Source organism: Curtobacterium sp. MCBD17_035 (assembly GCF_003234815.2).
GTDB lineage: Bacteria > Actinomycetota > Actinomycetes > Actinomycetales > Microbacteriaceae > Curtobacterium.
Map to the genome: position 1 here is coordinate 3,137,995 of NZ_CP126279.1, position 224,615 is coordinate 3,362,609.

The following is a 224,615-nucleotide window of genomic DNA, read 5'->3' on the forward strand; positions in this document are numbered from 1 at the left end:
AGCGCGATGATCGGCTCGCCTCCCAGCGGGCTCGGCGACGTCAACTCCGGGAGTTCCACGGTCCACCACGCCCCGTCGGGCCGAGCGATGGCCCGCAGGACACGGACCGGATGCGCTGCGATCGTCATGTCGTTCCTCCTCCTCCGCTCGGCGCCATCCCGGCGGCACCCGCCCGTGCTCCCGGAGGAACCCGGCACGTCGCGGTCCTTCTGGGGTTTCGGCACCAGGCTATCTGCGGCCGTTGCCGATTCCGACACATCACATTCCACCGCGGTGTGGACAGCTGCCGCAGAGACCTCTCTGGTGAGGAACCGGGTCGCTCCGCCCGCGTCAGGCTGCCGCGCGGATCTCCTCGAGCACCGCCAGCAGCGCGGCGAAGGCCGGGTGCGCGGGGTCGATGACGTCCATGTGGTCACCGGGGACCACGCGGACCGAGGCGTCCTGTCCGGCCGCTCGCGCCGCGGCGACGTACGCGTCGGACTGGTTCATGGGGACGACGTCATCGCGGTCGCCGTGGACGATGCGGACCGGCAGGTCCGGGACGACCCGCGTCGCCGGGTCGGCCGCCGCGTACCGGTCGGGGTGGGCCGCGGATGTGCCGCCGAGGAAGTCCACCACCGCGCCGCCGCCGATGCGGTCCGCTTCGCCGAGCCGCAGGTCGAGCGCACCGGCCAGGCTGACGGCGCCCTCGAGCGGCAGCACGGCGTCCGGGCGGGACAGCGCCCACACCGCGAGGTGACCGCCCGCGCTGTGGCCGACCGTCAGGACCGGTCCCGGGTCGACGGCCAGTGACGCGGCGACGACGACGAGGTGCTCGATCGCGGCCGCGGTGTCGTCGAGCGTGCCCGGCCAGCCGCCACCGTTCGGCAGCTGCCGGTACTCGATCCGCCACACGTTCCAGCCCCGACCCACGAGCGCCTCGGCGAGCGGGGCGGGTCCGTCGAAGTAGTCCGGGGTGCCCCGCCAGAAGCCGCCGTGGATCAGGATGACCGTCCCGCGTGCCGGGGCCTCGGCGACGTGGAACACGCCGTACTGCATGGGATCGTCGCCGTACTCGGAACGCTCTGGCATGGACACGACCGTACTCGGGGCGCGCCCTCTCCCCACCGGTCCTGCACACGCCGGAGCGCCACCCGCTCCCCGTCGTGCGACCGATCGCGCCGGAGGCTCCGAGCAGCGACCACATCCGGCGTGTTCGATGGCCGCATGAGCCAGCTCGACAAGCAGGACCCCCGGACACAGTTCCCCCAGCCCCCGTACCCGCCGCAGTCGCAGGAGCTCCCGGGCGGCACGAACGCGATGGACCCGAAGCCGGACCACGGCGAGACCAGCTACGTCGGCACCGGCCGGATGCCGGGCTACCGAGTGCTCGTGACCGGTGCCGACTCGGGCATCGGCCGGGCCGCGGCGATCGCGATGGCGAAGGAGGGCGCGGACGTCGCCCTGAACGCGCTGCCCGAGGAGCAGGAGGACCTCGAGGAGGTCCGCGACGTCATCGGCGACCTCGGCCGGAAGGCGGTGATCCTGCCCGGGGACCTCACCGACGAGGCCACGTGTGAGCGGATCGTGGCCGAGGCGGTCAGCACCCTCGGAGGCCTCGACTCGCTCGTGCTCGTGGCCGGCCACCAGAAGGTCAACGAGGACATCACGACGACGAGCACCGAGGACTTCGACCTGACGGTCAAGGTGAACCTCTACGCCATGTTCTGGCTCTGCCGAGCCGCGGTCCCACACATGGCCCCCGGCTCGACCATCGTCACCACCGCCTCCGTCGCGGCGTACCAGCCGCAGACCCGGCTCCTCGACTACGGCATGACCAAGGCCGGCATCATCACCTTCACGAACGGCCTCGCCGGTCAGCTCGCGAGCAAGGGCATCCGCGCGAACTGCATCGTCCCCGGGCCGATCTGGACACCGTTGCAGCCCGCGTCGTACGACAGCGCCGAGATCGAGCACTACGGCGAGGGCACACCGTTCGGGCGGCCGGGCCAACCGGTCGAGCTCGGAGCGGCGTACGTGCACCTGGCCGGCCCCGAGTCGAGCTACACGTCCGGGTCGACGCTGACGATCGCGGGGGCGACGGGCATGGCGCTGTAGCGATGGCCGGGACGACGACGCGCGGCCGGACGATCACGGTCGGCGACCGCCGCATCACGCTGACGAACCTGGACAAGGTGCTCTACCCGGAGACGGGGACGACGAAGGGCGACGTCATCGCCTACTACGTCGAGGTGGCGCCGTGGATGATCCCGCACGCGAAGGACCGCCCGCTGACCCGGAAGCGCTGGGCGAACGGCGTCGAGGGCTCCGTGTTCTTCGAGAAGAACCTGCCTGACAGCGCCCCGGACTGGATCCGCCACCGGGTCGTCCACCACAAGGACCACGACATCGAGTACCCGCTGCTCGACGACGTCGCGACCCTGACCTGGGTCGCCCAGCAGGCCGCCCTCGAACTCCACGTGCCGCAGTGGCGATTCGACGCCGATGGCACGCCCATGCGCCCGGACCGGCTGGTCCTCGACCTCGACCCGGGCGAGGGTGTGGGCCTCCGCGAATGCGTCGAGGTGGCGCACGCGGCCCGGGAGCTCCTGCACGGTGCCGGCCTCGAACCGATGCCCGTCACGAGCGGCAGCAAGGGGATCCACCTGTACGCGGCGCTCGACGGCTCGTCGACGTCCGCGCAGGTCAGTGAGGTGGCGCACGAACTCGCCCGCGCACTCGAACAGGACATGCCGGACCTCGTGCTGTCGCAGATGTCCCGCGCCGCCCGCAACGGCAAGGTGTTCGTCGACTGGTCGCAGAACAACGGCAACAAGACCACCATCGCCCCGTACTCGCTCCGTGGCCGCGCCCAGCCGACGGTGGCCGCGCCCCGCACCTGGGACGAGCTCGACGACCCCGACCTCCGGCACCTGACGATGGCCGAGGTCGTCGAGCGCCTCCACACCATCGGCGACCCCCTGCACCCGGTCGCCGCCGCCGCGCTCGCGGTCGGGAGGCCCGACCACGGTCACTGGGAGAGCAACCGGAACCCGGACGGCTCGTTCAAGGAGGACGAGCCGAACCGCGCACACCGGACCGAGCAGCCGGGAGGCGCGGCACCGGACCGCCTCGCCACCTACCGCTCGATGCGCGACGCCTCCCGGACGCCGGAGCCCGTGCCGCAGGGCGCCCCGACCGTCCGCACCGACGGTCGGCCGACGTTCGTCATCCAGGAACACCACGCGAGCCGGCTCCACTACGACTTCCGACTCGAGCACGACGGCGTGCTCGTCAGCTGGTCCCTGCCGAAGGGCGAGCCCGAGGACCCGGGCCAGAACCACCTGGCCGTGCAGACCGAGGACCACCCGCTCGAGTACGGGGGCTTCGAGGGCACGATCCCGAAGGGCGAGTACGGCGGCGGCAGCGTCACCATCTGGGACCACGGCACGTACGAGCTCGAGAAGTGGCGCGAGGGCCAGGAGGTCATCGTCACCCTGCACGGCGTCGGCCGCGGGACCCGCCGACTCGCGCTCCTGCACACCCGCGGGCGCGGCGGGGACGAACGGAACTGGCTGATCCACCGGACGAAGCAGCAGCCCGAGGGGCTCGACCACGGCGACGCCGCGGTGGGGGCGACGTCCGCGCCGGAGTCCCCCCGGTCCTCCCGACCGCCCGCGGCGACGGCGCCGCCAGCGGACACCGACGCGACCGAGCGGTTCCGTCCGATGCTCGCGAGCCCGGCGAAGACCCCGGGCGCGCTCACGCCGGACCGGTGGGCCTTCGAGATGAAGTGGGACGGCATCCGTGCGATCGCCGAGGTCCGCGACGGACACGTCCGCCTGACCAGCCGGAACGGGAACGACCTGACGAGCCAGTACCCCGAACTCCGTGCCCTCGCCGACCAGGTCGGGGTCGACGCGGTCCTCGACGGCGAGATCGTCGCACTGGACGACCGTGGCCGTCCGGACTTCAGCGACCTCCAGAACCGCATGGGGCTGTCGCGCGCCCGGGACGTCGAGCACGGGATGCGCACCACCCCGGTGCGGTTCGAGGTGTTCGACGTGCTCGAGGCGGACGGGCACGACCTGACGCGCGTTCCGTACGACCACCGCCGGGAGGCACTGGCCACCGTCGTCGAACCCGGGGGCCCGATCGACGTCCCCCCGGCCGCCGACGGAACGCTCGACGACGCCATGGACGAGAGCCGTCGCCGCGGCCTGGAGGGCGTGGTCGCCAAGCGACGCGACTCCCGCTACTCGACCGGCCGCCGCTCCGATGCCTGGGTGAAGATCAAGCACCACGCCACGCAGGAGGTCGTGGTCGGCGGTTGGAAGCCCGGCACCGGACGCCGCGCGGGCGGGGTGGGCTCGCTCCTCCTCGGGATCCCCGACGGGGACCGCCTGCGCTACGTCGGCAAGGTGGGCACCGGGTTCCGGGACCGCGACCTCGACGAGATCGAGGCGGTCCTCGGCCCCCTGGCCCGGGCCGACCCGCCCTTCGCCGACGTGCCCCGGGCGGACGCCCGGGATGCGCGATGGGTCGATCCCGTCCGGGTCGGCGAGGTCGAGTTCGCGGAGTGGACGAACGGCGACCGGCTGCGGCAGCCCTCGTGGCGGGGATGGCGGACGGACAAGGACCCCGGGGACGTGGTCCGCGAGTCCTGACGGGTCAGGCGCCGGGCGCGGGTTCCTCCGCAGCGGCACCGCCACCGGTCACCGGCAGTCCCGAGTCGTCGCCGGTCTGGTCGTCCTCGGTGGGCTCCAGCCGTTCGGCGACGAAGTGCTTCGCGTCGTCGATGGCGTCCTGGCTCCGCTGCAGCGGGCGCTCGTCGGCCTGCTCGGCGGGGTGCTGGTCGTCGCTCATGTGGGCCTCCTGATCGTCGGTCTGGATCCCCGTCGACGCTACGCGGGCCGACACGGCCGTGCCCGTGTCGGCGCGCTCGGGCGCGTCGGACGAGCGCGCCCGCGTCAGATCGGTGTGTACGGCAGGTCGGCGTCCACCGCCGAGGCGGGCGCGGACGACGAGGGCATCGGTGGCGCGGCGGGCGCCCCGATCGCGTCGGCCGCGTCGAGGACCGCCCGGCTCGCCGCGGCCGCCGTACGCAGGGCGTCCGCCGCGGACATGCCGTCAGTCACCGCGGTCCGGACCTCGACGCCCCAGGGCTCACCGTGGCCGAGCTCGCGGGCGACGTGCACGAACGCGGGGAGGTCTCCCAGGCCGCCGCCGGGGAGCGCGCGTCGGTCTCCGGCCCGTGTCGACACCGAATCGGGGCCGGCGGCGTCCGAGAGCTCGACGGCGAACAGGAACGCGGGGTCGATGGCGGCGCGGAGGGACGCGACGGTGGAGCCGCCGGCGACGGCGTGGGCGATGTCGAGCACGAGGCCACCGTTCGGGTGCCCCGCCTGCTGGACGAACCGCGCCGCACGTTCCGTGGTGCCGAGGTTCGACGTCGGGGCTGCCGACAGCACGACCTGCGCCCCGACCTGCTCCGCCTGTGCGGCGAGGGCGAGCCAGTCGTCGGCCATCGTGGTGGGGGAGGTCATGGGCGTCGTCGTGTCCGCGGCGACGACGATCTGCGCCGCCCCGAGCGCGGCCGCCGCCTCGAACACGACCATCCGGTCCAGGTCGCTCACGGCGCGTCGGTCCCCCGTGGTCCACCAGTCCTCGAGCGTCCCGAGCTGGACCCAGACCAGGCCGACGTCGTCGAGGACCCGGCGCAGTGCCTCCAGGCCGATCGTGACGCGCGTCTCGTGGAGGTCCTCGAGTCCCAACCCGATGCCGGAGAACCCGGCCCGGGCGACCGCACGGATGCGCTCGGCGACGGGGAGCGCGCCGAGCGCGTCCGTCCCGGAGCGCGCGTCCGCGACCGCGGGTGCCCAGCACCGCGCGAGCAGGTCGTGTTCATCCATGTCGACCCTCCGTCCGTGCGCCTCCGGCGTCGTGGCCTTGCTACTCCCCACGCCTCGGGAGCACCCCCAGGAGCCGGAGCCGCTGGGGCGGCCGGAGACGACGGGGAAGGCGCCTCACGGCAGCACGATGCGGAGCACGCCGGGTCGACCCGCCGGCACGACCGTCAGTCGCACGCCGCCCGCGTCCGCGAGGAACACCTCGTCGACGCCGGAAGCACCGATCGCCGCGGTCCCGTCGGCCCCGACGTGCCAGGTCTGGTCCGCGCTGCCGTCCGGGTCCCGCAGGTCGACGACCGGGTTCGCCCAGGGGCTCGACGGGCGCATGCGCGTGAGGCAGCGTCCGGCGTCGTCGTGGATCGACCCGATCGCGTCGGCGACCGGCCCCGGGTCGAACGGGAACCGGAAGCACGCCGCTGCCGCCAGGGCGTCCGCGAGGGGACCCCGTGCGGCGACGACGCCGTCGGGCCCGATCGCGACGTGGACGCCGGTCGCGTCGTCGCGGAGCACGAACGGGCGCGGGCGCGGCGGTTCGACCACCGTGAACACGCCCCGACCGGTCGAGCCGGACGCCGTGTGCCGTCCGACGACCGCGAAGACGCCGGGCACGGTCCCCGCGCCGAGTCCGGCGCAGCGTGCGATGCCGGCCGCGTCGGTCCGGAGCGTCCGGATGGTGGCGCCGTCCTCGAACGTGGGCCCGGCGCCCTCGACCACGGCGAGCACCTCGGCTTCGACCGGGACGCCCTCGCGGGTGAGTCGCAGCGCCACGTCGCTCAGGTCGGCTCCGGTCGGGCGGGTGGTCGGCTCGGGGACCATGACGTCGAGCGTGTGCGTCGGGCTCGACGCGTGGGCCGGCGTCGCGACGACGACGCCGATGGCGGGGAGGCCCCAGGCGGCCCCGAGGAGGAGCCGACGTCGTCCGGGCCCCGGTCGTCTGCGGGTCGCGGTGACGGCGTCCGCGTCCGCGTCCGTGTCCGTGTCCGTGTCCGTGTCCACCATGTCGTCCCCCTCCGTCCCCGGCTCCCCCGCCGGGCATCGACGCTGCAGCGCCCTCCGCGCCGGCGGGACGTGTCTAGCGGACGGCGCGCCACGCGGCGTCCGGGCGCACGCCACGGCGGCTCGGCACGCCCCGCCGCTCATCCACCGGTTCACCCGGCGGGTGACGCAGTGATCCGGGACAGGACGACGGACGGGAGGGACGGGGCGAGCCGCCACCGTCCCTCCCGTCCGTCGTCCTGGAGCGGAGCGCGCTTACGCGCCGGCCTTCGAGAGGGCCTCGAACTCGTCGTCCGTCAGGTCGATGAGCGCGCCCGCGAGGTTGTCCTCGAGGTGGGCGACGCTCGACGTGCCCGGGATCGGCAGCATCACCGGCGAGCGCTTGAGCAGCCACGCGAGCGCGAGCTGCGACGGGGTCGCGTCGTGCTGCTTCGCGAGCTCGGACAGCGGGCTGCCCTCGCCTGAGAGCTGCCCGGTCGCCAGCGGGAACCACGGGATGAACCCGATGCCCTGCTCCTCCGACCAGTCGAGCAGTTCCTCGGAGGACCGGTTCGACAGGTTGTACAGGTTCTGCACGGTGACGATCGTGGCGATCTCCTGCGCCGCCTTCACCTCGTCGACACTGACCTCGCTGAGGCCGATGTGACGGATCTTGCCCTCGTCCTGGAGCTTCGCCAGCTCGCCGATCTGGTCCTCGAGCGGGACCTTCGGGTCGATGCGGTGCAGCTGGAAGAGGTCGATGCGCTCGAGGCCGAGGCGGCGGAGGCTCATCTCGGCCTCCTGGCGCAGGTACTCCGGGCGACCGACCGGCGGCCACTCGTTCGGGCCGGTCCGGGTGAGGCCGGCCTTCGTGGCGATGACGATGTCGTCACCGTAGGGGTGCAGGGCCTCGCGGAGGAGCTCCTCGGCGACGTACGGACCGTAGCTGTCCGCCGTGTCGAAGAAGTCGACCCCGAGCTCCACGGAGCGCTTGAGGACGCGGATCGCCTCGTCGTGGTCCTTCGGCGGTCCCCAGACGCCGGGGCCGGTCAGCTGCATCGTGCCGTAGCCGAGGCGGTGCACCTCGAGGTCACCGCCGATGCGGAAGGTGCCGCTCGCTGCGGCGGGGCGGTTCGAGTCGGTTGCGGTGGTCATGCTCAGGGGTTCTCCCTCTCGTCGACGGTCCGGGTGCTCCGTCTTCGACGGACGCCCCGGGGGTACCGCGGTCCGGTGTACTCCTGGTGCACCGTCCGTGCCTGGGGCAACGTGTCGTCCGTCGGCGCATTCCCCGGGCGCGAGCCGCGCGTGGCGGGTGAGACAGCCGAGCGGGCGGCTGCCGACGGTGGTGACGGGGCAGGTGATCTCCTGCTGCTGACGCCCGGACCCCCGGCAGAACGCCAGGCGCGGCCCCAGGGCGGACCTACCGTCGTGCAGGACCCGGCGCGACCGCCGCGTCCGCTGACCGGAAGGGAACGCCTGTGTTCATGGGCCTCACGGGACTCCACCTGCTCATCATCGTCGGCGTGGTGGTCCTGCTGTTCGGCGCCACCCGGCTGCCTGCGCTCGCGAAGGGCCTCGGCGCGTCGCTGCGGATCCTCAAGCAGGAGAGCCGGGCGGACGACCATGCCGAGGTCACGCCGCGGGACGAGGACGGGGCCTGACCGCTCCCTGCCGCCGCCCGTTCGTCACCGGCTCGCCCACCGGATGCCGCGCTCGACGATGGTCCGGACGCTCGGGTGCGCGAGGACCTCGGGGTCGTGGCCCGGTGTCGCGACGAACACCCGTCCGGCGCCCCACTCGCGGGTCCACACCGCGGGACACGTCACCGGTCGGTGCCACGGGTCGCCCGGCCGGGCCGCCAGGGTCGTCGTGGCGAGCACGTCCGAGGCGCCGTCGGTCAGCACCCAGTACTGCTCGGTGGTCAGCGTGAAGTCGTCGAGCCCGGCGACGATCGGGTGGTCCCGGCGATCCGGCGCGATGACGATCTGGTGCTCGATGAAGAAGTCGGCGCCGTCGTCCCGCCGATCAGCGACCGGTCTGCCCGGGTGCGTGGCGAACTGCCCGCCGACGAGGTGCAGGTAGTCGGCGCTCACCCGGAAGGAGTCCACGACGCCGCCGTGCCAGCCCGCCAATCCCGTGCCCCGCTCGACGGCGGCGGCGAGGCCCCGGACGGCCGCGTCGCTCGCGGTGCCCATCGACACGCACTGCAGGACGAGGTCGACCGCAGCCATCACGGACTCGTCGGCGTAGACCTCCGGGTCGTCCTCGATCCGCACCTCGTACCCCGTGTCGCGGAGGAACGGGAGGAACGCGTCCGTCGCCGCGACGGGATGGTGGCCGGGCCAGCCGCCGCGGACGACGAGCGCGTGCTTGTTGACGTCGATGTCGGACATGGTCCCGATCATGGCCTGCCCGGACGGATGGCGTCCGTCCTGGGCCCTCCCGTCCTCGCGCACCGAGCGGCGACGAGGCCCGGTGCGAGCGGGATCAGTACTTCGGCCGAGCGAACTTGTACTTGCCGGTGCTGTCCCACGGGTCCTCGTACAGCTTCACGTGGTTGGTGGAAGCGGTGCCCGTGCCGGCGTTCCCCTCGACGGTGCGGATGTGTCCGTCGCTGTGGGAGCGGACCAGTCCGATGTGACCGACTCCGTAGTACCAGATGATGTCCCCCTGGCGGACGTTCGCGGCGGAGACGGGGGTGCAGAGGTCGTAGAACGCCTCGGAGCTGCGGCTGAACCCGGTGTCGGTCCCGCGGAGGCACCAGCTGACGAACGTGGCACACCAGTCGGCGCTCGTGTCGTACTTCGATGTCCAGATCGCGTTCATCTGCGCGAGGGTGTTGCCCTCGTAGCTCTTGGCGAGGGTGATGACGTCGGCAGGGGTGGTGGGAGCGGCCGCGGAGGCCCGCTGGGCGGGTCCGGCGAAGGCCGCCACGGTGGCGAGGGAGAGACCGCCCGCCCCGAGGATGAGTGCGCGTCGGCTGAGCGACCCGGAGGTCGTTGCGGTGATGGTGTTGTCGTCCATGCGCATGAACCTGGCACCGGCGAGAATGGCTCACAAGTCGGCCGAAGATGCGTCTGGCGAGGAACGGTCGGCAGGGACATGATGAGGAGAACGCGGCCGCGCGAGCCGACCGACACCGTGGTCGGGCGAGCCGGCCCGACGTCAGCCGGCCGCGGTGACGAGCGTCAGCCGGCCGAGGGTGACGAGCGTCACCTGGCCGCGGTGACGACCTCCCGGAGCACGTCCTGCGCGGACCTCGGCGCGCGGCCCAGGAGCTCCCCGAGCATCGGGTCCGTCCCCGCGAACCACCCCTGTTCCGCCGCCAGGTACATGCCGAGCAGGAACCGCACCATCGGCTCCTGCTGTCCACCGGCCACGGCACGCTCGACCCAGACGTCGTCATCGACGACCTCGAACCGGACCTCGTTCCCGACGAGGTCCGAGGCGGTCCGGGTGAGGTCGGCGAACGTCGGCGCCTCCGGAGCGGTGATGGTCACGGGGCCCTCGACGGGTTCGTCGAGCAGCAGGATCGCTGCGGCCGCCTCGGCCGCGTCCTCGCGCGCGGTCCACGACACCGGACCGTCGGCCGGGATCGACACCACACCGGTCCGCTGCCACGGTCCCAGGAGCCACTGCAGGCTGTGGGCGTAGAAGCCGTTCCGGAGCGACGTCCAGGGCAGCCCGGACGACGCGAGCATGTCCTCGGTCGCAGCGTGGTGTCGCGCCGGCACGAACGGCGACGCTGCTCCGGCACCCTGATGGCTGGTGTAGAGCACGTGCCCGACCCCGGCGGTGATCGCTGCCTCCACGGCGTTCCGGTGTTGGCTGATCGTGTCGCCCGCCGGGTCGTTCGACGAGACCAGGAGCAAGTGGTCCGCGCTGGCGAAGGCCGCCGGCAGCCCCGCCGGATCGTCGTAGTCGCCCTGGCGGACCGTCACGCCGCGCTCGGCGAAGCGTGCGGCCCTCGCCGGGTCGCGCGTGACGACGGTCAGTTCCGACGCGGGGAGGTGCTGGAGCAGGTGGTCGACGGTCGCGCCGTTCAGGGCGCCGGTCGCCCCGGTGATGGTGATCATGGTGGATCCCTCTCATATCGATGGAAACGCTTTGTTAGTATCAGTGGAAACACCACCACCGTAGCAACAGGATCACGTCGGAAGCAACGGCGCGTTATCGTCGATACGTGGACGACGCCCCCGAGCCCCGCCTCGACGTGCGGATGCGCATCATGACCGCAGCCGCCGAGCTCCTGCACGACGAAGGCGCCGTCGCTGTCACCACGAGAGCGGTGGCCGAGCGAGCTGGCGTCCAGGCTCCGACGATCTACCGGCTCTTCGGCGACAAGGACGGGTTGCTCGACGCGGTCGCCGAGCACGCGATGACCACGTTCAGCGCGACGAAGGCGGCAGCCGTCGACGCGGTCACCGGTGTCGACCCCGTCGCGGACCTCCGCGCGGGGTGGGCGATGACCATCGCCTTCGGACTCGCCAACCCGGACCTGTTCGTGATCATGAGCGACCCGCGTCGAGGGCGGGACTCCCCCGCGGTCGCCGCCGGGATCCGGCTGCTCGAGGAGCGCCTCCGTCGGGTCGCCGCGGCCGGGAGGCTCGCGGTGCGCGAGCGGGACGCGGTCCGGCTCATGCACGCGGCCGGCTTGGGCGCCGTGCTCGCCATCCTGGACGAGCCGGCGGACGAGCGCGACCCGCGGTTGGCCGACGTCGTCTTCGACGCCGTCATGACGCAGGTCCTGGCTCCGGAGCCGGCTGACGAGGGTCCCCGAGGCACGTCCGGTGTCCGGACCGCCGCCATCACCCTCCGTGCCTCCATCGACGAGCTCGGCGCACTCTCGTCGGCCGAACGGGGCGTGCTCGCCGAGTGGCTCGACCGGATCGTCGACCACGACCCGCCCACGTCGCGGTAGCACCGGGCCGGCCGGAGTCCGGCCCGCCCGCGGTTCTGCCGAGCCGGGATGGCCCGCCTGCCTATCCTGACCCGGTGACGAGTTCCCCCGTCCGCGTCCCCCGGTCGCGGTCCCGGTCCCGGGCCGGCTCGGGCCCCGTGCTCGTGCTCGTGCTCGTCGGTGCGCTCCTCGCCGCGCGGGTGGTCACCACCGGCGACAGCACGGCCGGGCTGCCCGACGAGCTGCAGGACTTCCTGACGCTCGCGATCAGCGTCGTGGTCGAGTCGCTGCCGTTCGTGGTGCTGGGGATCCTCCTGTCCATCGTCGTCGAGGTGTGGGTGCCGCACGGCGTGCTGGAACGGGTCCTGCCGGCACGCCCGGTCCCGCGTCGGGCGGTGATCTCCCTGATCGGCATGCTCTTCCCGGTGTGCGAGTGCGGGAACGTCCCGTTGGCGCGAGGGTTGATGCTGCGCGGGTTCTCGCCAGCGGAGGCGACGACGTTCCTCGTCGCGGCGCCGATCCTCAACCCGCTCGTCATCGTCAGCACGGCGCAGGCGTTCGGGTGGTCGGGATGGATCCTGCCCGTCCGGATCATCGGCGGCTTCGTCGTGGCGAACGTCGTCGGATGGGTCGTCGCAGCGCACCGCCGACCCTCCGAGCTCCTGGTGCCCGCGTTCGAGGCCCGGTGCCGTGTGGAGGCCGGCGGGCAGGCGCGTGGGAGCCGGTGGGCGGAGAGCGCATCGCACTTCGGCGGCGAGACGGCGACGATGATGCCCGCGCTGTTCGTCGGGGCAGCGGTCGCCGCCGCGATCCAGGTCGCGGTGCCCCGGAGCACGCTCATCGCGATCGGCAGCGACCCGGTGCTGTCGGTCCTGGCGATGATGCTGTTGGCGATGACGGTGTCGCTCTGCTCGAACGTCGACGCCTTCTTCGCGCTCTCGTTCGCCTCGACGTTCCTGCCCGGGTCGATCACGGCGTTCCTGCTCATCGGGCCGATCATCGACGTCAAGATGATCGCGCTGCTCCGCACCACCTTCCGCACCCGGTTCATCGGCACACTCGCCGTCATCTGCGTCCTGTTCGCCGCATCGGTGGGGTTGGTGATGGATGTCCTCGTCTGAACGTCGACGGGTGCTGTTCGGGCTCGGCTCGGTGCTCGCGCTCGCCGTCGCCACACTCTGGCTCGGAGCGGCCGGTCATCTCGACCTCTACATCAATCCGCGGTACGGGGTGTTCACGATGGTGCTCGCCGCCATCGCGGTCGTCGCCGCCGCGGCCGGTCTGTCGGCGGTCGCATGGCAGAGCGCGCACCCACACCTCGAACGGGGTCATGGGCACGGGGACGACGTGACGGTCGTGCCCGACGGCAGCAGCGGGCGGGGTGCTGCACGGTCCCTGCGCGTCGTGGCGGTCGCCGTCGCAGTGGTCGTCACGGTCGGCATCAGCACGGCGATGTTCGTGCTCCCGCCGACGACGCTGTCGGCGCGGACGGCCCAGCAGCGCAGCGTCGACTCGGGCAGCCTCTCGACCGCCACGGGCTCCGGCGGCGCCGTCGCGTTGCTCGGCAGCGGCTCCGTCGACACGTCGGAGTACGGCGTGAAGGACTGGGCCGCGCTCATCCGTCAGACGACGGACACGAGCGCCCTCGTCGGGAAGCGCCTCCGCCTCACGGGGTTCGTCGTGCCCGACACGGACGGCGGCTTCACGCTGACCCGGTTCGTGATCAGCTGTTGTGCCGTCGACGCCCAGCCCGTCGGCGTGGGCGTGGTCACGGACGGATCCGTGCCGGCGGCGAACCAGTGGGTGACGGTGTCCGGCGCGCTCGCGGCGAACCCGGACGCCGGGTCCGACGTACCGCTGGTGATCCGCGCCGCCACGGTCGAGCAGGTGCAGCGACCATCGGATCCGTATGAGTACTGACGTCCGCGGTACTCCTGCCCCCGGCCGCCCCCTCCGACGCCGATTCGTCGCGGTCGTCGCGGTGCTCGCGCTGATCGGAGCCCTGGCGGCGATCGTCGGCTCGCATCAGGGCCCGCGCCTCCGCTCCGTGTCGTACTCGGCGACCGACCTCGTCTCCCGTCCCGCGCAGCGCCTGATCCTCACCGCGAACCAGGCACTGCAGCGGGTCGCACCGTCCGACGTCGTCGTGTCCCCCGCCGCAGCGCACACGGTGACCTCGAGCGGGAACACGGTCGCGGTGCAGTTCGACGGCCCGTTGGCGTACGACCGCACCTACGCGGTCGTCGTGCGGCACGTCCGGGCGCCCGGGCAAGCCGCGACGTCCGACCTGCGCACGACCATCCACACGGGCACCACCGACGTCCTCGCGCTCGTCCCGGGCACGAACGGTGCACACGATCGCATCGTCAGCCGTGGCCTCGCCACCGGGGGCACGGACACCGTGTTCCAGGGCACCGGCATCACCGGGTTCGCACGCCTCGCCCGGTCCCTCGTCGTGCTCAGCGACACGGCCGACGGCACCTCGAGCATCGACATCGTGCCGCTCGCCGACGGGCGGCAGGACCCGGCCGTCCCGGTCGAGCACATCACCATGCCCACCGCACGGGGGCACGCGTCGGCGCTCCACGCCGCCGACGACGGCGCGTCGTTCGGCTTCGTGTACGCCGACACGACGACGGGTCGCTCGCAGGACGTCGGGCTCTACGACGTCGACCTCACCGGCACGCACATGCCGACCGCGATCGCGGCGGACGGGAGGCCCACCACGGGTGCCACCCCGATGACGGTGCGCCAGTGGGCGTACGTCCCGCGGACCGAGAGCGCGCTCGTCAGGACGACCGATGACGGCCTCGTGCTCGTGGACATGAGCGGACGGACCGACGCGGCGCGGCTCGGGTCCGCGACGTACGTCCACGGCTTCGTGGGAACCGGCACGACCGCCGTCGTGGAGACCGGGGACGCCATCGTCCGGCTCGACCTGACCGACGGCGACCGGGCCGCCCTCACGGCACCGGCCGCGAGCACCAGGGCGCAGTACCTGGGGCGGATCGGCGCGCTCACGGGCTCCTCCTACGTCCGCCTCGTCGGCGACGTCCGCACGGACGGGACCATCGCCGCCCGACTCGTCCGCGTCGACGGCGAGCACGTCTCGGACCTGCAGGTCCACATCCCGTCCGACGCCAGCGTCACCGCGGTCTGTCCCTCACCGAACGGTCAGTTCCTCGCGATCACCACGCGGACGGCCGACTCGTCGTTGGTGAGCGTCGTCGACGCCACGTCCGGCGCCCTCGAGGCGAGCCTCGACGGCGTGACCCTCGACTGGTGTGCCGCGCTCCCCTCCAGCGCCGACGCCGGGTGACGGTCGGGGCTCACGTCGCGTCGACCCCGTCAGCGGCCTCGATGACCTCGACCGAGGCCACCGAGAACCCGAGGGGCACTTGTCCCAGCGCGCTCAACAGTGCGCCCCGGGTGTCGGCGCTCTCGGCCTCGATGAGTCGTCGCTCGCTCGACACGACGACGAGCCGCACCCGATGCGTCGTCGACGGAGCGCTCCCGTGATGCTCCGGCGTCCGTCGCGGACCGTCGAGTCCGGCCGGACGAGGAGGTACCGGCAGCGGCGGACCCGGCACGCGGCCGCCGAACATCCGCGTGATCACCGCCCCGAACCGGGTTCCGCTGCGCGCCATACGACCCCCTAGTGGTGGTGTTCCGTGGGCCATGCCGGGAAGGGGTCGTCGTATGTCGCCCACTCCATCGGCCCCGCGAGGAGTTCCGCGTCCGTGACCAAGCTGCGGTCGAGGGTGCTGATGATCCGGTGGCGATCGAGGTCCTCCCCGAAGAGGACCAGCTCCTGTCCGGCAGGAGCATTCCGTGCCCAGGTGGACATTCCGGTCGGATCGAGCGCGACGGTGTCGCCGGCGCTCCGCCACGACCCGATCTGGTCGGCGCGGGTCGCGAGTTGGACCAAGCCCCGCGATCGAGCGATCCGGCCGACTCGTCCGGGCGTCAACTGCTTGTCGACGGCGTCGAAGAGCCGTCCGGGGTGGAAGGGGCGCGGATCACGGAACACGATCGCCTCGACGCCGTACCGGGGTCCCGGCTGCGTGGCCGGGTCGGCGAGGGCGTGCATCCAGCCCATCCGTTCCCCGAGTCGACGAGCACACCACCGCCCGCTCGCCCCCGTCCGTCGGGAGGACATCGCGCTCGGGCTCCGGACCACGGTCGCACCGGGGTTGAGCTGTTCGAGGACGCCGAGGGCGCTGCGGAGGGACGCGGGGCCGATGTCGTCCGCATCGCTGAGGACGATCACCGTCGCGAACTCGATCTGCGAGGCCAGTCGTTCCGCAGTGACGTAGTCGTCCAGCGGGGACGGTGCGAGCGACAGGAGCCACCGCTCGATGTCCTGCACCGCCACGACCGTCATCAGGTCGTGTAGCTCCACGGGGGTCCCTTCCGCCCGTCGGCTCTCGAACTCGGTCTCCAGCACGAACCCGATCTCCATCACGTCCGCGGCCTCCTCCAGCTCGACGATGGAGCGACCGGTGGCACCGGCTCGGGCCGACTCCAGGATCCGGTCGGCCAGGACCAAGGCGAACTCGCCGCTGTCCTCGGTACCGTCGTCGACCTCGACCGGTGCTCGGCGCGGTGCTCCGCTCAGTCGCCGGCTGACCTGTCGTCGGTCAGCGGCGCGCAGGCCGCTGACCAAGGTCACCCGGAGGACGGCGCCGTCCGGATGTGCAGACCCGAGTTCGTTCCGTGGCTCCATTGCCCCTACTCTAGTGAGAAACGTTCTCAGTAGGAGGATCATGAAGGTCAGGAACTCACTCAAGTCGCTGAAGCAGCTCCCGGGCGCGCAGGTCGTACGCCGCCGAGGTCGCACGTTCGTCATCAACAAGCTCAACCCGCGCGGGAAGGGGCGCCAGGGGTGAGTGCGACCTGATCATCTTCCGTGCACGTATTGCTACTCGTGCATGCTTGCTCTAGTGTCGGGGTCACGTCAACCGACTGATCGAAGGAGCACCACCATGACCGAGCAGGAAACCGTCGCCGAGCACACCGTCACCGAGCACCACCACGAGGACGGCTGCGGTCACGAGGCAGTGCGGCACGAGGACCACGTGGACTACGTACACGAAGGCCACAAGCACGCCGAGCACGGCGACCACTACGACGAGCACTGAGACCCTCCGCCCGGGGGTAGGGCCAACCCGCCGGACCCCCGGGCGTTGCCCGTCGGTATGCACATCTGCTTACATCGCCAGGTGACCGATCATCGAGTGAGCATCGCGGCGGAACTCTTCAAGGCCCTCTCCTCGCCGGCCCGCCTCCGGGTGCTGGTCGCCCTCATCGAGGCGCCCTGCGACGTGTCGTCGCTCGCTGCGCAGACCGAGCTGTCGCAACCGCTGGTCTCGCAGCACCTCCGCACCCTGCGACTCGCCGGGCTCGTGGAGGTCGAGCGCATCGGGCGGAACGCCGTGTACTCACTCCGGGACGAGCACGTCGCGCACATCGTCAGCGATGCGCTCACGCACGTCGGCGAAGCCGCGGCGTGAGTGCCCGTTCAGCTGCACGTGCGACCCTGCCTCCTCAGCACCACCGAGCGTCCGAGACCCGAGAGGCGTCCATGACCGAAGCACCCGTGGGGAAGAAACCCCAGCGGCAGACCGCCCAGAAGACGGCCATCCGCGACGCCCTGCGAGGCGTGCGGTCCTTCATCAGCGCGCAGGACCTGCACGAGGTCCTCCGCGCAGACGGCAGCTCGGTCGGCCTCGCCACGGTGTACCGCAACCTCAGCGACATGGCGGTGAACGGCGAGGCGGACGTCCTCCAGGCCGAGCCCGGCGTCCAGCTGTACCGGTTCTGCGGCGATGCCCACCACCATCACCTGTACTGCGTCAGCTGCGGTCGCACCGTCGAGATCGAAGCACCGATCGAGGACTGGGTCGACACGGTCGCCGCTGAGCACGGGTTCTCCCGCGTGCGCCACGTGGTCGACATCTTCGGGGTGTGCGACGACTGCCGCGCACGCGGCGTCGGAGCGTAGGGCGCCTCGGGCCGGGGCACGTCTCGCTCAACCGCGCACCGAGCAGGCGCTGCACCTCCCGTGTATGGTCAGCGCAGCATTCTCCTCGAAGAACGCGAGGCATGGTCCGGGGTGCTGTCGTGGGTCCGCGACCTCGCTCGTGCGCCCGCACGTGTCGCACACCAGGAGGTCCCGGTCGGGGAGCCGGTACAGGACCTCGCCGCCGACGTACGCCTCGGTCAGCGCTCGCTCACGCGCCAGAGCGTGGAGCTCCCGGTAGACCGTCGAGAGTCCGATCCGTACCCCACGCGCACGGATCCGCGCGAACACGGACTGTGCCGACGCCGGCGCATCATGTTCGACCAGTGCGGCGAGGACGCTCGCGCGATACCGGTGGCCGCGCGGTCGATCCCCGGCCCACTCCGTCGACACCAACCGACACCATCCGTCCGTGGAACAATCGGGAACGACTCCCGTTACCAACACGCTCCAACGTGCCGTAGTCTGCATCTATCGATAAGCGTTCTCAACAGAGCGCGCGGGTGGGACGCGGTCCCTGGATTGGATGGATGTCAGTGCGCATCAAGAGATTGGCGGCGCTCGGCGTCGCGGCCCTGGCCGTGACCGGTGCTCTCACCGGGTGCTCGCAGTCGGCGAGCGGGGGGAGCGACGGCAAGATCGTCGTCGTCGGCGCGGAGAACGAGTACTCGGACGTCGCCGCACAGATCGGGGGCAAGTACGTCTCGGCCAAGGCGATCATGAGCAACCCGAACACCGACCCGCACACCTTCGAGGCCAGCGCGAGCGTGGCGAAGGAGCTCAGCTCGGCCCAGATCCTCGTCCAGAACGGGCTCGGGTACGACGACTTCATGACCAAGCTCGCCAAGGCGTCGCCGAACTCGAGCCGGAAGGTCATCGTCGCGCAGGACGTGCTCGGCCTTCCCGACAGCACGCGGAATCCGCACCTCTGGTACGACCCGAAGACGATGCCGGCGGTCGCCAAGCGCATCGCCGCCGATCTCGGAGCGCTGCAGCCCTCGCACAAGCAGTACTTCCAGGACAACCTGACGACGTTCAACCGGTCGCTCGAGACGTGGACGAACCAGCTCGCGTCGTTCAAGCAGACCCACGCCAACGCACCCGTCGCCGTGACGGAGCCCGTCGCGGACTACGCGCTGCAGGCCGCCGGAGTCGACGTCGAGACACCCTGGTCCCTGCAGGCAGCGATCATGAACGACACCGACCCGAGCCCACAGAACTCGGCGGCGCAGGACGCGCTGTTCACCGGCAAGCACGTCAAGGCGTTCCTCTACAACCAGCAGGTCACCGACTCGATCACCTCGCACTACCTGTCCCTCGCTCACGACAACGGGATCCCCGTCGTCGGCGTGTACGAGACGATGCCGACGGGCTACCACTACCAGAAGTGGATGGAAGCCGAGTTGACCGCGCTGCAGAAGGCGCTCACCAGCGGCACGTCCACCGAGAAGCTGTGACCGGTCGGACCGACAGCGACGTCCCGGGCGGGGTCCTCTCCGCCCGGGACGTCCGCGTCGTGATGTCAGGGGCCCTCGTCCTCGACGGGGTCGACCTCGACGTGCAGCCCGGTGAGTTCGTCGGACTCATCGGCGCGAACGGCGCGGGGAAGACCACGCTGCTGCGCGTCCTGCTCGGCATCCTCCGACCCACCCACGGTGCCGTGCGTCGACCCGAGCGCAAGGCGAGCACGCACGGCATCGGGTACCTCCCCCAGAAGGTCGCGCTCGACCCCGACACGCCTCTCAGGGCACGCGACGTCGTCGCACTCGGTCTCGACGGCGGGCGGTTGGGCCTCCCGATCCGTCGTCGCGCGGTGCAGGAACGCGTGACCGCGGTCCTCCACGCCGTCGGCGCAGCCGCGTTCGCCGACCAGCGGATCGGACAGCTCTCCGGAGGCCAGCAGCAGCGCGTGCTCCTCGCGCACGCACTCATCAGCGAGCCGGCGCTGCTGCTCCTCGACGAACCCCTGGCGAACCTCGATCCGGCCAGCGCCCACGACATCGTCCGTCTCCTGGACACGCTCCGCCGTGATCGCGACGTCGCGATCGTGATGACCGCGCACGACATCAACGTCCTCATGCCGGTGATGGACCGCGTGGTGTACCTGGCGAACGGCCGCGCCGTCACCGGCGACCCCGGATCCGTCGTCCGGAGCGACGTCCTCTCGCGCCTGTACGGTCGACCGATCCGGGTGATCGAGGCCGAAGGCCGGGTGATGGTGCTCGCGGACGACCGGGATCCCGCATCTGACCTCGCGTCCCCTGGCCTCGAGTCGGTGTCGAGACCCAACGGAACCCCCGCATGATCCCCGCCTCGGTGATCGGCGGATTCCTCGGCAGCCCCACCATCCACACCGCACTGGTGGTCGGTGGCTTCGTCGCCCTGGTCACCGGGATCGTCGGCGTGTTCACGATCGTGCGCGGCCAGTCGTTCGCGGGACACGCGCTCGCCGACCTCGGAGCCGTCGGCGGATCCGGCGCGTTCCTCATCGGCATCAGCCAGGTGTGGGGGTTCATCGGTGCCGGCGTCCTCGCAGCACTGCTCATGGAGCTCATCGGCGTCCGTCGTCTGCAGGGTCGCGACGTCTCGACCGGCATCGTCTTCGGCTTCGGACTCGGTCTGACGGCGCTGTTCCTGTACTGGAGCACCACCATCGGCGGCTCGAGCAACGCAGCCGTGTCCGTGCTGTTCGGATCCCTCTTCGTCATCGCTCATGACGTCATCCCGCTCGTGGTCGGACTCAGCGTCGTCGCCCTCGCCCTCGTCGCGGCGACGTACCGGTGGCTGCTCATGGAATCGCTCGATCACGGCCTGGCAGCAGCACGCGGTGTCCCCGTTCGCATCACCGGCATCGTGTTCCTCGTCGCGCTCGCCCTCGCGGTGGAGCTGTCGTCACTGACGATCGGCGCCATCCTGTCGACCGCGCTCCTCATCGGTCCCGCCGCGACGGCGCTGCTGCTGACCCGACGCTTCGGGACCGCGGTCCTCGTGTCGGCCGCTCTCGCGGTCCTCAGCACCTGGGCGGGGTGCTTCGTCTCCTTCGAGAGCTACTCCTGGGCGGGCCACGACGGCAACTGGCCCGTCAGCTTCTGCATCGTCGCCATCATCCTCGTCGTCTACCTCGCGATCCGCGTCGGAGTGGCAGTGCGACGTCATCGGATGTGGAAACCGGCGCGCGTCGGGTCAGTTCGCGGCTCGTCCCGCGCGCAGGACACCGAGGAGGTGCTGCCCTGATGTTCGCACCGTTCATGCTCAACGCCTGGCTCGCCGGGACGATCGTCGCCCTCATCGCCGGGATCGTCGGCTTCTTCGTCGTCCTCCGAGGAAACTCGTTCCTCGCCCACGCCGTACCCCACGGTGCATTCGCCGGAGCGGCAGGAGCCGTGCTCATCGGCGTCGACCCACTGATCGGACTCGGCGTGTTCGCAGCCGGCGGCGCGTTCATGATCTCGGCGCTCGGGCGGCGCGCTCGCAGTGACGTGGTCACCGCGCTCACCCTCGTCTCGATGCTCGGCCTCGGAGCGCTGTTCCTCAGCCGATCCACCGAGTACTCCGCCGAGGTGTTCGCGCTCCTGTTCGGCCAGATCCTCGGTGTCTCGAGCCTCGAGATCACGCCCATGATCATCCTCGGGGCGGTCTGCCTCATCACCCTGGGCGTCGTCTACCGGCCGTTGCTCCTCGCATCGACACTGCCGGACACCGCGCCGTCGCGCGGCGTCTCACCGCAGGCGATGTCGATCCTGTTCGGCCTCATCCTCGCCTGCGCGACCACGATGAGCGTGCCCATCGTCGGGGCGCTCCTGATGTTCGCGCTCCTCGTCGGACCGCCCGCCGCCGCGCGCTTCGTCACCAGACGGCCGGCGACCGCGATCCCGCTGTCGGCCGCGCTCGCGGTCGCAGCGGTGTGGGGAGCGATCTCGCTCGCGTACGTGACCGATTGGCCCGTCGGGTTCTTCGTCACCGCCATCAGCGCCCTGATGTACCTGGCCGGGCGCCTGGCCACGGTGAGACCGACGCGCGGCCGGACGGCAGCATGACGTCCCTCCGACACGCTCCTCGCCGTCGTGGTCCCGCCCCCGATGGTCAGGTCAGCGTGAACTCGTCCCTCCGCCCGCCAGGGCTGCGGTCCTGGCGGTGATGTCCGCGACGAACGCTCTCGTGTCTGCCGCGAAGGGGCCGTCGAGGTCGTCGCCGAGTTCGTCGTCGTCCGCGTCGAGGACGAGCAGCGGACGGCCAGACGCCACGTGCACGCTCCTGGTCGTCCCACAGCCGCATCGGTCGAACGTGGGGACGTCGACGCGATCGGTGCGGGCGTTCCGAGCGAGTGCATCGGCGTAGTCGCACACGGTGCGAGCAACGGCGTCGGCCACGAGGATGAACACCGGCCCGCGGACGAGGTGCTTCATCGCGCTCGCCCGTCCGTCGCCGCGCCGCTCCGGGTCTCGGACCGATCGAGGACGTGCGAGGGATTCGTGCTGAACGGGAGACGTGCCATGCCGACCTCCGGCCGTGGGTGAGAACGTCACCCTTCGGCAGCGCTGGACGTGAAAGGCTTTCATGCCGCTCCACGTGACGGTATCCCTGCTCCCTGACCGCCCCGCCGGTCCGGGCGTCATCCGCTCTGCTGCATCAGCGCAGCACGGAGCACGCGCGCCAGGGCGACGGAGTAGGCCACGGTCAGGTGCCCGCCGTCCGCGCGCACGACGATCCCGCCGACGGCCGCCGGACAGTGCATCGCACGATCGCAGAACCACGAGGCGGTGTCCACGAAGGAGGCCCGCGGCACGTCCGCCAGCCCGCGCCGCTCGGCCGCTCGCTTCGGTGCCCACGTCGCCGGTGGCGTCGACAGGCAGGTCGCCGGGCCGGCGACCCGGACCGCGCAGGCGCTGACGGGCGTCCCCTCCGGTGGCGACCCGAGCAGGACGACCCGGGCGCCGTCGCCCGTCAGGCGCCGGGCGAGGAGGCGCGTGCCGTCGCTCCACACACGACCCCGGGCGGCGGCGGGCTGCCGGTCGTACCCGCCGGCGGCGGAGGACGCGACCACCAGGTCGGGCCGGAGCCGATGGACCTCGGCGAGCGCGGCCTCCCGGGCGGCGTCGCACGAGGTCGCGAAGGCGGGGCGGCGGCCCGCGTCGGTGGTCGTCACGATCGATGCCGGGCAGCTCTCCAGGCCGATCCCGACGACGCGCCAGCCCCGACCGCGGACGGCGTCGACGATGCCCGGCAGCCAGCTGATGGCGATCGAGTCGCCGACCACCACCAGGGTCCGCGCAGCGTGACCGTCGGAGAACGTGCAGCGGGTCGCCGCAGCGGTCAGCGTGCTCGGCGTCGTCGCGACGGGGTCGTTGAGACAGCCGTCGGCCTGCAGCCGTCGAGCCGCCGCGGCCGCCGCACTCACCTGGTCCAGGTCGGGGACGGTCGCGCCCCACGCGCCGTCGTCGACCGCCGCGCGCACCGCCCGCTGCAGCGCGGTCGCGGATCGGAAGGACGCCACGTGCTGCGGGCCCGGGTCCGGCAGGTCGTCCACGCCCGTCAGGCGCCCCGGCGCGACGAACTGCGCGGCCGACAGCGCGAGCACGAGCGCGGAGACGAGTGCGACGACGAGCGTGCCACGGGTGGTCCGCAGCCGACCCGGCTGGGCGCGCACGGGCCTCCCGGGCGTGCCGGGACGGGGGCCGGGGCGTGTGCGCCCGTACCGGAAGGGCCGCTCGACGAACCGGACGGTGAGGACGGCGAGCACCAGGGTGATCCCGAGGGCGACCGTGGGCACGACGGCTCGGCTGCGTGGTGCGACGGCGTGCAGGAACGACCACACCGGCAGGTGCCAGAGGTAGAGCGCGTAGGACCAACGGCCGACCGCTCGGCTGACCGGGTTGGTGAGCGCCGCGAGCACCCGCGGCGCTGCGGTCGCGCCGCAGAGGACCACCCCCGCGGCGCCGAGGACCGGGAGCGCGGCGGCCGGTCCGGGGAACGGCATGCTGGGGGTGTCGACGGCCCCGGCCAGGAGCACGGCGGCCAGCCCCGCCGCGGTCACCACGCTCGCCGCGCCGACACGGAGCCGAGCGGCGACGCGTGGCTCGGCCACCGCCGCGGCGGCTCCCACACCGAGTTCCCAGGCGCGTGACTCGAACGAGAAGTACGACCAGTCGGGCTTCGCCCGGGTCTCCCAGCAGGCGATCGCGAACGACACGGCGCAGCCCACCCCGAGTGCGATCGACAGCACTCGGTCGACGATCCGCTCGCTGGTGCCGCGATCGGCGAGGACGCCGGGACGCCGGGACCGGCGGCGTCCGAGGGCGACCGCGCCGACGACGACCCACGGCCAGAACACGTAGAACTGCTCCTCGACCGCGAGTGACCAGAAGTGCTGCAGCGGCGAGGCCGCCCCGCTGTCCCCGAAGTAGTCCGTGGCGGCACGGATGAGATGCCAGTTCTGGACCATGAGCATCGAGGCGACGCCGTCCCACGTGACCGCGCTCGCCCGCGCCAGGTGGTCGACGGCCCAGGCCAGGGCGACCGTGACGAGCACGGTGAGCGCCGCGGCCGGCAGCACGCGCCGTGCCCGCCGGAGCGCGAACGCGGCGAGGTCGACCGTGCCGGTCGCACGGGCCTCCCGGAGCAACCCCGTCGTGATGACGAACCCGGAGACGACGAAGAACACGTCGACACCGACGAACCCGCCGACCGGTCGACCCAGCACGTGGGCCGCGACGACGAGTGCGACCGCGATGCCCCGGAACCCCTCGATGTCCGGACGGAACGGCGCGGCGCCGACGTGCCCGGAGGGATCCACAGCACGACGCACGGCAGCGATGCTCCGTCACGACCGGGAGGCCCGGCGCGGCTCCGCCACGGATCGCGCGTCCCGAGGACGGGGGCGTCACCCCACGGTTCACCCGGCGCGCTCGACACCCGTCCCCGCGCGTACCGAACACTCGGACGGCGCGCGCGGGGCGGGGCACCACGACCGCCGTGGGCGTCCCCCCACTGGTACGTCCACGCGGTCCCGCAGCTCTCGGGTCGAGCCGCTGCGTGTCCTGGAAGGATTCCACAGGACGGTCGTCCAGGGCAATCCTCCGTGGGGATGATCCCGTCCGAGCGCCCACCCAGTTCGGGGGACCCTGCCGCGGCGGCCGTCGCCGCGCTACCGTTCTGCCCATGGGCATCCGCGAGGACCAGCGACGCCGCACCCGGTGGACGATCCTGCTCGCGGCGGCCGCCGAGTTCGAGGAACGGGGGTACGAGGCCACCTCGTACGCATCCGTCGCCGCCCGCGCCGACGTCGCGAAGAGCCTCGTGAGCTACCACTTCGCGTCGAAGACCGACCTGGTCGACGACCTGTTCGCGATCGCGTACGAGAACGGCGTGTTCGCCGCGGCCCCGGTCGACCTCGACGCACCCCTCGACGAACTGGCGCGGTCGACGGTCCACGTCGCGATCCAGGAGGAGTCGAACGTGATCGCGCGGGCGGCCATGCGCCTGCAACGTGAGGCGCCGCTCATCCCGACACGGATGCCCCCGCCCTACCTCGGCTGGGTCGGGCGCTGCCGGAACGCCCTGACCCGCGCGATCGCGCTCGGGCAGCTCCCGGCGTGCACCGACGTGCCGTTCGAGGCCCGCATGCTCGTCGCGCAGTTCGCGGGCGTGCGCGAGGTCACGACCGCGCTCGGCGACCACGAGGGTTTCGCCGCGAGCGCGGCCGTCGGGACCCTGGACCGCTTCGCGACGATGGGCGCGTCGGCCGACGCGCTCCTGCGGGCAGCGGGTCGTTCCGCCAGCGCGATCCGGGAGGCCGGGCTCACCGGTGCGGACCGCGTCGCCAGCCGGTACGAACACGTGGGCAGCGGGCAGGGGCGCTCGGGTCAGTCCACGACGACCCCGAGGGCGCGAGCGAACGAGGTCGCCAGCAACGCGGACTGAACCTCGGACACGGTCGCACCGCGGAGCGCCGCCGCGTCCGCGACGACCGCGACGTCGGCGCCTCGGAGGTCGACGTCCCGGAGGCGGGACCCCGCTGCGGAGAGCTCGTGGATCCGACAGCCCGGGAACGCGACGCGGTCGGCCACGACGCCGCCGAGGTCGAGTTCCTCGATCGTGCAGTCCTCGAACGTGACGTCACGGAGGGTCGCGGCACGCAGGTTGACGAACCCGAGCTTGGCGCCGATGACGCGGACGTCGTCGAACGTCGAGTCGTACCACTCGGCCGACCCGATCCGGCCGGACCGGATCACGACGGACCGCCAGGTGGACCGTGGCGTGCGGAACACGGGCGCGTCGAGCACGTCCACCACGGTGTCCCGGACACGCAGCATGCCGAGGTCCGCGTCGCCGGCTCGCAGCGTGCCGATGCGGCACCCCTCGACGACGAGTCCGGTCAGGGCACGGTCCACGACGTCGAGGTCACGGATGTCCCGCCCCTCGAGGAGATCGCCGGGGAGCAGGACGTCGCCCCCGCCCGGCTCGAGCTCGACGGGGGCGACGTCCTCGTGTCGGGGCGGCCGGGTGCGGTGCTCGGGCATGCCCCGATCATCGCAGCCGGTCGCCGGTCAGTCGACGGGGCGCTCCAGCCCGACGCGGTCGACCTTGCGGTGGTAGTGCATCCCGGCGAGACCGCCGACGATCGCGCCGACCAGGCTGAGGACGAGGGCGACCACGACGGTGATGATCCCGGTGACGGTGAGGCTGCCCTCGTCCACGGGGATCCGCGGGAACGCGTTCACCTGCTGGAGGAAGTTCGCCTGCGTCCCGGCGATCGCGACCACGATCGCGGCGACGATCGCGATGGCGACGGCCCAGAACCAGACCGCGAGGCCCTGCTTGACGCCGTCGAACCGTGCCATGCGCCCGGCGACGTACCCGCCGCAGTAGTAGGCGACGAACAGGATCACGGCGAGCGCGATGGCGCCGATGAGTCCGACGGTGCCGGCGTTCGACGTGGCTGCCTTGCCGACCTGGTTCGCGTTCCCGCCGGTGATGCCGAGGCCGAGTCCGGCGCCGATCGCACCGAGGATCGCCGTGAGGATGACGGCCGTGCCCATCGCGGTGAGCCACCCGAAGAAGGCCGATCCGAACTTGAAGCCGCCGAACTCCTCCTTCTGGCGTCCGACGACCTCTTGCCGGGTCAAGGGCGCACGGTCCCGGTCCTCGTGCGCCACGGCACGGTCCCGGTCCTCGTGCGCCACGGCACGGTCGTGCAGGTCGGCCCCGTCGTCGGCGGGACCCCGGTCGTCCACCGGCGCCCTGTGCTCGGGGACGTGCTCGCCGTCGTTCGGGTTGGTGAGTGGGACCGCCGGTGTCGTCTGGCGGCCGTCGTCGGCGTTGCTCATGGGTTCCTCCTCGGGGCCCGTCCGGGCCGTCCCGGGTCGGACGCGGTGTGCGTCGTCCGGCCCACAGTGTGCTCGCACCACACCCGGTGCGTCATGGCTCCTGGGAACGGGGGACAAGCCCCTCCCAGGCGTCACCGGTCGCGGCACCCGCGCTGTCCCTCAGCCGCGGAGCGGCCCCGACGCGGGCACGGACGAGCCCTGCCGGAATCCCTCGACGAGGTCGGCGAAGGCCTCGACCGCGGTGTGCTGCGGCTCCCACCCCAGCTCCTCGCGCGCCTTGTCGGTCCGCATGATCGGCACGTTCGCCGCGATGTCGATCCAACCGGCGTCGGTCGGCTGGATCCGCAGGTGCCATGTCAGGGTGACGACGGCACGGAGCAGTCGGAGCGGGATCCGGACGGCGCGACGCATGCCGAGCACCGCGGCGAGCCGCGGCGGCGTGAGCACCGGGCCGGCGGCGATGTTGAACGCTCCCGCGGCCCGCCGGTCGATCGTCCGCCAGTACGCGTCGGCGAGGTCGTCGGCATGCACCGCCTGGAACACGAATGGTCCCGGGAGCGGGAGCACCGCCCACCGGGCCGCGCGGACGACGCGCATGGGGACGAGGTGCCCGAGGAACAGCCCCCGGATCTCCGCTGCCGCCGGCTGCTGGAAGACCAACCCCGGGCGCAGGCGGGTGACCACGATGTCGGGGTGGGTGTCGGCGAACTCGTCCAGGGCCGCCTCGTTGAGCGCCTTGTGGATGCTGTACGTCGCCGTGGCCATGCCGTCGACCGGCCAGGACTCGTCCACGCGCAGCCGCTTGTCCGCAGCCCGGTAGGTGCCGACCGACGACGCCACGACGACCTGCCCCACGCCCGCGGCGGCGGCCGCTTCGAGCACGGCGGCCGTCCCCTCGACGTTGACGCGGTACTGCGTCGGGATGTCGTGCGTCGGCTGCAACGCCCAAGCCAGGTGGACGACGGCGTCGACGTGCTCGAGGAGCGGCGTCAGGGCCGCCACGGCACCGTCGGCGCCGACGTCGACGCTGTGCCACTCGACCCCGGCGTACGGGTCGGCCGACCGGTCCGGGATCCGTCGGGCGATGCCGACGATGCCGGTCACGGCCTCCTCGGCCTGCAGGCGGCGCAGCAGCGCCGTGCCGACGTTGCCGGTGGCGCCGACGACGGCGACGCGGGTCATGCCGGAGCGCCGGGGGTCAGGACGACCTTGACGCAGCCGTCCTCCTTCTTCTGGAACACCTCGTACATGTGCGGGGCGTCCTCGAGGGACACGCGGTGCGTCGTCAGGTCGAGCGTGCCGAGCGGATCGGACGGGTCCTCGACGAGCGGCATGAGGTCGTCGAACCAGCGGCGGACGTTGCACTGTCCCTCACGGACCGTGATCTGCTTGTCGAACAGCGTCATCATCGGCATCGGGTCGGCCGTCCCGCCGTAGACACCGCTGAGCGAGACCGTGCCGCCGCGCCGGACCAGGTCGATCGCCGCGTGCACCGCGACGAGCCGGTCGACGCCCGCGGTCTCGATGGCCTTCTGCGCGAGCTTGTCGGGCAGCAGCCCGGCCGCCCGCTGGGCGAACCCGGCGACGGCGTCACCGTGGGCCTCCATACCGACGGCGTCGACGACGCCGTCCGGCCCACGGCCGTCGGTGAGATCCACGAGGTGCTCCACCACGTCGTCCGACATGTCGAACGTCTCGACACCGTACTTCGCCGCCATCTCGCGGCGGACGAGCTCCGGCTCGACGGCGAGCACGCGGTACCCGAGGTGTCTGCCGATCCGGGCCGCGAACTGCCCGACCGGGCCGAGCCCGAGCACCGCGAGCGTCCCGCCCTCGGGCACGTCGGCATATGCCACGCCCTGCCACGCGGTCGGGAGGATGTCGCTGAGGAACAGGTACTGGTCGTCGGGGCCGGTCGCGGGGACCTTGATCGGCCCGTAGTCGGCGTGGGGCACCCGGAGGTACTCCGCCTGCCCACCCGGCACCTGGCCGTACATCTTCGTGTAGCCGAACAGCGCGGCACCGCTGCCGTACTGCTTCACCTGCGTCGTCTCGCACTGCGACTGCAGCCCGTGCGTACACATCCAGCAGTGCCCGCACGAGATGTTGAACGGGATCACGACGCGGTCACCCGGAGCGAGGTTCGTCACGCCCGAACCGACCTCCTCGACGATCCCCATGGGCTCGTGGCCGAGCACGTCGCCCTTGTCGATGTACGGCCCGAGCACGCGGTACAGGTGGAGGTCGGACCCGCAGATCGCCGTCGACGTGATCCGGATGATCGCGTCGGTGGGCTCCTGGATCGTCGGATCGGGGACGGTCTCGACCGAGACCTTCTCGGTCCCCTGCCAGGTGAGTGCGCGCATGGTTCCTCCAGCTCGTCGGGCTGCGGCGGTGCCGCAGCGGTCGGCCGGGAGGCCCCTCCCGCGCCGGATCCATCGCTACCCGTCCGCCACCTGCCACGTCCGACCCGTGCAGGTCCCGTCCAGCCGGGGGTGTCCCCCGCCCTGCGGATCCGTTCGGCCCACTGCTGGCTGGGAGGACGTCCTCGGTTGGGGGTACAACGAGGATCACTCATGCGGATCGGGGGCAAGCTCGGATCGATCCCACCCGAAGGAGACCGTGATGCTCGAGCGCTTCCGCAACCTGCCGATATGGGCGTTGGCCGTCGTGATGTTCGTCGTCCTCGTCGTCGTCCGTGGTGGCATCGACCTCGTCGACCCGCCGCGACACACCGACTGGCCCGCGCAGCTCATCGGTGACGCCGTCTACGCGGTCCTCCTGACAGCCCTGCTGTCCGTACGAGTCAGCATCGCCCGGCGGCGCGCGGGCGGTACGAGCGCCCTCTCCGCCATGCGACGCTCCCTGAATACCGGCCAGGTGCCCGATGACGCCGATCCCAGCACCTGGACACCGATGCTCGAGCGGTGGGAGCGGCAGCAGCGACGGTCCGCGTGGTTGGCTCCGGTGCTCTGCGCGGTCCTCGCGCTCGTCTCGGTCTGGCTGCTGACCCAGTTCGCCGATCCCATCGGGATCGCGCTCGTCGTGCTCTGGGTCGCCCTCGGCATCTGGAGCGTGGTCCAGACGCGCCGCGTGCTCCCACGGATCCGCCGGATGCTCGACACGCTGCGAGCTCGCGGCAGCGCCTGGACCTACCCCGCCGACGCTCCTACCGGCGGAACCGCGCCTGCACAGCCGCAGGCAGGTGCTCCGTCGCCGCACTGAGCAGCGCACGGTCCATCCCGCTCGCGTTCGACTCGAGGAACGCGACGAGCTCGTCGTGCGAGGCCCACTTGCCGACCCCGCGCAGGACGAGCGCCACGGCACGCCGCACGTGCTCGTTCCGCTCCCGCACGAGCCTGCCGACGATGTCGAGCGCGGTCGCGGCCTCCCCACGCTTGACGAACGCGAGGGTCGCGGTGACCGCGATGCACCGCTCCCAGACGACGTCGCTCTTGGCGAGGGCGAAGAGCGGACCACGGGGCCGGTCGGCGAGCCACGCGCCCACGATGTGTTCCGCACTGACCTCGACGAGCAGGTCGCTGTCGACGCGCTCGCTGTGGGCCGCTGCCATGTAGTCCTCCACCACGGCCGACCTGGTCGCGTCGTCACCGTCCCGGAACCGCTGGACGAGCAGCAGCACCGCCACGAGCCGTGCGTCCTCGACCTCGCTCCAGAGCAGCGCCCCCACCTCGCCGTCACCGAGGGTCGCGAACCGGCGGGCGACGCGTCGAGCGGCGGCGAGGTCGCCCGGGGTGCGGCTGAGTGCGCCGAGGACGTCCTCGGCGGTGTCGACGGCCACGTCAGTCCGCCGAACCGATCGCGACGGGGCGCGTGACGGACGGACAGGACCGGGAGGAGGACGGCACCGATCCAGGCTACGTGTGGCCCGCCGCGCGTCGTTCGACACGGCCGCGAACGCCTCATACCGGCCGAGATCTTCGATGTCGTGGAACAGGTCGCGAACACCCTGGCCGCGGGCAACGGGGTGGCCGTGATCCCGTCGCGGATGCAGCTGACGACACACGAAGGCGCCGACCTGCTCGGCGTTTCCCGGCCCACCCTGGTCAGGCTCCTCGAAGCGGGTGCGATCCCGTTCCAGAAGCCGGGTCGACACCGTCGGGTAGCCCTGAGTGACCTCGTCGCGGACCAGGAGCACGAGCAGGACGAGCGTCGCTCGGCGCTCCGAGAACTCGCCGCGCTCACGCAGGGCGTCGGGACCGAGCCGGGTCCGGTCCCACCGCTGCTCCTGCGTCGATCCGTGGGGAGACCCACCCCTCCCTCCGCCGTGCGAGGCTGGACCCCTGATCCCCACCCCGCTCGGAGGCACATCCCCATGACCTACGTCGCCCGTGACGACCGCTACGACTCGATGCCGTTCCGCCGGACCGGCCGGTCCGGCCTCGACCTGCCGCTGCTCTCACTCGGGTACTGGCACAACTTCGGTGACGACCGACCGTTCGAGACCCAGCGCGCGATCAGCCGGCGGGCGTTCGACCTCGGGATCACGCACCACGACCTCGCGAACAACTACGGGCCGCCCTACGGCGCCGCGGAGATCAACTTCGGCCGCATCATGCGGGAGGACCTCCACCCGTACCGGGACGAGCTCGTCATCTCGACCAAGGCCGGTTGGGACATGTGGCCGGGTCCGTACGGGCAGGGCGGCGGGAGTCGGAAGTACGTGCTCGCATCGCTCGACCAGTCGCTGCAGCGCATGGGCCTCGACTACGTGGACGTCTTCTACTCGCACCGCCTCGACGCCTCCACGCCGCTCGAGGAGACCATGACCGCGCTCGACACGGCTGTCCGGCAGGGTAAGGCGCTCTACGTCGGGATCTCCTCGTACGACACGGAGCGGACCCGTCAGGCGGCGGCGATCCTCCGCGACCTCGGCACCCCGCTGCTCATCCACCAGCCGTCGTACTCGATGCTCAACCGCTGGATCGAGACCGAGGGCCTCCTCGACGCGGCGGACGAGCTCGGGTTCGGGGTCATCGGGTTCACGGCGCTCGCGCAGGGCCTGCTCACGGGCAAGTACCTCGACGGCGTGCCCGAGGGGACCCGCGCCGCCGCCGGCACCTCGTTCGACCCCTCGGTCATCACGCCCGAGGTCGTCGGTCACCTCCGGGCGCTGCACGACATCGCGGCCGCTCGGGGGCAGTCCCTCGCCCAGCTCGCACTCGCGTGGGCCCTCCGCGACGAGCGGGTGACCTCGCTCGTGATCGGCGCCTCGCGGGTCGAGCAGGTCGAACAGAACGTCGCGGCGCTCGACCACCTGTCCTTCACGGAGGACGAGCTGCGCGCCATCGACGAGCACGCGGTGGACTCGGCCGGCATCGACCTGTGGGCGGGGGCTCGGGCCGGCGAGGTCTGAGCGCCGTCGGTCACTGCGCTCAGCTGCGGGGGCGGTTCAGGTCCCGGGGGTGCCGCCCGCCGCCGCGCCCGGGTCGGGGTCGGGTTCGCGGCCTGTTCCGGCCCCGTCCCTCGGGCGGCTGCCGTGGAGGCCACCCGGCGTGAAGTCCCCTTGGCGCAGGCCGTCACGGACCGCGCGGAGGGCCGCAACGAACCCGGCGTCGAACCGTTCGTCGTCCGGGTCGGGGTCCGCCAGCGTCTGCGCGATCCACGTGTCGAGTTGCCGCGCCACCGACAGGTGCGCCAGGTACTCGACGGGCCGGTCCTGCAGGAGCCGGTCGATGCGCGACGCCGAGTAGCTGCGGAGGCGGTCCGGCTCGAAGTCGAACACGCTGGGGATCAACATGACATGAAGCTAGACGGTCTAGCGATCTCCGTCCGGGGGGTTGCGCAAAGCGGACCGGATGGAGGCCACTCCGGGCCTCCATCCGGTCCGCGCGATCGAGCGTCAGCGCGTCAGCGCGTCAGCGCGTCAGCGCGTCAGCGCGTCAGCGCGTCAGCGCGTCAGCGCGTCGAGATGATGTACGTCACGGACGAGCCGGGCGTGCTGATGCTCACGGTGTAGCGGTCGCTGGTGTAGGTCGCCTGCGTGGCGGTGCCGCCGCCCTGCTTGGTGAAGCCGGCAGACGCGAGTGCCTGGCCCGCCTGAGCGAAGCCCTTCCCGCCCTTCGGCGAGACGGTGGCGCTCCAGCCGTCGCTGGCGTTGCCGCGGGCGACGATCACGTCACCCTTGACGACGGGCACGGCCTTCGGGAAGTTCGCCGGCAGCTTCGACGAGGACGACGACCCCGATGCGGAGGAGGCCGACGCGGAGCCGGAGGAACCGGCGGAGGTGCTCGAGCTGCAGCCGGCGAGCAGTGCGGCCGCTGCGAGTGCGGTCGCGGCGCCGACCACGAATCGGGTGGAACGGGTGGTGCTGTGGAGCTGGTGCATTGATCCTTCTGGGACTCGGTGCGTTTCCTGTGGACACACCAGGATCGCACTGACTCCCTGCGTCTCCGGTCGACGTCAGCCTCCCTGCGTCTCCGGTCGACGTCAGCGCGGCAGGAGCCGGAGCGGCACCCCGGCGTCGCGGAGCGCGAGTGTGGCGAGGACCCGGACCGCGTCGGGCTCCCCGGCCCGCCACCGCTCGACCACGGTGGGTTCCACGGCACGCAGCGTGCGGGGGTGCGCGTGCGCCAACGCCTGTGCCGCGAGGGCTTCCAGTCCGAGCGGTGTGCGCAGCAACGCCCGGACCGCGGCCGCCCGCCGCACGAAGCCGCCCCGCCGGCGCAGCCACAGGACGACGACGACGAGGACGGGCAGGCCCGCCACGACGACGCCGACGAGGACCGCGACGTGGTGGGCTGCCTCCTGCTGGTCGCGCCCCGCGGCGACGAGGGTCCGTGCGGCGTCACTCGCGTTCCGGAACGGCGTGCTCACGGCACGGCCCGCGAACGGCAGGTCGGCGATGCGGTCCGCCGCCCGCGACATGGTGCTGCGGAAACCCTCACCCGCGTCCTGCACGCGCCGACCGACGTCACCGAGTGCGGCGATCGACGCCCCGACCGCGCGCCCGAGCAGGACCGCCAGGACGATCGCGACGAGGGCGACCACGTCGGCGACCAGCTGCCGCACACGACGGACGGGATCGGCGGCGTACAGCTGCATGGGGCCTCCTCGCGTGGGCCCCGAGGCCCGGAACGGACCCGTTCATCATCGTCGTCCCGCGGACGGCGCGCCGAGGATCGGCCGACATCCGCCCCCCGTGCCGGGGCTCAGGCCGCGGTCGGGTCCTCGTCACCGAGCTGCGCGACGAGGTCCTGCACCCGCGCCGCGGTCTCCGACGTCCGACCGGCCGCGGGCGCGCTGAAGAAGTCGTCGAAGCCGGGCAGGTCGTCGGTGCCGGTGTCGACGACCGCGCGGTACCCCATGGTCCACGCCGGGAACCGTCGCTCGGCGATCGACTCCTGCGCGACGAGCTGGACCGCACCGTGGCGCGGGTCCGACGCGATGATCGCGTAGCGCTCGCGCACGGCGTCGTCGGGACCCTCGAGCACCTGCATGAACTGCCCGTCCTGGTGCAGCAGGACGCCGGTCAGACCGGCACGGGCGTTGTTCGCGCGGCTGTTCAGGAGCAGGACCGCCAGGTCGTCATCCGTGAACGGGTAGGTCGCGGAACTGGTGTAGACGGTGGACAGCACGACGGTTCTCCTCAGGTGGGGATCAGGGGTAGGACCCAGATTCCACCCACGACCGCCGCGAGCGGGACACCCAGTTCGGGGCGCATCGGGGAGGCACGGCCCCAACGGTGTCTCCGAGCCGGTCCAGGAGGCACGAGTAGACGAGACGCAGCCGTCGTACCCCGTCGGCGGAGTCAGCGTCGACAGGACCACCCGAGATCACGACACCCGAGACGGACCCGAGATGCTGCACCGTCGACCGACCACCGACCCCGCCACGACGAGCGATGACGCGCTGCTCATCGCCGTCTGCGGCGGCGACCGCGAGGCCTTCCACCAGCTCTACCTCCGGCTGACGCCGCGCCTCGTGTCGTTCGCCCGCCGGACGCTCGTCGACCACGCCCAGGCCGAGGAGGTCGTGCACGACGTCCTCCTCGACGTCTGGTCCGACGACACGACACCGTACGACCCCGCGCGCGCGTCGGCGACGAGCTGGCTCCAGACCCTCACCCACCGCCGCGCCGTCGACCGGGTCCGGTCCATCGAGCGCACCCGGCAGCGGGAGATCCGCGTCGGGATGCGGGACTTCGAGCCGGTCGACCACGACGCCGCCGAGCGGTTGGACGTGCTGGCCGAGTGGGTCGCGGTGCGGAACGCGCTCGCCGACCTCACGCCGAACCAGCGATCCGCCGTGCTCTTGCGGTACCGCGACGGGCTCACGGACCTGGAGGTCGCCGACCGGTTGAGCGTCCCGGTCGGCACCGCGAAGACGCGGATCCGGAGCGGTATCCGCAGCCTCCGCCGCTGCCTCAGCGTCGCGGTCTGACGGCGCGCGTCAGCGCGACGGCCCAGGACGGTCCGGGCGGCGGTCGCCGCGACTCAGAGCGACCAGGCGTCGTCGACCCACGTCGACGGCGTGAGCGGAGCGCGCACCTGGTACCGCTCCTCCCAACCGCGCTCGAGGCGGGAGGCCGCCCGGTCGAACGCCGACATCAGGTCCAGGTCCTGCCGGAGCAGGGCCTGCAGCTGCAGGCCCTCGTAGAGGGCGATGAGCTGCTCCGCGCCGCGACGGGGGTCCATGGTGTGCGGTGCACGACCGACGGCGACGTCGTGCTCGAGACCGCGGCGGATCTGCGTGACGAACAGCTGGTACCGCGACTGCAGGTAGGGGGCCATGGGGTGCGTGCAGTCGCTCGCGACGCTCGCGAGGGCGACGAGCAGGCGCATGAGCGCGGGCTGCCGGACGTTCGACGCCACCATCGCGCGGAGGAACTCGACGGTGCTGACGTCGCCGAGGGTGTGCTCGATGGCTTCGGTGCGCTGGCCGTTCCACCGGTCGACGGCGGCGAGCACGAGGCCGTCCCACGACGGGAAGTGCTGGTGGAGCTCTTCGAGCGAGATGCCGATGCGGGCGGCGACGGCTTCCGGACGGGCCTCGTGGAAGGGCACCTCGTGGAGCAGGTCGACGGCCCCGTCGACGATGATGACGCGGAGGTGGAGCGTCTGGGCTGCGGCGGCAGCGGCCGCGGTGTCCGCGTTGGTGTGGTCGAGCATCATGCCCCTTCGTGGAGACGGGAGGGCGGACGACGTTGGCACCCTGGTCCGGTCTGGCGGACGTCGTGTCCGTCCCCACGATCAAACCGCCCAGAAGGTTTCTTCCGCACCCCCCGGTCCGGGGGTCCTCTCTTCAGGGGACAACCGGGGGGCGGCGCCCTCGGGGTATCGGGAGCGACGCCGTAGCATGACCACACCCGACGCGGGCCCGAACCCGCGACCCCGTATCCCAGGAGCACCATGTACCCGAAGCATGCCCTCGTCCGCCGTGTCCGGATCCCGATCGTGGGCGGTGTCACCCTCGCCGTCGCGGGCGCCCTCGTCCTGGCCGCCGGCCCCGCAGCCCACGCCACCGAGGTCTCCGGCGCGATCACGAACGTCACCGTCAGCCCGACCGCGCCGGCGCTCGGCAGTCAGCTCCGCACGTCCATCGACTGGTGCGCGCCCGCCGACGCCCGCGCCGGTGACACGTTCGGCCTCACGTTGAGCGACCACCTCGGTCACCTGCCGACGGGCTTCGAACTCGACGACCCCGCGACCGGCGCGACGGTGGCGACGGCAACGATCGCATCGAGCACCCCGTGGATCGTCTCGTTCACGTTCACGAACTACGTGGACACGCACCGCGACACCTGCGGCACGGCGTACGTCCAGTCGGACTTCGACGGCACGACGACCCCGGGCGGTGTCACCACCCCGATCACCTCGACGACGAGTGACGGGCGGCAGTTCACGACGCCGATCACGCCGACCGGCCCGGCCTGGGGTGACCCGGCGGCCGCGTCGAAGTACGGCACGTGGGCGCGGCCCGACCAGGGCCGGACGAACCCGACGGACGCGGTCGTCTGGCACATCGACACCCCGAACGGCCCGTTCGCCTCCGCCACGACCACCGACGACGTTCCCGTCGGACAGACCTGGCAGTTCGACTGCGGCACGGTGCGGCTCTCCGAGGGTTCCTACGTCGACGGCGTCTACACGCACATCGCGGACCTCGCCGGATCGGACTTCCCGGTCACCTGCTCCACGTCCAGTGTGACCGTGTCCTGGCCGGCGCTCGCCGTCGCGGACCAGTACCGCGTCGAGGTCGCGACCTCCGAGCAGACGGCGAACGGTGACGGTCCGGCTCGTACCGAGCAGAACGTGGCGACCGTCACCACCCGCGCCACCGACGGCACGACCGCCACGACGGATGCCGGTGCACAGATGATCCAGGCGAGCGCGGGCGGCATGGGGCAGGGCGTCGCCGTGGCCGTCGCGCCGATCGTGACGCCGACGCCGTCCCCCTCGGGCGGCACCGCGAGCGTGTCCCCGGCCGGAGCGAGCGCCGTACCGGCTGCTGCCGCTGCGACCGACACATCGGGCTCCCTCGCGTTCACCGGGCAGGACGACCGCCCGGCGATCGCGCTCGGTTCGGCCCTGCTCCTGGCGGGGATCGCCGTGCTCGCCCTGGCGCGTCGCCGTCGGCTCACCGTCGACGCGCCCGAGTCGGCCGGATCCGCGACGCCGCGTCACGGCCTCCGTCGGCAGCGCTGACCCCCGGTCCCGGCGGCGCTGACCCACGTCCCGGCGGCGCACCGCGCCGTCGGGACCGGGCCGGCACGGACCGGGCCGGCACGGACCGGGCCGGCACGGACCGGGCCGGCGGAACACCGCTGGCGCGGCGCCGGGATCGCGGTGCGAGGATGGACGCCATGTCCCCTGACGATCTGGCACAGGGCCTCGCGCAGATGGCGAGCACCGGGTTCGAGCTCGGTGGCCGCGCGGACGAGGTCGCTCGGGACGTCCGCCTCATGTGGGAGCACCTCGGCGCTCCGGCCGGTGCCTTCGAGGCCGCGGCCGAGGCCGTCGCGAAGCTGCCGCAGCGTCCGGAGGTACCCGTCGCCGACCTGGCGCGCCGGGCCGAGATGGAGCAGGCCTTCGGCATCCAGCCGGTCGAGGTCGAGCTCGCCGCGGCGTTGTCCGCGCGCGAGCTGCTGCAGCGCATGGCGCGGATGCGCCCCGCCCCCGACACCCGCTGACGCCCCCGGACGGCCCGGACTTGGAACGCCCCGGAACCCCACTTGGAACGCCCAGATCGCAGAACACGCCGCTTCCCGATGGTGGGAAGCGGCGTGTTCTGCGATCTCGTCGCGGTGCTCGGGCGGCGGGCCGAACGCCCGGGCCCGGCCCGGCCCGGCCCGCGCCGGGCGTCACGGCGTGGGCATGCCACCGTTCACGTGGAGCGTCTCGCCGATGACGAACGAGGACTCACCACTCGCCAGGAACACGAAGGCCGGCGCGAGCTCGGCCGGCTGACCCCAGCGTCCGAGCGGGGTCTCGGCGCCGACCTCGGGCAGCTTCTCGGGGGCCTGGCCACCCGCCGGCTGCAGCGGCGTCCAGATCGGGCCGGGAGCGACCGCGTTGACGCGGATGCCCTTCGACGCGAGCTGGCCCGCGAGCCCCTTGGAGAACGTGTTGATGGCACCCTTGGTCGAGGCGTAGTGCACGAGCGCCGGCGACGGCTGGTACGCCTGGATCGAGGTCGTGTTGATGATCGTCGAGCCCGGCTGCAGGTGCGGCAGCGCGGCCTTCGTGATCCAGAACATCGCGTAGACGTTCGTCTTGAAGGTGGCGTCGAACTCCTCGTCCGACAGGTCGGTGAGGTCCTCGACGTGCTGCTGCTTGCCCGCGTTGTTGACGAGGATGTCGAGCCCACCGAGCTCGTCGACGGCCTTCGCCACGAGCTCACGGCAGAACGCGGCGTCCGTGATGTCGCCGGGCAGCGTGACGGCCTTGCGGCCCGCGTCCTCGATGAGGCCGACGATGCGCTTGGCGTCCTCTTCCTCCTCGGGCAGGTACCCGATCGCGACGTCGGCGCCCTCGCGCGCGTAGGCGATCGCGACGGCTGCGCCGATGCCCGAGTCACCGCCCGTGATCAGGGCCTTGCGCCCCTCGAGTCGACCGGAGCCGCGGTAGGTCTCCTCACCGTGGTCGGCGGGGACGTTCTCCGCCATCTCGGCATCGGTGCCGGATCCGCCGAGGTACTGCTCGTCGGGCACCTTGTCGGCGTAGAGCTTGCTCGGGTCCTGGAACGTGTACTGGTCCGTCATGTCTGGGTCTCCTCCTCCTGGCTGAGGACCCCGACGGTACGCGGGAGACCGGGACGCGCTCACGGCCAGCCGGCGGCGGTTGTCCCCCGGGCGGAGGCGCTCCGGTCCCCGCCCGCCCCGTCGTCAGTCGGCGGGCCGGAACACCGCGATCGGCAGCGCTCCCGGCTCCTCGTCGACGTCGTCGGTGGCGATCCAGGTCCGTCCCTCGTGCTCGATGGTCGTCGGGAGCTCGCCCCGCACGATCAGGCGGATCGGCGGCTGGTCGCCGTCCACGAGGTCCACGCCCCGCGCGCGGTCGTCACCGGTGTTGTCGACCACGTACTCCGTCATGGGTGCAGTCTGTCACCGTCCGGCGGCCCAGGTGTCGAGCCGCTCGAGCGCGCGCAGCGCCGCGGCCCGGTCGCCGCCCCGGTCGGGAGGCACGGGGGCGCCCGCCCCGTCGCTCGCCGCGGTCGCCGTCCCCGACGACGCGTCGCCGGCGTCCGTTCCGCTCCCGTCCCCGGTCGCGGCCCCCGCCGCTCCGACCCACACCCGACCGGAGGCACCGTCGACGGTCACGACGTCGCCGACGCGGACCACGACGCCGGAGGGGCCGGTCGCGGTGGTGTCGTCCCCGGCACCCGCGAGCACGAGGTCACCGGCGCCGACCACGGCCGGGACGCCCCACCCCCGCGCGACCACGGCCGCGTGACTGGCCAGGCCGCCCCGGCAGGTGACGATCGCGACCGCGGCGGACATCCCGACGACGTCCTTCGGGCTGGTCTCACGACGCACGAGCACGACGTCGCCGTCCGCGGCGAGCGCCGCCTCGGACGAGAACACGACCGCCCCGGTGACGATCCCGGGCGACGCGCCGAGCCCGGTCACGAGCAGGGGCCCGCCGGCGGCAGCACCGTCCGCGTCGTCACCGTGCTCCGTGGCGGAGCCAGCACCACCCGTCTCGAGGTCGAGCCGCGCCCGCTCCCGGACCTCCTCCGGGACGCGCGCCACGGCCTCCTCGGGCGTCAGCGCGACCTCCGGGTCGTCCACCAGGTCGACGGCGGTGCGCACGGCGGCGACCGCGCTGAGCTTGCCGGCGCGGGTCTGGAGGAACCAGAGCCGTCCCTCCTCGACGGTGAACTCGACGTCGCAGACGTGGCGGTAGTGGGCCTCCAGGCGGCGCAGCGCGGCCATGAGGTCGACGTACACCTGGGGGTCGAGGTCGGCGAGGTCGCGGACCGGCACCGGGTGCGCACTGCCGTCGACGACGTCCTCGCCCTGGCCGCGGACGAGGTAGTCGCCGTACGGGCCCGGCGCGCCGGTGGCCGGGTCGCGCGTGAAGACGACGCCGGTTCCGGAGCGTGGTCCGCGGTTGCCGAACACCATGGCCTGCACGGTGACGGCGGTGCCGGCGTCGTCGTCGATGCCGTCGCGGGCGCGGTAGGCGCGGGCACGCTCGCTGTCCCACGACGCGAAGACCGCGGCGATCGCCTCGCGGAGCTGCTGCTCGGGGTCGTGCGGCACGGGCCGCCCGGCGAGCTCGGTGATCCGTCGTTGCAGCGTGCGGGCGTCCTCGGCGTCGGCGAGCGCCTCGACGGACACGCCCATGACGATCGTGGCGTACATCCGGAGGAAGCGCCGGTGGCTGTCCTCGGCGAAGGCGTCGTCCCCGGTGGCGCGCGCGAGCCCCCGCACGGTGTCGTCGTTGAGCCCGAGGTCGAGGACCGTGTCGAGCATCCCGGGCATCGAGACGGCGGCGCCGCTCCGAACGGACAGCAGCAGCGGATCGTCCGGGTCGCCGAGCCGGCGGCCCATCCGCTGGCCGAGCGCCGCGACGTGTGCCGCGACGACGGCGTCGAGCGAGGGGGGCCAGCCACCGTGACGCCACCGACGGAACACCGGCAGTGCGATCGTGAACCCCGGGGGGACGTCGAGTCCCAGCGCGGTCATCTCGGCGAGGCCCGCGCCCTTGCCGCCGAGCAGCTCCGTGAGCTCGCGGACGGGGACGCCGTGGTGGTGGTCGAGCGCGAACACGGCGTCGTCGAGCGCGCGGTCCCGCGGTTCGACGCACGGCTCGGACGGGGAGGACATCACGGCGCTCCTGGGGTCGGAAAGGTGTTCCACAGTAGCCAGTTCGTCGCCCGACGCGACTACGGTTGGCGACCATGACGATCGGGAGCCCGACGGCGGGCGTCGACCTGATGGACCTCACCGCGTTCGCGGACGACCGCGAGATGGCGGTGTTCGCCGCGCTCCGGGAGCAGGACCCCGTGCACTGGAACGCCCCGTCGCACCGCGGGCCGGGCTTCTGGGCGCTCACTCGGTACGCCGACGTCAAGGCCGCGGCGAGCGAGATGCCGCAGCTGACGAGCGCCGAGGGCACCCAGATCCTGGACCGCAAGGTGGAGGGCGCGCTGCAGAGCCTCCACAACATGGACGGGCAGGAGCACGTCGCCCTGCGCCGGGTCACGATCCCGCACCTGCGGGCCGTGAAGATCCAGCAGTGGCAGGCCATGATCGACGAGGCCGTGACGCTCCTGCTCGACGAGGCGGAGGCCCGCGGCACCTTCGACCTGGTCGAACGCATCAGCGCCCGCCTGCCGATGCTCGTGCTGTCCCGCGTCCTCGGCATCCCCGCGTCGGATGCGCCCCGCATGGTCGACTGGACGAACCGGTTGACGAGCTCCGACCCGGACCACCTGGTCGACGCCGACGCCCTCGCCGAAGCGCGGGACGAGGTCATGGGGTACTTCCAGCGCCTCACCGAGGAGCGTCGCGCCGACCCCCGGGACGACCTCATCAGCGTCATGGCGAACGGCAGCGTGGCCGGGCAGCCGCTCACCTGGAACCAGCTGGCGGCGTACTACATCGTGCTCGTGGCGGCCGGGAACGAGACCACGCGGCACCTCGTCTCGGGCGGCACGGTGGCGCTCCACGAGCACGACGCGTGGGCGCGGCTGGAACGTGACCGCGGCCTCCTGCCGAGGACCGTCGAGGAGATGTTCCGCCACGTCAGCCCGGTCGCCGCGATGCGCCGGACCGCACTCGAGGACCTGACCATCGACGGACGCGACGTCGCCGCGGGCGACAAGGTCGTCCTGTGGTTCTCGGCCGCGAACCGTGACCCCGCCGTGTTCGAGGACCCGGACGACTTCCGCCTCGACCGCACGCCGAACGACCACCTGAGCTTCGGGTGGGGCGCGCACTTCTGCCTCGGGTCGCACCTGGCGCGGGCGGAGGTCCGGTCGTTCTTCGGCGCCGTGCTCGACCGCGGGATCCGGTTCGAGCTCGACGGGGAGCCGGAACGCCTGCGGGTGAACCTGTTCCGCGGGTGGGACCGCGTGCCGGTGCGTGTGGTCCGGACGGGAGGCGCGGCATGAGTCCCGAGACCGGTGTCAGCACCACCGCCGCTCCCGTCGACGCGGTCGTCGTCCCCGACCGCTCCGTGTTCATCGGCGGCGGCTGGGTCTCGCCCGACGACGAGGCCCCACTCGACGTCGTGGACCCGGCGACGGAACGGATCATCGGCACCGTCCTCGACGCATCCGCCGACCTCGCGCACCGCGCACTGCTCGACGCCCGGGAGGCCTGGCCCGCCTGGGCCGCGCTGCCACCGTCCCGACGTGCCGGGCTCCTCGACGCGCTCGCCGCGGAACTCGAACGGCACGGTGACGCCCTCGCCGAGCTCGCGACGCACGAGATCGGCATGCCCATCCGGGAGTCCCGCGCGGTCCAGGTCGACCTGCCCGTCAAGGTGCTCCGCTCGACGGCGGCGATCGCCCGGCAGCTCGCCTGGGACAGCCGCGACGCCTCGGGCAGCTCCGTCGTGCGCGAGCCGGTCGGCGTGGTGCTCGCGATCACGCCGTGGAACTTCCCCGTCCACCAGATCGTGGCGAAGCTCGCGCCCGCACTCGCCGCGGGCTGCACGGTCGTGCTCAAGCCGGCCGAGCTCACGCCGCTCAACGCGCTGTTCCTCGCCGAGCTCGGGCGCCGAGCGGGGCTGCCCGCCGGGGTGTTCGACGTCGTCACCGGGACCGGCGCGACGACGGGCGAGGCGCTCCTCCAGGACGAGACGTGGGACATGGTGTCGTTCACCGGCTCGCTCGCCGTCGGTCGGCACATCGGTGCCGTCGCCGGGTCGCGGATCAAGCGCGCGACGCTCGAACTCGGCGGCAAGTCCCCCGCGGTCGTGCTCGACGACGCCGACCTCGACCTGGCGGTGCGGACCACCGTGCGCAACTGCTTCACGAACGCGGGCCAGAAGTGCAACGCGCCGACACGGTTGCTCGTGCCGGCGGACCGGCTGCACGACGCGGTCCGGATCGCGGCGGAGTCCGCCGACGCGTACGTGCTCGGGGACCCGCTCGATCCCGGGACGACGATGGGTCCGGTCGTGTCGGCGGAGCAGCGCGCGAAGGTCCTCCGGTTCGTGGACACCGCACGAGCCGCGGGGGCGACGGTCGCCACGGGCGGCACCGCCGTCGACGGCACGGGGTTCTTCCTGCGCCCGACGATCGTCACCGACGTCGCCGAGGACGCCGAGATCGTCCGCGAGGAGGTGTTCGGTCCGGTCCTCGTCGTGCAGGGTCACGCGAGCGAGGACGACGCGGTCCGGATGGCGAACGACACCCCCTACGGCCTGTCGAGCGAGGTCTGGTCGGCGGACGAGGCCCGCGCGGCGGCGATCGCCCGACGCATCCGTGCCGGTCAGGTGCGGGTGAACGGCGTCCGCACCCCGGCCCTCCCGGTCTCGCCGTTCGGCGGGTACGGACAGTCGGGGCTGGGGCGCGAGATGGGGCCGTTCGCGATCGAGGAGTACCTCGAGGTGAAGGCCGTGCTCGGCGACCCCGTGCTCGATCCGACCGCGACCACCGCCGCACCAGCGGCCGCGGGGCAGGACCCGCTCGCGTGAGGGCCGCCGTCGTCACCGAGGCCGGTGGTCCGTTCGTCGTCCGCGACGACGTCGAGCACCGCGCGCCCGGCCCCGGCGAGGTCGTCGTCCGGATCCGCGCCGCGGGCCTGTGCCACACCGACCTGTCCCTGGCCGCGGGCGCGTTCGGGCAGCGGCTCCCGGCCGTCCTCGGACACGAGGGCGCGGGCGAGGTCGTCGCCCTCGGGCCGGACGTCGACACCGTGGCCGTCGGCGACCGCGTCGTCGTGTCGTGGGTCCCCCGGTGCGGCCACTGCTCCGCGTGCCGCCGCGGCGAGTCGTACATCTGCCGGAACCGCCCCCGATCGTCGGCGCAGGGCGCGGCGATGACGGCCGGCGGTGCGGACGTGGTCGCCGGGATGGGCACCGCGACCCTCGCCGAGGAGACCGTGCTGCCCGTGACGGCGCTCGTGCCGCTGCCCGAGGACGTGCCGTTCACCGTCGGTGCGCTGCTCGGCTGCGCCGTCCCGACCGGGTTCGGTGCCGCCGTCGACACCGCGCACGTCGCCCCGGGCGAGACCGCCCTGGTGATCGGGGCCGGCGCGGTCGGGCTCAACGCCGTGCAGGGCGCCCGGATCGCGGGTGCGACCACGATCGCGGCGGTCGACCCGAGCGCGGACCGCCGTCGCCTGGCCGCGGAGCTCGGTGCGACGACGACCGCCGCGCCCGGGGACCTCGACGGTGCCGCGCTGACGGATGGCGAGGGCTTCGACGTCGCGATCGACGCGGTCGGGTCGTCCGGCACGATCCGGGCCGCGTGGGACGCCGTCCGACGCGGTGGTCGGGTGGTCGTGGTCGGCGCGGGCCGGAGCGACGACCCCGTGCGGTTCAGCGCCCAGGAGCTGTTCCACGAGCAGAAGTCGATCACCGGGTCGTTCTACGGCTCGAGCGACATGTGGCGGCAGGTCCCGCGCATGGTCGACGCCTGGCGTGCCGGGGACCTCCGGCTCGACGCGTTCCTGACCGACGTCGTGTCCCTCGACGACCTCGAGGCGGCGGCGGCCCGGCAGCGCGCCGGCGACGTCCTCCGCGTGGTGGTCACACCGTGACCACCCGTCCGACCGACCGACCGGTCCGAACACCCGACGACCACGAACCGCGCAGCGCAGCGCACCGACACGGAGGACCGACATGGCCCAGCAGCTCACCGACGACGAGACCACCTTCGAGCAGGTCGGCACCGGCCTGACGGTCTACGAGACCGACGACCTCGTCGAGGGCGTGGCGAAGTGGCTCGAGACACCCGAGGACGTCATCGCCTTCGCCGACCTCGACGACGTGTCCGACGTCGTCGTGATCGCCCGCGGCGGCACCACGACCTTCCTGACGATGGCGCTCAACGCGGGCATCCGCGGGGTCGTCACGCTGCAGGGCGCACCGGAGAGCCACCTCGGCATCCTCTGCCGCGAGTACGGCATCCCGGCGGTGATGTCGGTCACGTTCGACAAGGGCGTCCGCACGCCGCGCGGCGAGGTGATCCCCGCCGACGGCGTGCGGATCCGGCTCGACGTGTCGTCGCGGCCGGGAGGCAGGGTGAGCGTCGAGCGCGGTGCTCCCGTCGACGACTCCCCGGCGCCCGAGGGCGCCGCCCCGGCGATGAGCCAGGAGGAGTTGGCGCAGATCATGCTCCTGCTCGAGAAGTTCGGTGGCGTCGTGCCGAAGGGTTCCGAGGGCGATGCCGTCATGCAGGCCGAGATGACCACCCGGGTGCTGTACACCGACGCGGAGTCGATCCACCGCGACCTCACGCGCGAGGAGGTCAACGAGGCGATCCGCTACTACACCTGGAACGAGTGGGACGCCCTCGCTTCGCGTGCCACCGAGGGCGAGTCCGGACTCATCCCCCGCCAGGAGTACGAGGCCATGGGGATCATGAACTGCTGGTTCCAGCACCCGCGGTGGCTCCGTGCGATCGAGGACCGGATCGGGATCGACGGCGTCGTCGACATCGCGTCGATCGCCAAGCGCGAGATCGGCACCAAGGTCAACATGCTGCACATCTGGGCGCTCGCCACCGCGCCGTCGTTCGGGCGGGGCATCGCGCTCGAGCTCGGCCTGCACGACGCCGACTACGAGGCCGACCGGATCCGCGACGCGTTCGGCGTCGTCCGTCGGCTCTACAACGGTTTCTGGGGCGACGGCCCGATCCTCACGTCGATGCAGGGGTACCGTGCCGAGGTCCTCGACCGCGACTGGATCGACCGCTTCAGCCAGGACCGGATCGCCCTGGGCGCGGACGCCGACCGCTCGACGTTCCAGCGGTTCCAGGGAGCCGCGGAGCTCATGGGGTTCCTGCTCCACTTCGACAACCGGCTCGGTGTGTCGGATCACGGGCCCTACCCGACCGACGACGGCGGGTTCGTCCTCGTCCGCGACATCTTCCTCAACGAGCCCGCCTGGCACTGGAACGACCCGGCCTCGCCGCTGCCCTGGTCCGTCACGACCGCGATGTTCTTCGGCCCGGACTCCGGCCTCGACGTCCAGGTCATCGACATCTCGACCGCGTTCACGAACCCGGCCAACTACGTGCCGTACATCCAGGGCGTGGCGGCGTACACGCGACCGACCTGGGACGCGCCGATGTCCGACATCGACGTCCTGTCGCTCGAGGACATGGCCGCCCTGCGCACGCAGATCGAGGCGCAGTCCGCCGCCCTGTACGGACGGATCGCGAGCATGGACCGCCGCGAGAAGATCGAGGCGGGCGCCCTCACGTACACCGCGGGCTTCGCGCTCCCGTTCGCCCGCGCCGCCGGCCTGCTCGACGAGCTCATCGCCGATCACGACTTCCTCGGGATCCACCCCGCGGTCGCCGCCTGCTACGACACGATCGTCAGCGGGGTCGCGACCGAGATGATCCCACGACTGTTCCTCACGGGGTCGTGGGGCAACCCCGTCCCCGAGACCGCCTCGACCGGTCTCGTCGCCGACGAGACCGAGTTCGCCGTCCTCCAGGCGCTGCGTGTCCGCGGGTTCGCCACGACCGAGCAGATCGCCGAGAGCACCGGGCTCGACGCCGCGGCGATCGACGCGACACTCGCCGCCACCGACGAGCGCGGACACACCCAGCCGACCGGGGGACGTCGGGCCATGCACACGCTCACGCCGGCCGGACGCGCCCGCGCCGTGCTCCTCGCGGGCGACCGACTCAGCGCCACGCAGCGCAGCACCGTGGCGGACGTGTACGAGTCGTTCCTGTTCCCGAACCGCGACGTCAAGCAGCTCACCGCGGACGCGCAGTCGGGAGCGGACGTCACGGAGCGACTCGAGGTCGTACACGGGCAGATCGGAGCCGTGCTCGCTCAGCTCGGGGATGTCGACCCGCGCTTCGGCCGGTACGGCGAGCGGCTCGAGCGAGCGATCACGGCCTACCGCGGAGGCGACCGGGACGCCCTCGCCCGGCCCCTGTCCGGCTCGTACCACGACGTGTGGATGGAGCTGCACGAGGACCTCATCGCGACGCTCGGGCGGGAGCGCACGGAGGACGACGAGTGACCCACACCCACCGCGCCTCCAGTCCGAGGTCGGTGGGCCGGCGAGACGTCACCGAGTGGCGGAGCCCCGCGGGCCGACGCCTGGCCGACCGCCACCAGCGGCTCGTCGACCGGGTCGGCGCGCACCGGGCGCTCATCGGCCTGCTCGCCGTCGGGGGCGGGGTCGCGGCCGGCGCGACCTGGCTCGCAGCGACGATCTACGACGACGTGGCCGACCGCAACGGCATCGCGAGCCTCGATCAGCCCGCGCTCGCCTTGGCCAAGCGGCTCCGCTCACCCGCGCTCGACGGCACGGCGGCGGCGATCGCGCACGGGTTCGGCCCGGTCGGCATGCCCCTGCTCGCGGCGGCAGCGGGTGGCGCGTTCGCGCTCGAGCAACGGAAGGCCGCGCCGTTCACGCTGCTCGCCGCTGCCGGGCTCGGCTCGCTCGGCATGACCGTCGCCGGCAAGCGGATCATCCACCGCCACCGGCCGGGCCGTCGTGACGCGATCCCGCCGTACGAGCGGTCGCCGTCGTTCCCGTCCGGGCACACGCTCAATGCGACGACGATCGCCGGGATCGTCGCGTACCTCCTCATGCTGCGGCAGCGTCGGCAGGCACCGCAGGTGGTCGTCGCCGGGTCGGCCCTCGCCACGATCGCTGGGGTCGGGCTGTCCCGGGTCCTGCTCGGCGCGCACTGGTTCACGGACGTCGCGGTGGGATGGACGACGGGTGCCGGGTGGCTCGCGACGGTCATCACCGTCCACCGACTGCACCTGACGACGGAGCACGGCAGGACGCCGGCCGCCACTGACATCGACGGCCGGCGCTGAGCCTCCCGGTCCGCGCATCCCGGAGGGCCGACACCGGTCCGCAGGTCACGATGCGGACACGGGGGCGTTGCGATTCGATGAATGCCGGTCACGGGAGCCTCCACGGCCCCTACGGTCGAGTGGTGACCGCTCGACCGCTGCTGCTGCCCACGCTCGTCGTGGGTGCGCTGCTGCTCGGCGGATGCAGCACCCCGGGGACCGCGGCGATCGCCGGGGCCACCACCGACGGGGCAGGCGCTGCCGTCGCCACGCCGCGCGTGGTCGAGACCGCCAGCCTCCTGAGGACCGAAGGCGAGCCGAGCACCGACACGACGATCAGCGCCGCCAGCCTGCGGACCGTCGACGTCATCGAACTCGACGCCGAGCAGCTCCGCCTGTCCGACGGCGACGACCTCGTCGCGGTCGCACCGATGACCGACGGCGACGCCACCGTGGGCCTCCTCCGTCGGCTGCTCGGCAAGCCGCGGATCACCCGCACGGCGGTGGGTGACGGCGGCACCTGTGTCCCGGCGAGCACGTCGTACACCTGGGGCCGAGGCCTCCGCGTCGTCGACCTCGCGCAGACGTCCACCCGCGGGAACGCCGTCGACATCCGCATGCTCAAGGCGTCGATCACCGGACGGTCGGGGGCCACCGTGCGCCTCCAGGGGCCCAACGGTGTCACCGTCGGCGACGACATCCGCGAGCGCGTCGCCACGGCCTCGGGCCGCGACAAGGAGTCCTACGCCTCGGGTGACCGCGCGAACTGGCAGATCGTGCTGCAGGAGGGCTGGGTCCTCGATCCGGACGCCTCCGACGCCGAGGTCGACGGCGTCTCCGCGATCACGAAGGGCACCGAGGTCGCCGTCATCGGATCGCCCATGCCGGTGCACTCGTCCGACGACTGCTAGTCCGCGTCGGTCTCAGTCGAGCGGGGTCCCGACCCGGTAGAAGGTGACCGCGTTGTCGACGAGCACGGCCCGGGCGTCGTCGGGATCGAGCCCCTCGACGGCCACGGCGACGTCCTCGTCCCGGAACGGTCGCCGCGCTCGCGTGCTCGGCAGGTCCGTGCCGAACAGGAGCGCGCGCGGGTCGACCCGGTGGACGGCGGCGAGGGTCTCGCGCACGTCGAGGTCCACGCGGCCGAACCCGGTCGCCTTGACACGGAGCCCGCGCTCGACGAGACGCAGCAGGACGTCCCGGTGCGCGTGCGTCATCCCGAGGTGGTCGACGGAGGCACGGGGCAGCGCCCGGAGCACCGGCTCGAGTTCGGCGAGATCCGCCGCGTCGAGGTACAGCTCCACGTGCATGCCGGCGACGTCCCACGCTCGACGCCCGAGCGCCACGAGATCGGTCACCGCCGTGGATCCGCCGCGGTACAGGTTGCAGCGGATCCCCCGGACCCCGGCCGCGGCGAGCGCCCGGAGTCCGTCGTCGGCGATGTCCGTCGGCACGTTCACGACGCCGACGAACGACGGTCCGAGCCGGTCCAGCGCGTCGAGGAGGTACGTCGTGTCGACGCCCTGGAACGAACCGGACACCACGACGCCGCCGATCACGTCGAACGCCGCCGTCCGCGACCGGTAGTCGTCCACCGTGAACCGCGGCGGGAGGTACCCCTCGTTCGGCACGAGCGGGAACCGCGGATCGATGACGTGGAGGTGGCTGTCGAAGACCTGGATCGGCACGCCGCCATGATGCGCACCCGTCCCCGCGAGATCGCACCTGCTGCCGCTCTGGAGCTCCCGAGAGGGGCAACGAGTGCGATCTCGCGGGCGGGCGTCAGACGCCGAGGACGAGCCGCGCCACCACCGGGAAGTGGTCGCTCGCCGCCCAGGTGCTCGGGTCGTCGTGGTCGATGCGGATGCCCTCGACCTCCACGGGTCCGCGCGTCAGGATCCAGTCGATCCGGACGCCCCCGTCCACGGGCGGCTCCCAGCCGTTGAAGCTCGACACGGGGTCGTCGGAACCGGCGCGCGTCCAGGCGTCCGCGAACCCCGCGACCGCCAAGCGTTCCGACGCCGCGGCGAGCCCCGCGCCCTCGTTGAAGTCCCCCGTGACGACGACCGGCCCGGAGGCATCGGCGAGGCGCGCGGCGATGAGGTCCGCGCTCATCCGGCGCACCTCGGCGCCCCGGGACGTCTGGACGTAGTCGGTGTGGGTCGTCAGGAGCGTGAAGCGCTCGTCGGTGACGAGGTCGTGGAAGCGCCCCCAGGTCGCCATCCGGACGTGTGAGGTGTTCCAGGTGTTCGACCCGACGGCGTCCGGGGTGTCCGACAGCCAGAACGCGCCGTCCTCCTCGACCGCCACGCGGTCCCGTCGGTGGAACACCGCCGCGTACTCGCCGCGCTCGCCGCCCTCGCGTCCCTGGCCGATGTCGCCGTACTCGGGCAGCGCTGCTCGGAGGTCCTCCATCTGCGCGTGGAACGCCTCCTGCACGCAGAGCACGTCGGGGTCGTTCCGCCGGATGATCGCCACGAGCAGCGGCAGGCGATCCGCCCAGTCGTGTGCCGGGTCGTGGTGGTGGTTCTTGACGTTGTAGGTCATCACCGTCAGGGGCACGGCGGTGCGGAGCGTCGCGGCTCCGCCGGTCGTGGAGGGACTGCTCACGCCGTCGACGCTATCGTGCGCCCGTCGTCACGTCCGGTTCCGGACGCGACGACGCCCTCCGTCCGTGCGCGGTCGGAGGGCGTCGGGTCGTGCGATCAGGCGCTGAGCGCCGGGTAGTCCGTGTACCCCTCGGCCGTCGTGCCGTAGAAGGTCGCCGGGTTCGGGGTGTTCTCCTCGGCGTCGCGCTCCCAACGGGTGGCGAGGTCGGGGTTCGCGATGGCGGCGCGGCCGACCCCGACGGCGTCGGCGAGACCAGCCTCGACGAGGCCGATCGCCTCGGTCCGGGTGGTCGGCGCGCTGAACCCGCTGTTCGCGATGAACGGCGCGCCGATGGTGCGTCGGATCCCCTGCACGAAGTCACCGGCGGGCTCGGCGTGGAGCACGTCGACGAACGCGAGCCCGAGCGGGGCGAGTCCCTCGGCCACGGCCGTGTACGTCGCGACGAGGTCGTCGCGGTCGGTCTCGAGCGCACCCTGGATGTTGTGCTCCGGGGAGAGGCGGATGCCCGTCCGGCCGGCACCGACGGCAGCGGCCACCGCGGCGGTCACCTCGACCGCGAGGCGCGCCCGGTTCTCCGGCGTCCCGCCGTACTCGTCCGTGCGCTCGTTCGACGCGGGCGAGAGGAACTGGTGCACCAGGTACCCGTTCGCGCCGTGGACCTCGACGCCGTCGAACCCGGCGCGGATCGCGTTGCGGGCCGCGGCGACGAACTGCTCGACGACCTCGTGCACCTCGTCGGTGGTGAGGGCGTGCGGCACCGGGTACTCGGCCTTGCCGAGCGGCGTGTGTGCCTCACCTGGCGCCGCGAGGGCGCTCGGGCCGACGATGCGCGGCGTCAGCGAGATGTCGGTGTGGGAGACGCGGCCGCCGTGCATGAGCTGCATCACGATCGTGCCCCCGGCGGCGTGCACCGCGTCGGCGACCCGGGCCCACCCGGCGACCTGCTCGTCCGTCTCGATGCCCGGCTGGCCGGGGTACGAGCGGGATTCCTGCACCGGCCAGGTCCCCTCGGTGACGATCATGCCGAGCCCGGCGCGCTGCGCGTAGTGCTCGACGAGCAGGTCGTTCGGGACGCCGTCGACCCCGGCGCGGGTGCGCGTGAGCGGGGCCATGACGATGCGGTTGCGGAGCTGGAGGTCGCCGAACTGGGCGGGGTCGAAGAGGTTCACACGAGGCCCGAACCGCGATCCGGGTTGTTCCATTCCGCAACTTGACCCCCAGAACGGGCGCTTTCCACAGGCTCCCGCCACCGCTTGCATGGAAGGACCGCGCACCATCCATGACGCGACGCCCACCGCAGGAGGACCACCCTGATGGAAACGACGACCGACACCGCCGAGTCGGCCACCCAGACGCTCGCGGCCATGGACGTCCGCATCGGCATCGTCGAGGCGGCCCTGCGGGTGCTGTCCCGCCAGTCCTACCGCCGCACGACGTTGCGGGACGTCGCGGACGAGGCCGGGATGACCCTGGAGCAGGTCGGCGAGCACTTCCCCACGTGGCCGGGGCTCGTCATGGCCACCCTGCACCACTGGCAGACCCTCCGGACCGCGCACCTCCTGGACGTCGGACGGGACCACGGCGTGCTCGAGTTCATGCGTCGCCTGGTCGAGGAGAACCTCGACGACCCCGTGATGGCACGGTTGCTCGTCATGGTGCTCGCGGAGGCGATGGACCCGACGCACCCGAGCGCGCCCTACCTGCAGACGCGCTACGAGGCGTTCCACCAGACCATCCTGACCGCGGTCGAACACGACATCGCGATGGGGCGCTTGCCCCACGACCTGCAGGCGGATCACGCCGCCGAGCTCATCCTCGGGCTCTGGGAAGGGCTGTGGATGCAGTTCCTGCTCCGCCCGCAGATGGACATGCAGGCGGCGTTCGACCGCGCGCTCGGCGTGCTGGTCCGCGACTGGCGCGTGGTCTAGCCCAGGTCGCCTGCGTCCGGGGCGAGTGCGCTGAGGTACGCGAAGTGCGCATCGAGCGCACGGCGACCGTCGCGCGTCAGGCCGGCCCAGGTGCGCGCGTGGCCTCGGTCGCGCTGGACCCGGCGGAGCACCACGTAACCGGCGTCGGTGAGCACCCGGAGGTGCTTGCTCAGCGTCGCGTCCGAGACGTCGAGTGCGTCCCGCAAGGTCGCGAACTCGACCTCGCCACCGCGTGCCAGCAGCGCGCAGATCTGGAGGCGCTGCGGCGCGTGGATCGTCGCGTCGAACGTCGGTTCCATCGGTGCCGTCACGCGTCGCGGCGCCCGAGGTACCGCCGTGCGGCCGCGTCCGCGGGCGGACCGGTCAGGGCGGACACGAGCCCGACGACCGTCGCCACCACGATGCCCTCGGGGACGGTCCACGAGCGCACCACGACCGAGGCCGTGAGCGCGGCGACGGCGACGACCAGGGCGATGACGGACCAGGGAGCGCCCGCGCGGAGGAACTGCCACCGGTCGGGGTTCGCCCGCGAGAACCCGACCACGCCCGTGCGGCGTCGGGCCAGGCCGATGGACAGGACGAGTCCGATGCCGAGCGGGAGGAGGTCCCACGCGGATCGGCTCCGCACGCCGTAGACGGTGAGGGCGATGCCGAGGCCGTGCAGCGCGTGGAACCACCACGGTGAGCGCAGCCGGTCGGTCATCCGGGCGCGTGCGGCACGGACGGCTTCGCGGGCTGCGAGCGGGTCGATCGGCCCGAAGGCCCGGTTCTCGTCGATGTTTTCCATGTCGGCAACAATACTGTTTCCAACACGGAAAGCAAGAGGCACGGGTGCGGCGGCCTGCGGACGCCACCGTCGCGGCGGACTAGCGTCGGGCCTCCAGACGGAAGGGACGGGCATGACGGACCTGGGACCACGCGAGACGGGGGCCGGCGACGAACGCGGCCCGCTGCAGAAGGCGGCCGACGCGTCGACCGGACGGCAGGAGCACGGCATCGGCGACCACGCCCACCGCGTGAAGGACACGGCGTACAGCCCCTCGAGCGACGCCGAGACGGAGGCCGCGCAGGACCTCCAGCGCGACGACGCCGACCTGGCGGAGGACGGCATCGACCCGTCGAAGGTCGTGACGGCGCCGGGGACCGGCGGCGCGGACGACGTCGGCGACGTCGAGCCCGAGGCGGGTGACATCCACCTGCCGTTCCAGGCGTCGGACAACGGCGCCGGCGACAACACGACCGGCCCTCGGTAGTCCCACCGTGGCACGCACGGGCGGACGTTCCCGCCGGGCCCTGGTGATCCGGAGCGTCGCGTTCCTCGTCGTCCTCGTGGTCGACGGGCTCCTCGTCCTCGCCGGCTCGCCGTCGTGGTCCCCACTCGTCGCATCACCACTGCTCATCGCGGCCGCCGTGGTCGGGTTCCTGACGGACCGGCGGGACGACCGGCCGCTCGGCCCACGGTCCCCCGACCGCGACCAGCCCACGGGCCGGATCGCGCGCCAGGTGGGCCTCGCGGCGGTGGGCGTCGTCGGTGTGCTGACGGTCGCCGTGCTCGCGCTCATCGGCCACCCGGAGGTCGCGCTCGTCGTCGCGCTCCTGCTGTCCCTCCTCGCGCTGCTGTTGCTGCGGGGCGGTGTGCGCGGCGCCTGACCCCGAGGTCGGACCTCTGGCGCGGTGGCTCATCGTCGCGCTCGATGGACGTCCCGCAAAGCCGTCGCGCCTACCGTGCCCCGGGTGTCGGAGCCCGAACTCGCTGCAGCGCAGACCACGCCGCGCTCGCACCTGTACGAGATCGACGTGCTCCGGCTCCTCACGTTCGCGTGCGTCATCGCCGTCCACACCGTCAACTACATCGGCGGGTTCGGCGTCGTCACGGACGCGCTGCTCACCCTGCTCCACTTCACGCGTGGGGCGTTCTTCTGGCTGACCGCGTTCGTGCTCACCTACGGGCAGCTCCGTCGGCCGCGGCCACTCCGCCGGTTCTGGCCGCGGCGGTTCCTGCTCGTCGGGCTGCCGTACGTCGTCTGGTCGGGCGTGTACGTGTTCCTGAACGCGACGATCTCGGACTCGCTCGGTGACCCGATCGCCCGGCTCGTCGACTGGGGGCAGGCGCTCCTGCGGGGCGACGCGGCGGAGCAGCTGTACTTCCTGCTCGTGACCATGCAGGTGTACCTCGTGATCCCGGCGCTCATCTGGGCCGTGCGGCGGTTCCCCGAGGCCCACCTGCTGTTCCTCTCGGTCGCGTTCCTCGTCCAGGGCGCGGTGTTCTGGGTCGCGCGGTACGAGCCCGCGACCGTCGCCTGGACGCACGGCTCCCTGACGAGTGTGTTCACGAGCTACCTGTTCTTCGTCGTGGGCGGCGTCGTCGCCGGCGCGCACGCCGACGCGGTGCTGAGGTGGGTGCGCGGGCACCGGGTCGTCCTCGCGGTCGCACTCACCGCCACCGCCGTGCTCGCCCTCGCCGTCTACGCGCTGAACCGTCACATCGGCCTCGACCTCAGCGACGCCTCGGACGAGATGCAGCCCGTGCAGCTCGTGTGGAGCACGGTCGCGACACTCGCCCTGCTGAGCGTCGGCGCCTGGTGGGCGGACCACCGCCGCCCGGGTTCGTGGGACGACCGGACGCTCGCGTGGGCGTCGGACCGGTCGTTCGGGATCTTCCTGAGCCATCCGGCGATGATCACGATCCTGCTCGCGCTCGGCATCACGGCACCGTCGAACCCCGCCGCCCTGCGCGTGCCGATCGCGTACGTCCTCGTCGTGATCGGTGCGGTCGTCACGACCGAGGTGTTCCGGTGGACGCCGCTCAGCCTGCCGCTGACGGGGCGCCCGATGGTGCGTCGCACCCGGGAGGCCCGTGCTCAGCCCGTCGGTGAGAACCGGTAGCCCATCCCCGCCTCGGTGACGAGGTACCGCGGGCTCGCCGGATCCGGCTCGAGCTTCTTCCGCAGCTGCGCCATGTACAGCCGCAGGTACCCGCTGTCACCCCCGTGCGACGGACCCCACACCTCGGTGAGGAGCATCTCACGGGTCATGAGTCGATCCGGGTGCGCCAGGAGGACCTCGAGCAGCCGCCACTCCGTCGGGGTGAGCCGCACGGGGGCGCCGGTGCCTTCGGCCCACGTCACTTGCTTGGCGGCGAGGTCGACCACGAGGTCGCCGATCCGGACGGTCGGGGCCTCCTCGGCCGGGGCCCGTCGACGGCCGAGCGCCCGGAGGCGGGCCAGGAGCTCGTCCATCTGGAACGGCTTCGTCACGTAGTCGTCCGCCCCGGCGTCGAGCGCGTCCACCTTGTCGGCCGAGTCCGTGCGGCCGGACAACACGAGCACGGGCACCTGGGTCCACGCCCGGAGCGCCTCGAGCACCCCAAGACCGTCGAGCCGCGGCATGCCGAGGTCGAGGAGCACGAGGTCCGGCCGCTGCGTGATCACCGCGTCGAGCGCAGCCCGGCCGTCGCGGGCGGTGACGATCTCGTAACCACGGGCGCCGAGCGTGACGGACATGGCTCGGACGAGCTGGGCGTCGTCGTCGGCGATGAGGATCTTCACTGATGTCCTTCCTGACCCGCGCCGGCGATCGGCAGGCGGACGACGACCGTGAGCCCGCCACCCGGGGTGTCGTCGACCCGGATGGTCCCACCCATGCCCTCGGTGAACCCGCGGGCGAGCGCGAGTCCGAGTCCGAGTCCGCTCTCGTTGTCCGTGTCCCCGAGCCGCTGGAAGGGCAGGAACACGTCCTCACGGCGCGACGCCGGGATGCCCGGACCCGAGTCCGCGACGCGCAGCTCGACGACCGTGCCGGAGGCGGTCGCGGCCACGCGGACCCGCACGCCGTCCGGCGAGTAGCGCTGCGCGTTCGCGAGCAGGTTCACGACGACCCGCTGCAGGAGCACCGGATCGGCGCGGACGGGCAGGAGATCGGCGGGCAGGTCGAGGTCGACGTCCGTGGGACCGAGTGCGAGCTCGTCGAGCGCCGGGGCGACGACGTCCTCCAGGGCGATCGTCTGCGGCGTCACCGCGAGCACCCCGGCCTGCACGCGGCTCACGTCGAGCAGGTCGGCCAGCAACGCCGCGAGGGACCGCAGGCTCTCGTCGGCGGTCGCGAGCAGTTCCTCCCGGTCGGACTCCGTCAGCGTGACGTCGGCTGCGCGGAGTCCGCCGATCGCCGCCGTGGCCGCGGCCATCGGGCGGCGCACGTCGTGTCCGACCGCGGCGAGCAGGGCGCTCCGGACCCGGTCGGTGGCCGCGATCCGCTCCGCGTCGACCGCGGCCCGGGCGAGCACGCGGTGCTCGAGCGCGGCGTCGACCTGCTGCTCGACGACGGCCAGGAGGCGCCGCTCACCCGGTCCGACCGCGCCACCCCGGAACTCCACCACGCCACCACCCGGGAGGCTCCGGGTCGCGTCCGGCGTGCCGAGTACCGCCCCCGACGACGCGGCCACGTCGTCGTCCTGCCGGACGAGCACGCTGTCGAACCCGAACGCCTCGCGGGTGCGGTCGACGAGCGCGGCGAGGGCGTCGTCGCCGCGGAGCACGCTCCCCGCGATGCCCGTGAGGAGGGCGGACTCCGCAGCGGCCCGGCGGGCGGTGCGGGAGTGCCGCGCCGAGCGGTCCACGACCACGCTGACGAGCACGGCGCTCACCACGTACAGGACGAGGCCCGCGAGGTGCGACGGCTGCTGGACCGTGATGCGGTGGACGGGAGCGACGAAGAAGTAGTCGAGCGACAGTCCCGACAGCACCGCGGCGAGCACCGCCGGCCATGCGCCGCCGATGAGCGCGGCGACGAGCACGAGGAGCTGGTACGCCAACGCCTCGACCGTGATGTCCCCGCGGGCCCCGATCGCGACGAGCAGCCCGGTGAGCGACGGTCCGACGACGACCACCAACGCGACGGCACCGAGCACGCGGGACCGGCTGAGGCTGCCGGTCCGCCCGGTCGCGAACCGCACGGTGCGGCGGAGCACCGAGGAGTCGGGGTGGACCGCGCGATCGGCCTCGGGTCGTCGACGCTCCATGCACTCATCCTGCCGTCTGGCTGCGTGCACCGCCTGTCACCGCACGATATACTACGTATCAGAAAGGGGACACGGGCGACGACGACCCAGAGACGGCAGAAGCTCCGGGTCCGCCGAGGCGGAATACCGGAGCTTCCTTCCGTGGCCCAGGCGACATGCAGCAGAGGTCATCGAGGGCTTTCGAGAGGAACATACCACATTCCATGCCTGATCCGGACGATGCCTGGTTCCGAGGCTGGGTGAGTGGCCCGAGGCTCGAACCGTACCTCCGAGCCGCGGGCCACGATGCCCGACGCGCTCGTGCGCTGTACGGATGGAACGCACGGTTGGCGTCTGCTTTCCTCCACGACCTCGCGCATCTCGAGGTCGGTCTGCGGAACGCCTTCGACCGCGCGCTCTGCGACGCGGTCCTCGATGGCGACGACCACTGGACGGACCGCCGGACGCTCCGTCAGCTGTTCCCGGTCCAGGCGCGTCCAGATCGACACACCGGTGGGATCCGAGACGCCAACGCCATCGCGCGCCGAAGGGTGGCCGAGGCGACCGCACGGGCGCGACCAGCAGACGGAAGCACCGTGCTCCCCGGCAAGATCATCGCCGAGCTGCCGTTCGGATTCTGGGCACTGATGCCCACGGACCGTCTGGAACGGGGAGTCTGGCGACCGTACCTGCACCGTGTGTACGGACCGGGAACCCACCGCGATGACGTGCGCGACGCGCTCGACGCCCTCCGGCGGTTCCGGAACCGGGTCGCCCATCACGAGTGCATCATGCAGGGCGCGGAGACCCACCGCCGTCGGCTCGTCGGGCAGGTGCGCCGGCTGTCCGAGGAGGCCGCGCGCGACCTTGCCGCGCGCAGTGAGGTCGCGCGCCTCCTGCGCGAGCGCCCGTGACGCGCGCCGGGGGCAGGTGTTAGTGGTCCGTACGGCTTCGCTCCGGGGGCGTTAGGGATCCGTGAGGACGCCCGGCCGGACTCCGCGCCGGGCGCACGATCGCTTCCGGCATCCGGATCGGGTGCGGCCCCGGCTCCGGCCTCGGCCAGCTGACAACCAGGAGTTGGTCCTCGTGTTCGACGTGTTCGTCGTCCTCGGCACGGTCGCGCTGTTCGGCGTGATCGCGCTCATCGGCAAGGGGGTGGAGCGCCTGTGATCGTCATCACCATCGCCGCGGCCGTGCTCGGCATCGCCGCCATCGGCTACCTCGTGTGGGCGCTCGTCCGCCCGGAGCAGTTCTGATGAGCGCCGCGGAGACCTGGGCGGGCATCGCGTCCGTCGCGGCACTCGTGCTGCTCCTCGTCGTCGTCCACCGCTCGCTCGGCGACCACATGGCCCGCATCTACACCCCCACGAAGCACATGCGGGTCGAGCGCGGCGTCTACCGGCTCATCGGGGTCGACCCCGACGCGGAGCAGTCGTGGCCCGCGTACCTGCGGAGCGTCCTGCTGTTCAGCGTGGTCGGCGTGTTCGCCATCGACACGCTCGAGCGTCTGCAGGCCGTGCTCCCCGCGAGCCTCGGACTCCCCGCGGTCACGCCGAGCCTGGCGTTCGACACGGCGGTCTCGTTCGTGACGAACACGAACTGGCAGTCGCACTCCCCCGAGCTCACGATGGGCTACACGGTCCAGATGGCCGGCCTGGCCGTGCAGAACTTCCTGTCGGCCGCGGTCGGCATGGCGGTCGCCGCGGCGCTCGTCCGCGGGTTCGCCCGGCGACGTACCGGGACCCTCGGCAACTTCTGGGTGGACACGGTCCGCACGGTGTGGCGTCTGCTGCTGCCGGTGTCCTTCGTGTTCGCGATCGTCCTCATCGCGGGCGGTGCGGTGCAGAACTTCCTCGACCCGACCACCGTCCACACGCTCGCGGGCGGCACGCAGACGATCGCGGGTGGCCCCGCGGCGTCGCAGGAGGCCATCAAGGAGTTCGGCACGAACGGCGGCGGGTTCTTCAACGCGAACTCCGCCCACCCGTTCGAGAACCCGCAGCCGTGGACGAACCTCCTCGAGGTGTTCCTGCTGCTGGCGATCCCGTTCAGCCTGCCGCGCACGTTCGGCACGATGGTCGGCGACCGCCGCCAGGGGTACGCCATCCTCGCCACGATGAGCGTCATCTTCCTCGTCTCGCTCTCGGCGATGTCGTCACTCGAGCTCGCCGGCGGCGGCACCGCGGCCCACCTCGCGGGTGCCGCGATGGAGGGCAAGGAGGTCCGGTTCGGCGTCATCGGGACGACGATCTTCAACACCTCCTCGACCATCACGTCCACCGGCGCCGTGGACGGCATGATCGACAGCCAGACCCCGCTCGGCGGCATGATGGCGATGATCAACATCATGCTCGGCGAGATCGCGCCGGGTGGGACCGGGTCCGGCCTGTACGGCATGCTCGTCCTCGCCGTCATCACGGTGTTCATCGCCGGCCTGCTCGTCGGCCGCACGCCCGAGTACCTCGGCAAGAAGATCCGTGCCCGCGAGATGACGTTCGCGTCCCTGTACGTGCTCGTCACACCGGCGATCGTCCTGCTCGGTGCGGGACTCTCCCTCGTGATCCCCGGCGTCGCCCAGCAGGTCGAGCACACCTCGATCTCCAACCCGGGCAACCACGGGTTCTCCGAGCTGCTCTACGCGTTCACGAGCGCCACGAACAACAACGGGTCCGCGTTCGGCGGCATCACCGCGAACACGACGTGGATGAACTCGGCCCTCGCGGTCGCGATGGCCCTGGGCCGGTTCGTCCCGATCGTGCTCGTGCTCGCGCTCGCCGGGTCCCTCGCCCAGCAGGACCACGTGCCCGCCACCTCCGGGACGCTGCCGACGCACCGCCCGCTGTTCATCGTCCTGCTCGCCGGTGTCGCCGTGATCGTCACCGCCCTGACCTACTTCCCGGTCCTCGCACTGGGCCCCCTCGCAGAAGGACTCGTCCGATGAGCACCATCGCTCCCGACACCGAGGACACGACCGTGTCCGACCACCCCACCCGGCGGAACGCCGCGTTCGGCCCCCGGCAGCTCGCCGCCGGCCTCCCGGGCGCCGTCCGCAAGCTCGACCCCCGCATGATGTGGGGGAACCCCGTCATGTTCATCGTCGAGGTCGGCGCCGCACTGACGACGGTCACCGCGATCGTCGACCCCCTCTCGCACGAGCCGGCAGCGGGCGCCGCGGCCGTCCCCGCGTCCTTCACCTGGGCGATCGCGATCTGGCTCTGGCTCACGGTCGTGTTCGCGAACCTCGCCGAGTCCGTGGCCGAGGGGCGGGGCAAGGCGCAGGCCGACGCGCTCCGGAAGACCCGCAGCACGACGACGGCCCGCCGTGTCGTCGCGTACGACCGAGCCGGGGACCCCGCTGCCCACCGGGCACAGACCGAGGAGGTCGCCAGCGTCGACCTGGCCAAGGGCGACGTCGTGCTCGTCGAGGCGAACGACGTGATCCCGGGCGACGGCGACGTCATCGACGGCATCGCCTCGGTCGACGAATCGGCCGTCACGGGCGAGTCCGCCCCCGTCATCCGCGAGTCCGGCGGCGACCGATCGGCCGTCACGGGCGGCACGCGCGTGCTGTCCGACCGGATCGTCGTGCGGATCACGTCGACGCCGGGCGAGACGTTCATCGACCGGATGATCCGGCTCGTCGAGGGCGCGGCACGGCAGAAGACCCCGAACGAGATCGCGCTCAACATCCTGCTCGCGTCGCTGTCGATCATCTTCGTCATCGTCTGCCTCACACTCCAGCCACTCGCCGGCCTCGTCGGGTCGACCGTCAGCGTCACGGTGCTCATCGCCCTGCTGGTCTGCCTCATCCCGACCACGATCGGCGCGCTGCTCTCCGCGATCGGCATCGCCGGCATGGACCGGCTGGTCCAGCACAACGTGCTCGCGATGTCGGGCCGCGCGGTCGAGGCCGCCGGCGACATCACCACACTGCTCCTCGACAAGACCGGCACGATCACGTACGGCAACCGCCGGGCCTCCCGGGTCGTCCCGGTCGGCGCGGTGACGGAGGCCGAACTCATGGCCGCCACCGCGCTCTCGTCGGCCGCCGACGGCACGCCGGAGGGCCGCTCGATCGTGGAGCTCGCCGCCCAGGCCGGCGCCCCGACGGGCGCCCCCGCGGGCGCGGTCGAGGTCCCCTTCACGGCGCAGACCCGCATGTCCGGTGTCGACCTCCGTGACGGCACGCAGGTCCGGAAGGGCGCCGCGGCCGCGGTGCTCGACTGGGCCGGGACGAGCGACAGCGCCGTGGTCGCCCAGGTCGACGCCACCGTGGCGGAGATCTCGGACCAGGGCGGGACCCCACTCGTCGTCGCGCGCCGGGACGCGGACGGCACCACGGCCCTCCTCGGCGTCGTGCACCTCAAGGACGTCGTCAAGGACGGCATCGCCGAGCGCTTCGCGGACATGCGCGCCATGGGCATCCGCACCGTCATGATCACGGGTGACAACCCGCGCACGGCGGCCGCGATCGCGGCCGAGGCGGGCGTCGACGACTTCCTCGCCGAGGCGACGCCCGAGGACAAGCTGCGGCTCATCAAGCAGGAGCAGGAGGGCGGCAACCTCGTCGCGATGACCGGTGACGGCACGAACGACGCCCCGGCGCTCGCCCAGGCCGACGTCGGCGTCGCGATGAACACGGGCACGACCGCGGCCAAGGAGGCCGGCAACATGGTCGACCTCGACTCGGACCCGACGAAGCTCATCGACGTCGTGCGGATCGGCAAGCAGTTGCTCATCACCCGCGGGGCGCTCACCACGTTCTCGATCGCGAACGACGTCGCGAAGTACTTCGCGATCATCCCCGCGATGTTCCAGGTGGCGTTCCCCGGCCTGGCGGTGCTCAACGTCATGCACCTGCACAGCCCGGCGTCGGCGATCCTCAGCGCGGTCGTGTTCAACGCGCTCGTCATCGTCGCGCTCATCCCCCTGTCGCTCCGCGGCGTCACGTACCGGGCGGCGTCCGCGTCGAGCATCCTCGGCCGGAACCTGCTCGTCTACGGCCTCGGGGGCGTCATCGTGCCGTTCATCGGCATCAAGATCATCGACCTCATCGTCGGTCTCATCCCGGGCTTCTGAGCCCGGCTACGAGGAGTTCCACACCATGGCATCGACACGCACCACACTCCGCACGGCGGGCGTCGCCCTCCGTCTCACCGTCCTCAGCACGATCGTCCTCGGCGTCGGGTACCCGCTCGCCGTCTGGGGCGTCGGGCAGGTCGCGTTCCCGCACCAGGCGAACGGCTCGATGGTCCAGGACTCGTCCGGCCACGTCGTCGGCTCGTCGCTCGTCGGCCAGTCGTTCACGACGCGGAAGGGCGCCACGATCGACCGTTGGTTCCGGTCGCGCCCCTCCGCGGCGGGGGATGGGTACGACGCCAACGCGTCCTCCGGCTCGAACCTCGGCCCGGACAACCCCGACCTCGTCACGGCCGTCCGGGACCGCCGCGCCGCCATCGCGAAGGCCGACGGCGTGCCCGTCTCCTCCGTGCCGGCCGACGCCGTCACCGCGTCCGGCTCGGGCCTCGACCCCGACATCAGCCCGGCGTCCGCGCTCGAGCAGGTCGACCGCGTCGCCCACGCCCGCGGCCTGTCCACGGCGCGGGTCCGGCAGCTCGTCGAGGACCACACCGCCGGACGCCAGCTCGGGTTCCTCGGTGACCCGACGGTGGACGTGCTCGAGCTCAACCTCGCGCTCGCCGACCTGCGCTGAGGACGACGAGCATGCAACGGGGACGCCTCCGGGTCCTGCTCGGCGCCGCCCCGGGCGTCGGCAAGACCTACACCATGCTCGAGGAGGGCCGCCGCCTCCGCGACGAGGGCCGTGACGTCGTCGTGTCCGTGGTGGAGACCCACGGCCGCGCGGCGACCGCGGCCCTCGTCGCGGGGCTCGAGCTGGTCCCGCGGCGCACGGTCGAACACCGCGGCGTCCGGCTCGACGACATGGACCTGGAGGCCGTGCTCGCCCGCCGCCCGGACGTCGCGCTCGTCGACGAACTCGCCCACACGAACGCGCCCGGCAGTCCGCACGACAAGCGCTGGCAGGACGTCGAGGCGATCCTCGCCGCCGGGATCGACGTGATCTCGACGGTGAACGTGCAGCACATGCAGTCGCTGTCGACCGTCGTGCAGGAGATCACGGGCACGGTGCAGCGCGAGACCGTCCCCGACGCGGTCGTCCGGGCCGCCGACCAGATCGAGGTCGTCGACCTCTCGCCACAGGCCCTGCGAGACCGGCTCTCCGACGGGCTGGTCTACCCCGCGGCTCGGATCGACGCCGCGCTGTCCAACTACTTCCGGCTCGGGAACCTGACGGCGCTCCGCGAGCTCGCGCTCCTCTGGCTCGCCGACGAGGTCGACGACGCCCTGAAGAAGTACCGCGCCGAGCACGGCATCCAGCACAAGTGGGAGGCCCGGGATCGCGTCCTGGTCGCACTCACCGGCGGTCCCGAGGGCGAGACCCTGCTCCGCCGCGGGGCACGGATCGCCGCCCGGTCCGCCGGCGGCGAGCTCGCCGCCGTGCACGTCACCACGAGCGACGGCCTCCGCGAGCGCCATCCGGGTGCGCTCGGTCGCCAGCGCGCACTCGTCGAGCAGCTCGGCGGCACCTACCACCAGGTCGTCGGGGACGACGTCCCGACCACGCTCGTGCGGTTCGCCCGATCCGTCGACGCGACCCAGATCGTGATCGGGGTGAGCCGTCGGTCGCGGGTGCTCGCCGCGCTGACCGGTCCGGGCATCGGCACGACCATCGTGCGCGAGTCCGGTGACATCGACGTCCACATCGTGACGCACAGCGCCGCCGGGGGCCGCCTCGCACTCCCCCGACTGGGCGGCAGTCTGTCGCGCTCCCGGGTCGTGGCCGCGTTCCTCCTGGCCCTCGCGATCGGGCCGCTCCTGACGTTCGTGCTGTCCTCCGTGGGCGACCGCGACGCGATCACGGTCGAGGTGCTCGCCTACCAGATGCTCGTGCTCGTCGTGGCGCTCGTCGGCGGGATGTGGCCGGCCGTGTTCGCCGCGGTGCTGTCGGGGCTGTCCCTCGACTTCTTCTTCGTGCAACCCCTGTACACGGTGACCGTGCAACGGCCCTGGCACCTCGCGGCCCTCATCCTCTACGTGGCGAGCGCCGTCGCGGTGAGCTGGGTCGTGGACCGGTCCGCGCGACGATCGCGCGCCGCCCGCCGTGCCGCCGCCGAGTCCGCGCTCCTGGTCGGGATCGCCGGCAGCGTCCTGCGCGGGGACGACGCCCTGCAGGCACTCGTCGACCGAGCGCGTGAGGCGTTCGGGTTCGACGGTGTGCTCGTCCGGCAGGGTGAGGACGTCGTCGCCGAGGCCGGCGCCGTGCATGGTGCGCCGAGCGCGACCACGCGCCTCCAGTCCGGCGGCACCGTCGAGTTCCACGGTTCCGCCGACCCGGGCGGACAGCGGTTGCTCCGCGTCGTCGAGCGGCAGATCGACGTGGCGCTCGACCACCGCACCCTGGCGCGGACGGCGGGCGAGGCGGAGCGGATCGCGGCGGCGGACCGGGTGCGCAGCGCCATCCTCGCCGCCGTCGGGCACGACGTGCGTCGGCCGCTGGCCGCCGCGTCGGCCGCGATCCAAGGCCTCCGCGCGCAGGACGTCACCCTGTCCGACCACGACCGGGAGGTCCTCCTCACCACCGCCGACGAGAGCCTGCGGACCCTCGGGTCACTGCTCGCGGACCTGCTCGACGTCTCGCGGGTCCAGGCGGGCGCGCTCGCCGTGGCGACCGCACCGATCGGCGTCGACACCGTCGTCGCTCCGGCGCTCGACGAGCTCGAGCTCGGCCCGGGCGCCGTCGACCTCGACCTGCCCGCCGAGCTCCCGCCGGTCCGTGCCGACGCGGTGCTGCTGCAGCGGGTCGTCGTGAACCTGCTCGCGAACGCCGAGCGGTACGCCCCCGCCGGCACCCGCGTCCGCGTGGCGGCGAGCGCCTTCGGCGGCATGGTCGAGCTGCGCATCGCGGACCAGGGCCCGGGCATCCCACCGGAGCGTCGGGACGACGTGTTCATGCCGTTCCAGCGACTCGGGGACACGGACAACGACACGGGGCTCGGCCTCGGACTGGCGCTCGCCCGCGGGTTCATCGAGGCGATGGACGGATCGGTCGAGGTCGACGACACCCCGGGCGGCGGCCTGACCGTCGTCGTGCGGCTCCCCATCGCGGGACACCTCGGCGTCGGAACCGTCACCACGCACACGCACGGCACGGCGACGAGCACGTGACGGGCCCGCACTGCGCCTCCCGGTCGCTGGCGCGCGAAGCGGGCCGAGGGAGGAAGATCGGAGCGTGAAGACACTGGAGTTGCCACAGACCGACCTGACCGCGTCCGACATCGTGCTCGGACTCATGCGGATCACCGACATGTCCGACGAGGAGATCCGCACCCTCGTCGGCACCGCCCGGGACGCCGGGATCACGATGTTCGACCACGCGGCCGTGTACGGCGGCGCGATGCACCACTGCGAGCGCCGGTTCGGCGAGGCGCTCGGACTCTCGTCCTCCGAGCGGGACGAGATCGTCATCCAGACCAAGGTCGGGATCCGCGACGGGTACTTCGACTTCTCGAAGGAGCACATCCTCGAGTCGGTCGACGGCTCGCTCGAGGCCCTGCACACCGATCACATCGACGTCCTGCTCCTGCACCGGCCCGACGCACTCGTCGAGCCCGACGAGGTCGCCGCGGCGTTCGACGAGCTCCACGCGGCCGGCAAGGTCAAGCACTTCGGTGTCTCGAACCACACGCCCGGTCAGGTCGAGCTCCTCAAGCGCTCGGTCCGGCAGCCGCTCGCGTTCAACCAGGTGCAGCTGAGCATCACGCACGCGAACCTCGTCGCGCAGGGCGTCGCCTCGAACATGGCCGGGCTCGAGCAGTCGGTCGACCGTGACAACGGCATCCTCGACTACTCGCGCCTCAACGACATCACCCTGCAGGCGTGGTCGCCGTTCCAGAAGGGGTTCTTCGACGGCGTGTTCCTGGGCGACCGCGAGCAGTACGGGGAGCTCAACGACGTCATCGACGAGCTCGCCGACGCGTACGACTGCACCCCGACCGGCATCGCCGTGGCCTGGATCACCCGCCACCCGGCGCAGATGCAGGTCGTCCTCGGCACGACGAACCCGCAGCGTGTGCGGGACTCGGCCGCCGGGTCGGACGTCCGGCTGTCGCGGCCGGACTGGTACCGGTTGTTCACCGCCGCGGGGCACCTGGTCCCGTAGCGGGGCGCTCGGCGTCGCACCGCGTTCGTCCCGTTGCACCGCGCGATCCCGTGGTGCAACGGGAACCGCGCGGTGCGACGTCCGCGGAGGTCGTCAGCGCCCGATGGCGTCGAGCTCCTCGAGCGCGTCCGCGGGCAACTCGATGCCCGCGCCCTCGACGTTCTCGTGCAGGTGCTGCACCGACTTCGTGCCCGGGATGAGCAGCATCACCGGCGAGCGCTGCAGCAGCCAGGCGAGCGCGATCTGGAGGGGCGACGCACACAGGCGCGCCGCCACCCGTCCCAGCGTGTCCGACTGGAGCGGGTTGAAGCCGCCGAGCGGGAAGAACGGCGTGAACCCGATGCCGAGCTCCGCGCAGCGGTCGACGAGCGCGTCGTCGTCGCGGTGCGCGAGGTTGTAGTGGTTCTGCACGGTGACGAACGGGGCGATGCTCCGGGCCTCCTCGAACTGCGTCATCGTCACGTTGCTGATGCCGAGGTGCCGGATGCGGCCCTCCTGCTGGAGTTCGACGAGCGCTTCGTACGGCTCGGCGATCGAGCCCTCCTCGGCACCGAACGCCCCGCCGACGCGGAGGTTCACGACGTCCATGGCCTCGACGCCGAGGTGCTCGAGGTTCTCGTCGATCGCCTCACGCAGGTCCTCGCGGCCGAGCGCCGAGGGCCAGTCGCCGTCGGCCGTCCGCCGCGCGCCGACCTTCGTGACGATGTGCAGTCCCTCGGGGTACGGGTGCAGGGTCTCGCGGATGAGCTCGTTGACCGTGAACGGGCCGTAGTAGTCGCTCGTGTCGATGTGGGTGATGCCGAGCTCGATCACGGCGCGGAGGACCTCCTCGGCGCCCTGGCGGTCCTCGGGCGGACCCATCACCCCGGGTCCCGCGAGCTGCATCGCGCCGTAGCCGAAGCGGGTCACGGTGAGGTCGTCGGCGAGGGTCAGGGTTCCACCGGGGAGCGTCGTCATGCCGTCGATGGAACTCCCGGCGCCTGGGCCGACACCCAACCGCCCCGGTCCCCCGTTCCGAACACCCTGCACAGCGACACGCAGCGATCGGCGAGAGGGAAGAGGTGGTCGACGTGGCTCCGACACCGTTCTGGACCGTGGCCTACACCGAGTCCGGCAGCACCGAGGTCGCGGTGGCCGTGCTCGGTGCGTGCGACCGTGATGACGCCGTGCGGCGCGCGCTCGACGTGCTCGGCGTCGGGGTCACCGTCGTCTGGGTCGAGCCGCGGCACGACGCCGTCGTGGCGGCCTGACCGCCCCGCCGAGGGCGTCACCGGCAGGCCCGCGGCCTGACCGCCCCGGTCGGCAGCGTCAGCCGAACAGGCGCCGGGAGGCGATCGCCGCGCCCTCGACGAGTGCGCCGAGCTTGGCCCACGCGACGTCGGTCGCCACGAACTCGTAGCTCGCGAAGGTGGCGAGCCCGCAGTCGGTCCCCGCGATGACGCGTGCCGGGTCGCCCACGGCCTCGGCGGCCTCGACGATCCGGTTCGCCACGACCTGCGGGTGCTCGAGGTAGTTGGTCGTGACGTCGATGACGCCCGGGATGAGCAGGGCACCGTCGGGCAGCGGGTGCTGCCGGAAGGCGGGGAGTTCGTGCTGGTGGGCGGGGTTCCCGAACGGGATGCTGAACGCCCCGACCTCGGCCCGGTAGAGGTGCTCGAGCAGCTCGTCGACGGGGACGTCGTCCTGGTGCGGGCCCTGCCAGTTGCCCCAACAGACGTGGAGTCGCACGCGGTCCTTCGGGATGTTCCGCAGTGCCCGGTTGATCGCCTCGACGTGCAGGTCGACGGCGGCCAGGAACTCGTCGAGCGTCGCGTCGCCGAAGTGGATGACCCGCTCCATGGCGAGGTCCGGGGCGTCGAGCTGCAGCGTGTGCCCGCGTGCCACGATCTCCTCGTACTCGACGCGGAGCTCCTCGGCGAGCGCGAACACGTACTCGCGGTGGTCGCCGTAGTGGGGGTTCTCCTCGTCGAGGAGCAGGGTCGTCGCGACGATGCCCGGGGTCGCGGCGGACACGAACGTGCCCGCGGGACGACGCCCGGCCTCGGCGTTCCGCGCCAGCTCCCGTTCGAACGCGTCGAGGTCGGACCGGACCCCGGCACGCTCCTCGTCGTAGTGGAGCAGTCCCTGCGCCAGCGGGGTGTCCCAGACCCGGGCGAACTCGGCGCCCTCGTCGATCTGCCGTGCCTGGAAGGCGGCGTACTCCGGGAACTTGATCGAGTCCAGCGTGGGCTTGCGGTGGCCGACCCCGCCGAACCCGTCGATGCGGTCGCGGATGTAGGTCGAGAACCCGACGCGGGGGACCTCACCGTCGTTGACGACGTCGAGACCCGTGGTGAGCTGCTGTTCGACGGTGCGTGCGAGTACGCGGTCGGTCTCCGCACGGAGCGCGTCGACGTCGATGTCGTGACCCTGATCGCGTGCGACGAGCAGCCGCGTGAGCTCGGGGGAACGCGGGAGGCTCCCGGTGTGCGTGGTGAGGATGCGGTCGGTCATGCGTTCGATCCTGCCGCACCCCCGGGACCCCCGACGACCGACCGTCACCGAGGGCAACACCGCGGGCCGGCGCCAGCCCGACGACCGGGTTCGCCGGTGTCAGTCCCCGAGCTGGTCGTCGCGTTCCTCGTCGCGGAGGTCGTCCTGCAGCTCCTCCTCGGTGAGGCCGCGGCCCACGACCGGCGTGCGGAACACGCTCGGGGCCGCGGAGTCCTCGTCCTCGAAGTCCGCGTCGTCGAAGTCGACGCCCTCGGGCAGACCGCCCTCGGGCCCGTCGCCGCCGGGCAGACCGCCCTCGGGATCGCCACCGCCGGGTGTCAGGGGTTCCATCATCGACATGCTCCGAGCATGCTCCTCGGACGGCCCGCCGCGCCCGGGCCGCGGTGGGCCGTCACCCGCTGTTCACTCGAGCTCGGGTCAGTGGTCCGGGAGGCGCGGCCGACGGCACCGCCGTCCCACCGAGGGAGCACGCTGGGTGCACACCACCCAGCGACTCCCCGAGGAAGAGGAACGCCATGCCCGTCCTGGACCGTTTCGACATGACCGGACGGACCGCCGTCGTCACCGGTTCGACCCGCGGGCTCGGCAGGGCCTTCGCCACGGCCCTCGCGGAGGCCGGGGCGAACGTCGTGGTCGTCGGGCGGGACGCGGACGCTGCCGCGACCGTCGAGGCCGAACTCGGCGCGCTCGGTGCCGACGTCCTGACCGTCCTCGCGGACGTGACCCGCCGCGATGACGTCGAGCGGCTCCTCGCCGCCGCGGTCGACCGGTTCGGGCGGGTCGACGTCCTCGTCAACAACGCGGGCGCCTGCATCCACAAGCCCGCCCTCGACGTGACCGACGAGGAGTGGCACGAGGTCATGAGCGTCAACGTCGACGGGCTCTGGATCGCGAGCCAGGTCTTCGGGCGGCACATGATCGAGCGGGGTGGTGGATCGATCGTCAACGTCGGATCGATGTCGGGCGCGATCGTCAACCGCCCGCAGTGGCAGCCCGCCTACAACGCCTCGAAGGCGGCCGTCCACCACCTCACGCGGAGCCTCGCTGCCGAGTGGGCGCCGATGCACGTCCGCGTGAACGCCATCGCGCCCGGGTACATGCGGACGGACATGGCGCCGGTCGACGCCACCGAGTTCCACCGCCACTGGATCGAGGACACGCCGCAGCAGCGCGCCGGGGAGCCCGACGAGTTGGGGCCGGCGATGGTGTTCCTGGCGAGCGACGCCTCGAGCTTCGTGACCGGGTCGGTGCTGACGATCGACGGCGGCTACACCGTGTTCTGACCGCCGCCGGGGGGCCACGGGACCGCGCCGTCAGGCGCGGTGGACGTCCGCCGTCCGCGCGCCTCGGGCACGCCCGCGCGGTCCGTCGTGATGGACGAGCACCGGGCACGTGGCGTACTCCGCGCACGCCGAGCTGACCGAACCGAGCAGGAGTCCGGCGAAGCCCCCGTGACCACGGCTGCCGACCACGAGCATGACCGCGTCCTCGCTCGCCTCGATGAGCGAGCGCGCCGGGGGGCCGTTCACCACCTTCGTCCGGAACCAGCTCGGCTGGCCGTCCGGGAACACGTCGGCGCAGGCGTCATGGAGGACCGCGCGGACGTCCTCCTCGGGTGACCAATCGGTGAGTACAGCAGCTCCGTAGCTGGCCTGGGGGGTTTGCCAGGTCCCGACCGCGACGAGCTTCGTGTGCAGGGACCGCGCGAGGTCCGCCGCGTAGCGGAAGGCCTCCCTGGACTGCGGCGACCCGTCGACGCCGACGACGATGTCACCCGTGTGCTGAAGTTCGTGATCGCTCATGTGACCAGGTTCCGGCCCCGTCGTAGCGCGGACCAGGGACCGTAGTCCCGGATCGATCACCGCGCCAGCAGTGGTAGCCCGCGTACAACCCGTCGAAGGCAGGCCGTCCATCACCGCGGCTACACCGTGTTCTGACCGCCGCGCGCGCCACGAGCGAGACGAGCGTTGGCCTGCCGGGCCGCAGCGGTCATCCGTTCCAGGAACGCGATGACCGTCGCCAGCTCGGGGTCCGGCGTCTCACGGAGCGACCCCGCGATCTGCGCACCCGAGAAGGCGAGGAACGCGCGGGCCTGTTCCCGGGCCTCCCGGACGGGTCGCAGCGTGACGCGTCGACGGTCGCTGCCCTCGCGTGACCCCACGATGTGCCCGGCGGCCTCGAGACGGTTGAGCAGCACGGTCGTCGCGCCGGAGGTCATGCCGATCTCACGACCGAGACGGCCACCGTGCTCATCCGCGGGGACGGGAGCGTCCGTGCGACCTTGCCGTCGGACGGGACCGACGGCGCGACGGCGGAACTCGAGGTCCTGCGCCGCGGTGTACGAGTCGTGGATGCGGCCGATCGTCGTCGACGCGCCCTAGCGTGGCGGACTGGCCGCCGACCGCCAGCCACTCCGGACGAGGGACACCCCGTGCAGGCGTCCGGAGCGGGTGACATCCGGGGTGACCTCGACCCCCGGTGACCCCCACACGGTCCGGGACGAGCGCGAGGTGGGCCCGTCCCGCGTGTGACCCTTCCGCGATGAGCAGCACCATGCGGGCGCGGACCCCGCCGGTCGACGACGTCGCGGGCCAGCGTCGGCGGGCGTGGACAGGGGCGGGGTCCCCCTGGTCGGACGCCCTCGTGGTGGCCGCCATCGCGACGCTCGTCACCGGAGCCGGCTGCTGGGTGCCGTCCGCGACGTGGGACGAGGGTGCGACGGTGAGCGCGGCGACCCGGTCGTGGTCGGAGCTGGTCGCCCTGGCCCGGACCGTCGACCTCGTGCATCTGGCCTGGTACGCGACGATGCACTGCTGGTTCGACCTCGTCGGGTACTCGCCGCTCGCGCTCCGCGCCGTGTCGGTGCTCTGCGTCGGTGCGACCGCCGGGCTCGTCACGGTCCTCGGACGGGTGGTGCTCGGCCGATCCGCCGGGCTGCTCGCGGGTGCGTTCTTCGTGCTCCTCCCGCGGGTCACGCTGTCCGCCACCGACGGACGGTCGGGCGCTGCCTCCGCGTTCGTCTCGGTCCTGCTCACCCTGGTGCTCGTGACGGTGGCCGGTCGCCTCCTGCGCGAGCAGAGGGAGGACCCGCTCGGACGACGGCCACGGAGGACGCTGCTCTGGACCGTGTACGGCATCGTGGCGGTGCTCGCGGTCGTCGTGTTCCTGCACGACGTGCTCATGCTGGTCGTGCACGCGATCGCCGTCGCGGCGTGGGCGACCCGCTGCCCGGACCGTACCGCGAGCCGACGCCTCGCCGTCGGCTTCGTGAGCGCCGCGGGTGGGGCCGCGGTGGTGTGCGTGCCGTTCGTCCGGATGGCGGCCGCGCAGGTGGGCCAGGTCTCCTGGCTCCATCGCCCCGACCTCGGCACGGTCAAGCAGATCGTCGTCGAACAGTGGTTCTCCGCCGATCCGCCGTTCGCGGTCCTCGGCGTGCTCCTGGTGGGTCTCGGCCTGGCGCGGTGCTGGCGGGAGCGGTCGACGACCGGCCCGCTGCTCGTGGCGTGGCTCCTGGTCCCGACGATCATGCTGCTCGCGGTGTCCGTGGTCTGGACGCCCGTCTACCAGGCTCGGTACCTGGCCTTCTGCAGCCCGGCCGTCGCGCTGCTCGCCGCCGTGGCGATCCGTGGCTGGCGTCCGAGCCGGATCGTCGTGGTCCTCGTGCTCGCGGCGGTCCTCGCGGCGCCGGCGTACGCGCGACAGCGCACCGAGGAGGGCAAGGACACCGACTGGGCGCGTGTGGCCCGGGAATCGAGCGCGGTGCGTGCGGCGCCGAGGACCACCGCCGCGCTGTACGGCGACGTCGAGGGGGACGCGGACTCGACCCTCGACGTCATCCCCCTGCTCTACCCGGATTCGTTCCCGGGCGCGGTCGACTGCAGAGCCGGGCGCTCCGCCGACACGCGCGACACGCTGTTCCCGAGTCGGCGGCCCCTGTCGCAGGCACTCCGGTGCGCCCGAGGGCACCGGACGGTCTGGCTGGTCACCACCCGGGAGGACCGGGCGTGGCGGTCACGGGTCGTCGCCGCCCTGACGTCGACCGGGTACCGGATCGACGTGCCCGACCGCGGCGGTGCCACGAGCGTGATGCGGTTCCACCGTGACCACGAGCACGCATCCGCTCGCGGTCGATGATCCGACCCGGACGCCACCGGCGGCGCGACGGGCGTCGCATCGTGCGGCTGTGCGCCCCGGGGCCGCCAGTCAGCGCTTGCCGTTGCCGGTCGCGTTCCCGTGTCCGTTCCCGTGCCCGTCCGCAGCGTCCTCCACGACGTTGCCGACGCCCTTCCCGGGGTGCTGCTTCACGGTGCCGGCGGCAGTGGTCGGCGTCGCCACGGGCACGGTCGGCTCGGGCTGCGGCACGGTCGTCGGGGTGACGGACGGCTGCGGCGCGGGCTCGCTGGTCTGGGACGGCGGCGCGGGTTCGCTCGGTCCGCTGCTCGGGACCTGGGACGGCAGGGGTGACGTCACCGGGCCGGAGGTCATGGTCGTGGCGGTCCCGGTCGGCTCCGGGGTCGCCGGACCCCGTGACCGGACGGCGAGCGCGACGAGGACCCCGATGACGACGAGCGCGGCGACGACCGCGACGACGATCCACGCGGTCCGGCGGCGCCGCGCGCGCTCGGCTCCCGAGCCCGACGGGCCTGGTCCGCCCGGCCCGGCACCACCACCGCCGGATCCCGCGCCACGTCCACCGGATCCCGCGCCACGTCCGCCGGCCCCGCCGGCCCCGCCGGCCCTGGCGCCGCCTCCACCCCCACCGTCGGCACCAGCCACGCCGCCACCGAGCACGGCGGTCGGGGCGTCGGCCCCGCCGCCCTGGGTGCCGGTGAGCAAGCGCGTCGGCGCGTCTCCGGTGGGCATCGCCCGCGTCGGCGCGTCCATCGCGGCCGTCGGACGGTCCGCGTGCGCAGCGTCCGCGCCCACGGCACCGACCGCGGCACCGGCCACCCCGGCAGCCGCACCGGCTGCGGCGGCGGCGCGCCCCGGACCTCCCGGTCGATCGAGCAGGGCAGTCGGCGCGGCGGCCGTGTCGACGTCGCGGCCCAGGGCGCGGAGTCGGGCGGCGGCCTCGGCGGCGGTCGGCCGGTCCTCCGGCGCCATCGCGCTCATGGTGTGGAGCAGGGTGCGCCACGCGACGGGCAGCGACGGATCGATCTCGGGTGCCCGGGTCAGTCGCGCGGTGGCGGACTCCATGACGCCGCCCGGGAACGCCTGCCGTCCGGTGAGCGCCTCGAGCAGCAGCAGCCCGAGCGCGTACACGTCCGCCTCGCCGGTGAGCTCCTGGTTCGTCACCTGCTCGGGCGCCAGGTACGCGGCCGTGCCCATGACCATGCCGGTCCCGGTCAGCCGGGCGGCGTCGCGGAGCAGGGCGATGCCGAAGTCCGCCAGCTTCACCCGGAGGCCGCCCGGTGCTGTCGCGTCGTCCTCGATCAGGACGTTCGCGGGCTTGACGTCGCGGTGGACGATGCCCTGCGCGTGGACGGCGGCGAGCGCGTCGGCCACCTGCGCGCCGATGTGCGCGACGACGCCCCGCGCGAGCGCACCGTCGCGCATGCGGGTGGCCAGGTCGGTGCCCGGCACCAGTTCCATGACGAGGAACGACTCACCGTCGCCGTCGGCGATCGCCGCGTCGTACAGGGTGACGAGCGAGGGGTGCCGGAGGCTCGCGAGGACGCGGATCTCGGCTTCGGCCCGGCTGCGCTCACCGTGGTCGACGGGCCCGGTGCGGAACACCTTGACGGCGACCTCGCGGCCGAGCTGCTCGTCGACCGCGCGGTACACGGTCGCCATGCCGCCGTGGCCGAGCGTCCCGAGCACCTGGTAGCGGCCGCCGATGGTCCGTGGGGCAGGTCCGTCGTCGCTCATGCTGCCCAACGCTACCGAGGCAGGGGCCGCGTGGTTCCGAGCGGGACGGAAGCGCTGCCGGCCAGGCCCTCGCGTGCGACGGCGTAGGAGGGTTCACGGAGGGCGCGGGTCCACGGGTAGGTCCCACTCCCCGGGAGCGGTCGCAGCATCGGGTCGAACCGCGTGCCGGTGTCCGTGTCCGTCGTGCCGGCGTCGCGGGCGAGCACCAGTCGCGCGAAGGGGTGCCACACGCCGAGGGGTTCCGCGTGCAGGAGCTGGAGGACCCACGAGCCCTCGTCGAGCACGGCTGCGCTGGCGCTCGGATCGGACGGCAGCGTCGGTCCGGGCAGCGCACGTGCGGCGACGAGCACGGGGCCGAGCGCGCCGCGGTACGGCACCAGGGACGTGAAGCGGAGACCGTCGGGGGTGCGGGCAGGGCGGAGCATCCAGCGGTCCGGCAGCCCGAGCCCGGTGGCCGCGAGCAGGAGGTCTGCGGGCCCGCCCGGGGTGGTGGCGCGGACAGCGAGGCCCCAGATGTCGGGCAGCACCGCCGGCAGGCCGATCCCCCGCGACAACCGTGCCTCGACGACCTGGCCGTCGGCAGCGCCGTCGTCGATCCACCCGATGCCACTGGGCTCCGCACGTCGGTACCAGTCGATCCGCCCCCGCAGTGCGACCCCGTGCGGGTGGACCGGGCGGCCGCGACGCGCCGCTCGGACGGCAGCGATGCCCGCCGCGGCGAGCGCGCCGGCCGCGGCGGCGAACGGTACTCGGCTGGCGTCCTCGGTGTGCATGTGCCCACGATGCCAGCGCTTCCCGCACGCGCCCACAGCGGGGCGCGGGGCGCGGTTCCGGCGTGACGGGATCGGATCAGCGTCGTGCAGCTCGGCGATCGTCGGCCTCAGATGACGTAGGTGGCGAAGAGCGGCCCGTACGTCTGGCCGTTCCCGGGGACCGGGTCGCTCCCCGGGGCCCCGACCGCGGCGGCCTCGACGAGCACCTGCCCGTTGTTGGTGCGCAACGGCAGGGCCCGGTTCGGGATGTGCGCCGAGTGCTCGAGGGTGAAGCTCGCCCCGGTAGGGATCGGTGCGTCCACGCGGTACTCGCGCCGAATGCCGACCGCCCCGCCGGGGAAGGTCGCGGGACCCGTCGGGACGACGTTGCCGGTCGTCAGACCGATCGCGGCACCGTCCGCGCCGACGCCGACCAGTTCGATGGCCGACACGATGGTGGCGCCCCCGATCGAGATCGTGCCGAACGTGTACGTGAGCAGGGACCCCGCGGGCAGTGGCACGCTGCCCGCGTTCCGGATCACGCTGCGGAACGTGTAGGTGCCGTTCACCCGGTACGCGGGTTGCCCGCTGATCGTCGTGCCGGGGCCCTGCAGGAACGGCCATGTCGGTCCGCCGGCACTGACCACGGCGATGTCGAAGGCCGGGACCACCGTCCGGGTGGCACTCGCCGGGGCGATGCCGCTCACGGTCGCGGTGAGCGTCACGGTCCCGGCTGCCGTCCCCGCCGTCAGGTCGGTCGCCCGTGCGGTCCCCGAGGCGTCCGTCGTCACCGTGCGCTGCGTCACCCCGGGCGCGCCGAAGAAGGCGGGCCCGGAGACCCGGAGGACGATCGTCTCGCCAGCGACGGGCTTCCCGTCCGCGCCGACGAGCACCGCGCGGCCGTCCGACAGATCACCGCCCGTCGGCCGTTGGTCGGGCTCGTCGAACACCACGTGGAGGATCGCTCCAGCACTCGCCGCCGCTGCGGGCGTGGTCGCGCTCAGCGCGATGGCCGGGATGCTCCATGCCGCTGCACCCACCAGCGTGCGGCGTGCGATCGTCTGCGGGCGCCCGTCGGGGCCCGTCCGCCGCTCGTCGTCGTCGCTCATCCGGTCGTCCACCTCTCGTCGTCGGACTCCGGCCCGTGCCGGAGGTGATCGGAACGGTAGGTGCACAGGGCGCCGAGGACGACCGGGTCCGCGGTGGATCCCCACGTCGACGGGGATCCACCGGATCTCGATCACTCGCCGTGTCAGCCGACGTCGGGTGATCACCGGGGAGCGCCTCACCCTCCCCGGCGAGTGCCGCGCCGCCTACTTGGCCGACGCGTAGTCGTCGGCCACCGCGACCTGCAGCGGGAACTCGACGGGGAAGTCCCCGAACAACAGGCGCCCGGCATCGGCGGCCGCGGACCGGACGTGCTCGACGACACGGTCGGCGTCGCCTTCGGGCGTGTGCACCATGATCTCGTCGTGCAGGAAGAACACCAGGTGCGGGCCGGCGGTGACCGGTCCGGGCCACTCGGCCATCAGGCGCGTCCGGAGCCCGGCGAGCCAGGACAGCGCCCACTCGGCGGCGCTCGCCTGCACGACGAAGTTCCGGGTGAACCGACCCCAGCTCCGCGCACGACTCCGCGCCGCCCGTTCGAGTGCCGGTGAACCCTCGGCCGAGAACGCGTGGGCCTGGGCGGCCAGCTGGTCGGGGGACGGTGCCGGCGAGGTCCGCCCGAGCCGTGACGTGACGACCTCGCCCCGCTCGCCCGCCCGGGCCGCTGCCTCGACGAGCGCGAGCGCCTTCGGGTACGCCCGCGCCAGTCGGGGCACGAGCCGTCCGCCCTCGCCCTGGGTGGCGCCGTACATCGCGCCGAGCATCGCGCCCTTGGCCTGCTGCCGGGTCTCGACCGCACCCGAGGCGACCACGCCGTCGTACAGGTCGCGGCCCCGCCCGGCCTCCGCCATCGCACGGTCCTGCGCGAGCGCGGCGAGGACACGGGGTTCGAGCTGCGCCGCGTCCGCGACGACGAGTTTCCAGCCGGGGTCGGGGACGACCGCGGCCCGGATCTGCTTCGGCAGCTGCAGGGCTCCGCCGCCGCTGGCCGCCCACCGCCCGGAGACGACACCGCCGACGACGTACTCCGGGTGGAACCGGCCGTCCTCGATCCACTCGTCGAGCCACGTCCAGCCGTTCGCGGTGAGCAACCGGGAGCGCCGCTTGTAGTCGAGCAGCGGTTCGATCGCCGGGTGGTCGTGGCGCGCGAGCTCCCACTTGCGGGTGGAGTCGACGACGAGCCCGGCCCGGCGGAGGGAGCGGAGGACGTCCGCGGGCGAGTCGGGGTTGAGCCCGGGGTCGTCGAGCCGTTCGCGCAGCACGGCGGCGAGCTCCTCGAGCCGCCGCGGTCGGACGCCGTACGGCACGCGGGGGCCGAGCACGTCCTCGAGGATCCGCTCGTGCACGTCGACCCGCCACGGCAAGCCCCCGAAGCGCATCTCCGCGGCGACGAGTGCCCCGGCAGACTCGGCGGCGAGCAACAGCCGGAGCGCACCCGGATCCCGGGACCCGGCCACGGCCTCCTGTTGCGCGCGGAACTCGGCGACGGGATCGGCAGCGGACACCGGATCTGCAGCGATCCGTCCGGTGGACGACGGCCCCGACGCGAAGATCGAGTCGTCGAACAGGGCGTCCGCGCGCGGTGCGGGGGCGGCCTCGCCGGGGTCGTCCCACCAACCGTCCGGTGCCGTCGCGAGCGGCGACCCGGCGGTCGCGACCGCGGTGCGCAGGATCCGGTGGCACAGCCGCAGGTCGACGCACCGCGCGACACGGCCGCCCGCCGCGAGCACCTGTGGGTACCAGCGGGCCGTGTCGTCCCACACCCACCGCACGCCCGGCGCTTCGTGCACCGCGATCCAGGCCGGGAGGCCCGCCGCGGCCACGTGCACCGGCGCGCCCTGGGCGGTCCCCGCGTCCGACACGACGGTCGCGAGCGTGCCGCCGTCGACGCGGTTCAGGACGATGTGCACCCGTCGATCATGCCCGGGACCACCGGCACGACCGGCACGGTCAGCCCTCCTCGGCTCCGACGAGGTACTTCCGAAGAGAGCCGTCCGCGAGCACCGTACGCACGACGGCGGGGTCGTGCAGGGCGTGGCGGTCGAGCGACGACGGGCGACACATCGGGTGAAGGTCCAGCCGCCGATGCCCCGACCCCCGTGCCCGACGCGGACGGGGTGAGGACCGGATGTGACCATGCCCGGACGCTTCCCGACCCCCTCCGACCGAACTGGAGCACAGATCCACATGAGCGACGACCGACCCGACCAGCAGCAACCCCGCACCCTCTCGCCGGCGACGGCGTCGGAGGATCGATTAGGGAGTCCCAGCCGTCGCTCGATCGTCCTCGCGGGAGCGTGGAGCGTTCCCGCGATCGCCCTCGCCACCGCGACCCCTGCACATGCGGCCAGTGACAGCGCCACCATCACGGTCTCGTTCGCCGATTCCGCGCCTCGCGCACCGGGTTCCTCGCTCGCCGACGGGACCGCGACCGTCCGCTCCGGCAGCGGAGTTCCGTTGCCGAACGAGACCGTCGTCCTCACGGTCTCCGGACCCGCCTCCTTCGGCCCCCCGGGGACCACCACGGTCACGGTCACCACCGACGCCGCAGGCCAGGCGGCTGCCGCCGGTCTCACCGCGGGCACGACCAACGGCACGGTGACGCTCACCGCGACCGTGACCGGTGCGGGGACTGCCACCGCCACGATCAGCGTCCTCCATCAGGGTGTGCTCCACCAGGAGGCCGCGGTCCGGTTCCCGGCGGCGACCGGCGCGTTCACCGCACTCGCCTCGAACAGCACGTCGAACAACCGGTACGGCGTCGCTGGCGTGACCTCGACCGGCGAGGTGTGGAGTTACTACTCGGGGACGAACACGGTGCGACGGGTCGCCACCGGTGCCGATCCGTCGATCGCGCCGGCGATCGCCCTCCGGGGGAACTCGAACGACAGCTTCACCCACTACGTGAAGGGAGGCGTGGCTTTGAACGACAATGGCTCACCGCTGTTCCCCGGGGTACCGGGACCGTTCACGCACCTGACCGCGACGAGTACTGCGGACAACCTGTACTGCGTCGTCGCGGTGACGTCTGCCGGTGCCGTCTGGCGGTACTTCTACGGCAACACGTCCTCCAGTGTGGCGCAGGTCGCGTCGGACGCGGATCCGACGATCCCGCCGGTGTCGGCGATCAGCTCCGTCAGCAAGGACTCCTCGCAGGTCTTCGTGACCCGGGACGGCGTCCTCCACTCCCGCAGTACTGCAGACGCGACTCCCTTCCCAACGACGGCGCGGTTCGTGGGCGCGTCGGCGACCAGCACGCTGGCCAACCACTACGCGTTCGTCGCCGTGACGTCCACCGGCGAGGTGTGGCGCCTCGGCTATCGCAGCAGTGCGCCGACCCTCATCGACCGCGTCGCCACCGGCGCCGACCCCACGGTCACACCGGTGGTCGGGATCCGCTCCGACGCCAACGACCACGTTCCGGTCTGGGTCGGGACGGACGGCCGGGCGTACTCGACCTGGTCGAGTACGCCTGTCTTCCCGGCGGCGACCGGCCGCTTCACGCATCTCGCCGCGGACGCGGAGGCGCACAACCGGTTCGCGGTCGTGGGGGTCACGACGACCGGCGAGGTGTGGCGGTGGCACTACGGCGGGAACAACTCCAGAACCGACGACTACGCGCGTGTCCTCACCGGTGCGGACCCCGCGATCGCACCGGGTGTGGGACTGCGCGACGACTCGAACGACTCCGTCGCGTTCTCGGTGACCGGGGCGTCCGCCTGATCGGACGCATTTCGTCATTCTCGAGTGGCGCGGGAATGGGCGCGGTCCAGGCTGGGTTTCAGGAACGTCCGCGAACGCACCGAGGGAACCCCATGCACCACCTGAGAACCGCCACCGTCGTCGCCGCCACCGCGGCACTCGCACTCGCACTCACCGGGTACTCCGGCGCCACGGGGACCGCGCCGGCGAGCGCCGCCAGCAGCACGAAGGGCGGGACGCTCCACATCCTGACCACCGCGACGGCGGTGCACCTCGATCCCGCGACGAGCCAGAACCTGTCGACGACGACGCTCGGCCTGGTCGTCCGACGCCTCACCACGTGGGACATCCGGCCGGGGAAGACCGCGAAGGTCGTGCCGGACCTCGCCACGACCACGGGCACGCCGAGCGACGGCGGGAAGACCTGGACCTACCACCTGAAGAAGGGGATCGAGTTCCAGGACGGCACCCCGATCACCAGCCAGGACATCAAGTACGGCGTCGAGCGCTCCTTCGCGCCGACCCTCACCGGTGGCCTGAGCTACCACAAGTCATTGCTCGTCGGAGGCTCGAGCTACCAGGGTCCGTTCGACGGCGGGCAGCTCGACAGCATCGCGACGCCCGACGACCGCACGATCGTGTTCCACCTCGATGCGGCCTACGGCGACTGGCCGTGGATCGCGTCGATGCCCGCGTTCGCGCCCGTGCCGCAGGGCAAGGGCGACCCGAACACGTACGACGCGAAGCCGGTCGCGTCGGGCCCCTACCAGGTGCAGTCGAACCAGCAGGGCTCCCAGCTGACCCTCGTGCGGAACAAGCACTGGAGCGCCGGGACGGACAAGGTGCGCACCGCGGGCCCCGCGAAGATCGTGTTCGAGGAGAGCCAGGACGAGTCGACCCTGACCCAGAGCCTCATCGCCGACTCGGGTGACGCGAAGGACTCGTTCGCAGCCACCTACCTCGGGGCCGCAGAGCTCAACCAGGTCCGCCCGAACCCGTCCGCCGCGTCGCGCGTCGCCACGTCGAAGGCCGGCCCGATCACGTACCTCGCCATGAACACGCAGCGTGGCGCACTGAAGGACCTCCAGGTGCGCAAGGCCCTGGAGTACGCGACCGACAAGCGCGCCTTCCGGATCGCCGCCGGTGGCGCCCAGGCGGGCACGTACGCGTCGACGCTCATCACACCGGGCATCGCGGGCCGCAAGTCGTACGAACTGTACAAGGCGCCGGCGTCCGGGAACGTGAAGAAGGCGAAGGCGCTGCTCAAGGCGGCGGGCCAGAAGGACCTGCACTTCACGCTCCTGACGCAGAACGACCCGTCGTACCTCGCCCAGGCGCAGGCGCTCCAGCAGGGGCTCAAGCGCGCGGGCATCGCGGTGACGCTCAAGCCCGAGGACGTCGACAGCTTCTACACCGACGCCACGAACGACTCGTCGTACGACCTCGTCCTGTACGGCTGGCAGCCGGACTTCCCGAGCGCGAACGCGAACATCCAGCCGCTGTTCGCCTCGTCCCAGATCGGGAACGGCGGGTACAACGTGTCGCACTACAGCAACAGCGACGTCGACGCCCTCATCACGAAGGCGACGGCGACGGTGAACCGCTCGAAGGCGAACGCGCTGTGGGCCCAGGTCGACCGTCGCATCATGCAGGACGCGCCGATCGTGCCGCTGACCTACGCGAAGCAGTCGTTCCTCCGCGGCTCGGACGTCCAGCACTTCTTCGTGCCGGACTTCCCCGCGTACCCGAACTACCTCAAGGTCACGCTCGCCAAGTGAGCGAGGACCGCACCGCGCCCGTCCTCGACGTCCGGGGGCTCCGTGTCGCCTTCGGCGGCGGTGCCCCCGTCGTCGACGACATCACGTTCGCCCTGCACCCCGGCCGGGTCCTGGCGCTCGTCGGCGAGTCCGGTTCGGGCAAGTCCGTCTCGGCGATGAGCGTCCTCGGGCTCCTGCCGTCGACCGCCGCGGTGTCGGGGAGCATCCGCTTCCGGCGCACGCCCGACGCGGAGCCCGTCGAGCTCGTCGGGGCGGACGCGGACGTCCTCCGCAGCGTGCGCGGTGCGGGCATCGGCACCGTGTTCCAGGAGCCGATGGGGTCGTTCACGCCCGTGCTGTCGATCGGCACGCAGATCGCCGAGGCCGTCCGTGCGCACCGGTCCGGCGCTGACGTCGTCGCCCGGACGGAGGCGCTGCTCACCGCCGCCGGCATCGCCGACCCCGCCCGGGTCCGGCGCGCGTACCCCCATGAGCTGTCCGGCGGGCAGCTCCAGCGCGCGATGATCGCGATGGCGCTGGCGGCCGACCCGGTCGCGCTCATCGCCGACGAGCCGACGACCGCACTCGACGTCACCGTGCAGGCCGGGATCCTCGACCTGCTCCGCCGCCTGTGTCGCGAGCGTGACCTCGCCGTGCTCCTCATCACCCACGACATGGGCGTGGTCGCCGACGTGGCGGACGACGTCCTCGTCATGCGGGCCGGGCGGGCGGTCGAGGCGCAGTCGGCCGCCGACCTGTTCGCGGCGCCGCACGCCGCCTACACCCGCGAGCTCCTGGCCGCGGTCCCCGTCCTCGGCGGGCCGAGCCGGGCCTCCCGGCCGGACGCGGAGACGCGGCCCACCACCGGCACGTCGTCGTCCGGACCGAGATCCACGGCCGGGTCCACGGACCGGGAGGTCGTGGCCCGCCTGACCGACGTCGCCATCACGTACGGCGGACGGCGCGCGACGCCCGCCGTCGCCGACATCGACCTCGCGATCCGCTCGGGCGAGGTCCTCGGGCTCGTCGGCGAGTCCGGCTCGGGCAAGTCGACGATCGGGCGGGCGCTCGCCGGCCTCGTCCCGGTGTCGTCCGGGACCGTCGAGGTCTCCGGCACGGATCTCCGGCGCGCGCGGCGGCGGCGGCTCCGCGCGGTCCGCAGCCGCGTCGGGTACGTGTTCCAGGATCCCGCGTCCTCGCTCAACCCCCGCGCGACGATCGGGTGGAGCATCGCTGAGCCGCTGCGCCTGCACACCGACCTCGGCGAGACCGCCCGCCGGGCCCGGGTCCGCGAGCTGCTCGAGGCCGTGCGTCTCGACCCCGCGTACGCCGACCGGTTCCCGCACCAGCTCTCCGGCGGGCAGCGGCAGCGCGTGGCGGTGGCGCGCGCGCTCGCCCTGCACCCGGTCCTCCTGATCGCCGACGAACCGACGAGCGCGCTCGACGTCACCGTGCAGCGCACCGTGCTCGACCTGCTCGCGACGCTGCAGGCGGAACTCGGGTTCGCGTGCCTGCTCATCAGCCACGACCTGGCCGTCGTCCGGCAGCTCGCCGACGAGGTCGTCGTGCTCCGCCGCGGCCACGTCGTCGAGCGCGGCACGGCGGCCGAGGTCCTCGAGGACCCGCAGGACCCGTACACACGCATGCTGCTCGCCGCCGCCCCCGTCGCGGACCCGATCCGCCAGGCCGAGCGGCGGTCCACCTGGCGCCGGCTCGTCGCCGCCGGTGGCACGACCGAGGAGGCCCGCGCATGACCGCGAACGTCGTCGACCGCCCCGTCGCCCCCACGCCCGCCGCCACCGGGTTCCGCGCCGTCGCCCGCCGCGTCGGCCGGGACCGCTGGGCACTCGCCAGCGCGATCGTCATCGTCGTGTTCGCGCTCGTCGCGATCGGCGCACCGCTCATCGCCGGGCTCAGCGGGCAGGACCCGTACCGGTACCACCTCGGGACGCTCACCGGGTTCGGCGCACCGAAGGGCACGGGCGGCGGGATCAGTGCCGCGCACTGGTTCGGCGTCGAGCCGCTGACCGGTCGCGACCTGTTCGCGATCGTCACCTACGGCGCCCGGACCTCGCTCGGGGTCGGGATCGCCGCGACGATCCTGTCGATGGTGCTCGGCGTGCTCGTCGGCGTCACCACCGGGTTCTTCGGCGGCTGGTACGACCGCGGGATGAGCCGGGTCGTCGACGTCATGTTCGGGTTCCCGTCGCTCGTGTTCATGATCGCGCTGACCGCCATCGTGCCGAACCGGTTCCCCGCCCCCGTGCTCGTCGTGCTCGTCATCGGGTTCTTCGGCTGGCCGGCCGTCGCCCGGGTGATCCGCGGGCAGACACTGTCCCTGCGGCAGCGGAACTTCGTCGTCGCGTCGACCGCGATGGGCGCCGGTTCCTGGCACGTCATCATCCGCCAGCTCCTGCCGAACCTCGCCGCGACGATCACCGTCTACGCGACGATCTCGATCCCGAGCATGATCGGGGCCGAGGCCGCCCTGTCGTTCCTCAGCGTCGGGGTGACGCCCCCGACGCCGTCCTGGGGCCGCACCATCGGCGACGCCGTGGGGTGGGTGCAGACCGACCCCATGTACCTCGTGTTCCCGGGAGCCGCCCTGTTCGTCATCACGCTCGCGTTCAACCTGCTCGGGGACGCCCTCCGCGACGCCCTCGACCCGCGCCGGACGGAGGTGTCGCGATGAGGACCTGGCGCTTCGTGCTGTTCCGCGTCCTCGGCGCGATCGTGGTGTTGTTCGTCGTGGCCGCGGTCACCTACGCGCTGTTCACCCTGCTGCCGACGAACGCCGCCCGCGCGATGTGCGACAAGCCCTGCACGCCCGACCGCCTGGCGCAGGTCAAGGCGTTCATCGGCACCGACCTGCCCTGGTGGCAGCAGTTCCTCGACTACCTGTCGGGCATCTTCGTCGGGCGGCACTTCGGCAGCGGCTCGACCGCCGTGGTCTGCGGCGCACCGTGCTTCGGGTACTCGTTCCAGCTCCACCAGAGTGTCACGACGCTGATCCTGTCCCGCCTGCCGGTCACGGCCTCCATCGCGATCGGCGCCGCCGTGCTGTGGCTCGTCGCGGGTGTCGCCGGCGGCACCGTGTCCGCGCTCCGGCGTGGATCGGTCCTCGACCGGGCGGTCATGACGATCGCCGTCGGTGGGGTCTCGGCGCCGGCGTACCTCGTGGGACTGTTGGCGATCCTCCTGTTCGGGTTCGTGCTCCGGATCCTGCCGACCGGCGGCTACGTCGCGTTCACCGACGACCCCGTGCAGTGGTTCCTGCACCTGCTCCTGCCCTGGTGCGTGCTCGCGTTCATCAGCGCCGCCATCTACGCCCGACTGACCCGCGGCGAGATGCTCGAGGTGATGGGCCAGGACCACATCCGCACCGCCCGCGCCAAGGGCCTGAGCGAGTCGCAGGTCGTCGTCCGGCACGGGCTCCGCACCGCGATCCTGCCCGTCGTGACCCTGTTCGGGCTCGACCTCGGCACCCTGCTCGGCGGCGCGGTGATCACCGAGAAGGTGTTCTCGATGCAGGGGCTCGGCGCACTGCTCATCGACGCGGTGCACTCGCTGGACCTGCAGGTCGTCGTCGGGTTCACGCTGTTCGCGGCGTTCCTGGTCGTCACCGCGAACGTCATCGTCGACCTCGTGTACGGGGTCGTGGATCCGCGGGTGCGGACGGGGCGCTGAGGTCGAGCGGCGCGCCCGTCACCCGGGTCCCGGTTTCTCCGCCGTCGGACTTCACCGAAGCACGGTCCGATCTGAACCAGGTGACCGAGGGCCGACACGGGCAACGCGATCAGATCAGCCGGTCCGCCGTGTGCCGTGACCTCGGCCAACCTGTCGCTCCGCACCGGTCTCCTCATCGTCGCACCCGCGCACCCGACCAGAACCAGGCGCTCGTCACGAACACGACGACCGCGAAGAAGAAGCCGAGCGCGTCCGTTCCCCCGTCGTACGTCCGGGCGTCGACGGCATGAACGGTCCCGACGACGAGGACGACGCCGACCACCGCCAGGAGCATCGCGGCACCCCGGAGCACGAGCGCCCGCGTGTTCGACCGGTCTGAGCGCGCCGCCGGCTGGACGTCGTACCGCGACAACCACCGGCGACTCCGGAGAACGGACTGACCGATGCCCGCCACCGCGCAGATCAGAGCCCCCAGGTCGAAGAGCACCATCGCCCACGGAGTCCTGTTGAACCAGAGCGCGGCACCGACGGCCATGACCAGCCCCAGGAGCGCCACCCAACGGGTCAGTGTCCACAGCAGTCGCCACATGCCGTACCCTCCGTCTCCCGGGCCGTGCCCTCAGTCCTCCGTGTCGACGCCACCCGGTCGCACCGCCGCGGTGTCGGCAACGTCGATCCGGGTCATGCCGTCGCCACGGTCCTCGGTGGTGATCCGCGGGGCCGCATCCGCCTCGGTCGACCCCGAAGCCCGGGTGAGCTCGTCGTGGCGCCGCTCCGAGAACGTCATGTCCACGCCGTCGTCGGTCGTCTCGAGGGGATCGCGAGCATCCGTCATACGAGGGACGCTACCCGCCGCTACACGAATTGGATGCGTGAGCAGCACCGATGCCACCAGCTCCAGCTCCATCTCGTGGAGTTGCATGCCGACGTGCAGCCGGGGCGGCCGCCGGCCCTGTCGGCTCGGCTGGCGGGATGTCGCACGAGCTGACCCGCGCCGTCCATCACGAGACCGGGACGACGGTCCATGAGGAGCATGGTTGCTCGTTAAATTTAACGCCGTCATCTGCCGGATGTGCTAAATTTATCAAGTGCGCTCACCTCTCACGAACCCGTTCCAACCGGGTTCCGACGTGGTTCCAGATGTATGGGCTGGTCGTGTCGAGCAGTTGGCCGATTGGCGGGACGTCGTTCGCCCGCGTCGTCATGCGGGCCTGTACGAGACAGGCCGAACCATCCTCGGTGAACCTGGTACCGGCAAGTCGAGCCTGGTACGCCGGATCGCACGCGATGCCGCAGAGGGCGGCGACTGGGTCACCCCCCAACTGCGCATACCTGCCGGTGCTGATCCGTTGAAGATCGTCGCGTCCGCAGTGCTGCGGCTGGCCGACAAGGCCGGCCTCCTGGCAACGAGTCGGCAACGGGTCCTGGACGTCCTCTCGCGAGTCGAACAGATCGCGGTGTCGGGGTTCTCCGTCGCGGTGCGCGGAGAAGCAGGACCAGAGCCGTTCACCGCACTGTTCGACCTGCTGGTCGAACTCGGGCAGGCCGCCATCGCGCAGAACACCGTGGTGTTGATCCACATCGACGAGGTGCAGAACATCACCGACGAGGCAGCGCTGTCGCAGTTGCTCATCGCTCTCGGTGACGCGCTGTCGCACCAGGTCGAGGTCACGGCTCCGGGCGGTGTCCTCGTCGAGCGACACCTGCCCCTCGCCGTGTACCTGACGGGGCTGCCGGACTTCGAGGACATGGCCGGCGCTCGGAAGGGCGCCACCTTCGCCCGGCGATTCCGCACCATCACGCTTGCCGCCCTCGACGAGGCGGATCTCCTGCAGGCGCTGCAGCCATTCGTGTTCGACGGTTGGGCCACCCCCGACGGGAACGGCGGTCTCGAATCCATCCAGATGAGTTCCGGGGCTGCGAGAGCCGTCGTGGCTCTCTGCTGCGGGGAGCCGTTCCTGTTCCAGCTCGCCGGTCAACGCGCCTGGAATGCAGGGAGCGCCTCGACCATCTCCCAGGAGGAGGTCGTGGCCGGGTGGCGCGGAGTTCAGGGTGAGGCCTCGGCACACGTCGAGCGCATCCTGAACCGGCTGCCGGCTCGTGAACACGAGTTCGTCGAGGCGATGGCGGCGCTGCCGCCGGCCGACCGCACGCTGACGAAGATCGCCGCCCAGATGGGCATGACCTCCGCGACGAAGGTCGGGCCGTTCTCGCAGCGACTGGACACGGTCCGCGGGATCATCGACCGGGGCAAGCCCTACTCGTTCCGCAACCGTGCCGTCGAGGCGTACCTGACGACGGACTGGCCGCGCGTCGACTGACCCCGCCCTCCTGGCGACTCAGCCCTTCGTGCCCGTCGACCAGATGCCCGTCGAGCCCTTCTTGAGCACGACGTTCCCGTTGCCTTGCACGACGAGCGTCGTGCCCGACCCGGCCCGGCTGGTGTTCGACGCCCACCGCGCCTTGCCCGAGGTGTCGTAGACCACCAGGTTGCCGTCCGCCTGCAGGCTCATGTACGCGCCGTGGTACTTGCTCGTGTTCGTCGCCCAGCGCGCTCGGCCGCCGATGTACATGACGAGGTTGCCGTCGGCCTGCATGATGAACTGCCGCGTGCCCGAGCCGTCCTGGATGAACTGGCCGCCGGTCAGCGTCACGGGCGCCTTGAGCGTGTCGCGGCCGGACAGCCCCGTGTGCCAGAGCACCGTGCTCCCCCTGGTCAGACGGAGGTCGCCCGTGTTCGTGACCGCCAGGACAGCCCCGCTGCCCTTGCCGCTCGTGCGGGACTGCCACACCGCCTTCTGCGCGGCCGTGTAGATGACCGCGTTGCCGTCGGCCTGCACCGCGAGCGAGGTCCCACCACGGCCGTTCGTCCCGGACGACCAGAGCGCGCGCCCGTTGCCGTACAGCACGAGGTTGCCGTCGGCCTGCATCGTCAGCGTGTACTGCTGGTTCGGCGACGTGATCGAGTGGCCGACGGCGAGGGTCGCGGGCGCGGTCAGGGAGGTGCTGCAGCTGCTCGTCCCGGGCAGCGCGGTCGCCAGGGCCGCCCAGTTCGGGGAACCGAGACCGGTCGCCATGTCGTAGCCGGTGGTCGCGCTGTAGAGCAGGTTGTTGCCGCTCGTGACGTCGCGGAAGTCCCCGCGGTTCCCGTAGAGCGTCGCGTGCACGTCGCCGACGCCGGTGCTGCAGCCGAGGCTCGACAGGGTGGCGGCGAGCTGCCCCGCCATGATCGGTGCCGCTGCGCTCGTCCCACCGCCGAGGACCCAGCCGCCCTCCGCGCCGATGTAGACGCCGGGGCCGGTGTCGGGATCGGCCACCGCGCTGATGTCCGGTACCAGCCGCGTGCTGCCCGGGAGGCCCACAGCGCTCTGGTACGTCGGCCGCGCGGTCCGGGTCGAGGACCCACCACCGCTGCCGACCGCGTCGGCCCGGTCGCTCCAGGCGGTCTCGCGCCAGCTCGTGCCGCTCCCCGTGAGGCTGGTCCCGCCGACACCGACGACCGACGGCACGACGGCCGGGAAGTCGACGTCGGGCGTGCTCGAGGTCCCGCCGCCGCAGTCGTAGGCGCCGTCGTCACCCGAGGCCGCGAAGGTGGTGGCACCGGCGACGACCGCGCGATCGATGGCGTCCTGGACGGCGCTCTCGAACGACGAGGACAGCGACGACTCGCACATCCCCCACGAGGTGCTCAGCGCGACGATGCCACTGCTCGTGACGTCGGTCGCGACGCGGTCGTACGCGTCGTAGATGCCCTGGGCCGAGTTCGGCGCGACGTAGATGCGCTGGGACGCCTTCGGCGCGGTGGCGAAGAGCATCTCCTGGTCCAGGGCGACCTCGGAGCCGCCACCGTCGACGGACGTGGTGGTCGACGCGCCGTCGACCGCGACCTGCGTGATCGACGGCAACGTGACGCCCACGGCGTTCGCGTAGGTGGTCAGATCGCTCTTCGACCAGCCGGAGAACTGCACCGTGGCGACCGTCGTCCCGGCACCGGTGCTCCCGGAGCGCGTCACGCCGTAGGCGCTGGCCAGGTCGGCCGGGGTCCTGCCGCCGGGCAGTGCGTGGTGCTCGAACACCGGGCGCTGGTCGAGGCCGAGCACGGTCGTCACCGCGCCGGACAGGCCCGACGGCAGGTCCAGCGCCGTCGTCGGGTGCAGGGTGTCCCCCTTGCCCGCGAGGTCGACGCCGAACACGGACTCCGCCTGGCCGACCGTGCCCGAGACCTGGACGTCCCACGTGTCCTGTGCGGTGACGTGGAGGCCCGCCGCACGGAGTGCGTCGACCACGTCGTCCCGGGTGTCCGTGGTCGGGGCGACGTCGGTGAGCGCGTCCTTCCGCTGGGCCTTCGTCATGGTGTCCGCCCGGCGGACCAGGTCGCGGAGTTCACCGCGATCGGACGGCTGCAGCACGACCGTCATGTCGATCGGGGCACCGCTGGGGGCCGGGGCCGTCGCGGTCGCGGAGGGGGCGGGCGTCGTGGCCGAGGGGCTCGGCGACGCGGTCGGCGCGGCCGATGCGGTGGCCCCGGACGCGGCCGGCGCGGCCGAGGGCGGGCGCCCGCGGCGGAGGGGGTGGACGTCGACGCGGAGGGGGTGGACGTCGACGCGGCGGACGTCGTGGCGGTGGTCGCGCCTCCCGGCTCGTCCGCCACCGCGGGGAGGGCCGAGCCGGTGACCGTGAGGGCGGCGGCGACGACGATGAGGGGCAGACGGACGGTGCGCATGGTCACTCTCGGAGGCTGAGCGGTCGGGGGTGCCCGGCGCCGATTCGGGTTGCGATCGCCGACCTGACGACGCTAGCCCGAGCGGAGGCCCGACAACAGCCCCTGTGCGACCTCACAGACCCCCAGTTGGCGGGGTCGTGTCGGCGGAGTGGGCGTCCGGAGGCGGTCAGGGGCGCGTGGGCCGGCGCGTGATCAGGGGCGTGACGACCCGCCGTCCTGCTGGTACCGGGCGTTCGTGACGTCGTTCGTCGACCCGTGGATCGAGATCGCCCCCGTGGCGAAGTCGGCTTCGAGCTGCTCGAGCGATCGCCCCCGGGTCTCGGGGACGACCGTGAGCACGAACACGAGCGCGGCGGCGTTGAGCACGGCGAACACGAAGAACGTCGTCGAGATCCCGAAGGCCGCGACGGCGATGGGGAACGTCAGGCTGACCCCGAAGTTCGCGAGCCAGAGCACGAGTGCGGTGAGCCCCATGCCGGCCCCGCGGAGGCGCAGCGGGAACACCTCGGAGAGCATGAGCCACACGAGTGGCCCGATGGTGCCCTGCATGATGCCGACGAAACAGATGATGAACACGAGGACGACCACCGCGCGGAGGGTGCCCTGCGGCAGGACCACCGACGCCAGACCGATCAGCAGATGAAACAGGGTCGTGCCCGCGAACCCGCTGATGAGGAACGTGCGCCGGCCCAGTCGGTTGATGAAGCGGAGGCCGATCACGACGGCGAGGACCGCGATCACCCCCGAGCCGACGTTCGCGATCAGGGCACCCTGCTGGCTGAACCCGGACTCCTGCAGCACCTGCGTGCCGTAGTACATGATCGAGTTGATCCCGGTGACCTGCTGGGCGATGCCGAGTCCGCCGCCGATGTACACGAGCCTGCGGAGCCACGGCTCGCGGAACAGAACGCGGATCCGGCCGGAGCGGGCCTCCGCTTCTTCCGCGGCGAGGTCATGCAGCTCGGCCATCTCGGCCACCGCGCGCTCGTCCGAGCGGATGGTTCGGAGCACGGCGAGCGCGTCGTCCTCGCGCCCCTTGCCGAGCAGCCACCGCGGGCTCTCCGGCACGCGGAGCATGCCGATGAACAGCGCGACGGCGGGGATCAGCGCGACCGCGAGCATGTACCGCCAGACGTCGGTGTGGGAGCCCCAGATCGACCCGATCACGGCGTTGATCGCGAATGCGGCCAGCTGCCCCGTCACGATCATGAGCTCGTTCCGGGTCACGAGACCGCCGCGCTTCTCGGTCGGCGACAGCTCCGCCAGGAACACCGGGACCGTGACGGACGCCCCGCCGACGGCGATGCCGAGGACGAACCGCGCCGCGACGAGGACCTCCCACGTCGGGGACAGCACGCACGCGAGCGCGGCGACGAAGAAGACGACGGCGAGCGTGCGGATGGTGGGTCGCCGACCGTTGTGGTCAGAGATGCGACCCGTGGTGAACGCGCCGAGCGCCGCCCCGACGAGGATCGCCGACGTCACGAGCCCCTCGGTCGTGGGCGTGAGCCCGAGATCCGCGGTGAGCGAGTCGAGCGCGCCGTTGACGACGCCGGTGTCGTACCCGAAGAGCAGACCGCCGAAGGTCGCGACGACCGCGACGAACCCGAGCCGTCGCGAGTACGGACCCGGTGTCAGCGGTGGCAGGGCCCGTCCGCCCGGTGCAGGTCGCCCCGTCGTGTCGGCTCCCCCGGCTGTCGTGCTCCGCGTCGCCACCATCGCTCCTCGTGATCCGCCCCGTCGGAGACCCGACGGTCGGGCCGTCGCTCGGAGGGGGAGGAATCGACGCTATCGAGCGGCGTCCGCGTGGTCGCTCAGCTGCTCCTGCTCGGTGGATCCGTCGGCGGGGACAGCCGGTGTGGAGGCCGTCTCCGCGGCGGCCCGCTCGGCCATGGCGGTCGTCAGGGTCGTCAGCACACGGGTCACGACGGCGTTGTCCTCGTCGGACAGCCGGTCGAAGACGTCCACGACGGACTCGTGGAACCGCTCGTACGCGGCGTCGATCTTGCGGGCGGCCTGCTCGCTCGGCTCGAGGACCTGCGCGCGCCGGTCGCTTGGGTGCGCCACCCGCCGGAGGTCGCCTTTGCGCTCGAGCTCGTCGACGATCTTGGTGACCGAGGCGTTCGACACGTTGAGCATCACGACGAGGTCCTTGGGGCCCATGGCCCGCTCGTCACGCTGCGCCTGGAGCAGGTAGCGGATGGCGTGGAACTCGTTCTTCGTCAGGCCGCTCGCGACCCGGGCGCGCTCGATCTGTTGCTCCTCGGCGCTCTGCACGCCCAGGAGCGCGTCGACGGCCTGGCGAGCGGCCGCGCTCCGCGGCTCTCGTGCGTACAGGTGCCGCGCTTCGCGGCGGACGACGGTCAACGGCATCGGCGGATGTGGTCCTTCTGGTCGGTCGTTCCGGTGGCGTGGATGCTACGCGGTCGGTGCCGCGAAGAAGTCGGCGTAGCTCGGGCCACTCGCGGCGCCCGATCCCCGCCCGGACAGCAGGCGCGGGTCCTCGACCCGACGCGAGACGTAGGCGTCGATGACGGCCGGGTCGGTCAGTCCGTAGCGTCGACCCGCGCCCGCGCGCATCGTGCCGGCGCCGGACCAGGCCTGGTACGTGCTGTGCATCAGCAGACACCCCGATCGGCGAGCAGCGGCCGCATGTCGATGGGCTGCGTCGGCGGGAACCGGTCGAGCGCAGCGCTCGACGGGTCGATGAAGGAGGTCCCGGAGACCCGGGGGTGGGGCTGCGCGATGCTCATCATGGTCTCGTTTCTGGCGGCGTCGCCGGGCGCGATCGGGGTGATGATGCCCGGGGGTCGGGCACGGCAAAAGAATGCCACATCGTGAACTACTCGCGCAACGAAACAGTAGGCGGCTTGCTCGTTCCGTTCGGAAAACGGACAGATCGTGAACCGGTGCGCGTCAGAGCACCCGCGCGAAACAGATCGAGCTCGGGTTGTCGGCGTAGCGGCCGAACGGCGCGATCCGGGAGAACCCGGATCGTTCGAGGAACCGGACGGTCTGCGTCGCCTGGGAGCCCGTCTCCATGACCAGGGCCGGGGCGCCCAGTTCGCGGCCGGCAGCGATCAGGTGCTCCAGGAGCGCATCGGCAACGCCGAGACTCCGCGCGTCGGACCGGACGTAGAGCTTCCGGACCTCGTACACGCCGTCCCGGACCGGGGTGAGACCGGCGCACCCGATGGGGACGCCCGCGCTGTCCCGGGCGAGCAGGTGCACGGGCACCTCGGCGCCCGTGAGCTCGGGACCGAGGTCCGGACCGGCGTTGACGCTGTTGAGCTCGATCCGCGCGGCGGCACGGAGGCGGATGGCGCTCTCGGCGTCGTACGGCTCGGGCGCGATGCTGAACGACCAGGGTTCGGGCTTGAGGTAGGGCACCGGGACTCGCCTCGTTCCATGCACACGGTTCGGATGTGTGCTCACGGTAGCGGGGACGGCACCGCCGGATCCGTCGGCACGCCCGGCGGGTCCGCGGGACCGTCCCGGTGCGGGCGCACGGAGGCGCGGCGGACGACGGGCCCGCCCTGGTCCGAGCGCACGGAGGCGCGGCGGACGACGGAGCCGCCCTGGTCCGGACGCGTCAGAACGGCACGCCGCACACGAGCACGACGTTCGCGAACGGCGTCGCCTCACCGGTGCGGACGAACAGCTTGGCGCCCGCGGACATCCGCTTCAGCGCCTCGTGGTCCACGTGCCGGACGCCGTCGAACCGTGCGGTGATCCACCCCTCGGCCTCGGTGCCCACGACCTCCTCCGCCGCGGTGCAGTCCTGGAACACGGCGTCGCCGAGAAGCGCGTCGAGGACGTCCTCGAACCGCGGCACCCCGTGGACGACGGCCAGGTCGACGAGCGGGACGCCCGGCGGGATCGGCAGACCGCAGTCCGCGACGACGACGAGGTCCCCGTGTCCCAGGCGGCTCAGACCGGCGTTGAGCTCGGCGTTGAGGATGCCGGCGCGCTTCACGCGGTCACCTCCGGCAGGGTGTCGTCGAGCGTCGGGTACGACGGCTGCGTCCCGGCCCCCTGCACGGCGAACGCACCGACCCGCACCGCGTGCCGCACGCCGTCGAGCAGGGACTCCCCGGCCGCGAGGCTCGCGCTGAGGGCGCCGACGAACGCGTCGCCCGCGCCGGACGTGTCGACCGCGTCGACCCGGGGTGACGGCACCGCGGTGGTGCCGGTCGCCTCCGCGACGACCGCGCCGCGGGCGCCGAGGGTGATGACGACCGTGCGGATGCCCTGCGCGAGCAGCGCGACCGCGAGCGCCTCCTCATCCGCCGGCACCGCGGCTCCCGGCACGAGTCGCGCGAGGACGAGGGCCGCCTCGTGCTCGTTCACGACGAGCGGATCGGCGAGACGGACGACCGCGGCGTCGATGTCGATGACGGGTGCGAGGTTGAGCACGACGCGACCACGGGCGTGACGGGCCGCGGCGGCGATCCCGGCGGCCGGGATCTCGCCCTGCATGACGACGACGGCCGCCTCGGCCACGACGGACGCGACGCGATCGACGGCCTCCGCGGTCATCGCGGCGTTGGCCCCCGGCACGACGACGATGGTGTTCTCCCCCGTCGCGTCGACCGTGACCGTCGCGAGCCCGGTGGGCTGGTCGACGACGCCGACGTGCGCGACGTCCACCCCGCTCTCGGCCAGGAGGACCGTGGCGACCTCCGCGGATCCGTCATCGCCGACGAGCCCCACCATGACCGTGGCGGCGCCCCGACGGGCGGCCGCCACGGCCTGGTTCGCGCCCTTGCCGCCGGGCAGGAGGGTCATCGAGGTGGCGATCAGCGTCTCACCCGGGGACGGGTGCCGGTCGACGGTGACGACCTGGTCGACGTTGAGCGATCCGACGACGACCACGGTTCCGGCGGCCGTGCTCACTTGCTGAAGGTGTCGACGTTGCTCTTGGTGACCGACAGCACCGGGACCGACACGGTCTTCGTGGCCTTGCCGTCGATCGCCTTGAGCGCCTGGTCGATCGCGAGCGAGCCGAGCTTCGCCGGCTGCTGGGCGATGGTGCTGCTCAGCGTGCCGTCCTTGATCGCGGCGAGGCCGTCGTCCTCGCCGTCGAAGCTCGCGACCTCGACGCTCGAGCCCGCCTTCGACCCGAGTGCCTTGATCGCCCCGAGGGCCATCTCGTCGTTCTGCGCGAAGATGCCGACGATGTCGGGGTGGGCCTGCAGCAGGTTCGTGGTGACGTCGAGCGCGGTGGCGCGGTCGAAGTTCGCCGTCTGCTCGCCGACGACGTGGATGCCGGGGTACTGCTTGATGCCCTCGGTGAAGCCCTTGCCGCGGTCACGGGCGGCCGACGTGCCCGCCTGGCCCTCGAGGACGAGGATGTCGCCCTTCTTGCCGATCGCCTTGGCGAGGTCGTCCGCCGCCTGCTTGCCGCCGGCGACGTTGTCGCTCGCGATGAACGAGGCCACGTCCGCACCGTTGACCGTGCGGTCGACGGCGACGACGGGGATGTCCGCCTTGTTGAGCGCCTTGACCGACGGGCCGGCGGCGTCGGAGTCGACGGGGTTGACGATGATGGCCTTGGCGCTGCCGGAGGACGCGGTCTGCAGCTGGTTGGCCTGCTGTGCGGAGTCGTTCTGCGCGTCGACGACCTCGAGGTCGACACCCTTCTTCTTCGCTTCGGCCTTGGCGCCGTCGCGCACCTCGACGAAGAACGGATTGTTGAGGGTCGAGAGCGCGAGCACGACCTTCTGGTCGCCGCCGGAGCCGCCGCCGCCAAAGCGGCTGCAGCCCGAGGCGCCGAGCATGACGAGGGCGGCGACGGTGCCGACGGTGGCGACCTTCTGGAAGGAGGAGAACTGCATCGTTGGGGTCCTTGGTCTGTCTGTGGTGCTGGTGGGGGGATGAGGGAGTCGTACTGATGGGGGTCGGTGTGCCGGGAGGGTCGCCTCCCGACCGGCTGGCGGCCACCGGCCCGCCGGTGCCCGCCGGGGTGGTGCGCGGTCAGCTGCTGCGCGTCTTGCGGCGGAGCACGTCGACTCCGACGGCGAGCGCGATGACGAGGCCGATGACGACCTGCTGCCAGAACGAGCTGACGTTGAGCAGGTTGAGGCCGTTGCGGATCACGACGAGCACGAGCGCGCCGATGAAGGTGCCCGAGATCCGACCGACACCGCCCGCGAGCGAGGCGCCGCCGATCACGACCGAGGCGATCGCGTCGAGCTCGTACCCGCTGGCCGCCTGCGGCTGGGCGGAGTCGAGGCGCCCTGCGAGCAGCAGCCCGGCGAGCGCGGCGAACAGCCCGGACAGGCCGAACACGATGACGACGATGCGCTTGACCGGCAGACCCGACAGGCGCGCGGCCTCCGCGTTCCCGCCGACGGCGTACATCGAGCGGCCGAGGACGGTGCGGTTGAGGATGAACGAGGCGACGAGCGCCGCGAGGACGAGCACGATGATCGGCACGGGGACGGGCCCGATGTCGCCGCCGAGGAACGACACCTGCGGCGAGGTCGGCACGGGGTTGCCGTCGGAGATCACGAGGGTCAGGCCGCGGGCGACGCTGAGCATCGCGAGGGTGGCGATGAACGAGGGCAGCTTGCCGTAGGCGCCGGCGAGGCCGTTCACGACCCCGGCGAGCAGGCCGGCGACGAGGCCGCCGAGCAGGGCGAGCCAGCCCGGGAGGCCCGCGGTGCTGAAGAACCAGCCGGACACCATCGCGGACAGTGCGGCCACGGAGCCGACCGAGAGGTCGATCCCGCCGGCCACGATGACGAACGTGACGCCGAACGCGAGCACCGCGACGGTCGAGACCTGGATGCCGATGTTGATGATGTTGCGGCCGGTGAGGAAGTCCGGTGTCGCGATGAACAGGGCGATGCAGAGGACGACGAGGCCGACCAGCGCCCCGTTGTCGGCGAGGAACTTCTTGAAGGAGAAGGACCGCGCGGGGGCCTTCACGGTGGTCGTTGACATGCGACGGGTGCTTTCTGATGGGTACTGCGCTGTACGCGTGGGGGGAGGAGCGACCGTCCGCTCGGGGCGGTCGTGGCGGGGCGTGGTGGGGCCGTGCCCCGGGAGTCAGACGGTCTCGACGTCGCGGGCGGCGAGGTTCATGACGCGGTCCTCGGTCGCCTCGGCTCCGGGGATCTCGCCGGCGATGCGGCCGTCCCGCATGACGAGCACGCGGTCGCTCATGCCGAGCACCTCGGGTAGCTCGCTCGACACCATGACGACCGCGCCGCCCGCCGCCGTGATCGTGTTGATGAGCTCGTAGATCTCGACCTTCGCGCCGACGTCGACGCCGCGGGTGGGTTCGTCGAGCAACAGCACGCTCGACCCGGCGAGGATCCACCGACCGAACACGGCCTTCTGCTGGTTCCCGCCGGACAGCGAGCCGATCGGCTGGCCGATGTCGTGCATCCGGATCCGCAGCCGGTTCGCGACCTCCTCGGCCCGGCGCTTCTGCCCGGCGAAGTCGACGAGGCCACCGCGCGCGGTGGAGGCGAGGGTCGCGTACCCGAGGTTGTCGTTGACGGACGCACCGAGGACGAGGCCCTGTGCCTTCCGGTCCTCGGGGACGTGTCCGATGCCCGCGCGGACCGCTGCCGCGATGCTCTTCTTCGGCAGCACCTGACCGCGGACGCGGACCGTTCCCGAGTCGTAGCCGTCGGCGCCCGCGATGGCACGGACGAGCTCGGTGCGCCCGGCGCCGACGAGGCCCGCGACGCCGACGATCTCGCCGGCGCGCACGGAGAAGCTGACGTCCTCGAAGCGACCGGCCGAGGTCAGGTGCTCGACCTGGAGCACCTCGGACGCGGTGTCGATCACCGCGGTACCCGAGGGGTACTGCTCCTCGATGCTCCGGCCGACCATGAGCCCGACGAGTTCCTGCTCGGGCGTGGTGGCCGGCACCTCGGCGACGAAGTGTCCGTCCCGGAGCACGGCGACCGTGTCCCCGATCTCGGCGATCTCGTCGAGATGGTGGCTGATGAACAGCATGCCGACGCCGCGGGCGCGGAGGTCCGCGACGACGCGGAAGAGCGCCTCGGTCTCGTGGCGGGTCAGCGCGGCGGTGGGTTCGTCGAGGATCAGGATCCGGGCCTCCTGGCTGAGCGCCTTCGCGATCTCGACCAGCTGCTGCCGCGCGATGCCCAGGCTCGACACCGGTGTCATGACGTCGACGTCGAGACCGATGGTGGCGAGCGCCGCCTCGGCCTGACGACGGAGTGCCTTCCGGTCGACCAGGCCGAACCGGGTCGGGATCCGGCCCATCATCACGTTCTCCGCGACGCTGAGCGACCCGACCAGGTTGAGCTCCTGGTGGATCGTGGCGATGCCGAGCTCCTCGGCCGCGGTCACGGACGGAATCGCGACCTCGCGGCCGTCGACGAGGATGCGACCGCCGTCGGGCTGGTGGATGCCGGACATCATCTTGATGAGCGTCGACTTGCCGGCGCCGTTCTCGCCGAGCAGCACCTGCACCTTCCCGGCGTGCACCTCGAGGGTGACGTCGGTGATGACCTGGACCGGTCCGAACGACTTGCTGACGCGATCGAGCGTCATGAGTGGCTGCGGGGACATGTCAGTTCCTCCCGGGACGGGACGGTTCGTCGGCGGAGCGCGACGATGCGGTCTGCCGATCGGTGGCGATGGGGTCGGCCGACGAGGCCCGGACGATGAGCTCGCTCGGCAGGCGGACGGAGGCGGGGTGGTTGCCGGCGATGACGTCGAGCAGGAGTTCGACGGCGACGCGGCCCATGTCCTCGACGTTGTGGGCGACGACGCTGAGCGCCGGTTCGAGCAGCGAGAACCACTCGATGTCGTCGAACGCGACGAGGGCGATGTCGACACCGATGCGGAGGCCGAGCCGGTTCAGGATCGCGATCGCGCCGACCGCCATGAGGCTGTCCGCGGCGAAGATCGCGGTCGGCGGCTCATCGAGGGCGAGGAGCGTGCTCACCCCTGCGGAGCCGGACGCGGCCTGGAAGTCACCGAACACGACGAGGTCCGGGTCGGCGCTCACCCCCGCCGTGGTGATCGCGTCCTGGTAGGCCTCGAACCGCTCGCGACCGGTGGAGACGCTCTGCGGGCCGGCGATGTAGCCGATGCGGGTGTGCCCGAGGGCGGCCAGGTGCTCGACCGTCTGGCGGATGCCCGTGCTGCTGTCCGTCGTGACGGTCGGCACGTCGATGCCGGGGACGACGCGGTCGACGAACACCGTCGGGATGCCCCGGTCGACCAGCTGCTGGACCGTCTCGGTGTCGTCACCCTGCGGCGCCACGATCACGCCGTCCACCCGCCGGGCGATGAGGGTGTCGAGGTACCGGTTCTGCTGCTCGGCACGCTCGTTCGCGTTGCCGAGCATGGTCACGTACCCGGTCTCGAGCGCGGCCTGCTCGACGGTGTGCGCGAGGTCCGCGAAGAACGGGTTCCGCACGTCCGAGACGAGGAGGCCGATGGTGTCCGTGCGGGTGGAGCGGAGCGCCCGGGCCTGCAGGTTCGGCCGGAAGTCGAGGTCGCGCGCGGCCTGTTCCACGAGCCGACGGGAGTCCTCGGACGTCGCCGGGTTGCCCGAGAGCACCCGCGACGCGGTCGCCGCCGAGACGCCGGCGCGCGCGGCGACGTCCTTGATGGTGACGGTGTTCATCGGTGAGCACTCCGTTGGGCGAGTTGTGGAATCGATTCCATGGGATCGATTCCACGACTGTACGGGGAGCGCCGCGGAGATGTCAAATGAGTCGGCGCGGATGGACCTCGACGCGCGCGACGGCCTGGCGCCCCGCCCCGTTCAGACCGGCCCGATCAGGCCAGGCCGGCCCCGCCCCGCCCCCGTGCGGCCCAGCGCCGCCCGGGTCGGCCGGACCGGACCGGACCGGACCGGACCGCGCCGCGCCGCGCCGGGCCGGGCCGCGCCGCGCCGGGCCGGGCCGCGCCGCGCCGGGCCGGGCCGGGCCGGAGCGTGATCGGCTACGGCACGAGCACGATCTTGCCGCGCGCGTGACCCTGCTCGAGCTCCGCGTAGGCGTCCTGCACGGCGTCGAGCGGGTACGTGGCGACGATCGGCACCGTGATCGTGCCGTCGGCGGCCTGGCCCGCGAGTTCGGCGAGGACCTCTTGGGACGCGGCGTCGACGCTCCCGTCGGTCTTCGCCCCGACCTCGGCCGCGGCCTCGTACGCGATGATCGTCTCGATGCGCGCCGCGGGGATCCCGAGCGCGATGCCCAGCCGCACGTACTCCGGCCCGTGCGTGTCGATGAGCGCGTCGATGCCGTTCGTACCCGCCTGCCGCACCCGGTCCTCCAGGCCGTCCCCGTACGCCACCGGACGCGCGCCGACCGAGCGGAGCCACTCGTGGTTCGCCTCGGACGCGACGGCGATGACGTCGACGCCCTTCGCCACGAGGAGCTGCGTCACGATGCCGCCGACGCCACCCGCCGCGGACGAGACGACGACGGTCTCGCCCGGGTGGGGGTCGACGGCCCGCACGGCGGCGTACGCGGTCGTCGCGGCGACGTCGAGCGCGCCTGCGATCTCCCACGACAGGCGCCGCGGCTTGGCGACGAGTTGCCCCTCGGGGACGCTGACGAACTCGGCCTGGCTCGACCGCTCCCACGACCACCCGAGGACCTCGTCCCCGACGGCCCACTGCGTGACGTCCTCGCCGATCGCCGCGACCACGCCCGCCAGGTCGGTGCCCTGTCCGGACGGGAACGTCGCCGGGAACTGCTCCGCCATCGCGCCCTGCCGGATCGCTGCCTCGCCGGGGTTCGTGCCCGCGGCGCGGACGCGGACGAGCACGCGGTCACCCGTGACCTCGGGCACCGGGACCTCGTCGACCCGGAGGACCGAGCGGTCGCCGTACGCGTCGAAGCTCACCGCCCGCATGGTCGTGGGCAGGTCGGCGTCACGGGTCGTGGTGGGGGTGTGGGTGTCTGGCGTGGAGTCGGTCACGCGGGGGACGCTACCCCGCGCTCCCCCGCCGCTTCTCCGCTTCTCCGCGAGATCGCAGTCGTTGCCGTTCTGGGTTGTGCCAGAACGACAACAGCTGCGATCTCGCAAGTGTCCCGGGTGCGGGTGCGGGGGGTCAGCGCCCGAGCGTCACCGCCCCGCTGACGTGCAGGTAGTCGAACGTGCTCGTGAACCCGGAGGCCCCGAGCGAGATGAGCCCGATCCGCGGGTGCGCCCCGAGATCGGCCGTCCACGTGCCGCCCTTGACGAAGTGCCGCCCGTCGACGCTCGTGTACGCGGTGTAGGCGCTCTTCCCCTCGACCGTGTGGTGCACGATCCGGAGCGTCGTCCAGTCGCCGACCGGACCGACCACCATGTTCCCGTAGTTCGGGGCGCCCGCCGGCTGCGGGGTGACCTCCTTGCCGAACTCGGTCTGCCGGGTGTCGTAGATCGAGTTGGACACGAGGCGGATGTAGTTGCCGTCGTCCCCGTACACGATGAGACCGCCCTGCGCGTAGTTCACGCCATCGCCGGTCGCGGGCGTGTCCACCGACACCTTCGTCTCGACCACGTAGTCACCGGCCGGCGCGGGCTCCGTGAGCACCGAGGCGAGCGGCGTCGCCGGCGGGTGCAGGTCCGCGGCCTGCGTCTGCCAGCGGAACGCACCGCCGCTCACGGAGTACGTCGACGGGTCCGGCTGCCGCGTCCACGCGAGCGACGACGGGAGGCTCGTCCCGGCGAAGTCGGTCGAGGCCGCCCGGACGGGACGGCCGGGCACGGTGACCGGCGCGAGGGTCGGCCGGTAGGTGGGCCGCTCCCCCGGCTGCGCCACGGGCCCGGCCTCACGCTGATCGGACGGTCCGGCACCCCCGCGGACGGTCGGCCAGCCGTTCACCCAGTCGAGCGGGTCGATGAGCGCCGGTCGCTTCGTGTACGTCGGCTGGCCCGCGTAGTACGGGTCGTTCTGGTCGACCGCGTGGTAGATGATCCAGTCCTGCCCGGCGAAGTCGGTGACGACCGTGTTGTGCCCGGTGCCCACCCAGCGGTTGCCGTTCTGCGCGAGGAGGGGCGTGCCTCCAACCCGGGTGCTGAGGATCGAGACGCCGTCCTGGTCGAGGAACGGGCCGAGCGGACTGCGGGACCGCGCGACGAACACGCCGTACCCGGTGAGGGCACCGTTGCAGCAGTTCGTGGCGGAGCCCATGAAGTACCACCAGCCGTCGTGCTGGGTGATGTACGTACCCTCGTACCGGTTGTCGATCGCGATCGGCTGTTCGGTGGCGGGCAGCGACCGGAGGCCGTCAGCCGTCAGCTGCCGGACGTTGACGCCGCCGTAGTAACTGCCGAAGTACAGGTACGTCGCGCCGTTGGCGGTGACCACCTCGGGGTCGAACTCCCAACGCTTCCCCTGACCGTTCGCGGCCTCCTGCGGGGCGACCACCGGGCCTCCTGAATCGGTCCACGGTCCGGTCGGGCTCGTGCTCGTCGCGACGCCGACGGCCGACCCGCCGCCGGTTGCCGCGGTCGCGGTCGGCGTGTCCGACGCGGCGTAGTACATGAAGTACGTGCCGGGACGCCCGTGGGCGCCCGCGCGGTACACGACGTCGGGGGCCCAGATCCCGTTCGCTGCACCGACCCAGGCCGGCTTCGTCGTGAACGCGTCACCGACGTACGTCCAGTGCGTCAGGTCCGTGGAGCGGTAGGTCGGGACGGTGTGCTGTACGAGCGATCCGTCGGCGTTCGTCTCGGTCGCGGTGAGCGCGTCCGACGTGCAGTACAGGTACCAGTTCCGGTCGCGCCCGGCGCCGTGGATGGCGGTCGGGTCGGCGCAGCTCGCGGCCGTCTGGCCGTCCGGGAGGCGCAGGGCCATCGGGTTCTGGTAGCTCGCGGGCGTCGCCGGGCCGCGATGCGCGGGGACGGCGACGGTCCGCGGTGGGGCCGCGGCCGGTGCCGCCATGGCCGGGAGGGACAGGGCCGGGGCCCCGATGAGCGTTGCGGCCGCGATCACGGTCGCCAGGATTCGGCGCACGGTTGCTTCTCTCTCGTCGTTGAGGAGTGGTGGCGTTCACGCTACCCACGACCCCGCTCGCCGTCCACCGTCGCGGAGCAGGACGTCAGGCGCAGCGCTTGCACGGAACGCGCACGCTGTCTACCCCTGTTCGCGGGCCAGGATAACCCTTATTGTTTGAGCATCACTCGCACGAATGCGGCGTCAGCTGACGACAGGGCGTCAGCGCCGCATCGGCCAGGGACCCGAGGAACGACATGAGCCGATACGAGATGCAACCCGGTGTGGCACCCGCCCAGATCCGCTTCTTCCGCAAGGCGGCGGCCGTTCCGCCGCGACGGCCCACCGGTACGACCGAGGACACCGTCCGGTACGAGGACTTCTTCCGCAACGGATCCCCGATGCGGCGGCGGAACGCGGCCTGAGGGCGCGCATCGGCGGGGCCGGGACGGTCACTCGCGGGGAGCGGGACGGTCACTCGCGCGGAGCGGGACGGTCACTCGCCGGGGAGCGACAGCTTCGATCCGCTGGGACCACGACCGGTGGGCCGACGCGGTGGTGCGACCTCCGGCAGCGGCGGCAGGGCCTCGGCGCGGCGTCGGGCGAGCTCCATGCGGCCGAGTCCGGTCACCGCGGCGATGAACGTCGAGGACTGGAGCAGCCCGAGACCGAGCGGTGTGAACAAGGAGAAGGCGAACCGCCCCTCGAGACCAACGGCGGCCACGCCGAGCCACACGAGTGCCCATGCGGCCGGGAGCCACAGTGTCCGGGCAGCGCTCAGGACGAGCCCGTCGCGCGCACGCTCGGCGGCGGCGATCACCAGGTCGCGGTCCTCCGGGGCCATCGCCGGTGGCCGCGGGGCGAACTGTCGGGCGATGCGTTCCTGGCGGCGCCAGTTGCCCGATGGGATGAACGCCCAGAGCGGTGGCGACGCGAGCGACAGGCGGTGGGACGCGGCGGCGCCCGAACCGAACGCGGCCGCGATGAGCACCAGGCCGACGACCACCAGCGGGGCCGGCGTCGTCGCCCAGTGCCAGACGATCTCGGTCAGCGAGGCTGCCGTCCCGACCGCCGTGGCCACGCTGCCGGCGATGATCGTGCGCCGTCGACGGACCTCGACGCTCACGAGCTCGGGGTACCTCGCGCGGACGATCACCCACCCGGTGCGGAACGGAGCGTCGGCCATGCACACGATCCTGGCCTGCTCGCTGACGTGACGTGCGGGCCGCATGCGGCGAGACCGGTACGACCGGTTGTACTCACCCCATGAAGACCGCGATCTCGGTTCCGGACAGCGACTTCGAACACTTCGAGCGCGTTGCAGCGCAACTTGATGACGCAGGTCGCGGCGGGCATCCGGCTCGTCCTGGGCATCTGACCGCGACGACGGCCCTGCGAGCGGATGGGCTGCCCGACGCTCAGCGCACTGGAGGCCCCCACCCGACCGCATCGAGCACCGCGGTGGCAACCCTCCCGGGGTCGTCGCCGTCGACCGACACCACGTGATCGTGGACGTCAGCACCGTCGAGGACCGCGTCGAGCTCCTCCGCGCGGTCGAGGTGCCAGTCGCGCTCCGCTCCGGGCGCGTGCCGCACGAGCAGTCGCCGTCGGAGTTCGCCGGCCGTCACCACCAGCCGACAGGTGACGATCGTCTCGGCGACGGCCTCCTCGAGCGCGCTCCGGTCCTCCACGGTCTCCGCGACGCCCGCGAGCACGAGCCGCTCGGCACCGGCGTCCCACGCGTTCCGCGCCACCGCCGCGAGGTTCCGCGCGAGGAGCGCTCCGTTGAACCGGTCGTCCGGCGGTGCGGGCCACACGCGACGGAGGGCGTCGAGATCCACCACCGCATGCGGTAGCCCCCGCTCGCGGAGCAGTGCACCGACCGCGTCGGCCGTGGTCGTCTTGCCCGCGCCGACCGTGCCGTTGAGCAGCAGGACCCGCGGAGGGACCCGTTGCGCGGTCGAGCCCGGGGCGGTCATGGCGGCAGCTTACGGACGGGCGCGTCACCGCAGGAGCAGGATCGACCCGTGCAGAGATCGTTGAGCAGCTACGCGGCCATCGGTGACAGTTTTGCCGAGGGGATGGGTGACGAACGGCCGGACGGCACTCCTCGCGGGTGGGCGGACCTCGTCGCCCAGGGGATCGCGGCGGCGGCGGCCGGCCCGGTCACGTACGCCAACCTCGCCATCCGCGGCCGACTGCTCGCGCCCCTGCTCGACGAGCAGCTCGAGCCGGCCATCGCACTCCGTCCCGACCTGCTGAGCATCAGCGGCGGGAACAACGACCTCATCCGCGCCCGCGTCTCGGTTGCTGCGGTCACCGCCCGGCTCGAGGCCGCGATCGACCGTGCGGTGGCCTCCGGCGCCGAGGTCGTGTTCGTCACGGTGGCGAACATGACGCGGAACCTGCCGGCCGGGCGCCTCGTCGAGGGGCGCGGCAACCAGTTCGCGAGCGCGATCCGGCAGTGGGCCAGCAAGGACCACGTGACCGTGGTGGACAACTGGACGGACGAGGAACTGATGGAGCCGCGCTACTGGTCACCGGACAAACTGCACCTCAACGCCCTCGGGCATCGGCGGGTGGCGGGCAACGTGCTGGCCGCACTGGAGGTTCCCCTCCCCCCGTTCCCGGAGGAGCTCCCACCGGAGGTGGTGCGGCAGTCGCGCGCCGCCTACTGGCGCGAACACGTGCTGCCCTGGATCGGCCGCCGTCTCACCGGCCGCTCGTCGGGCGACGGCCGGGAGCCCAAGCGGGCGACCCTCCAGCCGGTGGACCTCCCCTGGAGCTCCCGCACGCCGTGACGGAGCACGGCTGCGTCGGGCGGTCGCTCCAGATCGCACTCGTCGCCGTTGTGGAGGCGCCCAGAACGGCAACGAGTGCGATCTCGCGGAAGGGGGGAGGCCGGGCGCCGGGGCCGGGCGCCCGGGGCCGGGGGTCAGGCCACGACCACGCACCGCGTACGTTCGGACTGGTTCCGGCCCTCCCGGTCGGACGGACCGCGGGCTGCCCGCGCAGGAGGAACACACCATGAAGGTCGTCGTCACTGGTTCCCGGGGCAAGGTCGGACGCCCCACCGTCCAGGCGTTCGTCGACGCGGGGCACGAGGTGCTCGGCGTCGACCTCGTCCGCCCGGTGTTCGACGCCGGGGTCGTCGTCCCCGGGAGGTACGTGCAGGCGGACCTCACCGACGCGGGCTCCGCGTACGCCGTGGTCGCCGGTGCGGACGCCGTCGTGCACGTCGCCGCGATCCCGCAGCCGACCGGCAACCCGCCACACGTGGTGTTCCAGACGAACCTGATGTCGACGTTCAACCTGATCGAGGCCGCGGTGCAGTTCGGCGTCCGCCGGTTCGTCAACGTGTCGAGCGAGAGCATCGTCGGGAACTTCTTCCCCGAACGGCCGTTCCTGCCCGACTACCTGCCGGTCGACGAGGACCACCCGCAGTACCCGCAGGACCCGTACGCGCTGTCGAAGGCGTTCGGCGAGCAGCTCATGGACGCCGCGGTGCGTCGTTCCGACATCCGCGCGATCTCGATCCGGCCGAGCACCGTGCACAACGAGGACAACTACGAGTCGAACCTCGGTCCGCAGGTGCGCGAGCCGTCCCGGACGAGCGCGAACTTCGGCAGCTACATCGACGCCGAGGACCTGGCGGATGCCCTGGTGCTCGCGGCCGAGTCCGACCTGCCCGGGCACGAGGTGTTCTACATCGCTGCGGCCGACAACGCCGGGGGGCACGACTTCGCCGCCACGCTGCGCGAGCACCACGGCGACGCGATCGAGCTCCGCGAACTCGACCGTGTCGACGCGTCGGGGATCTCGATCGCGAAGGCGCGGCGACTTCTCGGCTGGAGCCCGAAGCGCTCGTGGCGCGACCACCTCGACGAGCAGGGGCACGCGCTCCCGGGCGCGAGGCCCGACGCGGCGTGACGCGTGGTCGCTGCTACATTGTGCTACGTGCAGACCATCACACATCGAGAGATGCGGAACAACAGCGGCGAACTCCTGCGGCGCGTGGAAGGCGGGGAGTCGGTGCAGATCAGCAACCACGGCCGCGTCGTCGCCGTGATCCAGCCCGTTGACGACGGCCTGGCCGCGCTCGCGGAGCGAGGGCAGGCTCGCCTCGCGCGCACTCCGGTCACCGCACTGGCGGGCATCCGACGCACGACCTCGACGGCCACCACGAAGGACATCATCGAGGACAGCAGGGGTCGCTGGTGACGACCGCCTACCTCGACACGTCGGCTGCGATGAAGCTCGTGGTCTCGGAGGCGGAGTCCGAGGCGCTCGTGGCCGAGATCAGCGGCTCGTCCCGTCACCTCGCTGCGTCGTGGCTGCTCCACACCGAGCTCCACTGCGCGGCCGGTCGGAATCCGACCAACGTGGGTCTCGACGCCGTCGGGCAGGTCCTCGACGCGGTCACGCTGGTCGATGTCACTCGTGGCGACCTCCTGGTCGCCGGCACACATGCTCCCCTGCGCTCGAACGACGCCATCCACTTGGCGACCGCGCTCCGACTCGGCGTCGACGAGATGATCACCTACGACGTGGAGCTGGCTCGGGCAGCGGCGGACGCAGGTCTGGTCGTGACCGCACCGGGGTCCGCTCGTCCCTGACGCTTCGCGTCCGACGGCTACCCCGCCGAGCCGGACTCCCCGACGGAGGCCGCGAACTCCGCCAACTCCTCCAGGTTCGCGACCTCGCACGTGCGGCGGCCCTCCTCGATGTCGTGGATCATCGCGACGATCCGGTCGAACACCGGCCCCTGGATGTCCTTGTGCACCTCGTCGACCTCGGTCTTGCGCTTGCGCACCATGAGGTCTCGGTAGATGCCGCTGCGGGCCTTGGCGCTCTTGCGGTTGAACGCGGCGAGCCGGTCGAGCGACCCGTCGAGGTCGTCGGGCACGAAGCCGTCGAACGACTCGACGGGGACGGGTGCCTGGTCGATGGCCTCCTGCGCCACGGCCGTCATGAGCGCCCGGTACGGCGGCAGCGACAGGGAGTCCGCGATCGTCAGGTCGGACACCGCGCCGGCCCAGAGCATCGCGCCGTAGGCCTCCTTGCCCCACAGGTAACCGAGCACGTTCTCGGTCGGCAGTGCGTACGGCAGGCTGTCCGCGAGCAGGCCGACCCGTGGCGTGGTCGGTCCGCCGCCGATCTCGCCGATCCGGAACGTCGCGACGTTGCCCTGCAGGATGCGGCCCGGGCCGAGGTAGTCGGCACCGAAGTTGACGAAGCTCGACACGACCCGGTCCGCGCCGACGGCGGCCTGCAGGGTGTCGGCGGTCAGGCCGTTCTGCACCGTCAGGACGAACCCGTCGGAGGCGAGCCGTCCCTCCAGGAGCGCCGCGGCGGACGCCGTGTGCAGGCTCTTCACCGCGACGATCGCGTGCTCGATCGTGTCGGGCAGGTCCTCGGGCGTGACGGCCGGAACGTGCGCGGTGAACTCCTCGACGGGCCCCTCGATGTGCAGGCCGTCGTCGTTGATCGCGGCGACGTGTGCCGTGTCGGCGTCGCAGAGCAGGACGTCGTGTCCGGCGCGGTGCATCCGAGCCCCGATGGTGCCGCCGATCGCGCCGGCGCCGATGATGGTGACCTTCATGCTGCTGTCCTCTCCTGCCACTGCGTGACGACTCCGCCGAGCACGGTGAGCGGCACCGCGCCGTTCCCGAGCACCGTGTCGTGGAACCGGATCAGGTCGAACCGGTCCCCGAGCGCACCCTGCGCGGCCGCCCGGAGCCGGAGGATCTCGCGGCGTCCGATCATGTAGGCCAGGGCCTGCCCGGGCCAGGCGATGTAGCGGTCGACCTCGCTGCGGACGTGCTCCTCGGTGGCGGCGGTGTTCGCGAGCATGAACTGCACGGCCTGCTCCCGCGACCACCCGAGGTGGTGGATGCCCGTGTCGACGACGAGCCGGCAGGCCCGGAGCGCGCGCATCGAGAGCATCCCGAGGCGGGCGACGTCGTCCGAGTACAGCCCGAGTTCGTCGGCGAGCTCCTCGGAGTACAGGCCCCATCCCTCGTTGAAGCTGCACGCCTCGACGTCGAGGTAGCGGCGGTAGCGGGGCACGTCGAGCTGCTGCGCCATCGCGAGCTGCATGTGGTGCCCGGGGACCGACTCGTGGAAGGTCAGGGCCTCGTACTCGTAGCGGTAGCGCTGCTCGGGCTCGTCGGCGAGCAGGCAGAAGGCGCCCGGGCGGCTGCCGTCGACCGCCGGGGGCCGGTAGTAGCCGAGGGCGCTGCTGCCCGCGTCGATCGGGTTGATCGGCTCGAGGGTGCACGCGGTGATGTCGTACGCGGGGAAGGCCGCGGGGCGCGCGGCCTCCGCCCGGTCGAGCGCGGCCTGCGCGTACCCGATGATCTCGTCCGTGGTCCGGAACCGCAGCGCCGGGTCCGTGCGCAGTCGCGCGGCGATCTCGACCGGCTCGGTGAGCCCGAGCGCGCGCTGTCCGATCGTCGCCCACTGTTCGCGGAGCAGCTCGAGTTCGTCGAGGCCGATGCGGTGGATCTCGTCCGGCGTCAGGGCGGTCGTCGTGTGCCGGGCGACCGCGGCGGCGTAGCCCTCGGCCCCGCCGGGGATCGTCGAGATCCCGACGCGGTCGTCCGGCCGCGCGAGCGGGTGCAGCTCGACCCGGAGCCGTTCGGCGAGCGCCGACATCGCGGGGCGCAGCCGCTCGTCGACGAGTGCCCGGGCGGCGTCGAACCACGGCGTCCCGCGCACGGCGGTGAGCAGGGCGTCGTCGTCGAGCGGGAGCGCGAGGTAGCCCTCGAGCTGCTCGATCGAGTGGCGCACACCCATGGCGGTGGGCACGCGTCCGCGCGACGCCTCGAGCAGGTACCGGTCGGCGAGCGCGGCGAAGGTCCCGCCGAGGCCGCCGATCCGGGCCAGGTACCGGTCCGCAGCGGCCTGGCCGGCGACGGTCATCGCGGGGACGGCCTGGAACACGAGGCCCTGCCGGCTGACGTACCCCTTGGCGCTCGCGTTCGCCGCCCACAGGCTGTGCTCGGCGTCCTGCTGCGCACCGCGGACGAGTGCGGTGAGCACGCCGTGGTCGACCCGGCCCGCGTCGTCGAGCCGGTCGACCGGGAGGGCCGCGGCGGCCTCCGCGATCGCCGCCAGGTCCGCGGCGGCACGCTCGCTCGCGTCCTCGCTCGGGTCACCGGGCAGGTGGTCGAACTCCGCGATGCCGAGGAGGGTCGCGTTGTAGGGGTCGTAGGTGTGCTCGGTGGCGAAGTACCGTTCGCCGAGGTCGGCGAGCTGCGCGTGGACGTCGGTGTCCGGTGGGGTGGTGGTCATGCTGTCCTCTCGGGAACGGGTGGCTCAGAAGAGCTGGTGTCCGCCGTCGATGGACAGCGTCTGGCCGCTGACCCATCCGGCGTCGGGTGCGACGAAGAACGCGACCCCGCGGGCGATGTCCTCGGGGGTGCCGGTGCGGCGGACCGCGATCCGCTCGACGAGGGCGCGCTGCCCGTCGGGGCCGTAGGAGTCCCACTGCGCCTGGGTCGTCGGGTTCGACAGGACGAATCCGGGCGCGATGCAGTTGACGGTGATGCCGTGCGGGCCGAGCTCGTGCGCCATCTGCCGGGTGAACCCGATCTGCGCGGCCTTCGACGTCGTGTACGCCTGGATGCCGGTGAGGCTCACGCTGCGGCCGGCACCGGACGACACGATGACGATCCGCCCGTAGCCGGCGGGCTTCATGATGCGGGCGGCGGCGCGGGTGCAGTTGCGGGCGGTCAGGACGTTCGCCGCCCAGACGGCGTCCCAGGCGGCGTCGGTGAGGTCCTCGATGGGTGTGTGGGTCTGGCCCACGACGCCGCCCGCGACGTTGACGAGCACGTCGCAGCGGTCGAGCGCGGCGAACCAGGCGTCGACCGCGGCGCTGTCGGCGAGGTCGAGGTCGTCGCGGTCGAGCCGGTGCACGACGGCGCCGGCGGCCTCGAGGTCGTCAGCCGTGCGCCGTCCGATGCCCTGCGCGGTCCCGGTGACCACGGCCACCTGGCCGGCGAGCGGTCCCGTGGCCGACGGCACGGGCTCCGGCGCCGGGGCGGGCGTGCCGTCCGGCCTCCGCGCGGCGGTACGCGCCGAGGCGGCCAGGGGCCACTGTCCGGTCGTGGTGGGCAACTCGTCGCTCATCGTTCCTCCTCGAGTTCGATGGCGCCGAGGTTGCCGGCGCCGACGGCCCGGGGGCCGGTCGTCGGCTCCCCTCGGTGTGCGCGGGAGATCCGGACCGAGTCCTCCCACTCCTTCATGCGTGCGAGGCCGCGGCGACCGCTCGCGCGGAGCACGCCCTCGACGAGCGCCTCGATGAGCACGAGCAGCGGTGCCATCGAGTCGAACGGGATCCCGTCCACCGTGACCGGCAGCACGACGTCGGCGCTCTCGGCCGCCGGGGACAGCGTGGTGTCGGTGATGACGACGACCGTGGCGCCCTGCTCCTTCGCGGCGGCGGCGGCCTCCTGCGCGGCGAGTTCGTGGCGCCGGAAGTCGATGACGACGACGACCGCACCCCGGCGCAGCCGCAGGAAGCGCCCGACGTCGTGCCCGAGCGGCTCGGCGAGGAACGCGACGTCGGGCAGGATCTGGTCGAGCTGCGCGGCGAACACCATGCCGAAGTAGCGGCTGAAGTACCCCCCGATGACGGCCACGTGCTTCGGCCGCTCCCCGAGCACGGCGACGGCGCGGTCGAACTCGCTCGGCGGCACGCACGTCCGGAGCGCCTCGATGAGCCCGACCCGCTCGGCGATGGCCCGGGCGAAGGTCCCGCTGCCGCCGTCGTGGGCGATGCCCTCCTGGGTGCGCTGGACGGGGCTGCCCATGTGGTGGGCGACCTCGTCGCGGAGCTTCGCCTGGAACGCGGGGTACGTGCCGAACCCGAGGCGCGCGACGAGCCGGAGCACCGTCGGCGTGCTCGTACCGGCGGAGCGCGCCAGGCTCGCCGCGCTGTCGAGTCCCGCACTCGGCCACGCGGCGAGCAGGGTGCGCGCCACCTTCTTCTCGGCGGGGCTGAGTTCGTCCATGCGGGCGAAGATCTCGTCGTTGATCGGCATGTCCCTCCTGGTGTGTCCGGTCCCGGGCCGACGGCCTCAGGTGCGGAGCACGAGCCGATCGCCGTCGTGGAACGCCGCGAACATCGTCGGCGAGTTGTGCGCCACGACGACCCGACCGTCCGCGTCGACGGACACGAGGCCGCCGCTGGCGTGGCGCGCAGTGAGTTCCTCGTCGATCGTGGCACGGACCGCGTCGGGCAGGCTGGCCCCGCCGTACCGCATGCGGGCGACGATGTCGTGGGACACGACTCCGCGGATGAACGCCTCACCCTCGCCGGTGCAGGACACCGCGGCCTGGCCGTTCCGCGCGTAGGTGCCGGCGCCGATGACGGGCGAGTCGCCGACGCGGCCGTCCTCCTGTGCCGACATGCCCCCGGTCGAGGTCGCCGCGGCGACCGTGCCCGAGGTGTCCCGGGCGACCGCACCGACCGTGCCGTGCCGCGGTGCGACGAGCCGGTCGGCGAGGATCCGGGCGAGCTGCTGCTGGCGCGCCTCGGTGATGAAGTACTCCTGCGCGGCCGTCTCGAGCCCCCAGCCGGCGACGAGGTCCTCGGAGGGGTCGACGATGAACAGGTGCGCGGACCGCTCCATGACGGCGCGGGCCAGCAGCACTGGGTTGCGTGCGTGCCGGGAGGCCGCGATCGCGCCCGCCAGGCCGGTCGCGCCGTCCATGACGGACGCGTCGAGCTGTGCCTCGCCCTCGGCCGTGAGCGCTGCTCCGCGTCCAGCGTTGAACAGGGGATCGTCCTCGAGCTGCTCGACGGCCGCACACACGGCGTCGAGGGCGGGACCACCGGCGCCCAGGACCGCCGACCCGGCCGCGTACGCGGCCGCGAGCCCGGCCTCGAACCGCTGCCGGTCCTCCTCGGCGAGTTCCGCGATCCGACCGCCCGCGCCGCCGTGCAGGGCGAGGGACCAGCCGCGCGTCGGCGCGATGTCCCAGATCCGGGTGCCCTGCGGGCGCGCGATGGCCTCTTCGTCGCGACGGCCCGCCTGCTCGGCCGCAGCCCCGGTCATCGGCCGCCCGCCTGCCGGGTGATGTAGTTGACGGCGACGAAGCGCGTGAACACCGACAGCAGGTCGCCGCCACTGATCGCGATGGTGCGCTCGGACACCCGGTCGACGCCGCCGACCCAGGTGGCGACGTCGGCCATGTCGGACGTCAGCACGTCGAGCTCCAGCGTCGTGTCGGCCGGGAGGTCCGGGGCGCGCATGCCGCCCGCGGTCACCTTCGCGACGGCTGCGGTCGCGGCAGCCCGGATCCGTGCGCACGACACGGCGGGGTGCAGGGCGTCGGCGCTCGCGCGGGTGATCGACGTCTTCGTGACGACGTGCTCGGCGTCGGGAGCGAACGGCTCCGTCTCGGTCCAGGTGACCTCGTCGCCGGTGACGAGCGCGATCGGGACGTCGTGGTGCGCCGCGACGAGGGCGTTGATGCCGCTCTCGCCGACCCAGGCGCCGTTCACCCGGGCCCCGGTGAACACCTCGGGGTTGTACGTGTGGGACAGCGTGGACGGCGCGCCGGAGATGCTGCCGTGGTAGCCGACGAGGAACGCCGCGTCGACCGAGGCATCGAGCCCCTGCACCATGTACATCGGCTTGTGGCGACCCGTGATCATCCGGACCACCTCGGGCTGCGCGATCGCCCGCGGGTCGAGGTTCGCCATGCGGCTGTGCGAGTCGTTGAGGAGCACCTCGGTGGCGCCGCCGGCGACCGCGCCCTCGATCGCGGCGTTCACCTCGGCCAGCAGCAGGTCGCATCCCAGGGCGTACCCGGGCGCGCCGGGACGGCACTGGTCCCAGTCGACGATGCCGGCGACGCCCTCCATGTCGTACGAGATCCAGATCTTCATGCGGGCCTTCCTTCGTGGGGCGCGGTCGGCTGGTGGGGCTCGGCCGGGTGGTGCGGTGCGGTGTGGTGCTGGGTGGGGTGGGCCGGGGTGGCGGTCTGGGGGCGGTCGACGGGATCGCCCTCGACGAGCGCGTCGGGATCGAGCAGGACCTCGGGTTCCGTGAGTGCGGGGTCGTCGAGTTCGATCGCCGGTTCGCGGAGCGGGTCGACGTCGCCGAGCTCGGCCGACCGGATACAGGCGGCGACGTGCGCGGCGGACGTTCCGTCGCCTCCCGGCAGGCCGCCGACGGACGTCGGACGCGCACCGATGACGACCGGCACCGGCTCGAGCGCGGGGTCGACGGTGCGGCAGGCGTCGACCGCGTACGGGCAGCGGGGGTGGAACCGGCAGCCGCTCGGGACGTCGAACGGGCTGGGCGGGTCGCCCTGCAGCGCGAGGCGGCTCATGGCGTCCTCGGTGCCCATGCGCGGGATCGAGTCGATGAGCGCCCGCGTGTACGGGTGCCGGGGGTTCCGGAACAGCTCGGCGGTGTCGGCGACCTCGACGATGCGGCCGAGGTACATGACCGCGACGCGCTGGCTCAGGTGCTGCACGACCGCGAGGTTGTGGGCGACGAACAGGATGCTCAGGCCGAGCTCGCGCTGGAGGCGGGCGAACAGTTCGAGGATCGTCGCCTGCACCGACACGTCGAGCGCTGACACCGGCTCGTCGGCGATGAGCACGTCCGGCCGCACGGCGATGGCGCGGGCGATCGCGATGCGCTGCCGCTGGCCGCCCGAGAACTGGCTCGGGTAGGCGTCGAGCGCGTCCTCGTCCAGGCCGACGAGCCCGAGGACCCGGATGCTCTCGGCCCGCACCTCGTTCCGCGGCACGATGCGGTGCAGGAGCAGGAGCTCGCGGAGCATCGAGCCGACGCTCATCCGCGGGTTGAGCGACGAGTACGGGTCCTGGAACACCATCTGGATGCGGCGTGAGGCCTCGCGGTCGCGGTGGACCGGCAGCGGGGCACCGTCGGCGTCGACCCGACCCGTCGTCGCGGTGACGCTGCCGACGAGGATCTTGGCGAGCGTCGACTTGCCCGATCCGGACTCGCCGACGAGCGCGAGGACCTCGCCGCGCCGGAGGTCGAGGTCGATGCCGTCGAGGGCCTTGAGCGCCGGACGCTCGGTGCGTCGGACGCGGTCGACGACGGTCACGGGCAGGGCGTACCGCTTCGTGACGCCCGTGGCGCTGAGGACGGCGCCGGTGTCGGGCACCGTGGGTGCGGTCGTGGTCATGCGGGGACTCCCTCGAACACCTCGTGCGTGCGGATGCAGGCGGCGGTGCGGCCGGGTCCGACGTCCTCCTGCGGCGGCATGGCGGTCGTGCACGCCTCGACGACGAACGGGCAGCGCGGCGCGAACGGGCAGCCGGACGGCCGGGCGGCCAGGTTCGGCGGGAACCCGGGGATCGGCACGAGTGCACGGTCGGGGTCGTCGAAGTCCGGCGCCGAGTCGAGCAGGCCCTTCGTGTACGGGTGCCGCGGGTCGGCGAACACGGCCTTGACCGGGCCCGTCTCCACCCGGTGGCCGGCGTACATCACCGCGACCCGGCTGCACGTCTGGTTGACGACGGCGAGGTCGTGCGTGACGAACGCGAGCGCGGCACCGGTGGCGTCGCAGAGCTCCTCGAGCAGCTGGAGCACCTGGTGCTGGACCGTCACGTCGAGCGCGGTGGTCGGCTCGTCGCAGAGCACGAGCTTCGGTGAACACGACAGCGCCATCGCGATCATGACGCGCTGCCGGAGCCCGCCCGACAGCTCGTGCGGGTAGGCCGCGGCGCGGCGCTCGGGATCCGGGATGCCCGTCCGGCGCATCATCTCGACGGCCAGGTCGTGGGCTGCGGCGCGCGAGAGCCCGAGGTACCGACGCGGCCCCTCGGCGATCTGGTCGCCCACGCGGAGCACCGGGTTGAGCGCGGTCATCGGCTCCTGGAACACCATGGCGATCTCGGGGCCCATGAGGCGGCGGCGTTCCTTCGCGCCGAGGCCCGCGAGGTCCCGCCCGCGGTAGCGGATCGCACCCGAGAGGACCGTGACGCCCTTCGGCAGCAGCCCCGCGATCGCCCGGAGCGTCAGGGACTTGCCCGAGCCGGACTCGCCGACGATCCCGAACCGCTCGCCCTCGGCGATGCTGAACCCCAGGTCCTCGACGATCCGGACGTCGGGGCGGCCCCGGCGTCGGATGCCGATGGTGAGGCCCTCGACCTCGAGCAGCGGTGCGGTCGTCGTGGTGCTCGCGTTCGTCGCCGCGGTCGTGGCCGTCGTCGGCATGTCGTGTCGTCCCTCCATGTCAGCGCCTCCGGTCCGGGCTGAGCAGGTCGCTGATGCCGTCGCCGAGCCAGGACAGGCCGAGGCTCGTGACGACCACGACGAGCCCGGGGATCGTCGTCTGCTGCCACTGGGTCGTGATGAACTCCTGGCCGTCGACGATCATCGAGCCCCACTCGGCGGTCGGCGGTTCGATGCCGAGGCCGAGGTACCCGAGCGTGACGATCGCCATGATGTCCATGACGATGTCGCTCATCGCGTAGATGATCGCCTGCGTCATGACGTTCGGGGCGATGTGCCGGACGAGCAGCCGCACGTGGGACATGCCCCCGAGTCGGGCCGCGACGACGTAGTCCTGCTGCTTGGCCACCAGGACCTCGCCGCGGACGATCTTGGCGTAGGACACCCACGACACGGCGGCGATCGCCAGGTAGATGCTCGCCTCGCCCGCCCCGAGGACGAACACCAGCACGATGACCATGACGTAGAAGGGGAACGCGAAGAACACGTCGACGATGCGCATGAGGATCGTGTCGACGATGCCGCCCACGTACCCGGCGATCGCGCCGACGACGCTGCCGACGACGAACGGGATGAGCACCGCGAGGAACCCGACCCGCAGGTCGACCCGCGCGCCCCAGATGAGGCGGGACAGGACGTCGCGGCCGTACTTGTCGGTCCCGAGCCAGTGCGCCGAACTCGGCGACTCGAGCGCCGCCTCCAGGTGCTGCTTGACGGGGTCGTAGGGCGCGATGACGGGCGCGGCGACCGCCACCACCACGAGCAGCCCGACGATGACGATGCCCGCCATGAGCGAGCCGTTCCGGTACCAGGCCTTGAGCGAGCGTGTCCGGGAGGCGCGGCGCCGGTTCTTGAAGCCGACCAACGTCGCCGTGGGGGTGGTCATGCGGCGTTCCCTCCGGCCAGGTCGACCCGCGGGTCGAGCATCGTGTAGACGACGTCGGTCAGGATCCCGACCACGACGACGAAGATGGCGACGAAGAGCGTGACGCCCTGGATCGTCGGGAAGTCACGGGCGAAGATCGCGTTCACCATGAGCGACCCGAGGCCGGGGAGCGCGAACACCTTCTCGATGACGAGCGATCCGCCGACGAGGTACCCGAGGTTGACGCCGATGATCGACACCGTCGGGATCGCCGCGTTGCGGATCACGTGGTCGCGGAAGAGCGGGACCCCGTACGCGCCCTTCGACTTGGCGGTGCCGACGTACTCCGACTCGAGCACACCGATCATCGACGAGCGGAGGCTCCGGATGATCGTCGGCGACATCGCGATCGCGAGCGTCAGCGCGGGGAGGAACAGGGAGTACAGGTGACCGCCGGCGCCGTTGCCGTAGCCACCCACCGGGAACGCCTTGACGTCGACCGCGAGCAGCAGGATGAGCATGATGCCGACCCAGAACTGCGGCATGCCCTGCCCGAGCAGGGTGACCGCGCGGGCGGCGAGGTCACGGCCGCCGTTGGGCCGCGAGGCCGCCAGCGACGCGAGCGGGATGCTGATCGCGAGCGCCATGAGGAGTGCGAGGCCGAGCAGCGAGAGCGTCACGGGCACGGCCTGCATGACGAGCTGCGTGACGGGGAGCTGGTAGGTGAGGCTCGAGCCGAGGTTCCCGTGCAGGATCTGCCCGAGGAACAGGAAGTACTGCTTCCACAGCGGCTGGTCGAGGCCGAGCTGCTGGGTCAGGGCGGCGACGCTCGCCTTCGTCGCGCGCTCGCCGAGGAGCGCGAGTGCGGCGTTCCCGGGCAGGAGGTGCGACAGGAAGAAGACGATGATCGTCACGCCGAACGCGACCGGGATCGCCTGGATGAGGCGTCCGGGGATGAAGCGCAGGCGGTGGAGCATGGGGTGCCTTCCGCAGGGGGCGGGTGTGGATGGGGGCCGGTGGGCCCCGACTGGGAGGGCCGGGTCGAGACGACCCGGCCCTCCCGCCGGTCAGTCCGTCAGGACTGCTTCTTGACGTTCTCGAGCTGGAAGTTCCCGAGGGGCGTCACGTGGAATCCGGACACCTTGTCCGAGATCCCGTAGACGTACGGCGAGTAGTACAGGTACGCGAGGAACGCGTCGTCGCCGGTCTGCTGCTGCAGCTGGGCGTACAGCGCCTTGCGCTTGCTCGACACGACCGACTGCTGGGCCTGGCTGTTGAGCTTGACCACCGCGGCGTTGTCGTAGTTCGTGAACGCCGAGTTCGAGCCACCGTTCGGGTCGACCGCGAACGAGGTCCACTCGTCGGGGTCCGGGATGTCCATCGTCCACGCGGACCACGCCATGTCGAAGTCGCCCGCGAGCCGAGCCTGCTTGTTGGCGGTCGGGTCGAGCTGCTTGATCTTCATGGTGATGCCGATCTTCTTGAGCTCGGACTGCATGATCTGCGCGATCGACGTCTCGTTCGGGTCACCGGAGCGGATGAGCAGCGTCGTCGTGAAGCCGCTCGGCTGCGACGACTGCTTGAGCTCGGCCTTGGCCTTCTTCACGTTGTACGTCGGGCCGTCGGCGTTCTTGTCGTAGTACGGCGTCCCGGGCGAGAGCAGCGAGTTCGCGACCGAACCGTGGCCGAACAGGATCGCCTTGACCATGGCCTTGCGGTCGATGGCGTACGCGATGGCGCGGCGGACGTGCACGTCGTCGAACGGCTTGCGCTTCTGGTTGAAGGCGATGTAGTCGATCTGCGTCGACTTGAAGGTCTTCGCGGCCACGCCCGACGCGCTCGCGAGCGAGGACAGGCTCGACCAGTCCGGCGTGTCGTCGACGTCGATCTGACCGCCCTGGAGCTGGAGCTTCCGGGTGTTCGCGTCGGGGACCACCGTGAACACGACCTTCTTCAGGTGCGGCTTGCCCTTCTGCCAGTAGTGCGTGTTCTTGACGAGGGTCAGCGACTGGCCCTTCTTCCACGAGCTCCACTTGTACGGGCCGGTGCCGACCGGGTGCGTGTAGAACTGCTCCTTCGTCTCGCCGCCGTAGTTGTCGGGGACGATCGCGTTGCTGAACAGCGAGAGGTCGGCGATGAGCGGGGCCCATGCGTGCTTGAGGTGGATGTCGATGGTCGCGTCGTCGACGGCCGTGACGTTGTCGATCGCGGCGTTGATGTACCCCCAGCCGCTCGAGCCGGTGGCGGTGTCCGCGTCGAGCGAGAACTTGACGTCCTTGGCCGTGACCGGGTCACCGTTCGAGAACTCGACGCCCTTGCGGAGGTGGATCGTGTAGTCGAGCTTGTCCGACGAGATCGAGTAGCTCTTGGCGAGCCACGGGGTGAGCTTCTTGCCGTTCGCGCTGACGTTGAACAGCGGCTCCATGATCTGCTGCTGCACGTGGATGGAGTTGTTGTCGAACGTGGTCGTGTTGTCCATCGAGATGATGTCGGCGGACCGGGCGATCGTCAGCGTGCCGCCCTTCGTGGTGGCTGCGGACGCGGTGGCGCCGCCGGTGCCGACGGCGACGACGACCGCCGCTGCGGCGGCGACGGCGGCGACCGCGACGCGGGTGCGTTGCTTCATGTGCCTCTTCACTTCCCCGACGTCGGATGACGCCGGTCTTCGGACTCGGGAGCGGTGCGGGGAGGACCGGTGCCGTCCGGAGGCGGCGCGATCCGTAGTGATGATTACAGTAAGGGCAGTTCTTTTCCGATTTGTTACGTTTGTAAGACGATGTCCGAGATGACCGCACCGCCGCAACCCGTCCTCGCGCTCCGGCCGTTCACGCCCGCCGACGCCGCCGTCGTCGTGACCTGGTTCACGACCCCGGAGCAGGCCTCCGCGTTCGCCGGGACGGGTGCGCCCTGGCCGTACACCGCGGCCGCGCTCCTCGCCTCGGTCGACGACGCGAGCCGCCGGGCGTGGACGGTCACCGCCGCCGATGCTCAGGACGCCGTGCTCGGCCACGTCGAGACCGCGCTCGTCACCCCGACCACGGGGCGCCTGGCACGGATCGCCCTGGCACCCGGGCAGCGCGGCCGGGGCCTGTCGACCCCGATGCTCGAGCTCGCCCTCGACGCGGCCCGGTCGATCGGCATGGAGGAGGTCGCCCTGTTCGTCGTCCCGGGCAACGAACCCGCGCTGCGGGCCTACGCGCGCGTCGGCTTCCGCCCCACCGAGCGCGATCCGGAGCACCCGGAGTACCTGCGCCTGGCCCGCACCCTGGCTTCCTGACCGGTCCCCCGCCCCCTCGTTCCGCGCCGGGCATGCTGGGACCATGCCGATCCTCCACAAGGACATGCAGGTGTGCATGTCGCTCGCCGGTCGCCCGAGCAACATCGGGACCCGCTTCCACAACTTCCTCTACGACGAGCTCGGCCTCGACTTCGTGTACAAGGCGTTCACGACCACCGATCTCGAGGGCGCGGTCCGCGGCATCCGCGCGCTCGGCATCCGCGGGTGCTCGGTGTCCATGCCGTACAAGGAGGCGATCATCCCGCTCGTCGACACGCTCGAACCGTCCGCAGCCGCGATCGACTCCGTCAACACCGTCGTCAACGACGACGGCGTGCTGACGGCGTCGAACACCGACCACGAGGCGGTCGCCGCCCTGCTCGCCGGCCACGGCGTGGACCCCCGCTCCTCGGTCCTGCTCCGCGGGTCCGGTGGGATGGCGAAGGCGGTCGTCGCGGCGTTCCGCGGCAGGGGGTTCGACGACCTCACCGTCGTGGCACGGAACCGGGACACGGGCACCGCACTGGCGGAGCGGTACGGCTACCGATGGCTCCCCGACGGCGCCGGGGCCGGACACGCCGACGTCCTCGTGAACGTCACGCCGATCGGCATGCACGGCGACGCCGCCGACGAGCTCGCGTTCCCCGAGGAGCGCATCGCCGACGCGCACACGGTGGTCGACGTCGTGGCCTTCCCGGCGGAGACACCACTCGTCGCCGCCGCCCGTGTCGCCGGGAGGCACCTCATCACGGGCGCCGAGGTGATCGCGCTCCAGGCCGCCCGGCAGTTCGAGCGGTACACGGGCGTCGCCTTGACCGCGGACCAGGTGGCGCGCGCGTCGGCCTTCAGCCGCGCGGAGTGACCGCCGGCGGAGACCCGTCCGAGCGGACGCGGAGCGACGCCACCGCGCGGTGCCGCGCGGAGTCCGCCACGCCCCGGCGCTGATCCGGGTTCACTCCGACTCCTCGATGAGTCCGCCGCGGCGCTCGAAGCGGAGTTTCCCGCTGAGGACGTCCTCGGCGATCTCGCGCGTCGGTCGGCGTCGCGCGAAGGCGTGCCCCTGGAGGAGCAGGTAGGCGTCCTCCGCGGTGATGTCGAGCTGCGCCAGCACCACGCCCGTCGCCTGGTGGACCATCCGCCGCGAGGACGGAGCGCGGTCGAGCACCGCCCCGCCGACGCCGATCGACGCGATGGACCGCTGGAGGATCCGCCGGCCCACCGCGGTGGACAGCAGGCTCGCCTGCTCGACCTGCTCCGGCTCGAGGGGGGTCGGCTCCGGCGCGTACAGGTCCACCGCACCGAGTCGGAGCGGTCCGAACATGACGGGGAACGCGAACAGCGCGCCGACGGCCTCGTGCCCGACTGCTTCGGTGAACGCGGGCCACGACCGCGAGGCGCGGTGTCGGAAGTCGTCCTCGAGGACCGGCTGCGCACGCCGGATGGCCTCCCAGCAGGGGCCCTCGTGCAGGTCGAACTGGATCTCGTCGATCCGGGACGCCGTGATGTCCGACGCCGAGATGGTCTCGTTGCCGAACGGGACCCCGAACGACGAGACGGAGCACCCTCGGACGGGGAGCAGCCGCACGAACGGGACGCTGAGGTCCGCGTCCCGTACACGCCCGGACCGGAGTGCGCTGAGGGTTCGCTCGAACTCGCCACTCATGCGGTCTCCTCCAGCGGGTCGCTCGCCTCGTGGTCGCCGTCGAGGTGCTCGTCGGGAGCCGCGCCGGCCCACGAGGGGAGCTCCGCCGACGGGTAGTCACCCTGCGGGTCGGGAACACGGACCATGGGGTTCACGGAACGTAACGTGATGCCCTCGACGTCGGAGGCCGCTCGGCGGAGCGCACGGCCGAGCACGAACGCGACCAGGTCGTCGACGCCGCCCGAGGGCCGGTAGCCCGGCCATGCGCGCTGACCCTGGTCGAGCTGTTCGTCGATGCTGGCGCGCATCACGTCGGCGTCGTCGATCTCGACCTCGCAGTCGAGCACGAGACGGAAATGGGGTCGGTCCTCACGCGCGACACCGGCCACGTCCACGGGAGCGGTACGACCGTCCATGTCCTCGCCGGACAGGAAGCGGAGCGTCGTGCTCGGCGCGATGCCGTACACCGAGCGGTACGCGGTCGCCATGCGGCCCACGTTGCTGAACCGCCAGCGCCGGGCGACCTCGGCGACGGTCAACCGCTGACCCGGCTCGGCGTTCCGGAGGTCACGGTGCACGCCCTCGAGCCGGACGCTGCGCAGGTACTCCATCGGCGACACGTCGACCTCGCGCTGGAACGCTGCCTGCAGGCCGCGCGGGGTCAGGACCGACGCTGCGGCGATGTCCTGCAGGCGGATGTGCGAGCGCGCGTTCTCGCGGATGAACCGGATCGCTGCACGGACCGGGCGCGACAGCACGACCGAACCGGACCCCGATCCGAGATCCTCGCTGTTCGACCCCATCGTGCAACCGTATTGCGTGCGTCCGGTGCGGACACTCGGGTTGACCGCCGCACTCAGGCCCCGGGCTCAGCGCCGGTCCGAAGCGCCCATCGGCCGACCGCCACGAGACCGAGCCGACGCAGGGTCTCGATGTTCCGGAGGAACAGCATCGGCTGCATCACGAAGCCCGGTACGAGGGTGCCGGGACCCTTGCTCGGGTTCTCGCGGATCGTCACCTTGCACCCGCGGCGGTGCGGTTCGACGGTCAACTCGACCTGGGCCTCCCCGAGCGGCCAACCGCGCGCCTGGATGCGCATGCGGTACGGCGGATCCCACTCGAGCATGGACGTCGTGTCGTCGATGAGGAACGGCCAGGAGCCGAACGAGTGGTGGATCCGGGCACCCTCCGCCGGCCAGCTGCGGTCGAGCGCACGCATCCGCGAGGCCCCCACCACCCAGACGGGGAACAACCAGCCGTCGCGGAACACGTCGAACACGGCCTCCGGCGGGCATTCGAAGACTCGGACGTTGCGGGCCATGGGGACCTCCTTCTCAGGGCCGAGGGGACAGATCGACGTCCTCGGACAGGTGGAACGTGTGCCGCAGGGCGCTCCGTGCGGCGTGCCAGCCGGCCATGCCGTGGACACCGGGACCGGGAGCGGCGGACTCGGAACACAGGTACACGCCGTCGGCCGGTGTGCGCCAGGGATCGGGCGACAGCGTGGGGCGCCGGACGAGTTGCCCGAACGTGGCCGCACCCGCGGCGATGTCGCCGCCGACGTAGTTCGGGTTGTACTGCTCCATCTCGACCGCCGTCCGGCTGGAGCTGGCGATGATCGTGTCCCGGAACCCCGGGGCGAAGCGCTCGATCTGCCGGATGATGGCCTCGGTCTCGTCGTGCTGGGAACCCGCCGGCACGTGCGCGTACGCCCAGAACACGTGCTTGCCCTCGGGCGCGCGACTCGGGTCCACCACCGTCGGTTCCGACCCGAGCACGTACGGGTGGTCGTGGCGGCGGCCTTGGGACACGGCGCGCTCGGCGGCGGCGATCTCGGCGCGGGTTCCGCCGATGTGGACGGTGCCCGCCTTCCGGAGGCCGGGATTCGTCCACGGCACGGGGTCGGACAGTGCGAAGTCGACCTTGGCGGCCGCGTTGCCGAACCGGAAGCGCCGCAGCGCTCGCTGGTAGGAGGACGGGAGGCGCGACCCGGCGATCCGACGCATGCCCTGCGCGCTCGTGTCGAACAGCACGGCGCGGGCGTCGGGGAGGTCCTCGATGCGCTGGACCTCGGTGTCGACCTCGATCGTCCCGCCATGCGCGACGAGGTCGGCCGCCAGCGCGTCCACGATCGCCTGGCTCCCCCCGATCGGCACCGGCCACCCCCTGGCGTGCGCGTAGACACCGAGCGACAACGCGGCCGCGGCCGTGGCGAGCGACGGCATCCGCTGGATCGAGTGCGAGGCGACGCCGGTGATCATCGCGGGTGCCACGATGTCCTGGAACCGGCGGTTCCACAGTGCGGTGCCCTGCTCGAGGGCACGCAGCCCGAAGCGCAGGACCGTCACCGGGTGGCGCGGCACGTGCAGCAGCGCGTCCGTCGCGAAGTCGGAGACCTCGTCGGCGTGACGCGCGAGCGGGCCCATGAGGTCGCGGTACGCGCGGCCGTCGATCCCGAGTCCGTCAGCCGTCCGGTCGATGTCCCGGTACGCGAGCCCGGCACGACCGGCGTCGAGGGGATGACCGAACTGGACCTCGGGCAGGCGGAGCTCGATCCGGTCCTCCATGCCGAATCGACGGAAGAACTCGGACTGGAGCGCCATCGGGTGCACGGCCGAGCAGACATCGTGGAGGAACCCCGGCTCGGTGAGCTCCTTGGTCCGCGCACCCCCGCCGATCGTGTCGTTCCGCTCGTACACGGTGACGGCGAGTCCGGCGCGCGCGAGGGTCACGGCTGCGGCCAGCCCGTTCGGTCCGGCACCGACCACGACCGCATCGACCACGACCGCTCCCTTCGTCTGGACCCCCACGCTACGGGTCCGGCTCGTCGCGCGCCCACAGCGACGTGACGTCGTGGATGGCGTCCCCCTCCACAGGTCGAACTGCGTCGACTCGACCCGCGTCGACTTGACGGCTGGTCGGCCGGCCCCGCCGGTCGCGGGCGGCACGGGAGCCATCGGTGTAGCGTCCCGGGAGCCGGACGGAACCGTCGGCGTCCCTCGAGGAAGGCAGAGCACCCCATGCGCATCGGCACCGCCATCGCACTGCTCGTGATCGGCGCGATCCTCGCGTTCGCCGTCAACGTGCAGGTCGCCTGGTTCAACCTGAGCATGATCGGTTACATCCTCATGGTGGCCGGCGTGATCCTGCTCGTTATCAGTCTGGTCGTCGGCCTGCGCGGATCGAGCTCGACCTCGACGACCCGCACCGGCTACGACGCCGACGGCAACCGCATCGAGCGCCGGGACGACTACCGCGCCTGACGCCGGGGCCCCGGAAGCGCGGCAGCGGTCCGCTCTCGAACCGCGCCGCCGGATATGCCCTGGCCCGGTCAGTCCGACGCGGGCGGGTGTCCGGGCCGGAGCGCGTCGATGTCCGCCGCCAGCTCCTGCAGGCGGTCCTCGAGCCCGACCTCGTAGTCGTCAGCAGGACCCGCCGCCCATCCGAGCCGCCCGACGACGGTCGAACCGATGTCGTCCCAGGCCCGCTGACGCGCGGCGATGACGATGGCGTCCACGAAGGACGGATCCTCGCTGCTCGCCTCGAGCCGCTCCGCCAGCTCGGTGTAGGTCGCCTCGCGTGTGCGGAGTTTCAGGTCGTCCCCGCGCTTGTAGTCGTGTTGGTGGCGGGACCGCCCCCGCGCGTTCTGCGCGACCGCTCGGATCTCGCGCATCCGCTCGGCGTCCTCGCGCTGCTCCGCGGCGAACCGACGGAGTTCCTCGCGCGCGGCCTCGGCGACCACGCGGGCGTCGAACGACTCGTGTTGCTGCAGTGCGCTGAGGATGATGCGGTTCGCGACGGCGATGACGATCGCGGACCGGGCGATGAGCATGCCCTCGTCGACCGACCGGCGCAGCTCGTCGGGGTCGACCGGCCGTTCACGCACGTCCTCGTGCTTCGGTCGCTTCCCGAAGACCGCCACCATCGTCCTCCCGCCCCGTCGTGGTCGCCCGCGCGGAGCGACCGTCCTCGACGATACCGAGCCGCGGTCGGGAGGGCGCTCGACCGCGGCTGCTCGTCACTCGTACCGCAGGGCCTCGATGGGATTCTGCCGAGCAGCCCGACGGGCCGGCAACGTGCCCGCGAGGAACGCGATGAGCATCACGACGATGATGATCGTCGCGACCGAGCCGGGCGCGAACTGCAACAGGTGCAGGCCGGGGAGGTCCTTGAGCACCGTGCGGGCCAGGAGGTTCGAGATCCCGGTGCCGAGCAGGATCGCGACCCCCGCGCCGATCGCGCTGCCGAGGAACCCGATGAACACGGCCTCGAGGCTGAACAGCGTGTACACCCGACCGCCACCCATGCCCATGGCCTTCATGAGGCCGATCTCGCGGGTGCGCTCCTGCACGCTCATGAGCAGCGTGTTGATGATCCCGAACCCGGCGGCGATGAGCGCGATCACGGCGAAGGCGTTGAGGACGCCGACGATGCCGTTGATGACCGTCTCGAACTGCCCGAGCTGGTCGGCGATGGTCTGTCCCGTGTAGCCCGCCGCCGACAGGCGGGACTTGACCTTCGCGACATCGGCGCCCGACGCCACCGTCGCCGTGGCGGAGGCGTAGCCCGTCGAGACCGCGGTCGGCTTCGCGGTCTCCTGGGCGGTGCGGAGCGCCTCGGTCAACGCCGCGTTCGCACCCGCACCACCGCCGAAGAGCGACTCGTTCTGCACACCGACGACCGTCGCCCGGACCTGGTGCTCCTGCCCGAGGTAGTCGTCGATGCCGATCGTGACGGTCGTGCCGACGGCGTTGCGCGCGCTCCCCAGGCCGAGGGCCTTGAGGTCGTTCGTCGGGAGCAGGAGCTGACGCTCGGACGACGTCGACGACAGCTGGCGTCCTGCGGCGAGGTCGGCGTGGATCGCGTCCGCGTCGCCGGCGATGCCGACGACGTACTTGCCGTGGTCGCCGTACTCGAGCCACTTCGGTGACAGCGCCACGGCCGGCTGCACCGACGCGATGCCCGTGGTCCGCCGGATCGCGCTGATGTCCGTCGGGCTGAGGTACGACACCGACGCCGGGCCGCGCTGCGAGGTCTGTCCCGACTCGGACGGGTCGTACTTGGCCGGCCCGTCGTCCGAGCTCGACGTCGTCGCGGCCTTGGTGACGGTGAGCGAGTCGGTGGTGCCGATCGATGCGACCTGCGTGTCGATGTAGGACGACACCCCCGTGCCGATCGCCGAGGTCAGGGTGATCGTGAACGCGCCGATGAAGATCGCGATCACCGTGAGGGTGGTGCGGAGCTTGGACCGGAACGTGTTCCCGATCGCGGTGCGCAGGAGGTCGACGAGGTTCACGCGGCGGCCTCCGTGGTGTCGACGATCAGACCGTCGCGGACGTTCACGCTGCGATCGCACCGCGCGGCGAGTTCGGGGTCGTGGGTGACGACGACGAGCGTGATCCCCCGTTCCCGCTGCAGTCCGAACAGCATGGCCTCGACGAGCTCACCGGTCGTGGTGTCGAGGTTGCCCGTGGGCTCGTCCGCGAAGATCACCGCGGGTTCGTTGACCAGCGCGCGGGCGATGACGACCCGCTGCTTCTGCCCGCCCGACAGGTCGTTGGCGTCGTTCCGTGCCTTGTCGGCGAGACCCAGCGCGTCGAGCGCCTCCATCCCGCGGCGGCGGCGATCGCGCGACGACACCCCGGCGATCGTCAGCGGCAGCACGACGTTGTCGAGGACGCTCGTCCGGGGTGTCAGGAAGAACTGCTGGAACACGAACCCGAAGGTGTCGTTGCGCGTCCGGTTCACCTGGCGCGCGGACAGGCGCGCCGCGTCCTGACCGTCGAGGAGCACCTGACCGCTCGTCGGCCGGTCGAGCAGGGCGAGCAGGTGCATGAGGGTCGACTTGCCGGAGCCGCTCTTGCCGACGATCGCGAGGCTCTCGCCCCGGTCCACCGCGAGCGACACCCCCTTGAGCGCGTCGAAGCGGGCGTCACCGCGGCCGTAGGTGCGGGTGAGGCCGCGGGCCTCGAGCACGGGAGTGGGCATGCCGCAACGCTAGCGGCGCCCTGCCCGGCCCGGGTGCGAACCTGCTGGGTGCGATGTCAACGGCATGTGGACGCGCGCTGTCCTCCCCAGCGTCAGGCCGGGACCGCCTCGCGCGCTGCGGCCCGTGCCACGATCCGATCGGACTCATGGACGGCGACCCGCTCGGCGGTCAACAGCAAGGAGGCGACATCGGTGGCAGTGCGTGACGGCGCGTCGTTCCAGCTCGTCAGGTCGCGGACGCGGCCCATCCGGACGTCGGGGGCGGGGCACCACATGACGGGGGCGCCCTCCTCGACGGCGAGCGCGTGCCAGACGAGGTCGAGCGCACGTTGGACCGGCTGCGAGTGGACGGCGTGCGGCCCGCCCGCGGCGTACACGACCGCGCCCACGAGGCACGCCCCGACGAGCGGTCGACCGGCGACGTCGAGCGCCGCGGCGCTCGACGCCTTGCGCGTGCGGCCCCGGTCGTCCAGGTACGCGAACCACGCATGCTGGATCCAGCCGTGGTCCACGACGTCACGAGCGTCGGACAACAGGTGCTCGAGCGACGCGAGTTCCGCGAGCTGGGCGGCCACGCGACGGCCCCGGGCGGCCGCACGCCGTTCGTGGTGTCGATCGACCCAACCGAAGAGTCCCGAGCGGCGGGGCGTGGTGGTCTCCCGGACAGGAGAGGCGTCGCTGTCGACGTCGTGCTGGACGCGGAACTCGAGGGTCATGACGGTCCCTCCGGATCGGTGGCACGGAACGGTGTGGGGTCACGGTAGTCCCGTTCTCCTCGGAGGGCGATACCCCCGTTTCCCGCGGTGGTCCGGCACGGCTCCGGGTCGGTCCGACCCGGGCTCGCGAGGGTCCGGCACCGCGTCAGTCGTCGAGCACGGCCTCGAGCGCACGGAGCCCTGCGGCCCGTTGGTCCGAGCCGTCGGGCGAGGCGGCGAGCGCGGTCGCGATCGACATCGCCCACCCGCGGGCGCGCGTCCACGTGTCGTCGTCGGGCGCGAGGGCAGCGCGGAATCGCTGCCGGGCCTCCCGGCCGAACGTGAGCCATGCCGTCGCGAGGTCGGTGGCCGGATCCCCTGCGGTCAGGTCACCGAAGTCCACCACCGCGACGAGCGCATGGTCGTCGACCACGATGTTGAACGGGTGCAGGTCGCCGTGGAGCCAGAGCGCCGGCCCCTGCCAGGCGGGGGCGGCGGCGACCTGCGTCCACGAGCGCTCCAGGTCGGCGGTGCGCGGGATGCGTCCCGACTGCAGTCGTCGCGCCACCGCCGTCGTGCGTCCGCTGAGCGGGCCACCGCGCACTGGGTTGTGCGGCGCGTCCTCCGGCGCGGTGACGTGCAGGGCTCGGAGGAACGCGGCGAGCGTCTCCGGTGCGTCGCGGGGGAGGTCCGTCGACGCTCCAGCCGGGCGACCGGCGACCCACCGGGTGACCGTCCACGACCAGGGGAACACCGCGGACGGCCGACCGATGCGCACGGGCTCGGGCACGGCGACGACGTGTCGGACGCGCGCGGCGATGCCGGGGAGCCACCGCTGCTCGTGCTCGACGAGGTGCGCGGCGGCCTCGCGCCGCGGCACCCGGACGAGCAGCTCGTCGCCGAGCCGCAGCACGACGTTGTCCCAACCCTCGGCGAGGGGTCGCAGCGGCAGGCCGGCGAGATCGGGGTGCTGGTCGAGCAGGAGTCGTCGCACCAGTGCCTCGTCCACGTCGATCTCGGCGTCTGGCACGTGCACCGGACGATGCTAGCCGCGCTCCGGTTCCCGGGCATCGGGAGCACCGGGAGCACCGGCAGCACCGGCAGCACCCTGCGGGCACGGTCCCAGCGACCGTCCTGGCACGCCCGCTACGGTGCCCCGGGTGTACGAGGAATGGCGCCGTCCGAAGCAGTGGGCGCGTGCGGGCGGGCTGCTCGTCGTGCCGTACGCCGTCGTCGCATGGTTCACCCTCGCCGTGACGCCCGTCCCGCAGATCGCGTTCGGGCTCGCCGTCGTCGGGATCCTCGGGGTGGTCGCCGCCACGATCTGGGGCTTCCGGACGTACCGACGGGGAGCCGTCGCCCTGGTCGGCGTGCTGCTGCTGCTCGCCGGTCTGGCGCTGTTCGGCCTCGACCCGTTCCCGGCGCAGATCGCGGGTCTGAGCGACTGGTGGCCGTCGGCGATCACGCAGCCGCAGACCGTGCTCAGCGGCTACTGGACGCTCGTGGCCCTCGGCGCGGTGCTCACGGGCGCGGGCCTGCTCGTGTGGCTGCTCCTCACGGCGCTGCTGGGGACGCCCCGCCCGCGCCGCTGAACCGCGGCCACGCAGAACTCGTCGCCGGCGGCCACGCGGGCGTCGCCGCCACCGCCACCGCCACCGCCACGGATGACACCCACGGCACGACGCCCGTCATCCGCCAGCGGTCACGAACCGCGAGGGGCGGAAGTCCGCGAGCAACGGATGCGTGGCGTCGTGCACGACCTCCCAGGCCGTGAGCTCACCGAGCACGAGGCCGAGCGTGGCGCCACTGTGGGTGAAGAGCACGTGCAGGCCCGTGATGCCGACGACGGCACCGGCCACCGGGTCGCCGTCGGCAGGGATCGGCTTGGGGCCCACCCCCACGCCGGCGACGGTGAGCACGGGATGCCCGGCCAGGACGGCGCGCGCCTCGGCCACCAACCCCGCGACGGTCGAGTCCCGCACGTCGTACCGGCCGTCATCGAGCACGCGGACCTCGCGCTCACTCCAGCCGGCGTCGAACACCAGGGCGCCGCCGGGTGCCGGGCGCAACGCGACCCGGGGTGTGTTGAGCACCACGCGGAGCGGTGTCGCGACGGGTTCGCTCCGGACGAGGAGTGCGATCGGGGTCTGGTCGGGCATGGTGACGCCGAGCGTGGCGAGGTCCCGCGGCACGGAGGAACCGGTCGCGAGCACGACGGCGTCGGCCGGGACGTGCTCTCCACTCGCCGTGGTGACGCCGGTCACCCGGCCGTCGCGGACGGTCGGGAGGCTCCGTCCGGCTCCAGTGCGCACCGTTCCGCCCGCGGCCACGACCTCGGCGAGCAGGTGGTCGACGAGGAGCGCGAGGTCGACCCACCCCTCGCCGGGGTTGAGGACGGCGCCTTCCGGATGCACGGCCGCCGGATCGACTCCGGGCACGTGCCGGGCGACGTCCTCGCGCGACATCCACACGGAGTCGTAACCGATGCGGAGCTCGTGCTCGTGACGCTCCCGGTACGACTCTCCGGGAGCGGCCCAGGTCAGGCCGCCGTCGAACCGCACGACGTCGTGGCGGTCCAGCCGCTGCTGGACGGTGCGGTAGCGGTCGATCCCGATCGTGCGCAGCCGGTGGTACGCGTCGCTCCGCGCTCCCGCCGAGTTGAGCCAGGACAGGGAGCGACCGGACGCGCCGGACGCGGGACCGGCCTCCGTGACGAGCGTGACGGCGGCGCCGAGGCGGACGAGGTGCGCGGCCGTCGAGGCGCCGAGCACCCCGCCGCCGACCACGACCACGGACGTGGCACGCATCACGGCATCCCGGGGAGCGACGGCGCGCTCACCGCAGCGCCCCTGCAGCGGTCCGGAGGTCGGCGACGAGCTCGTCGAACGCAGCGTGGCGGGCGTCCTCGTCGGGCATGCGGAGCAGGGCCGATGGATGGGTGGTCACGAGGAGGCGCGAGCCGTCGTCGAGTTCCTGGAGGCGCCCGCGCTCGCGTCCGATGGTCACGCTGCGGCCGAGCACGGATCGCGCAGCGGTCGCCCCGAGTGCGACGACGACCTCGGGGCGCACCACGGCGAGTTCGGCCTCGAGCCACGGGTGACACGCGACGACGTGCGCCACCGACGGCTTCTGGTGGATCCGGCGCTTCCCCCGCTGCTCGTGGTGGAAGTGCTTCACCGCGTTCGTGACGTACACGGTGCTCCGGTCGATCCCGGCGCGTTCGACCGCGCTCGCGAGCAAGCGCCCGGCCGGCCCGACGAACGGTTCCCCCGCACGGTCCTCCTGGTCGCCGGGCTGCTCCCCGACCAGCATGAACCGGGCGTCCGCACTCCCTGCGGAGAACACCACCTGTGTGCCCTCCCGATGGAGCTCACATCCGTGGCACGCGGGGGCGGCCGCACGGAGCGCGGTCAGGTCGGGGTGCTCGGGTACCCACTCCTGGGCGCCGGGACGTTCGACGTCGGTCATGGTCCGAGCCTGCACCCGCCGCGCACCGTGTCGGTCAGCCGACGAGCGCGTCGACGGCGGCGGTGAACGTCGCCGACGGGCGCATGACCGCGGCGGCGGCGTCCGGGTCGGGCCGGTAGTACCCGCCGAGGTCCGACGGTCGGCCCTGCACCGCGGCGAGCTCCGCCACGATCACGGACTCCTGGTCGCGGAGGGTCGCGGCGAGGGCGGTGAACGCCTCGGCGAGGGCGGGATCGTCGGTCTGCCGCGCGAGCTCGTCCGCCCAGTACGCCGCGAGGTAGAAGTGGCTGCCCCGGGTGTCGAGCTCGCCCACGACCTGTCCGGGCGATCGGTTCTCCTCGAGGAACCGGCCGGTGGCGCGGTCGAGCGTGTCCGCGAGGACCTGCGCGCGGGGCTCCTGGGCGACGGCTGCGAACTGCTCGAAGGCGACCGCGAGCGCCAGGAACTCGCCGAGGCTGTCCCAGCTCAGGAACCCCTCGGTCAGGAGCTGCTGCAGGAGCTTGGGGGCGGAGCCGCCGGCACCCGTCTCGAACAGGCCACCACCCGCGAGCAGGGGCACGACCGACAGCATCTTGGCAGAGGTGCCGACCTCGAGGATCGGGAACAGGTCCGTCAGGTAGTCGCGGAGCACGTTGCCGGTGACCGAGATCGTGTCCTCACCGCGGCGGATGCGCTCGAGCGAGAACCGGGTGGCGTCGACCGGGGACATCACCTCGATCCGCAGCCCCTCGGTGTCGTGGTCGGCGAGGTACCGGTGGACGAGGTCGATGAGGACGCGGTCGTGCGCGCGGGTGTCGTCGAGCCAGAAGACCGCCGGGGTGCCGGTCGCTCGCGCGCGGGTGACGGCGAGACCGACCCAGTCACGGATCGCGGCGTCCTTCGTCTGGCAGGCCCGCCAGATGTCCCCGGCCCCGACCGGGTGTTCGAGCAGCGTCGCGCCCGAGCCGTCGAGGACCCGCACGACACCGTCGGTCGGGATCCGGAACGTCTTGTCGTGGGACCCGTACTCCTCGGCCGCCATCGCCATGAGCCCGACGTTCGGCACCGACCCCATGATCGCGGGGTCGAGCGCGCCGTTCGTCTTGCAGTCCTCGATGGTCGCCGCGTAGACACCCGCGTAGCTCGAGTCGGGGATCACCGCGAGGGTGTCGTGGGGCTCGCCGTCCGGACCCCACATGTGGCCCGACGCACGGATCATCGCGGGCATCGAGGCGTCGACGATGACGTCGCTCGGCACGTGCAGGTTCGTGACGCCCTTGGCGCTGTCGACCATGGCGAGCGCCGGCCCCGCGGCGAGCGCGGCGTCGAACGCGGCGCGGATCTCCGCGCCGTCCGGCAGCTGCTCGAGCCCGGCGAACAGCGCCGCCAGGCCGTCGTCGGCGCGGAGGCCCGCGGCCGCGAGCGCGTCGCCGTACCGGTCGAACACGTCGGCGAAGAACACCCGGACGACCTCGCCGAAGACGATGGGGTCCGAGACCTTCATCATGGTCGCCTTGAGGTGCACGGAGAACAGGACCCCTGCCTCCTGCGCTCGGGCCACCTGGTCGGCGAGGAACGCCCGGAGGTCCGCGACGTGCATGACCGTGGCGTCGACGACCTCGCCCGGGGTGACGCGCACGGCGTCCCGCAGGACCTGCTCGGAGCCGTCGTCCGCGGTGAACACGATGCGGAGGCTGTCGGCTGCGGGCATGACGACGCTCTGCTCGTTCGACCGGAAGTCCCCGCTGGACATCGTCGCGACCTCGGTGGCGGACTCGGGGCTCCAGGCCCCCATGCTGTGCGGGTGGTTGCGGGCGTACTGCTTGACGGACGCGGGTGCCCGGCGGTCGGAGTTCCCCTGGCGCAGCACGGGGTTCACGGCACTGCCCTTGACCTTGTCGTACCGGGCGCGGACGTCGCGCTCCTCGTCGGTCGTCGGTGCGTCCGGGTACTCCGGCAGGTCGTGGCCCTGCTCGCGGAGCTCGCGGATCGCGGCCTTGAGCTGTGGGACGGACGCCGAGATGTTCGGCAGCTTGACGATGTTCGCCTCGGGGCGGTCGGCCAGGGCCCCGAGCTCGGCGAGCGCGTCGGGCACCCGCTGCTCGGCGGTGAGCCGCTCCGGGAACTGGGCGAGGATGCGTCCGGCGAGGGAGATGTCGCGGGTCGTGACGTCGATGCCCGCGACCCCGGCGAACGCCTGGACGACGGGCAGCAGCGACGCCGTCGCCATCCGCGGGGACTCGTCGGTCAGCGTGTAGATGATCTGGGCCATGCCGGCGTCGACTCCCTCGTTCGTGCCCGCCCTGTCGCGGTGTCTCGACATCAAGGTACCCCCGGTCCGGCGGCCGGGAGGCACGCCACCGGTCACCGACGTCGGCGACCGGAGCGGTGCCTCCCGGCCGGGGCGTCACCCCTTGATCGCGCCGGACGACAGGCCGGCGACGTAGAACCGCTGCAGCCCGATGTACAGGGCGATGCAGGGGATCATCGCGACGACGGCACCCGCGGCGAGCGAGCCGTAGTCGACCTGTCCGTACGCCCCGGTCTGCAGGTTGAGCAGCGCGACCGGCAGCGTGTACAGCGAGTCCTTGGTCAGGAACGTCAGTGCACCGAGGAACTCGGTCCACGAGACGAGGAACGTGTACAGCGCCGCGGTCGCCGCGCCGGGCATGAGGAGCGGCCGGAGCACCGACAGGATGAGCCGGGTCCGGGAGGCGCCGTCGACGAACGCCGAGTCCTCGAGCTCGGTGGGGATCGCCTCGAACGCGTTGCGCATCACGAACACGCCGAACGGCAGGTTCACCGTGACGTAGAAGAGCACGAGCCCGAACAGCGAGTTCGTGAGCTTCATGCTGTTCAGCTCGAGGTACAGCGGGGTGAGGATCGCCTGGAACGGCACCATCATCGTCAGCAGGATGAGGCCGAACACCCACTTGGCGCCGGGGAACCGGAACCGCGCGAAGCCGTAACCGGCGAGGGTCGCGATCACGGCCGTCAGGACCGACGCCGAGATCGCGACGACGAGCGAGTTCACGAGGCCCTGGAGCAGGTGCGACCCCGGCCCGAGGATCGTCCGGAAGTTCGCCATCTCGAGGTGGAAGAAGGTCGACCATGTCGGCGGGGCCGTGATCACCGTCTCCGGTTGGAACGCCCGGAGGATCGCCCACAGCAGGGGGACCCCGAAGACCAGGGCGGACCCGACCCCGGCGATGACGTACAGCGTGCGCTTCACCCGGGTGTCGCGGGGGTGGGCGACGCTCCCCTGGTGGTGTCGACCGCCGCGGCGTCCGGGGACGACGTCCGGGGCGATCTCGGGTGCGAGGGCGAGGCCCGCGGCTCGGCTGGTGCTCGTCGTGCTCATGTCGTCGTCTCCTCAGTCGCGCTCGCGGAGCGCCCAGAACTGGAACGCGGTCACCGCACCCGTCACGACGACGAGCGCGATGGACTCCGCGGTCGCCGCGCCGAGCTGGAGGTTCACGAACCCGCGGTCGTAGATGTAGTTGACGATCGTGGTCGTCGCCGTGCCCGGCCCGCCCTGGGTCAGGATGAAGAACTGGTTGAACGCGAGCAGCGAGCCGATCACCGAGATGATGACGCTGAGCGCGAGCGTGGACCGGATCATCGGCATGGTGATGAGCCGCTCCTGCTGCCACCAGGACGCCCCCTCGAGAGCGGCCGACTCGTAGACCTCGTCGGGGATGCCCTGCATGGCCGACATGATGAGCACCATCGTCAGCCCGGACACGGCCCAGACGACGAGCACGCAGATGAGCAACGTGGCGAGCGGCGCGTTGACGAGCCAGGCGGTCGTCCCGTCGGTGACGTGGAGCGCCTTGAGGACCAGGTTGACGGCGCCCGAGTTCGGCTGCGCCTCGAGGACGAGCATGAAGCTCAGGGTGGTCAGGCCCACGACGTACGGCAGGAAGAAGATCGTCCGGAGCACGGTGGACCCCTTGCGCCGCGCCCGGATGAGCACCGCGAGGAAGTACCCGAGCGCCAGGATCGGCACCGTCACGATCGCGGTGTACAGCAGCGTGTAGCCGATCGCGTGGACGAACGCCGGGTCCTGGAACAGGTTGGCGTAGTTCTCGAGCCCGATGAACCGGTAGGCGCCGATGAGCGGCCAGTTCGTCAACGAGATGTAGGCCGCGAAGACGAGCGGGACGAGCACGAACACGCCGACGAACAGCATCGCGGGCGTGACGAGCGCGAGCCCGGCGGCCGGTGGATGGGTGAGCGAGTTCCGGGGACGGGGACTCCGTCGCTCCGTCCGCTGCGACACCGGGACCCGTCGGGTCCCTGTCAGTGACGACATCGTTGCACCTCTCTGTGCTGGTGACCGCGGCGCGGTCGGACGACCGCTGTACGGTCCTGGGTCGACCGCTCGGCGGTCACGGATGGTGTCTGCGTGCGGGGTCAGGCCTGGGCCTGGTCGAGGATCCGGTCGTACTCGGGCGCCGCGGCCCGTAGTGCCTGCTGCACCCCGGCGCCGAACACCGCGGTGCGGAACATCGTGAAGAACGGTGCCGAGGGCTGGTTCACGAGCAGGTTGTACGCCAGGGTCTGCGGCGCGTAGCCCTTGTCGAGGTTGTCGAGCGGGCGCGAGGCGAGCGGGAACTTCCGCCGGTACTCGGCGGTCGCCGCGTCCCCCCGGGTGGGGAAGTACCCGCCGGTGGGCAGGTTCTGCTGCGGCTTGAGCGAGTTGGCGTACTGCATGAACGCCCACCCGCCGTTCGGGTTCGGCGCACCGTTCGGGATGCACATGTTGTCACCGCCGTCGAAGAACGCGCGGCCACCGGTGGGCCCGGGGATGAGCGCGGTCGCCATCTTCTTCTGCATGCTCTTCGTCGAGGCGTTCCAGGTGCTGCCGTAGTTCGTCGGCATGATGCCCACGGTCCCCGCGCGGAAGTCCGCACCCCAGGTCGTGCCCGCGTCCGAGAACGCGTTGCGGGACATGAGGCCGTCCTTCCACAGCTGACGGTAGAACTCGAGCGTCTGTTCGAGCCCGTCGTTCCCGGTGATGTGGCCGTGCTGCTTGCCGACCGCGCCGAGCATCATGTCGGTGCCCGTCGCCCAGATGTGCGGCTGGACGACGAAGCCGAGGATGCCGGGGGAGTTCCCGGCGATCGACCACCCGTAGACGTCGTCACCGAGTGCCCGGATCTTCTTCGCCGCGTCGAGGAGCCCGTCGAAGTCCTTCGTGCTCTCGGTCGGGTCGAGGCCGGCCCGGTCGAACAGCTCGGTGTTGAGGTACAGCATCGAGTTGTCCGCCAGGTACGGCAGGCCGTAGTACCTGCCGCCACGCTCGAGCAGGTGCAGGTGCCCGGTCGACAACTGGTCGAAGTAGTCGAGCCCCTTGACCGCCGAGGTGAGGTCGGCGAACGCGTCGCGGAAGATGAACAGCATCGAGTTGATGTCGTCCACGTCGACCACGTCCGGCGGCTCGCCACCACGGATGGCGGTGGCGAGCTTCGTGACGTACTGCGCGTCGGGGACCGGCGTCAGGTCGACATGGAGGTCCGGGTGGTCACGGTTGAAGTCGGCGACCGTGGCCGTGAGCCCGGCCTGGGTGGCGGCACGGCACCACACCTGCACGGTGCCGGTCGCCTTGCCACCGAAGCCGGCGTCCGAGGAGCTGATCGCGGGGAGTGATCCGGAGCACCCGGCGAGCGCGAACGCCGCGCCGCCGAGCACCGACCCCGCCAGGAACGTCCTGCGGTCCATGGGTCACCGGGCCTGGGGGAGCCAGACGCGCATCGCGTCGACGCCGCGGTTGGCCCAGGCGTAGTACGGGATCGCGGTGATGGTGACGGCCTGGAGGGCCGGGGCCGGCTCCGCCACGGCGGTCGCGCCTCCACCGATCCGCCGGTACGGCCACGCGGCTTCGGCGTGCTCGGCCGGGGCCTGCCCCTGCAGGTGCAGGACGGTGATGCCGTCGAGGAGGTCGGCGCGGTACTCGGCGTCGATCGCGGCATCGACGTCGACGAGCACGTCGTCCACGCGGAACCCGTCCTGGTCGGCCTGCTCGACCGCGAACACGAGCGGACCGCGCTCGATCGCGACCTGCCCGCGGCTCGCGTCGATGCGGGCGTCGGCCTCGTAGAGGTGCACGGACATGTCGAACGTGACCGTGACCTCGTCGCCGACCGCGAACTCCCGGGTGACGCGGACCGGCTGACCGGCCTGCACGCCCTCGACCGCTTCGCCGCCGACCGTGACCGTCGTCGCGTCGGACCAGTCCGGCACGCGCAGGTCGAGGGACCACTCGCCCGTGCTCTCGGTCACCGTGACGGTCACCGTGCCGTCCCACGGGTAGGTGGTCTCGACGTGGACGGCACCGCGCTCCCCCGCGTAGTCGCCCGTGGCGTACTGGTGCAGCTGGAGGCCCTCACCGCTCTGGGTGGCGACGTAGCCGTCCAGGCTCGCGAACGTCCGCATGATGTTCGGCGGGCAGCACGCGCAGTCGAACCAGCCGCGGCGGCCGTGCGCCGGGGACCGGTTCTCGTCCTGGTGTGCCCGGTCGCGGAGCTGGAGCGGGTTGACGTAGAAGTACTCGGTCCCGGCGAGCGAGACCCCGGCGATGAACGCGTTGTACAGGAGGCGCTCGATGGCGTCCGCGTACACGGGCTTGCCGGTCGCGAGCAGCAGCCGCCACGCCCACTGGACACCGCCGATGGCCGCGCAGGTCTCGGAGTACCCGCGGTCGGTGGGGAGCTCGTACGGGTCGCCGAACGCCTCCATGTCCCAGCGGGACCCGAGGCCGCCCGTGATGTACGCCTTCGTCGCCATCATCGAGGCGAACTGCCGCTCGCTCGCCTCGATGAGCTCGGTGTCACCGGTCTCGATCGCGACGTCGACGGCACCCGACGCCAGGTACACGGCGCGGACCGCGTGGCCCTCGACCGTCTCGGCCTCGCGCACCGGCACCCGGTCCGAGAAGTACGTCGGCTCCTTGCCGTAGCGCTCGATGAGGCCGTGGCCGCGGGCGTCGACGAAGTAGTGGGCCAGGTCGAGGTACTCACGGCGGCCCGTCTCGCGGTAGAGCTCGACGAGGCCCATCTCGACGACCGGGTGGCCGTCGACGTCGTGGCGCTTGTCCTCGCCGAACGTGCGGACGAGGTGGTCGGCGAGCTTGATCGCGACGTCGAGCAGGGCGGTGTCACCGGTCGCCCGCGACTGCGCCACGGCAGCCTGGAACAGGTGGCCCGCGCAGTACATCTCGTGGCTCCACGGGAGGTCGTGGTAGCGACCCTGGTCGTGGTACCGGACCTGCTGGACCGAGTCGATGTAGCCGTCCTCCGCCTGCGCGCGGGCGACCAGGTCGGTCACCTGCCGCTGGAGCTCGAGGAGGTCGTCGGCGGGCTGCCGGCCGTACTCCCAGGCGACGGCCTCGAGCCACTTGTAGACGTCGGAGTCCATGAAGATCGGTCCGACGGCCTCGCCCTCCTCGACGCCGGCGGCGATGCGGAGGTTGCGGAAGTTCCCGGCGGTCTCGAGCTGCTCGTACCCGGAGCGGATCGCGTCGCGTCCGTTGCGGTCCTGGCGGAGGGCCCAGAAGCCCCCGGTGATCCGCGCGGCGTCGGGCGCGAGGGGGCGGAGCGCGACCCGGGCCTCCCCGGAGGGGCGGACGGGTTCGGCGGTCCGCGGCTGGCCGGCGGTGCCGACGGCGGACGGTGCGGTTGCGGTCATGGTGCGTGACTCCCCGATGTGGAGGGACAGGCGACGCCGACGTGGAGGCGACGCTGCCCCGGGCAACTTCCCGGTGTCACCGCGGCGATCGTGCCTCGGCAAAACCAGAAAACGGTTTCTGCGGTCACAGTAGGACCGTTGTGCCGCGCTGCGCAAGCCTGTTTCCGTGAGGGTTCTATGATGACGAGGATCCGGTCGGGGCCGAGCGCTCCGACCGACCGGGGACCGGACGACCCCGGCGTGCGGACGGAGAGGACGACGCCGTGACGAGCGAGACGACCAGCCGCGCGAGCGGAGCCGGCACCGTGCGCATCACCGACGTGGCCGCGCTGGCCGGGGTGTCGATCGGGACGGCCTCGAAGGCGCTCAACGACACCGGTCAGCTCCGACAGGAGACCCGCGAGCGCGTGCGAGCCGCCGCCGCGAAACTCGGGTTCGTCGTCGACGCCCGCGGCCGTGCCCTGTCGTCGGGCCGGAGCTACACGGTCGGCATGATCACGACGGACTCGTTCGGCCGCTTCAGCATCCCGGTGATGCTCGGCGCCGAGGACGTCCTGAGCGCCGGGCAGATGGCCGTGCTCATGTGCGACACCCGGGACGACATCGTCCGCGAGAACCACTACGTGCGGTCCCTGTCGTCCCGCCGCGTCGACGGTGTCATCGTCACCGGACGGAGCGCCGAGGCCAGACCCCCGATCCGCGTCGACATGCCCGTCGTCTACGCGTTCACGCCCTCGACCAGTCCGGACGACGTCTCGATCACCCTCGACGACGCCGCGGGTGCGGCACTGCTCGCGGACCACCTCGTCGCGATCGGCCGCCGTCGCGTCGCGTACGTCACCGGCCCGCAGCACCACTCGGCGGCCCACCGACGCGCGGAGTCCGCACAGGCCCGGCTCGGGGACCGCCTCGTCGGGCAACCGCTCTACGGCGAGTGGTCCGAGCGCTGGGGCCGTCAGGCCGTCGACCTGCTCGTGCACGGTGGCGCCGACCTCGACGCGATCGCCTGCGGGAGCGACCAGATCGCCCGCGGCGTGTGCGACCGCCTCCGGGAACTCGGACGCTCGGTGCCCCACGACGTCGCGGTGACCGGCTTCGACGACTGGGACGTCATGGCCCTCGCGAGCCGACCGCCCCTGACCACCGTCAACCTGCGGCTCGAGGAGCTCGGTCGGCAGGCCGGACGCGCGCTCCTCGCGCTCATCGACGGCGACACACCGGAACGACGGCTCGCCGTGCAGCCGACCCTGGTGATCCGCGAGTCGACCGTCGGCGGCTGACCCCGTCGCTGCGGGCGATGACGGAGGTGAACCGGAGGCGGCAGGAGGCGCACCACTCGTGGTCGCGTGCCCCCGGGCGGACCGCGGTGCCGGTGGGATGACCGGGCCGACGCCCGGCGCCACCGGAGGAACCATGCAGATCATCGCCCTCATGACCGTCAAGGACGAGGTCGACATCGTCGGCGACGTCCTCCGCGCCGCAGCCACGTGGGCCGACGCGATCCACGTCATGGACAACGGCAGCACGGACGGCACCTGGGAGGCCGTGCTCGCCCTGGCGGACGAGCTCGAGCCCGTCGTCGTGTGGGGGCGGTTCCTCGGCACCTACCGTGACTGGCTCCGGCAGTGGCTCTACACCGAGGCCGTGGCGCGCGCCGAGCCGGGCGACTGGTGGTGCCGGCTCGACGCCGACGAGTTCTACGTCGACGACCCGCGGACGTTCCTCCGTGCCGTCGAGCCCACCGCCGACCACGTGATGAGCGCGTCGTTCCAGCACTACCTGACCGAGGACGACCACGCGCGGCTCGTCCGCGACGGCGATGCCGGGGCGTCCTGGCGGGACGTCCGGTGGTTCACGTGCAACCACTCCGAGGTGCGGTTCGTCCGGCACACCCCCACCACGACCTGGCCCGCCGGGTCGGAGTGGCCGCTCGACCTCCGACGACCGGCACGCGCGCGGATCCGCCTGCACCACTACCAGTACCGGTCGCTGCACCAGGCCGGGCACCGGGCGATGGTCCGCTCGACGGGCGTGGACCCGGCGGCCTTCGGGCACGAACGAGAGGACGACGACGCCTGGTACCGGACCCGGGGCCTGACGCCGCCGGCGCGGACCGACCTGCGCGCCGCCCACGTGGTCCCCGTCGCGCAGCTGACGCTGTCGGAGGCGTTGCCCCCGCACGCCCGCCGGGCGCCTCGCGTGCGCGGTGGGCTCCGACGTCGCACCCTCCGCCTGCTGCTCCGCGGCTGGCTGTGGGCGTCTCGACCGGTCCTCCGGCGGATCGCCGCCGTGTGAGCGTCGTCAGGAGCCGTCCGGCACGAGCCGCGCCGCCACGACGGCGTTGCGGGTCGCGGCGCTCCCGTCCGGGCTCGGCAGGCACGTGACGACGAGCAACCGCCCGGGCTCGTCGCTCCACAGTGCATCGGCGGCGAGTCCCGACTTCCGCACCGTGCGCGAGGCCTCCACCCGGTACCGGTGGTCGCCCACACGGACCTCGTCACCGGCGCGCACGCGCACGGTGCCGTCCTGGCGGACGATCGCGTTGCCCGGCGCGCGACCCCCGCCACCGAGCGCGTGCATGACGAGCACGACCGTCCCTCGTTCGGCGTCCTCGACGGGCCTCCCCCGGTCCCGCACCCAGTAGGCGGACCGGAAGCCGGGAGGCACGACCAGGCCGTCCACCGCGCTCACGGCGCCGACGGGCACGTCGAGGCCGACCGCGGGAACCCGGAGCCGCACGCCGATCGAGGCCTCGGCCGACGCGGCCGGGAGCGGCGAGGCCCCGGGGTCCGCACGGACCGGCCGTCCGTCGAGGTCCCGCCCCTTGACCGGCCCGGTCGAGGCCGGATCCGAGGCCGAGCTCGATGCGGACGGACCTGCGGCACCCGCGCCGGGTGACCCGAAGAGGGCCGCGAGGCACCCACCGGCCACGATGACGGATGCCGTCGGCAGGACGACGCGGAGGGGCAGGATCGTCCGCGGTCGAGGCGGGACCGGCGGTGGCGGCGGCGCGTCCGTGCCGGCGGTCATCGGCGGTGTCGAAGGGCCGAGCTGGCGATGGTCACCGCGACGAGGACGGCAGCGAGACCCATGGCACCCGCCGCGGTGCCAGCCGTGCTCACCCGGTCCCGTCCGGGCTGACCCGCGACCGCGCCGCCCGTCTCGATGCGCGTGGCCGGCAGCGGTCGGGGGTCCGTGCCCTGGCCGGTGCCGGCACCCGACCCGCCGTCGCCGTCACCACCGCCGGAGCCCGTGGTCGTCCCGGTCCACCACGTCCGGTCGGAGGCGGTCGGCGCGAGCACCCCGACGAGTGGGGTCCGGTCGGTCCGGGCGGGCGTCCCCGTGGCCGACACCCCGCTCGCCGTCGTCCCCGCGGCGGCCCGGACGGTGCCGGTGCAGGCCACCGACGCCCCGGGTTCGAGCACGGGGACGGTGGCCGCCCCACCCGCGCAGGCCAGCCCCTGCCGGTCGACGTGTTCGTCCGTGACCCGGACGTCCGTCAGCACCGTGTTCCCGGTGTTCCGCACGGCGGTCTCGCGCCGGAGTCGCTGCCCTTCGGGCACCCGGGGACCCGGGGCCGCGTCGACGTCCCGCCCCTCGGTGCGTGTCGTGACGTCGAGCGCCGGCCGAGCCCCGTCCACCGGGAGCTGCATGCCCCAGAACAGCCCCGAGTTCGGGGTCGTGCCGGGCTCCGCACCCGTCGCCGTGACCGTCAGGTGGTCCACCGGGGTCGTCGTGCGGAACGTCTGCGTCACGCCGGTGTGCCATGCCGGGCAGGTCGCCGTGACGTCGTACCGTCCGGCCGCGGTGTCCTCGGTGACCGCCCCCGGACCGCCCGCACCGGTGTCGGCCTCGTAGCGGAGCCACCGCCCCGTCGGCCCGGCGAACCGCACGGACTCGCGGTCAGCGCTCCCGCAGATGTCGACGTCGTGGACGAACAGCACCGTGCCGGTCGGCAGGGCACCGCCGCGCAGCGACGAGAAGTCGAGCGTCCAGGTCCAGGTGCCCGGGTTCGCGGCGCTGACCCAGAGGTCCGAGTGGACCGTCCCGGTCGGCGGCTGTTCCTCGCCGCCGTCGAACACGCCGCCGGACGCCGGGGTGTGGACCGCGCTCCACCCGTCGGGAGCGCCGTCGGTCGTCATCGTGAACCGTCCGGTCGCCGCGCTCGGCAGCACCGCACGACGGTCCGCGGCGGGCTCCCGGAACGCGAACTCGGACACGGAGTGGCCCGACGGTATCGCACTGGTCGGTCGGTCGGGGACCGCGGCGCCGTCCTGCGTGAGTAGCCGAGCGCCGACCACGCCCTCGGCGGTCAGCACGGGCGGCGGGTCGTCGATCCCGACTGCGGGCGTCAGCGGCACGGGTGCCGCGGCGGCGACGTCCGGCACCGCGATCGCGGCCACCGCGCCCACGAGCAGCGCGGCGCCGACCGCGCTGCGTCGGCGTCCCCGGGTCCGTCGTCGTACCGTCCGGTGTCGTCGCTGTGCCTGGCGCCCCATCTGCCCTCCACGTCGTGGTGCCGGGACCACGTGCGCGCTCCCGGACCGGGGGCTCACCGCCCCGAGCGCCGGAACGGTACCGCGGCGCAGCGCGGGCGGTCGCATTCCCGGGATGTCGTACTCCACCGCCGACGCGGGACCCGGAGTCAGGCCTCCACACCGGTGCGCCGCCGCGTGCTCGCCCACCGCACGGCGGGCGCTCCCCCACCCCACGACGGGCGCTTCCCCACCGCACGACGGGCGCTCCCCCAGCGCCGAGCCGGACCGGCGTAGCATCCGCGGGGTGTTCCTCCTCCTCGGCTCCCGCACCACCCAGGCCGTCCTCAACCTCGTGGCGTTCGTGTGCGGGTACTGCGGCGTCCACGCCCAGCAGCGGGTGGTCAAGCGCTCGACGAAGCTGACGCTGTTCTTCGTGCCGCTGTTCCCGATCTCGACCTCGTACGTCAACGAGTGCACGAACTGCGGTGCCGTGACGCGGATCACGGCGGCCCAGGCGCGGCACTCCCTCACGTGGAGCGCGGAGCAGGCGCGCAGCGTCCGCTGACCGGCGCTGGGGCCGGGGCGCGGGGCTGGGGCGCGGGAGGCAGCGCGCCAACGACAACTGCGCGGTCGTTGACGCGCGCACTTCGTCGTCCACGCGCGCACTCCCGCACGCCGCCCTCAATCCGCCAGCACGCGCGCCGTCCGCCGGTGCCACACGAGCGGCTCGGCCTCGTCGTCCGCGGCCACGGCGAGCACGCGGAGCACCACCAGGTCGTGGTCACCCGTCCGCAGCACGTCGGCGACGACGCACTCGAGCCACACGGGCGCGCCGTCGAGCAGGAGTGCTCCGGTCGTGGTGATCGTGAACGGCAGGTCCCGTAACCGGCTCGAGCGGTCACGTGACGCCAGTTGCCGCGTCCGCTCCACGTGCCCCGTCCCGAGCACCGAGATCCCCAGCACAGGAGCGTCGAGCAGGTCGGGCCACGTCGTCGAGGTGTGCTGGACCGCGAACGACACCATCGGCGGCTCGTACGACACCCCGACGCTGAACGACGACACGACCATCACGACGGGGAGCTCACCCGCGACGGCGCCGATCGCCGCGACCCCGCTCGGGTGTTCCGCGAACGCGTCGCGGACGGCCTCGGGGCTGACCCCCGGACCGACGACCGGGCGCATCACCGGGTGACCTCCGTCCCGGGCAGGACGGTCCGGTCGGAGGCCGGCGTGCCGGACCGGTGCCGGGCCTCCCGTTCGTCGTCCCGCATCGCCGCGACCAGTGCGTCGACATCGGGGAAGGCGCGCTGTTGGCGGAGCAGCTGCTCGACGACGAGGTCGACCCGCTCGCCGTACAGGTCGCCGTCGAAGTCCAGCACGTGCGCCTCGACCGTGTGGTCGCGGCCCTGGAACGTCTCGTTGCCGCCCACGGACACGAGCGCTGGTCGCGGGGTCGCCCACGACGCGGCACGGAACCGGCCGAGGTACACGCCGTCGGGTGGCAGGGCGTCGGGGTCGTCGAGCGCGAGGTTCGCCGTCGGGTAGCCGAGCACGCGGCCGGTCGCCACACCGTGCACGACGACGCCCGTCAGCGGCGGCGGGCCCCCGGCGGCGTCCGGCACCCACTGGCCCCCGGTAGCGTCCGGCACACGCGGGGCCCCGGCGGCGTCCGGCACCCGCGCGGCCCCGGCGGCGTCCTCGGGCCCCCGTCCCTCCTCGGCGGGGGCCACCGGCAGCCGCGACGCCGCGACCACCGCGCCCACCGCCACGACGGCGAGCACCCCGAGCGCCGCAGCGGCACCACCGGCACCGGCGAGCACGACGGCGGTCACCGCGCTCCCGAGCACCGCACCGAGCTGCTTGACGCCGTTGAACGCACCGGAGGCCGCACCGAGCGATCCCGGTGCCACGCCCGTGACGGCGGCGAGCGAGAACGGTGCCCAGACGAACGCGTTCGCGACGCCGAACAACGCGAACGCCGCGGCGAGCGCCACGGGTCCGGCGTCGACCTCCACGAGCACGGCCGTCGCGGTGAGGGCGACGACCAGGCAGGCCGCGCCCACGACCGCGCCGGTCCGGGCTCCCGCCCGGTTGGTGACCCTGGCGGCCACGGGTGCGGCGGCGAGCGCAGCGACGCCCATCGGCACGAGGGTCAGGGCCGCGGACACGACGTCGAGCCCGCGGTCGTCCTGCAGGTGGAGCATGAGCGGGATCGGCGCCGACCCCACGCACCACGACGCGGCGGCGGCGCCCGAGGCCCCGGTGCGGAACGAGTGCGAACGGAACAGCGCCCCGGGCAGCAGCGCGGCCGCCTGGTCGTGACGCTGGAGCCCCAGGACGACCCCGACGAGCACGACTCCGGCGACGACGAGCGCCCACCGCGGGAGGCCCGCGACCGACCCGGTGCCGTCCCCCGTCCCCTGCACCCCGAGCACGAACGCCAGCACCCCGAGCGCGACGCCGCCCATCGCCCACGCGGGCACCCGGGCGTGCGACCGCGGCGACCGCGGGACCCACCGGAGCACGGCGGCGCCCGCCAGGACCCCGACCGGCACGTTGACCCAGAACACGGCGGGCCATCCCCAGGCCGCGACGAGGAACCCGCCGACGAGCGGGCCGGCGACCGTGGCCGCGCCGCCGCCGGCGCTCCAGACGGTGAGTGCGACGGCGAGCCGCGGTGGCCGGAACAGCGCGCGGATGGCGGGCAGGCACTGGGGCGTCATGAGCGCTGCCCCGACGCCCTGCACCACCCGCCAGGCGACGAGCAGGCCGATCGCGGGCGCGAGCGCGGCGAACACGGATCCGACGACGAAGGCCCCGAGCCCGACGAGGTACACCCGGCGGCCGCCGAACCGGTCGCCGAGCCGCCCGGCCACCACGAGGGGCACCGCGAACGCGAGCAGATACCCGCTGTTCACCCAGAGCGCGGCCGTCGCGTCGACGCGCAGGTCGTCGACGAGCGCCGGCAACGCCACCGACGTGACGGTGCTGTCGAGCATGAGCACGAAGAACCCGGTGCACAGGCCGGCGAGCGCGAGCCACGGACGGGAGGCCCGGCCCCCGCCCGCCCCGACCGGCGCCGTCGCCACCGCGGTCACCTCACACCGCCAGGTTCTCGCGGAGCGTGCGACCGGGATAGCGGGGGGCGAGCGCGCCGCGGGCCCGGAGCTCGGGCACGAGCAGCTCGCTCAGCTCCGCGAACCCCGACGGCATGCCGAGCGGGGTCGAGAGCATGTAGCCCCCGCGGGCTCCGGTCGTGGCGTGGTTCTCCTCGAGGGCGTCGGCGATCTCGGCCGGATCCCCGAGCAGCGTGTGGTCGAGTCCGGTCGCGGAGGCCCACCCGTGGTCGAAGAACTCGTCGCGGGTCATCGTGTGGTCCGCCCCGTGCTCCGCGACGAGGGTGCCGACGAGTCCGCCGGGACTGGCCTGCGCCGCGACGATGGCGTCCTGGAGTTCCCCCAGCCGGAACGTGGTCGGCAGGGTCGAGAAGTCGTACCCGGCGTTGTGCGACAGGAACGCGCCGACGGCCTCGTGGTCCCAGGCGCGCAGGACCTCGTCCCGTCGCGTGGCCGCCTCGCGCCGGGTGCGCCCGACGATCACCTGTGTCGCCCACAGGATCCCGACCGAGGCGGGGTCCCGGCCCTCGGTGCGCAGGGCGTCGTCGAGCATCGCGCGGTGCCGGCGCTGCCCCGCGACCCCGCCGCCGAAGCCGAACACGAGGTCCGCGAACGAGGCCGACGCCGCGATGCCCCGCGGGGAGTTGCCGGCCTGCACGACCACGGGGTGGACCTGCGGGCTGGGCACGCTCGCGAGCGGCCCGCGGACCCGGAAGAACCGGCCTTCGTGGTCGATCGGGTGCACTCCGGCGGGGTCGGCGAAGCGTCCCGTCGTCCGGTCGCGCACGATCGCGTCGGGCGACACGGAGTCCCAGAGCGCACGGCACACCGCGATGAACTCCTCCATCCGCTCGTACCGGAGGTCGTGGTCCATGAGCTCCGCGGACCCGTAGTTCTCGGCGTCGGCACCACGGGTCGAGGCCACGACGTTGAACGCGATCCGGCCGTTCGTGACGTGGTCGAGCGAGTTGAGCAGGCGCGCGACGGTGAACGGGTGCATGAACGTCGACGAGTACGTCAGCCCGAAGCCGATGTGCTCGGTCGCGGTCGACATCGCGGCGATGACCGGCGCCATGTCGTGCCGCGGCCACTGGATGCCCCACTCGACCGCGGCGTCCATGCTGCCCCGCCAGGTGTTCGGGATGCCCGAGCCGTCCCCGAAGAACAGCATGTCCACACCGGCGCGTTCCGCGGTCCGGGCGAGTTCGGCGTACATCCGGACGTCGGGGAACTCCTGCCCGATCCAGCTGCCGGCATGGGCCCAGCGCCCCTCGGTGTGGGCGAACGACAGGTCGTAGGCGATGTGGATGCCGCTCACGCCAGGGCCTCGTCCCACACGGCGGTCACGGTGTCGACGTCGGTGACGACGGCCACGTTGAGGCCGAGTTGCACCAGCGCGGCCGCGTGCACGGCGTCGTCGTAGGCGGCGGTCGCGTCCGCGGGCACGACCACGGGCCAGTCGAGCTGGAACGCGTCCTGCGCGGTCGCGGCGACGCAGCACTCGCTCGTCAGGCCGACGACGGTGAGCCAGTCGATCCCGGCGGAGCGGAGCCGCGCCTCCAGGTCGGTGCCGAGGAACCCGCTGTACCCGCGTTTGACGACGCGGTCCTCGCCGGGCGCGGGCGCCACCCGGTACCAGGCGGCCCCCTCGGACCCGATGACGCACGGCTCGTCGAGCCCCATCGGGCCGTCGTAGTCGCCGCCGCGGAGCCAGGTGCTCGCCCGCCAGGGGCGTCCCGGATCGCTGCCGAGCTCGACCCAGACGACGGGCACGCCGACGGCGCGGGCCCGGTCCACGAGCGCCCCGATCCGCGTGACCGTCGCGTCGATCGCGGCGAGGGTCTGCGGCGTGCAGCCGTACGCGCCGATGCGGTCCGGGTCGCCGAAGTCGCGCTGGACGTCGACGACGACGAGGGCCGGTCGCTGCCCCGGTGCCCGGAGGCGGTCGAGGGGCCCGGAGCGCGCCGGGGCGTCGGTGGCGGCCATCAGACGAGGGCCCCGTCGTGCGCACGGAGTGCCGGGAGGACCGTCTCGCCGAACAGCACCATGTCCTGGTCGTACTCGGGGAAGATCAGCATGAGGCCGTCGAGTTCGCCCTGCTCGACGACGTACTCGATGTGCTCCGTGACGGTCGCCGCCGAGCCCGCGACGTACGGCGTCTGGAACGCCGCCTCGCCGACGGCACCGTCCGCCCACGCGCGCGCCTGGTCGGCGGGGATGCCCCAGGACGCCTGCATCCGCGCGAGTGCCTCGCGGTCGAGGCCGGCGCCCCAGGCCCGCACCTTCTGCTCGGCGAGCGCGTCGGTCTCGTCCTGCACGACCGTGAGCATCGAGTAGGTCCGGCACGTCCGGCCCTCGGCGGCGGCGCGATCGTGCACGTCCCGCGACAGGTCGCGCATCTCGTCGAGGTCGTCGGCCGACAGGAACGCGCCGTCGGCGTACTTCGCCTGGAACGCCCGCGCGTCGGCCGAGCGGCCCGCGCTGATGATCCGAGGCCGCGTCACGGGGTGCGGACGCGAGCTGCAGTCGTCGAGGTCGAACCACGGCGTGTGCATCGTCACGGCGTCCTCGGACCACAGCCGGGTGACGGCCTCGGTCATCCGGTACCGGTCGGCGTGGCTCAGCGACGGGTCCCACTCGCCGAACTGCACGAACTCGTCCGCGTAGGCGCCGTTGACGATGTTCATGCCCACCCGACCGCCCGAGACGTCCTGGAGCGTGGCGTACATCTTCGCCGCGACGGCCGGGTTGTGGACGTTCGCGTGCATGGTCGCCCAGATCCCGACGCGGCTCGTGGCCTCGGCGATCGCGGCCATCATCGTCATGGACTCGAGCGAGCGACCCCAGTGGTCGGTGGTGCCGCCGAAGCCGCGCCACTTCGCCATGGACATGACGAAGTCGAGTCCGATGTCCTCGGCGTGCACCGCGGCGCGCTTGTTCCACGCGTAGGTCGCCTCGGGGTGGGGAGCGGTGGTGGAGAGCATCCAGCCACCGTTCCCGATGGGCAGGAAGATCCCGTACTCTTTCGCGGGCATCGCTGCGACCGCCTTCCGTTCGTGCTGTGGTGCGTGGTGGGTGCTGATCGGTTCGTGGTGGGTGCTGATCGGGTGCGCGGTGACCGGCTACGGTGCCGGCCACACCAGCTTGCCGCCCCGGTAGATGGCGTCGACGTACCGGTCGTCGAACCAGCCCTTCGCGTCCGAGGCCGTGACCGACCCGGGCACGATGTCGTACTGGTGGAGCATCGCGACGAGCTTCGTGACGTTGGCCGGGTCGATCCCGCCGAGGGGCTGTCCGGGGGTCGGGTTGTCCGCGATGGTCTTCACCTCGGTCTTCCAGATCTTGGCGTTCTGGGCCTTGTCGTACGTCGCGCCGGACAGGTCGGCGGCGTACCCGACGCACTGCGTGACGTGGGCGTCGCTCGACGAGCAGTACTGGTACGCGTGGATCGCGGCGCGGAGGACGTCCTCGACCGCGGTCGGGTGCGCCTTCGCGAACGCGGGGTTCACGGCCATGGCGCCGATCGACGACGGGATGCCGTACTTGACGGGCTGCCACACCGTCACAGGGTCGCCCGCTGCCCGGAGCAGGTTCGGCTCGTTCGAGATGAAGCCGGTGAGGGCCTCCAGACCGCCCTGCTTGCGGGGCAGCACGGTCGGGTCGTAGCCCTCCTTCACCTGCTGCAGGGACTTCCAGTCCACGCCGGCCTTGATCATCATCGCCTCGACGGCCGCGGGGACGAAGCCCTTGTTGCCGACGACCTTGCCGCCGAGCTGCGTCAGCTTCGTGATGTCCTTGTTCGTCATGAGGATGTCGAGTCCAGCGTTCGAGTACGACGAGACACCGGTGATGTCGATGCCGTTCGCCCGCGCCTGGATGAGGTCCTGCTCGGCGATCGCGGAGATGCTCGCCTGACCGCTCGCGAGCAGCTTCGTGTTCTGGGCGGTGTCGCCGCTGCCGGGCTTGAGGCGCACGTCGAGGCACAGGTCCTTGAAGTACCCGAGCTTGCTCGCGGCGATGTACTCGAGGATCGATGCCGAGGACTGGTACTGGTAGCCGGACAGGTAGGTGATCGGTCCGGCGGCCTTGTTCTCGGCACAGCGCTTCGACGAGATCGCCGAGGTCGAGGACGACGTGGTGTCGGCGGCGCTGCTCGTGCTGCATCCGGCGAGCCCGAGGCTCAACGCGGTGGCGGCGAGTGCGGCGAGACCGGCGACGAGGCGGCGGTGCTGCATGGGTCACTCCTTGCGTGGGTGGGGTGGGGTGGGTGCGGGGTGGTGCGACGGGACGGGCGGTGCGTCTGGTGCGGCGGTGCGTCTGGTGCGGTGGGACGGGAGGCACGGCGCGGCCGGCGCCGCCGGGGTGCGGCGGGCGGACGGTCGCGTCGAGCGCGAGAGGGTCTGCGGGACGTGCGGGGCGGTGCGGCGGGGGCTGGGCCTCCCGGCTGGAGGTCCCCGCCGGTCAGCCGGCGGCGGTCAGCCGGCCGACCCGGCGTGCCAGCGGAGCGCGCGCCGCTCCACCAGGGTGATGACCGCCAGGAGCAGGACGCCGATCACGGCGAGGATCGCGATCGCGGCGTAGACCACGGCGAGCTGGTTCATCGACGACGCCGTGCTGATCACGGTGCCGAGGCCACCGGTCGACCCCGACGCCGACAGCTCGGCGACGACGGCACCGATGATCGACAGCGGGAACACGATCCGGAGCGCCGCGAACACGTACGGCATGGCGTTCGGGACCCGCAGGTGCACGAGCAGTTCGAGCCGCGACGCGTTCATCGTCCGGTACACCTGCAACACCGGCTGCGGCACCGACCGGAGCCCGACCGCGGTGTTGATGAGGATCGGGAAGAAGCAGATGAGCGCCGTGATGACGAGCTTCGGGGCCGGACCGAACCCGAACGCCACCACGAGTGCCGGGGCGATCGCGACGAGCGGTGTCACGTTGAGGACGACGGCGATGGGCATCACCGCCCGACGGACCACCGGGAGCTCGCTCGTCAGGACGGCGAGCACGAACGCGGCGACGAACCCGATCGCCAGGCCGATCACCGCCTCGAGCAGGGTGATCCCGGCGTTCTGCACGTAGTACGGGAACTGCGTCGCGAGCGACGCGCCGATCGCCGGCAGCGGCGGCAGCAGGTACGGCATCGCGGCCGCGCCCCACTGCCACAGCGCGGCGAGGACCGCGAGCATGACGACGAGCGGCAGCCACACGCGGGGGTGCAGCCACGCGGTGCGGCGCGACCCCGCCGCACGTCGGCCCGGCCGGGAGGTCCGACCCGGCCCCGGCGGGTCGGTCACGACGGCGGCCGTGCTGCCGTCGACCCCTGCTCCGGTCGCGGCCGCGTCGGCGGCGGCGCTCGTCGTCGTGGCGGCCGTGGTCTCGGTGCTCATCCCGCGCCTCCTACGCCGCGTCCGTCGTGCGCCATGCCTGGTGCAGGGCGGCGCGGATGCGGTCCTCGTACTCGTGGAACCGGGTCTCGGCGAACAGGCGCTCGTTGCGGGGGCGCGGCAGGTCGATCTCGATCCGGTCGACGATCCGCCCGGGGCGCGGTGCCATCACGACGACCTCGTCGGACATCCGCACGGCCTCGGACACCGAGTGCGTGACGAACAGGACCGTCGTGTGGAGCTCGTCCCACATGTCGAGGAGCTGGTCCTGCAGGTTCTCGCGAGTGAACTCGTCGAGCGCCGAGAACGGCTCGTCCATGAGCAGCACGTCCGGCTGCAACCCGAACGCCCGGACGATCGCGGCGCGCTGCTGCATCCCGCCCGACAGCTGCGAGGGGAGCTTGTCGACCGCGTCCTCGAGGCCGGCCTTGCGGAGCAGGTCGCGCACGTCCGGGCTCGTCGTCGTCCGGTCGCCCAGGTCCCCGATCCGCTGCCGCCGAGCGGTCGCCCCCGTGTTGATCCGCTGTGGCAGCGACACGTTCCCGAGCACCGACAGCCACGGCAGCAGCGCCGGGGTCTGCGGCACGAGGCCGATGAGCTTGGCGGCACACGCCTCGGCGGGGGTCACGCCGTGGACGAGGACGTCACCGTCGTCCGCCGGCTCGAGGCCCGCGACCAGGCGCAGCAGCGTCGACTTACCGCAGCCGCTCGGGCCGATGAGGCTCACGAACCGCCCCGGCTCGATCGTCAGGTCCACGCCCGCGAGCGCCACCATCCCGCTTGGTCCCTGTCCGTACACCTTGCGGGCGTCCCGCAGCTCGACCGCAGTCGTCATGTCGTCCCTCCACGCCGTCGCCGAGCACGGATGCTCGTTCTCGGATGGCGGAGAGCGTGCGTCGCGAGTTCGAGGTCTGCGACGCGGAGATCCGCTGCTACGACGACGACGGTACCGAGCACGTGTTTCGTCGAGCGGCGCTCGGTGTTGCGGACGTGTTAACGCTCGGGCGGCCGCGGGGGCTGGTGCTGCTCCGGCACCGCCGCGGGCTGGTCCGGCACCGCCGCGCTGGGCCCCGGAGCCGCAGCTCGGTGCTCCGCCAGCGGCACCACGTGGTTGCCGTCGAACACGACCACCTCGATGCCCAGGTCCGCCGCGGCCGTGGCGACCCACCCGCCGAACGCCTGCGCGACGAGCCCCGTGACGACGAGCACGGCGCGCTCGGCGGTCGGCACGCTCCGGAGCAGCCACGCGAGTTTCGCGCAGTCGGCGAGGACCTTGTTCCGGTAGGCGGGCTTGTACGTCCCCTGGTTGCCGATGAGCTGGACGACGACGGTGCCCTCGGGGTCCATGCCCTCGACCTCGACCCGATTGCGCTCGTCGAGCTGCATCGGCCGCGGCCGGAGGCGCAGCCCCAGGTCGTCCCCGAGCGCCACGAGCATGCGCCGCTCGACGGACCCCTCGGCGAACCGACCCCACTCGCTGCGGGCGTCGGCCGTCGTCAGGGGCATGCGGCGAGTGTAGGGAGCGTCGGTTTCGCCCGTGTTACCGGCCGCGGGCCCTTCCCCGCGACCGGCATGCGCGCGCCGACGACAACTGCGCGGTCGTTCACGCGCGCACTTCGTCGTCCACGCGCGCAGTTCCTCGTCCGCGCGCGCGTCGCCACGCGCGCACTCCCGCGCGGGAGGCCCGTCACGCCCGGTCGTGCAGCGTGATCCGGTACCCGTCGGGGTCCTCGAATGTGAAGGTACGACCGAACGGGCCGTCGACGGGTCCGTCCACGATCCGGACGCCCGCCGCGACGAGCTCGTCGTGGATCGCCTGCGCATCGGGCGCGTGGAACCACAGCGCGACGCCGACACCCGGCTCGGGCGCGTCGGCGACGCCAGACCCAGGCACGCGCTCCCGCACTGCGAACGCGATCGGTGTGGTGGCGAAGACGACCGCGTGCGGCGGCCCGGGCTGTCGGGTCAGTCCGAGGTGCTGCTCGTAGAACTCCGCGGACCGTTCGAGGTCGCGGACCTGCAGCGAGATGAAGTCGGGGCCGGTGACGGACATGTGTTCTCCTCGTTCGATGTCAGGAAATTGACACCATAACGCTATGTCAGAATACTGACATGAGTCAAGCGGACGAGGGCATCGACCTCGACACGTCGGTGGGGTACCTGCTCAAGCAGGCGTCGAGCGCGCTGCACGCCGCGATGGACGCGGTCCTGCGGCCCCTCGGCATGAGCATCACGCACTACTCGTGCCTCGAACTGCTGGCCCAGCGGCCGGGCCTGTCGAACTCCGAGCTGGCGCGCGGGGCCTTCGTGTCGCGGCAGGCGATGCACGTCCTGCTGCAGGCACTCGAGCGCGACGGACACGTCTCCCGCCCTGCCGTCGCCCCCGCGGGCCGGGTACTCCCGACCGAGCTGACACCGCTCGGCCGCGAGCGCCTGGCCGTGGCGAGCGCCGCCGTCCGCGCCGTCGAGCGCCGCATGTCCGCGGAGCTCACGGGACGGCAACCCCAGGAACTCGCGGCGCTGCTCCGGCGGTGCATCGCGGGCCTCCAGGGGTAGGCGGCGCACCGACCGGCGCGCCGCGACCACGGACGGGAGGCCCTCACCCGACCCGCAACGGACCGCGCCGACCGACGAGCCACACCGTCAGGGCGAACCCGGCCAGCACCGCGCCCGCGACGGTCACCCCGGTCCACCCCCAGTCGTCCCAGAGCAGCCCGGCGAGCGCCGACCCGATCGCCCCGCCGATGAAGTTCCCGGTCACGAACGCGGTGTTCAACCGGCTCCGGGCCTCGTGCGAGACGGCGAAGATCCGCGCCTGGTTGAGGATGTTCTGCCCCTGGATCGCGATGTCGAGCAGGACGATCGCCACCAGGACGAGCACGACGGACCGTCCCCCGAGCCCGGCGACGACGAACGCGACGAGTGCGAGGACCCAGAGTGCCCCCGTCGCGGGGACGTTCCAGCCCCGGTCGTGCAGGCGGCCACCGCGCTGTGCCGCGACCGCGCCGGCCAGACCCGCGAGCCCGAACAGTCCGATGACGACCACGGGGTAGTGGAACGGTGGCCCGCTGAGCAGGAACGTCAGCGCGGTCCAGAACATCGTGAACGCCCCGAACCCCGTGGCGCTCAGGGCGAGGGTCCACCGGACCACGGGTTCGTGGACGACCACGAGGAACACCGACCGGATGAGCGCCGGGTACCGGATGCGCGCCTTCGGCTCGAGCGTCGGGATCGCCCGGTACAACAGGAACGCGAGCACCACGGCGGCGACCGCGGCGATGACGAAGATCGTCCGCCAGCCCGCGACCTCGGCGATGAGCCCGCTCAGGGTCCGGGACACCAGGATCCCGGTCAGGAGGCCCGACGCCACCGTCCCGACGACCCGCCCGCGGTGTTCGTCGGTCGCCAGGTCCCCGGCGAGCGGCGTGAGCACCTGCCCCGCCACCGTGGTCAGCCCGACCGCGGCGAGCGCCACGAGGAGTGCGGCCATGGACGGGGCGAGCGCACATGCGGCGAGGGCGACCGCGGACAGCACGAGCATGAGCGGGACGAGCTTCCGTCGGTCCACCACGTCGCCGAGGGGCACGACGAGCAGGATCCCGACGGCGTACCCGAGCTGGGTCACGGTGACGAGCCACCCGGCGGTCGAGGTCGACCCGTGCAGGTCCCCGGCGATGAAGTCGAGGAGCGGCTGCGCCCAGTACAGGTTGCCGACGGCGGCGCCGCCCGCGATCGCGAACAGGAGGGTGCGGCCGGTCGTCATGCCGGTCCGGGAGGGCTGGGTCACCCCACCAGCCTGCCCCTCGCCGGCCGATCGGAGGACGCCCCGACACCACCCCTGTCGCGCGAACGGGGGACTGTCGGGGGACAGTTCACATGTACGTACGATGTACGTGCAGTCCGCACCCACCGAGCGGGCCACATGGGGGGATCCGGCGTACGAGCGTGCCCGGTCGACATCAGTGGTCGTCGACCGGTGCCATCCCGAGCCGAGGGGCAGCCCGCATGCGCACCCGATCCCGCCACGCCCGTCGGCGCCCCCACCGCAGCACCTCCGGCGGTCGTGGCCCTCACCACCGACTCCCCCGGCTCGTCGCCGCGCTGCTCGTCGTCACGGCGCTCACCGCCGCCGGGACCGGGATCAGCACGGTCGCCCTCGCGGACCCCGGCGCACCGACGGGAGGCGCGACCTCCTCCCCGACGGCCGTCCCGACCGGGGCGCCCTCCGCCGATCCCGGCAGCGCCGGTGGTGGCACTGCCAGCGGCGGTCCCGCCGACGGTGGGCCGACCGGCGCGCCGAACCCGACGACGGCGCCGACCGACGTCCCGACGACCACCCCGACGAGCACGCCCACGACGCCCACCGACGGCGCCACGCCCGGCCCGGGACCCGTCACGGACCCGTCCCCCACCCCCGCCGTCCCCACCGCCCCCACCCACCTGACCGTCGATGGTCTCAGCGCACCGATGGACGTCGACCCGAGCGTGCCCGTCCGGTTCTCCTGGCAGCCGGCCGTGCTCGACCGTGCCGCCGCGGGCCTCCCGGCGGGCGCGCCCGACCAGCGGTCCTACCGCATCGTCGTCGCCGGCTCGAGCGCCGCTGCCGCAGCGGGGACCGGCGACATCTGGGACAGCGGGGTGGTGACGTCCGGCTCGAGCCAGAACGTGCCCTACGCCGGACCGACCCTCACCGCGGGGAGCCGCTCGTGGTTCTCCGTGCAGGTCGTCGACGGCGCGGGCGCGACCTCGCCGTGGGCAACGCCGGCGACGTTCGGCACCGCGCTCGGCGGCGACTGGGGTGGAGCCCGGGCGATCTGGTCCGAGACACCGTCGAACACCTGGTCGAACTACACGCTGTCCGGGCACTTCACGATCACGGCGAGCGCCGCGACGGTCCTCCTCCGCGGGACCGACGCGAGCGACTACTACCTCTGGCAGTTCCAGGCAGCGAGCGACCGCCTGGTCGCCGAGGTCCGGCGGGCGGGCGCCTACCGGGTGCTCGGCACGGTCGACCTGCACGCAGAGGGCGTCGACCTGGCGGTGGGCCGGGACACCGCGTTCACCGTGTCGCTCGGTGGGGACACGATCACGACGACCATCGGCGGCACGACCGTGGACACCCGGACCGACGGGACGTTCGCGAGCGGGTGGATCGGCGTGCAGACCGGCACCCACGAGTCGGCCACCTTCCGATCGCTCGCCGTCGCGGACCGCACGGGCGCGACCCTCTGGTCGCAGTCGTCGTCGAGCACCGTCGCCGACCTCGGCTGCGGACGGGAGTCGCACGGCGTCCTCACCGTGTCGACCTCGCGCTCGTGCCTGTTCGACCCGTGGAGCAACTACACGTTCACCGAGACCTACGTCGCGACGGCGCAGCCGACCGGCGTCGTGTTCCGGGCGAAGGACGCGAAGAACGGCTACCTCTGGCAGTTCGACACCGCCACGTCGAGCCTCGTCCCGCAGGTGCAGGTGGCTGGCAAGTACAGCAAGCTCACGACGAAGGAGATCCCGCTCGGCACCAAGGTCACCTCGGGGCACGCGTACGCGATCAAGGTCCAGGTGTCCGGTTCGACCATCCGGACGTGGTTCGCCGGCCGACTGGTCGACACCCGCACCTCGCACACGGACACACGCGGCGTCATCGGCTACCGGAACGGCTCGAAGGAGAAGACGACGTTCTCGGGCCTGACCGTGACGAGCCCGGGCTCGAGCGTCCTGTACCGGAACACGTTCACGAGCAACGCCGACGTCCCCTGCGGCACGGTGTCCGGCGGCAAGGCGACGTTCCCGACCTCGGCGGCCTGCCTGATCCGCTCCGGTGCCGTGTCGGACTGGCTGTTCGCCCGCGACGAGGTGACGCTGCCGGCCCGGACGATCGCGTGGGCGACCCTCTCGGCGACCGCGACCTCCCCCGCGCCGTCCCGCCAGTACGTGTACAAGATCAGCGTCAACGGGAGCTTCGTCGGAGCCGGTCCGACCCAGTCGGTCGGCAAGGAGGTCCGCTACGACAGCTACGACGTGACGTCCCTGCTGCACGCGGGGGCGACCAACGCGATCGGGGCCCTGCTGTACACGACGTCGGACCACCGGTTCCTCGCGGAGCTCGTCGTGCACTACACCGACGGCACCGAGACCCGCGTCGGCACCGGTCCCACCTGGCGGGTGCGCACCGGCACGGGCGTGTTCCCCGCCGCCGGCTCGGTGGGTACGTCCTACTACGCCGCTCCCGTCGAGGACATCGACGCACGCCAGTACCCGTCGGGCTTCGACACCGTCGGGTTCGACGACCACGCGTGGACGCTCGCCCAGGCACGCAGCGCGTTCGTGACCAGCACGCTCACCCCGACGCCGACCGCGACGATGCTCCAGGAGGACGACGCCCCGACGACGATCACGCGGCTCGGCACCGGGCACTACCTGCTCGACTTCGGCCAGACGCGGATCGGCGGGCTCCGGCTCGCGATGACGAGCCCGGACACGCGGACGGTGGACATCCGCTACGGCGAGGTCCTCGCCAGCGGTGGCGGGTCCGTCCAGTACCAGACCACCGCCGGCAACAAGTGGGAGGACCGTTGGACCCTCAAGACCGGCTCCCAGACCCTGCGCTCCTGGGGGATCCGGGTGTTCCGGTACGTCGAGGTGTCGAACGTGCCGCAGGCGGTGACGGCGCACGACCTGCAGGCCGAGGTGCTCCGCTACCCGATCGACGCGACGGCCGCGACGTTCTCGTCGTCGTCGAGCAAGCTCGACGCGGTGTGGCAGCTGTCGCGGAACACGATCATCGACGACACGCTGGACCTGTACGTCGACTCCTGGGAGCGCGAGCGTGGCGCGTACGAGGCCGACGCGTACATCGAGCAGACCGCGCAGGAGGCCCTGTCCGCGGACGGAGCGCTCGGCACCTACTCGGTGGACTACCTGCTCGCCCACCCGACCTGGCCGACCGAGTGGCGCCTGTACGACGTCCTCGCGGTGCACGATGCGTGGGAGGCCAGCGGCGACACGACCCAGATCCGCGCCGACTACGCCACGCTCCGCACCATCCCGCTGACCGGGTCGATCAGCCACGCGACGGGACTCGTCGACCACGCGGACGCCGACGACATCGTCGACTGGCCTGCCGGTGAGCGGGACGGCTACCAGCTGACCGACACCGACACGGTCGTGAACGCGCTGACCTACCGGGACCTCGTCGACCTCGCCGAGATGGCGGCCGCGATCGGGAAGACCGCGGACGCGGCGAGCTACCGGACCCAGGCGGCGTCCCTCCGGACCGCGATCAACGCCCGGCTCTGGGACGGCACGAAGGGTGCCTACCGCGACGGCCTGACCACGGGGACGAACAAGCCGATCGCGCACGAGGCCGTGCAAGCGACCGCGTTCGCCCTGGCGTTCGGCGTCGTCGATCCCGCGAACGTCCCGCGGGCGGCGTCGTACGTGACGGGGAAGGGCATGGCCTGCAGCGTCTACTGCGCCGCGTTCCTGCTCCCGGGTCTCTACTCGGCCGGCGCCGGATCGACCGCGGACGCGCTGCTCACGGCGACGGACAAGACGAGCTGGATGAACATGGTGCGCGTCGGCGCGGGCTCGACGATGGAGGCGTGGGACAAGTCCCTCAAGGCCAACACGACCTACTCGCACCCGTGGGCCGCGTCGCCGGTCTCCGACGTCACGACCGGCCTGTTCGGCATCGTGCCCACCGCGCCCGGGTACGCGTCGTTCTCGGTGGCGCCGCAGCCCGGCGCCGTCGACCACGCCTCGGTCACCGAGCCCACGGTGCGCGGCACCATCGCCGCGGCCTACCAGCAACGGTCGGGAGGCGCGGTCAACCTGGCCCTGCGCGTCCCGTCCACGACGACCAGCGCGGTCACCCTGCCCGTCGGGGCGGGGTCCGGGACGACGGTCTGGGTCGACGGCGTCGCGACCCCGGCGACCCGGTCGGGTTCCTCCCTCGTCGTGTCGGGCCTGCCGTCCGGCTGCCACCTGGTCTCGACCGTGTCCGCGACGAGCGCGGGGTCGGACGCGACCCTGGCTGGCCTCTGCTGACCCAGGCCCGCCGCGCTCCCCGGCCAGGCTCCCTCCGCCTGTTCTCGACATGACCGCTGTCGAACGACAACGGCGCCGTCGCCCTCGGACGCGTCACCGCCAGGACGGCACGGACCAGGACAGCGGCGGCAGGACACCGTTGGCTCCGGCCGCCGGCCGGGAGGCCCGGGGCGGCCCGCACCGCCCCTCCCGCCGTCAGATGGTCGGCGTGAGCGGCGGTGCCTCGTCGGTGAGGATCGTGAGGAGCGTCGCGATGCGTCCCTCCTGGACGGTGATGACGTCGATGCCACGGGCGACCGGGGCATCGGCGGGTCCGAACGCCCAGGCGAGCGCGCCCGCGGTCCCGCTGACGTAGCGCGGGCCGTCCTCGGCGAACACGAACTCGCCGGGTGCTTCGTCGAGCAGTCCCGCGGCCTTGCCGAGCAGGGCGTCGCGACCGGTGACCGAGCCCTCGGGGTCGGTGAACACGACGTCGTCGGCGTAGGCGTCCTGGGCGGCGGCAGCGCGGGCGGACGCGTCGCGCTGGCCGAACACGGCGTGCAGGTTGGCGGTGAGCAGGTGGTCGACGCTGGCCATGGGGGTCCTCCGGTCGGTGATCGGTGTCCGGTCAGTCTGGCGCGGAACCGGGGTGCACGCACCTGGGAAGGCGCAGTGCCCGTCCCCCGGGACTTTGATCGATCGGGCTGGACCAACCGGCGGAAGGGCGCGCGGAACGGCACCGACGAGCAGGCCGCCGCCTTCCGGCACGGCTACGGGCTGGTGGAGCTCGACGAGATCCGGCTCGTCCGGTACGCGTGCGTGCGGGCGCTCGAGGACCTCGTGGCGACCGCGCACGCCGCCGTGCTCGGGCCGGTCGAGTCCCGGGCGGAGGAGCTCCGGGTGTTCCGCGGGATCCTGTCGCCCGTCGGGTCGGCGACGCTCGTGGAGCCGCAGCTGCGGGCGCTGCTTGGCTGATCACGGGCCGCCTGTACAGTTCGGGGTGCGAGTTGTACATTGTGCAGATGACCGTCGTGAGCGTTGCGGAAGTACGAAGCCACCTCTCCGAGATCATCGCCAGCACGCTCCACGACGATGTCGTGATCGAGCGTCGCGGCAAGCGTGCCGCCGTCCTCGTCAGCCCCGAACACTACGAGCGGATGATGGAGGCCCTCGAGGATGCCGCGGACGTGGCTGCCTTCGACAGCGCCATGGCAGAAGAAGGACCGAACGTGCCCTGGGACGAGGTGAAGGCGGACCTGGGCTGGCAGTGAGCTACCGCGTCGAACTCCGTCCCGCCGCCGCTCGAGCGCTGAAGCGGATCGACCATCAGGACCGGTCCCGTATCCGCGGTGCGATCGCGCTCCTCGGTCACGATCCTCGCCCACCGGGTGCCAAGGCGCTCCAGGGACGCGACGGCTTCCGCGTGCGCGTCGGCGACTACCGCATCGTCTACACGATCGACGATGGTGTCCTGCTGGTGGTCGTCGTCACACTCGGGCATCGGCGCGATGTGTACCGCTGACCTCGCGCTCATGCAGGCGCAGATCCACGACCATCACCACGTACCGGTCGCGGTCCGGACGACGACGATGGCCAGCCCCGAGAGCGCGAGAACCGCTCCCAACGCGCACAGCGGAAACCACGCTCCGGCACGCCCTCGCCGCCGCGCCCGGAACCCGAGGCGTGCTCCGACGAGCACCGAGGCGATCCCGCCGAAGAAGGACAGCGGCATGCTGACGAGGAAACCCGAGTTCGAACACACGCCGTGGGGCCGACCCGTCCCACAGACCCCGGACCCGTAGAGATAGAGATTCCTGTCGAACACAGCATTGGTGGACAAGAGCACCGCGACGACGTCAAGCGCGATGAGCGCCCACATCGCGATCACGTCGATCCATGACGTCTCCCCTCGTCGCGGGCTCTGCCTGACACGCACCATCATGCGAGCTGGCTCGGCCATTCCTCCATCGAAGGAGTCGGGTTCGCCAACGTCGCCATCATCGACACCGGCGACACCCCGTCCGCGGGAGTCGACCCGAACCCCTCGATCTGCGGCGACTTCGACGTGCTCTCCGGCAACGCGTGATTCCCCACCACCCGGCCTCCACTCACGCCTCGCCTCGCCGCAACCGCCGCCCCGCCCGCTCCTCGAGCCACCGCGCCCCGAGCAGCTCCCCGAGCACCGGCCCGTACCGCTCGAGCGCTGCACGCTGCACGTCCGCCGAGGCGTCGAGCACCGGCATCGGGACCCCGCGCTCGCGCCCGAGCCCCGCGACGGTATCCAGCTCCTCGACGACCCGGTCGACGCCGAATGTCGTCATGTCGTCCCCGTCGAGCAGGTGGTCGAGGTGCCGGTCCATGAACACGCTGCCCCCGGCGCTCGTGCGGAGCAGGGCGTGCAGGTGCTCGGGTTCGAGCCCCATCGCCTGTCCGACGAGCAGGGCCTCGGTCGCCGCCGAGGCGTGGGCGAACCACAGGGCGTTGGCGAGCAGCTTGACGACCTGCCCGTCCTCGGCCCGGTCTCCAGCGTGCCGGACGGCTCCGCGCACGGTGAGGGCGTCGAGGACGGGACGGGCGCGCTCGACCGCTGCGGGCCTCCCACTCGCGAACAGGGTGAGGGCTGCCGCCGTCGCGTCGTCGACGGACCCGCCCATGGGCGCAGCGACCACGTCGATGCCGCGCTCGGCCGCGTCGGCGGCGAGCGCCCGCGTCGTCCGCGGATCACCGGACGTCAGGTCCAGCCACAACGCCCCGGCCGGGAGGCCCGGCAGCGCCTCCGCCATGACGGCACCGAGCTCGGGTGGTCCGGAGAGCACGGTGACGAGGACGTCCACGCGGGTGAGGAGCTCGGCGAGCGACGGTGCCCAGCGCGCCCCGGCGGCGAGGACGTCCGGCTCGCGGGCGGGGTCGATGTCGTGCGCGACGACGGGCCCGAGCGCGACGAGGTGCGGCAGCAACGCCGAGCCCATCCGACCGATCCCGACGACCCCGAGCACCGGACCACTGTGGCACAGGGGCGCGCGAACCGCTCTCACTGGCCGCGGTCGCCAGGGAAGGGCGCTCGCGAGAGGGCGTGCGCGGGAAGGGCGCGCGCAGACGACAAGTGCGCCGTCGCCAGACCCCGCACTTCGTCGTTGGCTCGCGCAGTTGCCGAAGTGACACAACGACCTCAGGTCCGCGACCGCGCCAGCAGCCACACGAAGTACGGCGTCCCGATCACGGCGGTCAGCAGCCCCGCCCCGATCTGCGCGGGAGCGATCACGGTCCGCCCGAGCAGGTCCGCCAGGCACACGAGCACCGCGCCGAGCAGGACCGCGACCGGGACGACGCGGGCGTGCCGCCGACCGACCAGGGCCCGGGCCGCGTGCGGGGCGACGAGTCCGACGAACCCGATGGTGCCGACAGCGGCGACGGCGGTCGCGGTGAGCACGACGCTCGTCACGAGGAACAGCAACCGGGTCGCGGGCAACCGGAGCCCGAGCAGACGCGGGGTGTCCTCGTCGAGCGACACGAGGTCGAGCGCCCGGTGCCGCAGGCCGACCACCACGAGGCCGAGCGCCAGCGCGACGACGACCGGGACGACGTCGGGCATCGTCCGCCCGTAGGTCGATCCGGACAGCCAGGTCAGGGCCTTCGTCGCGTTGAACGGGTCGGTCAGGGCGATGAGCAGCCCGATGAGCGCCGTGGTCGCCGCCGAGGCCCCGATGCCGATGAGCACGAGCCGGTCCTGCCGGAAGCCCCCGCGCGCGGCGAGCCCGAACACGACCGCCGCGACCACCCCGGCCCCGGCGAGCGCCGCCGCCGCGACGCCCCACGACCCCGCGACGGGCACGGTGGTGAGCAGGAGGACCGCACCGAGCCCGGCACCTCCGGAGACGCCGAGAATCCCCGGTTCCGCCAGGGGGTTCCGCGTCACGGCCTGCACGGCGGTGCCGGCGAGCGCGAGGGCCGCCCCGGCGAGGAGCGCGGCGAGCACCCGGGGCACACGCGTGTCGAGCACGTACGACACGATCGGCCCGGCTCGCCCGGTGGCCCAGTTGACGACGTCGCCGAGCAGGAGCTTCGCGTCGCCGAGCAGCACCGCGGCGATGACGGTGCCGACGAGCACCGCGGCGAGCACGACGACGGTGAGCACGAACACGACGGTGCTCGGGATCCGGAGCCGGTCCCCCGCGGTCGTGGTGTCCCCGGCGGAGCGGGCGCGGAAGGCGAGGCCGACGAGGAACACCGCGCCGACGAACGTGGTGACGGTACCGGTGGGGACCCCGACGGCGGCGTCCCCACCGACCACCGCGCGGAGCAGCACGTCCGACCCGAGCACGACGACCGCGCCGACGAGCCCGGCGAGCGGCAGTGCGACGACGGACCGCGCGAGCCCGGACACGCGTCGTGTCAGCGGCCTGGCGAGCGCGGGCGCGCAGAGTCCGACGAACCCGATCGGACCCGCGAGCGTGACCGCCGCCGCGGCGAGCAGCACCGCGAGCACGACGCTGACGACGCGGGTCCGGCGGACGCCGACGCCGAGGCCCCGCGCAGCGTCGTCCCCGAGCCCGAGCACGTCGATGCGCCGTCCGACCACGAGCAGACCGAGGATGCCCACCGCGACGACGGGTGCCATCTGCGCGACACCGCCCATGCCGTTCTGCGCGATGCTCCCCTGGCTCCACTGGTACAGCCCCTCGGTCCGTTCGGGGAACAGCAGCACGAGGGTCGAGGTCACCGACCCGACGCCGAGCGCCAGCGCGCTGCCGGCGAGGACGAGCCGGACGGTGCCCGACCCGAGGCCCGAGAGCGCGAGCACGACGCCCGCCGCGACGAGCCCGCCGACGAACGCGACGCCCGAGGAGGCCAGGAGCGGCAGGTGCACCCCCGTCACCCCGACGACGGTGAGCGCGACGTACGCGCCGGCGTCGACGGCGAGCGTGTCGGGAGCGGCGAGCGGGTTCCGGCTGACGGCCTGGAGGGCCGACCCGGCCACGCCGAGCGCGGCACCCACCAGGATCCCCGCGACCGCACGCGGCAGGCGCGACGCGACCACGACGGACGCGTCGCCCTCGTCCGCACGACCGGTGACGGCCCTCCAGACCGCCGCCGGCCCGACGGCCGCGGAGCCCTGCGTGACGTCCACGACGGCGAGCGCGGCCACGAGGACCGCGCCGGCCAGGAGCACCGCGGTGACGGTGACCGGCCGCCGCGGCGCCAGGAGCGTCACTTCGTGAGCGCCGTCACGACGGCGTGCACGTACGCGGTCATGGAGGCCGGGCCGCCGAACAGCCAGATGCCGTCGTGGAGCCGGTGCACGTGACCCGCGGTGACGAACGGCAGGGACTTCCAGACGGCGTTCGAACCGAGGGCGCTCGTGAACACGTCGCCGCCGTCCGCGTCGTTCGCGAGGTAGAGGAACTGCACGCCCGACGGGAGCTTCGTCAGCCCCTCGACGTCGGTGCTGCCCAGGCCGTAGCTCCCGTCGCCGGTGACGTCCCAGGCGTTGTGGAGCCCGAGCTCCTCGGTGACGTCGCCGATCAGGGAGCCGTCGGCGTAGGGCCGGATGGTGACCTGGTTCGAGACCTCGTAGCCGTCGGCGAACGCGACGTCGTCACCGGAGCGCCCCGCTTTCGTGATCGCCTCCTTGCCCGCGGCGACGGCGTCGTGGAACCGGTCCATGACCTTCGCCGCCTGCTGCTGCCGCCCGGTGGCCTTCGCGATCATGTCGAGGTCGGTCGTCATCTGCTCGATCTGGTGCGAGGCGTCGGCGGACCGCACGGCCACGACGGGCGCGATTGCCCGGAGCTGCTCCAGGGTCGCGGCCGACAGGTCCGTCGTGGCGACGATGAGGTCGGGCGCGAGGGACGCGATGGTGTCGGTGCTCGGCTCGCCGCGGGTCCCGATGTCCTTCGGTGAGCCCGTCAGCGGCGCGGCGGTGTCCCAGTTCCCGTAGCCCTTCGGGTCCGCGACGCCGACCGGCTGCACGGCGAGCGCGACGAGGTCCTCGACGACGTTCCACTCGGTGCCGACGACCTTCGTGGCCGGTCCGTCGAGGTGCACCTTCGTGCCGGTCGCGTCGGTGATCGTGATCGCGCCCGCGGTGGACGAGGACGTGCTCGAGGTCGCCTCGGTGGTGCCGCACCCGGTCAGGACGACGGCGGCGGTGACGGCGAGGGCCGCGGCGGTGATGATGCGCTTCATGGGGTGGGGTGGAGCCTTCCGGATCGGTCGTGGTGTCGGCCGACGGCCCGGGTGCGGACGGCGCCCGTTGCCGGGTCGACGTCCACCTCGATCCGGATGCCGTAGACGGCGCTGAGGGTGGTCGCGGTGAGGACGTCCGCCGGGGTGCCCGTGGCGACGACGCGGCCGTCGGCGAGCAGGACGACGTCGTCCGCCACGGCCGCGGCCTGGTCGAGGTCGTGCAGGACGATGCCGACGGCGATCCGGTGCTCGTCGGCGAGGTCGCGGACGAGGTCGAGCAGCTCCACCTGGTAGCGCAGGTCCAGGTACGTCGTCGGCTCGTCGAGCAGGAGGACCCCGGTCTCCTGCGCGAGGCAGCTCGCGAGCCACACACGCTGGAGTTGGCCACCCGAGAGCTGGTCGACGGGGCGCTCCGCCAGCTCGGCCACGCCGGTGACCGTCATGGCGTGCGCGACGGCGGCCGGGCCTCCCGGATCGCTGCGTGTCCAACGGGTCCGGTGCGGGTGCCGGCCGAACGCGACGACCTCGTGGACGCGGAGGCCCCCGGGGGTCGGGCGGCCCTGGGTCAGGAGCGCGACGCGGCGGGCGAACTGGGCCGGTGCCAGGGCGAGGGCGTCGACCTGGTCGGGGTCGCTCGCGCGGTCGGCGTGGTCGGCGCGGTCGGCGCGGTCGGCGCGGTCGGCGTGGTCGGCGCGGTCGGCGTGGTCGGCGCGGTCGGCGTGGTCGGCGTGGTCGGCGTGGTCGGGGCCGAGGGTGATGCTGCCCGTGCGGGCGTGCTGGAGCCGGGCGAGGGTGCGGAGCAGCGTCGACTTCCCGCTGCCGTTCGGGCCGACGAGCGCGGTGACACGACCCGGGCGGAGCCGCAGATCGGCCGCGTGCACGACGTCGACGCGGTCGTACGCCACGGTGATGCCGGTGGCGTCGAGCCCGGAGGGGGCGACGGATGAGCGTCGCACCGCACGCGCGGGTGAGGCCGCCTCGGTCCGGTCGTCGGTCACGTAGGTGAGGTTAGCCTAACCTCACCCCTCCTCCGCAAGGGCTCCGCGACACATGACGCGCATCGCCCTCGTGTTGCACCTCCGAACCGCGCGCCCCGACGACAACTGCGCTGTCGTCCACGCGCGCCCTTCGTCGTCCACGCGCGCACTCGCCGGTCCGCACTCGCCGGTCCGCACGCCCGGCGTCACTGCGGGTAGGGCGTCTCCCCGCGCTCGAGCATCGCGACGAGCTTCGCCAGCCGGTTCGCCCGGGCCGTCGGACTCGGCGCCGTCGTGATCCGGTGCAGCACCGCGTACCGGTTCTGCCGATTCAGCGTCGCGAAGCGCTCGGCCGCCGCGGACGATGCCGCGAGCGCCGCTGTCAGGTCCTCCGGCTCGGCGATCGCCGCCGACCCGGCGTACGCGCTGGCCCATCGCCCGTCGGCCTGGGCACGGTCGACCTCCGCCTGGCCACGCGGTCGCATCCGCCCCTGCGCCGTCAGGGCCGCGAAGAGCCCGATGTTCCGCTGCGACCACAGCGACGTCCGGCGCCGCGGCGTGAACCGCTGGAGGAACGTGGCGGCGTCGTTCCCCCGCTTCTGCCCGTCGATCCAACCGCTGCACAGGGCCTCGTCGAGGGCCTGGTCGTACGTCAGCGAGGTCGGGTCGACCGTGCCCTTCTTCGCGAGCACGAGCCACACGCCGTCGGGGTCGTCCTCGTGTGCGTCGAGCCAGGCGCGCCACGCCGCGACATCCGGGACGACGAGCACCGCCGAGCCCGGTGCCGCCGAGCCCGGTACCGCCGGACCCGGTACCGCCGGACCCGGTGCCGCCGGACCTGGTGCCGCGCTCCCGCTCACGGGCGGAGGGCGATCCCGTGGGCGTCCCGCGCCGTGGTCGCGACACGGTAGATCGACGTCGTCGCCGCGATGAACAGCGTCGTGCCGTCGTCGCCCCCGAAGCAGAGGTTCGCGACGACCTCGGGGACGGGCACGGTCCCGATCCGGTCCCCCGAGGGTGCGACGACGATGATGCCCCGTGCGCTCGAGCTCCACACGTTCCCGTCCTCGTCGACGCGGATGCCGTCGGGGACGCCCTCGTCGACCGCGAACTGGGCGAAGACGCGGCCGTTGTTGCACCGGATGCCATCCACGACGTCGTACGCCCGGATCCACCGGTTCCCGACGTCCGAGCCCTCGGATGCGGACGAATCGGCGACGTAGAGCGTCGTCCCGTCGGGTGAGAACGCCAACCCGTTCGGCTCCTCCACGTCGAGCACGACCGGGCGGACCCGGCCGGTCGCGGGGTCGAACCGGAACACCGCGTGGTCCCCGTACTCCAGGTACCCGGCGTGGCCCTCACGCGACTGCGTGATCCCGTAGTCGGGATCGGTGAACCAGATCGTGCCGTCGGGTGCGACGACCACGTCGTTCGGGGAGTTGAACCGCACCCCGTCCCAGCTCGCCACGATCGGTTCGACGACGCCGTCGCGGTCCCGCTCGACGCGTCGCCGGCCGTGGGAGCACTGCACGACGCTGGCGTCCCGGTCGAGCGTCCGGCCGTTCGTGAACTCGACGCGGTCGGCGTACACGCTCGTGGTGCCGTCGTCGGCGTGCCACTGCATGATGCGGTCGCCGGGGATGTCGGACCAGCGGAGGGTCCGCGTCGCCGGGATCCACACAGGGCCCTCGGCCCAGGTGCTCCCCGTGGCGATGCGCTCGACGGCGCCGGGATCGGGGACGAGGTCGGTCAGCGGCACGGGTTCTCCTTCGAACGCACGGGCGCGACGCACCCGTCCGCTCCATGCTGGCGCATGTCGGGTCCGACGGTCAGGAGGCGAGGGCCCCGATCTCGGCGACGGTCGCGGTGATCCGGTCGGCGAAGTCCGGATCGGTGGTGCTGCCGCCCTGATGGACGGCCTCGAGCAACGCACCGAGCACGAGGGTCACCGCGAGTCGAGCGGTCCGTTCGGGCACACGACCGGCGGCGATCGCCACGAGGTCCTTCCGCAGGTCCGCCATCCACTTGAGCACGGCCGGCATGAGCTCGGGCTGCTCGGTGATGAGGTCCTTCATGACGGCCTTCTCGTGCGGTGAGGCGCCGGTCTCGGCGACGACGTGCGCGACGAGAGCGCAGAGGTCGGACACGAGGGCGTCGGGTTCCCCAGCGGCGAACCGTGCCCGCTGGGCATCGTCGATCCGGAGGTCCGGCAGCCCGAGCGCCGCGGCGGACTTCGACGGGAAGTAGTTGAAGAACGTGCGGGTCGAGACACCGGCCTCGGCGCAGATCGCGTCGATCGTCACGCCATGGAGGCCGTGCTCGGCGGTCAGGCGGCGTGCGGCGTCCTGGATGTGCCCGCGGGTCTGCCGCTTCTTGCGGGCCCGGAGCGTGGATGACTCGGGGTCGACGCCCGCGATGTCGATCGCGGCCGTGTCGAGCGTGGCGCTGGTGTCCACGTCGTCTCCGTCCTGGTGGTCGTGGTCGTCCGGCAGCGGTCGCGCCGGATCGGTGCGGCGCCGCCCCCGTCCTGTCGGACGGCGACGGCGCCGCGGTCCTGCCCTACTTGGAGACCGGGATCGACCCGGTCGCGGGGGCGGTCAACGAGCCGGTGAGGTCGGCGGCGCGCACGGCCTCCACCTCGAGGTCGTCGGCCGTCTGGTCCTTGTCGGCCTGCTCCTGCAGTGCGGACCGCTGCCGCAGCGGCGGCACCTTGAAGAACCAGCTGAGGACGAACGCGAGCAGGATCACGCCGAGGCCGACCCAGTAGATCGACACGGCCGAGGCGTTGAAGCCGGTCATGAAGGGCTTGGTGAGCCGCGCGTCCGCGCCGTTGAGGTACGACGTGTCGCTCGTCTCGCTCGCGGAACTGCTCGAGCCCGACGTGCCCTTCCGCAACTGCTTCGCGATGGCCGGTGCGACCTCGTTCACGACGTGCTTTCGCTGACCGGCGTCGCTGTAGTCGATCCGCAGGCTGCCGTTCGACACCGACGCGTGCGCCTTCGCGGCGGCCGCGGTCAGGGCCTGCTGCTCGGCGGCGGGCCGGGCGGTCGCGACCTGCTGCTGGATGACCGTCTGCGCGGCGGCTGCCGGGACGGCCCCGGCGGCGACCTGCTGCTGGACGGCGGCGGTCACCTGCTGCGTCACCCGCTGGTCCGCTGCCGCCTTCGCAGCGGTCGTGCCCTGGTCGAGCTTGCCCTGGATCTTCGCCTTGACGGGTGTGACGATCGGGTTCCAGATCTGGTGCATGACGCCCTTGTTCTCGGACGCGTTCGCGACCGAGGGGGTCAGAGCGGCGTTCAGGCCACTCGACAGGTCCGTCCTGTCCGACATCGCGGTCACGATGTTCGTCGGCATGAGGGAGAACAGCACCGACAGGAGCACGGCCGTGCCGAGCGTTCCACCGATCTGCCGGAAGAACGTCGCCGAGCTCGTGGCGACACCCATGTCCCGGGGCTCGACCGAGTTCTGGCTGGCGAGCGTGATGGTCTGCATGAGCTGGCCGAGGCCGAGACCGATGAAGAACATGCCGATCATGAGGAACCAGAGCGGCTTGTCGATCGTCATGAACGTCAGGACGACGAAGCCGACGGCGGTGAACGCGGTGCCGGTGACCGGGAAGATCCGGTACCTGCCGGTGCGGGACACGATCTGACCGGACACGATCGACGCGATCATGAGGCCACCGATCATCGGCAGCGTGGCGAAGCCGGACGCCGTCGGGGACAGCCCGGTGACGATCTGCAGGTACAACGGGATGGTCAGCATGGCGCCGAACATCGCGAACCCGACGAGGAAGCCCATGACGGTCGCCATCGAGAACACGCCCGAGCGGAACAGCTTGAGCGGGATGATCGCGTCGTCCTTCATGAGGGTCTCGACGACCAGGAACCCGACCAGTCCGGCGACCCCCACGGCGTAGCAGGTGATGGCGCCGGCGGAACCCCAGCCCCAGTCGCGGCCCTCCTCGGCGACGAGCAGGAGCGGCGCGAGGGTCACGATGACCGAGGTGGCACCCCACCAGTCGATCCGCGGCGTGCGCTTCTCGCCGGTCTTGGGCAGGTGCAGGAACGCGATGACCATGAGCAACGCCGCGATGCCGATCGGGACGTTCACCAGGAACACCCAGCGCCAGCCCGTGATGAACAGGATCTGCGCGGCGCCCGAGAACAGACCACCGACGAGCGGGCCGATGACCGACGAGATGCCGAACACGGCCAGGAAGTACCCCTGGTACTTCGCGCGCTCACGGGGCGCGAGGATGTCGCCCATGATCGCGAGGGGCAGCGACATGAGCGCGCCCGCACCGATGCCCTGGAACGCGCGGAACGCGGCGAGCATGAGCATCGAGGTCGAGAAGGACGACAGCAGCGACCCGACGACGAACACCGAGATGCCGAAGATGTACAGCGGGCGGCGCCCGAACAGGTCCGAGAGCTTGCCGTAGATCGGCGTGGTGATCGTCGAGGTGATGAGGTACGCGGTGGTCACCCACGCCTGCTCGTTGAGACCGTGCAGGTCGTCACCGATGGTGCGGATGGCGGTCCCGACGATCGTCTGGTCGAGGGACGAGAGGAACATGCCGGCCATGAGGCCGTAGATGACGAGCAGGATCTGGCGGTGGCTCATGATCGGCGAGCCCGATGCGGGCGCCGATCCTGGAGCGCTGCGCCGGACCTGCGCGGGAGCGGAGGCAGTTGACATTGCGGTCCTTCGGATGGGTGTGGAGATGCGTGCGTCGCCTGCAGGGAGCCGACCTCGTCGGGGTGCCGACGGTGGCATACAACCTTGCAGTAGATGCAACTTTACACCTGCCGCAGGTTTGCACAACCCGCAATAGTGCAAGCACTGCACCCCGCGTTCGCGGGCCGCGACGGACGGGAGGCGGGACCCGCGTGCTCGACGCAGGTCCCGCCTCCCGGGTGGTGATGCGGCGCCCCCTCAGGCGCGAGCGGACGCGGTCAGGCGCGGTGCTCCGGGTGCTCGTGGTGGGCGACCGCCGGAGCGGCGTCCTCGGCCACCGGGGCCGCGTGGTGGCCGTGCTCCGCGTGGGTGTCGTCCCCGCGGGCGGGCATGCCCCGCTCGAGCTTCGCACCCTCGACGTCGACGTCCGGCACGATCCGGTCGAGCCACTTCGGGAACCACCAGGCCGCGCGCCCGAGCAGGTGCATGGCCGCCGGGATGAGCAACAGGCGGACGATGAACGCGTCCACGAGCACCCCGAACGCCAGCCCGAACCCGATCGGTCGGATCGTGGAGGACTCCGAGAAGATGAAGCCGGAGAACACCGAGATCATGATGATCGCCGCCGCGGTGACGACCGCCCGGCCCGCGTGGACGCCCCGCTGCACCGCGATCTTCGCCGGGGCCCCGTGGGCGTATGCCTCGCGCATGCCCGACACGAGGAACAACTGGTAGTCCATCGCGAGCCCGAACAGCACGCCCACCTCGATCACCGGCAGGAAGCTCAGGATCGGCGCCGGGTCGTGCACCCCGAACACCTGGCTGAGCCAGCCCCACTGGTAGATCGCGGTCAGGCCACCGAACGCCGCCAGGAGCGAGAGCACGAAGCCCGCGGTGGCGGTGAGCGGTACGAGGAACGACCGGAACACGATGATGAGGATGATGAGCGAGAGTCCGACGACCACGACGAGGTAGAGCGGCAGGACGTCCGCGAGCTTCTCGGAGACGTCGATGTTCGCGCTCGCGTTGCCGGCGACACCGAGGTGCACGTTCCCCCCGTCGGCCTTGACCGGCGACAGGTCGCGGAGGTCGTGTACGAGGTTCTCCGTGGACACGCTCGAGGGTCCGCCCGTGGGCTGCACCTGGAACGCGATGACGGTCCCGTCCGACGACGCCCCGATCGGTGCGACGGCGTGCACGTGACCCTGGTCGGCGATCTTCTGCCCGATCGCGACCTCCTGCCGGAGCAGGTCGTTGCCGGTCGCCTTGTGCGGCAGGTCGGCGACGACGAGGATCGGGCCGTTCTGACCGGCACCGAACTCGCGCTCGAGCACCTTGTACGCCTTGTACTGGCTCGAGTCGGTGGCCTCGGCGGCACCCGTCGGGAGCCCGAGGCGCATGTGCATGGCGGGCAGGGCGACGACCCCGAGCACCGCGACGCCGGCCACGAGGGTGACGATCGCGCGCCAGGTCGCCATGGGCTTGTTCGGGATCCGCACCGAGCCGGTGCGCCCGATCGCCGCGCGCTCCTTCCGACGGAGGATGCGGAAGCCGACGAGGCTGAGCATCGCGGGCGTGAAGCTGATGGCCACGAGGATCGCGACCGCCACGGCGACGGCGCCGACCGTGCCCATGAGCCCGAGGAACGGGATGCCGGTGATGTTGAGCGCGAGGAGCGCGACGATCACCGTCGACCCCGCGAACACGACCGCGTTGCCCGAGGTGCCGTTCGCCAGCCCGATCGACTGGTGCAGCTCCATGCCCTGCTTCAGCTGGGACCGGTGCCGGTTGAGGATGAACAGCGAGTAGTCGATGCCGACGGCCAGACCGAGCATCACCCCGAGCACCGGCGTCACCGAGATGAACTCGACGAGGCCCGAGAACGACATCGCACCGAGCGTGGCGACGCCCACCCCGAGGATCGCGCTGACGAGCGGCAGCGCGGCGCCGATGACCGTGCCGAGCATGACGAGCAGCACGATCGCGGCGATGACGATGCCGACGACCTCACCGGGGCCGAGGATGCTCGGGACACCCTGCGCGATGTCGTTCGACGGGTAGACCCGCACGCCGTCGATGCCGGCGTGCTCCGACTTGTCGACGATCTTGTTCTTCAGCGTCTGCGGCACCGCGATCGTCGCCTTCTGGAACGACACCGTGCCCACCGCGGCACTGCCGTTCGACGACACGAAGCGGATGTTCTTCGACAGGTCGAGCAACTGCGAGCTCAGGTCGAGCTTCGTCTCGTTCTGCTGGAGCCTCTTCCGGTTCGCGTCGAGCTTCTGCTGGTTGGTCGCTAGCGTCGCCTTGCTCGCGTCGAGTTTCTGCTGGTTCGCGTCGATCTGCGCCTGGCCGGCCGTGAGCTGCGCCTGCACCGCCGCGAGCTGACCGGCCGCCTGGGCCTGCGCCTTCTGCTGGTCGAGCTGCTGCTGTGCGGCGTCGATCTGCTGCTGTCCGGCGGTGAGCTGCTGCTGGCCTGCGTCGATCTGCGCCTGCGCGTCGGCGAGCTGCTGCTTGCCCGTGACGATCTTCTGCTTGCCGTCCTGCACCTGCTGGCGCTGGTCCGCCAGTTCCTGCTGGGTGGTGAACGGGTTCGTGGTCGCCCGGACGCCCTTGTACCCGTCGATCGTCGACAGGAAGGACTTGATGCCGGACTTCTGGTCGGCCGTGAACGCGTCGCCGCTCGTCGTCTGGAAGACGATCGTGCCGCTGCCCCCGCTGGCGGACTTGAACTTCTTGGCGAGCTCGTCGGTCACCTTGCTCGTCGCGGTCCCCGGGATGGTGATCGAGGACGAGATCGTCCCGGCGAACAGGCTGTACCCGACCCCGGCGAGCGCCAGGATCACGATCCAGGCGACGACGACGGACCAGTGTCGGCGCGCGGCGAAGCGTCCGAGGCGGTAGAGGAGACCGGCCATGCTGGTGCCCCGTTCCTTTCTGTGCGGTGGTGGTGCTGCTGGGATCGGGGTACGCCGGTGGACCCCTCGTGGTCAGTGCTGGGGCATGTAGCCGCTGCGGACGCTGTCGATGAGTCGGCCGAGCAACGCGTCCCACTGTGCGCGGCCGTCGCCGTCAGTGCTCGCACCCGTGCGGAGGACCCAGTGCTTCGAGATCACGACGACGCCGTTCATGAGCGAGGTCACGAGGAGTTCGGCGTCGAGGGGGTCGGCCGACGGGTTGCGGCGACGGACCTCGTCGACGAGGACGGCGGTCGACCGGTCGAAGGCCTCGTCGATGAGCAGACGGCCGCGGCGGTCCTCCTCGGGCGGCTCACCGAGCACGCGCACGATCGACGAGATCGCGGTCGGCAGGTCCGCGACGCGTAACCACTCGGCGATCTCGTCGAACATGGAGGCCCGGTCGCCGTTGCCGACGGGCGTCGCGGTGGCCGTCGCCACGAAGTCGTCGAGGACGACGGTGAGCAGCTCGCCGCAGAGCGTGAGGACGACCTCGTCGATCGACGAGAAGTGGTTGAACACCGTGCGGCGCGCGACGTCGGCTCGGGCGGCGAGCTCGTCGACGCTGAACCGGGGGCCGCCCCGTTCGGCGGTCAGTGCGCGAGCAGCGTCGAGGATCGCCGCCCGGTGCCGGGCCTTGAGCACGGCCCGTCGGTCGATGCTGGTCCCCGTGGTCACTCCGGAGACACTAGGTGCACCGATGCACGGAGTGCAACGACGTCCATCCGACACTCAGGTCCGTGACCCCGGGGTGAACCGCGTCTCAGGCGAACCATCTGGTCTCGCTTACCCCCAGGGGGTACCCTGTCATCATGATGATCCTGCAGGCGATCGGTGCCGCCCTGGCGGCGGCCGGGACGATGGCGTGGACGATCCTCTGGCCCCTCGTGCTCGGGTTCGCCCTGTCGGGTGTGATCCAGGCCGCGGTCAGGACCGAACGCATCACCCGGCTCATGCACGACGACTCCCCGCGTGCCATCGCGGTGGCGACGGGGTTCGGAGCACTGTCCTCCTCGTGCTCCTACGCGGCGGTCGCGCTCGCCCGGGCACTGTTCCGGAAGGGCGCGAGCCTCACCGCGGCGATCGCGTTCGAGGTGGCGTCGACGAACCTCGTCGTCGAGCTCGGCCTCGTCCTCGCGTTCGTCATGGGATGGCAGTTCACCCTCGCCGAGTTCATCGGCGGCCCCGTCATGATCGTGCTCGTCGCGCTCGGCTTCCGACTCTGGATGCGGGGTCGCATCGTCGACGCCGCACGGGAGCAGGCCGACCGGGGCCTCGCCGGCTCGATGGAGGGGCACGCGGCGATGGACATGTCGGTCGCCGGTGACCAGGGGTTCTGGCGACGCCTGTTCTCCCGACCGGGCATCACGTCGGTGTCCCAGTACTTCGTCATGGACTGGGCCGCCGTACTCCGGGACATCGTCATCGGGCTCCTCATCGCGGGGGCGTTCGAGGCCTGGGTCCCGAGGGCATGGCTGCAGGCGGTGTTCCTGCACGGTGACCCGACGGTCGCGTTCTTCCTCGACCCGCTCATCGGACCGGTCATCGCCATGGTCAGCTTCGTGTGCTCGGTCGGGAACGTCCCGCTCGCGGCGGTGCTCTGGAACGGCGGGATCAGCTTCGGCGGCGTCGTGAGCTTCGTCTTCGCCGACCTGCTCATCATCCCGATCATCGTGATCTACCGGAAGTACTACGGCTGGGCGGCCGCCCTCCGGATCACCGGCGTCCTCTACGGCGCCATGGTGCTCGCCGGGTACGTCGTCGAGCTCGTCTTCACGCCGCTCGGCCTCGTCCCCACCGGTCGGCACCTGGCGATCGCCGAGACCGGGATCACGTGGAACTACACCACCTGGTTGGACATCCTGTTCCTGGTCGTGGCGGCGGTCCTGCTCGTCGTCTTCGTCCGCAGCGGCTCGTGGTCGATGCTGCGGATGATGGGCGGCGGCCCGGACGACGGGGGCCACGCGCACGAGCACCACGAAGCGAACGCGCACGAGCACGCGCACGAGCACCACGAAGCGAACGAGCACGAGCACGGGCACGAGCACGCCCACCACGACGTGGGCGGGCACCACCCGCACCACTGACCGCCCGTCAGCGGTACAGCGTCTCGCGCGGGTACTCCCCGAAGGCCGCTGCGTACGCCCCCGAGAACCGGCCGAGGTGCACGAAGCCCCAACGGCGTGCGACGTCGCCGACGGACACGTCCTCGGGGTGCTGCTCGAGCAGTTCGGCCCGCACCCGCTCCAGGCGCACCTGCCGCAGGTACCGCGTGGGCGACGTGGCCAGGGCACGCTCGAACGCCTGCTGCAGGGAGCGGGAGCTCACGTTCGCCGCCGCGGCGACGTCCGTGAGCGTGATCGGCAGATGGGCGTTCGCGTGGATGAACTCGACCGCCGTGCGGACCCGCCGGTGGCGCGGGAGCAGCAGCTCGGGCGGCAGGGAGGTCGCCTCGTGTGGGAACGTCGACAGGAGCGACACCGCGGCGAGGCGGTTCACCTCGCTCCGCAGCAGGGCACTGGCGTCGGCGCTCGCGCCCACGGCGTTCACCGTCCGCACCGCCGCCGTCCACCGCTGGAGCGCGTGGTCCTCGAGTCGGCCACCGTGTCGGAACCGCAGGGGCCCGCCGTCGTGGCCCTCGACCTCCGCCGCGACCCGCTCGAGGTACCGGCCGTCGAGGTGGACGAGGTTCTGCTTGTAGTCGGCGAACGCGAACCGGTTCTGGCCACCGGTGGTGAACAGGACGGGCTGCCCGGGTTCGAGCGGCGTGAGGTCGCCGGTCCCCTCGAGGTCCATCGCGCCGGTCCCCGCGGTGATCCACGTGACCACGTACTCGCCCTGCACCTGGACGGTGCCTTCGACCGACCCCGTGAACCGGTTCCCCCGCAACGTGACGTCGTCGTCCCCGGCGATCGTGTAGCGGTACCCGAACTCGCGCTCGGTCGGCTCGATGTGGAACTGCCGTCCGTTGTACGCGGCCTCGTACATGGCACGGGCATCGTCGATGTCCTGCCCGGCGACCACTGAGCGTCGCACCACGTCCTCTGCCATCATCCAAGGATCGCAGCCGCGGCGCCCGGACGCCGGGGTTGACAGGGAACTGCGCGTCTGGGACACGCGGGCGCGCCCGGGCGCAGCCGGCCTGCGGCATCCTGAGGGCATGACCGACGGCTCCCCCACCCCCGCCGACGAGCACGACGGCCCCGAGCGAGCGGCGGACGTCACGACCGCTCGGCGGGCCGTCGTCCGCCAGGGCGTCTCGGTCGCCGTCGCGACCGGACTGTACGGCGTGAGCTTCGGCGCGCTGAGCGTGGCGAGCGGCCTCAGCGTCGTGCAGACCTGCCTGCTGTCGCTCCTCCTGTTCAGCGGCGGGTCGCAGTTCGCGCTCGTCGGGATCCTCGGCGGCGGCGGCACCGCGGGGGCGGCGATCGCGGCCGCCTCCCTGCTCGGCATCCGGAACGCGCTCTACGGGCTCCAACTCGGTCCGACGATGCTCCCCCGCGGGTGGCGTCGGATCGTGGTCCCCCAGCTCACGATCGACGAGTCCACGGCGGTCGCGGTCGCGCAGTCCTCGCGGCCGCTCCGTCGCCTGGGGTTCTGGGTGACCGGCCTCGGCGTGTACATCGGATGGAACGTCATGACGCTCGTCGGGGCCCTCGCGGGGTCCGCGCTCGGCGATCCGAAGCGCTACGGGCTCGACGCCGCCGCCTCGGCCGCGTTCATCGCACTCCTCTGGCCGCGGCTGCGGGCACGGCAACCGGTCGCCATCGCGATCGTCGCCGGGATCGTGACGACCGCACTCATCCCCGTGATCCCACAGGGCCTCCCGGTGCTCGCCGCCGCGTGCGTGGGCGCGGTGATCGCGTGGTGGTGGCCCGACCGGTGGCGGCCCTCCCGGCCGGATGCGACCGGGGCCGCGTCGTGACCGCGTGGATCGCGGTCATCGTGGCGTCGGCGATCGCGTACGGGTTCAAGTTCTCCGGCTACACCGTCCCCCCGGCTGTGCTCGAGGAGCCCCGGGTCGCCCGCATCAGCGAGATGCTCCCGGCCGCCCTGCTCGCCTCGCTCGTGGTGCTGCAGACGTTCTCGACCGCGACGCACCTGGTGCTCGACGCGCGCGCGGCCGGGCTCGTCGTGGCGATCGTCGCCCTCGTGCTGCGGGCGCCGTTCATCGTCGTGGTTGCGCTGGCCGCCGTGACCGCCGCGGTACTGCGGGCGCTCGGCTGGTCCTGAAGCGGGGTCTGCCCGAGCGAGGTGCTCACGCGGACGACAACGGGACACGCGGGCGCATGCGCACTCGTCGTCGGCATGCGCAGGATCGGTGAACCGGAGTCAGACCCGCCCGAGCCGCCCCTGCCTCCGAGCACGCCGGAGCACCCGAGCAACCCCGCGCGCCACCCGCCCACCGATGCCCGCGCCGAGCGGCCGAACCGCGTCGAACCGGGCTCCTCGGGCGACCGGACGCCCCACGACGAGGAGCCCGACGAGGAGCGCCCCGAGCCACGGGACGATCCACACGGCCAGCACCCAGGACCCGCTCCGGTCGACGTCGTGCAGGCGTCGGACGAGCATCGACCACCGGGGCAGCGCGGTCAGCGCCACGAGCAGGACGAGCGCCCAGTCCCAGGGATCCGCGGCCACGCTGTGACCACTGCCGAAGGACTCGCTCGTGCCGGTGGCCCGGTCGAGCACGAGCAGGACACTCGCCGTCGGCGACGTCGTCGCGCCGAACGGGTCGACGAAGAACCGCCAGTGCCCCGGCAGGGACGGAAGCGCCCACGGGACGACCAGGGTCGCGATCGCGGCGAGTCCGGCCTCCAGGGCGATACACCACCAGTACTCGGACCGACTGGCGCGCCCCGACCAGACCAGCCCCCGCGTCCAGAACCGAGCCCAGGCGACCCAGGGCAGGGCGTACCGGACGGGCTCGGGCTGGCTGACCTGACGACGCCACTGCTGCGGCGCGTCACGGAGCTGCCGGCGCCACCGCAGCCCGACGAACCGGACCTGCCGCGACCACGACAGCCAGATGAAACGAACGACCTGTAGGGCCGCTCGTCGTCGTCGCCGTGCACTGCGCGAGAGCTGCATGGTCGGAGCGTAGTGGCAGGGGACGCAGTGCCGCATGCCTGCTCGCGCCGGTGCTCACGCGGACGACAACGGGACATGCGGGCGCATGCGCACTCGTCGTCGGCATGCGCAGGATCGGTGAACGGGACTCAGACCGGCCCCTTGCATCCTCCGATGGAGATTGCGAGCTGCGTCCCTCCGCCCGTCGAGGTCGGGCACCCGCGATTCCTACCGTCGGGATGTGGTCGAACCGCGGCCACCTGACCGACGGAGGCATCATGACCACCATCAGCGCACCGGGGACGGACCGCAGGAGCACGAGGCCCGCTCCGGGCGGGCTCCGCGGCGTCGTCGCCCGCAACCCGCTCCGCACGTTCGCCGTGCTCGCCCTCGGGACGAGCTGGCTGGTGTGGCTGCCGTACATCCTGTCGCCCCACGGTCTCGGGATCTGGGACCTCCACTTCCCCGAGGTCCTCGGCACCGCGCAGCTGTCGGGCGTCCTGCCGGGCGCACTGCTCGGACCGGTCACCGCGGCGTTCGTCGTGACGGCCGCGGTGGACGGTCGCACGGGCCTCCGGGTGTGGACCGGCCGGCTGTGGCGGTGGCGGGTCCGGTGGCAGTGGTACGTGACGGTGCTGCTCGGCGTTCCGGTGCTCATCGTCCTGTCGGGGCTGCCGTTCGCGGGCGGGGTCGTCCACGCACCGTCCGCGCTGGCGTTGGCGGCCTACGTGCCGGCGCTGCTCCTCCAGGTCGTGACGACCGGACTGGCGGAGGAGCCGGGCTGGCGGGACTTCGCCCTGCCGCGCCTCCAGGGCCGGTTCGGCCCGATGCGGGCCGCGCTCGTGCTCGGGCCGCTCTGGGGGCTGTGGCACCTGCCGCTGTTCCTGACGGACTGGGGTGGATGGCCGACCGCGCACTGGACGCAACCGGTCGTGTTCGTGGGGTTCTGCATGGCGTTCACCGTCGTGATGTCGTGGGTGTTCAACCGGTCGGGTGAGAGCCTGCCGCTCGCGGTGCTCCTCCACGTCAGCGTCAACACCACGGCGTCGGTCCTGTGGAGCGACATGTTCCCGGGCATCGGTGCCGAGACGATGCTGCTCGCGCTGCTCATCACCTCGACCATCGGCGCGGTCGTCATCGTGGTCGCGACGCGGGGCCGGCTCGGCTACCGCGGTCCTGTCGCCGGCACGGCCGGGAGGCCGGGCACCGGCCCGGCGGAGGACCCCGCCTCCGCCGTCGTGGCCGGCACCGCACCCGCTGCTGCCCCGACGCCCTCCGCGTCGCCACTCGTAGACTCGAGCGATGGTCACCGCTGAGGCCCGCCCGCGGGTGCCGCGGGTTGACGTCCTGGTCGCCGCGGCCGACGCGGTCGCGGTGATCGCGCTCCTGCTCGGCGCACCCGCGATGGCGGCGGGGGATCCGGACTCGGCCCAGATCCAGTTCGCCTCGCCCGCCGACCCGTCCTGGTGGGTCGTCGCCGCCGTGCTCATGGCCCAGGCGTGCGTGCTGCTGTGGTCGCGGAGCCGACCGCTGACGACGCTCGTGGCCGTCGCGGTGCTCGCAGCCGTCCTCGTGCTGGTGGCCCCGTCCGTGCTGCACGGTCTGTCGACGCTCGCGGTGATGGTGGCGGTCGTGCTCGCGGTGCTCCGGCAGCCCGTCGCGCGGCTGTGGCCCGCCCTCGTCACAGCGGCGGTGGGCGTCGGGATCGAGGAGGCCGTCTCGCAGCTCACCGGCTACGGCGCGACGCCGCTGCAGGCGATCACGCAGGGGCTGGGCCAGGCGGGAGCCGTGATCGGCCTGCCATTGCTCGTGACCCTGGTCGTCCGGTCGCGCCTGGACGTCCGCGCGGCGCGGGCGCGCGAGCGGGACGCGGTCGTCCGCGAGCGGGACGCGGTCGTCCGGGAGCAGGACGCCGTGCTCCGGGAGCGGGACGCGGTGGTCCGCGAGCAGGACGCGCGCGTCGAGGCGGCCGTGTCCCGGGAGCGAGCTGCCATGGCGCGGGAGCTCCACGACATCGCCGCGCACCACCTGTCCGGGATCGCGCTCATGGCCGCCGTGATCGACCGGCAGATCGACACCGATCCCGAGCGTGCCCACGCCGCCGTCCGCCAGGTACGGGAGCAGAGCACGGCGGTGCTCGACGACCTCCGGCGGCTCGTCGGGCTGCTCCGCGACGACACCCTGGCCGAGCGGTCGGTCGAGACCCTGGCGGCGGTCCCGGACCTCGTCGCGCGGGCGCAGCGGCACGGCCGGGTCACGCTGCGGGTGCTGCGCGATGAGCCCGAGGCCGGCCCGTCGGTCGGCTCGGACGTCGGTCCGCTCGCGCAGCTCGCGGCGTACCGGACCGTCCAGGAGGCCCTGGCGAACGCCGCCCTGCACGCCCCGGGTGCCGCCACCACCGTCGAGCTCGACGACCGCGAGCACACCCACGTCACCGTCGTCGTGCTGAACGGACCGGCACGCGAGGCCGCACCACGGTCCTCCTCGGGCGGTCACGGGCTCGTCGGCATGCGCGAACGAGCCGACCTCGTCGGCGCCGACCTGCGGTACGGTCCCACGGAGGACGGCGGGTGGGAGGTCCGCCTCGTCGTCCCGCGGGCGGTGAGCGGTCCTGACGCCCCGGCCGTCGGAGCGGAGGTGCCGTCGTGATCCGGGTCCTCATCGCGGACGACCAGCCCCTCGTCCGCGCCGGTCTGTCCGCGTTGCTCGACGCCGAACCCGACATCGCGGTCGTCGCCGTCGCGACGGACGGTGGCGAGGCACTCGCCCTCGCACGGTCGGAGCACCCGGACGTCGCGTGCCTCGACATCCGCATGCCCGTCGTGGACGGCATCGAGGTCGCACGGGCCCTGTGCGGTCCCGACGCGGATCCCCCGATCCCGGTCCTCATGCTGACGACGTTCGACCTCGACGACTACGTGTTCGGCGCGCTCGAGGCCGGTGCGTCGGGCTTCCTGCTCAAGGACGCGGACCCCGACACCATCGTCGCCGCCGTCCGGCAGGTGGCCGCCGGCAACGGCACGCTCGACCAGGCGCTCACCCGCCGGGTGCTGCGCGAGTTCGTCGAACGGCGCGCGCTCCAGCCCGTGACACGCGGGCGAGGGACCGAGCTGCTGACCGAGCGGGAGCGCGACGTGCTCATGCTCCTGGCGCAGGGCATGTCGAACGAGGAGATCGCGGCCGCGCTCGTCGTCGAGGTCTCGACGGTGAAGTCCCACTTGGCCCGGATGCTGCCGAAGCTCGGCGTGCGATCGCGGCTGCAGGCCGTCGTCTGGGCGTACCAGAACCGCGTCGTGACGGTGCCCGACGCGGAGCGGTGACCGGAGCAGGACGGACCAGTGTGCGGCTGCGGGACCCAGGATCCACGAAGACGCGCGCGGGATCGAAGAGGTCGGGCCGACTTCGCGCGGACGGCGGTCGCCGACGCCGGGGAACGCGTACCGTCCGGCCGAGAAGGGCACGTCACCCCTTCGAAAGGACACATCATGAACCACGCCCTGTGGGTCACCCTGGCCATCATCGGCATCATCCTGCTGCTGATCGGCGCGTTCGTCGCGACCCTGAAGTTCCTGATCACGGTCGGGATCATCGTCCTGATCGTCGCCGCGATCCTGCTCGTCATCCGACTCGTGCGGGGCGGCGCGTCGCGGGTCTAGGCAGTCGGCCGGAGACCGGGCCCCGCCAGCTCCTCCACCGTCCCGCTCACCCGGACGCGACCCGTCGCGGGGACCTCGACGGTGATGCGTGAGGGGTGTCCGGTCTCCGCACCCTGCTCGACGGTGAGCACCGCCGGGACCGCCACGTGGCCGCCGTCCCGCAGGTAGGCACCGAGCGCGGCGGCAGCCGACCCCGTGGCCGGGTCCTCGCGGACACCGCCGCGCGGGAACGGGTGACGGCTCACGAACCGCGTGGCGTCGACCCGGTGCACGACCGCGATCGTGCCGTCCCATCCCTCCCGGTCCTGCAGGCGGAGCACCGCGTCGCCGTCGTGGTCGAGCCGGGCGAGGACGCCGTCGCGGACGGGCACGAGCGGGTGCGGGTTGCCCCCGGACAGGAACGCCGGTGGCAGCGCCGGGTCGAGGTCCGTCGACGACAGACGGAGCGCGTCGAGCAGCTCGCCGAGCACCGCGTCGGGGAGCGGTGCGACGGTCGTCGCGACAGCGGTGAGCGTCGCACGGTCCGGATGCACCGCGACCGGCACCACGCCGGCGTTCGTGGTCAGGTCGACCACGCCCTCGGCGCCGTCCCGTGCCAGCGCCACGCCCGACGCGATGGTCGCGTGGCCGCAGAAGGCGATCTCCGCCTGCGGCGTGAAGTAGCGGATCCGCGCCGAGCGGGGCGTCACGGCGGTGAGGAACGGGGTCTCACTGTGTCCGAGCTCGCCGGCGATCGCGAGCATGTCCGCGTCGGTCAACGTCTCGGCGTGCAGCACGACCCCCGCCGGATTGCCGGACCGCGGGTCGTCGCTCGTCGTCGTGAAGGCGCGGAACTGCAGCGTCCTGGGTGCGGTGCTCATGCCGTATGTCTACCGGGCCCGGCCAGCGGGGCGCGACAGGCACCCTGAAGTGCCTACTTCCGCTCGCTCACGGGCGCTCCTACCGTGGAATCGGGCGACTCGTCGCGCCCGTGCACTCCTCCGTCCGAAAGGCTCCCATGTCCCGCATCTCCGTCATCGGCGGCACCGGCTACGCAGGATCGGCGATCGTCGCCGAGGCTGCGTCCCGTGGTCACGAGGTCACCTCGCTCAGCCGTTCGCTCCCGACCGACCAGGTCCCCGGCGTCCGGTACGTGCAGGGCGACGCCTCGGACGAAGCCGTCCTCACCCCGGTCATCGAGGACGCCGACGTCGTCGTCGCCGCGCTCGCCCCGCGCGGCGACCTCACCGACACCTTCCGGGAGGTCAACCGCACCATCGCGCGGCTGGCCGCGTCCGCCGGTGCTCGGCTGTTCGTGGTCGGCGGGTTCTCGTCGCTGCGTCCCGCGCCCGGGGCACCCCGGTACGTCGAGGACCTCAGCGCCGTCCCGGCCGAGCTGCACCACGAGGTCCAGAGCGGCGCAGCGCTCATCCTCGAGGACCTCCCCGCCGCCCCCGAGGCGCTCGACTGGGTGTTCGTCAGCCCGCCCCTCCAGTTCGGCTCCTTCGCCCCCGGCGAGCGCACCGGCTCGTACCGGGTCGGCACCGACGTCGCGGTCGTCGCCGAGGGGGGAGCGATCTCCGCGCAGGACTACGCGATCGGCTTCGTCGACCAGATCGAGCGGACGGACCTGCACCGCACGCAGGTGAACCTCGCCAACTGACGCCGGCCACGCCTGGCATCCGACGGCGCTCGGCGTCCCATGGCGCTCGGCGGACGCGCGTCGTCGCCGGGCCGTGCATCGGACGGGAGGCGCTGCACCCGCGGCCCCACCGTGTTGCACACCTCGCGTCCGATCGAACACCGGGATCGCCGTGTTCGACAGGACGACCGGTGTTCGACGACCACGACGACGTCACCACGAGCACGCCGTGCTGCCGCCGGGGCTCAGCGCGCGCCGTACGCCCGCATGAAGGCGTGCACTCCGTCGGCCATCGTCCTGCGGGTCGCGTCCGTGGACAGCTGATCCGGGAACCGGATGTTCATGGCCAGCAGGGTGGTCAGGGCGTTGAAGTGGTCGGCCGCCAAGAACGCGTCGTCCACGTCGAGCAGACCGACGTCCGCGAAGTGTGCGATCCGCTCGGCGAGCGCCGCTTCCGGTGCCGAGTTGAGGGGGTGGTGCGCGAGCTCGGGGAGGATCGCGCGGTTGTCACCGATGAGCTTGATGGTGCTCCCGTAGTCGGCAGAGCCGAGCATGGTCTCGCCGATCTGCACGGCGAACCCGACGAGCGCGCGTTCGAGCGCGGCCTGGTCGGCGATGGGAGCGTCATCGGCCAGGTGGTCCGCGATGGCCTGCCGGAGCGTCTCGACGAGCGACTCCCCCGCAGCCACGACGACACCGAGGAGGAGCCCGCGTTTGTCGCCGTAGTAGTCGTACACGGTCCGCTTCGAGACGCTCGCGCGCGCGGCGACGGCGTCCATGCTCGTGCGTTCGACACCGTCCAGGACGAAGAGGTCCCGCGCTGCCGCGAGGATCGCGCTCCGTTTGTGCGCCTGCCCGGCACGGATGGTCTTCGACGTCGATTTCGATGTCGGGTCCTGAGGGGTCGCGGCAGCCACCACGCCACACTACACCGACGGGTGTACTTCCTACACTGCACGGTATAGTTTACGTCGCATGACCACTTCCCTCACGGCTCCGGCCGTTCCCGGCCCGGTCACGGACCGGCGGCTCACCCTGATCAGCCTCGTGCTCGTCCTCGGCGCCCTGACGACGCTGCTCGACACGACCATCGTCAACATCGCGCTCGACCATCTGCACCACACGTTCCACGAGTCGGTCGCCCGCACGCAGTGGGTCGCGACCGCGTACCTCCTGGCCTTCGTGTCGGTGATCCCGGTGTCCGGCTGGGTGTCCGAACGCCTCGGCGCCCGCACCGCGTGGATCGTCGCGGTCGCCACCTTCATGGTCGGTTCCCTGCTCTGCGGACTCGCGTGGTCCCTCCCGTCACTCGTCGTGTTCCGGGTGCTGCAGGGCGTCGGGGGCGGTCTGGTGCTCCCGGTGACGATCACGATCCTGACCCGCGCCGCGGGCCGCGAGCGCATCGGCCGCGCCATCGCCACCATCGGGCTCATCGGGCAGCTCGCGCCGATCCTCGGGCCGATCATCGGCGGGTCCATCGTGCAATCCGTCAGCTGGCACTGGCTGTTCTTCGTCAACATCCCGATCTGCCTGGCCGCTCTCGTGCTCGGCCCGCTGTTCCTGCCGTCCGCACCCGCGCAGCGCGGGAGCCGGTTCGACGTGCTCGGATTCGTGCTCCTCACCCCCGCGGTCGCGCTCATCGCGTACGGCGTCAGCCGGCTCACCGGGGACCACGGGTTCGCCGCGACCGACGTCTGGCTCCCGCTCGGAACGGGAGGCGCGCTCCTGGTCGGCTTCGTCGCCTCCGCACTCCGTAACCGGACCCATGCGCTCGTCGACGTCCGCGTCTTCGCACGTCGGAGCTTCGGCCTGTCGAGCGTCATCACGTTCGTCGGCGGCTTCTCGATGTACGCCCTGATGTTCCTCCTGCCGCTGTTCTACCAACAGGTCCGCGGCGCTTCCGTCCTGCACACCGGCCTGCTGCTCATCCCGCAGGGCCTCGGCACGATGCTCTTCATCGTGCTCAGCCGCCGACTCACGGCGAAGCTCGACGGCCGCCTGGTCGTCGGCTGTGGCGTGGTGCTCCTCATGCTCGGGATCGTCCCCTTCGCCCTCGCCGGCGTCGATGGTCACTCCGTCCTGCTGCTCGTCGCGCAGTTCGTCCAGGGAGTCGGGATGGGCGCCGCGTCCCTCCCGGTGATGACCCTGGCGTTCGCGAGCCTGAGCCACGACGAGACCCCGCGCGGCAGCGCCGCCTTCAGCATCGTGCAGCGCGTCGGGGCGCCCTTCGGCGTCACCGTGGTCGCGGTGGTCCTCGAGCACTTCCTGGCTTCCGCGGGGTCGCCGGCCGCCGCGGCCGGTGCCTTCGGGGCGACGTTCTGGTGGGTGCTCGGGCTCAGTGCGGTGCCGTTGGTGCTGGCTGCGTTCCTCCCGAGGGCGTCGCGCTGACCGTGGTGCACTCCGCAACCCCCTGTTCAGCGCGCTGGCGGTCGCGAAGCCGCTCGTGCGGATCGCGTGGACCAGCCGGCGGACGTCCGGGACGCTCCGGTCATGCTCAGGTCGGTCACGCGCGGGCTGCGGAGAGGGCGGCAACCGTCGAGGCGACCCAGTCCGTCTCCACGGCGATGCTCCTCGACGCGGCGTCCCCGGTGGAGTCATCCGCCGAGTCGGCCTGCCACGGGAGCCAGAACTCGATGACACGGTTGATGCCCCGCGCGTCGGGCTCGATCGCCGCCCGGATGCCGTCGTAGTCGAGCCGACCGGTGCCGAACGGGACGCCGGTGTACTGGAACCCGACCCAGCCCGGCGAACGGGTGAAGTCGAAGTCCTTCACGTGCCAGTTCGCCGTGTACGGAGCGCACCGGGCGACGACGTCGGCCGGGTGCTCGAGGTTCGCGACGGTGTTCGCGGGATCGAGGCAGATCCGCAGGTTCGGCGACCCGATCGCGGACACGACCGCGACGAGCTCGACCGAGCTGATCCGTTCGTAGGTCTCGAGGGCGAGGGTGACCCCGGCCTCCTCGTAGGCCGGCAGCGCGGCTCGCAGGCGCCGGTCGGTCTCGACGGCGTCCGGCTCGTCGTCGCCGGCACTCCACATCGACCGGACGAGCGCCGCGTCGAGCCGCTGAGCGACGTGCAGGTACCGGGCGAGGTGCTCCGGGTCGGTCCCGCGCGTGCCGACCTCGAGCGTCAGCCCGAGCTCGTCCGCGAGCGAGCGGATCCCGGCGAGCCGCTCGTCCGACGCCGTGTCGAGCGGTGCGTGGTCGCAGATCTGGAACAGGTCGACACCGTCGTGCGTGGCGGCGTCGCGGAGTGCGTCGTCGAGGGACATCGGCGACGGCACCCGATCCGACATGCGCCAGAAGTACGCGTAGGTGGACAGGCCGAGCAAGGAGGTCATGGGGTCCGCTCCGAGACGCTGGTGGTGATGACTTCGTCGAGGATGGTCGCGATCGCGGCGGGGTCGTGGGCGAAGCGGCCGAGGAAGAGCCCGCCGATGCGGCCCTGCCCTCGGCTGAGCAGGCCCGGTCCGGCGCTGCCGCCGTAGATCGCACGCGAGCCGGCGAGCTCGGGACGCGACGCGAGGTACGCCTCGATCCCGGCGAGCACGGCGACGATGTGCTCGTCGGGGGCGGGCGCCGTGGCGCCGATCGCCCACACCGGCTCGTAGGCCACGATGACGGGTCCGGCCAGGTGGTCCGCGGTGGCGGTGGCGAGGAACCGGCCGAGCTGACCGGTCACCTCCGCGATCGCATCCTGCCTGGAGGCCCGCTCCACCTCGCCGACGCAGATCAGGGGGGTGAGGTGGTTGCGGAACGCGGCGTGCACCTTGCCGGCGATCTCGTCGTCCGTCTCGTGGAACAGGGAGCGGCGCTCGGCGTGCGCGATCTCGACGAGGTCGCAGCCGATCTCGGCGAGCTCGGCGCCGGACACCGCACCCGTGAACGCGCCCTGGTCGGCCCACGCCAGATCCTGCGCCCCGAGGTGGACGCGGGTGCCCTCGAGCAGGCCCTTGACGGGGACGAGCGAGGGGAACGTCGGGATGACGAACAGGTCGACGGCCCCGGCGGTGACGGCGGGGTGGTCCCTGGCGATGTCCGCGACGGCGGACGCCCACGCCAGCGTCCGGGCGTGACCGAAGTACATCTTCAGCGACACACCGATCGTCAGCGCGGGTGCTGCCGCGGCGGTCAGCATCAGGCGTCCACCGACTCCGTGTCGATGCCCTCCGGCGCGCTGCCGTCGTACCGGCAGATCGCGGCGACCTTCTCGGCGGAGGCCGAGGAGGTGTCGAAGCTGTAGCCGAGCCACTCCCCCGCGAGTCGGCGGGCGAGCTCGACGCCGACGACGCGCTGGCCCATGCAGAGCACCTGGGCGTCGTTGGACAGGACCGAGCGTTCGACGCTGAAGGAGTCGTGAGCGGTGACGGCGCGGATGCCGGGGACCTTGTTCGCCGAGATCGCGACGCCGAGGCCGGTGCCGCAGATGAGGATGGCCCGGTCAGCCTCGCCGTTCGCGACCATGCGGGCCGCGTCGACCGCGATGTGCGGGTAGGCGGTGTGCCCCTCGGCATCGACACCGACGTCCACGACGGACGCCACCCGGTCGTCGGCCTCCAGGTCCTTCTTGATGATCTCCTTGTAGTCGAACCCGGCGTCGTCGGAGCCGACGACGAGGCGGAACTGCTGCTCAGCCATGGTGACCTTCCTTCTGCTTCGTGGGGAGCGCCGCGAGGACCGCGGCGGTGATCAGGGCGAACGAGATCGCGCCGGCGTCGGGGGTGCCGACGGCGTGCTCGGCGTGGGTGCGGGCGCGACCCATCTTCGGGAGCAGCGCGGCGGTGCCGTCGGCGGCCTCCTGCGCGGCGGCGGACGCGGCGGTCCACGCGGTCACCAGGTCGTCGCCGGCGTCGACGCGTCCGGTGAGCACCGTGTCGAACGGCACGAGCGCGTCGACCATGGTCTTGTCGCCGACGACGGCGCCGAAGGCGAGGACCGCCTCGTTCGCCGCGTGCACCGCCGCAGCGACGTCGGCGGCCGACGGACGCGACTCGTCCCCGAGCACGCGACCCAGCGCCTCCAGGGCGGCACCCCAGATCGCACCGGAGGTCCCGCCGGCCTCGTCGGACCAGGCGTCCCCGGCGATCCGGAGGACGGATCCGGCGCCGGCACCGCGCGCGGCAGCGTCCTGCGCGGCCACGTGCGCGGCGTGCGAACCGCGCCGCATGCCGATGCCGTGGTCGCCGTCGCCGGCGACCGAGTCGATCTCGCCGAGCCGGACGGCGTGCTCGTCGATCGTCGCGCGGATCGCGGTGATCGCGTCCGTGACGACCGCGGCCGACATCTGTGACTCCTCGCTGCCGGGCGTGACCTGGACCTGCTCGCCGGCCTCGAGGAGTTCGTCGGACACGCGCTCCTGCGGCACCGCTCCGCCCTTCCGGTACGCGGGGCTGTCGGCCGGCGCCGCCCACAGCTGCTCGAGCTCCTCGTCCACCCAGAACAGCGTCAGCGACACCCCGGCCATGTCGAACGACGTGACCAGCTCGCCGACCTCGGGTTCCACGACGATCGCGCCGACGTCCGTCAGCAGGCGCTGCACGGTGCCGTAGACGACGAACAGCTCCTCGTACTTCACCGAGCCGAGTCCGTTGAGGATGGGGACGACGCGGGCGCCGTCGACGGAGACACCGTCCGGGAGCTCCTGGAGCAGGCGGCCGACGAGCAGGTCGGCGAGCTCGGCGGCGGTGGGGACGTCGGCCTCGTCGATGCCCCGCTCACCGTGGATGCCCATCCCGATCGCCATCCGCCCCTCGGGGACCGTGAACAGCGGCTCGTCGGCGCCGGGCAGCGAGCAGCCGCTGAACGCGACGCCGAAACTCCGCGTCCGGTCGTTCGCCCGCTCCGCGATCGCTGCCACGTGGTCCAGCGAGTCGCCCCGCTCGGCGGCGGCACCGGCGACCTTGAACACGCACAGGTCCCCCGCGATGCCGCGACGCTTGTGCTGCTCGTCGGCCGACGCGGAGGCGATGTCGTCCGTCACGCGGACCGTGCGGACGTCGATGCCGGCCTCGGTCAGGGCGCGCGCCGCGGCATCGAAGTTGAGCGCGTCACCGGCGTAGTTGCCGTAGGACAGCAGCACCCCGCCACGGTGGTGCGCCGCCGTCGCGACCGCGGTGACCTGCTGTGCCGACGGCGACGCGAACAGGTTGCCCATCGCCGCGCCGGCCGCGAGGCCGTGCCCGACGAGTCCGCCGAACGCCGGGTAGTGCCCCGAGCCGCCACCGATCACCAGGGCCACCGTGCCCTCAGGGCTGGTGGTCGCACGAGTGACCCCGCCGCGGACCTTCCGGACCCACCGCCGGTTCGCCGCGACGAACCCGTCGACCATCTCGTCCGCGAAGTCCGCCGGGTCGTTGAACAGGCGGGTCATGGTGTCGCTCCTTCGATCGGGTGGTGCGGCTGGCCGGTCACGGTCGCGCGACCGGCGTGGACGTTGGAGGGGCCGTGCACCGGCACGCGGCGGGCAGGTCCCGGCGGTGAGGCCGAGGTCGACTCCGCTGTAGCGTCGTTGCATCGGGTTCGAGGAGAGGGGGCGTCGTGGCGCTGACGAGCCGTGACATCGCGCGGGCCGCGGGCGTGTCGCAGGCGACCGTGTCGCGGGTGCTCAACGGCAGCCCGAGCGTCTCGGACCAGACCCGTGAGCGCGTCCTCGGTGCCATGCGCGACGTCGGCTACGTGCCCAACGCGCAGGCCAAGGCGATGCGCACGGCGCGGGCGGGCGCGATCGGGATCGTCACGAGCGAGATCCAGAACCCGTACCTGCCGTACCTGCTCGACGAGTTGACGCGGATCGCGCGCGAGATGAACGTCAACGTCGTGGTGTGGAACGACGACGATCCGGCGATGCCGCTCGCGACCGCCGGCGTCGGCGCCGGCACCGTCGACGGCGTGCTCTTCACCGCCGCGAAGCAGCAGACGCTCGGCATCGACCGCCTGGTGGAACGCGGCGTTCCGGTGCTGCTCTGCAACCGGGCCGACCTCGAGTCGACCGCCGACATCGTCATGACGGATCACTTCGGGACCGGCGTCCGTGCGGCGGAGTTCCTGCTCGAACGCGGTCGGTCGCACATCGCCGCGATCTTCGGCCCGTCGGACACGTTCGCGAGCCCGGCGCGTGAGGCCGGGTTCCGACAGGCGTTGCGGGCCGCCGGGGTGGAGATCCGGGCCGAGCAGACCACGAGGGGCACGACCACGTACGACACGGGGAACCGCGCGGCGCGCGAGTTGCTCGCGCACGGCGTTCCGGACGCGGTCTTCTGCTCCTCGGACATCATCGCGTACGGCGCGATGGACGCCCTCCGCGCGGCCGAGGTCGCCGTCCCCGAGCGGACGTGGGTGCTCGGCATCGACGGGCTCCCGATGTCGGCGTGGGGTGCGTTCGACCTCACGACGTTCGAACAGGACATCACGAGCATCGCGCGCGCGTCCGTGCAACGACTCCTGGACCGCATCGCCGGGGACACGTCGGAGCCGGTGCACACGCTGGTGCCCGCTCGGCTCGTCGAGCGCGGGTCGACCGGGGCCCGCTGACCGGGAGGCACGGTGTCCGCCCGGTCCGCCGGGTGTCGGCTGCGAGGGCGCGACGAGCGGGGGGTGCGCGCCGAGGTGTGGAGCGCCCCGGTCGTGGGTCTCGGCCATGGGCCCTCCTCGGACTCGTCGGTCGTCGCGTCGGATCAGTGCGCCGTGGCGGCGACCGTCTCGGCTCCCCCGACGGTTGCCGCGCCGTCGACGGGCCCGTTCGGCAGGATGAGGACCTTGTTGGCGTCGCCGGTGAGGAGGTCGATCGCGGGGCCGAGGTCGCCGAGCGGGAACCGGTGGGTGATGAGCCACGAGATGTCCACGCCGCCACGGGTGAGGACCTCGACGAGGTCCTCCCAGGTGTCCCAGAGCCGGCGCCCGAACGTGCCGCGCAGGGTGATGCCGTTCTTGTTGATGTACTTGGCGATGTCGACCGGCACCGGGGTGCCGGGGTGTCCGATCGTGACGATCGTGCCCTCGCGGCGGACCGACTCGAAGATGGTCGGGTACGCCGCGGCGGCCGCGCTGACCTCGAAGGCGACGTCGACGCCGCTGCGGTGGGCGTAGTGCTCCTCGACGTACTCGACGACGCCGGGGCCGGGCTCGAACACGGTCGCGCCGAGCTTCTCGGCCCAGCCGCGTCGGTACGGGTTGGGTTCGACGGCGATCACCTCGGTGGCGCCGAGGTGCAGCGCGAACTGCACGATGAGCAGCCCGACCGGGCCGCAGCCGGACACCAACACCGAATGCCCGGCGACATCGAGGTCCGCCCGCTGCAGCGCATGCCAGGCGACGCCGGCGGGCTCGAGGAGCGCACCGACCTCGAGCGGCATGCCCTCCGGCAGCGGGAAGCAGATGTTCTCCGGCACCGCGACGCGCTCGGCGAACGCGCCGTCGGCGTGCATCGCGATGATCTTCATGTTCAGGCAGTTGTGCCCGTTGCCGGTGCGGCACATGAAGCACTGCTCGCACGGGATGTGCGTCTCGAGCGCCACCCGGTCCCCCACCGCGAGTCGACTGACGTCGGAGCCCACCTCGATCACCGTGCCGGAGACCTCGTGCCCCAGGACGACCGGCAGGTCGAGGTTGAACGCCACCGCCGACGGTGTCCACTCGTACATCTCGCGGTCGGTGCCGCAGATCGACACCGCGCCGACGTGGAGCAGGACGTCACGGGGGCCGACCGTGGGCTCGGGGTGGTCCTCGACGAACTCGACGCCCGGCGCCGCGGTGGTCTTGACGATTGCCTTCATGGTGCTTGCTTCTTCCTTCGGTGGCTCAGGACTGGTTCGCGACGCGCGGGTCCACCACGGCGGTCGGCACGGCGGAGGTGACCTCGTCGACGTAGGCCCGCTCCTTCCGGCTCCACGTCTCACGGGTGAGGAGCACCGTGACGACGCCGACGACGCCGGCAGCGACGTAGAGGAGCGAGACGCCGCCCCAACCGATCGCTGCCGCGAGGGCGGTGGCGATGAACGGGATGAAGCCGGAGATCGCGGCGGCGAGCTGGTAGCCGATCGAGGCGCCCGAGGAGCGCGTGTCGGTGCTGAACAGCTCGCTGAACCAGGCGCCCTGGGTACCGGCGAGCATGTCGTGGATGAGCGGCAGGCCGATGACGTAGACGAACACGATCAGGACCGGCACCTGCGAGTTGAGCATCAGGAACATCGGGAACCCGAACGCGATCGAGAGGATCGACCCGACCAGGTAGATCGGCTTCCGCCCGAACTTGTCGGTGAGGTCGCCCCAGAACAGGGAGGAGCCCACGCCGATCGCGGTCGCGATGCAGAGCCCGACGAGGCCGACCTCACGGAGGTCCGCGTCGAGACCCGAGATGTAGCTGAGGATGTAGGTGACGACGACGTAGAAGCCCGCGGACTCGACCAGGCGCAGGCCGATGACGCGGAGCAGGTTCCGCCAGTCGTCCTTGAGCACCTTGAGCAGCGGGTTCTTCGCGGTCTCGCCGCGGTCCTTGACGTCTTCGAACTCCGGGGACTCCGAGACCCTCGCCCGGATGATGAGGCCCGCGATGACGAGGACGGCGCTGGCGAGGAACGGCACCCGCCACGCCCACTCACCGCCGAGGTGCACGGAGAACAAGAAGACGATGTTCGCCAGGAACACCCCGGCCGGGTTCCCCGCGGTCGGGATCGCGGAGTAGCGGCCACGGTGTCGCCACGGCGCGTGTTCGTAGGCCATGAGGATGGCGCCGCCCCACTCGGCGCCGAACGCGACGCCCTGGATGACGCGCACCGAGACCAGGAGGATCGGAGCCAGGACGCCGACGGTCTGGTACGTCGGCAGCAGGCCGATCGCGAACGTCGCGAGTCCCATCACCAGCAACGCCGCGACGAGCACCGGCTTGCGGCCGATCTTGTCCCCGAGGTAGCCACCGATGATGCCGCCGAGCGGACGCATCGCGAACCCGACGCCGAGCGTGGCGAACGAGAGCAGCGTCCCGACCAGCGGATCGGCGCCGGGGAAGAACGCGGTTCCGAAGTACAGCGCCGACGCGGTGCCGTACGCGAGGAAGTCGTAGTTCTCGACGCAGGTGCCGACCGCTGCGCCGATCGCGGCGGACTTCTTGTCCCGCGTTCCGTGGACGGCGCGCTGGCGCTGGACTTCAGTGAGGGCCATCGTCTTCTCCTTCGAAGAATGGGTACGTATTCACGCGGATGCTCCGAGCGACTGTATACGTAACCACGCGACGCCCGCAAGCCGGGACATCGCTCGGCGCAGAAGCACCACGACGTGTGCTCCTTGCGCCAGCGCTCCCCTGCGGAGCAGGATGCCGGAGGTACCGCTGTGCCGTGATGATCGTCGAAGCCCAGGCCGACTTGTCTGCCGACCGATCACCGGCACCGCGTCGGAGGCATCGTCCATGACGACTGCGCGCTCGCTCCTGTCCTCGGTCCTCGGACCGTTCCGGTCGACCGGTGCCCGGTACGGCCGTGTCCTCGACCACCCCGGGGCGCTGGCGTTCTTCCTCCCCGCGGCCGTTGCGCGTCTCGGCGTCGCGATGACCGGGCTCGGGCTGCTGTTCTCGATCCAGCACGCGTCGGGATCGTTCGCGGTCGCAGGCGCTTCCACGGCCGGCTTCTCGATCGCGGAGGCCGTGGCGGGCCCGCAGGTCGCTCGCCTCGTGGACCGGTGGGGGCAGACGGTGACGGTCCCGGTGATCGTCGCCACTCACGCTGCCGCGGTCGCTGCGGCCATCACCACCGCGGGGAGCGCACCGGTCCCGGTCACGCTCGCGGCCGTGATGGTCGCCGGTGCCGTGACGCCCCAGCCCGGAGCCCTGTCGGCGGCGCGGTGGTCGCACCTCCTGACGGATGGGCCGGCGCTCCGCGTCGCCTTCTCCCTCGAGGCGAACGTCAACGACGTCGTGTTCCTGTCCGGTCCGATCCTCGTCACCCTCGCCAGTACCTCCCTCGTCCCGTGGGCGGGCTCGGCCGCGGCCGCGACACTCGTCGCCCTCGGCTGCGGCACGCTGTCGCTGCAACCGCGCACCGCACCAGCGCCGCGTCGAGGTCGGGGACGCGGCCGGAACAGGACCCGGACCTCACTCCTCGCTCCGGACTTCCTCGCCGCACTCGGCGTCAACCTCGGGCTCGGGTGCTTCTTCGGCGCTGTTCCGCTCCTCGTCACCGCCGCGGCGAGCGCTCGCGGGATGCTGTCCCTCACCGGTCTCGTCCTCGCCGTCCCCAGCGCCGCGAGCATCATCGCGGGCCTCGTGTACGGGTCGATGCGTGCGACCCCGCGCCCCCAGGCGGCGCAGCTGGTCGCGACGCTCGTGCTCACGGTCGCCGTGCTCGTCGGCGTCGCCTGGCCCACGCTGCTCGGGCTGGCGATCATGCTGGCGATCGGCGGAACGGCGATCGCCCCGCTGCTCGCGTCGTCCTCCCAGATCGTGCAGGCGACGGTCGCCGGTTCAGCACTGACACAGGGGTTCACCTGGATCAACTCCGCCTCCGCGATCGGCATCGCGATGAGCGCATCGCTCGCCGGAGCACTGATCACGCATGGTGGGGTTCGAGTCGCGACCATGCCGCTCGTGGTCCTCGTGCTGGCCACGGTGGCGTCCGCCGCGCTGTCGTTCCGGTACGCCCGGACCCGGAGTGCGTCGGATCCGTCGGCATGATCGATCCGCCACCAGGCGGCGCCAGCTGGGCCATCGGCGCGCGCCGTCTGCCGTCCTCGCTGGTACGAGGAGCGATGCCGCGCCGGCGAAGAGGGGTGCGTTCATCGCGGTGTGCGCCTGAGGGACACACGGCTCTGCTGCCACCGGGCCTCCCGACCGGTGTCGGACCGCGCGTGGCCGATCCCCACCATGAGCGCCGGAGTGGAGGGCCGTCCAGCGCGGGTGGATCCGGGATCACGGGTGATCTTCGTCACGTCAGGCCTGCTCATCACCGCTTGTGCCGCCGTCGATCTCGGCCGTCGGCCTCCGCACGGCACGGATCGTCCCTTGGCGACCCGGTCATCAACCGATGCGCCGACCAATCGGGTTGACTATGGGCGTGCCGACGACCGCTGAGATTCTCGACTTCGACGAGCCGCCCGTGCCGGCGGGAGCCAGCCCGTGGGTGGTCCCGCCGAAGGCCACCGTCATCAGTGTCGTCGACCCGGACCCTGAATGGCCGCAGCTCGCATCGACGGTGAGCAACCTGATCATCGATGCTCTCGACGTTCGCGCGCTCCGTGTCGAGCACGTCGGGTCCGCGTCTGTTCCTGGGCTCGCGGCGAAACCGGTACTCGACCTGGACCTGACGGTCGCAGATCCCTCCGACGAACGTGTCTGGCTGCCGCGGTTGGAAGCAGCGGGCTTCGTCCTCACGGTGCGCGAGCCCTGGTGGCACGAGCATCGCCTCCTCCAGGGAGCCCCTGCAAGCAACCGGGCGGCAGCGCCGGTTCCCGGGATCCCCGTGAACCTGCACGTCTTCGGGCCGGACAGTCCGGAGCTGGTCAAGCACGTGGTGTTCCGGAACTGGCTCCGACACGACACCGCGGATCGCGAACGCTACGCGACCGTCAAGCGTCAGGCCGCACAGCAGCCAGCGCAACGCATGTCGGACTACAACGCCCGCAAGGCCGCAGTCATCCGAGAGATCTACGAGCGCGCCCTCGCGGCCGCCGGCTTCATCGAAGGCGACTAGAGAGACCTGGCCACGCTGGCAAGCGCTCTCACGGCGGTGCGCGGAAGCGGATGACGCGTCGTGATCACGCAGGACGCGCTCACCACTCGGACAGGCCACACCGGCGGAGCACCTCGTCCACGACGACATCGAGCGGCTGACTGGCATCGACGTGCACGCCATCGCGCGGCACGGTGCCGGTCGCATGGAGTGCGTGAACGAGGGCCCGCTCTTCCAGCCGGCCCGTCCCGGCCCATTCGTCATCGCCCCGCGCCTCCAGGCGTCGCTCGAGCGTTGCCCGATCGATCATCAGGACGAAGACGTCGTCGAAGACGTCGATGAACGATTCGACGTTGCGCGATCCTCCGCAGAAGAAGGTGACCGGATCTGACTGGTCCGCCGCGATCGAGCGGACCCTGTCTACCTGCCAGATGTGGTGGTGGTGAACGGCTGTCCCGGTCACACCATCGACAGGCGCCCCTGTCTTCGGGTCCCCCTGGTAGGCGAGTTCTCGATCGCCGTCGATCGCTGGGAAACCACGGCGACGCAGTTCGTGGCACACCGACGTCTTCCCTGTTCCGGAGACGCCTTCGACGAGGTAGTTCCGCTTCCCCACGAGGGCACGGTAGCCCTCGGCGATGGATCTTTGAAGCCCATCGGCTACTGGACACACCGGAGGGTGGCCGGATGCTCGTACAGGTGTCCGGAGCGCGTTGAGCCCCAGGGTGGAACGTGTCGGAAGGGCGTCGACGCCAGGCGTACGATTTCTTGAAGTCGAGACGATTTGTCTCGACAAGCCTGGTGATCACCACCTAGCTCACCCTCGTCACTGTCGACAGGAGACCTCCATGTCCGATTCCACCGCACCCGACAGCCACACGAACGTGGTTCCGCAGTCCACGCAGGCTTCCACCTGGACTGAGCAGATCACTCCGGGTCGTTTCTCCGGCCAGACCGTCATCGTCACCGGGGCCGCGTCCGGCATCGGTCGTGCCACGGCGTCACGCGTTGCACGCGAAGGCGGGCGGGTCGTGGCCGTCGACATCACCGCCGACCGCCTCTCAGATCTGCTTGCGGAACTGCCCGACGCCGACATCGTGCCGGTGGGTGGCGACATCACCTCGCAGGCAGACGTCGACGCGATCGTCGCAGCCGCCGGTGGCCAGATCGACGCTCTCGCCAACGTCGCCGGCATCGCCGACGACTTCTCCCCCATCGACGAGACGAGCGACGCCGTCTGGGAGCGCGTGATGGGCGTCAACGTCACCGGCACTTTCAAGCTCACCCGAGCCGTGCTGCCCGTCATGCTCGAAGCCGGCAGGGGCTCCGTCGTCAACATCATCAGCGGCGCCGCGCTCCTCGGTAGCGGTTCAGGAGCGGCCTACACCGCGTCCAAGCACGCGGTCCTGGGCCTGACCCGCTCCGCAGCGTTCATGTATGCGCAGCGAGGACTGCGTGTCAACGCTGTCGCTCCGGGCGCGGTCGCCACGAACATCGGCTCCTCCTCGAAGCTCTCGGAGAAGGGCCAGGAGCGGTTGGCGCCGTTCTTCGCACTGCTACCGAGCATCGCGGCGCCCGCCGAGCTCGCTGCCTCGATCACGTTCTTGCTCAGCAAGGACGGTGTGAACATCAACGGTGCCGTCCTCTCCAGCGACGGCGGCGTCTCCGTTCAGTAGTCCGCACCACGGCTGGCCGCGCCGGCCGGAGTCGTGATGCCGCGAGGATGGCTGTATGGCCAAGAGCACAGGACGACTCCGCAATGAAGAGACACGCTTGGCGATCCTCGACGCGACACGCTCGGAGCTGGCCAGCCGTGGATGGGACACGCTGTCGTTCGAGCGAATCGCCGCGGTAGCTGGCGTCGGCAAACAAACCCTGTATCGATGGTGGCCGACGAAAGCGGCGCTGGTTTCGGAGATGGTCACCGCGGGCGGCATCCTCCCGGTAGGTCCCGTTGCCGTCTCCGATGACGTCCACGCCGACGTCACTGCGTGGATGCTGGCCGTCGCGCGTGTTTACGACGACCCCGATGCAGCCGCCGTACTCCAGGCCATCATCGCGGCTGTTGCCGAAGATGCTGACCTCTCCGCGAACTACGACGAACGGATCACGACTGCCGCCCGCACGCGGCTCGCGGAACGACTGCGACTGGCGGTGGAGGCTGGTGCGCTCCCCCCGGACCTCAGGATCGACACGGTCACGCAGGTCTTCCTGGCGATGGTCCTATGGTGCCTCGTCACCCGCCGCCCGCTCGATGGAACCCTCGTCGAAGATCTCGTCGCGGCAACGTTGCCGGTGCCTCCCGACGGGTACGCACTCACTTAGCCTAAGCAATCTCTGGGAGCCGCCGGTTCAGAAGGCCAATCCCCCCACGCTGTGAGGAGAGCTCCGCCTTCGAGAGTCTTGTATGAAGGTCTTGGATCAGGCTACTGCGGCTCGTACTGCGCGCCACGGCTGAGCATCGTGTATCGGAGTCGGGGGCACAGTTGGTCCATGGCGAGCAACGAGAGCCGTATCGACGTCGAAGGTGAAGTGGCCTTCATCGAGTTGGCGCTGCGAGCACGGGGCCTACAGGTCGATGCAGACGCCATCGAGCGAGTCCGCCGGGTGCTGCAAGGAGCGCTCTCTCGAGACCAGGCGAGGTGAGAAATCGTCGCCAAGTACGGCCGGCCTGCGTCCCGATAGCCGACCAACTACCGAACGTCTTCCCGCGTTGCCCTGCGACGGGGTTTCTCGTCTGGCTACTTCACCCACGGTCGTTGACCGCGCACCGCTCGAGCAGCGGGTCTGCTGATATCGCGCTCAGCAAGGCGGTTCGGGATCCTGAACGTTCAGCTCTGGTGCGGAGCCTTTCTCGGCCAACGCACGATCTGCTTCCGCTGCAAGGTAGGCGGTGATGTCGATGGGCTGAGTCGGGGGGAGATGGATGTCTTCGGGGCGGACGGGGTGCTGCATCAGCTGTCACTTTCGTTCTACGAGCAGAGGACGAAGGGCCCCGGTGTGCTCACCGGGGCCCTTCGGAGTGTCAGCCGACGAGGACTCGTGGCTGGTCGTGCGCGGCAGGTGTCGCGGCCTCGTGCTTGTCGAGGGCGTGGCCTTCGACATCGACGTCGGGGAGGACCTTGTCCAGCCACTTCGGGATCCACCAAGCGGAGCGACCCAGGAGGGACAACGCAGCCGGCATCAGGACCATGCGGACGATGAACGCGTCCGCGGCGACGCCGACGAGGAGCCCGAACGCGATCGAGGCGCCGATCGCGAACTCCCCGGTGGCGAACCCGCCGAAGACGACGATCATGATGCTCGCCGCAGCGACGAGGACGGGACCGGATCGGGAGAAGCCCTCGCGGATCGCCTGCTTGGGGTCACGGCCCTTGCGGTACATCTCCTGGATACGTGAGACGAGGAACACCTGGTAGTCCATCGCGAGTCCGAAGAGCACACCGACCAGCAGCAGCGGCAGGATGCTCAGCATCGGGTCGCCCTGCGGTGCTGGCAGGAAGTCCAGCCACCCCCACTGGAACACGGCGACGCTCGCCCCGAACGACGCGCCGACGGAAAGCAGGTAGCCGAGGGTCGCGATCACGGGGATAAGCAGCGACCGGAACAGGACGATGAGCAGGATGATCGAGATGACGACGATGACGATGACGTACTTCACCAACGCCTGAGCGAGCTGGTCGTCGGAGTCGATGCCGATCGCGGTTTCACCGGTGACCTCGAGGTGCGTTCCGCTGATGGTGTCAGCGTCGTCACGGATCTCCTGTACCAGGTCCTTGGTGGAGTCATCAATCGGTCCCTCGGTCGGAATGACGGTGATACGTGCGTAGTCCCCGTCGGAACTGACCTGAGCGGGAACGACCTGCTGCACGCCGTCGAGACCGGTGAGTTCATTCACGATCGCGGCGGTCTTCGAGGTGATGTTGCCACCCTCAGCCAGGACGATCAGGGGGCTCTGGATGCCGCCGAACTCGTCGACGATGAGGTTGTAGGCGGTGCGTTCGGTGGACTCCGGGTCGGACCCGCCAGGGACGTTGGAGGCGGTCTTCATGCTGAGCATGGGGAGCGCGACGACGACCAGGACGAGGACGCCGCCCAGGAGAGACACGATCGGGCGCTTCACGACGAAGCTGCCCCACGAGCGGAGGACGCCGCGCTTCTGCGGGCCGTCGTCGGTGAAGAGTTCCCCACGCTGCAGCGCTGCGCGCTGCTTTTTCGACAGCGCCTTGACGCCCATGAACCGCATCAGTGCCGGCAGCAGGGTGAGCGAGAGCAGGACGGCGACGGCGACCGCGAACGCTGCGGCGACACCCATCTCGGTGATGTAGCTGAGGTTCGCGACCATGAGCGCGACGAGCGCGACGACGACGGTCATGCCGGCGAAGACCACAGCGGTGCCGGCCGTACCGGTTGCGCGAGCGATCGCGTCGTCGACCCTCCGACCGGAACGGAGCTCGGTCTTGAAGCGGGACAGGATGAACAGGCTGTAGTCGATACCCACTGCCAGGCCCAGCATGGTTGCGAGGATGATCGCGTTGTCACCGATCGGGGTGAGTGCGCCGTAGGCGAGGACACCGATGAGGCCGACACCGACGCCGAAGACAGCGACGAGGAGATTGATGCCCGCAGCGAGCAGCGATCCGAACGTGATCGCGAGGATGACGAACGCGATGATGACGCCGGCGCCTTCACTCGGGCTGGTGGCCGGGGCGCCGAGGGGCACGAGGTTCCCGCCGAGCTCGACACCGAGCCCCGGAGGGGCGTTCTCCTGCAGCTCGAGGGCTGCGTCGTAGTACTTCGTCTCCTGCTTCTTCGTCAGGTCCCCGTAGGTCATCGTGGCGACGGCCACCGTGCGGTCCTTGGAGATGTAGGGCTGTTCTGCGTTCAGTGGGTCGCTGACGGACTTGACGCCGTCGACCGTCCGAGCCTTCGCGAGGAACGACTCGAGCTGCTTCGCAGTCGTCGCGTCCGTGACGTTGCCGGACTTCGGTTGGAACACCAGCTGCAGGGACGCGGTGTCCGAGGCAGTCTTGGAAGGGAATTCCTTGTTCATCCGCTCCAACGCCTGGGAGGCCTTGGTGTCGGGGATGCTCGTGGTCGCGGCACCCTTGTCGATGCCGCTACCGACGATGAAGATGCCGATCAGCACGGCCATGATCAGGAGCCACGCTCCGATCACCAGCCATCGGAACCGGGCGCTGAAGCGCCCGAGGTGGGACAGGAACGTGGACATGCGGTTTCCTTCGTCGTCGTGGTTGCGATGTGCGAACAACGTCAACGATCCCGATCCGAGCGCTTCGACACGGCCTCCTTTCGCACCGTTCGGGCTACTCCATTTGCAGTAGATCCCGCCCTTTCCTTGCACAACCAGTAGGCGCGACATCGGCGGGCCGACGCTCATTGAGCGGCGGCCGGTTCCGAAGGGTGGGGGTCAGATCAGGCGACGAAGCGGACCTCCCACTCTGAGGCACAGCACCGCTACCCGTCGAGGTCGCCAGCGGACGGTGCTGCGATTCTCGTGGTCATCGTCGTCCTTCCGAGCCAGTGTGTGCGCCAGCCCATCTGGGTGGAGTGATCGGGTCAGGAGTTGGTGACGGCGAGCTCGGGCACGAGGACTTCGTCGATCGAGGTCTGCCGCCATTCCCGGAGCAGGCGGTGGAACCGGACGGGCCCGGGGCTGTACCCGCCGCCCCCACGCTTCCGGGTGCCCTCGCCGTTGTAGTAACCGGGCGTGCACTCCGCCAGGAACGCCGCGTTGTCCACCTCCACCTCGTGGATCGTCGCCAACCACCGGTCTTCGGCTTCGACGGTGGGCTCGACCTGCCGTGCGCCCTCGTCGCGAGCGTGCTCCAGGACCGCGGCGATGTGCGTGGCCTGCTCCTGCAGGATGTGCACGAAGTTCACAGAGTTCGCGTTCTGCAGCGCTCCGAGGTGGAAGAGGTTCGGGAAGCCGTGCGACACGAATCCGTGCAGTGTCCGGGGGCCTCGTGCCCATGCTTCGAGCAGTTGCGTTCCGTCCCGGCCGTGCACCGGCAGTGTTCCGGAGATGACGCCCGAGACGCCGGTCTCGAACCCGGTGGCGAAAATGACGGCGTCGACCTCGTACTCCGTGTCGCCGACCACCACACCGGTCTCGGTCATGGCGGTGATTCCCCCGGTGTCGGCGGTGTCGACCAGGGTCACGTTCGGCCGGTTGAAGGCCTGCAGGTACTTGTCACTGAACGTCGGCCGCTTGCACATGTACCGGTACCAGGGCTTGAGGATCTCTGCGGTCGCGGGATCCGTGACGACGGCATCGACGCGTGCACGGATCTGGTCCATCTTGCGGGCGTCCGCGATCTCGATCAGCCGGTCGCGTTCCTCCGGGTCGAGCGTGTCCTCCGTCTGCCCGGTCAGCATCGTGCGTTGCAGCGCTGCGGTGGAGGTCCAGCCGTCCTGAATCAGGTCCACCTCGGTCTCTTCGCCGGAGACGACCGCGAGGAAGTTCTCCATGCGTTCCTGCTGCCATCCGGTCGGGAGGCCCGTGGTCCAGTCCGCGGGCAGATCGCGATTGTCGCGGACGTCCACACTCGACGGGGTCCGCTGGAAAACGGTGAGGTGCGCAGCGTCCTCGGCGACGAGGGGGATCACCTGGATGCCCGTCGCACCGGTCCCGACCACCGCGACGCGCTTGTCGGCAAGGCCGGTCATCCCCCCGGCCTGGTCACCACCGGTGTAGCCGTAGTCCCACCGACTCGTGTGGAACGTGTGTCCCCTGAAGTTCTCCATCCCGGGGATCGCGGGGAGCTTGGGCTGAGATAGCGACCCGGAGGAGACGATGACGTACCGTGCGCGCATCGTGTCGCCGCGGTCGGTCCGGACTGCCCAGTCCGCGGTGTCGTCGTCCCAGCGGAGATCGGTGACCCGGGTGTGGAAGAGCACGTCGTCGTACAGGTCAAAGTGCCTCGCCATCGCCATCGCGTGCCGGCGGATCTCCTCGCCGGGCGCGTACCGGCGAGTGGGGACGGTTCCGACTTCCTCGAGCAGCGGCATGTACACGGAGGCTTCAATGTCGCAGTGGATGCCCGGGTACCGGTTCCAGTACCAGGTACCGCCGAAGTCGCCGCCCTCCTCGGTCATGCGGATGTCCGTGAAGCCCGCCTGGCGCAGCCGCGCCCCGGTCAGGAGTCCGCCGAACCCGCCACCCACGATGAGCACCTCGACGCGGTCGGTCTTCGCCGGACGATCCGAACGGCGCGTGTACGGGTCCGTCGCCCAGTACCCGTACGCGCCGCGCATGCCCTGGTACTGCCGGAGCCCGTCAGGACGGATGCGTCGGTCCCGTTCGACCCGGTACCGGGCGCGCAACGCCTCCAGGTCCGCTTCGCGCATGCTGCTGTCCGTGGCGATGTCCGTCATCGTGCTCCTTGAGATGGGCGGGGCGGCAACAGCTGTTGCCGCCCCAGCGAGTCAATCGCCGTACCCTTTTTAACTCAATCGCTTGATTTACACTCCCGGGAGATTTCCACCTACTGCGAAGGGGGTCCCCCGAAGGGTGGACCGCGCTCAGGATGGCGACTGCCCGGCAGCGCGCGGAGACGTCACCGCCTCGGCCAGCCACAAGGACGACACGACGTCGATCAGAGAGTCCGCCACGGCGGACCAGTTCGCCCAGATGCGGGCACCGCCTCGCTCCAGCGCGCGTTCGTGTTCCGCGATCACCTGCGTCAGGAGGATTCGGCCCATCGTCATCCGCTCAACACGCACCGGCGCTGGGAGGTCCGGGAGGCAGCGCTGGATGCCATGCGCGATGCGCATGAGCCCCGGTGCTTCTCGAGCTTCGTCCATCGCGATGTCAGCCCAGGCGGGATCCGTCGCGACCTGCGCGCTGAACCGGCCGTACCAGGTCGGTGATCCCAGGGACTCGAGATGGGTGGTCGTCGGACGCACGAAACAGGCGATCCAGTCGCGGATGTCGTTCCGCCCCTCGACTCGCTGCAGTTCGGCAAGTCGGAGCGCGTTGATGGCGTGCTGGTGCCGGGCGAGGATCGCGCGGATGAGATCTGCTTTGCCTCCGAAGTGATACCCGACCGCCGCGGTGTTCCCCTGCCCGGCGGCCTCTCCGATCTGCCGTCCTGACACGTGTGCGATGCCGTACTCACCGAAGAGCTGCTCGGCCGCCGTGAGGATCGCGTCCCGGGTTGCAGCCACACGTGACGCTCGGGTCCTCTGCTGGGCATCAGTCATGGCGGCTCCTCCCGTTCCCAGGAGCCTAACGACCGTCCATGTTTCCGAAGGGCTTCCCGAACGGTCATTGCGTCCGCGTGCTGCGCGCGGCCGCGTCAGGCGAGAAGGCCGGCCTGGTAGGCGTACGCGACCAGTTGGGCCCGGTCACGGGCGCCGACCTTCGCCATCGCACGGCTCGCGTGGGTCTTCACCGTGAACGGTGAGACGAACAACTCCGCTGCGATGGTGTCATTGTCGTGCCCCGCCGCGATGCTGAGAACCACGTCGCGCTCGCGGGCGGTCAGAGCGAGGAACCGGTCGGCGAGGTCGGCGTCGATGACGCGGCCCGGGCTGTCGGTGACGTGCCCGATGAGCGCGGCAGAGGCTGCTGCGGACAGGGCACCTCCCCCGGCGATGACTTCCTGCAGACTGACGATGAGCTCGGCTGGTCCGACGCCCTTGCCGAGGAACCCGTTCGCGCCGGCCCGGAGCGCGGCGAGGACGGTGTCGTCGTGCTCGAAGGTGGTCAGCACGACGATGCGGGTCTGCTCGGACGGGATCCGCTCCCGGATCCGTCGCGTCGTTTGGACGCCGTCGATCCCGGGCATGCGGACGTCCATGAGGATGAGATCGACGTGGTGATCGTTGAGGAAGGTGAGGGCGGCGAACCCGTCCGCTGCTTCACCGACGACGGTGAAGTCCGGGTGCGCGTCGATGATGGTGCGCAGTCCGAGCCGGATCATCTCTTGGTCATCGACCAACAGCACGTGTGTCACGAGCTGGCTCCTTCGTTCCATGGGATTCGTGCTGTGACGGTGAAGACATCCTCGTCGGTCCCAAGCTGCAGGGTTCCGCCGGCGGACTCAACGCGTTCGCGCATGCCGATGAGTCCATATCCGCTGCCGTGTGCGGTCGGCGGCGTGGACGCGACCGGGTTCGTGACGCTGATCACCACATCAGCCTCGTCCGTCAGCACCGTCAGCGCGGCCTCACCGGTGCCGTACCGGTGGGCGTTCGTCAACGCTTCTTGCGCCACGCGGAACACCGTCACCCCGACGGCCTCGTGCACCCGGCGAGCTTGGTCGGTGATTTGCGCGTCGATCGATAGGCCAGCGTCCTGGAACGAAGCGGCCAGCTCGTCGATCGTCGACAGGCCGGGTGTCGGTCGGTGCACGTCGTCGTGGTCGGCGTCGTCGCTGCGGAGCATCGCCAGCGTGCGTTGCGTGTCGCTGAGGATCGACTGCACGGCGGTGCGCGCCGCGACCAGCGATCGCTGGGTCGCGGCGTCGTCGCGGCCGGCGGTGACTTCGACCGCGCCGATGTGCATGCTCACGACGGCGACCTGGTGGCCGACGATGTCGTGCAGGTCGCGGGCGATGCGGACCCGCTCTTCGGCCACTCGCCGTTCGGCTTCGGCCTCCCGTGTCGCGATCGCGTCGCGGGTGCGCTGCTCGAGGGACTCCCAGTACTGTCGCTGCAGCCGAAGTGCCGCGCCCACGGCACCACCGGCGACGACGGCGACGATGACCGCGACGGCGTCGAGACCGACCGCGCGGCCCGCGGAGAGGAAGCTGGCGAGTCCGAAGATGACGGCCATCGCCAGCGCTGTGATCCCGATGCTGCGCGTGGGCGGCAAGCCGCGCAAGGTGAGTGCGAACAGGACGAACACCACGACGGTGCACTCGCCGATCGGCTCCCGCCCTCCGACGATCACCACGACGACGCCCGCCATCGTCAACGTGAGTCCGACCTGCGGTAGACGCGCGGCGACGAGCGCGCCGGCGAGGGTCACGAGTGCGCCGATGCCGGCGAGCAGACCGCCGCCGTTGGTGACGATGACGACCAGTTCCACGATCATCGCGGTCACGCTCACCCAGAGCGGGAGGCGCTCGAGCACGGGTTGCGTGCGCAGCCACAGCGGGCGCGGCGTCGCGGGCCCGCCGGGCGTCGGAACGGTCATCCCCTGAGTCTGGGATAGGCCGGTGCCGGTCGTGTACTCCATCTGCATCAGGTTCCTCGGTTCTGGGGAACGACGCCGACGGGTGTCGCTGCGGTGATGCTGGTCCCCATAGCCGCACCGATGGAAGGACACCTCATGACCACGCTTCTTCCCGCTCGCCCCGCCCGGACGGCGATGTTCATCTCGACGCCGGCGGAGCTCGACGACGAATCTGACCAGCGGGACCACACCTCTCGTGCTCGGACGATCGCACGGGTCCCGTTGCTGCCGGTATGGGCGGCGATCGCTGCCACGAGCGCCGTGTTGCGGTTTGCCGGCTTCATGGTGCTGGCCGCTTCGATGCTCCTTCAGAGCGCAGCGCGGGGCATCATTTCCCGGTGACGGCTCCGCCGGGCCTTGCAACCGCCTGCAGCGTGGCTCAGCGGAGGTGTTCGAGTAGGTGCGCGGTGAACGCGGCCATGAGCGTGTCGAGGGTCGCTTTCGGCGTGGAGCTTGCGTAGTAGAAGTCGTGGTCGACGTCGTCGAACCGTCGGGTCTCGACCGGCGCGCCGACGGCTACCGCTCGCGCGGTGAACTCCTCGATGGAGGGGCGCAGCGTGTCGTGCTCCGCGGTGACGACCAGGGTCGGTGGCAGTGCCCGGAGCTCGGCGTCGGAGAGGAAGCTGGGCGAGACGAGGGGATCTTTCCGGTCGGTGTCCTCCAGCGGGTAGGCCGTGTCGACCATCTCGAGCATCCCGGCGTTCACGAACGGCTTCTCGATCAGCAAGGTCGCTTCGGCGGGCGGGATCGACAGGTCCACGGCGGGCACGATGAGGGCGGCAGCGCGAACAGCGGGGCCGTGCTCGCGGGTGGTCTGCGTGAGGGTGCCGAGGGCGAGGTTCCCCCCGGCGCTGCTGCCAGTCACCGCGATCCGGGTGCCGTCCCATCCCATGGTGTCCCCAGAGCGGGCGACCCACCTGAGCACGTCGAAGCACTCCCCCAACGCCTGTGGGAACCGGGCTTTGGGAGCTGTGCTGTAGTCGACGTTGACGACGACTGTGCCGACTTCGCCCGCGATCCCTCGAGCGAGGTGGTTGTCCTGCAGCGGGTTCCCGATCACGAACCCACCACCGTGGGTGTTGATGACCACCGGCGGGGTGGCACCGTTGGCGGCGAGCGGGGCGTCCGCGGGAGGCCGTGTGATGTAGCAGCGGACTGACCCGTGACGGGTGGGGATGTGCACGATCTCGTTGTCCGGAACCGCTCGGGAGGTCAACTCCACCTTCGGCGCCCGGATGATTCGTGTGACGAGCGTTGACATCGCCCAGGTGCGGACGCGCATGCCGAGAGGGGCGGCCATGATGGTCTCTTTCTGTGGCGTGGCTACTGGTGCAGGCGTGCGGGTCGAGCGTGTTCGTCGGTGCCTATCGCGGGCCGGGGATGGAGGGAGGAGCCGCCGCTGACGGCCCCTCCTTCTGTCCGGCTACTTGTCGCGACGGGTCCCGGCTCGAACGGTGTCCGAGCCTGAGGCGGCTGCGGCTGCGGCTGCAGCCGGCTGGCCGGCTGCAGCGGCGTCCTGTCGCGCCTTCTCGAGTTCGTCGGCTTCTGCGCCGCCGATCGCTTCGCCGCGGGCCACCATGCCGGCCGTGTCGGAGAGCTTGATCTGCGGCAGGAACAGCGCGAGGAGGAACGCGGCGGCGATGAACGGCAGCAGGTACCAGAACACCGGCGCGAGGGAGTCGGCGTACGCGTTCACGATGCCGTTCTGCACCGCCTCGGGGAGCTTCGCCACGGTCGCGGGGTCGATGCTGCCCGCCGAGGACGCCGCATCCGTCGCGGAACCGCCGGCGCCGCGGAACACGTCCGTCAGCGAGGTGGTCAAACGTGCGGTGAACAGTGCACCGAAGACGGCGGTGCCGAGGGAGGCGCCGACCTCGCGGAAGTAGTTGTTCGTCGAGGTGGCGGTGCCGACCTGCTCGGCGGGTACGGCGTTCTGTGCGACGAGGACCACGACCTGCATGATGAGGCCGAGGCCGGCGCCGAAGATGAACAGGTAGACGCAGATCAGCCAGATCGGGGTGTCCGCAGCCAGCTGCGTCAAGCACAGCATCGCGGCGGCGACGAGGATCGTGCCGACGATCGGGAACATCCGGTAGCGGCCGGTCTTCGTGATGAGGTTGCCGGATACGACGGAGGTGCCGATGAGGCCGACCATCATCGGGAGCATGAGGAGCCCCGAGACTGCGGCCGAGGTGCCGGACGCCATCTGCAGGAACGTGGGAACGAACCCGATGGCGGCGAACATGCCGATGCCGAGCACGAGGCCGATGCCGGTCGCGAGCAGGAAGGTACGGTTGCGGAAGAACGACATCGGGAGCACCGGGTCCTCGACGTGGGACTCGACGAGCACGAGGAGGGCCGCGGCGACGACGAGGCCGGCGAACCAGGCCCAGGTCTCGGGGGCGTCCCAGCCGTGGTCCTTGTTGCCGCCGAACTCGGAGAAGAACACCAGGCAGGTGGTGGCGGCGGACATGAGGAGCACGCCGAGGACGTCGATCTTCTTCTCGGCCTTCTTGGTCGGCAGGGTGAGTGCGAACCAGGCGATGGAGAACGCGGCGATCCCGACCGGGATGTTGATGTAGAAGGCCCAGTTCCAGGTGAGGTGGTCGACGAAGAACCCACCGAGCAGCGGGCCGCCGATCGCCGAGAGGCCGAAGATCGCACCGAGCGGGCCGAGGTACTTGCCGCGCTGCGACGCGGGCACGATGTCGGCAATGATCGCCTGCGACAGGATCATCAGACCGCCACCGCCGAGGCCCTGCACCGCACGCCACACGATCAGCTGCGTGAAGTCACCGGCGAACGCGCAGCCGGCCGATGCGATGGTGAACAGCGCGATGGCGATGAGGAACAGGTTCCGCCGACCCAGGACGTCGCCGAACTTGCCGTAGATCGGCATCACGATCGTGGAGGCCAGCAGGTAGCCCGTGGTCAGCCACGCCTGGTGCGCGACACCGCCGAGCTCGCCCACGATGGTGGGCATCGCCGTGGACACGATGGTCTGGTCGAGGCTCGACAGCAGCATGCCCGCGATGAGCGCCGAGAAGATGGTCCAGATGCGGCGCTGGGTGAGCAGGAGTGGCCCGTCGGACCGTCCTGCCCGTTTCGCGCTCTTGGTCGAGCTCATGGGGTGTGCTCCAGTTCGTTGATCGAGTGTGCCGCCGAGAGCGGCGCACTGCTGGCCGGGACAGCGGGGCTGTCCGAGTTCGCCATCGCTGTGACAAGGCGGAAGTTGGTGCGGAGGATGTCCTCGAAGGGCGGCCCGTCGTCATCGGCGAAGAACCGCCACGCGGTCGCTTTGAGCAGTGCGCCGATGATCTCGGCAACGAGCCGCCCGCGGTCGTCGGCCGGGTCTGTCCATCCGAATCGGGAGCGCATGGCGTCGCCGACGAGGTTCATCTGCCGGTCGGTCGCGGTGACGAATCGCGCCACGAGGGAGGGCTCGCGTTCCAGGACGTCCCGCATGAGGGCTTCTTCGCCGCGGTCGAGGCCGACGACATGGAGATGTTCGATCGCCAGGGCGACCGCCGCTTCGAAGGGGGCGAGGTCGGGGTCGACCGCCGCTCCCGCAGCGAAGGTGGCAAGCAGGTCGTCTTCGACGCCGAGCTCGATCCCGAGCACGACGTCCTCCTTCGACGCGAAGTGGTTGAAGAACGTCCGGCGGGACACACCAACTTCTTCGCAGAGCTGCTCGATGGTGAACCCGTTCAGGCCGTCCGCGATCGTCCGGCGACGGGCCGTGGCGATCATGCGACGGCGAAGCAGTCGCGTCCGCTCAGATGTGTTCACACTCTGCAGCTTTGCACTTTGCGAGGCACAGTGCAACTACTTGAAGTTGGAGGTGCAGACTTCGCTGGCCGTGCGGCATGGATGCGACAACGCTCCGTGGTACGGACGGAAGTATCCGGCACCACGGAGCGTCGTGGATCCGCGGGTGGATCAGGCCGTGTGGAAGCGGCGGAAGGCTTCCTCGAGCGTCTCGGTCGGGTGACCGATCAGCGTGGAGAGGACCGTCGAGGGTCCGTCGAGCGCGCCGTCGGCGACGGCGGCGTCGAGGCCGACGAGGAACCCGATCGTGCCTTCGTCGAGACCTGCAGCGACGAGTGCCTCCTGGTGCTCCTCCGACGAGACGCCGGCGTACGCGACGTCGCGTCCGAGGACACGGCTGGCAGTGGCGGCGAACTCGGCGCCGTCCCAGGCGGTGTCGCCGGCGAGCTCGAGTGTCTCGCCGCGATGCGCGTCCGTTGCGGCGACGACGGCTGCCGCTTCGGCGTAGTCGGAGCGGGAGGCCGAGGCGATCCGGCCGGTGCCGCTGCTGGCGAGCCACTGGCTGGTCGCGGCGATCTGGGCGAACGCCTGCTCGTAGTTCTCGTTGTACCAGTTGTTCCGGAGCACGGTCGCGGTGACGGGTGAGGCCGCGAGGAGGTCCTCGGTGGCCTTGTGCTCGGGTGCGACGAACAGCGTCGACGTGTCGGCGCGGGGAGCGCTGGTGTAGACGATGTGCTGCACGCCGGCCTGTTCCGCGGCGCGGATGGCGTTGGTGTGCTGCGGGACACGCTGGCCCACCTCGCTGCCGGAGACGAGCACCAGGGTATCGATGCCGTGGAACGCGGCCTGGAGGGCGTCCGGGTCGGTGTAGTCGGCGACTGCGGTGCGGACACCGTGGTCGAGGAACAGTGTCGAGAGGCGGTCGGCGTTGCGGCCGACCGCGACGACGTCATCGGCAGCGAGGCCGCGGGCGAGGAGGTGCTCGACGATCAGGCGGCCGAGTTGACCGGTCGCGCCAGTGACGGCGATCGTCACTTGATGACCCCGAGACCGTCGGTCCATCCGATCTGCTCGGAGACGGCCAGGCCCATCTGGAGGTAGCCGATGCCCTCGAGCTCGTGGGCGCGGGCGAGGGGGCCGGCGTCGTACGCGTCGAGGCCACCGGCGGTGATCGCTTCGCGGAGGGCGGCCTTCGCGTCGGCGTCGTCGCCGGCGATGAGGACGGCGGTCTTCTTGCCGCCGACGCTCTTCGCGGCAAGCGCGGAGGCGAAGTTGGTGTTGAACGCCTTGACGACGCGGGACTCGGGCAGGCGGGCGGCGAGGTCCGCGGCGCCGCTGCCGGCGTCGAAGGCGACGGGCTGGAAGGTGGCGAAGTCGACGGTGTTGGTGATGTCGACGACGGTCTTGCCGCCGAGGGCGGCCTTGTACTTGTCGGCGATCTCGGGGAGGGCCGCGTACGGGACGGCGAGGACGACGATGTCGCCGGCGAAGGAGGTGGGCTCGTCGGAGTGCTTGATGGACTCGACGGTGGCGCCGCCGTCGGAGAAGACGGAGGCGATCGCGGTGCCCATGTTGCCGGTACCGAGGATGCTGATGCTGGTCATGATGTGTGCTCCTGTTTCAGAGGTGGTGCGGTTGGAGAGGGTGAGTTCAGAGGGCGATGAAGCCGAGGATCGCGCTGACGATCGAGAGGATCATCAGGACGATCGGCGCCGCCGGAGATTCCTTGCGGCGCAGGTGCACGACCACGGCGCCGAGCATGAGGACCGCGAGGAGGATCGCAGCGATCGGGGTGAGGATCGGCGCGATACCGAGCAGCAGCGGCAGGATCAGACCGATCGCGCCGAGAACCTCGGCGAGGCCGATGAGCTTGACGTGGCTGCTGGCGAAGTCGGCCGCCCAGCCCATCCCGCTGCTGGCGAGGGCCTCGGTCGGGCGTGCCAGCTTCATCAGGCCGGCTCCGAGGAACGCGAGCGCCAGGAGGCCATTGATGATCCAGAGTGCGATGAGCATGATCTTCCTTGTGCTTGAACGTTGAAGTAACGAGAGCGACAGTACACACCGTTTTGTTGAACGGTCAAGTTTTTTCTGCGACGATGTGCGCATGGACGAACCGCGCTGGCTCAACAAGACCGAGGCGGCAGCCTGGATGGATCTCCTTGCGATCATCGAGCTGCTGCCTTCGGCCCTCGACGCTCAGCTCAAGCGTGACTTCGGGATGACCCGCTTCGAGTACAACGTTCTCTCGATGCTGAGCGAGTCGCCCGATGACAGCGCCCCGATGAGCAGCCTCGCCTTCCTCACCAACGGCTCACTCTCCCGTCTGTCGCACGCGGTGACGAAGCTCGAGAAGCGTGGGTGGGTGCGTCGAGTGCCGTCCGAGACGGACAAGCGCTCTCTCGTAGCCACCCTGACCGCCGAGGGTCGAGCGCTCATCGAGCGAGCGGCACCGCATCACGTCGAGGAGGCTCGGCGGGCGTTCTTCAACGCCATCCCGCCCGAGCGGGTCGGTGATCTTGCAGAGATCCTGCGGCCGATCGCCGCGAACCTCCTGACACCGGACGCCGACTGCGGGCCGGCGGCGCGCGCCGCCGCTGCGCCGGTGGCTCACGACTGACCTACGACTCCACAGGCCGCCCACTCCACAGACCCCCGACCGCTCGGACTGGCACCCGTCAGTCCGTTGCTCCGCCGTGCCCGCTCATCCGATGCGGCCGCCCCTCTCAGAACGGAAGTCCCATGAGCACGATCGACACGACCACCCGCCGCCCGAGCAGGGTTCGCGGAGTTCTCATCGCGACGGTCCTCGCCGCCGTCATCGGCAGCATCGCCAACGCGATCATCGCCGTGAGCGCCCTGGCGGCCGGTGCTGACACGGCAGTACAGGGCCTGACGGCGCCGGCGTACGTCACCTTCACCGTCGTCGGCGTCCTGGTCGGTGCGATCGGGTGGGCGCTCATCAGCCGCACGCGGTCGGCTGGACGGGTGCTCGCGATTCTCGTCCCGGTCGTGCTCGTGCTCTCCCTCATCCCCGACGTGCTCCTCGCCGTCAGTGGTGACTCCCCGATGATGACCGCGGGCGTGGCGCTCGGCATCATGCACCTCGTGACGACGGCGGTTGCGGTGCCGCTCTACCGCACGTTCCTCCCGATCGCGCGCTGACATCTCTTTCCGCTCGCCAGCCGATGCGACGCCTTCGTCGCTCGGCTGGCGGGCGTCCTGTATCCAGGCCCGCTACTGCTGCGACGAACCATCAGGAATGTTCTGCAGCAGATGGTTGGCTCTTCAACAAAACGGCGTACAGTGGTCTTCGGTGCTTGATCTTTCAAGTAACTCCGGGTTCGGGCAGCAGCGCGGCCCGGGACCCACGCCGACGTCGAACTCTGCAGGAGCAGCAATGAATCCCCTCGACACTTCTTCGGACCCGCGCCCCGCCCCGAACGCGGCCGCGCCTGGCACCCCGGACCGTGAGGTCGCGGAGTTCGGCGCCGTGCACCTCGAGGTCACCGACCTCGGCCGTTCCACCGCGTTCTGGACCGATGTCATCGGTCTCGTCCTGCGGTCCGAGTCCCAGGACGAGGTCGAGCTCGGTACGAAGGCGCGGACGCTCGTCACCCTGCACCCGGGCGCTCAGACCGGGTTCCTGCAGGGCCACAGCGGGCTCTACCACCTCGCCGTGCACCCGCCGACAGAAGCGGACTTCGCACGGATCCTGCTCCGCCTCATCCGGGTCGGCTGGCAGATCTCGCCGACCGACCACATCATGTCGAAGGCGATCTACCTCCTCGACCCGGACGGTATCACCGTCGAGATCACCCTCGAGACGCCGGAACGTCTCCTCGAGTTCCGCATGGACGACAACGGGCCGTCCGTGATCCGCCAGGACGGCACTCGCTCCAACGGTCGTGAACCGCTCGACGTCCGCGCCGTCCTCGCCGCACTGCCCGATGACGACACCACCCTTCCCGTGCCGGAGGGCACGAAGATCGGCCATGTTCACCTGTACGTCGGTGACCTCGAAGCCGCATACGACTTCTACCGCACGTTCGGGTTCAACCAGGCCGTGTGGGCACCCCGCTTCCACATGGGCGACCTCGGTGGTGGCGGCGCGTTCAACCACCGCATCGCAGTGAACACCTGGCAAGGCGTCGGCGCACCGCAATCACCCGCAGGGACCGCCCGCATGCGCGCCTTCACCCTCCGCCTCGACACCCACGAGCGCCTCGACCACGTCCTGGGAACCGTCGACGGACCCATCGAGGAATCCGACGCCGGCTTCCTCGTCCGAGACCCGAGCCTGAACACGCTGCTGCTCTCCGCCAACTGACCACCGCCCGCAGCCCGGGCATCACACGACCTCACCCACAAGCTCGTGAGTGACCGCTCCCAGCCGAAGGACAAGACCATGAGTACCACCGACGACAACAAGACCATCGCCCGCACCTTCTACGACGCCTACAACGGCGGCGACCTGCAGGGCGCGTTCGACACCTACATCTCCCAGGAGCTCGTCAACCACACCAACGGCGGCGCGATGAACAGGGACATGTGGATGGGTTCCGACCTCGCCGCGAAGACCGCGGTCCCCGACCAGACCATGACGATCCTCGGCCAGGCCGCCGACGGCGACACCGTCTACACCCACTGGGTCCTCGAAGGCACCTTCAGCAACGGCGACCTGTTCGGCGTCCCTGCCAACGGCAACGCGACCCGCCTCGAAGCCGTCGCCGTCGCCGTCGATGTCATCCGCGACGGCCAGATCGTCGAGCACAATGCCATCGGCGACATGTCCGCCTTCATGAGCCAGCTCACCGCTCAGTGAGCACCGTCCACGAGCTGATGCAATAGCCGACTCACTCGACAGTCGGCGAAAGCGGAATGATCGCTGGCGGGACCGCACCGGATGAGCCGGGGTCGAGCACAGCTCCCCCGGCTCATCCGGTCACCTTCGACTCCGCCAGCTGTTTCAGTAGCCGATCCGGCTGCGGGCAGCAGCGGCGTCACTTGTCGTAGACGGCCGCCGACGGAAGGCCCCGCTCGGCCCGCGCTCGATCGACTATGCCCTGAATCACCGCTGTTTTTGCAGAGTTGTAGGACGCGCTCTGCCCGCGCGCCGCGGCGGCGGCAGCAATCTTCGCGGACTCGTAGTACGCCGCGTCGGCAGGATGCGACAGCAGCCAGTCGCGCAAGATGCGCTGGTTGTTCTCTTCCCACTCAACAGCTGGAAAGAAGTGGGCGATGTGGGTGCGTTGCCCCTCGCGTTCGAACAGCATCACGAGGTGCGAGCGAACCCCGCTGCCGATATGCCATCCGCTAGCTTCCAGGCGGTCCCGGTGAGCGTCGAAGTCGCCGCGGTCACGGATCCGAACAGCAAGGTCGATGATCGGCTTCGCCCTCAGGCCCGGAATGGACGTCGACCCGATGTGTTCGACTAGCCAGTCGGCGTTGCCCAGCCGCTTCAACTCGGCAGCGGCAGCCTCGAACTGTTCCGCCCCGTGTCTGATGGAGGCTCTCAATCCACGGGAGGATGAGAGTCATGGGAGCACCGAGGAAGTACCCGGAGGAGCTTCGGGAGCGAGCGGTCAGGCTCGCGGTGGAAGCACGCCGCGAGCCGGCAACGAGATCCGGTGCGTTGCGTCGGATCGGTGAGCAACTCGGGATCAATCCGGAGACGTTGCGGAACTGGGTGCAGCAAGCCGAGATCGATGCCGGCGACCGGCCAGGCGTGACCACTGACGACGCGGCCAGGATCGCGGAGTTGGAGCGTGAGGTCCGCGAGCTGCGGCGGGCCAACGCGATCTTGAAGTCGGCGTCGGCTTTCTTCGCGGCGGAGCTCGACCGCCCGTCCAGCAGATGATCACGTTCATCGACCAGCGCAAAGCCGAGTTTGGGGTCGAGCCGATCTGTCGCACGTTGCAGGTCGCCCCGTCGAGCTACTACGCCGCCAAGGCGCGGCCGCCGTCGGCCCGATCGATCAGCGACGCCACTCGCGTCGTCGAGGTGGAGCGGGTACACCGGACGAACTACGGCGTCTATGGCGCCCGGAAGGTGCACGCGCAATTGCATCGGGAAGGCCATCTGATGGCCCGCTGCACCGTTGAACGCCTGATGCGGGTCGCCGGGTTGCAGGGCGTCTCGAAGCGGAAGGGCCCGAAGACGACGGTTCCAGGTCCGGTCGGGGATCGACCCGCGGATCTGGTCCAGCGGGCGTTCACCGCGACCGGCCCGGATCAGCTCTGGGTGGCGGACATCACCTACATCCGCACGTTCTCCGGCTGGGTCTACGCCGCGTTCGTCACCGACGTGTTCTCCCGCCGGATCGTGGGTTGGCAGCTGTCGAGGAACATGCGCACCGATCTCGTCCTGGACGCCCTCGAGATGGGCATCTGGACGAGGCAACGCGAACACCGCGATCTGACGCGACTGATCCATCACAGCGACCGCGGCGTGCAATACCGAGCAATCCGCTACACCGAACGGCTTGCAGAAGCCGGTGCGGTCGCGTCCGTCGGGTCGAAGGGCGACAGCTACGACAACGCGCTCGCGGAGGCGGTGAACTCGATCTTCAAAGCCGAATTGATCCGCCACCGCGGTCCCTGGCGGGGCATCGAGGACCTCGAGATCGCGACCGTCGAGTACATCGACTGGTTCAACCACCGCCGCCTCCACGGCGAACTCGGCATGGTCCCGCCGGTCGAGTTTGAGCACGACCACTACCGGCACAACCCCGCTCCGATTACCGTCGAGGCGGCACTACCGAGCCTCCACTAAATCCGGGGCGGAACAAACTGCTCGGGCCAGCGACGATCATACGGAACCAGCACGATTCGCACTGTAGAGGGTTGTCCGGTAGTGGATCCGTGGGTTCAGCTGGTCGTTGCAACACCACCGTGATTCGGAGTGTTGCAGATGGGATCGAGGCTGGAACAGCGTGCCCGTGAGGCACGATTTTGGGAGCCACTCGGACAAGGCCTGAGCAGGCCGGCTGCTTGCGATGCTGTCGGAGTGCATCCACGTCAGGGATACCGATGGTTCAAAGCTGCTCACGGGAAGAACCCGTTCGAGCGAGTGCCCCGCTCCGGGAGGTACCGATGCACGTGTCCCACGAGACGATCTACCAATCCCCGTTCGTTCAGGGCCGCGGGCACCTTCGCGCTGACCTGCACAAACACCTCCGCACCGGCCGCGCCATCCGTCGCCACCGGGGTGAGCCCCGGCGGGCGTCGTGGTCAAAGATCCGGGACATGGTCCTGATCAGTGAACGTCCCGCCGAGGTCGACGACCGCGCCGTTCCCGGGCACTGGGAAGGCGATCTGATCGTCGGGATCAACGCCAGGAGCGCGATCGGCACCCTGGTCGAACGCACGACCCGGTACGTGATGCTGCTGCACCTGCCTGACGGGCACAGCGCCGACGCCGTCCGCGATGCGATGATCCCCACCATCCAGACCCTGCCCGAGCATCTCCGCCGTTCGTTGACATGGGATCAGGGCTCGGAGCTTGCCCGGCACAAAGACATCACGCTCGCCACCGACATCGCGATCTACTTCTGCGACCCGCACAAGCCCTGGCAGCGCGGCTCGAACGAGAACACCAACGGCGTGCTCCGGCAGTACTTCCCGAAGTTCACTGACCTCACCGTCCGCAGCCCGGAACGGCTCCTCGAAGTCGCCACGGAGCTCAACGGACGACCCCGCAAGACCCTTGGCCACCGCACCCCAGTAGAAGCATTCGAAGGGCTACTCTCGGACCCGAAACAACCACCCGTTGCGACGACCCCGTGAAACCGCCGGTCGTTCATCGGACGCTGAGCACCGCTACGCCGACGGCGCCAGTCGTCTCGCTTGCGGATGGCTTACCGGGCGCCAATTACGCGTTAACGCTTCCGGCGGTCTTCCCGCCTTAGCACCACTGAGAACGCGGCCACGAAGATGACCCAGCAGGCGACTTGCACCACTTGGCCGACTGACGGTTCACCCACCAGACGCAGAACCGCAAAGAGCAAAGCGAATGCCCCGAAGATGATCGCGACGATGAACCACCTGCGCGTCTTGCGCCAGGCCCGCTGATTCGGTGTCCCTTCGGGCCTACTCACGGCGGCACCATCATGTCGGCAGCGTACCGGCAGCTCCTGTCCCGCAGTGGATCGGCTCCCGGGCTTGGCAAGTGCCTTCCGTAGGATGCGTCTGTGGGTGTGGCTGGGGAGAAGTATCGGGCGTGGGCGCAAGTCGAAGCGCATGGCATCTCCGATCTGTACTTCGACTGGGCGACTGGGATCGCAGCCGATGAGTACATCGTGAAGCTGGTCGAGGAGCTGCCCACGACGAAGCGGCAACCGAACCTTGTCTTCGCTTCGGCCCGGATGGCTGGTGTTCCTCTCGTGCCCTACAAGGAGGCAAGGAGTGAGTTCATGGCCAGGTGGGATGCGATCCGCGGGATTGCACTCACCCACGCCACGCAGACGAACGAAGTCCGCCGGTGTGCCGTGCTCTTGCCTGAATTAGCGAAGATCACCGGACCGATCGCCTTGCTCGAAGTTGGAGCGTCTGCGGGATTGTGCCTGTACCCGGACAAGTACGCCTACCGCTTCGTCACCGAACGCGGAGTGGACGAACTGGCACCTGCAAGCGGCAGCGCTGTTGCGCTCGAAACCGAGCTGCGCGGGCGTCCTGCTCCGACGAACCTCCCGGAGATCGTCTGGCGTGCCGGCATCGACGTGAACCCTCTCGACATCGCGGATCCGGTGTCACTGGAATGGCTAGAGACACTCGTGTGGCCCGAGCATGACGAGCGCCGCCGGAATCTGCACGCGGCGGCATCCGTCGTTGCGGCAGAGCGGCCGCAGCTGGTGGCTGGTGACCTGAATGAAGTGTTCGAGGAGCTCGCCGCGCAGGCACCAGCTGACGCGACGTTGGTCGTCTTCCACAGCGCCGTGCTCGTGTACCTGAGCCAGGACGCGCGCGAGTCGTTCGTCGGCAAAGTGCGCACCAGCGGTGCTGTGTGGATCAGTAACGAAGGCAAGTCGGTACTCCCGGAGATTGCGACGCAGCTACCGGCAGACGCCGAGAACGGCACCGTCCTGGCAGTCAACGGCACACCCGTCGCCATCGTCGGCCCACACGGACAGTTCTTCCACGCTCTCGCCGACTCCTGATCGGACGACAGCGCGGCGTGCCCGGCGAGGGATCCTCCACCGGCCATCGGCGGTGGTACGCGCGAGAGCGCTGCGGTGGATGTGCGGCGTCGCTCAGCGAGGTGCGGATTCTGACACCGAGGCTGCGAGGAGCGAGCCCAGACCCAGCACGGCAGCAGCTACCCGGGCCCGGTGCGCCATAGCCCAGCGGTTCCGCACACCTTCCCATCCCTCCGGCGGGTTCTCGGACGACCACGTCAGCAATCGGGCGTTGATGGGCAGCTCGACGGCGACGGTGATGGCCAGAGCGGTCAGCTGGCCGGTGAACCCGACAACGGTCAGGCGGGACGCGCGCGAGGATCCCTGCCGGCGTCGCACGACGGCCATGGCCAGGTTGGCCGCTACGGCAGCCGGGAGCAGTGGCCCCATCACTGGCCGGAGATTGCGCACGGTCGCCTGCTGCACCTCGATGTACGTGCGCGGCGAGAAGCTCACAGTCGCGGGTCCGAGACTGGTCAGGGTGCCGAAGAACACGCCCGTCGAGAGGATGGCGGTGAACAGGCTGGCGAAGTGAACGACTGGACCGAGGCGCATGAGTCATTGTCTTCGATAGCAGGCGGGAAGAACAGCGGCTCACGCTCGGGTCGGTGCATCGCTTCCGACTGGATGTTCCGCTTCAAGACGGCGTGCCCGCCGAAGCACAAGGACCCTGTGGACGTTCGAGCACTGGCAGAGAAGTACGGGTACGAGATACCGGCGACTCATCGGGGGCCCGTTCGATCGCCAATCCCCTACCGGATGCGTGAGCGGTGGGCGGGCGGCCGAGGCAGCACCGGGGTGAGTACACCTCCGACCAGAAGGACCAGACCAAGGCCGGCGATGAGGAACTCGCCGAGGACTTCTGGAGCATCGAAAACAGCATGCTCGTCGAACCAGGTCCCGAGGATTGCGCCGTCGACGGAGTCGACGACCATGATGACCAGTCCCAGGAAAGCCGTAACCCAAGCCCACAACCGCTGCATCCACCCGAGCATGGCCGGTGGAACCGCCGCGCTGCTGAAAGCGCGTCGACGACCAGCCAACGCGTCGACGAAAGCACCCTCGGTTCTCAGTCGGTGAGAAGCGACCTCGACCGTCTCGCTCCAAGATCGACCACTGAGACGGGTCAGCTTGACTCCCGAGCTCGTCCCATGCTCTGCATCGGTGCCTCGCCTCGGCCGGTCGCCCGGGTCGTCCGGGCAGCGCGCGCCCCTCGTCAGCGGAAGTCTTGTACGTGGTCCTGTGCCCAGGTCTCGACGGTCAGCGGTGGCCTGCCGAGCAGGCTCTCGACTGCGTCCGCTGCGAGCCCGGCGGGGAGCATGGGCATGTTGCCCTGTGCTTCGATCACGCGGTCGACGACGAACGGCGGCAGCTGTGTCAGGAGCTCGGTGCGGTAGGTGTCGGTGTCGATCTCGACGAGGTCGACCGCCTCGTCGAGCGCGTGCGCGATCGCCGCGACCTGCTGACGCACGGTCGACGGGCCCGGGCCGAGGACGGCGTG

At 71.7% G+C, this 224,615-nt stretch carries 223 protein-coding genes, 4 pseudogenes and 1 other annotated feature (2 of these 228 only partly in view); of the genes and pseudogenes, 87 read left to right on the plus strand and 140 right to left on the minus strand.

What is annotated here, in order from left to right; all coding sequences use genetic code 11:
• Both DEI93_RS14800 and DEI93_RS14805 read right to left on the minus strand, forming a co-directional pair.
• On the minus strand, positions 1–128 hold the 5' portion of the coding sequence (locus tag DEI93_RS14800; RefSeq protein ID WP_111013007.1) for a hypothetical protein. Its footprint begins 127 nt before the window's first position; only the first 128 of its 255 coding nucleotides appear in the window; it begins with the start codon at positions 126–128; its stop codon lies beyond the left edge, outside the window.
• A 202-nt stretch (positions 129–330) separates the two neighbouring features.
• Positions 331–1,071 (minus strand): alpha/beta hydrolase family protein, encoded by a 741-nt coding sequence (locus DEI93_RS14805; protein ID WP_111120015.1) that lies wholly within the window; start codon positions 1,069–1,071, stop codon positions 331–333.
• Between the two features lie 135 nt (positions 1,072–1,206).
• Between DEI93_RS14805 and DEI93_RS14810 the strand changes: the two genes are divergently transcribed.
• Complete coding sequence (locus tag DEI93_RS14810; protein ID WP_111010640.1) at positions 1,207–2,097, plus strand: SDR family oxidoreductase; 891 nt, start codon at positions 1,207–1,209, stop codon at positions 2,095–2,097.
• Positions 2,098–2,099: 2 nt separating this feature from the next.
• Positions 2,100–4,646, plus strand: coding sequence for an ATP-dependent DNA ligase (locus DEI93_RS14815; RefSeq protein WP_111013005.1), 2,547 nt, complete (start codon positions 2,100–2,102; stop codon positions 4,644–4,646).
• Positions 4,647–4,650: 4 nt separating this feature from the next.
• Here the strand turns inward: DEI93_RS14815 and DEI93_RS14820 are convergent, their stop codons facing one another.
• From DEI93_RS14820 to DEI93_RS14835, 4 genes are all read right to left on the minus strand, one after another.
• Positions 4,651–4,845, minus strand: a complete 195-nt coding sequence (locus tag DEI93_RS14820) for a hypothetical protein (RefSeq protein ID WP_111010638.1) — start codon at positions 4,843–4,845, stop codon at positions 4,651–4,653.
• 104 nt (positions 4,846–4,949) lie between these two features.
• Positions 4,950–5,891, minus strand: a complete 942-nt coding sequence (locus tag DEI93_RS14825; RefSeq protein ID WP_111013003.1) for a sugar phosphate isomerase/epimerase family protein — start codon at positions 5,889–5,891, stop codon at positions 4,950–4,952.
• 114 nt (positions 5,892–6,005) lie between these two features.
• Positions 6,006–6,887: a hypothetical protein gene (locus tag DEI93_RS14830; RefSeq protein ID WP_111120016.1), complete on the minus strand. Its 882-nt coding sequence runs from the start codon at positions 6,885–6,887 to the stop codon at positions 6,006–6,008.
• A 252-nt stretch (positions 6,888–7,139) separates the two neighbouring features.
• Positions 7,140–8,018, minus strand: a complete 879-nt coding sequence (locus DEI93_RS14835) for an aldo/keto reductase (RefSeq protein ID WP_111013001.1) — start codon at positions 8,016–8,018, stop codon at positions 7,140–7,142.
• A 329-nt stretch (positions 8,019–8,347) separates the two neighbouring features.
• Here DEI93_RS14835 and DEI93_RS14840 point away from each other — a divergent pair, with 329 nt between their 5' ends.
• A complete protein-coding gene (locus tag DEI93_RS14840; RefSeq protein WP_258368642.1) occupies positions 8,348–8,524 on the plus strand; it encodes a twin-arginine translocase TatA/TatE family subunit in 177 nt (58 codons plus the stop codon).
• Between the two features lie 24 nt (positions 8,525–8,548).
• On the opposite strand, the gene DEI93_RS14845 is transcribed toward DEI93_RS14840, so the two are convergent.
• From DEI93_RS14845 to DEI93_RS14855, 3 genes are all read right to left on the minus strand, one after another.
• Positions 8,549–9,256, minus strand: a complete 708-nt coding sequence (locus DEI93_RS14845; RefSeq protein WP_111013183.1) for a ThuA domain-containing protein — start codon at positions 9,254–9,256, stop codon at positions 8,549–8,551.
• 94 nt (positions 9,257–9,350) lie between these two features.
• Positions 9,351–9,887: a CHAP domain-containing protein gene (locus tag DEI93_RS14850; protein ID WP_111010633.1), complete on the minus strand. Its 537-nt coding sequence runs from the start codon at positions 9,885–9,887 to the stop codon at positions 9,351–9,353.
• Positions 9,888–10,075: 188 nt separating this feature from the next.
• Positions 10,076–10,939: an NmrA family NAD(P)-binding protein gene (locus tag DEI93_RS14855; protein WP_111120017.1), complete on the minus strand. Its 864-nt coding sequence runs from the start codon at positions 10,937–10,939 to the stop codon at positions 10,076–10,078.
• A gap of 107 nt (positions 10,940–11,046) precedes the next feature.
• On the opposite strand from DEI93_RS14855, the gene DEI93_RS14860 reads away from it, so the two are divergent.
• From DEI93_RS14860 to DEI93_RS14875, 4 genes are all read left to right on the plus strand, one after another.
• A complete protein-coding gene (locus DEI93_RS14860) occupies positions 11,047–11,784 on the plus strand; it encodes a TetR/AcrR family transcriptional regulator (protein ID WP_258372267.1) in 738 nt (245 codons plus the stop codon).
• A gap of 74 nt (positions 11,785–11,858) precedes the next feature.
• The gene (locus DEI93_RS14865; protein WP_181436067.1) at positions 11,859–12,884 is read left to right on the plus strand and encodes a permease; all 1,026 of its coding nucleotides are present in this window, start codon (positions 11,859–11,861) and stop codon (positions 12,882–12,884) included.
• Entirely contained in the window at positions 12,871–13,683 is an 813-nt protein-coding gene (locus DEI93_RS14870; protein ID WP_111010629.1) for a TIGR03943 family putative permease subunit, read from the plus strand. Before DEI93_RS14865 ends, DEI93_RS14870 begins: the two co-directional genes overlap by 14 nt.
• A complete protein-coding gene (locus DEI93_RS14875; protein WP_146244072.1) occupies positions 13,673–15,082 on the plus strand; it encodes a hypothetical protein in 1,410 nt (469 codons plus the stop codon). Before DEI93_RS14870 ends, DEI93_RS14875 begins: the two co-directional genes overlap by 11 nt.
• Positions 15,083–15,092: 10 nt before the next feature.
• On the opposite strand, the gene DEI93_RS14880 is transcribed toward DEI93_RS14875, so the two are convergent.
• Both DEI93_RS14880 and DEI93_RS14885 read right to left on the minus strand, forming a co-directional pair.
• A complete protein-coding gene (locus tag DEI93_RS14880) occupies positions 15,093–15,410 on the minus strand; it encodes a hypothetical protein (protein ID WP_111120018.1) in 318 nt (105 codons plus the stop codon).
• An 8-nt stretch (positions 15,411–15,418) separates the two neighbouring features.
• Positions 15,419–16,489, minus strand: a complete 1,071-nt coding sequence (locus tag DEI93_RS14885) for a GTP-binding protein (RefSeq protein ID WP_181435382.1) — start codon at positions 16,487–16,489, stop codon at positions 15,419–15,421.
• A gap of 40 nt (positions 16,490–16,529) precedes the next feature.
• Here DEI93_RS14885 and ykgO point away from each other — a divergent pair, with 40 nt between their 5' ends.
• The 4 genes from ykgO (at position 16,530) to DEI93_RS14905 (ending at position 17,767) form a co-directional block, all read left to right on the plus strand.
• Positions 16,530–16,652, plus strand: a complete 123-nt coding sequence (gene ykgO, locus DEI93_RS14890) for a type B 50S ribosomal protein L36 (protein WP_071274734.1) — start codon at positions 16,530–16,532, stop codon at positions 16,650–16,652.
• A 96-nt stretch (positions 16,653–16,748) separates the two neighbouring features.
• Positions 16,749–16,904 (plus strand): zinc transporter permease, encoded by a 156-nt coding sequence (locus DEI93_RS14895; RefSeq protein ID WP_111010625.1) that lies wholly within the window; start codon positions 16,749–16,751, stop codon positions 16,902–16,904.
• 81 nt (positions 16,905–16,985) lie between these two features.
• Positions 16,986–17,276, plus strand: coding sequence for an ArsR/SmtB family transcription factor (locus DEI93_RS14900; RefSeq protein WP_258368623.1), 291 nt, complete (start codon positions 16,986–16,988; stop codon positions 17,274–17,276).
• A gap of 71 nt (positions 17,277–17,347) precedes the next feature.
• Positions 17,348–17,767 carry a Fur family transcriptional regulator gene (locus tag DEI93_RS14905; RefSeq protein WP_111010623.1) on the plus strand — a complete coding sequence of 140 codons (420 nt, stop codon included), beginning with the start codon at positions 17,348–17,350 and terminating at the stop codon, positions 17,765–17,767.
• A gap of 27 nt (positions 17,768–17,794) precedes the next feature.
• Here the strand turns inward: DEI93_RS14905 and DEI93_RS16500 are convergent, their stop codons facing one another.
• Positions 17,795–18,256 carry a Fur family transcriptional regulator gene (locus DEI93_RS16500; protein WP_111010622.1) on the minus strand — a complete coding sequence of 154 codons (462 nt, stop codon included), beginning with the start codon at positions 18,254–18,256 and terminating at the stop codon, positions 17,795–17,797.
• 59 nt (positions 18,257–18,315) lie between these two features.
• On the opposite strand from DEI93_RS16500, the gene DEI93_RS14910 reads away from it, so the two are divergent.
• From DEI93_RS14910 to DEI93_RS14925, 4 genes are read left to right on the plus strand one after another with little or no spacing between them, the layout of a single operon-like run.
• A complete protein-coding gene (locus DEI93_RS14910) occupies positions 18,316–19,242 on the plus strand; it encodes a metal ABC transporter solute-binding protein, Zn/Mn family (RefSeq protein WP_220035673.1) in 927 nt (308 codons plus the stop codon).
• Positions 19,239–20,090 (plus strand): metal ABC transporter ATP-binding protein, encoded by an 852-nt coding sequence (locus DEI93_RS14915; protein ID WP_220035672.1) that lies wholly within the window; start codon positions 19,239–19,241, stop codon positions 20,088–20,090. Before DEI93_RS14910 ends, DEI93_RS14915 begins: the two co-directional genes overlap by 4 nt.
• Complete coding sequence (locus tag DEI93_RS14920; protein WP_111010620.1) at positions 20,087–21,019, plus strand: metal ABC transporter permease; 933 nt, start codon at positions 20,087–20,089, stop codon at positions 21,017–21,019. Before DEI93_RS14915 ends, DEI93_RS14920 begins: the two co-directional genes overlap by 4 nt.
• Positions 21,019–21,822 (plus strand): metal ABC transporter permease, encoded by an 804-nt coding sequence (locus DEI93_RS14925; RefSeq protein ID WP_111025817.1) that lies wholly within the window; start codon positions 21,019–21,021, stop codon positions 21,820–21,822. Before DEI93_RS14920 ends, DEI93_RS14925 begins: the two co-directional genes overlap by 1 nt.
• Before the next feature lie 51 nt (positions 21,823–21,873).
• On the opposite strand, the gene DEI93_RS14930 is transcribed toward DEI93_RS14925, so the two are convergent.
• Together DEI93_RS14930 and DEI93_RS14935 are read right to left on the minus strand one after the other, a co-directional pair.
• Positions 21,874–22,191, minus strand: coding sequence for a hypothetical protein (locus tag DEI93_RS14930; protein WP_111010618.1), 318 nt, complete (start codon positions 22,189–22,191; stop codon positions 21,874–21,876).
• Between the two features lie 206 nt (positions 22,192–22,397).
• Positions 22,398–24,590: an acyltransferase family protein gene (locus DEI93_RS14935; protein WP_111120020.1), complete on the minus strand. Its 2,193-nt coding sequence runs from the start codon at positions 24,588–24,590 to the stop codon at positions 22,398–22,400.
• Between the two features lie 353 nt (positions 24,591–24,943).
• On the opposite strand from DEI93_RS14935, the gene DEI93_RS14940 reads away from it, so the two are divergent.
• A complete protein-coding gene (locus DEI93_RS14940) occupies positions 24,944–25,705 on the plus strand; it encodes a TetR family transcriptional regulator (RefSeq protein WP_111012988.1) in 762 nt (253 codons plus the stop codon).
• On the opposite strand, the gene DEI93_RS14945 is transcribed toward DEI93_RS14940, so the two are convergent.
• From DEI93_RS14945 to DEI93_RS14960, 4 genes are all read right to left on the minus strand, one after another.
• Positions 25,648–26,304 carry a pentapeptide repeat-containing protein gene (locus DEI93_RS14945; RefSeq protein WP_111120021.1) on the minus strand — a complete coding sequence of 219 codons (657 nt, stop codon included), beginning with the start codon at positions 26,302–26,304 and terminating at the stop codon, positions 25,648–25,650. The genes DEI93_RS14940 and DEI93_RS14945 overlap by 58 nt on opposite strands.
• 27 nt (positions 26,305–26,331) lie before the next feature.
• Positions 26,332–27,111, minus strand: coding sequence for a hypothetical protein (locus DEI93_RS14950; protein ID WP_181436068.1), 780 nt, complete (start codon positions 27,109–27,111; stop codon positions 26,332–26,334).
• A 159-nt stretch (positions 27,112–27,270) separates the two neighbouring features.
• Positions 27,271–28,293, minus strand: a complete 1,023-nt coding sequence (locus tag DEI93_RS14955) for an NAD-dependent epimerase/dehydratase family protein (protein ID WP_111120022.1) — start codon at positions 28,291–28,293, stop codon at positions 27,271–27,273.
• A complete protein-coding gene (locus tag DEI93_RS14960) occupies positions 28,290–29,477 on the minus strand; it encodes a zinc-dependent alcohol dehydrogenase (RefSeq protein ID WP_111120023.1) in 1,188 nt (395 codons plus the stop codon). The genes DEI93_RS14955 and DEI93_RS14960 overlap by 4 nt, the downstream gene beginning before the upstream one ends.
• Before the next feature lie 259 nt (positions 29,478–29,736).
• Here DEI93_RS14960 and DEI93_RS14965 point away from each other — a divergent pair, with 259 nt between their 5' ends.
• The gene (locus tag DEI93_RS14965; RefSeq protein WP_111120024.1) at positions 29,737–30,336 is read left to right on the plus strand and encodes a hypothetical protein; all 600 of its coding nucleotides are present in this window, start codon (positions 29,737–29,739) and stop codon (positions 30,334–30,336) included.
• Here the strand turns inward: DEI93_RS14965 and DEI93_RS14970 are convergent.
• Positions 30,281–30,913 (minus strand): DNA alkylation repair protein, encoded by a 633-nt coding sequence (locus tag DEI93_RS14970; protein WP_181436069.1) that lies wholly within the window; start codon positions 30,911–30,913, stop codon positions 30,281–30,283. The genes DEI93_RS14965 and DEI93_RS14970 overlap by 56 nt on opposite strands.
• A gap of 207 nt (positions 30,914–31,120) precedes the next feature.
• Here DEI93_RS14970 and DEI93_RS14975 point away from each other — a divergent pair.
• Positions 31,121–31,246, plus strand: a pseudogene (locus DEI93_RS14975) (excisionase family DNA-binding protein); the annotation flags it as partial.
• Between the two features lie 201 nt (positions 31,247–31,447).
• A complete protein-coding gene (gene mgrA, locus DEI93_RS14980) occupies positions 31,448–32,488 on the plus strand; it encodes an L-glyceraldehyde 3-phosphate reductase (RefSeq protein WP_111010609.1) in 1,041 nt (346 codons plus the stop codon).
• A 36-nt stretch (positions 32,489–32,524) separates the two neighbouring features.
• On the opposite strand, the gene DEI93_RS14985 is transcribed toward mgrA, so the two are convergent.
• The 4 genes from DEI93_RS14985 to DEI93_RS15000 all read right to left on the minus strand — a co-directional run bounded on the left by DEI93_RS14985 (position 32,525) and on the right by DEI93_RS15000 (position 34,709).
• On the minus strand, positions 32,525–32,872 hold the full coding sequence (locus DEI93_RS14985) for a hypothetical protein (protein WP_111120026.1): 348 nt from the start codon (positions 32,870–32,872) through the stop codon (positions 32,525–32,527).
• Between the two features lie 158 nt (positions 32,873–33,030).
• Complete coding sequence (locus tag DEI93_RS14990) at positions 33,031–33,459, minus strand: hypothetical protein (RefSeq protein WP_111036248.1); 429 nt, start codon at positions 33,457–33,459, stop codon at positions 33,031–33,033.
• Between the two features lie 102 nt (positions 33,460–33,561).
• Positions 33,562–34,176 carry a hypothetical protein gene (locus DEI93_RS14995; protein WP_111120027.1) on the minus strand — a complete coding sequence of 205 codons (615 nt, stop codon included), beginning with the start codon at positions 34,174–34,176 and terminating at the stop codon, positions 33,562–33,564.
• A 107-nt stretch (positions 34,177–34,283) separates the two neighbouring features.
• On the minus strand, positions 34,284–34,709 hold the full coding sequence (locus tag DEI93_RS15000) for a BLUF domain-containing protein (RefSeq protein WP_181435132.1): 426 nt from the start codon (positions 34,707–34,709) through the stop codon (positions 34,284–34,286).
• Positions 34,710–34,932: 223 nt separating this feature from the next.
• Between DEI93_RS15000 and DEI93_RS15005 the strand changes: the two genes are divergently transcribed.
• Positions 34,933–35,514 carry a sigma-70 family RNA polymerase sigma factor gene (locus DEI93_RS15005; RefSeq protein WP_111120029.1) on the plus strand — a complete coding sequence of 194 codons (582 nt, stop codon included), beginning with the start codon at positions 34,933–34,935 and terminating at the stop codon, positions 35,512–35,514.
• Positions 35,515–35,567: 53 nt separating this feature from the next.
• On the opposite strand, the gene DEI93_RS15010 is transcribed toward DEI93_RS15005, so the two are convergent.
• Positions 35,568–36,245 carry a TetR/AcrR family transcriptional regulator gene (locus DEI93_RS15010; protein ID WP_111036253.1) on the minus strand — a complete coding sequence of 226 codons (678 nt, stop codon included), beginning with the start codon at positions 36,243–36,245 and terminating at the stop codon, positions 35,568–35,570.
• A 237-nt stretch (positions 36,246–36,482) separates the two neighbouring features.
• Between DEI93_RS15010 and DEI93_RS15015 the strand changes: the two genes are divergently transcribed.
• Together DEI93_RS15015 and DEI93_RS15020 are read left to right on the plus strand one after the other, a co-directional pair.
• Complete coding sequence (locus DEI93_RS15015; protein WP_111120030.1) at positions 36,483–37,778, plus strand: Ig-like domain-containing protein; 1,296 nt, start codon at positions 36,483–36,485, stop codon at positions 37,776–37,778.
• 158 nt (positions 37,779–37,936) lie between these two features.
• Entirely contained in the window at positions 37,937–38,263 is a 327-nt protein-coding gene (locus DEI93_RS15020) for a hypothetical protein (protein WP_111120031.1), read from the plus strand.
• A gap of 171 nt (positions 38,264–38,434) precedes the next feature.
• On the opposite strand, the gene DEI93_RS15025 is transcribed toward DEI93_RS15020, so the two are convergent.
• From DEI93_RS15025 to DEI93_RS15035, 3 genes are all read right to left on the minus strand, one after another.
• Entirely contained in the window at positions 38,435–39,334 is a 900-nt protein-coding gene (locus DEI93_RS15025; RefSeq protein WP_111010601.1) for a glucose 1-dehydrogenase, read from the minus strand.
• Positions 39,335–39,457: 123 nt separating this feature from the next.
• On the minus strand, positions 39,458–39,664 hold the full coding sequence (locus tag DEI93_RS15030) for a hypothetical protein (RefSeq protein ID WP_111010600.1): 207 nt from the start codon (positions 39,662–39,664) through the stop codon (positions 39,458–39,460).
• Between the two features lie 12 nt (positions 39,665–39,676).
• Complete coding sequence (locus DEI93_RS15035; protein ID WP_111120032.1) at positions 39,677–41,404, minus strand: PEP/pyruvate-binding domain-containing protein; 1,728 nt, start codon at positions 41,402–41,404, stop codon at positions 39,677–39,679.
• A gap of 74 nt (positions 41,405–41,478) precedes the next feature.
• On the opposite strand from DEI93_RS15035, the gene DEI93_RS15040 reads away from it, so the two are divergent.
• From DEI93_RS15040 to DEI93_RS15065, 6 genes are all read left to right on the plus strand, one after another.
• Positions 41,479–42,693: a cytochrome P450 gene (locus DEI93_RS15040; RefSeq protein ID WP_220037893.1), complete on the plus strand. Its 1,215-nt coding sequence runs from the start codon at positions 41,479–41,481 to the stop codon at positions 42,691–42,693.
• Positions 42,690–44,225 carry an aldehyde dehydrogenase family protein gene (locus tag DEI93_RS15045; protein ID WP_111120033.1) on the plus strand — a complete coding sequence of 512 codons (1,536 nt, stop codon included), beginning with the start codon at positions 42,690–42,692 and terminating at the stop codon, positions 44,223–44,225. The genes DEI93_RS15040 and DEI93_RS15045 overlap by 4 nt, the downstream gene beginning before the upstream one ends.
• Complete coding sequence (locus tag DEI93_RS15050; protein WP_111120034.1) at positions 44,222–45,292, plus strand: zinc-binding dehydrogenase; 1,071 nt, start codon at positions 44,222–44,224, stop codon at positions 45,290–45,292. The genes DEI93_RS15045 and DEI93_RS15050 overlap by 4 nt, the downstream gene beginning before the upstream one ends.
• Before the next feature lie 82 nt (positions 45,293–45,374).
• Positions 45,375–47,738: a PEP-utilizing enzyme gene (locus DEI93_RS15055; protein WP_111120035.1), complete on the plus strand. Its 2,364-nt coding sequence runs from the start codon at positions 45,375–45,377 to the stop codon at positions 47,736–47,738.
• Positions 47,735–48,550: a phosphatase PAP2 family protein gene (locus tag DEI93_RS15060; RefSeq protein ID WP_111120036.1), complete on the plus strand. Its 816-nt coding sequence runs from the start codon at positions 47,735–47,737 to the stop codon at positions 48,548–48,550. The genes DEI93_RS15055 and DEI93_RS15060 overlap by 4 nt, the downstream gene beginning before the upstream one ends.
• 122 nt (positions 48,551–48,672) lie before the next feature.
• Positions 48,673–49,440 carry a hypothetical protein gene (locus tag DEI93_RS15065; protein WP_146244435.1) on the plus strand — a complete coding sequence of 256 codons (768 nt, stop codon included), beginning with the start codon at positions 48,673–48,675 and terminating at the stop codon, positions 49,438–49,440.
• Positions 49,441–49,452: 12 nt separating this feature from the next.
• Here the strand turns inward: DEI93_RS15065 and DEI93_RS15070 are convergent, their stop codons facing one another.
• The 3 genes from DEI93_RS15070 to DEI93_RS15080 form a co-directional block, all read right to left on the minus strand.
• On the minus strand, positions 49,453–50,217 hold the full coding sequence (locus DEI93_RS15070) for an amidohydrolase family protein (RefSeq protein WP_111120038.1): 765 nt from the start codon (positions 50,215–50,217) through the stop codon (positions 49,453–49,455).
• A 94-nt stretch (positions 50,218–50,311) separates the two neighbouring features.
• Entirely contained in the window at positions 50,312–51,139 is an 828-nt protein-coding gene (locus DEI93_RS15075; protein WP_111010593.1) for an endonuclease/exonuclease/phosphatase family protein, read from the minus strand.
• Between the two features lie 95 nt (positions 51,140–51,234).
• On the minus strand, positions 51,235–52,308 hold the full coding sequence (locus tag DEI93_RS15080) for an alkene reductase (RefSeq protein ID WP_181434776.1): 1,074 nt from the start codon (positions 52,306–52,308) through the stop codon (positions 51,235–51,237).
• A gap of 144 nt (positions 52,309–52,452) precedes the next feature.
• Here DEI93_RS15080 and DEI93_RS15085 point away from each other — a divergent pair, with 144 nt between their 5' ends.
• Complete coding sequence (locus DEI93_RS15085) at positions 52,453–53,067, plus strand: TetR/AcrR family transcriptional regulator (RefSeq protein ID WP_111120039.1); 615 nt, start codon at positions 52,453–52,455, stop codon at positions 53,065–53,067.
• Here the strand turns inward: DEI93_RS15085 and DEI93_RS15090 are convergent.
• On the minus strand, positions 53,064–53,366 hold the full coding sequence (locus tag DEI93_RS15090; protein WP_111071948.1) for a transcriptional regulator: 303 nt from the start codon (positions 53,364–53,366) through the stop codon (positions 53,064–53,066). The two genes, DEI93_RS15085 and DEI93_RS15090, sit on opposite strands and share 4 nt — an antisense overlap.
• A gap of 8 nt (positions 53,367–53,374) precedes the next feature.
• Positions 53,375–53,854, minus strand: a complete 480-nt coding sequence (locus DEI93_RS15095) for a hypothetical protein (protein ID WP_111120040.1) — start codon at positions 53,852–53,854, stop codon at positions 53,375–53,377.
• A 112-nt stretch (positions 53,855–53,966) separates the two neighbouring features.
• Between DEI93_RS15095 and DEI93_RS15100 the strand changes: the two genes are divergently transcribed.
• The 3 genes from DEI93_RS15100 to DEI93_RS15110 all read left to right on the plus strand — a co-directional run bounded on the left by DEI93_RS15100 (position 53,967) and on the right by DEI93_RS15110 (position 55,953).
• Positions 53,967–54,320, plus strand: coding sequence for a hypothetical protein (locus tag DEI93_RS15100; protein ID WP_111012963.1), 354 nt, complete (start codon positions 53,967–53,969; stop codon positions 54,318–54,320).
• Between the two features lie 7 nt (positions 54,321–54,327).
• Entirely contained in the window at positions 54,328–54,717 is a 390-nt protein-coding gene (locus tag DEI93_RS15105; RefSeq protein ID WP_146244436.1) for a hypothetical protein, read from the plus strand.
• 84 nt (positions 54,718–54,801) lie between these two features.
• A complete protein-coding gene (locus DEI93_RS15110) occupies positions 54,802–55,953 on the plus strand; it encodes an acyltransferase (protein ID WP_181436070.1) in 1,152 nt (383 codons plus the stop codon).
• Here DEI93_RS15110 and DEI93_RS15115 read toward each other — a convergent pair.
• A complete protein-coding gene (locus DEI93_RS15115; protein ID WP_111012961.1) occupies positions 55,929–56,615 on the minus strand; it encodes a response regulator in 687 nt (228 codons plus the stop codon). The two genes, DEI93_RS15110 and DEI93_RS15115, sit on opposite strands and share 25 nt — an antisense overlap.
• Positions 56,612–58,084 carry a sensor histidine kinase gene (locus DEI93_RS15120; protein ID WP_111120043.1) on the minus strand — a complete coding sequence of 491 codons (1,473 nt, stop codon included), beginning with the start codon at positions 58,082–58,084 and terminating at the stop codon, positions 56,612–56,614. Before DEI93_RS15120 ends, DEI93_RS15115 begins: the two co-directional genes overlap by 4 nt.
• Before the next feature lie 326 nt (positions 58,085–58,410).
• On the opposite strand from DEI93_RS15120, the gene DEI93_RS15125 reads away from it, so the two are divergent.
• From DEI93_RS15125 to DEI93_RS15155, 7 genes are all read left to right on the plus strand, one after another.
• On the plus strand, positions 58,411–58,977 hold the full coding sequence (locus DEI93_RS15125; protein ID WP_220037894.1) for a hypothetical protein: 567 nt from the start codon (positions 58,411–58,413) through the stop codon (positions 58,975–58,977).
• A 252-nt stretch (positions 58,978–59,229) separates the two neighbouring features.
• Positions 59,230–59,319 (plus strand): potassium-transporting ATPase subunit F, encoded by a 90-nt coding sequence (locus DEI93_RS15130; protein ID WP_111010581.1) that lies wholly within the window; start codon positions 59,230–59,232, stop codon positions 59,317–59,319.
• Entirely contained in the window at positions 59,319–61,004 is a 1,686-nt protein-coding gene (gene kdpA, locus DEI93_RS15135) for a potassium-transporting ATPase subunit KdpA (protein WP_111120045.1), read from the plus strand. The genes DEI93_RS15130 and kdpA overlap by 1 nt, the downstream gene beginning before the upstream one ends.
• A complete protein-coding gene (gene kdpB / locus DEI93_RS15140) occupies positions 61,001–63,142 on the plus strand; it encodes a potassium-transporting ATPase subunit KdpB (protein ID WP_111120046.1) in 2,142 nt (713 codons plus the stop codon). Before kdpA ends, kdpB begins: the two co-directional genes overlap by 4 nt.
• A 25-nt stretch (positions 63,143–63,167) precedes the next feature.
• Complete coding sequence (kdpC, locus tag DEI93_RS15145; protein ID WP_111120047.1) at positions 63,168–63,776, plus strand: K(+)-transporting ATPase subunit C; 609 nt, start codon at positions 63,168–63,170, stop codon at positions 63,774–63,776.
• 11 nt (positions 63,777–63,787) lie between these two features.
• Positions 63,788–66,310, plus strand: a complete 2,523-nt coding sequence (locus DEI93_RS15150) for an ATP-binding protein (protein ID WP_111120048.1) — start codon at positions 63,788–63,790, stop codon at positions 66,308–66,310.
• Between the two features lie 64 nt (positions 66,311–66,374).
• Entirely contained in the window at positions 66,375–67,304 is a 930-nt protein-coding gene (locus tag DEI93_RS15155; RefSeq protein WP_181434732.1) for an aldo/keto reductase, read from the plus strand.
• A 93-nt stretch (positions 67,305–67,397) separates the two neighbouring features.
• Here DEI93_RS15155 and DEI93_RS15160 read toward each other — a convergent pair whose 3' ends face one another.
• Positions 67,398–68,261, minus strand: coding sequence for an oxidoreductase (locus DEI93_RS15160; RefSeq protein WP_111120049.1), 864 nt, complete (start codon positions 68,259–68,261; stop codon positions 67,398–67,400).
• A gap of 113 nt (positions 68,262–68,374) precedes the next feature.
• Between DEI93_RS15160 and DEI93_RS15165 the strand changes: the two genes are divergently transcribed.
• Complete coding sequence (locus DEI93_RS15165) at positions 68,375–68,554, plus strand: hypothetical protein (RefSeq protein ID WP_146244071.1); 180 nt, start codon at positions 68,375–68,377, stop codon at positions 68,552–68,554.
• Between the two features lie 58 nt (positions 68,555–68,612).
• Here DEI93_RS15165 and DEI93_RS15170 read toward each other — a convergent pair whose 3' ends face one another.
• Together DEI93_RS15170 and DEI93_RS15175 are read right to left on the minus strand one after the other, a co-directional pair.
• Positions 68,613–69,797 carry a uroporphyrinogen decarboxylase/cobalamine-independent methonine synthase family protein gene (locus tag DEI93_RS15170; protein WP_111120050.1) on the minus strand — a complete coding sequence of 395 codons (1,185 nt, stop codon included), beginning with the start codon at positions 69,795–69,797 and terminating at the stop codon, positions 68,613–68,615.
• A gap of 99 nt (positions 69,798–69,896) precedes the next feature.
• A complete protein-coding gene (locus DEI93_RS15175) occupies positions 69,897–70,136 on the minus strand; it encodes a hypothetical protein (RefSeq protein WP_111120051.1) in 240 nt (79 codons plus the stop codon).
• Positions 70,137–70,336: 200 nt separating this feature from the next.
• Here DEI93_RS15175 and DEI93_RS15180 point away from each other — a divergent pair, with 200 nt between their 5' ends.
• On the plus strand, positions 70,337–71,080 hold the full coding sequence (locus DEI93_RS15180) for an SDR family NAD(P)-dependent oxidoreductase (RefSeq protein WP_258372268.1): 744 nt from the start codon (positions 70,337–70,339) through the stop codon (positions 71,078–71,080).
• Between the two features lie 30 nt (positions 71,081–71,110).
• Here DEI93_RS15180 and DEI93_RS15185 read toward each other — a convergent pair whose 3' ends face one another.
• Together DEI93_RS15185 and DEI93_RS15190 are read right to left on the minus strand one after the other, a co-directional pair.
• Entirely contained in the window at positions 71,111–71,599 is a 489-nt protein-coding gene (locus DEI93_RS15185; RefSeq protein WP_111120053.1) for a universal stress protein, read from the minus strand.
• 119 nt (positions 71,600–71,718) lie between these two features.
• A complete protein-coding gene (locus DEI93_RS15190) occupies positions 71,719–72,015 on the minus strand; it encodes a winged helix DNA-binding protein (RefSeq protein ID WP_181436072.1) in 297 nt (98 codons plus the stop codon).
• 323 nt (positions 72,016–72,338) lie between these two features.
• Here DEI93_RS15190 and DEI93_RS15195 point away from each other — a divergent pair, with 323 nt between their 5' ends.
• Positions 72,339–73,931, plus strand: coding sequence for a glycosyltransferase family protein (locus DEI93_RS15195; protein ID WP_111120055.1), 1,593 nt, complete (start codon positions 72,339–72,341; stop codon positions 73,929–73,931).
• Positions 73,932–74,000: 69 nt separating this feature from the next.
• Here DEI93_RS15195 and DEI93_RS15200 read toward each other — a convergent pair whose 3' ends face one another.
• From DEI93_RS15200 to DEI93_RS15215, 4 genes are all read right to left on the minus strand, one after another.
• Positions 74,001–75,665 carry a serine/threonine-protein kinase gene (locus tag DEI93_RS15200; protein WP_111120056.1) on the minus strand — a complete coding sequence of 555 codons (1,665 nt, stop codon included), beginning with the start codon at positions 75,663–75,665 and terminating at the stop codon, positions 74,001–74,003.
• Between the two features lie 11 nt (positions 75,666–75,676).
• Positions 75,677–76,438 (minus strand): hypothetical protein, encoded by a 762-nt coding sequence (locus DEI93_RS15205; RefSeq protein WP_258370112.1) that lies wholly within the window; start codon positions 76,436–76,438, stop codon positions 75,677–75,679.
• Positions 76,439–76,545: 107 nt separating this feature from the next.
• The gene (locus tag DEI93_RS15210) at positions 76,546–77,526 is read right to left on the minus strand and encodes an Ig-like domain-containing protein (protein WP_146244070.1); all 981 of its coding nucleotides are present in this window, start codon (positions 77,524–77,526) and stop codon (positions 76,546–76,548) included.
• A 204-nt stretch (positions 77,527–77,730) separates the two neighbouring features.
• Positions 77,731–79,434, minus strand: a complete 1,704-nt coding sequence (locus DEI93_RS15215) for a bifunctional 3'-5' exonuclease/DNA polymerase (protein ID WP_111012943.1) — start codon at positions 79,432–79,434, stop codon at positions 77,731–77,733.
• Between the two features lie 277 nt (positions 79,435–79,711).
• On the opposite strand from DEI93_RS15215, the gene DEI93_RS15220 reads away from it, so the two are divergent.
• The 5 genes from DEI93_RS15220 (at position 79,712) to DEI93_RS15240 (ending at position 86,670) form a co-directional block, all read left to right on the plus strand.
• Positions 79,712–81,247, plus strand: a complete 1,536-nt coding sequence (locus DEI93_RS15220) for a hypothetical protein (protein ID WP_111120058.1) — start codon at positions 79,712–79,714, stop codon at positions 81,245–81,247.
• A 92-nt stretch (positions 81,248–81,339) separates the two neighbouring features.
• Positions 81,340–83,004: an ABC transporter substrate-binding protein gene (locus DEI93_RS15225; RefSeq protein WP_111120059.1), complete on the plus strand. Its 1,665-nt coding sequence runs from the start codon at positions 81,340–81,342 to the stop codon at positions 83,002–83,004.
• Complete coding sequence (locus tag DEI93_RS15230; protein ID WP_111025899.1) at positions 83,001–84,737, plus strand: dipeptide ABC transporter ATP-binding protein; 1,737 nt, start codon at positions 83,001–83,003, stop codon at positions 84,735–84,737. Before DEI93_RS15225 ends, DEI93_RS15230 begins: the two co-directional genes overlap by 4 nt.
• A complete protein-coding gene (locus tag DEI93_RS15235) occupies positions 84,734–85,675 on the plus strand; it encodes an ABC transporter permease (RefSeq protein WP_111010563.1) in 942 nt (313 codons plus the stop codon). Before DEI93_RS15230 ends, DEI93_RS15235 begins: the two co-directional genes overlap by 4 nt.
• Complete coding sequence (locus DEI93_RS15240) at positions 85,672–86,670, plus strand: ABC transporter permease (RefSeq protein WP_111012936.1); 999 nt, start codon at positions 85,672–85,674, stop codon at positions 86,668–86,670. The genes DEI93_RS15235 and DEI93_RS15240 overlap by 4 nt, the downstream gene beginning before the upstream one ends.
• A gap of 172 nt (positions 86,671–86,842) precedes the next feature.
• Here the strand turns inward: DEI93_RS15240 and DEI93_RS15245 are convergent, their stop codons facing one another.
• Both DEI93_RS15245 and DEI93_RS15250 read right to left on the minus strand, forming a co-directional pair.
• A complete protein-coding gene (locus DEI93_RS15245) occupies positions 86,843–87,259 on the minus strand; it encodes a hypothetical protein (protein ID WP_111010561.1) in 417 nt (138 codons plus the stop codon).
• Positions 87,260–87,289: 30 nt separating this feature from the next.
• The gene (locus DEI93_RS15250; RefSeq protein ID WP_111012934.1) at positions 87,290–87,505 is read right to left on the minus strand and encodes a hypothetical protein; all 216 of its coding nucleotides are present in this window, start codon (positions 87,503–87,505) and stop codon (positions 87,290–87,292) included.
• A gap of 295 nt (positions 87,506–87,800) precedes the next feature.
• Here DEI93_RS15250 and DEI93_RS15255 point away from each other — a divergent pair, with 295 nt between their 5' ends.
• Positions 87,801–88,991 carry an ATP-binding protein gene (locus DEI93_RS15255; protein ID WP_258372271.1) on the plus strand — a complete coding sequence of 397 codons (1,191 nt, stop codon included), beginning with the start codon at positions 87,801–87,803 and terminating at the stop codon, positions 88,989–88,991.
• An 18-nt stretch (positions 88,992–89,009) separates the two neighbouring features.
• On the opposite strand, the pseudogene DEI93_RS15260 reads toward DEI93_RS15255, so the two are convergent.
• The 14 genes and pseudogenes from DEI93_RS15260 to DEI93_RS15325 form a co-directional block, all read right to left on the minus strand.
• Positions 89,010–91,115: pseudogene (locus DEI93_RS15260) on the minus strand (protease pro-enzyme activation domain-containing protein); the annotation flags it as partial.
• 470 nt (positions 91,116–91,585) lie between these two features.
• Entirely contained in the window at positions 91,586–93,109 is a 1,524-nt protein-coding gene (locus tag DEI93_RS15265) for a sugar porter family MFS transporter (RefSeq protein ID WP_349815067.1), read from the minus strand.
• A gap of 72 nt (positions 93,110–93,181) precedes the next feature.
• Positions 93,182–93,766 (minus strand): MarR family transcriptional regulator, encoded by a 585-nt coding sequence (locus DEI93_RS15270; RefSeq protein WP_111011665.1) that lies wholly within the window; start codon positions 93,764–93,766, stop codon positions 93,182–93,184.
• Between the two features lie 45 nt (positions 93,767–93,811).
• Positions 93,812–94,012, minus strand: a complete 201-nt coding sequence (locus DEI93_RS15275) for a hypothetical protein (RefSeq protein ID WP_111011666.1) — start codon at positions 94,010–94,012, stop codon at positions 93,812–93,814.
• A complete protein-coding gene (locus tag DEI93_RS15280; protein WP_258368802.1) occupies positions 94,012–94,146 on the minus strand; it encodes a hypothetical protein in 135 nt (44 codons plus the stop codon). The genes DEI93_RS15275 and DEI93_RS15280 overlap by 1 nt, the downstream gene beginning before the upstream one ends.
• Positions 94,147–94,309: 163 nt before the next feature.
• Positions 94,310–94,783: a GNAT family N-acetyltransferase gene (locus DEI93_RS15285; RefSeq protein WP_181436143.1), complete on the minus strand. Its 474-nt coding sequence runs from the start codon at positions 94,781–94,783 to the stop codon at positions 94,310–94,312.
• 202 nt (positions 94,784–94,985) lie between these two features.
• Positions 94,986–95,369: a D-ribose pyranase gene (rbsD, locus tag DEI93_RS15290; RefSeq protein WP_111120707.1), complete on the minus strand. Its 384-nt coding sequence runs from the start codon at positions 95,367–95,369 to the stop codon at positions 94,986–94,988.
• On the minus strand, positions 95,366–96,289 hold the full coding sequence (locus tag DEI93_RS15295) for a ribokinase (protein WP_111120709.1): 924 nt from the start codon (positions 96,287–96,289) through the stop codon (positions 95,366–95,368). Before DEI93_RS15295 ends, rbsD begins: the two co-directional genes overlap by 4 nt.
• Positions 96,286–97,230 carry a substrate-binding domain-containing protein gene (locus DEI93_RS15300; protein ID WP_111027862.1) on the minus strand — a complete coding sequence of 315 codons (945 nt, stop codon included), beginning with the start codon at positions 97,228–97,230 and terminating at the stop codon, positions 96,286–96,288. Before DEI93_RS15300 ends, DEI93_RS15295 begins: the two co-directional genes overlap by 4 nt.
• 139 nt (positions 97,231–97,369) lie before the next feature.
• Positions 97,370–98,341: an ABC transporter permease gene (locus DEI93_RS15305; RefSeq protein WP_111011670.1), complete on the minus strand. Its 972-nt coding sequence runs from the start codon at positions 98,339–98,341 to the stop codon at positions 97,370–97,372.
• Between the two features lie 105 nt (positions 98,342–98,446).
• Complete coding sequence (locus DEI93_RS15310) at positions 98,447–99,949, minus strand: sugar ABC transporter ATP-binding protein (protein ID WP_111120711.1); 1,503 nt, start codon at positions 99,947–99,949, stop codon at positions 98,447–98,449.
• 1 nt (position 99,950) lies between these two features.
• Positions 99,951–101,015, minus strand: a complete 1,065-nt coding sequence (locus tag DEI93_RS15315; protein ID WP_111120713.1) for a LacI family DNA-binding transcriptional regulator — start codon at positions 101,013–101,015, stop codon at positions 99,951–99,953.
• A gap of 320 nt (positions 101,016–101,335) precedes the next feature.
• Entirely contained in the window at positions 101,336–102,319 is a 984-nt protein-coding gene (locus tag DEI93_RS15320; RefSeq protein ID WP_258372367.1) for an NADP-dependent oxidoreductase, read from the minus strand.
• Between the two features lie 133 nt (positions 102,320–102,452).
• Positions 102,453–104,345, minus strand: coding sequence for a glycoside hydrolase family 43 protein (locus DEI93_RS15325; protein WP_111120725.1), 1,893 nt, complete (start codon positions 104,343–104,345; stop codon positions 102,453–102,455).
• Between the two features lie 236 nt (positions 104,346–104,581).
• Between DEI93_RS15325 and DEI93_RS15330 the strand changes: the two genes are divergently transcribed.
• Positions 104,582–104,749, plus strand: a complete 168-nt coding sequence (locus DEI93_RS15330) for a hypothetical protein (protein WP_181435254.1) — start codon at positions 104,582–104,584, stop codon at positions 104,747–104,749.
• Between the two features lie 71 nt (positions 104,750–104,820).
• On the opposite strand, the gene DEI93_RS15335 is transcribed toward DEI93_RS15330, so the two are convergent.
• Together DEI93_RS15335 and DEI93_RS15340 are read right to left on the minus strand one after the other, a co-directional pair.
• Positions 104,821–105,510, minus strand: a complete 690-nt coding sequence (locus DEI93_RS15335) for a hypothetical protein (RefSeq protein ID WP_111011644.1) — start codon at positions 105,508–105,510, stop codon at positions 104,821–104,823.
• Positions 105,511–105,742: 232 nt separating this feature from the next.
• Entirely contained in the window at positions 105,743–106,303 is a 561-nt protein-coding gene (locus DEI93_RS15340) for a zeta toxin family protein (RefSeq protein ID WP_111120723.1), read from the minus strand.
• Positions 106,304–106,351: 48 nt separating this feature from the next.
• Here DEI93_RS15340 and DEI93_RS15345 point away from each other — a divergent pair, with 48 nt between their 5' ends.
• From DEI93_RS15345 to DEI93_RS15360, 4 genes are all read left to right on the plus strand, one after another.
• Positions 106,352–107,125 carry an SGNH/GDSL hydrolase family protein gene (locus DEI93_RS15345; RefSeq protein ID WP_258372366.1) on the plus strand — a complete coding sequence of 258 codons (774 nt, stop codon included), beginning with the start codon at positions 106,352–106,354 and terminating at the stop codon, positions 107,123–107,125.
• Positions 107,126–107,351: 226 nt separating this feature from the next.
• Positions 107,352–108,254 carry an NAD-dependent epimerase/dehydratase family protein gene (locus DEI93_RS15350; protein WP_111120580.1) on the plus strand — a complete coding sequence of 301 codons (903 nt, stop codon included), beginning with the start codon at positions 107,352–107,354 and terminating at the stop codon, positions 108,252–108,254.
• A gap of 27 nt (positions 108,255–108,281) precedes the next feature.
• The gene (locus tag DEI93_RS15355; protein ID WP_111120579.1) at positions 108,282–108,545 is read left to right on the plus strand and encodes a type II toxin-antitoxin system Phd/YefM family antitoxin; all 264 of its coding nucleotides are present in this window, start codon (positions 108,282–108,284) and stop codon (positions 108,543–108,545) included.
• Positions 108,542–108,940: a type II toxin-antitoxin system VapC family toxin gene (locus DEI93_RS15360; protein ID WP_111120578.1), complete on the plus strand. Its 399-nt coding sequence runs from the start codon at positions 108,542–108,544 to the stop codon at positions 108,938–108,940. Before DEI93_RS15355 ends, DEI93_RS15360 begins: the two co-directional genes overlap by 4 nt.
• 17 nt (positions 108,941–108,957) lie before the next feature.
• On the opposite strand, the gene DEI93_RS15365 is transcribed toward DEI93_RS15360, so the two are convergent.
• The 11 genes from DEI93_RS15365 to DEI93_RS15415 form a co-directional block, all read right to left on the minus strand.
• Entirely contained in the window at positions 108,958–109,926 is a 969-nt protein-coding gene (locus DEI93_RS15365; RefSeq protein ID WP_111120577.1) for a ketopantoate reductase family protein, read from the minus strand.
• On the minus strand, positions 109,923–111,620 hold the full coding sequence (locus tag DEI93_RS15370) for a DUF885 domain-containing protein (RefSeq protein ID WP_111120576.1): 1,698 nt from the start codon (positions 111,618–111,620) through the stop codon (positions 109,923–109,925). The genes DEI93_RS15365 and DEI93_RS15370 overlap by 4 nt, the downstream gene beginning before the upstream one ends.
• Positions 111,621–111,644: 24 nt before the next feature.
• The gene (locus tag DEI93_RS15375; RefSeq protein WP_111120575.1) at positions 111,645–112,460 is read right to left on the minus strand and encodes an SDR family NAD(P)-dependent oxidoreductase; all 816 of its coding nucleotides are present in this window, start codon (positions 112,458–112,460) and stop codon (positions 111,645–111,647) included.
• Positions 112,457–113,374 carry a MurR/RpiR family transcriptional regulator gene (locus tag DEI93_RS15380; RefSeq protein ID WP_111011638.1) on the minus strand — a complete coding sequence of 306 codons (918 nt, stop codon included), beginning with the start codon at positions 113,372–113,374 and terminating at the stop codon, positions 112,457–112,459. Before DEI93_RS15380 ends, DEI93_RS15375 begins: the two co-directional genes overlap by 4 nt.
• Before the next feature lie 36 nt (positions 113,375–113,410).
• Complete coding sequence (locus DEI93_RS15385) at positions 113,411–114,391, minus strand: isoaspartyl peptidase/L-asparaginase family protein (RefSeq protein WP_111011637.1); 981 nt, start codon at positions 114,389–114,391, stop codon at positions 113,411–113,413.
• Positions 114,388–115,227 carry a M55 family metallopeptidase gene (locus DEI93_RS15390; RefSeq protein WP_111027856.1) on the minus strand — a complete coding sequence of 280 codons (840 nt, stop codon included), beginning with the start codon at positions 115,225–115,227 and terminating at the stop codon, positions 114,388–114,390. Before DEI93_RS15390 ends, DEI93_RS15385 begins: the two co-directional genes overlap by 4 nt.
• The gene (locus DEI93_RS15395; RefSeq protein ID WP_111120574.1) at positions 115,224–116,504 is read right to left on the minus strand and encodes an ABC transporter ATP-binding protein; all 1,281 of its coding nucleotides are present in this window, start codon (positions 116,502–116,504) and stop codon (positions 115,224–115,226) included. The genes DEI93_RS15390 and DEI93_RS15395 overlap by 4 nt, the downstream gene beginning before the upstream one ends.
• Positions 116,501–117,556, minus strand: a complete 1,056-nt coding sequence (locus tag DEI93_RS15400) for an ABC transporter ATP-binding protein (protein WP_111014195.1) — start codon at positions 117,554–117,556, stop codon at positions 116,501–116,503. Before DEI93_RS15400 ends, DEI93_RS15395 begins: the two co-directional genes overlap by 4 nt.
• Position 117,557: 1 nt before the next feature.
• A complete protein-coding gene (locus tag DEI93_RS15405) occupies positions 117,558–118,442 on the minus strand; it encodes an ABC transporter permease (protein ID WP_111011507.1) in 885 nt (294 codons plus the stop codon).
• A complete protein-coding gene (locus DEI93_RS15410; protein ID WP_111011506.1) occupies positions 118,439–119,398 on the minus strand; it encodes an ABC transporter permease in 960 nt (319 codons plus the stop codon). The genes DEI93_RS15405 and DEI93_RS15410 overlap by 4 nt, the downstream gene beginning before the upstream one ends.
• A 98-nt stretch (positions 119,399–119,496) precedes the next feature.
• Positions 119,497–121,047, minus strand: a complete 1,551-nt coding sequence (locus tag DEI93_RS15415; protein WP_111120573.1) for an ABC transporter substrate-binding protein — start codon at positions 121,045–121,047, stop codon at positions 119,497–119,499.
• 159 nt (positions 121,048–121,206) lie between these two features.
• Between DEI93_RS15415 and DEI93_RS15420 the strand changes: the two genes are divergently transcribed.
• Positions 121,207–121,698 (plus strand): GNAT family N-acetyltransferase, encoded by a 492-nt coding sequence (locus DEI93_RS15420; protein ID WP_181436131.1) that lies wholly within the window; start codon positions 121,207–121,209, stop codon positions 121,696–121,698.
• Between the two features lie 43 nt (positions 121,699–121,741).
• The gene (locus DEI93_RS15425; protein WP_111120571.1) at positions 121,742–122,560 is read left to right on the plus strand and encodes a shikimate 5-dehydrogenase; all 819 of its coding nucleotides are present in this window, start codon (positions 121,742–121,744) and stop codon (positions 122,558–122,560) included.
• 90 nt (positions 122,561–122,650) lie between these two features.
• On the opposite strand, the gene DEI93_RS15430 is transcribed toward DEI93_RS15425, so the two are convergent.
• Genes DEI93_RS15430 through DEI93_RS15445 form a run of 4 tightly spaced genes read right to left on the minus strand, consistent with a single transcriptional unit; the run spans position 122,651 to position 126,123 of the window.
• Positions 122,651–123,361: a GAF and ANTAR domain-containing protein gene (locus DEI93_RS15430; RefSeq protein ID WP_111120570.1), complete on the minus strand. Its 711-nt coding sequence runs from the start codon at positions 123,359–123,361 to the stop codon at positions 122,651–122,653.
• A complete protein-coding gene (locus DEI93_RS15435; protein WP_111037391.1) occupies positions 123,358–124,143 on the minus strand; it encodes a helix-turn-helix transcriptional regulator in 786 nt (261 codons plus the stop codon). Before DEI93_RS15435 ends, DEI93_RS15430 begins: the two co-directional genes overlap by 4 nt.
• 53 nt (positions 124,144–124,196) lie before the next feature.
• The gene (locus DEI93_RS15440; protein WP_111011501.1) at positions 124,197–124,661 is read right to left on the minus strand and encodes an SRPBCC family protein; all 465 of its coding nucleotides are present in this window, start codon (positions 124,659–124,661) and stop codon (positions 124,197–124,199) included.
• A 13-nt stretch (positions 124,662–124,674) separates the two neighbouring features.
• Positions 124,675–126,123, minus strand: a complete 1,449-nt coding sequence (locus tag DEI93_RS15445; RefSeq protein WP_258372347.1) for a phytoene desaturase family protein — start codon at positions 126,121–126,123, stop codon at positions 124,675–124,677.
• 237 nt (positions 126,124–126,360) lie between these two features.
• Between DEI93_RS15445 and DEI93_RS15450 the strand changes: the two genes are divergently transcribed.
• Complete coding sequence (locus tag DEI93_RS15450) at positions 126,361–126,603, plus strand: DUF6458 family protein (RefSeq protein ID WP_111011499.1); 243 nt, start codon at positions 126,361–126,363, stop codon at positions 126,601–126,603.
• Positions 126,604–126,671: 68 nt separating this feature from the next.
• On the opposite strand, the gene DEI93_RS15455 is transcribed toward DEI93_RS15450, so the two are convergent.
• From DEI93_RS15455 to DEI93_RS15475, 5 genes are all read right to left on the minus strand, one after another.
• The gene (locus DEI93_RS15455) at positions 126,672–127,226 is read right to left on the minus strand and encodes a hypothetical protein (protein WP_146242934.1); all 555 of its coding nucleotides are present in this window, start codon (positions 127,224–127,226) and stop codon (positions 126,672–126,674) included.
• A 132-nt stretch (positions 127,227–127,358) separates the two neighbouring features.
• Positions 127,359–128,636 carry an ABC transporter permease gene (locus tag DEI93_RS15460; protein ID WP_111011497.1) on the minus strand — a complete coding sequence of 426 codons (1,278 nt, stop codon included), beginning with the start codon at positions 128,634–128,636 and terminating at the stop codon, positions 127,359–127,361.
• Positions 128,633–129,328 (minus strand): ABC transporter ATP-binding protein, encoded by a 696-nt coding sequence (locus tag DEI93_RS15465; RefSeq protein WP_111014205.1) that lies wholly within the window; start codon positions 129,326–129,328, stop codon positions 128,633–128,635. Before DEI93_RS15465 ends, DEI93_RS15460 begins: the two co-directional genes overlap by 4 nt.
• 92 nt (positions 129,329–129,420) lie before the next feature.
• A complete protein-coding gene (locus tag DEI93_RS15470; RefSeq protein WP_111027749.1) occupies positions 129,421–130,044 on the minus strand; it encodes a DUF6197 family protein in 624 nt (207 codons plus the stop codon).
• 145 nt (positions 130,045–130,189) lie between these two features.
• A complete protein-coding gene (locus tag DEI93_RS15475) occupies positions 130,190–131,059 on the minus strand; it encodes an aminoglycoside phosphotransferase family protein (RefSeq protein WP_111120568.1) in 870 nt (289 codons plus the stop codon).
• A 124-nt stretch (positions 131,060–131,183) separates the two neighbouring features.
• Between DEI93_RS15475 and DEI93_RS15480 the strand changes: the two genes are divergently transcribed.
• Positions 131,184–131,615: a hypothetical protein gene (locus DEI93_RS15480; protein WP_111120567.1), complete on the plus strand. Its 432-nt coding sequence runs from the start codon at positions 131,184–131,186 to the stop codon at positions 131,613–131,615.
• A 96-nt stretch (positions 131,616–131,711) separates the two neighbouring features.
• On the opposite strand, the gene DEI93_RS15485 is transcribed toward DEI93_RS15480, so the two are convergent.
• From DEI93_RS15485 to DEI93_RS15515, 7 genes are all read right to left on the minus strand, one after another.
• The gene (locus DEI93_RS15485) at positions 131,712–132,830 is read right to left on the minus strand and encodes an NAD(P)/FAD-dependent oxidoreductase (RefSeq protein WP_111120566.1); all 1,119 of its coding nucleotides are present in this window, start codon (positions 132,828–132,830) and stop codon (positions 131,712–131,714) included.
• A gap of 28 nt (positions 132,831–132,858) precedes the next feature.
• Positions 132,859–133,491: a UdgX family uracil-DNA binding protein gene (locus tag DEI93_RS15490; RefSeq protein WP_111120565.1), complete on the minus strand. Its 633-nt coding sequence runs from the start codon at positions 133,489–133,491 to the stop codon at positions 132,859–132,861.
• Positions 133,492–133,525: 34 nt separating this feature from the next.
• Positions 133,526–135,742 carry an NADP-dependent isocitrate dehydrogenase gene (locus DEI93_RS15495; RefSeq protein WP_111120564.1) on the minus strand — a complete coding sequence of 739 codons (2,217 nt, stop codon included), beginning with the start codon at positions 135,740–135,742 and terminating at the stop codon, positions 133,526–133,528.
• Positions 135,743–135,877: 135 nt separating this feature from the next.
• Positions 135,878–136,831, minus strand: coding sequence for a carbohydrate ABC transporter permease (locus DEI93_RS15500; RefSeq protein ID WP_111120563.1), 954 nt, complete (start codon positions 136,829–136,831; stop codon positions 135,878–135,880).
• Between the two features lie 12 nt (positions 136,832–136,843).
• The gene (locus tag DEI93_RS15505; RefSeq protein WP_111120562.1) at positions 136,844–137,785 is read right to left on the minus strand and encodes a carbohydrate ABC transporter permease; all 942 of its coding nucleotides are present in this window, start codon (positions 137,783–137,785) and stop codon (positions 136,844–136,846) included.
• Between the two features lie 101 nt (positions 137,786–137,886).
• On the minus strand, positions 137,887–139,194 hold the full coding sequence (locus DEI93_RS15510; RefSeq protein ID WP_111120561.1) for an ABC transporter substrate-binding protein: 1,308 nt from the start codon (positions 139,192–139,194) through the stop codon (positions 137,887–137,889).
• A 3-nt stretch (positions 139,195–139,197) separates the two neighbouring features.
• Positions 139,198–141,159 (minus strand): glycoside hydrolase family 127 protein, encoded by a 1,962-nt coding sequence (locus tag DEI93_RS15515; protein WP_111120560.1) that lies wholly within the window; start codon positions 141,157–141,159, stop codon positions 139,198–139,200.
• Positions 141,160–141,422: 263 nt separating this feature from the next.
• Here DEI93_RS15515 and DEI93_RS15520 point away from each other — a divergent pair, with 263 nt between their 5' ends.
• Complete coding sequence (locus DEI93_RS15520) at positions 141,423–142,439, plus strand: LacI family DNA-binding transcriptional regulator (RefSeq protein WP_258368775.1); 1,017 nt, start codon at positions 141,423–141,425, stop codon at positions 142,437–142,439.
• Between the two features lie 133 nt (positions 142,440–142,572).
• Positions 142,573–143,454: a glycosyltransferase family 2 protein gene (locus DEI93_RS15525; RefSeq protein ID WP_181436130.1), complete on the plus strand. Its 882-nt coding sequence runs from the start codon at positions 142,573–142,575 to the stop codon at positions 143,452–143,454.
• 6 nt (positions 143,455–143,460) lie between these two features.
• Here the strand turns inward: DEI93_RS15525 and DEI93_RS15530 are convergent, their stop codons facing one another.
• Both DEI93_RS15530 and DEI93_RS15535 read right to left on the minus strand, forming a co-directional pair.
• The gene (locus tag DEI93_RS15530) at positions 143,461–144,189 is read right to left on the minus strand and encodes a class F sortase (protein WP_258372346.1); all 729 of its coding nucleotides are present in this window, start codon (positions 144,187–144,189) and stop codon (positions 143,461–143,463) included.
• Entirely contained in the window at positions 144,186–145,658 is a 1,473-nt protein-coding gene (locus DEI93_RS15535; RefSeq protein ID WP_111120558.1) for a CLIPPER-2 domain-containing protein, read from the minus strand. Before DEI93_RS15535 ends, DEI93_RS15530 begins: the two co-directional genes overlap by 4 nt.
• Before the next feature lie 283 nt (positions 145,659–145,941).
• Here DEI93_RS15535 and DEI93_RS15540 point away from each other — a divergent pair, with 283 nt between their 5' ends.
• A complete protein-coding gene (locus tag DEI93_RS15540; RefSeq protein WP_111011482.1) occupies positions 145,942–146,202 on the plus strand; it encodes a zinc-ribbon domain-containing protein in 261 nt (86 codons plus the stop codon).
• Between the two features lie 116 nt (positions 146,203–146,318).
• Here DEI93_RS15540 and DEI93_RS15545 read toward each other — a convergent pair whose 3' ends face one another.
• The 10 genes from DEI93_RS15545 to DEI93_RS15590 all read right to left on the minus strand — a co-directional run bounded on the left by DEI93_RS15545 (position 146,319) and on the right by DEI93_RS15590 (position 156,199).
• Positions 146,319–146,819, minus strand: coding sequence for a flavin reductase family protein (locus DEI93_RS15545; protein WP_111071926.1), 501 nt, complete (start codon positions 146,817–146,819; stop codon positions 146,319–146,321).
• Positions 146,819–148,726 carry an MDR family MFS transporter gene (locus DEI93_RS15550; protein WP_258372345.1) on the minus strand — a complete coding sequence of 636 codons (1,908 nt, stop codon included), beginning with the start codon at positions 148,724–148,726 and terminating at the stop codon, positions 146,819–146,821. The genes DEI93_RS15545 and DEI93_RS15550 overlap by 1 nt, the downstream gene beginning before the upstream one ends.
• Before the next feature lie 10 nt (positions 148,727–148,736).
• On the minus strand, positions 148,737–150,071 hold the full coding sequence (locus DEI93_RS15555; protein ID WP_111120556.1) for an NtaA/DmoA family FMN-dependent monooxygenase: 1,335 nt from the start codon (positions 150,069–150,071) through the stop codon (positions 148,737–148,739).
• The gene (locus tag DEI93_RS15560; RefSeq protein ID WP_111120555.1) at positions 150,068–150,739 is read right to left on the minus strand and encodes a cysteine hydrolase family protein; all 672 of its coding nucleotides are present in this window, start codon (positions 150,737–150,739) and stop codon (positions 150,068–150,070) included. The genes DEI93_RS15555 and DEI93_RS15560 overlap by 4 nt, the downstream gene beginning before the upstream one ends.
• Entirely contained in the window at positions 150,739–151,788 is a 1,050-nt protein-coding gene (locus tag DEI93_RS15565) for an LLM class flavin-dependent oxidoreductase (RefSeq protein ID WP_111120554.1), read from the minus strand. The genes DEI93_RS15560 and DEI93_RS15565 overlap by 1 nt, the downstream gene beginning before the upstream one ends.
• 87 nt (positions 151,789–151,875) lie before the next feature.
• Positions 151,876–152,988, minus strand: coding sequence for an ABC transporter substrate-binding protein (locus tag DEI93_RS15570; RefSeq protein ID WP_111120553.1), 1,113 nt, complete (start codon positions 152,986–152,988; stop codon positions 151,876–151,878).
• Between the two features lie 240 nt (positions 152,989–153,228).
• Positions 153,229–154,149: an ABC transporter permease gene (locus DEI93_RS15575; protein WP_111120732.1), complete on the minus strand. Its 921-nt coding sequence runs from the start codon at positions 154,147–154,149 to the stop codon at positions 153,229–153,231.
• A gap of 10 nt (positions 154,150–154,159) precedes the next feature.
• On the minus strand, positions 154,160–154,981 hold the full coding sequence (locus tag DEI93_RS15580) for an ABC transporter ATP-binding protein (RefSeq protein WP_111120730.1): 822 nt from the start codon (positions 154,979–154,981) through the stop codon (positions 154,160–154,162).
• Positions 154,982–155,139: 158 nt separating this feature from the next.
• Positions 155,140–155,652, minus strand: a complete 513-nt coding sequence (locus tag DEI93_RS15585) for a hypothetical protein (RefSeq protein ID WP_220037919.1) — start codon at positions 155,650–155,652, stop codon at positions 155,140–155,142.
• A gap of 181 nt (positions 155,653–155,833) precedes the next feature.
• Positions 155,834–156,199 carry a VOC family protein gene (locus DEI93_RS15590; protein ID WP_111014221.1) on the minus strand — a complete coding sequence of 122 codons (366 nt, stop codon included), beginning with the start codon at positions 156,197–156,199 and terminating at the stop codon, positions 155,834–155,836.
• A 59-nt stretch (positions 156,200–156,258) separates the two neighbouring features.
• Here DEI93_RS15590 and DEI93_RS15595 point away from each other — a divergent pair, with 59 nt between their 5' ends.
• Positions 156,259–156,702, plus strand: coding sequence for a MarR family winged helix-turn-helix transcriptional regulator (locus DEI93_RS15595; protein ID WP_111027759.1), 444 nt, complete (start codon positions 156,259–156,261; stop codon positions 156,700–156,702).
• Positions 156,703–156,745: 43 nt separating this feature from the next.
• Here DEI93_RS15595 and DEI93_RS15600 read toward each other — a convergent pair whose 3' ends face one another.
• On the minus strand, positions 156,746–157,933 hold the full coding sequence (locus DEI93_RS15600; protein ID WP_258372368.1) for an MFS transporter: 1,188 nt from the start codon (positions 157,931–157,933) through the stop codon (positions 156,746–156,748).
• Between the two features lie 218 nt (positions 157,934–158,151).
• Here DEI93_RS15600 and DEI93_RS15605 point away from each other — a divergent pair, with 218 nt between their 5' ends.
• Positions 158,152–162,192, plus strand: a complete 4,041-nt coding sequence (locus DEI93_RS15605) for a family 78 glycoside hydrolase catalytic domain (protein WP_284158479.1) — start codon at positions 158,152–158,154, stop codon at positions 162,190–162,192.
• Between the two features lie 195 nt (positions 162,193–162,387).
• Here the strand turns inward: DEI93_RS15605 and DEI93_RS15610 are convergent, their stop codons facing one another.
• Positions 162,388–162,768: a nuclear transport factor 2 family protein gene (locus DEI93_RS15610; RefSeq protein WP_111120431.1), complete on the minus strand. Its 381-nt coding sequence runs from the start codon at positions 162,766–162,768 to the stop codon at positions 162,388–162,390.
• Positions 162,769–162,843: 75 nt separating this feature from the next.
• On the opposite strand from DEI93_RS15610, the gene DEI93_RS15615 reads away from it, so the two are divergent.
• The 3 genes from DEI93_RS15615 to DEI93_RS15625 are packed head-to-tail and all read left to right on the plus strand — an operon-like array spanning position 162,844 to position 163,693.
• Complete coding sequence (locus DEI93_RS15615) at positions 162,844–163,146, plus strand: hypothetical protein (protein WP_111120432.1); 303 nt, start codon at positions 162,844–162,846, stop codon at positions 163,144–163,146.
• A 47-nt stretch (positions 163,147–163,193) separates the two neighbouring features.
• Positions 163,194–163,442 carry a type II toxin-antitoxin system Phd/YefM family antitoxin gene (locus tag DEI93_RS15620; RefSeq protein ID WP_111011679.1) on the plus strand — a complete coding sequence of 83 codons (249 nt, stop codon included), beginning with the start codon at positions 163,194–163,196 and terminating at the stop codon, positions 163,440–163,442.
• A complete protein-coding gene (locus DEI93_RS15625; RefSeq protein ID WP_111120433.1) occupies positions 163,439–163,693 on the plus strand; it encodes a type II toxin-antitoxin system RelE family toxin in 255 nt (84 codons plus the stop codon). The genes DEI93_RS15620 and DEI93_RS15625 overlap by 4 nt, the downstream gene beginning before the upstream one ends.
• A gap of 33 nt (positions 163,694–163,726) precedes the next feature.
• Here DEI93_RS15625 and DEI93_RS15630 read toward each other — a convergent pair whose 3' ends face one another.
• The 11 genes from DEI93_RS15630 to DEI93_RS15680 all read right to left on the minus strand — a co-directional run bounded on the left by DEI93_RS15630 (position 163,727) and on the right by DEI93_RS15680 (position 177,649).
• Positions 163,727–164,131, minus strand: a complete 405-nt coding sequence (locus DEI93_RS15630; protein ID WP_146244464.1) for a hypothetical protein — start codon at positions 164,129–164,131, stop codon at positions 163,727–163,729.
• A 148-nt stretch (positions 164,132–164,279) separates the two neighbouring features.
• Positions 164,280–165,167, minus strand: a complete 888-nt coding sequence (locus DEI93_RS15635) for an NAD(P)-dependent oxidoreductase (protein ID WP_111120435.1) — start codon at positions 165,165–165,167, stop codon at positions 164,280–164,282.
• Between the two features lie 173 nt (positions 165,168–165,340).
• Positions 165,341–167,383 (minus strand): iron ABC transporter permease, encoded by a 2,043-nt coding sequence (locus DEI93_RS15640; protein WP_111120436.1) that lies wholly within the window; start codon positions 167,381–167,383, stop codon positions 165,341–165,343.
• Positions 167,380–168,357, minus strand: coding sequence for an ABC transporter substrate-binding protein (locus DEI93_RS15645; protein WP_111120437.1), 978 nt, complete (start codon positions 168,355–168,357; stop codon positions 167,380–167,382). The genes DEI93_RS15640 and DEI93_RS15645 overlap by 4 nt, the downstream gene beginning before the upstream one ends.
• Positions 168,354–169,355 carry an ABC transporter ATP-binding protein gene (locus DEI93_RS15650; RefSeq protein ID WP_502868531.1) on the minus strand — a complete coding sequence of 334 codons (1,002 nt, stop codon included), beginning with the start codon at positions 169,353–169,355 and terminating at the stop codon, positions 168,354–168,356. Before DEI93_RS15650 ends, DEI93_RS15645 begins: the two co-directional genes overlap by 4 nt.
• A 185-nt stretch (positions 169,356–169,540) precedes the next feature.
• A complete protein-coding gene (locus DEI93_RS15655) occupies positions 169,541–170,104 on the minus strand; it encodes a YdeI/OmpD-associated family protein (RefSeq protein WP_111120438.1) in 564 nt (187 codons plus the stop codon).
• 86 nt (positions 170,105–170,190) lie between these two features.
• Entirely contained in the window at positions 170,191–171,093 is a 903-nt protein-coding gene (locus DEI93_RS15660) for an SMP-30/gluconolactonase/LRE family protein (protein ID WP_349815068.1), read from the minus strand.
• Positions 171,094–171,163: 70 nt separating this feature from the next.
• Positions 171,164–171,790 (minus strand): TetR/AcrR family transcriptional regulator, encoded by a 627-nt coding sequence (locus DEI93_RS15665; RefSeq protein WP_258372320.1) that lies wholly within the window; start codon positions 171,788–171,790, stop codon positions 171,164–171,166.
• Positions 171,791–171,893: 103 nt separating this feature from the next.
• Positions 171,894–174,035: an MDR family MFS transporter gene (locus DEI93_RS15670; protein ID WP_181436113.1), complete on the minus strand. Its 2,142-nt coding sequence runs from the start codon at positions 174,033–174,035 to the stop codon at positions 171,894–171,896.
• Positions 174,036–174,292: 257 nt separating this feature from the next.
• On the minus strand, positions 174,293–176,932 hold the full coding sequence (locus DEI93_RS15675; RefSeq protein ID WP_111120440.1) for an MMPL family transporter: 2,640 nt from the start codon (positions 176,930–176,932) through the stop codon (positions 174,293–174,295).
• A gap of 72 nt (positions 176,933–177,004) precedes the next feature.
• Positions 177,005–177,649, minus strand: coding sequence for a TetR/AcrR family transcriptional regulator (locus DEI93_RS15680; protein ID WP_181435084.1), 645 nt, complete (start codon positions 177,647–177,649; stop codon positions 177,005–177,007).
• A gap of 134 nt (positions 177,650–177,783) precedes the next feature.
• Between DEI93_RS15680 and DEI93_RS15685 the strand changes: the two genes are divergently transcribed.
• A complete protein-coding gene (locus DEI93_RS15685; protein ID WP_111120441.1) occupies positions 177,784–179,058 on the plus strand; it encodes a permease in 1,275 nt (424 codons plus the stop codon).
• Positions 179,059–179,065: 7 nt separating this feature from the next.
• Here DEI93_RS15685 and DEI93_RS15690 read toward each other — a convergent pair whose 3' ends face one another.
• Positions 179,066–180,022 (minus strand): helix-turn-helix transcriptional regulator, encoded by a 957-nt coding sequence (locus DEI93_RS15690; RefSeq protein ID WP_146249520.1) that lies wholly within the window; start codon positions 180,020–180,022, stop codon positions 179,066–179,068.
• 109 nt (positions 180,023–180,131) lie between these two features.
• Here DEI93_RS15690 and DEI93_RS15695 point away from each other — a divergent pair, with 109 nt between their 5' ends.
• Positions 180,132–180,896, plus strand: a complete 765-nt coding sequence (locus DEI93_RS15695; protein WP_111035796.1) for an AzlC family ABC transporter permease — start codon at positions 180,132–180,134, stop codon at positions 180,894–180,896.
• Positions 180,893–181,204: an AzlD domain-containing protein gene (locus DEI93_RS15700; RefSeq protein ID WP_111014148.1), complete on the plus strand. Its 312-nt coding sequence runs from the start codon at positions 180,893–180,895 to the stop codon at positions 181,202–181,204. The genes DEI93_RS15695 and DEI93_RS15700 overlap by 4 nt, the downstream gene beginning before the upstream one ends.
• 99 nt (positions 181,205–181,303) lie before the next feature.
• On the opposite strand, the gene DEI93_RS15705 is transcribed toward DEI93_RS15700, so the two are convergent.
• Complete coding sequence (locus tag DEI93_RS15705) at positions 181,304–182,062, minus strand: DUF805 domain-containing protein (RefSeq protein WP_181434978.1); 759 nt, start codon at positions 182,060–182,062, stop codon at positions 181,304–181,306.
• Positions 182,063–182,319: 257 nt separating this feature from the next.
• On the opposite strand from DEI93_RS15705, the gene DEI93_RS15710 reads away from it, so the two are divergent.
• The 4 genes from DEI93_RS15710 to DEI93_RS15725 all read left to right on the plus strand — a co-directional run bounded on the left by DEI93_RS15710 (position 182,320) and on the right by DEI93_RS15725 (position 185,697).
• Positions 182,320–183,357, plus strand: coding sequence for a type II CAAX endopeptidase family protein (locus tag DEI93_RS15710; RefSeq protein WP_111120471.1), 1,038 nt, complete (start codon positions 182,320–182,322; stop codon positions 183,355–183,357).
• On the plus strand, positions 183,344–184,690 hold the full coding sequence (locus tag DEI93_RS15715; protein WP_111120442.1) for a sensor histidine kinase: 1,347 nt from the start codon (positions 183,344–183,346) through the stop codon (positions 184,688–184,690). The genes DEI93_RS15710 and DEI93_RS15715 overlap by 14 nt, the downstream gene beginning before the upstream one ends.
• A complete protein-coding gene (locus DEI93_RS15720) occupies positions 184,687–185,361 on the plus strand; it encodes a response regulator (protein WP_111120443.1) in 675 nt (224 codons plus the stop codon). Before DEI93_RS15715 ends, DEI93_RS15720 begins: the two co-directional genes overlap by 4 nt.
• A gap of 165 nt (positions 185,362–185,526) precedes the next feature.
• On the plus strand, positions 185,527–185,697 hold the full coding sequence (locus DEI93_RS15725) for a hypothetical protein (RefSeq protein ID WP_181436114.1): 171 nt from the start codon (positions 185,527–185,529) through the stop codon (positions 185,695–185,697).
• Here DEI93_RS15725 and DEI93_RS15730 read toward each other — a convergent pair.
• The gene (locus tag DEI93_RS15730; protein ID WP_111120444.1) at positions 185,694–186,557 is read right to left on the minus strand and encodes a PhzF family phenazine biosynthesis protein; all 864 of its coding nucleotides are present in this window, start codon (positions 186,555–186,557) and stop codon (positions 185,694–185,696) included. The two genes, DEI93_RS15725 and DEI93_RS15730, sit on opposite strands and share 4 nt — an antisense overlap.
• A gap of 137 nt (positions 186,558–186,694) precedes the next feature.
• Here DEI93_RS15730 and DEI93_RS15735 point away from each other — a divergent pair, with 137 nt between their 5' ends.
• Positions 186,695–187,339: an NAD(P)-dependent oxidoreductase gene (locus tag DEI93_RS15735; protein ID WP_111120445.1), complete on the plus strand. Its 645-nt coding sequence runs from the start codon at positions 186,695–186,697 to the stop codon at positions 187,337–187,339.
• A 224-nt stretch (positions 187,340–187,563) separates the two neighbouring features.
• Here the strand turns inward: DEI93_RS15735 and DEI93_RS15740 are convergent, their stop codons facing one another.
• Entirely contained in the window at positions 187,564–188,235 is a 672-nt protein-coding gene (locus tag DEI93_RS15740) for a TetR/AcrR family transcriptional regulator (RefSeq protein WP_111014280.1), read from the minus strand.
• 58 nt (positions 188,236–188,293) lie between these two features.
• Here DEI93_RS15740 and DEI93_RS15745 point away from each other — a divergent pair, with 58 nt between their 5' ends.
• Complete coding sequence (locus DEI93_RS15745) at positions 188,294–189,706, plus strand: MDR family MFS transporter (protein WP_111120446.1); 1,413 nt, start codon at positions 188,294–188,296, stop codon at positions 189,704–189,706.
• A gap of 115 nt (positions 189,707–189,821) precedes the next feature.
• On the opposite strand, the gene DEI93_RS15750 is transcribed toward DEI93_RS15745, so the two are convergent.
• The 4 genes from DEI93_RS15750 to DEI93_RS15765 are packed head-to-tail and all read right to left on the minus strand — an operon-like array spanning position 189,822 to position 193,687.
• Positions 189,822–190,658 (minus strand): sugar phosphate isomerase/epimerase family protein, encoded by an 837-nt coding sequence (locus DEI93_RS15750; protein ID WP_111120447.1) that lies wholly within the window; start codon positions 190,656–190,658, stop codon positions 189,822–189,824.
• Positions 190,655–191,455 carry a triose-phosphate isomerase family protein gene (locus DEI93_RS15755; RefSeq protein ID WP_111120448.1) on the minus strand — a complete coding sequence of 267 codons (801 nt, stop codon included), beginning with the start codon at positions 191,453–191,455 and terminating at the stop codon, positions 190,655–190,657. Before DEI93_RS15755 ends, DEI93_RS15750 begins: the two co-directional genes overlap by 4 nt.
• Positions 191,455–191,955: a ribose-5-phosphate isomerase gene (locus DEI93_RS15760; protein WP_111120449.1), complete on the minus strand. Its 501-nt coding sequence runs from the start codon at positions 191,953–191,955 to the stop codon at positions 191,455–191,457. Before DEI93_RS15760 ends, DEI93_RS15755 begins: the two co-directional genes overlap by 1 nt.
• On the minus strand, positions 191,948–193,687 hold the full coding sequence (locus tag DEI93_RS15765; protein WP_111120450.1) for a dihydroxyacetone kinase family protein: 1,740 nt from the start codon (positions 193,685–193,687) through the stop codon (positions 191,948–191,950). The genes DEI93_RS15760 and DEI93_RS15765 overlap by 8 nt, the downstream gene beginning before the upstream one ends.
• Before the next feature lie 167 nt (positions 193,688–193,854).
• On the opposite strand from DEI93_RS15765, the gene DEI93_RS15770 reads away from it, so the two are divergent.
• On the plus strand, positions 193,855–194,847 hold the full coding sequence (locus tag DEI93_RS15770) for a LacI family DNA-binding transcriptional regulator (protein WP_111120451.1): 993 nt from the start codon (positions 193,855–193,857) through the stop codon (positions 194,845–194,847).
• Between the two features lie 143 nt (positions 194,848–194,990).
• On the opposite strand, the gene DEI93_RS15775 is transcribed toward DEI93_RS15770, so the two are convergent.
• A complete protein-coding gene (locus DEI93_RS15775) occupies positions 194,991–196,088 on the minus strand; it encodes a zinc-dependent alcohol dehydrogenase (RefSeq protein WP_111120452.1) in 1,098 nt (365 codons plus the stop codon).
• A 25-nt stretch (positions 196,089–196,113) separates the two neighbouring features.
• Positions 196,114–197,472, minus strand: coding sequence for an MFS transporter (locus tag DEI93_RS15780; RefSeq protein ID WP_111120453.1), 1,359 nt, complete (start codon positions 197,470–197,472; stop codon positions 196,114–196,116).
• Positions 197,473–197,716: 244 nt separating this feature from the next.
• Here DEI93_RS15780 and DEI93_RS15785 point away from each other — a divergent pair, with 244 nt between their 5' ends.
• Positions 197,717–198,976, plus strand: a complete 1,260-nt coding sequence (locus tag DEI93_RS15785; RefSeq protein ID WP_111120454.1) for an MFS transporter — start codon at positions 197,717–197,719, stop codon at positions 198,974–198,976.
• A gap of 379 nt (positions 198,977–199,355) precedes the next feature.
• Entirely contained in the window at positions 199,356–199,991 is a 636-nt protein-coding gene (locus DEI93_RS15790) for a GrpB family protein (RefSeq protein ID WP_284158481.1), read from the plus strand.
• A 79-nt stretch (positions 199,992–200,070) separates the two neighbouring features.
• Here the strand turns inward: DEI93_RS15790 and DEI93_RS15795 are convergent, their stop codons facing one another.
• On the minus strand, positions 200,071–200,586 hold the full coding sequence (locus tag DEI93_RS15795) for an AAA family ATPase (protein ID WP_111027259.1): 516 nt from the start codon (positions 200,584–200,586) through the stop codon (positions 200,071–200,073).
• A 109-nt stretch (positions 200,587–200,695) separates the two neighbouring features.
• Here DEI93_RS15795 and DEI93_RS15800 point away from each other — a divergent pair, with 109 nt between their 5' ends.
• From DEI93_RS15800 to DEI93_RS15810, 3 genes are all read left to right on the plus strand, one after another.
• On the plus strand, positions 200,696–201,646 hold the full coding sequence (locus DEI93_RS15800; protein WP_258371934.1) for an SDR family NAD(P)-dependent oxidoreductase: 951 nt from the start codon (positions 200,696–200,698) through the stop codon (positions 201,644–201,646).
• Between the two features lie 55 nt (positions 201,647–201,701).
• Positions 201,702–202,295, plus strand: a complete 594-nt coding sequence (locus DEI93_RS15805) for a TetR/AcrR family transcriptional regulator (RefSeq protein WP_111010748.1) — start codon at positions 201,702–201,704, stop codon at positions 202,293–202,295.
• A gap of 168 nt (positions 202,296–202,463) precedes the next feature.
• A complete protein-coding gene (locus DEI93_RS15810) occupies positions 202,464–202,616 on the plus strand; it encodes a hypothetical protein (RefSeq protein ID WP_181436115.1) in 153 nt (50 codons plus the stop codon).
• A 379-nt stretch (positions 202,617–202,995) separates the two neighbouring features.
• Here the strand turns inward: DEI93_RS15810 and DEI93_RS15815 are convergent, their stop codons facing one another.
• The 12 genes and pseudogenes from DEI93_RS15815 to DEI93_RS15870 all read right to left on the minus strand — a co-directional run bounded on the left by DEI93_RS15815 (position 202,996) and on the right by DEI93_RS15870 (position 215,955).
• Positions 202,996–205,203, minus strand: a complete 2,208-nt coding sequence (locus DEI93_RS15815; protein ID WP_111120456.1) for an MMPL family transporter — start codon at positions 205,201–205,203, stop codon at positions 202,996–202,998.
• Positions 205,204–205,550: 347 nt separating this feature from the next.
• The gene (locus DEI93_RS15820) at positions 205,551–207,368 is read right to left on the minus strand and encodes a flavin-containing monooxygenase (RefSeq protein ID WP_111120457.1); all 1,818 of its coding nucleotides are present in this window, start codon (positions 207,366–207,368) and stop codon (positions 205,551–205,553) included.
• Positions 207,369–207,515: 147 nt separating this feature from the next.
• Positions 207,516–208,160: a TetR/AcrR family transcriptional regulator gene (locus DEI93_RS15825; protein WP_284158482.1), complete on the minus strand. Its 645-nt coding sequence runs from the start codon at positions 208,158–208,160 to the stop codon at positions 207,516–207,518.
• A gap of 131 nt (positions 208,161–208,291) precedes the next feature.
• Entirely contained in the window at positions 208,292–208,951 is a 660-nt protein-coding gene (locus tag DEI93_RS15830) for a response regulator transcription factor (RefSeq protein WP_111120459.1), read from the minus strand.
• Positions 208,948–210,363, minus strand: coding sequence for a sensor histidine kinase (locus tag DEI93_RS15835; RefSeq protein WP_284158483.1), 1,416 nt, complete (start codon positions 210,361–210,363; stop codon positions 208,948–208,950). The genes DEI93_RS15830 and DEI93_RS15835 overlap by 4 nt, the downstream gene beginning before the upstream one ends.
• Positions 210,364–210,553: 190 nt before the next feature.
• Positions 210,554–211,474: an alpha/beta hydrolase gene (locus tag DEI93_RS15840; protein WP_111014266.1), complete on the minus strand. Its 921-nt coding sequence runs from the start codon at positions 211,472–211,474 to the stop codon at positions 210,554–210,556.
• A gap of 123 nt (positions 211,475–211,597) precedes the next feature.
• Entirely contained in the window at positions 211,598–213,301 is a 1,704-nt protein-coding gene (locus DEI93_RS15845) for an MDR family MFS transporter (protein ID WP_111120462.1), read from the minus strand.
• On the minus strand, positions 213,298–213,795 hold the full coding sequence (locus DEI93_RS15850) for a hypothetical protein (RefSeq protein WP_258372322.1): 498 nt from the start codon (positions 213,793–213,795) through the stop codon (positions 213,298–213,300). Before DEI93_RS15850 ends, DEI93_RS15845 begins: the two co-directional genes overlap by 4 nt.
• A 54-nt stretch (positions 213,796–213,849) precedes the next feature.
• Positions 213,850–213,924: pseudogene (locus DEI93_RS16540) on the minus strand (hypothetical protein); the annotation flags it as partial.
• A gap of 189 nt (positions 213,925–214,113) precedes the next feature.
• Complete coding sequence (locus DEI93_RS15860; protein ID WP_111120463.1) at positions 214,114–214,977, minus strand: SDR family oxidoreductase; 864 nt, start codon at positions 214,975–214,977, stop codon at positions 214,114–214,116.
• The gene (locus tag DEI93_RS15865; protein ID WP_111014262.1) at positions 214,974–215,546 is read right to left on the minus strand and encodes an NADPH-dependent F420 reductase; all 573 of its coding nucleotides are present in this window, start codon (positions 215,544–215,546) and stop codon (positions 214,974–214,976) included. The genes DEI93_RS15860 and DEI93_RS15865 overlap by 4 nt, the downstream gene beginning before the upstream one ends.
• A 46-nt stretch (positions 215,547–215,592) precedes the next feature.
• Positions 215,593–215,955 carry a DoxX family protein gene (locus DEI93_RS15870; RefSeq protein ID WP_111014261.1) on the minus strand — a complete coding sequence of 121 codons (363 nt, stop codon included), beginning with the start codon at positions 215,953–215,955 and terminating at the stop codon, positions 215,593–215,595.
• A 91-nt stretch (positions 215,956–216,046) separates the two neighbouring features.
• Here DEI93_RS15870 and DEI93_RS15875 point away from each other — a divergent pair, with 91 nt between their 5' ends.
• The 4 genes from DEI93_RS15875 (at position 216,047) to DEI93_RS15890 (ending at position 218,764) form a co-directional block, all read left to right on the plus strand.
• Positions 216,047–216,559 carry a MarR family winged helix-turn-helix transcriptional regulator gene (locus tag DEI93_RS15875; RefSeq protein ID WP_111120464.1) on the plus strand — a complete coding sequence of 171 codons (513 nt, stop codon included), beginning with the start codon at positions 216,047–216,049 and terminating at the stop codon, positions 216,557–216,559.
• Between the two features lie 122 nt (positions 216,560–216,681).
• Complete coding sequence (locus DEI93_RS15880) at positions 216,682–217,104, plus strand: DUF6069 family protein (protein ID WP_220037908.1); 423 nt, start codon at positions 216,682–216,684, stop codon at positions 217,102–217,104.
• Between the two features lie 235 nt (positions 217,105–217,339).
• The gene (locus DEI93_RS15885; protein WP_181435011.1) at positions 217,340–218,269 is read left to right on the plus strand and encodes a VOC family protein; all 930 of its coding nucleotides are present in this window, start codon (positions 217,340–217,342) and stop codon (positions 218,267–218,269) included.
• Between the two features lie 78 nt (positions 218,270–218,347).
• Positions 218,348–218,764 (plus strand): ester cyclase, encoded by a 417-nt coding sequence (locus DEI93_RS15890; protein ID WP_111120466.1) that lies wholly within the window; start codon positions 218,348–218,350, stop codon positions 218,762–218,764.
• Between the two features lie 178 nt (positions 218,765–218,942).
• Here the strand turns inward: DEI93_RS15890 and DEI93_RS15895 are convergent, their stop codons facing one another.
• The gene (locus DEI93_RS15895) at positions 218,943–219,458 is read right to left on the minus strand and encodes a GrpB family protein (protein WP_111120467.1); all 516 of its coding nucleotides are present in this window, start codon (positions 219,456–219,458) and stop codon (positions 218,943–218,945) included.
• 20 nt (positions 219,459–219,478) lie between these two features.
• Between DEI93_RS15895 and DEI93_RS15900 the strand changes: the two genes are divergently transcribed.
• The 3 genes and pseudogenes from DEI93_RS15900 to DEI93_RS15910 all read left to right on the plus strand — a co-directional run bounded on the left by DEI93_RS15900 (position 219,479) and on the right by DEI93_RS15910 (position 223,096).
• Positions 219,479–220,713, plus strand: a protein-coding gene (locus DEI93_RS15900) for an IS3 family transposase (protein ID WP_258372372.1) whose coding sequence is annotated in 2 segments (ribosomal slippage) — positions 219,479–219,758 and positions 219,758–220,713 — 1,236 coding nt in all. Because the reading frame shifts where the segments join, the coding sequence is not laid out codon by codon here.
• Positions 219,757–219,870, plus strand: a sequence feature (AL1L pseudoknot). It overlaps the preceding gene by 114 nt.
• A gap of 311 nt (positions 220,714–221,024) precedes the next feature.
• Positions 221,025–221,726, plus strand: a pseudogene (locus tag DEI93_RS15905) (IS30 family transposase); the annotation flags it as partial.
• Between the two features lie 410 nt (positions 221,727–222,136).
• The gene (locus DEI93_RS15910; RefSeq protein WP_258372222.1) at positions 222,137–223,096 is read left to right on the plus strand and encodes a DUF2332 domain-containing protein; all 960 of its coding nucleotides are present in this window, start codon (positions 222,137–222,139) and stop codon (positions 223,094–223,096) included.
• Between the two features lie 93 nt (positions 223,097–223,189).
• Here the strand turns inward: DEI93_RS15910 and DEI93_RS15915 are convergent, their stop codons facing one another.
• The 3 genes from DEI93_RS15915 to DEI93_RS15925 form a co-directional block, all read right to left on the minus strand.
• Positions 223,190–223,669 (minus strand): anthrone oxygenase family protein, encoded by a 480-nt coding sequence (locus DEI93_RS15915; RefSeq protein WP_111119632.1) that lies wholly within the window; start codon positions 223,667–223,669, stop codon positions 223,190–223,192.
• Between the two features lie 197 nt (positions 223,670–223,866).
• Positions 223,867–224,097 carry a hypothetical protein gene (locus tag DEI93_RS15920; RefSeq protein WP_146244391.1) on the minus strand — a complete coding sequence of 77 codons (231 nt, stop codon included), beginning with the start codon at positions 224,095–224,097 and terminating at the stop codon, positions 223,867–223,869.
• A gap of 233 nt (positions 224,098–224,330) precedes the next feature.
• A protein-coding gene (locus DEI93_RS15925) for an SDR family oxidoreductase (protein ID WP_284158485.1) crosses the window boundary here: on the minus strand, positions 224,331–224,615 show its 3' end. The gene runs 549 nt beyond the window's last position; only the last 285 of its 834 coding nucleotides appear in the window; its start codon lies off the right edge, out of view; it ends in the stop codon at positions 224,331–224,333.

Bases quoted from the DNA above. Each gene is read 5' to 3' on its own strand.
- DEI93_RS14805 (WP_111120015.1), bottom strand. From the start codon at position 1,071: ATGCCAGAGCGTTCCGAGTACGGCGACGATCCCATGCAGTACGGCGTG.
- DEI93_RS14810 (WP_111010640.1), top strand. From the start codon at position 1,207: ATGAGCCAGCTCGACAAGCAGGACCCCCGGACACAGTTCCCCCAGCCC.
- DEI93_RS14815 (WP_111013005.1), top strand. From the start codon at position 2,100: ATGGCCGGGACGACGACGCGCGGCCGGACGATCACGGTCGGCGACCGC.
- DEI93_RS14820 (WP_111010638.1), bottom strand. From the start codon at position 4,845: ATGAGCGACGACCAGCACCCCGCCGAGCAGGCCGACGAGCGCCCGCTG.
- DEI93_RS14825 (WP_111013003.1), bottom strand. From the start codon at position 5,891: ATGGATGAACACGACCTGCTCGCGCGGTGCTGGGCACCCGCGGTCGCG.
- DEI93_RS14830 (WP_111120016.1), bottom strand. From the start codon at position 6,887: ATGGTGGACACGGACACGGACACGGACACGGACGCGGACGCGGACGCC.
- DEI93_RS14835 (WP_111013001.1), bottom strand. From the start codon at position 8,018: ATGACCACCGCAACCGACTCGAACCGCCCCGCCGCAGCGAGCGGCACC.
- DEI93_RS14840 (WP_258368642.1), top strand. From the start codon at position 8,348: ATGGGCCTCACGGGACTCCACCTGCTCATCATCGTCGGCGTGGTGGTC.
- DEI93_RS14845 (WP_111013183.1), bottom strand. From the start codon at position 9,256: ATGTCCGACATCGACGTCAACAAGCACGCGCTCGTCGTCCGCGGCGGC.
- DEI93_RS14850 (WP_111010633.1), bottom strand. From the start codon at position 9,887: ATGGACGACAACACCATCACCGCAACGACCTCCGGGTCGCTCAGCCGA.
- DEI93_RS14855 (WP_111120017.1), bottom strand. From the start codon at position 10,939: ATGATCACCATCACCGGGGCGACCGGCGCCCTGAACGGCGCGACCGTC.
- DEI93_RS14870 (WP_111010629.1), top strand. From the start codon at position 12,871: ATGTCCTCGTCTGAACGTCGACGGGTGCTGTTCGGGCTCGGCTCGGTG.
- DEI93_RS14875 (WP_146244072.1), top strand. From the start codon at position 13,673: ATGAGTACTGACGTCCGCGGTACTCCTGCCCCCGGCCGCCCCCTCCGA.
- DEI93_RS14880 (WP_111120018.1), bottom strand. From the start codon at position 15,410: ATGGCGCGCAGCGGAACCCGGTTCGGGGCGGTGATCACGCGGATGTTC.
- DEI93_RS14885 (WP_181435382.1), bottom strand. From the start codon at position 16,489: ATGGAGCCACGGAACGAACTCGGGTCTGCACATCCGGACGGCGCCGTC.
- ykgO (WP_071274734.1), top strand. From the start codon at position 16,530: ATGAAGGTCAGGAACTCACTCAAGTCGCTGAAGCAGCTCCCGGGCGCG.
- DEI93_RS14895 (WP_111010625.1), top strand. From the start codon at position 16,749: ATGACCGAGCAGGAAACCGTCGCCGAGCACACCGTCACCGAGCACCAC.
- DEI93_RS14905 (WP_111010623.1), top strand. From the start codon at position 17,348: ATGACCGAAGCACCCGTGGGGAAGAAACCCCAGCGGCAGACCGCCCAG.
- DEI93_RS16500 (WP_111010622.1), bottom strand. From the start codon at position 18,256: ATGCAGACTACGGCACGTTGGAGCGTGTTGGTAACGGGAGTCGTTCCC.
- DEI93_RS14910 (WP_220035673.1), top strand. From the start codon at position 18,316: ATGTCAGTGCGCATCAAGAGATTGGCGGCGCTCGGCGTCGCGGCCCTG.
- DEI93_RS14920 (WP_111010620.1), top strand. From the start codon at position 20,087: ATGATCCCCGCCTCGGTGATCGGCGGATTCCTCGGCAGCCCCACCATC.
- DEI93_RS14925 (WP_111025817.1), top strand. From the start codon at position 21,019: ATGTTCGCACCGTTCATGCTCAACGCCTGGCTCGCCGGGACGATCGTC.
- DEI93_RS14930 (WP_111010618.1), bottom strand. From the start codon at position 22,191: ATGAAGCACCTCGTCCGCGGGCCGGTGTTCATCCTCGTGGCCGACGCC.
- DEI93_RS14940 (WP_111012988.1), top strand. From the start codon at position 24,944: ATGGGCATCCGCGAGGACCAGCGACGCCGCACCCGGTGGACGATCCTG.
- DEI93_RS14945 (WP_111120021.1), bottom strand. From the start codon at position 26,304: ATGCCCGAGCACCGCACCCGGCCGCCCCGACACGAGGACGTCGCCCCC.
- DEI93_RS14950 (WP_181436068.1), bottom strand. From the start codon at position 27,111: ATGAGCAACGCCGACGACGGCCGCCAGACGACACCGGCGGTCCCACTC.
- DEI93_RS14955 (WP_111120022.1), bottom strand. From the start codon at position 28,293: ATGACCCGCGTCGCCGTCGTCGGCGCCACCGGCAACGTCGGCACGGCG.
- DEI93_RS14960 (WP_111120023.1), bottom strand. From the start codon at position 29,477: ATGCGCGCACTCACCTGGCAGGGGACCGAGAAGGTCTCGGTCGAGACC.
- DEI93_RS14965 (WP_111120024.1), top strand. From the start codon at position 29,737: ATGCTCGAGCGCTTCCGCAACCTGCCGATATGGGCGTTGGCCGTCGTG.
- mgrA (WP_111010609.1), top strand. From the start codon at position 31,448: ATGACCTACGTCGCCCGTGACGACCGCTACGACTCGATGCCGTTCCGC.
- DEI93_RS14985 (WP_111120026.1), bottom strand. From the start codon at position 32,872: ATGTTGATCCCCAGCGTGTTCGACTTCGAGCCGGACCGCCTCCGCAGC.
- DEI93_RS14990 (WP_111036248.1), bottom strand. From the start codon at position 33,459: ATGCACCAGCTCCACAGCACCACCCGTTCCACCCGATTCGTGGTCGGC.
- DEI93_RS14995 (WP_111120027.1), bottom strand. From the start codon at position 34,176: ATGCAGCTGTACGCCGCCGATCCCGTCCGTCGTGTGCGGCAGCTGGTC.
- DEI93_RS15005 (WP_111120029.1), top strand. From the start codon at position 34,933: ATGCTGCACCGTCGACCGACCACCGACCCCGCCACGACGAGCGATGAC.
- DEI93_RS15010 (WP_111036253.1), bottom strand. From the start codon at position 36,245: ATGATGCTCGACCACACCAACGCGGACACCGCGGCCGCTGCCGCCGCA.
- DEI93_RS15015 (WP_111120030.1), top strand. From the start codon at position 36,483: ATGTACCCGAAGCATGCCCTCGTCCGCCGTGTCCGGATCCCGATCGTG.
- DEI93_RS15020 (WP_111120031.1), top strand. From the start codon at position 37,937: ATGTCCCCTGACGATCTGGCACAGGGCCTCGCGCAGATGGCGAGCACC.
- DEI93_RS15025 (WP_111010601.1), bottom strand. From the start codon at position 39,334: ATGACGGACCAGTACACGTTCCAGGACCCGAGCAAGCTCTACGCCGAC.
- DEI93_RS15030 (WP_111010600.1), bottom strand. From the start codon at position 39,664: ATGACGGAGTACGTGGTCGACAACACCGGTGACGACCGCGCGCGGGGC.
- DEI93_RS15035 (WP_111120032.1), bottom strand. From the start codon at position 41,404: ATGTCCTCCCCGTCCGAGCCGTGCGTCGAACCGCGGGACCGCGCGCTC.
- DEI93_RS15040 (WP_220037893.1), top strand. From the start codon at position 41,479: ATGACGATCGGGAGCCCGACGGCGGGCGTCGACCTGATGGACCTCACC.
- DEI93_RS15045 (WP_111120033.1), top strand. From the start codon at position 42,690: ATGAGTCCCGAGACCGGTGTCAGCACCACCGCCGCTCCCGTCGACGCG.
- DEI93_RS15055 (WP_111120035.1), top strand. From the start codon at position 45,375: ATGGCCCAGCAGCTCACCGACGACGAGACCACCTTCGAGCAGGTCGGC.
- DEI93_RS15085 (WP_111120039.1), top strand. From the start codon at position 52,453: ATGGAAACGACGACCGACACCGCCGAGTCGGCCACCCAGACGCTCGCG.
- DEI93_RS15090 (WP_111071948.1), bottom strand. From the start codon at position 53,366: ATGGAACCGACGTTCGACGCGACGATCCACGCGCCGCAGCGCCTCCAG.
- DEI93_RS15095 (WP_111120040.1), bottom strand. From the start codon at position 53,854: ATGGAAAACATCGACGAGAACCGGGCCTTCGGGCCGATCGACCCGCTC.
- DEI93_RS15100 (WP_111012963.1), top strand. From the start codon at position 53,967: ATGACGGACCTGGGACCACGCGAGACGGGGGCCGGCGACGAACGCGGC.
- DEI93_RS15120 (WP_111120043.1), bottom strand. From the start codon at position 58,084: ATGGAGCGTCGACGACCCGAGGCCGATCGCGCGGTCCACCCCGACTCC.
- kdpA (WP_111120045.1), top strand. From the start codon at position 59,319: ATGAGCGCCGCGGAGACCTGGGCGGGCATCGCGTCCGTCGCGGCACTC.
- kdpB (WP_111120046.1), top strand. From the start codon at position 61,001: ATGAGCACCATCGCTCCCGACACCGAGGACACGACCGTGTCCGACCAC.
- kdpC (WP_111120047.1), top strand. From the start codon at position 63,168: ATGGCATCGACACGCACCACACTCCGCACGGCGGGCGTCGCCCTCCGT.
- DEI93_RS15150 (WP_111120048.1), top strand. From the start codon at position 63,788: ATGCAACGGGGACGCCTCCGGGTCCTGCTCGGCGCCGCCCCGGGCGTC.
- DEI93_RS15160 (WP_111120049.1), bottom strand. From the start codon at position 68,261: ATGACGACGCTCCCCGGTGGAACCCTGACCCTCGCCGACGACCTCACC.
- DEI93_RS15170 (WP_111120050.1), bottom strand. From the start codon at position 69,797: ATGACCGACCGCATCCTCACCACGCACACCGGGAGCCTCCCGCGTTCC.
- DEI93_RS15175 (WP_111120051.1), bottom strand. From the start codon at position 70,136: ATGTCGATGATGGAACCCCTGACACCCGGCGGTGGCGATCCCGAGGGC.
- DEI93_RS15180 (WP_258372268.1), top strand. From the start codon at position 70,337: ATGACCGGACGGACCGCCGTCGTCACCGGTTCGACCCGCGGGCTCGGC.
- DEI93_RS15185 (WP_111120053.1), bottom strand. From the start codon at position 71,599: ATGAGCGATCACGAACTTCAGCACACGGGTGACATCGTCGTCGGCGTC.
- DEI93_RS15190 (WP_181436072.1), bottom strand. From the start codon at position 72,015: ATGACCTCCGGCGCGACGACCGTGCTGCTCAACCGTCTCGAGGCCGCC.
- DEI93_RS15195 (WP_111120055.1), top strand. From the start codon at position 72,339: ATGAGCAGCACCATGCGGGCGCGGACCCCGCCGGTCGACGACGTCGCG.
- DEI93_RS15200 (WP_111120056.1), bottom strand. From the start codon at position 75,665: ATGAGCGACGACGGACCTGCCCCACGGACCATCGGCGGCCGCTACCAG.
- DEI93_RS15205 (WP_258370112.1), bottom strand. From the start codon at position 76,438: ATGCACACCGAGGACGCCAGCCGAGTACCGTTCGCCGCCGCGGCCGGC.
- DEI93_RS15210 (WP_146244070.1), bottom strand. From the start codon at position 77,526: ATGAGCGACGACGACGAGCGGCGGACGGGCCCCGACGGGCGCCCGCAG.
- DEI93_RS15220 (WP_111120058.1), top strand. From the start codon at position 79,712: ATGAGCGACGACCGACCCGACCAGCAGCAACCCCGCACCCTCTCGCCG.
- DEI93_RS15225 (WP_111120059.1), top strand. From the start codon at position 81,340: ATGCACCACCTGAGAACCGCCACCGTCGTCGCCGCCACCGCGGCACTC.
- DEI93_RS15235 (WP_111010563.1), top strand. From the start codon at position 84,734: ATGACCGCGAACGTCGTCGACCGCCCCGTCGCCCCCACGCCCGCCGCC.
- DEI93_RS15240 (WP_111012936.1), top strand. From the start codon at position 85,672: ATGAGGACCTGGCGCTTCGTGCTGTTCCGCGTCCTCGGCGCGATCGTG.
- DEI93_RS15245 (WP_111010561.1), bottom strand. From the start codon at position 87,259: ATGTGGCGACTGCTGTGGACACTGACCCGTTGGGTGGCGCTCCTGGGG.
- DEI93_RS15250 (WP_111012934.1), bottom strand. From the start codon at position 87,505: ATGACGGATGCTCGCGATCCCCTCGAGACGACCGACGACGGCGTGGAC.
- DEI93_RS15270 (WP_111011665.1), bottom strand. From the start codon at position 93,766: ATGCCGTTGACCGTCGTCCGCCGCGAAGCGCGGCACCTGTACGCACGA.
- DEI93_RS15275 (WP_111011666.1), bottom strand. From the start codon at position 94,012: ATGCACAGCACGTACCAGGCCTGGTCCGGCGCCGGCACGATGCGCGCG.
- DEI93_RS15280 (WP_258368802.1), bottom strand. From the start codon at position 94,146: ATGAGCATCGCGCAGCCCCACCCCCGGGTCTCCGGGACCTCCTTCATC.
- DEI93_RS15300 (WP_111027862.1), bottom strand. From the start codon at position 97,230: ATGCAGTTCTCCTCCTTCCAGAAGGTCGCCACCGTCGGCACCGTCGCC.
- DEI93_RS15305 (WP_111011670.1), bottom strand. From the start codon at position 98,341: ATGTCAACGACCACCGTGAAGGCCCCCGCGCGGTCCTTCTCCTTCAAG.
- DEI93_RS15310 (WP_111120711.1), bottom strand. From the start codon at position 99,949: ATGTCCCCGCAGCCACTCATGACGCTCGATCGCGTCAGCAAGTCGTTC.
- DEI93_RS15315 (WP_111120713.1), bottom strand. From the start codon at position 101,015: ATGAACACCGTCACCATCAAGGACGTCGCCGCGCGCGCCGGCGTCTCG.
- DEI93_RS15330 (WP_181435254.1), top strand. From the start codon at position 104,582: ATGAGCCGATACGAGATGCAACCCGGTGTGGCACCCGCCCAGATCCGC.
- DEI93_RS15335 (WP_111011644.1), bottom strand. From the start codon at position 105,510: ATGGCCGACGCTCCGTTCCGCACCGGGTGGGTGATCGTCCGCGCGAGG.
- DEI93_RS15340 (WP_111120723.1), bottom strand. From the start codon at position 106,303: ATGACCGCCCCGGGCTCGACCGCGCAACGGGTCCCTCCGCGGGTCCTG.
- DEI93_RS15350 (WP_111120580.1), top strand. From the start codon at position 107,352: ATGAAGGTCGTCGTCACTGGTTCCCGGGGCAAGGTCGGACGCCCCACC.
- DEI93_RS15365 (WP_111120577.1), bottom strand. From the start codon at position 109,926: ATGAAGGTCACCATCATCGGCGCCGGCGCGATCGGCGGCACCATCGGG.
- DEI93_RS15370 (WP_111120576.1), bottom strand. From the start codon at position 111,620: ATGACCACCACCCCACCGGACACCGACGTCCACGCGCAGCTCGCCGAC.
- DEI93_RS15375 (WP_111120575.1), bottom strand. From the start codon at position 112,460: ATGAGCGACGAGTTGCCCACCACGACCGGACAGTGGCCCCTGGCCGCC.
- DEI93_RS15380 (WP_111011638.1), bottom strand. From the start codon at position 113,374: ATGCCGATCAACGACGAGATCTTCGCCCGCATGGACGAACTCAGCCCC.
- DEI93_RS15385 (WP_111011637.1), bottom strand. From the start codon at position 114,391: ATGACCGGGGCTGCGGCCGAGCAGGCGGGCCGTCGCGACGAAGAGGCC.
- DEI93_RS15390 (WP_111027856.1), bottom strand. From the start codon at position 115,227: ATGAAGATCTGGATCTCGTACGACATGGAGGGCGTCGCCGGCATCGTC.
- DEI93_RS15395 (WP_111120574.1), bottom strand. From the start codon at position 116,504: ATGACCACGACCGCACCCACGGTGCCCGACACCGGCGCCGTCCTCAGC.
- DEI93_RS15400 (WP_111014195.1), bottom strand. From the start codon at position 117,556: ATGGAGGGACGACACGACATGCCGACGACGGCCACGACCGCGGCGACG.
- DEI93_RS15405 (WP_111011507.1), bottom strand. From the start codon at position 118,442: ATGACCACCCCCACGGCGACGTTGGTCGGCTTCAAGAACCGGCGCCGC.
- DEI93_RS15410 (WP_111011506.1), bottom strand. From the start codon at position 119,398: ATGCTCCACCGCCTGCGCTTCATCCCCGGACGCCTCATCCAGGCGATC.
- DEI93_RS15415 (WP_111120573.1), bottom strand. From the start codon at position 121,047: ATGAAGCAACGCACCCGCGTCGCGGTCGCCGCCGTCGCCGCCGCAGCG.
- DEI93_RS15420 (WP_181436131.1), top strand. From the start codon at position 121,207: ATGACCGCACCGCCGCAACCCGTCCTCGCGCTCCGGCCGTTCACGCCC.
- DEI93_RS15425 (WP_111120571.1), top strand. From the start codon at position 121,742: ATGCCGATCCTCCACAAGGACATGCAGGTGTGCATGTCGCTCGCCGGT.
- DEI93_RS15430 (WP_111120570.1), bottom strand. From the start codon at position 123,361: ATGAGTGGCGAGTTCGAGCGAACCCTCAGCGCACTCCGGTCCGGGCGT.
- DEI93_RS15435 (WP_111037391.1), bottom strand. From the start codon at position 124,143: ATGGGGTCGAACAGCGAGGATCTCGGATCGGGGTCCGGTTCGGTCGTG.
- DEI93_RS15440 (WP_111011501.1), bottom strand. From the start codon at position 124,661: ATGGCCCGCAACGTCCGAGTCTTCGAATGCCCGCCGGAGGCCGTGTTC.
- DEI93_RS15450 (WP_111011499.1), top strand. From the start codon at position 126,361: ATGCGCATCGGCACCGCCATCGCACTGCTCGTGATCGGCGCGATCCTC.
- DEI93_RS15465 (WP_111014205.1), bottom strand. From the start codon at position 129,328: ATGCCCACTCCCGTGCTCGAGGCCCGCGGCCTCACCCGCACCTACGGC.
- DEI93_RS15470 (WP_111027749.1), bottom strand. From the start codon at position 130,044: ATGACCCTCGAGTTCCGCGTCCAGCACGACGTCGACAGCGACGCCTCT.
- DEI93_RS15485 (WP_111120566.1), bottom strand. From the start codon at position 132,830: ATGCGTGCCACGTCCGTGGTCGTGGTCGGCGGCGGGGTGCTCGGCGCC.
- DEI93_RS15490 (WP_111120565.1), bottom strand. From the start codon at position 133,491: ATGACCGACGTCGAACGTCCCGGCGCCCAGGAGTGGGTACCCGAGCAC.
- DEI93_RS15495 (WP_111120564.1), bottom strand. From the start codon at position 135,742: ATGGCCCAGATCATCTACACGCTGACCGACGAGTCCCCGCGGATGGCG.
- DEI93_RS15500 (WP_111120563.1), bottom strand. From the start codon at position 136,831: ATGAGCACGACGAGCACCAGCCGAGCCGCGGGCCTCGCCCTCGCACCC.
- DEI93_RS15505 (WP_111120562.1), bottom strand. From the start codon at position 137,785: ATGTCGTCACTGACAGGGACCCGACGGGTCCCGGTGTCGCAGCGGACG.
- DEI93_RS15510 (WP_111120561.1), bottom strand. From the start codon at position 139,194: ATGGACCGCAGGACGTTCCTGGCGGGGTCGGTGCTCGGCGGCGCGGCG.
- DEI93_RS15515 (WP_111120560.1), bottom strand. From the start codon at position 141,159: ATGACCGCAACCGCACCGTCCGCCGTCGGCACCGCCGGCCAGCCGCGG.
- DEI93_RS15525 (WP_181436130.1), top strand. From the start codon at position 142,573: ATGCAGATCATCGCCCTCATGACCGTCAAGGACGAGGTCGACATCGTC.
- DEI93_RS15530 (WP_258372346.1), bottom strand. From the start codon at position 144,189: ATGACCGCCGGCACGGACGCGCCGCCGCCACCGCCGGTCCCGCCTCGA.
- DEI93_RS15535 (WP_111120558.1), bottom strand. From the start codon at position 145,658: ATGGGGCGCCAGGCACAGCGACGACACCGGACGGTACGACGACGGACC.
- DEI93_RS15545 (WP_111071926.1), bottom strand. From the start codon at position 146,819: ATGCGCCCGGTCGTCGGTCCGGGGGTCAGCCCCGAGGCCGTCCGCGAC.
- DEI93_RS15560 (WP_111120555.1), bottom strand. From the start codon at position 150,739: ATGGCCGCCACCGACGCCCCGGCGCGCTCCGGGCCCCTCGACCGCCTC.
- DEI93_RS15565 (WP_111120554.1), bottom strand. From the start codon at position 151,788: ATGCCCGCGAAAGAGTACGGGATCTTCCTGCCCATCGGGAACGGTGGC.
- DEI93_RS15570 (WP_111120553.1), bottom strand. From the start codon at position 152,988: ATGCAGCACCGCCGCCTCGTCGCCGGTCTCGCCGCACTCGCCGCCACC.
- DEI93_RS15575 (WP_111120732.1), bottom strand. From the start codon at position 154,149: ATGAGCACCGAGACCACGGCCGCCACGACGACGAGCGCCGCCGCCGAC.
- DEI93_RS15580 (WP_111120730.1), bottom strand. From the start codon at position 154,981: ATGACGACTGCGGTCGAGCTGCGGGACGCCCGCAAGGTGTACGGACAG.
- DEI93_RS15585 (WP_220037919.1), bottom strand. From the start codon at position 155,652: ATGCCCCTGACGACGGCCGACGCCCGCAGCGAGTGGGGTCGGTTCGCC.
- DEI93_RS15590 (WP_111014221.1), bottom strand. From the start codon at position 156,199: ATGTCCGTCACCGGCCCCGACTTCATCTCGCTGCAGGTCCGCGACCTC.
- DEI93_RS15595 (WP_111027759.1), top strand. From the start codon at position 156,259: ATGAGTCAAGCGGACGAGGGCATCGACCTCGACACGTCGGTGGGGTAC.
- DEI93_RS15605 (WP_284158479.1), top strand. From the start codon at position 158,152: ATGCGCACCCGATCCCGCCACGCCCGTCGGCGCCCCCACCGCAGCACC.
- DEI93_RS15610 (WP_111120431.1), bottom strand. From the start codon at position 162,768: ATGGCCAGCGTCGACCACCTGCTCACCGCCAACCTGCACGCCGTGTTC.
- DEI93_RS15620 (WP_111011679.1), top strand. From the start codon at position 163,194: ATGACCGTCGTGAGCGTTGCGGAAGTACGAAGCCACCTCTCCGAGATC.
- DEI93_RS15630 (WP_146244464.1), bottom strand. From the start codon at position 164,131: ATGGCCGAGCCAGCTCGCATGATGGTGCGTGTCAGGCAGAGCCCGCGA.
- DEI93_RS15645 (WP_111120437.1), bottom strand. From the start codon at position 168,357: ATGAAGCGCATCATCACCGCCGCGGCCCTCGCCGTCACCGCCGCCGTC.
- DEI93_RS15670 (WP_181436113.1), bottom strand. From the start codon at position 174,035: ATGTCAACTGCCTCCGCTCCCGCGCAGGTCCGGCGCAGCGCTCCAGGA.
- DEI93_RS15675 (WP_111120440.1), bottom strand. From the start codon at position 176,932: ATGGCCGGTCTCCTCTACCGCCTCGGACGCTTCGCCGCGCGCCGACAC.
- DEI93_RS15685 (WP_111120441.1), top strand. From the start codon at position 177,784: ATGATGATCCTGCAGGCGATCGGTGCCGCCCTGGCGGCGGCCGGGACG.
- DEI93_RS15690 (WP_146249520.1), bottom strand. From the start codon at position 180,022: ATGGCAGAGGACGTGGTGCGACGCTCAGTGGTCGCCGGGCAGGACATC.
- DEI93_RS15695 (WP_111035796.1), top strand. From the start codon at position 180,132: ATGACCGACGGCTCCCCCACCCCCGCCGACGAGCACGACGGCCCCGAG.
- DEI93_RS15705 (WP_181434978.1), bottom strand. From the start codon at position 182,062: ATGCAGCTCTCGCGCAGTGCACGGCGACGACGACGAGCGGCCCTACAG.
- DEI93_RS15710 (WP_111120471.1), top strand. From the start codon at position 182,320: ATGACCACCATCAGCGCACCGGGGACGGACCGCAGGAGCACGAGGCCC.
- DEI93_RS15715 (WP_111120442.1), top strand. From the start codon at position 183,344: ATGGTCACCGCTGAGGCCCGCCCGCGGGTGCCGCGGGTTGACGTCCTG.
- DEI93_RS15725 (WP_181436114.1), top strand. From the start codon at position 185,527: ATGAACCACGCCCTGTGGGTCACCCTGGCCATCATCGGCATCATCCTG.
- DEI93_RS15730 (WP_111120444.1), bottom strand. From the start codon at position 186,557: ATGAGCACCGCACCCAGGACGCTGCAGTTCCGCGCCTTCACGACGACG.
- DEI93_RS15735 (WP_111120445.1), top strand. From the start codon at position 186,695: ATGTCCCGCATCTCCGTCATCGGCGGCACCGGCTACGCAGGATCGGCG.
- DEI93_RS15745 (WP_111120446.1), top strand. From the start codon at position 188,294: ATGACCACTTCCCTCACGGCTCCGGCCGTTCCCGGCCCGGTCACGGAC.
- DEI93_RS15750 (WP_111120447.1), bottom strand. From the start codon at position 190,658: ATGACCTCCTTGCTCGGCCTGTCCACCTACGCGTACTTCTGGCGCATG.
- DEI93_RS15755 (WP_111120448.1), bottom strand. From the start codon at position 191,455: ATGCTGACCGCCGCGGCAGCACCCGCGCTGACGATCGGTGTGTCGCTG.
- DEI93_RS15760 (WP_111120449.1), bottom strand. From the start codon at position 191,955: ATGGCTGAGCAGCAGTTCCGCCTCGTCGTCGGCTCCGACGACGCCGGG.
- DEI93_RS15765 (WP_111120450.1), bottom strand. From the start codon at position 193,687: ATGACCCGCCTGTTCAACGACCCGGCGGACTTCGCGGACGAGATGGTC.
- DEI93_RS15775 (WP_111120452.1), bottom strand. From the start codon at position 196,088: ATGAAGGCAATCGTCAAGACCACCGCGGCGCCGGGCGTCGAGTTCGTC.
- DEI93_RS15780 (WP_111120453.1), bottom strand. From the start codon at position 197,472: ATGGCCCTCACTGAAGTCCAGCGCCAGCGCGCCGTCCACGGAACGCGG.
- DEI93_RS15785 (WP_111120454.1), top strand. From the start codon at position 197,717: ATGACGACTGCGCGCTCGCTCCTGTCCTCGGTCCTCGGACCGTTCCGG.
- DEI93_RS15805 (WP_111010748.1), top strand. From the start codon at position 201,702: ATGGCCAAGAGCACAGGACGACTCCGCAATGAAGAGACACGCTTGGCG.
- DEI93_RS15810 (WP_181436115.1), top strand. From the start codon at position 202,464: ATGGCGAGCAACGAGAGCCGTATCGACGTCGAAGGTGAAGTGGCCTTC.
- DEI93_RS15815 (WP_111120456.1), bottom strand. From the start codon at position 205,203: ATGTCCACGTTCCTGTCCCACCTCGGGCGCTTCAGCGCCCGGTTCCGA.
- DEI93_RS15820 (WP_111120457.1), bottom strand. From the start codon at position 207,368: ATGACGGACATCGCCACGGACAGCAGCATGCGCGAAGCGGACCTGGAG.
- DEI93_RS15840 (WP_111014266.1), bottom strand. From the start codon at position 211,474: ATGGCCGCCCCTCTCGGCATGCGCGTCCGCACCTGGGCGATGTCAACG.
- DEI93_RS15845 (WP_111120462.1), bottom strand. From the start codon at position 213,301: ATGAGCTCGACCAAGAGCGCGAAACGGGCAGGACGGTCCGACGGGCCA.
- DEI93_RS15865 (WP_111014262.1), bottom strand. From the start codon at position 215,546: ATGACCAGCATCAGCATCCTCGGTACCGGCAACATGGGCACCGCGATC.
- DEI93_RS15870 (WP_111014261.1), bottom strand. From the start codon at position 215,955: ATGCTCATCGCACTCTGGATCATCAATGGCCTCCTGGCGCTCGCGTTC.
- DEI93_RS15875 (WP_111120464.1), top strand. From the start codon at position 216,047: ATGGACGAACCGCGCTGGCTCAACAAGACCGAGGCGGCAGCCTGGATG.
- DEI93_RS15880 (WP_220037908.1), top strand. From the start codon at position 216,682: ATGAGCACGATCGACACGACCACCCGCCGCCCGAGCAGGGTTCGCGGA.
- DEI93_RS15885 (WP_181435011.1), top strand. From the start codon at position 217,340: ATGAATCCCCTCGACACTTCTTCGGACCCGCGCCCCGCCCCGAACGCG.
- DEI93_RS15890 (WP_111120466.1), top strand. From the start codon at position 218,348: ATGAGTACCACCGACGACAACAAGACCATCGCCCGCACCTTCTACGAC.
- DEI93_RS15915 (WP_111119632.1), bottom strand. From the start codon at position 223,669: ATGCGCCTCGGTCCAGTCGTTCACTTCGCCAGCCTGTTCACCGCCATC.
- DEI93_RS15920 (WP_146244391.1), bottom strand. From the start codon at position 224,097: ATGCAGCGGTTGTGGGCTTGGGTTACGGCTTTCCTGGGACTGGTCATC.